Source organism: Pseudomonas graminis, assembly GCF_013201545.1.
Taxonomy (GTDB): domain Bacteria; phylum Pseudomonadota; class Gammaproteobacteria; order Pseudomonadales; family Pseudomonadaceae; genus Aquipseudomonas.
The window spans coordinates 227,510-457,441 of sequence record NZ_CP053746.1 but is presented as its reverse complement, the minus strand read 5'-3'; the positions used below and the strand labels follow the sequence as shown (position 1 = coordinate 457,441).

The window sequence follows — 229,932 nt, the reverse complement described above, 5'->3', positions numbered from 1 at the left end:
GACAAACCGGCCGGTGCGCTGGTGGCTCAAGTCCTTGAAGACGGGCCGGCCGCCAAAGGTGGTCTGCAGGTAGGCGACGTGATCCTGAGCGCCAACGGCACGCCGATCGTCATGTCCGCAGACTTGCCGCACCTGATCGGCAACCTGAAGGACGGCAGCAAGGCCGAACTCGAAGTGATTCGCGACGGCAAGCGTCAGAAACTCACTGTGACCGTGGGCGCGTTGCCTGCCGAAGGCGAAGAAATGGGCGCAGCCGACACCGGTGTCGAGCGCAGCAGCAACCGTCTGGGCGTTTCGGTGGTTGATCTGACCGCTGAGCAGATGAAATCGCTGGACCTCAAGGGCGGCGTCGTCATCAAGGAAGTTCAGGATGGTCCTGCTTCGCTCATCGGGTTGCAGGCGGGTGATGTCATCACTCACCTGAATAACCAGGCGATCACTTCGTCCAAGCAGTTCACAGAAGTGGCCAAGGGCCTGCCGAAGAATCGCTCAGTTTCCATGCGCGTTCTGCGTCAGGGCCGCGCGACATTCATCACGTTCAAGCTGGCGGAATAACCCTTCAGGCGCAGCGAGAAGGAGCGGTCAGACCGCTCCTTTTTTTGTGCCCTCTCGAGGCATGGCGCGCAGGCTCTGCGCGTGAACGTGACGCCTGATCGTTCCTTCAGGTACAATTCCCGGCTATTTTTGGCGGGCAGTCTGCCTGCGACCTTTTTCGAGTGTTGATCCGTGAGTGATTTGAGTCATATCCGCAATTTCTCCATCATCGCCCACATTGACCATGGCAAGTCGACGCTGGCCGACCGTTTCATCCAGATGTGCGGCGGCCTGACCGAGCGCGAGATGGAAGCTCAGGTCCTCGATTCCATGGACCTGGAGCGTGAGCGCGGGATTACGATCAAAGCCCACAGCGTCACGCTTTATTACAAGGCGAAGGACGGGATCACCTACCAGCTCAACTTCATTGATACCCCGGGGCACGTTGACTTCACCTACGAAGTCAGCCGCTCGCTGGCGGCATGTGAGGGCGCGTTACTGGTGGTCGATGCCGGTCAGGGCGTAGAAGCCCAATCCGTCGCCAACTGCTACACGGCTATCGAACAGGGCCTGGAAGTCATGCCGGTCCTGAACAAGATCGACCTGCCCCAGGCCGATCCGGATCGCGTCAAGGAAGAAATCGAAAAAATCATCGGCATCGATGCCACTGATGCCGTGGTCTGCAGCGCCAAGACCGGCCTGGGCGTTGACGAGGTGCTCGAGCGTCTGGTCCATACCATTCCCGCGCCGACCGGCAACATCGAAGACCCGCTGCAGGCGCTGATCATCGATTCGTGGTTCGACAACTACCTGGGCGTTGTGTCCTTGGTGCGTGTGCGTCACGGCCGGGTCAAGAAAGGCGACAAGATTCTGGTGAAGTCGACCGGCAAGATGCACCTGGTCGACAGCGTGGGCGTGTTCAACCCCAAGCACAGCGCCACCGCTGATCTGAAAGCCGGCGAAGTGGGCTTCATCATCGCAGGCATCAAGGACATTCACGGCGCGCCAGTGGGCGACACCCTGACCCTGAGCACCACGCCAGACGTTCCGGTGCTGCCCGGCTTCAAGCGTATTCAGCCGCAGGTCTACGCGGGTCTGTTCCCGGTCAGCTCCGATGACTTCGAAGATTTCCGCGATGCGCTGCAGAAGCTGACGCTGAATGACTCTTCCCTGCAATATCTGCCGGAAAGCTCCGACGCGCTGGGCTTCGGTTTCCGCTGCGGCTTCCTCGGCATGCTGCACATGGAGATCATCCAGGAGCGCCTTGAGCGCGAGTACGACCTGGACCTGATCACCACCGCGCCGACGGTAATCTTCGAGCTGCTGCTGAAGACCGGTGAAACCATTTACGTCGACAACCCGTCGAAATTGCCAGACCTGTCCACGATCGAGGACATGCGTGAGCCGATCGTGCGGGCGAACATTCTTGTGCCTCAAGAGCACCTGGGCAACGTCATTACGCTGTGTATCGAGAAACGTGGCATTCAGCACGACATGCTGTTCCTCGGTACGCAGGTGCAAGTGACCTACGATTTGCCGATGAACGAAGTGGTCCTGGATTTCTTCGACCGACTGAAGTCGACCAGCCGTGGTTACGCGTCGCTGGACTACCATTTCGATCGTTATCAGTCGGCCAACCTGGTTCGTCTGGACGTGATGATCAACGGTGAAAAGGTCGACGCTCTGGCGCTGATCGTGCATCGTGACAATGCCGCCTACAAAGGCCGCGCGTTGACTGAAAAGATGAAAGAACTGATTCCTCGTCAGATGTTCGACGTGGCAATCCAGGCAGCCATTGGCGGCCAGATTATCGCGCGTACAACCGTCAAGGCGCTCAGAAAGAACGTACTGGCCAAATGTTATGGCGGCGACGTCAGCCGTAAGCGCAAGCTGCTCGAGAAGCAGAAGGCCGGTAAGAAACGCATGAAGCAGGTTGGCAACGTGGAAATTCCACAGGAAGCCTTCCTTGCAGTGCTCAGGTTGGAATAGTCAGGCCCTATGTCACTCAATTTCCCGCTGTTGCTGGTCGTCGCCGTGTTTGTCTGCGGTTTGCTGGCCCTGTTCGATCTGATCATATTGGCGCCGCGTCGCCGCAACGCGATAGCGAACTATCAAGGCAGCGTGAGCCAGCCTGATGTCGCGGTCGTGGACCGGTTGAACAAGGAGCCGTTCCTCGTCGAATACGGCAAGTCGTTCTTTCCGGTGTTGTTCATCGTTCTGGTGCTTCGCTCGTTTCTGGTTGAGCCGTTCCAGATCCCGTCGGGCTCGATGAAGCCAACGCTGGACGTGGGCGATTTCATCCTGGTGAACAAGTTCTCATACGGCATCCGCTTGCCGGTGATCGACCTCAAGGTCATCCCGGTCGGCGATCCGCAGCGTGGCGACGTGATGGTGTTCCGCTACCCGAGCGACCCCACGGTCAACTACATCAAGCGCGTCGTCGGCCTGCCAGGGGATGTGATTCGCTACACCAACGACAAGCAGTTGTTCATCAACGGGCAGCTGGTGGCCAAGCAGCTGATCGGTTCTGAGCCGGGCACGCTGGGCAGCGCAGAGCTTTACAACGAGAAGCTGGGCGAGGTGGAACACCAGATCCGTCAGGAAATGAGCCGCTACCGCGCGCCGCCTGATCACGAGTGGACCGTGCCTGCCGCGCACTACTTCATGATGGGCGACAACCGCGACAACTCGAACGACAGCCGTTACTGGGATGACCCCAATATTCCCAAGGACGAGCTGGGCATGGTCCCCGACAAGAACATCGTCGGCAAGGCCTTTGCGGTCTGGATGAGCTGGCCTGAACCCAAGCTCAGCCACTTTCCGAACTTCTCGCGAGTGGGTCTGATCAAGTAATCGATGCGGCGCTGCCACTGGCAGCGCCGTATGTCATTCAGGGCCATGTTGCGTGGCTGATCTCGCAGGTGACAGGGAAGGGCTACTCTTGAAAGCAACCATGACGTCTGCCGGTCCGCAAAAGGGCCTGTCGTTCATCGGCTGGCTGGTGCTGCTGGCGATTCTGGCCTTTGTCGGAAGCACCGCCGCCAAGATCGTGCCGCATTACATGGACTACCTGTCGATGAAGAAAATCATCGAAACTGCCGGCACCGATCGCACGGCAGACATCACCAACGCCGGTGACCTTTACGCCTACGTGGCCAAAGGCATGCAGGTCAATAACATTCGGGATTTGGATTTGAACAAGGCGTTAACTGTGACGACGGAGAACAACAGGTTCCTCGCCCATTTGAACTACGAAAAACGTGAGCCACTGATCCAGAACCTCGATCTGGTGGTCAAGTTCGACCACGAATTCAGCGTGGGTAAACCGTGAGCGTTTCATTGAGTCGCCTGGAGCGTCAGCTCGGCTATACCTTCAAGGATCAGGAACTGATGATCCTGGCCCTGACCCACCGCAGCTTTGCCGGACGCAACAACGAACGTCTGGAATTCCTCGGTGATGCCATTCTCAACTTCGTCGCCGGCGAAGCGCTTTTCGAGCGTTTCCCCCAGGCACGGGAAGGTCAGTTGTCCCGCCTGCGCGCTCGCTTGGTAAAAGGCGAGACCCTCGCGCTGCTGGCCCGTGGTTTCGACCTGGGTGAGTACCTGCGCCTGGGCTCGGGTGAGCTGAAGAGCGGCGGCTTTCGACGTGAGTCGATTCTGGCCGACGCGCTGGAAGCCCTGATCGGCGCGATCTACCTCGACGCCGGCATGGACATGGCAAGGGATCGCGTGCTCGCCTGGCTGGCCAGCGAGTTCGACACCCTGACGCTGGTCGACACCAACAAAGACCCGAAAACACGGCTGCAGGAATTCCTTCAGTCACGCGCCTGTGATCTGCCCCGCTATGAAGTGGTGGATATCCAGGGCGAGCCGCATTGCCGAATCTTCTTCGTCGAATGCGAGATCTCTTTATTGAATGAAAAAAGCCGGGGACAAGGCGTTAGCCGTCGCATTGCCGAACAGGTAGCAGCGGCCGCAGCCCTTATCGCCCTGGGTGTGGAGAATGGCAATGACTGATTCACCTGCAACACGCTGTGGCTATGTCGCCATCGTTGGCCGGCCAAACGTGGGCAAGTCGACGCTGCTGAACCACATCCTCGGCCAGAAACTGGCGATCACGTCGCGCAAGCCGCAGACGACCCGTCACAACATGCTCGGCATCAAGACTGAAGGCGCCGTGCAGGCGGTCTACGTCGATACACCCGGCATGCACAAAAACAGCGACAAAGCGCTTAACCGCTACATGAACAAAACCGCCTCGGCAGCGTTGAAAGACGTCGACGTGGTGATCTTTGTGGTCGATCGCACCAAGTGGACCGAAGAAGACCAGATGGTCCTCGAGCGCGTCCAGTACGTGACCGGCCCGTTGATCGTGGCGCTGAACAAGACTGACCGCATCGAAGACAAGGGCGCGCTGATGCCGCATTTGTCCTGGCTGCAGGAGCAACTGCCGAATGCCCAGATCATCCCGATCTCGGCGCAGCAGGGGCATAACCTGGAAGCGCTGGAGAAAGTCATCGCCGATCAGCTGCCGGAGAATGAGCACTTCTTCCCGGAAGATCAGATCACCGACCGCAGCAGCCGTTTCCTTGCGGCAGAGCTGGTCCGAGAGAAGATCATGCGTCAGCTCGGTGCCGAGCTGCCTTATCAGATCACCGTCGAGATCGAGCAATTCAAGCAGCAGGGCAAAACGCTGCATATCCACGCGCTGATTCTGGTCGAGCGGGACGGGCAGAAGAAAATCATCATTGGCGACAAGGGCGAGCGGATCAAGCGCATCGGCTCGGATGCGCGCCGCGACATGGAAGTGCTGTTCGATTCCAAAGTCATGCTCAATCTGTGGGTCAAGGTCAAAGGCGGCTGGTCCGATGACGAGCGTGCGTTGCGTTCGCTGGGTTACGGCGACTTGTAACACGGCGGCACCGCTGGTCCGTGGAAACTGCCCTGTCGGCAGATCCATGCTGCACATGCAATCCTGTGGGAGTGAGCTTGCTCACGAAGACGGCATTTCAGTCGCTGAAGATTTAGCGCATGAACCTGTGTCTTCGCGAGCGAGCTCGCTCCCACAGTCGTTTCAGATGGCCCGTTCTGCCGTGTTCTTTCATCGAGATAGCCATGTCACAGCCCCCTCCCGTCGGTCAGCTCGCCTATGTGTTGCACAGCCGTGCGTACCGCGAAAACAGCGCACTGGTCGATTTCATCACCCCGCAGGGTCGCTTGCGTGCAGTGTTGCGCAGCGCTCGGGGGAAGGCGGGGACGATGGCGCGGCCATTCGTGCCGCTGGAAGTCGAGTTTCGCGGGCGGGGCGAGTTGAAGAACGTAGGACGAATGGAAGGCTCCGGCGTCGCTACATGGCTGGAAGGCGAGGCGCTGTTCAGCGGTCTGTACCTCAATGAGTTGCTGATTCGTCTGCTACCCGCCGAAGATCCGCACCCGAGCGTGTTCGAACATTACGCCGCGACGCTCGTGGCTTTGGCCGAAGGGCGCGCGCTGGAACCGTTGCTCCGTTCGTTCGAGTGGCGGCTGCTGGACGATCTCGGTTATGGCTTCGCGCTGGATGCGGATGTGAACGGCGAGCCACTGGCGAGCGATGGCATGTACCGGCTTCAGGTGGATGCAGGCCTTGAGCGGGTTTACCTGTTTCAGCCGGGATTGTTTCAAGGCGCTGAATTGCAGGCGATGTCCGAGGCGGACTGGAGTTCGCCAGGCGCGTTGTCGGCGGCCAAGCGTCTGATGCGCCAGGCCCTGGCCGTGCATCTGGGCGGGCGGCCGCTGGTCAGCCGTGAATTGTTTCGCAAACTCTAGCGTCCTGCCGCGCAAACCTAGAAAATCCTTCCTCGCGTGCGCAATCAGCCGCCACTGGCTGGCACCGCCACAGTAATCAGGAGAACCCCGTGACCCACAGCACTCGCATTCTGCTCGGCGTGAACATCGACCACGTTGCTACCCTGCGCCAGGCCCGGGGCACGCGCTATCCCGATCCGGTCAAGGCCGCCCTGGATGCTGAAGAAGCAGGCGCCGACGGCATCACCGTGCATTTGCGTGAGGACCGTCGACACATTCAGGAGCGCGATGTGTTGCTGCTGAAAGACGTGCTGCAAACACGCATGAATTTCGAGATGGGCGTTACCGAAGCGATGATGGCGTTCGCCGAGCGCATTCGGCCCGCGCACATCTGCTTGGTGCCGGAGACACGGCAGGAACTGACCACCGAGGGCGGGCTGGACGTCGCCGGTCAGGAAGCGCGCATCAAGGCGGCGGTTGAGCGGTTGTCGGCCATTGGCAGCGAAGTCTCGTTGTTCATCGACGCCGATGAGCGCCAGATCGCAGCATCGGCCCGGGTTGGCGCGCCGGCCATCGAACTGCACACCGGCCGTTACGCCGATGCCGAAACCCCGGCGGCCGTCGCCGAAGAACTCAAGCGCATTGCCGATGGCGTTGCGTTTGGTTTGGCCCAGGGCCTGATCGTCAATGCCGGCCATGGTTTGCACTATCACAACGTTGAAGCCGTCGCGGCGATCAAGGGCATTAACGAGCTGAACATCGGCCACGCGCTGGTGGCCCATGCGCTGTTTGTCGGCTTCAAGTCGGCAGTGGCGGAGATGAAGGCGTTGATTCTGGCGGCGGCGGATTCTGCTCATGGCAGGTGATCTGAGGGAGTGACCTCGAGCGCCTTCGCGAGCAAGCTCGCTCCCACAAGTACACTATTCGCTTAACTTTCGAGGGGCGCGCCGTTACGGCTTGCGCCCCACGATCACCGCACGCCGCGGCGCCGGCAGGCCTTCCACGGTTTTGCTGTGATCCGCCGGATCGAGGAAGTCCCTCAGCGACTGAAACCGCATCCACTCAGTACCGCGTTGTTCTTCCACCGTGGTGGTGCTGACGTCAACGCAGCGCACATCCACAAAACCCGCGCGGCGCAGCCACAGTTCCAGTGCGGGTACTGATGGCAGGAACCACACGTTGCGCATCTGCGAGTAGCGGTCCTCCGGCACCAGCACTTGGTTCGCGTCGCCTTCCACCACCATGGTTTCCAGCACCAGCTCGCCGCCTTTGACCAGGCAATCCTTCAGCGCCAGAAGGTGATCGATGGGCGACTTGCGGTGATAGAGCACGCCCATGGAAAACACCGTGTCGAAACCTTCCAGCCGTGCGGGCAGATCTTCCAGGGTGAACGGCAGATGCCACGCCGGCAGGTCCGGCAGGTAACGCTGCATGGCCTGGAACTGGCAAAAGAACAGCCAGTTGGGGTCGACACCAATGACGCTGTCGGCGCCGGCGCCCAGCATGCGCCACTGGTAATAACCATTGCCGCAGCCCACATCCAGAACGCGCTTGCCTTTCAGATCAAGGTGCGGCGACACCCGCGACCATTTCCAGTCCGAGCGCCATTCGGTGTCGACGTGCACGCCAAACACATCGAAAGGGCCTTTGCGCCACGGTGACAGACCCATCAGCGCGGCGCGGGTCTGCTCGCGGGTGGCGTCATCGCAATCGGCGCCGAGGATGAAATCATCCTTGAGCTCGATGCGGCTTGGCTTAAGGTTTGGCAAGGCATTCAGCGCGCCTTGCCAGCGTTCCAGGTCGCCATGACCCTTTTCCATCTTCGCGTCGAGTTGCGCCTGCAGGCCTTGGGCCCAGGCATACAGTGGCGTGCCCGCAAGACGGCGGACCAGGGGAGCGAGATCAATCATGGCAGGGCAATCAACGAGGCGAAATTAAGGCACTGGAACCAGGGCACGACTTTGCTGAAACCGGCGGCAACCAACCGTTCGCGGTGTTGCTCAAGGCTGTCGGGTTTCATCACGTTTTCGATCGCGCTGCGTTTCTGCGCGATCTCCAGCTCGCTGTAACCGTTGGCGCGCTTGAAGGCGACGTGCAGATCGGTGAGCAGCGCCTGTTCTTCGGTGTCATCGAAGCGCAGCTTCTCCGACAGGATCAGCGCACCGCCGGGCAGCAACGACTGGCGAATGCGAGTCAACAGGGCGAGGCGTTGGTCGGGGGCGATGAATTGCAGGGTGAAGTTCAGCGCGACCACAGAGGCAGGCTGAAACTCGAGATTCAAGATATCCCCGTCGATGACTTCCACCGGCAGTAACTCCTGGTACATCGAGTCCTGGGCGTTGAGGTACTCCCGGCAGCGATCGACCATGGCCGATGAGTTGTCGATGGCGATTACCCGGCAATCCTCGGTCCGCACATGCCGGCGCAACGCCTGAGTGACGGCGCCCAGTGAACTGCCCAGGTCATAGAGCACGCTTTGGGGCTGGGCGAACTGCGCCGCGAGCACGCCGAGGTTTTCGACGATGGTCGGGTAGCCCGGCACCGAGCGCTTGATCATGTCCGGGAACACCCGCACCACGTCTTCGTTGAAGGCGAAGTCGGGCACCTGGGGCAGCGGCTGGGCGAATAGGCGGTCGGGTTCTGGGCTCACGGCGATTCCGGGGGACAAGGCGAAAAGTGCGGCATTTTAGCCAATTCCGTCCCTCGGCTGGAACCTCATCTCATCGCTGGTGAGCTGACGTCTGCGTCGTTGGTAAAAAAGCCGCGCCGGTTGCCCGTGCGCGGCTTGGACGCGAGCCGTGAAATCAGTACTTCCAGCTCACCGACGCGGTGAAGTTGCGTGGATCGCCGAAGTTGCTCTGGTTGTAGCGCAGGCTCTGTTGGTACTTCTCGTTGGTGAGGTTGTTGAGGTTGAGCTGGGTGCTCCAGTGCTGATCGATGTCGTAGCGGGTCATCAGGCCGATGAGCGCGTAGGCGTCCTGGCGGGCGGCCGGCGAGTCGTCGTTCTGGGTTTTGCTCTGCCAGCTCAGGCTGCCGCCGACCTTGACCTTCGGCGCCATCGGCAACTGGTAGGTCATCGACGACGTCAGCGCGTGGCGGGGGATGAACTTGCGCGCACGGCTGTCGTTGTCGTCCGTGATGTAAACGTAAGTGTACCCGCCGTTGACTTGCAGGCCTGGCGCCACTTCGCCCGACGCCTCCAGCTCCACGCCGCTGCTGTCGTAGGACATCGCCTCGTACACGTAGCCGCCCAGGCTGGCGTCATAGGTCGAACTGCCCGGCACGTTGTCTTGCTTGGCATGGAACACCGCTGCGCTGACGTTGAGCTTCTTGTCCATCAACTGGGCCTTGATGCCTGCCTCGTAGCTTTTGCCTTCAAGCGGATCAAGCACCCGGCCTTGGCTGTCGAGGTAATACTGCGGATTGAAGACTTCGGTGTAACTGGCGTACAGCGCGTATTCGGGGGTCAGGTCGTAGACGATACCGGCATACGGCGTGACTTTGCCGTGAATGCGCACCTCCCGCGCGGCGCCGTAGTTGTCGCCATTGCTGTCCGCGCTGAGCATGCGGGCGCCGGTGATCACATGCAGATCGTCGGTCAGGCTGAAGCGCGCGCCGGCGTAAACGCTTTTCTGGCGATCGGTGTAGTTCGACGTCGCAGCGGGTAATGCGGCAGCGTAAGTCGGACGCGGCAGGTAGCCATGCAGCGCATCTTCAAGGGTCACAGGCGAGTAGTTGAGAGCGTCGCCGTACTGGGAGGATTCGCGATTGCGCTGGCGTGCAGCGTTCGCCCCCAGCGTGAGTTGATGTTCGCGACCGCCCAACGTGAACGGCCCGCTCAGCGAGTAATCACCACTGAGTTCGAGGTTCTTGTCTTTGTACTTGGAGCCCAGCCCGGTGTAACCGGTGGGTGAGGTGCTGTCGCCGTACATGTAGAACATCTCGGTATCTTCGCGGTGCTCGGCGCCGGCGACGGTCAGCTTCGACTTCCACTCGTTCGCGAAGGTGTGCTCCCACTCGGCAAAGGCACGTTGCGTGTGAACGTCCCAATGCACCCACGGCTGGGAAATATTGGAATGGATGCTGCTGTAATGAATGGCGTTGCCATTGCCGTCGACCAGCGGCAGTGCGCCCCAGCTTGAGCCATTGGCGTTGGTTTTCTGGTCCTCGTAACCAAGGGTCAGCGTGTCGCTGTCGCTCAGGTCGAATGCCAGCAGACCGCTGAAGATGTTCTTCTCGCGGGCGTAACGATCAAGGTATGAGTTGCCGTTTTCGTTGGCGTAGATGACGCGCCCCCGGACGTTGCCCGAGTCGGTCAGGGGGCCGGAGACGTCGATGTCCACCCGGCGTGTGTCCCAGGAACCGGCGGTCACGTCGATCTTTGCCTGGGGATCGTAGGTCGGGCGTTTGCGGATGAAGTTGACCGTGGCCGAGGGGTTGCCGGCCCCGGACATCAAGCCGTTGGCGCCGTGTACGATATCGACCTGCTCGTAGGGTGCCAGGTCGATGTCGCCCACCAGCAAACCATTGGTCATCGGCATGGCCGTGCCGTCGTACTGGAAGTTGTTGATGTCGAAACCGCGCGCGGTGAAGTAGGTGCGGTCTGTTTCGACTTTCTGCACGTTGACGCCGGGGGTGCTGGTCAACACATCGCGGATGCTGTTGAGCTTGAAGTCATCCATTTGCTCGCGCTTGATGTTGGTCACGCCCTGGGGCGTTTCCTGGTTGGTCAGGTCCAGCCGAGTGGTGGTGCTGCTGGGTTTGCCTTGGTAGCCCTGCGGGTTGCCTGTGTCGCCATAAGTGACGGTTGACGTCACGTCGGTAGCGGGCAGGCTGAGCGCTGTCTCTTCCGCATTCGCTGTGTTGAGCACGCTCAGGGCAATTAACGAAAGGGCCTTTGGGCAAAAGGGGATCGAGTGACGCATGGCGGGCAACGCTCCGGCGAATGTTACAAATGGTGATGGTTCTCAATTATCAGGAAGTTACAATTGAGAATCAATGTCACTTATTCCTTGAGCTGGTGCTGGCTGTAACGCTGGCCATGATCGGGTGCCTTCACCCCGCAGCATTAAAGCTTTCACCCCGGCAGTCGAAACACCTTAATTCGCAACCCATTTCATTACTGGCACAGGGAACCGTGGCATGCATGCGTTCAAGGCGTTGTACGAGTCCGTCGAGAGGCAGTTTTTCAATTCTTTGACCAAGAAGTTGTCGAGCCTGTTTCTGATGGTGGTGGTGAGCGCCGTGGTGTACTGGGTGGCCGTGAGCATCCGCGCCGACGTGCTGTTGCAGTTGCGCAGCGCACAGTTGCCGGCGGGGACGCTAAGCATGATCGAGGGCAAGCTCGATGTGCTGAGCAACGCCATTCTCGGCAGCACGCTGTTCACCCTCTGTCTGGTCAGCTTCATGGTCTGGTATTTCCGGCACCTGATCGTTCGGCCGGTCACCCAGATGACCCAGGCGCTGGAAGGCATTGCCAATGGCGAGGGCGACCTGTCCAAAGACTTGCCGCTGTTGACCCACGATGAAATCCGCGTGCTGGCAAGCACCTGCAACCGGTTTCTTGCCAAGCAGCGGGAGATCATCAGCAGCGTTCAGGCGTTGACCGTGAACATTGCCGTGGAGTCTGCGCGGTCGTTGAAAAACATCAGCGACTCCAGCGACAGCGCGACCCATCAGGCACGCTTCGCCAAGGAAGTCATGGAGCAGAGCAACGACGCAGTGGGGCGGATTGCCGAGGTGTCCCGGCAGACCCAGGGCATTTCCGGGACCACCGCGCAAAACCTCAGCATGGCCCGCGACTCTTACACCGAACTGCTGGAAGTGACCGGCAACATCAGTGAGATTTCCAGCAGCCTTAATGAGTTCGGCACGCTGGTTTCGGCGCTGAACCAGCGTTCGTCGAGCATCAAATCCATCGTCGGATTGATTCAACAGATCTCTTCCCAGACCAACCTTTTGGCGCTCAACGCGGCGATCGAAGCGGCGCGTGCAGGGGAGAGCGGGCGTGGTTTCGCGGTGGTTGCCGATGAAGTCCGGACCCTGGCCCAGAACGTCAGCCGCGCCACTGAGGACATTTCCCAGAACATCGACGCCATGTTGCTGGAAGTCAGTTCGACCCACGAGCAAACCACGCAGATCAGCCACAGCGCCCGGGAGACCCAGAAAGTGGTCGAGCGTGCGTCAGGGCATTTCGAAAGCATGATTGGCGACTTCGAATCCACCCACACGAAGCTTGAGGACATCGCCTCGCACATCCAGCAGTTTGCCGACAGCAACACCGGCATCAACGACCGCGTGACGCAGATTCATGCGGACAGCCAGTCGATTGACCAGCGCATGCAGCATTCCGCAACCGCCACCCGCGATCTGTCGGGCGTGGCGGAAAAGGTCCAGGCGCTGCTGGGACGGTTTGTCCTCGGGCACGGCGCGCTGGACGCTGGCATTACCCGCGCCAGTCACTGCCGCGACCGGCTCCAGGTGCGTCTGGCCGCGCTGCAACGTGAGGGCGTCAACCTGTTCGATCAGAACTACAAACTGATTCCCGGTACCGACCCCAAGCAATACACGACCAGCTACACCGAACGCTTCGCGCAGATCTGTCAGGAAGAGTGCGACGCGCTCACTAAAGGCACGAGGGGCGGAAAGGTCACCTTCATCGTCGACAGCAAGGGTTACTGCCCGGTGAATAACAGCTGGGTGTCGAAAAAACCGACGGGCGACCGTGCTATTGACCTGCCGGTGTGCCGGAACAAGCGCATGTTCGCCGACCCCATCGGCCTGCGCGCAGCCGCTAACCAACAGCGCTTCCTGCTGCAAACCTACCTGCGCGACACCGGTGAGATCATGACCGAGATCGACGTGCCGTTCTTCTTCGAAGGCCGTCATTGGGGCAACTTGCGCATGGGCTTCGATGCTGCGCAGTTACTGGCCGAATGACAGAGGCTCACGCCAGTGCTCAGCGACTGAATAGCCCTTCGCCGGCACGGACGTTCCTGCGGGGGCGGCCGTGTCGTCAGCAGGCGATCAGTTCACCGTAATGACGCAATCGAAAGTGCGTTCCGGCGCCACTTCCGGCGCCCAGGGCTGCTGGTAGACCATCATGAGGTGACCCGAGCCCGGATTGGCCGCTCGGTAGCGCCAGACCGACTGGCCGCCTTCACCCACCAGCCCTACATCTTTAGAGGCATTGAACACCTCAGGCCCGAGGCTGCCCAGGATGGACGGCGCAGGGTTTTGCATCAGCCAGCGGTACCCGGTCGTGGGATTGCTGGGCAGCATCAGCATGAGGGTCTGGCCGGTTTTGAGGATGAGGGGGCAGTCTTGCTGATCGTCCAGAGAGACAATCTGTTTCGGCGCTTGGGCGCAAGCGGCAAGCAAGCTGAAGCTGAGCGGGACGAGCAGGCGGGCAGGGGTCATGAAGGCTCCGGTCGTAGGCAACGTTTGCGCAGGATAACCGAAGACGGATGTGTTGAAACCTTGCCGCTCCGTCTACGCCGCGAGACCCGGGATCAGCCTGCATCACGCCGCGACGGGTCGCTGCCGGGTCAACGGGTATCGTTCAGAGAACGAATTGCGAGATGTACCTGGAAATTTCGACGATGGAGGTCTTCCCGGTGAATTCGAACTTCACCTTGCCCAGAGCGGAGAAGTAAATTTCGAGTTCGGAATCGAGGTCGAAGGTCCCGGAGGTTTCCACCGAGTAGGCCACGATGTTTTTATACGGCAATGAAGTGAAGTCCTTCTTGCTGCCGGTAATGCCTTGCACGTTGACGGAGATAATCCGCTTGGTCGTGAAGACAACACCGTCGCGCATCGACTTGTAGGCATCGATGACGGTTTCATCATCAAGCAGCAGCGCAGCCACACGCTCAGCGTATTCGTTGTTCTGCTTGAGTTTGAAAAAACCCTTGTTGTTGAAGTCGAGCATGTTGCATTCCTTGTCTGTGATGCCCACTTCCACAGGTCACGAACTGCCCCGGTGGAAGTGATGCTGGTCCCGTCTTAAAACAATATCTTCGCCACATCCGCAAAACGTTTGGCGAAGTGCGCGGTGATGCCTTCTTTCAGGTAATCCGGCAGTTCTTCGAAGTTGCCGCGGTTGGCCTCCGGCAGGATCAGCTCGTAAATCTTCTGCCGACGCGCCGCAATCACTTTCTCCCGCACGCCGCCGATGGGCAGTACATGCCCGGTCAGGGTCAGTTCACCGGTCATCGCCACGCCTTTTTTCGGCGCCTGGTTACGCGCCAGGGACAGCAGCGCGCTGGCCATCGTCACACCGGCACTTGGCCCGTCTTTCGGCGTCGCACCTTCAGGCACGTGAAGGTGAACGAAGGCTTCGTCGAAGAAGCTTTTATCGCCGCCAAACTTCGCCAGATTAGAGCTGACGTAGCTGTAGGCGATTTCGGCGGATTCCTTCATCACGTCGCCTAACTGGCCGGTGAGCTTGAAGCCGCGGTTGAGCGTATGAATGCGCGTCGCTTCGATGGGCAGCGTCGCGCCACCCATGCTGGTCCAGGCCAGACCGGTGATTACGCCGGTGCCCGACAGCACTTGTTCGTTGCGGAAGACCGCCATGCCCAGCGAGGCCTCCAGCTCTTTAGGGCCGATCTTGACCCCGGTGTCCGGGTTGTCCAGCAGCTTGACGACGGCCTTGCGCACCAGTTTGCCTAGCTGTTTTTCCAGCTGCCGCACACCGGCTTCTCGCGCATACCCTTCAATGACCGCGCGCAATGCACTGTCGCTGATCATCAGGCTGTTTTTTGAGACGCCGGCCTTGGCCAGTTGCTTGGGCCACAGATGGCGCTTGGCGATGGCGAGCTTTTCTTCAGTGATGTAGCCGGACAGGCGAATCACTTCCATCCGGTCCAGCAACGGGCCAGGGATCGAGTCCAGGGTGTTCGCGGTGCAAATGAACAGCACCTTCGAGAGATCAAGCCGCAGGTCCAGATAGTGGTCGAGGAATTCGACGTTCTGTTCCGGGTCCAGGGTTTCAAGCAGCGCCGAGGCCGGGTCGCCCTGGAAGCTCTGGCCCATCTTGTCGATCTCGTCGAGCATGATGACCGGGTTCATCACTTCCACGTCTTTCAGCGCCTGCACCAGCTTGCCCGGTTGGGCGCCGATGTAAGTGCGACGGTGACCCTTGATTTCGGCCTCGTCGCGCATGCCGCCGACGCTGAAACGGTAGAACGGACGGCCCAGGGATTCTGCGATCGATTTGCCGACACTGGTTTTACCCACCCCCGGCGGGCCGACCAGCAGCACGATGGAGCCGGAGATTTCGCCTTTGTAGGCGCCGACGGCGAGGAATTCGAGGATGCGGCTCTTGATATCGTCGAGGCCGGCGTGGTGCTGATCCAGCACTTTGCGCGCGTGTTTCAGGTCGAGCTTGTCGTCACCACACACGCCCCACGGCACTGAGCTAGCCCAGTCCAGATAGTTGCGAGTGACGGCGTATTCCGGCGAACCGGTTTCAAGCACCGACAGCTTGTTGATCTCTTCGTCGATGCGCTTGCGCGCCTGCGCCGGAAGGGTTTTTCCCACCAGACGCTCTTCGAACTGTTCGATGTCAGCGCTGCGATCATCCTTGGTCAACCCCAATTCCTGCTGGATGACCTTCAGCTGTTCCTTGAGGAAGAACTCACGCTGATGTTCGCCGATCTTGCGGTTCACTTCCGCGGAGATTTCTTTCTGCAGGCGCGCGACTTCCACTTCCTTGCGCAGCATCGGCAGGACTTTTTCCATGCGCTTGAGCACGGGCACGCAATCGAGCACCTGCTGCAGCTCGACGCCAGTGGCGGAGGTCAGGGCGGCGGCGAAGTCGGTCAGCGGCGAAGGGTCGTTGGGGCTGAAGCGATTGAGGTAGTTCTTCAACTCTTCGCTGTACAGCGGGTTGAGGGGCAGCAGCTCCTTGATCGCATTGATCAGCGCCATGCCGTAGGCCTTGACCTCGTCGGTCGGCTCGTTGGGCTGGTGCGGGTATTCGACCTCCACCAGAAACGGCGGACGATGGTGCTTGAGCCAGGTCTTGATGCGCACACGGCTCAGGCCCTGGGCGACGAACTGCAGCTTGCCGTTTTCACGGCTGGCGTGGTGCACCTTGACCAGCGTGCCGTACTCCGGCAACGCCTTGGTGTCGAAATGACGCGGGTCGTCGGGCGGGGTGTCCATGAAAAACAGCGCCAGCGAGTGGTGATCAGACTTGCTGACCAGCTCCAGCGTTTCGGCCCAGGGCTCTTCATTGACGATGACCGGCAGCACTTGCGCGGGGAAGAACGGACGGTTGTGGATCGGGATGATGTACACCTGATCCGGCAGATTCTGGCTGGGCAGGGCGAGGCTCTTTCCGTCAGAACCGAGGATTTCGTGCTCGTGGTCGTCGTCGGGGTGCGGCTGGTTGGCGTCGGATTGCTGGTCGCTCATGGGGCACCTGCATAAATGGAGATGAGCCTTAGATGGGGCGGATGGCCTCAGGTTTCAATAGCGCCGGTCGATAGCAATGACTAAGCAGGCCGATTTAAAAGCATATGTGGCGTTGCGCCAGGCCGTGGCCTCCAATAGGTGATGGCCATGTGCTTTGCCGGAAGTCCGTCTGATATCGCCGACCTCCGATCCGTGGGCTACGCTGGAAATCATCGCCAAGTAGGCTCTCTTTGCGGGCCTCGCTGTCTGGAACATCTGTCATGCGCCGTGTTTTTATTTCGTTGTTGCTGGTTGTAACCGCTCTGTATGGCAACTTCGCCCATGCGGCCAGCCTGTCCGCCGAATTCGTTGATGCCCAGGGCAAGCCGCTTCCCGACGCGGTGCTCACCCTGCGCGGTGCTACTGCGCCGCCTGGGGGGTCGCTGAAAGCCGACATGGACCAGCGCGATGTGCAATTTGCCCCCCATGTGCTGGCGGTGCGCACCGGTACCCAAATCAGTTTTCCCAACAGCGATCAGATCCGCCATCAGGTGTATTCGTTCTCGACGCCCAAGCGTTTCGAACTGCGGTTGTATGGCGGCACACCGTCGGCCCCCGTGCTGTTCGACAAGCCGGGCGTGGTGGTGCTCGGCTGCAACGTGCACGACAACATGCTCGGTTACGTGTACGTCAGCGACGATGGCTGGTTCGGCGTGAGCAACGACAAGGGCACGCTGACCCTGGATCAAGTGCCCGCCGGTCACTACACCGTCACCCTCTGGCACCCGCAGGCCCCCGACATGCTGCCGGTGTCCGGCGGCGAGATCGACATTCCGGCCGGTGGCCTCAAACAGCGGTTCAGCATCGCCGTACAGCCCAATGCCGAGAACACCCCCGCCGCGCCGCCCTCCAGTGCGTTCGGCGACGCCTTCCATAAAGCGGCCCACGAATGAAGGTGCGCATCAGCTTTCAGGCGCGGATTGCCGGCGTGTTGATCATGCTGCTGCTGATCGTGGTCTTCGCCGTGTTTATTGCGGTGAAAGCCGCCACCCAGGACGCTGTGCGCAACCAGGCCCAGGCGCAGCTCGAAGTCGGCACCCGGGTGTTTGAAGGCTTGCTGGAAATGCGCGGCAAGCGGCTGCGGGACGCCGTGCAGTTGTTGTCCACAGACTTCGGTTTCCGTGACGCTGTGGCATCCGCGGACTCGGCAACCATTCGTTCGGTGCTGCTCAACCACGGCGCCCGAATCAACGCCAGTGACATGTTCCTGCTGGGCATGGACGGCACGGTGATGGCCAGCACCGTCGCGCAGATTCCAGAAGGTTCGCCGTTCCCCTACATCCAGGCGTTGCGTGACCTCAAGGGCAAGAATCAATCGATGCTGATCGTGCCGTTGCAGGGGCAGCCGCACTTGCTAGTCGACAGCACCGTGCTCGCACCGCTGCCGATTGCCCGCGTGGTGATGGGTTTCAGCATGGACGGTGATCTGGCGCAGGAACTGCGCTCGTTGAGCGGTTTGCAGGTGTCGTTTCTGTCGATCGTGCAAAACCAGCCGGGCCAGATGATCAGTACCCAGCCGGACACGCTGTTCGACAGTCTGCGCAGCGTGATGATGAATCCGCCCAGCGACGAGATGCAGATGACCGAGCATCAGAGCCAGAGTTTTTTGAGCAAAACCCTGCGGCTGGGGAGCATCAGCAGCGGCGACGGCGAGGTCGTGGCCCTGCTGCAAAGCCCGCTGGATCAGGCCATGCAGGCTTTCGCGCCGCTGGACAAGACGCTGTTCTGGATCACCGTCGTCGCCCTGGCCGGTTCGCTGGTCGGCGCGTTGTTGTTGGCGCGCAGCCTGTCGCGACCGGTGAGTGCCCTGGCCCAGGCGGCGCGGCGTATCGGCGAGGGTGATTACGCCACGCCGGTGGTGCTGGATCGCAGGGACGAACTGGGGCTGCTCGCCAGCGCCATCAATTCGATGCAGAGCGGGATCGCCGAGCGTGAGCTGCAACTGGCGCACAACGCCCTGCATGATCCGCTCACCGGTCTGCCCAATCGCGCGTTGGTCATGGAGCGCCTGGGCAGTGCGGTCGTTGCTCAGCGGCCAGTGGCCCTGCTTTATCTGGGCATCGATAACTTCCGAGCGATCGGCGCCAACGTCGGGCTCGAAGGCATTGAGCAACTGCTGCGAATCATCAGCGCGCAGCTTCAATTGCCGCTGCGTCCCGGCGATACGGTGGCGCGGCTCTCCGATAACGAATTTCTGTTGCTGGTGCAAAACGCTGAAACCGACAGCGCCGTCGCGGTGGCTGACCGGCTGCAGGGTTTGCTGATCAAGCCGCAGCGCATCGGCGAGCAGGACATCGCGATGGATGCCTGCATCGGCATCGCGGCCTACCCGGCCAACGGCGATTCGGCAACCGAGCTGCTCAGACGTGCGTCCATCGCCCGGCAGGATGCGGCGCAGTTGCCGGGACGTCTGCAGGTCTATGTGGACGGTCGGGATGTGGCTCACTTGCGCCAGATCAGCCTGATCCGCGACCTGCGTCTGGCGGCGCGCAACGGCGAACTGTCACTGCATTACCAGCCCAAACTGGACATTCGCAACGGCCGGGTCACCCAGGCTGAAGCTTTGCTGCGCTGGCAGCACCCGCAATTCGGCTCGGTATCGCCGGCTGAGTTCATCGTGCTCGCAGAACGCACCGGCAGCATTCAGATTCTCACCAACTGGGTGATCGAAGAGGCGCTGCGCCAATTGGCCGAATGGGCCCAGCGCGGTCTGATTCTGCAGGTCTCGGTGAACATCTCGGCGGACGACCTGTTGGATGGCAATCTGGCTGACCGCGTTTCTGCGCTGCTCAAGCTGTACCGCGTGCCGGCCGAACAGCTGATTTTCGAGATCACCGAAAGTGCGATCATGCGCGAGCCCGAGCAATCGCTGAAAGTGCTCAATCGCCTGCGCGAATTCGGCATCAGCCTGTCGGTGGATGATTTCGGCACCGGTTATTCCTCGCTGGCGCACCTTAAGCGGCTGCCGGTGCAGGAATTGAAGATCGATCAGTCCTTCGTGCGCGATCTGGATGAAACCAGTGAAGACGCCGTGATCGTGCGCTCGACCATCGAGATGAGCCACAACCTCGGTCTGAAGGTGGTCGCCGAGGGCGTCGAATACGACCATAGCCTGCGCTTGCTGGAGCGCTGGCACTGCGACACCGCCCAGGGCTACCTGATCAGCCGGCCGCTGAGTGCGAGTGCATTCGAAGCCTGGATCGCGCAGTCCCAGCTCCCCCCACGCATGACGGTGCATTGATGGAACAACGATCTATGGCACGAAGCCTTTCGACGTATTTGAACCCCGTGGTACTGGCAAGCGTGGTTGGAGCCTGCGCGACGTGGGTGGCGCCAGCGGCTGAAGCCGAACAGGGGCGACTGATTGCCACGGGTGGCGCCAGCAGCATCGAAGGCGGCGCAGGCGGCGGGATCATTCCCTGGGCCATGCTGGCCGGGTATGACGAGCAGGGCGAGTGGGGCGGCAACGCGTTCGCGACCCACGTCGACTTGCCGGACTACACCCTGGATGTGGTTGGCGCTGCGGCTTCCTATGGTAATCGCGTCGAGATTTCCTACGCCCACCAGCGCTTCGATCTGGGCTCACTGGTCAGCAAGCTCAATCTTCCGGAAGACAACCTCACCCAAGACATTTTTGGCGTGAAGGTCCGCCTGTTCGGTGACCTGATTTACGATCAGTTGCCGCAGGTGTCGGCAGGTCTGGAATACAAACACCAGAACGATTTCCTCATCCCCAGCCTGGTGGGCGCCAAGCGGGATTCGGATGTCGAGGGCTATGTCACGGCGAGCCGTTTATTTATGGGCGCGGCCTTTGGCTACAACGTGGTGGTCAACGCGGGCCTGCGTTACAGCCGCGCCAATGAAACCGGATTGATGGGCTTCGGCGGCGACCGACGGGATACCCGCAGCGTGCTGAAAGAGGGCGGTGCAGCCATCTTGTTCAACCCGCACTGGGCGGTGGGCATGGACTACCGCGAGAAGCCCGATAACCTCTCATTCGCCGGAGAAAGCGACTGGGCGGATTTCTTCGTCGGCTGGTTCCCCAACAAGCATGTTTCCGTGGTGATGGCCTACGCCCGGCTCGGTGAAATCGCCACGCTGGACAACCAGAACGGCACCTACCTTTCCGTGCAGGGGAGTTTCTGATGGGGCGGTCGTTGTGGCTGATCGTCGGGCTCAGTCTGTCGCTGCTGGTGGGTTGCGCCCAACAGCCCGCCAGGGACGACAGCCTTTATCAGGACCTGGGCCAGCGCGCCGGGATCCAGAAAATCGTCGAAGGCATGCTGCTGCACATCGCGAAGGATGACCGCATCTATAAATACTTCGCCAAGGTCGACATCGTCCGGGTGCGCGACAAACTGGTGGAGAAGTTTTGCGTCGAGGCCGGCGGGCCCTGCACGTATACCGGTGACACCCTGGCCGAAGCGCATAAGGGCATGAACCTCAGCCGCAGCGATTTCAATGCGCTGGTCGAGAACCTCATCGATGCGATGAACGAGCAGCACATTCCGGTCACGACGCAGAATCGCTTCATTGCCCGGCTGGCGCCCCAGCGTGGTGAGGTGATCGAGAGGTAGAGATTCGTGCCTCGCCAGTCCCCTTCACGCTAAACCACTTTTCAATGCGCAGAAAAAAAGGCGGTCACCTTTCGGGACCGCCTTTTCTGTTACTGCACGACACTAATCAGTGAAGCGGATCAGTCCGGCAGTTTGTAGGCGATCACGTAATCGCCCTGCTTGGTGCCCAGCGAACCATGACCGCCTGCAACGACCAGCACGTATTGCTTGCCGTCCTTGCCGGTGTAGGTCATCGGCGTGGTCTGGGCGCCTGCTGGCAGACGGCCTTCCCACAGCTGCTTGCCGTTACGAACGTCGTAGGCGCGCAGGTATTGGTCGAGCGTTGCGCTGAGGAACGACACACCGCTGGCGGTGATGAACGTGCCGCCCAGGCTTGGAACGCCCATGGTCAGCGGGATTGGAACCGGCGAGCTGTCACGCACGGTGCCGTTTTTGTGCTTCCAGATGGTCTGGTGGTTGGTCAGATCGACCGCCGCCACGTAACCCCATGCTGGCGCCTGGCAGGGCAGACCCATTGGCGACAGCAGTGCTTCGAGGATCACGCCGTAAGGTGCGCCCTTGTTTGGCTGCACGCCTTCGGTTTCGCTCTTGCGACCCGGGCCGCCTGCGACTTCAGCCGCCGGCACCAGTTTGGAACGGAACGCCATGTAGCTCGGGTTCACGAAAGCAATCTGACGCACTGGATCGACCGAAATGCCGCCCCAGTCGAACACGCCGAAGTTGCCTGGGTACACCAGCGAACCTTGCAGCGACGGCGGGGTGAACGGGCCTTCATAACGCAGGGATTTGAAGTCGATGCGGCAGAGCATCTGATCAAACGGCGTCACGCCCCACATGTCGCGCTCTTTCAGCGGCGGCGGCATGAAGTTCAGGTCGGACTTCGGCTGGGTAGGCGACGTGTGATCACCGGCGACCGCGCCCTGAGGTACAGGGATTTCGTTGATCGGCACGATGGGCTGACCGTTGCTGCGGTCCAGCACGTAGATGCTGCCCTGCTTGGTCGAAGCCAGAACAGCAGGCTTCACGCCGTCAGCGGTTTTCATGTCCATCAGCGTTGGCTGACCGCCGACGTCCATGTCCCACAGGTCATGGTGAGTGAACTGGAAATGCCATTTCACGTGACCGGTGGCGATGTCCAGCGCGACCAGGCCGGCGCTGAATTTCTCCGAGGCTTCGGTGCGGTTGCCGCCCCACTGGTCAGGCATCTGGTTGCCCATTGGCAGGTAAAGCATGCCCAGCTTTTCGTCGACGCTGAACATCGACCACATGTTGGGTGAGTTGCGGGTGTAGGTCTTGCCCTCGGCGATCGGCGTGGTGTCGTCCGGATTGCCGCTGTCCCAGTTCCAGACCAGACGGCCTGTGTGCACGTCGAACGCACGGATCACGCCCGACGGTTCGTCGGTGGAAACGTTGTCGGTGACGTGGCCGCCAATGACCACGAGGTCTTTGGTCACGGCCGGTGGCGACGTCGAGTAGTAGCCGCCCGGTGCGTATGTGCCGATGTTGGCGCTCAGGTCGATGGAGCCGTTGGTGCCGAAGTCTTCACACATTTTGCCGGTGTCAGCGTTCAGTGCGATCAGACGCGTGTCGGCGGTCGGCAGGAAGATGCGACGCGGGCAGCTATTGGCGGCAGTGGCAGTGGCAGCGGCCGGAGCGGCCGGGCTTTGCGCAGGCGCCGCAGCATCGGTCGGAGCAGTGGCAGCGTAGGCGGCGTCATCGTGATACGACACGCCACGGCAGGTCATGTGCGCCCAACCCTTGAAGTTGGCTGCTTTGCCGCTGCTGATCTTCGGATCGAAGCGCCAGATTTCCTTGCCGGTGTCCGGGTCCAGTGCAATGACCTGGCTATGCGGCGTGCAGACGTAGAGCATGCCGTTGACTTTCAGAGGGGTGTTTTCGGCCGTGGTTTCACCCGGATCGTTCGGACCCGGAATGTCGCCCGTGCGATAGGTCCACGCTGGCACCAGCTTGCTGACGTTGTCCGGGGTGATCTGCGACAGCGGCGAATAGCGATCGCCGAAAGCGGTACGACCGTAGGACTGCCAGTCGCCATCCGGCATGGCCGGCGCAGCACTGGTGGTACCGGCGGTTTCGCGGTCCAGCTCGCCTTTGATTTCGCCCGGGTGGGTGAACTGGCTGGCCAGCGCGGCGATGCCCGCCACAATCACGGCGGCGCCCAGTGCGCGAGTACCGGCATCGCCGACCTGGCCACGAAGGACCGGACGACGGAACCATGGCAGCAGCATCACGATGCCCAGGGCAAACCAGAGTGCCAGACGCGGCACCAGTTGCCACCAATCCAGGCCCACCTCCCACAGCGCCCACACGGTACTGGCGAACAACACCAGTGCGTACAGGCCGAATGCCGCGCTGCGACCCATCATCAGCAGGACGCCGGTGATGGCGAAGCCGATACCGGCCAGCAGGTAGTAAAGCGACCCGCCCAGCGTCAGCAGTTTGATGCCGCCGACCAGCAAGGCCAGACCCATTATCAGAATCACTAGCCCGAGCAAGCTCGGAAGCAGGCGACCCTTACCAAAAGCACCCTCAGTGCTCATAAGTGTTGTACTCCGTAACGATGTGGTGGTTAACGCGTGTTGGCGTGCAGGCGCGGCGGCTAAGCCATGCCTTCAATGCCGATGCCTGGAGGCAGACGGGCGAGCGGAGCTGATCAGAACGAGGACTGGATTTTCAGCCCCGCGACCAGCGCGTCGTCGACCTGATTCACGCCGCCCGGATGACGGATGAATTGCAGGTTCGGGCGCACGGTCAGCCAGTTGGCGACGTGCACGCCGTAGTAGATTTCGGCGTTGTATTCGGTGTCCTGCACGGGGATAAAAGCCGGGTCGTTGTAGTCGGAGACGCCTTGGGCCTGATTGCGCAGGTGGGTGTTCTTGCGGTACGCCGGGTTGACGTGGATGCGGCTGATGCCGACGCCGATGTCATCCTCAGGACGCGCGTCGAACGGGCCTTTGTACGTCGCGCCGAGGGCAACGAAGTTGTCGATCATGTTGGTTTTCTTGTCGTGCAGCGTGCCGTTGGCGAACAGGCTCAGGCCGCGGCTGTTGTCGCTGGCATCACTCGTGACTTGCTGGCGCAGGGTCAGCCACATGCCGTGTTTGCTGGACGACGAGGCGTAGTCATCGCCGCTCTGTGCGGCGTATCGACCGTTGCTGTCTTTGTAGACGTCGTTGCTGTCGGCGGTGCTGTAGTAGTAACCGGCGCGGTATTCGCCCGGCAGGCCGTTGACCTTCGGCGACCAGACCACCTCGACCGGCAATACCGCGCCCTTGGTGCCGCTGCCGCTGAGTTTGAAAGCGTTGTCGTTTTCCAGGTTCGACGGGTTCTGCTCGAACGCACCGACCTGCACGAACAGTTCGGGGTTCAGCTGGTATTTGACGCGCATCGCCCACTGGCTGATCGGCCAGTTGTACCAGATGCCGCCGCCCCAGTTGCCGACCTGCGAACCGCACAGCGCCAGGTTCTGGAAGTCGCACGGGAAGGTGTTGAAATCTTCGCCTTCGTTGAACCGGCCCACTTTTACGCTGAGCGTCTGGTCGAGAAATTTCTGCTGGTACCAGAGGTCGGTCAGGCGCGTGACGCTGCCCCGGCCCCAGACTTCCTGAGACGAAGAAATGGTGCCGGTGCGCGGGTCGCCCACGCGGTCGTTGCTGATGTTGTCGCCGTTACGGTTGGTGAGGGTCAGCTGAAATTCAGCGTTGTGCCAGCCGAGGATCTTCTGCAGGTCCATGTGTGCGCCGAGGGCGAACTGGTCGCTGTAGCGGGTGGCCTTGTCATGGTTGTAGCCGCCGTGCAGGTTGGAGCCCACTTCGACGACTGAGTCGAGCTTGAAGTCGTAGCCTTGCTCGGAAAGCTCGCTGCGCTTGCCGCCCCAGTCACCCAGCATCCACGGCGACGTGCTGTCGAACGCCGGCGCGGCGTGGGCGCAGGTCGCGAACCCCAGCGCCGCCAGGCTTAGCGTGCCGGCATGACGAAGGGCTCGGGACGATTTGCAGGTCGGGGTGCAGATCGGGCGTTTCAGATGGCTGGGCATAAGGCGTAAGGTCTTTTTGAGTTATTCGAGAGCAAAAGGCGATGCCGCTCGCAACGCTTTGGAGGCGCATTGCAAGGTCTTAACAAAGGACGAATTAACCGTTTCAGCGTTTAGGGCGGCGATGATAGGACGCTAACGATTTTTTAAAAAGTCGAAATTGCGACATGGATCGTTGCGATCGGCGTAACAGTGGCGGGGAGTCAGGGTAGCGCTGTCCATTGTCTGGCCCGGGTGTCTGCTTTGTAAGATAGCAGGTTGAGGTCCCGCCGACCCTTACAGAGGGAGCGGGGATGGGGGTTTAGAAGGGGTCTCCAGATTGTAGGATTCTGCGGCGTGGCGGCTGGGGCGACCCAGATGTAGGACTGGCTTTAGCCGGGAAGAGGCCGGTTCGAACACCGTAGATGTATGGCGTGGCGGATGACGCTTTCCCGGCTGAAGCCGGTCCTACCCAGTGAGGGGCCCGTTGGGGCCGCTCAAGTGGCGGCGTCACCCTTCAGGTGTCCGCTCTAGAATGTCGTCCGGAGCCCGACTTCCACACTTCGGCCTTCAGCCGGGGCGATGTCGCGCAGAATGGAGCTGGCGTAGCGCACGGTCTGATTGGTGAGGTTCTCGCCGCTGACGAACGCCAGCCACTGACTGCCACCCACCTTGAAGGTGTAGCCGGCACTGGCCCCCAGCGTCGTGTACCCGTCGGTGCCGGTTTCGTTATCCGGCACGCGCCGTTGCGAAGCAGCGTGTTCGAGGTCGATCCTCGCTTGCCACTTGTCCAGTTCCCACAACAATCCGCTGTTGAGCCGCAAAGGGGCGATGCGCGGCAGGGCTTCTCCGGTATCCAGGTTCTTGGCACGGGTGTAATCGCCGGACAGCTCCAGAGCGAAATTGCCATACCGGGTTTCGGCGAGCTTCCAGTGATCCTTGGCCTCGAAACCGGCAAACCGAGCGCGCACGCCTGAGTAGGTGTATTCGGGGATGCCGTCGGGGTCTTCAGCGCCTTCATCGTTCAAGGTACGGCCGCTGCCCAGCAGTCCGATGTAGTTGGAGAAGTGGCTGTAAAAGACGCCGACACTTCCTTTATGGGTACCGTTGTCAAAGCGCAGCGCCAGATCGCTGGAAACGGCTTTCTCTTTGGACAGGTCGGCATCCCCGACTTCGTACGTGCCGGTGGCGACGTGAGCGCCATTGGCATAGAGCTCATAGAACGTCGGCGCCCGCTCGGTGTAGCCAAGGGTCGCCGCCAGCGACCAGATCGGCGTCAGCGTGTAAACGGCACCGGACGAAACGCTCCCTGCAGTAAAGCTGCTTGAGCTGTTGGCGTTGGCGAATCGCTCGTTGCCCCCTCCGTCCGGGTCCACGGTGGTGTGTTCAATGCGGCCACCCAGGCTGAGCTTCAGGCGATCAGTGGCCTGCAGCTCTTCCAGAATGAACAAGGCACCGGCGTCAGTATCGGTCTGCGGGACGAAGGCCTCTTCGCCAAGGGCTGAAAACTCGCTGCGCGTCACTTGGGCGCCGACGATGCCTTCAACCGGGCCGATGGGCTGATGCCGGGCCTCGACGCGGGCTTCATAGCCCTTGTTCTTGAACGTGGTGCCGACTTCGCCGTCTTCGATCTCCATGTGCTTGTAATCGGTATAACCGGCGTCGAGTTTTACCGAGCTGAACGGGCCGGAGAGATTGCGGATCTCGGAGGCAAATGCGTAGTGGTCCTGCTTCATGCGGATGCGCACGCCTTGCTCGGCAGGCGACCCGTAATTGGCGTCGTAATTGCTGTAGGAAAGCCCGGCGTAACCGTCGTCCCAAGTGTAGGAGCCTCCGACCGCGCCTCCGTCCTGTCTCCCATCGCTGTTGCCGAGGCGGTGTTTTTTGTCGCCGTCTTGCGGATCCCGCGCGCGTTCATCGGCGGTGCGGGCATACCCCGGGATCTTCAGGTCGTTGAATTCCCGGGCGTTGGCGTCCAGGTGCAACGCAAAAGTGCCATTGCCCGCTTCCAGCTTGCCCGCGCTGCTGCGGGTTGTGTCGGCACCGCCATAACGCAACTCCCCCGCGCCCTGAATGCCCTCGATGGCTTCGGTGGGGATGCGGTTGTCGAACGTGTTGACCACGCCGCCGATGGCGCTTCCCCCGTAAAGCAGTGCCGCAGGGCCGCGCACGATTTCAATGCGGTCGACATTGACCGGATCCAGCGGCACCGCGTGATCGTAGGACAACGAGGAGGCGTCCAGCGCGCCGACGCCGTTTCGCAGAAGCCGGATGCGATCGCCGTCCAGCCCCCGGATGATCGGCCTGCTCGCGCCCGGTCCAAAATAGGAGGATGAGACGCCGGGCTGTTTGTTCAACGTCTCGCCCAGGCTGCCTTTCTGTTGCAGGGTCAGCGCATCGCCGGTCAGTACAGTGCTTGGCGAGGCAAGTTGATCGCTGCCCAGCGGGTTGGCGGTGATGATTTGCGGCCCCACCTCGATGGCGTACGCAGGTGAGGTGATCAGCAATGCGGCAGCAAGCGGCGTCAGGCGCCACGGACGGATTTGTGAGGGACGGGACATGCGACGTTTCCTTGGACAACGATTCAAAATGTGCGATTTGTAAGTGTTATAACATAACGATAAAAAAGCAATCATTTTGAAATCGGTCGCCCTCGTCGGCTGCTTGCAGTCTTCACACTGACTACGGCGTCCGTTAAGGTGCGCAGCTCGCGAAACCTCTTGTCCAACCAGCCCGCCCCCTCAGCGTCCATAGGCCCGCCATGACCACACCCAACAACAACCCGCTGCACGGCGTGACGCTGGAGCAGATCCTCATCGCGCTGGTCGAGCATTACGAGTGGTCGGGCCTGGCCGAACGGATCGACATTCGCTGCTTCAAGAGCGATCCGAGCATTAAGTCCAGCCTGACGTTTTTGCGCAAGACGCCCTGGGCGCGGGAGAAGGTCGAAGGGTTGTACATCAAGCTGGCGCGCACCAAGCGGCCCTGACTTGACCTGAATCGCCGATTGCCGAGGACTGATCCGAATGCCCAGCCCCACGTTGCAGCTGTCTCCAGGCGGGCGCCGCTTTGTCATCACGGCCGCCATGCTCGGCTGGTTCGGGCTTGCGGTGCAGCTGTACCTGATTCTCTGGAGTCGATGGATCGACCACGCCAGTCTTCTCGGCGGGCTCGTGCGGTTTTGCAGCTTCTTCACCGTAGTGACCAACACGCTGGTGGCAGTGGCACTCAGCTGTGCGGTCATCGACCGGCATTCAGCGGGGGCTCGGTTTTTCCGCTCCCCCGTGGTCTGCGCGGGGATCACCACCAGCATTGTTCTGGTGAGCCTCGCCTACAACCTGCTGCTGCGGCATCTGTGGACACCCGAAGGCTGGCAGTGGATCGCCGATGAATTGCTGCACGACATCATGCCGTTGCTGTTTCTCGCCTACTGGTTGTTCTTTGTCCCCAAAGGCCTGTTGAAACCCCGGCATGTGCTGATGTGGATGCTGTATCCCGTCGTGTACTTCGGCTATTTGCTGGTGCGCGGAAATGCCTTCGGCGACTACCTCTATCCATTTCTCGATATCGGCACGCTGGGCGTGGTCAGGGCGCTGACCAATGCGTTAGGCGTGCTCGCGGGTTTTGTGGGAATAGGGTGGATCGTTTTCGCAATAGACAAGGCGTTGGGCCGCAAAGAGCACTACTAGACCTCAACAGGACTGGCGTGCCTCCTGTTGGAGATAATCCGACGCACTCCGTGTGGGAGTGAGCTTGCTCACGAAGACGGCATATCAAACGCTAAAGATCGAGCGGACGTTCCGGCCTCTTCGCGTGCAGGCGCGCGCCAGGTTAATCCGTACACCTCATTCCTCGTCCGAACCCTCCGCACGCCAGTAGCCCGCAGCTTTTACCGCCGCTTCTTCCAGCTTGAAGTCATCCAGCAGCACGCGCCGCACCTTGCGTGACAGGGACGATTCGGTCCCTACCCAGGCATACAGACTGCCTGGGGGCAGGGTCAATTGGCGCGTTACATCAAGCAGATCCTGCTCGCCACGCACCACCCAGATGACCTCGATCTGCGCCTCGCTGGTCAGCGCCTGGCGCTCCGCTGCGTCATCGATTTCGACCACCACCAGCGCACGCCGACCGACTGGCAGCGCTTCCAGCCGGCGACCGATGGCGGGGAGGGCGGTCTCGTCGCCGATCAGCAGGTAGCTGTCGAACATGTCCGGCACGATCATCGAACCCCGAGGCCCGGCGATATTCAGCGTTTGTCCGACCTCAGCCTGGGCCGCCCAGGTCGCCGCTGGACCGTCGCCATGCAGCACGAAGTCAATGTCCAGCTCGCCGGTCTGCGGGTCGTAGCGCCGCGGGGTGTAATCGCGCATCGCCGGACGCGGGCCTTCAGCGTTTTGCAACGGCGCCTCTCTGTCCAGCGCCGCCTGCTCTTCGGGCGTGGTGGCGAACAACAGTTTGACGTGGTCGTCCGTGCCCAGACTGATGAACCCTGCCAGCTCCGGCCCGTGCAGGGTGATGCGGCGCATGCGCGGGGTGATGTCGGTCACCCTCAACACTGCCAGCTTGCGACGTTTGATCTCGTGGCTGACGCGGTGAATCCCCTGTGGTGCATTCATTCCGATTTCTCCGAAGCAGTTTGTTGGCCGTCGACGATGGCTTTCGCGGTGTCGTTCAGCAGGTCGCGAACCCGCAGGATTTCCTCAGGGTTCCAGCGGCCGTGGTGCATCTGCAAGGCATGACGCAGGTTGTGCACGGCCTCGTGAATTTCCGGCGGACGATCGTGGCCGCGCAGCGAGCGCTTGCTGACGTCAATACGCATTTTTACACCATCCAGCGCGACGGCCTGTTCAGTCAGGAACTGCTGACCGGCGTCGGTGATGCGGTAGCGTTTCTTGCCACCATCGGCATCGCCCTCAATCAACTCGCTTTCTTCCAGAAAGGTCAGTGTCGGATAGATCACGCCAGGGCTCGGGCTGTAGGCGCCGTCGAACAGCGCTTCGATCTGGCGAATCAAGTCATACCCGTGGCATGGCTGATCGGCGATCAGCGCCAGCAGCAGCAGCTTCAGGTCGCCCGGGGCAAATACTCGCGGCCCGCGGCCGCCGCGTTCACGGCCGGTACGTTTCTCGAAACCATCGCGGCCGTCACCGTGCTCGCCGAAGTGAGGGCGGTGATGGTGGGGGTGATCGTGTGAGTGGTCTTTCATTTTTTTCATCTCTTGGTACAAGTTAGATATACCTTAAGATATATCTTATTGTTTCCACAAGACGCGTTAAGACGAACGGTTGTTGTCCGGTTTCTGGGTGATGGACGCGATGACTTCAATGAAAACCGGCTACAGACGCGTTGCCACCTGCGTCGGGACGGGCGCCTTGCATTGTGTGAAAGTGCCCGGTTCCAGGTAGGGATTAAGAATCGGCGCCATGCCTTTGAGCACTTGCACCGGAAGGGCGGAGGTGAATTTGAAGCTCTCGGCAGCGCGTCCCGGGACGTACGCCGTCAGGGTGCCGTAATGGTTGTCGCCGATGAAAAACACGAAGGTCGCGGTGCGGTTTATCGCCTTGGACGCCAGGATTCGCCCGCCTGCGCCGACGCTTTCGATGCGGTTGTCGCCCGTACCGGTCTTACCGCCCATGGCCAGCCCGCTGCCATCTTGAGTTTTGAAGCTACCGGACACGCGCCGCGCCGTGCCGGCGTCCACTACCTGGGAAAGCGCCTCGCGCATGGCCGCAGCGACTTCTGATGGCAGCACCCGTTTTCCCAGCTCGGGGTTGTTCACCAGTTGGGTTTCGTAAGGGGTGTGCGCCGCGAAATGCAGGCTGTCTATGCGCAACACCGGCAGGCGAATGCCATCGTTTTGAATGATGCCGATGAGTTCGGCGAGCGCGGCGGGTCGGTCACCGGAACTGCCAATCGCAGTCGCCAGCGACGGCACCAGATGATCGAACGGATACCCCAGCCGTTGCCAGCGCTGATGGATGTCGAGAAACGCTTCGATCTCCAGCATCGTGCGAATGCGGCTGTCGCGAGCACTCTTGTGCCGGCTCTTGAACAGCCAGCTGTAGACTTCCTGCCGCTCGAAACGGCTGGCCGCGACGGCATCCTTGAACTTGGCGTCCGGGTTCTGCAGCAGATACCCCACCAGCCACAGATCCAGCGGGTGAACGCGGGCAACGTAGCCCTGATCCGGCAGATCGAACTTGCCGGGGCCGTAGGCGAAATAAAGCTCATCCAGGCGCTTTTCGGTCAGCGCCGTTTTGCTTTTTTCCCCGGCCATGTGCGCCCTGACGAATGCATTGAAAGCGCTTTGCGTGGCATCCGGCAGCAGGTAGCGGTGCACGGCGGCAAGTCGGCTCGCCGCGGGATGCACCCCATCGAGAAAGGTGTCGAGCCGGTCCTGGGTGGATTTGTTTTTGTAACGCTTCCAGAAGCGCAACAGGAATGACTTGCCCTCGCGGTCAGCGAACTCGGCCAGGTATTCCTGACGCCTCGGGTCGCTGTCGTCCTTGAGCAACACCGCGCTGTTGTTGGGCCCCTGATAAGTGGTGTAGCGCACCAGATCGCGCATCAGGCGAATGAACGGCAGGTTGATCGACTCCCGCAGAGCCTCGCGAAGGGTCGGATTTCGGGCGTTATCCTCCCGGCGAAAATTATTGAAATGATGCAAGCCACCGCCGGTGAAAAAACTTTCGCCGGGGCTGGCCGAATACTGACGATCGAGCGCGGCAGCGAGCATCTTCGAGAGGTCACGATCGGTGTTCTGAATCAGGTAATCCACGGCCCAGCGGCTGAGACGGTCTGACTCTTCAACGGGGGCTTTCTTCAAGGCGCCAGTGGGCTGTTCGGCGTACTTGTCGTGCAGCTCTGCAATGATCTGCAAGTAGGTCGTCAGCACGCGCATTTTCGCCGTCGAGCCCAGCTCCAGCTTGCTGCCCTCGTTGATATCGAACGGCTGATCCGTGCTGTCGGTCTGCACACGCACTCGCGAGCCATCAGGGTCGCGCTCGAACAGGGTGAAGCTGTAACGCACCGCCTGGGTGCTCGCCGGAGTGAGCAGGTGCTCGCCGATCAAGCCCATCTGACCGGCAAATTCGGGTTTGGCGAGGTCCCGCAGGTACTGACCGACGCTGACCTGCAGGTCGTTCTGCAGCGTGCTGGTGGCCGACAGATCCAGACGATCGAGGTCGTACAGCGAACGATTGAGCATATTCGACAGCCGCGTGCGGGCGACGGTGATGCCTTTGTTGCTCTCAATCGGCTGCACCGTCGGCTGCTGCACCCAGTCTCGATACGTCACGCTGGCCGCCAGTGCGGCGTCGGCCAGCGGTTGATCGATGACGTTGTTCTGTGCGAGCACGCGCAGATGGCTGTCAGTCAACTCCGCGAGTTCCTTGCGCCCCTTCGCCAGGAAGTGTGAGGGCCTGCGCTGAGCAATCACCAACGACAGGACTTCACGCAACGCCAATCCCTGCGCCGCGAGGGTTTTTTCGTCCTGCGCCTTTGCGATCAGAAGCTGATTGGTCCGGTCGAAGTCCGCGCCGTACCAGACCCGCAAACCTTCGGCCATGCCATGGACTTCGCCATGACCGGGGACCGCTGACAGCGGCACGCTGTTGAGGTAATCCCGCACCACCCGCTGCCGCGCCTCGAGGGTCTGCTGACCCGGCTGATAGGCGCGAACGCTGGCGGACACCATCTGACGAATCTTCTCGCTGCCCGACAGCGTCAGGCCGTCCGGCGAGTGCCGGTACTTCTCCAATTGAGTCGCCAGTGTGCTGCCACCGGCCGACTGCCCCGGCAGCCCCACCATTTTTGCAACCTGGGAAAGCGCTGCCTTGAAGAACCTTGGCCAATCCACCGCCGGATTGGCCAGTGGGCGCTGATTATCCAGCAGGTCGCGGTTCTCGATGAACAGCAGGCTGTTGACCAGCACGGGCGGGATGGCGGCGAAGGTCGGGTACAGCTGCTGCGGGTAGGTGTATTGATAGAGAGGCTCGGCGCGACAGTCAGAAATGGTCAGGCCGGATTGAATCTTCTCCTGATACGGCACGAAGAAACCACGCTTGGCGTAGGACATTAGATCGGGAGCGAAACGCGCCTGTGCGCTGATCAGGTAGTCACGCTTGAGCAGGCGCGGCAGGAATTCGTCGAGGGCGGAATAGCCCAGGCGTTTGTCAAAAGGCCCGTCACCAGGGTACACAATGGCGTCACTGGGGCCGGCCTCGACGGTGTAGCTCAGGCCTTGGGCCAGTTGGCTGAATTCCTGGGCCTGCAAACGCGAGCTGCGCACTTCGGTCGAGACCACAAATCCCAGAATCACCGCTGCGACCAGCACCGCCGCCAGCAAAAAACGCCACACGTAACGTCGTGGGCGAGCATGGCCTGGCACTGATCCGTTCCCCTGACTGTCAGCCTTGACCGCAGCCTTCTTCGTATCGGAATGCCAAAAAGCGCCCATATCGTAAGCCCGGTCCAGCCTGCACATCGCACTTGATACAAGCGTAGACGCTGGTGGGCGCGAGTGAAGAGTTTGTGACCGGCTCTCGGTCGGCTTCTTTCGGGAAGCACATACGTGAATACCTTCAGGTTATACCGAACCGTCTTGGTTATGGACACAGGGCTATACCCAAGGAATCTTGAAAGGAAGATTCACCGACTCTGTCGGGGCGCCGCTGAAACGGGCTGTAGGGCGCTTTGTGCTCAGTCTTAAGGAATCCCGCATTCGGCCGGTCGTAGAGGAGGTGATCAGTGACGAGCACGGTGTCGTCACCAAAGTTGTCAACTTCGAGCGCTGTGCCGGAGGCCACGAGGCCAGGGATTACGTAAGCTACAATCACGGTACTAACACGTGGAGAAGTTATTACTATGTGGGAGGCTATGTATTTTCCAACTTTTTACTGGGTGCTAAGGGAGAGGTAGAGGCCAATAAAGATCTTAGGCTATTCGGCCATATCTGCAATCAACGGCTAATTAAGAGCGTTCCTGGGCCCGCCTAAATGAATAAGCTTGGCTGGTCATTCTCCAGCCAAGCTTATCGCTGCTTCAGATACGCACTGAGATATACGGTGTTCGTTTTTCCGCCCTCTCAGAGATTTGGTTTTTCCACGTTTGCTCCATGTCGTCGCTCTCGAGGATTTTTCCGTAGTCAACGATCCGGGCGATATCAGCCGCCTCAAGCTTGTAGCGGGCATTGAAGCCGGTTTTGTCATATTTGGCCAACGCTGACATTGCGCTGGAATGGTCGACCAAATGACCCTTTATGCCTCGGTGCTCTAGCTGCTCTGTCAGCCAGATCCGCTCCTCTGCGGAGAGGCTTTCCTGAGGGTCGAGTATCCGGACATTCCCACTGCTATCAACGCCAACGCTGAAGTTTTTGGAAGCCAGTTCAGGTCGCAGGTTATAGACCTCGTTTTTGAATGAGGTATACGCCAGGTTTGCCAGTTCAAGCGATATGGCCGCATCAACCCTTTTCAAGGATAGATAGTCGGCCATGCTTGTTATGTTCTTCATATTCGGCTCGGCAAGCCACGGTTGTTCATCTTCCACTGCAACTGAGTCTTGAGACACGTCTTGGCTGCCGGGGGATTCGTCGCCATGCTTTAGCTGTACTGAGATCCTCGCTGGCGCTAAAGCCGCGTGCTGCATCAGATTATGTAGTTCCATTTTTGCCTCCGCTGATTTATCCACTCCTTCGCGTAACGGCAATTCGCGAAAAAGCTTTGCCTGATAAACCAGTAGGAAACTTCCGAAGACCGGCTCAAGTGAGACCTTGTTCTCAAACCTTCACCACCCGCGTCGCCTTCGGACTGCCCAATCGCTTGTTCAACTCCAGCCAGTTCGACAACAGCAGCATCAACCCCAGGCCTAGCAGCGCGGTGATCACGCGCATTTGCCAGGCATCGTCCGCCAGCGCGTTCGCCATATCGGCGAGCGGGGCGAGGAGGACGCCCAGGCAGAAGATCTCTAGCGAGTATCGACCCATCCGGCAGGTCTGCTGGACAGGCCAGTTGTCGAGCCAGGTTACCGACGTCGGCAGTACCTTTGCGACGACATATACCAGCGCAAGGAAATGCAACAGGCGCACCGGCGACAGATCGGTCTTGCTGATCGGATAGATCAGTTGAGTCAACGCTGAAGGCAGAAGCGCGTCATGCACGTCGGGAAATTTCCACAGCGCGGTGATGACGCCGGCCGTCAGCAGATACGCCGCCGCTATGAGAAACATCGTCTGCTGCCAAAGCGGGCGAATAGGGTTCTTTGCGATCGGCGCACGTTGGGTATGCAAGGCGAAAGCCCCGCCAAGCACGAAGATCAACTGCCAGGCGACCGGATTGAAATACCAGTAACCGCCACCTTCGTAGGCGCGCAGGTTCCAGCCGAGCAGCGGCACCATCATGTACAGCGCAATCGACAGGCCGATCGCCAGCGCCGCGTTGCGCAGCATGATTGGCAGAATGATCGGAAGAGCACCCATCAGCAGGATGTACAGCGGCAGTGGGTCGGTGAGGTTGGGCTTGAACCTCAGCAACAATTCATCGGCCAGCGCCTGCTGCGGGTTGCCGACGAAATACTCCAGCCCCATCTCCCGCACCATGTCGCGGGTTTCGACGTGGTTGTTGGCGACGAAAACGATGCCCATCAGCAGCGTCAGCAAAAAGATGTGCGCGACGTACAACACCCATGTGCGCCGCAGGATACGCAGGCACGCCACGACATAACCGTCACGCTGCGCCACACGGCCGTAAGCGAGGACTGCGGCATAGCCTGCGAGAAACACGAACACCTCGGCGGCGTCGCTGAAACCAAAATTGCGCAGCGTCAGTTGCGCGAACGGGTTGGCGGGCACGTGATCCCAAAAAATGAAAATCAGCGCCAGACCCCGAAAGAAGTCGATGCGATGGTCGCGTCCGTTCGTCATGACGGTGGGCCTTGCAAAGGTGTTTATAGAAGAGGGGCCAGTGGGGCCGTGGTTCCTTGCCGTCAGCAGGGTCTGATCGGCGGCGCGCAGGGTGGCGGGTTTGCGGGGTAAAAGCAAAGGGTGGATGTTGCAGAATGTCTCGCTACAGTTCTTCTGAAAGCCCAGACAAATCATTCATCGCTTTTCGGCTGGCGTCGTCGCGTTTGCTTTTCAACGCCATCAGGTCAGAAAACAACACCCTGCGGTGGCGACCCGTTTTGAAGTGAGGAAGAGCGCCTTGTTCAAGCAACTTGACTAGCTGCGGTCTGGACAAATTTAGCAGATCAACGGCTTCCTGGGGCGTCAGTCCGGCATGGCCCGGGACAACCTTGACGGAGTTGCCCAAGGCCAGTTCGCCGAGAATATCAACCGGCAGTAGAAGTGCGCTGGTGGGCAGGTCGACGGTGTGTGCCTCATTCTCGGCGTCGTAGATTTCGATTCGCTGAGTGTCGGTCCGGGTTGTGAGCTAGCCACTCGTTCGCGTACCGCAGATTACAGAGCTTCCGGCATCAGCATCGGCTTGCGGTCCAGTGTCTCGCTGATCATTCGATAGATGTCTTCCTTGCCGTCGTCATTGCAGCAACGGATCTCGTGAAGCACTTCGCGCTCTTTGGGGGACAGCCCGATGTAGTTCCACTCGCACGCCTGGCGCATGAACACGTCGTGGTCGTTGACGGGCATGACGTCGTCAGCGGCTTCATGAAAAGCCTCCACGATCGTTTCGATCAGGCTGACGAGCTCCTTGGATTCAGGCTTGCCGTCGGTCGCCTGGACCAGACGCTGCAGATGATTCAACGCGCTGCGGGCGTCGATCAGCTTCATGTGTGCGGGGACGCTCATTTCGTAACGATCGATCAAGTGCATGGCACTACCTCCTGGTGTTGTTGTTCATTCCGTTCCCGTTGAGGACCGGGCTGGGTCGTCAGGGCGCGAACGTTAGCGGCAGGGGAGGCGTCGGAAAAGGCGAAAGTTGTAACCGTTACAAAATGGGTTCCGGTTGAACTATGTCGAATTGATACTGTATAACGTATTACATGATTGCTTACATTCTGGAGAAAGACGATGAAAGCCGACATCCATCCCGACTACCGTCAGGTCCTGTTCCACGACACCGCTGCCGATGTGTTTTTCCTGATCGGCTCCACGGTTGATACCGACCGTACGCACACTCACACCGATGGCAACTCCTACCCTTACGTTGCCCTCGACGTGTCCAGCGCGTCGCATCCCATGTACACCGGTCAACAGCGCAAAACCACCACCGAAGGCCGTATCGCCGGCTTTAACAAGCGTTTCGCCACCTTTGGCTCCGGCGCCAAGAAGGAAGAATGACAGCAGCACCTCCCGCGCTCCGGGCATCGCCAGTCGAGCACCCGGGCGCGGGATTTTTTTTGCCCGTTTTTCCTGCATTCGGTCCCGCCCCCCACCTTGGCACTGGACTATCGGGCGAAATTGCTTTTAGCTCTGCGACCTGAAATTCAGGAGCATCCCCCTTTGAAAAAGTCAGTCGCCATCGTTTTCGGTGGGCAATCCTCCGAGCATGAAGTGTCGTTGCAATCGGCGCGCAACGTGATCAACGCGATTGATCGCAACAACTTCTCCATCACCCTGATCGGTGTCGACAAGCAGGGCCACTGGCTGCGCTTCGACGAGCAGGATTATCTGCAGAATCCCACCGATCCGGCGCACATCAAACTCAGTGAATCCGGCCGCCTGCTTTCGCTGATGCCGGGCGCCAGCGGGCCGCAGTTCGTAGAAGTGCAGACCGGCGCAGAGCTGCCGCGCATCGATGTGGTGTTCCCGCTGATACACGGCAGTTTCGGGGAGGACGGCTGCCTGCAAGGCATGTTACGTTTGCTGGACATTCCGTTCGTGGGCCCGGATGTGCTGAGCTCTGCGGCGTGCATGGACAAGGACGTGACCAAACGGCTGCTGCGCGATGCGGGTATTTCGGTCGCGCCCTTCGTGGTCCTTCAACGTGGCGAGACGGTGGATTTTGTCAGCGTCTCTGCGCAGCTGGGCCTGCCGCTTTTCGTCAAGCCGGCGTGCCAGGGATCGTCGGTCGGCGTGAGCAAAGTCACTGACGAAGCCGGTTACGCCGCTGCGCTGAAAATGGCCTTCGACTACGACAACAAGGTGCTGATCGAGCAGGGCATCGTCGGTCGTGAAGTGGAATGCGCCGTGCTGGGCAACCACGAACCGAAGGTCAGCGTGTGCGGTGAGGTCGTCGCCAATGACGATTTTTACGCCTACGACACCAAGTACCTGAACGACGGTCAGGCCCGCATCGCCATCCCTGCCCAAATGTCCGAGGATATGAGCGAGGCCGTGCGTGAAGTGGCGCTGCAGGCCTATCGCGTGCTGGGCTGCGCCGGTCTGGCGCGGGTGGATTTCTTCGTCACCGAGGCGCGGGAAATCATCATCAACGAGGTCAACACGCTCCCCGGTTTCACCTCCATCAGCATGTACCCCAAACTTTGGCAGGCCACCGGCTTGAGCTACGCCGAGCTGATAGACCGGTTGATCACACTGGCGCTGGAACGCGCTGAAGAAACCCGCGCGCTGAAGACCGAGGTGGTGCTGTGACGGTGAAAACGCTGCGCATCGCTGCCGCTCTCCTTACTCGCGCTGATGGCAAGACACTGCTGGTGCGCAAACGCGGGACCGAAGCGTTCATGCAGCCCGGCGGCAAGATCGACGCCGGTGAGTCGGCGCTCGATGCGCTGGCCCGTGAGCTGAACGAGGAACTGGGTCTGGTCATCGTGCCTGACCACGCGCGATTTCTGGGTGAGTTTTCAGCGGTGGCGGCGAACGAGCCGGGCTTCGAAGTGAACTGCCAGCTGTATGGCGTTCAGGTTGAAGACCCGGTCAATCCGGCGGCCGAGATCGAAGAGGCCATCTGGGTCGACGGCGGGAACATTGACCAGTTGCACTTGGCGCCGCTGACTCGGGATTCGATACTGCCGCTGTACCGACGCCTGCAAGACGCCTGATTTGCGGGGCTGCATTGCATGGGGTAAGCAGCGTGACGCGTTAACGCACCGCACTCACCCCGTCCAGTGTCGAAAACGACGTGTCCTTCGCCGTCAGCAAGAAGTCTCGCATGTAGGGCGCGTCCAGCATGTCTGCACGAATGGCCGCGTACAGCGTGGCGAACAATCCTTTTTCTCCCAGCCGCTTGCCCTTCACGTACCCGCGTGAGCTGTATTCATGCAGCGCCCAGTGCGGCATCCCACATACCCCGCGGCCGCTGGCCACCAGTTGCATCATCATCACCGTCAGCTCGGACGTGCGCACCTGCGCCGGTTCGATGTCGGCCGGCTCGAGAAAACGCGTGAAAATGTCCAGCCGGTCGCGCTCGACGGGGTAGGTGATCAGCGTTTCATTGATCAGGTCTTCCGGCACCACATAAGGCCTGGCCGCCAGCGGGTGCTGATTGGCGACCGCGAGCATGGCCTCGTAGGTGAACAGCGGCACATAGGTAATGCCTGCCAGCTCCAGAGGGTCGGAGGTCACCACCAGATCCAGATCACCGCGGGCCAGGGCGGGCAGGGGGGCGAAAGCGAAGCCCGACGCCAGATCCAGTTCCACCTCCGGCCACGCATCGCGGAACTGATCGATCGTCGGCATCAGCCACTGAAAGCAACTGTGGCATTCGATCGCCATGTGCAGGCGTCCGGCGACTCCGCCGGCGAGCCTGGAGATATCCCGCTCGGCGTGACGCAGTTGCGGCAGCACCGAGTCGGCCAGTTGCAACAGGCGCAAGCCCGCGCTGGTGAACCTCACCGGTTTGGTCTTGCGCACGAACAGCGGCATGCCCATGCGTTCTTCCAGTTCCTTGAACTGGTGGGACAGCGCCGACTGCGTCAGGTGCAGGCGGTCGGCCGCGTCGACGAGGCTGTCTGCTTCGCGTAATGCGTGCAGGGTTTTCAGGTGACGAATTTCCAGCACCGACGGCGCTCCATGAGTAAATTTTGTGATCAACACGAATTTAATGAGTTTGTCTCATGTAAGGAGAAGTGTCGACAATGGCGCCATCTTTTGAAGGAAGCAGTCAGCATGGGCCAGGTCAACAACACTCACTTTCCTCACATCGGCGTGGCCAAGGGCTTCAAGCAGATCCTCGAAACCCTGGGTGATGGCGTTGAGGTGGACGCAGTGCCAACGTTCACCCAGGACCAACGCTTTAACCTGAATTGGGCGCCGCTGTTCGATGAGGTCGATGAAGCCCGCGCGCAGGGCCAAACGATCCGGCCGGAAATCATCGGGCCATTGACCTACCTCTGGCTGGGGCAGGCGGAGGGCGAAGGCTTCGACAAGCTCGACCTGCTTGATCGTCTGCTGCCGGTGTACGGCGAGATCCTGGGTCGGCTGGCGGGCAAGGGCGTCGAGTGGCTGCAGATCGACGAGCCAATTCTGACCCTCGATTTGCCGCAGGACTGGAAGAACGCCTTCGAGCGCGCTTACCACGCCCTGCAATATTCGCCGCTCAAGAAGCTGCTCGCGGTTTCTTGCGGCGGTCTCGGGCTGGGCAGCAACCTTGGCCTTGCGGTGTGTTTGCCTGTGCAAGGCCTGCATGTCGATGTGCTGAGTGCCCCGGAGCAGATGCCTCTGGTGCTGGACCGCCTGCCGATCTACAAGGTGCTGTCACTGGGCGTGGCAGGGGAACTGGGCGCATCCGGCGTGAACGCTGAGGCCGCGCTTGAGCTAGTGAAGGAAGCGCAATTGCGCTTCGCCGACAACCTCTGGGTCTCAGATTCGATCAGCTCGCAGGCAACAGCGGCCGCGTGAATTCAGGTCGAGATGACCGTTTTGCTACCGCTCAGCCCTCTTCATCAAACTGTCACGCAACTGTGGCAGCGCGCTTGAGAAAACTTCATCAGACTCGCGGCCTACTGGGGTTCTGTGTGTCGGTGTTTTTCCATGCGGGTTTTACTTTTTCTGGCTGCGCTCTTGTGCAGCCTGCCGTCTTTTGCGGCCTCTCGATGCGATGTTGATGTTCCCACGCAAGTGGCCGAGCTCGATGACGTGCACTTGGCGTATCAGAGCATCGGTCGTGATTCCGATCCGGCGCTGTTGCTGGTCATGGGCCTCGGTGGACAACTGATCCACTGGCCGGATGAAGTGGTCGTGGCCCTGTGTCAGCAGGGCTTTCGCGTCATTCGCTACGACAACCGGGACGTCGGATTGTCGACCTGGGTCCAGGCGCCGCCGAGCCCCAACCTCACCTATGAAGTGCTGCGCTACAAAATCGGCCTGCCGGTGTCGGCACCGTACTCGCTCACCGACATGGCTCAGGATGCGCTGGGCCTGATGGACGCGCTGCACGTTCAGCAGTTTCACGTGCTGGGTGCGAGCATGGGCGGCATGATCGCGCAGCATCTGGCGGACATGGCGCCCAGGCGCGTGGAGAGTCTGACGCTGATCATGACCAGCTCCGGCGCGCCCGGCCTGCCGATGCCCAGCCCGGCGTTGTTGCAACTGCTGGCCCGTCGCGGCGCGCCGGACCGGCAGACTGCCCTTGAGCAACAGGCCGATCTGCTGGCGGCGCTGGGCAGCCCTGAGGTCAAGGATGATCGACAGATGCTGCTGCATCAGGCGGCGGTTTCCTACGACCGGGCGTTCAATCCTGAAGGCGTGAAACGGCAGATTCTGGCGATCCTCGCCGAACCCAGCCGAGTCGAGCTGTTGAACCGCCTGCGGGTGCCGACGCTGGTCGTGCACGGCACTGCCGATCCGCTGCTGCCGGTAATGCACGGGATTCATGTGGCGGCACACATTCAGGGCAGCCAACTGAAGCTCATTCCCGGCCTGGCCCACCGTTTTCAGGAAGCCTTCAAAGCCCCTTTGCTGGCGGCCGTGTTGCCCTATTTGCGCGAGCATCGTGAAGACGCTTCCCACGTCGCGCAGCTCTGATGCAGCGCCTTGCTTGACCTGCCTGTTGAGGACGGTCGCGCCGGTGTAGGGTTTGAGCGCCAGCGTGATCGGCGTATCGTGGCGCTTTCCCTCCCTTGCACGAGGCTGCCATGAGCACTCCGCTGAAAATCGACTTCATCTCCGACGTGTCCTGCCCCTGGTGCATCGTCGGCCTGCGCGCGCTGGACCAGGCGCTTGAGCACCTGGGCGATGAAGTCCAGGCCGACATCCACTTCCAACCCTTCGAACTCAACCCGCAGATGCCGCCGGAAGGCCAGGATATATTCGAGCACATCGCCGAAAAGTACGGCTCCACGCGGGAACAATTCCAGGCCAACGCCGAGAACATCCGTGAGCGCGGCGCTGAGCTCGGGTTCGTTTTCAAGCAGGGCGAGCGACGCATCTTCAACACCTTCGACGCCCATCGACTGCTGCACTGGGCCGAGCTGGAAGGCAAGCAACATGCGCTGAAAGAAGCGCTGTTCACTGCGTATTTCAGCCAGCACGCCAACGTATCCAGCCATCAAGTGCTGGCAGATGTTGCGCAAAAAGTCGGGCTGGACCGGGTGCGCGCCGAGGCCTTGCTGGCCAGCGACCAGTACGCCAGCGAAGTTCGCGAACTGGAACAATTGTGGGTGTCGCGGGGCGTGAGTTCGGTGCCGACAATCGTTTTTAACGACCAGTATGCCGTGTCCGGTGGGCAACCGGTTGACGTGTTCGTCAGCGCCATTCGTCAGATCGTGGGCGAAGAATCGAGCGTGGTTGACCCTGTCAGCTGAGACCTGTCATCAACCCTGAAGCGCATCGCGAAGGCGGTTATCCGGGGTGTCTGGACCCCGGATGACGGTCAACGGCGGTGCGCTATCTACTGTCATGTGTTGTTACGCATCGCCCGTTGCATTCCAAAAAACACTTGCTCCTCCCAGCCACTTTCGGATATCAATTTGTACATGATTAGACAGGTTCGATTCGACAAGAAAAAACGTGTAGTGGATGAGCTGGCCCGACGCATCGAAAGCGGCCAGATGGGCTCGGGCGAATTGTTGCCCGGCGAGAATCTGCTTGCCCAGGAATTCAACGTTAGCCGAGGCACGCTGCGCGAAGCGCTGTCCGAACTCAAGCGACGCAACTACATCGCCACGCAAACCGGCGTCGGCTCGATCGTGACCTACGACGGCATCTCGCTGGATCAGCGTGCCGGGTGGGCCCAGGCCCTGGCCGACACCGGCGCCAGGGTCAGCACCGAGATTCTGCGTCTGGTGGCGGTGCAGCGGCCTGACCTGGCGGGCCGGTTTGGTACCGCCGAGTTCATCGCACTGGACCGCCGTCGAACGGCAGGCGATGGCAGCGTCGTGTCACTGGAGCGCGTGCTGATCCCGGCCTGCGACGGCCTGGAAAATCTGCCCCGCGACGGGCTGATCGAAGATTCGCTGACAGTCACGCTGGCCGCCCACGGCTATGTCGGGGATCGCGGCGATCAATGGATCGGTGCCGAGCCCCTGAGCAACGACGACGCGGCGCTGATGTTGCGCCAGCCGGGCTCGGTGTTCCTCAAGGCGACGCGCACCACGTTTGATCGCCGCGAACGTTTCATGGAGCACGTGGAAAGTCTTCTGGACCCCGTGCATTTTCGTCTGCATCTGGCTTTTGGATCGTCCACATGACCGCACTGATCGACACTCGCGACCGAGGCTTGGGCGCTTTCTACGGGCTGGCGCTGGGCGATGCCTTGGGCATGCCGACGCAATCCCTGAGTCGCGAACAGATCAGGCAGCGATTCGACCGCATCACCACCTTGCAAGCGGCCGGTGCTGATCAGCCCATTGCGCCGAACATGCCTGCCGGCTCTATCACTGATGATACCGAACAGGCGGTGCTGGTCGCGGAATTGCTGGTCGCCGGTAGTGGGCGCATCGAGCCTTCGGACCTGGCGCAACACTTGATTGACTGGGAAGCGGTGATGCAGGCCAAGGGTTCCCAAGACCTGTTGGGCCCTTCGACCAAGCGCGCCATCGAGATGATTCTGGCCGGGCACAGTCCTGAAGAAGCCGGGCGTTTCGGCACCACCAACGGCGCCGCAATGCGCATTACGCCGGTGGGCATTGCCTTCGACGTACGCGAAGAAGCGCGCTTCGTCGAAGCGGTGAAACAGGCCTGCCAGGTCACCCACAACACCAACCTCGGCATCTCCAGCGCAGCGGCGGTGGCGGCGGTTGTCTCGGCGGGCATCAGCGGCGCCAGTCTCGGCGAGGCTCTCGACGTCGGCGCGCATATTGCCCAGGAGGCCGAGCGTTACGGCTACTGGATCGCCGGCGGCCGCATCGCCGCCCGAATCCGATGGGCCAAACAGCTGTGCGCCGAATGCAGCAATGAACAACTTCCCGATTTGATTTATGACGTGATCGGCACGTCCGTCGCCTCCCAGGAATCGGTGGTCGCCGCGTTCGCCCTCGCCCATCAAGTGGCTCGCGGGCAGATGTTGGCATTCGACGCACTGTGCATGGCCGCCAGTCTGGGCGGTGACACCGACACCATCGCCGCCATTCTCGGGGCGATGCTCGGCGCCTGCGAAGGCATGGGCGCCTGGCCTGCACCGCTGATCAAACAGATCCAGACCGTCAACGCGCTCGACCTTCATCCCGTGGTCGAGCAGTTGCTGTCCCTGCGCGGGGTCTGACCCGGCCGACGCAGCCCGATCAAAGAACAAGACCTACCTCCCGGCTCCATTGGCCGCGAGTCGGGGCTTTTGCAGCCTGCAAAAGCCTACGCTGACACGGATGTCGTTTGCTTTGCGCACTGCCCACAACCAGAACAAATGGCACAGGAGCATCCACATGACGTCATCCAACGCCGCTCAAGGCGCAGGTCAGCTTGAAACACGCGGCATCGAGCCGGTTCCGGAAAACGAATGCAACGGTCACCCGTTGCAGCTTTTCTGGGTGTGGTTCGCGGCCAACATCAGCATCCTCGGTCTGCCGCTGGGGGCGACGCTCGTGTCCTTCCGCGGGCTGTCGATCGGGCAGGCGATCATCGTCGCAATCCTCGGCGCGGCCGGTTCGTTTGCGGTGGTCGGGGTCATTTCCATTGCCGGCCGACGGGGCAGGGCGCCGAGTCTTACGCTTTCCCGGGCGATTTTCGGAGTGCGCGGGAATATTGGTCCGACTATCGTCTCGCTAATGTCGCGTCTGGGCTGGGAAACCGTGAACACCACGACCGCCGCTTTCGTACTGCTGTCGCTGTGTTCGATCCTTTTCGCCACGCCCGTGGAAGCCAAGAGTGCGCCGGGCCTGACCCTGGTATTCATCGCCATTTTCGTGCTGATGACACTGACCGTTTCCGGCCTCGGCCACGCCACCTTGCTGGTCATCCAGAAATGGGCGACGTACGTCTTCGGCGCGTTGAACGTCATCGTCGGCGGTTTCCTGATCGCGCACATCGACTGGGCTGCAGTGTTCAATGCCACGCCTGCACCGGTGAGCGCGATGGTCATCGGCATCGGCACCATGGCGGCCGGCACGGGTATCGGCTGGGCCAACGCGGGCGCCGACATGTCGCGTTACCAGCATCGCAGCGTCAAGGCCACGCGGCTGGTGGCGTCGGCCGCTTTCGGCGCGGGCATCCCGCTGGTGTTGCTGATCACCTTGGGCGGCCTGCTGTCGGTGGGCAATGACCACCTGGCGTCGGCCACCGATCCGATCATCGCGATCCGCGAGCTGCTGCCGACCTGGATGGCGGTGCCGTACCTGATCACGGCGTTCGGCGGGCTACTGCTCTCCAATAATCTGTCGGTGTACTCGGCGGGCCTGACCACGCTGACCCTGGGCCTGCGGATCAAGCGCGTGCACGCAGTGATTGTCGACATCGTGGCGATCTTCGCCGGTTCGATTTACTTCATGCTGATCGCCGACAGTTTTTACGGCCCGTTCATCACGTTCATTTCCATGCTCGCCGTGCCGATCACTGCGTGGGTGGGGATCTTCATCGTCGACCTGATGCATCGCCACTACTACTCACCGGCTGATTTGATGGACGTCTCGCCGCGCAGCGCCTATTGGTATCGCGGCGGCATCGAGTGGCGTGCGCTGGGTGCATGGGCCCTGGCCATCGTACTCGGTTACAGTTTCACCACCGTCGCAACCACCCCGGAGAATGTGCTGTTCAAGGGCTTGCTGTCCGACTCGTGGTTCGGCCATAACGGCTTGGGCTGGATCGTCACGTTCGTGGTGGCGGGCGGTCTGTATGCGTTGCTGGGCGGTGCCCGTGACCGTCGCGTTATTGCCGAAGAGGTTGTTCATGCCCGCTAGATTGCTCTACACCGGCCAAGTCGTAGTCGATCTGGTCATGGCGCTGGACGCCTTGCCCCGTTCCGGCGGCGATGTGCTCGCCCGTTCGGCGGCTTTCGAAACTGGCGGGGGGTTCAACGTGATGGCCGCCGCGCGCCGCAACGGTCTGCCAACGGTGTATCTCGGTCGCCACGGCGCGGGGCGTTTCGGCGATCTGGCGCGGCAGGCCATGGCGACAGAGGGCATCGACATCGCGACTGCGGCTTCGACGGGCCAGGACACCGGCCTGTCGGTGGCGCTCATAGAGCCCTCAGCCGAGCGCTCGTTCATTTCCTACGTCGGTGCCGAGGGCGGTTTGTCGGCTGACGATCTGGGTAGCGTCAATGTGCAGCCTGAGGATTACGTGTTCGTCAGCGGCTACAGCATGCTGCACGAAGGCAAGGTGTCGACGCTGCTGGACTGGCTCGCGCAGTTGCCGGCAGGGGCGGGCGTGGTGTTTGATCCGGGGCCGCTGATCGACTCACCGGAGGCGTCCGACATGCAGGCGGTGTTGCCATTGATCACGCTGTGGACGAGCAATGCGGAAGAGGCGCTGCGCTTCACCGGGTGCGAGGCGATCGATGGGGCCCTTGAGAGGCTGGCGCACTGGCTGCGCGACGACGCGTTATTGGTGGTGCGTGATGGACCGAACGGCTGCTGGATTCGTCAGGGTCACGAGACCCGACACGTGCGCGGCTTCCCGGTCAGGGCCATCGACACCAACGGCGCCGGCGATGCCCATGCAGGCGTGTTGCTGGCCGGGCTGGCGTCAGGGTTGTCAGCTGCTCAAGCGGCATTGCGCGCCAATGCGGCCGCAGCCATCGCCGTTACCCGCTGGGGCCCGGCAACTGCGCCGACGGCGGCAGAGGTGGATGCATTGGTTGCCGGTGTCTGATTCTAAGCTTTCCTGTCGTCCAGACACCGCGTTATCGCGTTGCCAGCACCGATCATGTGGGAGTGACCGGGGTGGCGCTCCACCTTGCTCACGAAGGCGGTATTTCAGCCGCTGAAGATTCAGAGGATGTACGCGGATCCTGTGGGAGTGAGCTTGCTCACGAAGAGGCCATTACAACCGCTGCATATGGGGTGGATGTACCGGCCCCTTCGCGAGCAAGCTCGCTCCCACGGTTCGTGCATCTGCAGGAAGATCGGAATTGTCGGCACGTTAGATGACAGCAGTTGGGGGTGAGCCCACGCAGTCACCCCAACCCGTATTTCTTCACCTTGTCGAACAACGTGGTCTTGGCCATGCCCAATTCCTGGCTGGCCTGACTCAGATTGCCGCCGCTGCGCTGCAACGCCTCGCCCAGCAGGTTCTTCTCGAACGCCTCCACGGCTTCGGCGAAATCCAGGCGCTGAGTGGCGACTTCCGCACCGGCCGTTTTGAACGCCGGGAGGCCTAACGCATAACGCTCGGCGACATTGCGCAGCTCGCGCACATTGCCCGGCCAGTCGTGGGCCAGCAACGCCGAGCGCGTCTGCGCATCCAGCTGTGGCGCTTCACGGTCAAAGCGCAGCGACGACTGCTGCAGAAAATGTTCGAACAACTGCAGGATGTCTTCGCGGCGCTCTCGCAAGGGCGGCAGTTCGAGGGTCACCACGTTGAGCCGGTAATACAGGTCGCTGCGAAACTGGCCCGCTTTACTCAGCGCATTGAGCTCCGACTTGGTCGCCGCGATCACCCGGCAGTCCACCGCCACACTCTGGTTTGAACCCAGTCGCTCCAGCGTGCGCTCCTGCAATACCCGCAGCAGTTTGATCTGCAGGTTGATCGGCATGCTTTCCACTTCGTCGAGAAACAGCGTGCCTTCATGCGCGTGTTCGATCTTGCCAATGCGACGTTTGCCGGCGCCGGTGAAGGCGTTGGCCTCGTGGCCGAAGATTTCGCTCTCGAACAGGCTTTCCGGCAGGCCGCCGCAGTTCAGTGCGACGAACTGATGGTCGTGGCGGCGGCTGAAGTCATGCAGGCAGCGGGCGACGAGTTCCTTGCCGGTGCCGGTTTCACCTTCGATCAACACGTTGGCCGAGGTGTCCGCGACGTTGGCGATCAGTGCTCGCAGGGTTTGCATCGCTTGGGAGCGACCAATGATTTTGCCCTCGAGGGAGTCGCGCTCGGCCAGTTGCCGACGCAGCGACCAGACTTCCCTGGCCAGCCCACGTTGCTCCAGCGCGCGGCGCGCAACCTCGACCAGACGCTCGGGAGAGAAGGGTTTTTCCATGAAATCGTAGGCGCCATCGCGCATCGCGCCGACCGCCATCGACACGTCGCCGTGACCGGTGATCAGCACCACGGGCAGGGTTCGATCGCGTTCTTTCAGGCGCTTGAGCAGCTCAAGCCCATCCATGCCCGGCAGGCGAATGTCACTGATGACGATGCCGGCGAAGTTTTCACTGACCAACCCCAGCGCTTCTTCCGCACTGCCCACACCCTGGCTGTGTATGTCTTCCAGCGCCAACGCCTGTTGGCAGCCGAGCAGAACATGCGGGTCGTCTTCGACGATGAGTACCGTCAGATCAGTGTTCATGGTCTATTCCAGTGCGTGCCCGCGAAGCGGTGTGTCAGGTTTTTGAACAGGGTCACTGCCCCGGTGCTTTCGCGAGCAAGCTCGCTCCCATAGAGACGGGTAACGGGTCGATCTTTCATACACCCGCTGCCCCGCGATCAACCAGAGGCAAGACCAGCACGAACATCGTGCCCCCCTCGGCCGGGTCCTCGGCATTGAGCGTGCCGCCTGCCGCCGCGGCGAGGCTGGCGGACAGCGTCAGGCCCAACCCCAGTCCCTGTTCGCCGGGCTTGGTGGTAAAGAAGGGCTCGAATAAATGCTTGCGCGCTTCGGCGTCGATGCCGTGGCCGTTGTCCCGCACGCGCAACCGATAGCGGCCCTCGAACACGTCGCCTTCCAGCCACAGGATCGGCAGCGGCTGCGCCTGCATGGCGTCCAGCGCGTTGCCGATAAGGTTGACCAGAATCTGCTCAAGCCGGGTCTGGTCAATCGCCAGTTCGACATCGTCGATCTGCTGGTGCAGCTCCAGTGACGCATTGTCCAGGCGCGCCGCGAGCAATTGAAGCGAAGCGTCGACCGCTTTACTCAGCGACGCTTGGCCCTTGTCTTCCCCACGTCGGGCGAAGGCGCGCAGGCTGGCGGTGATGCGGCCCATGCGATCCACCAGATCATTGATGGTGCGCAGGTTCGCACTCGCCGTGTCCAGCGCACCCCGTTCGAGAAACCGAACGGTGTTGCCCGACAAGGTGCGCAGCGCAGCCAGTGGCTGGTTCAGCTCGTGGGCGATGCTCGTGGACATCTGGCCGATGGCGGCGAGCTTGCCGGCCTGGATCAGTTCATCCTGCGCCTGGCGGAGGGTTTCTTCGGCCTGGCGGCGTTCGCGAATCTGCCCCTTCAGGCGTTCGTTGCTGGCGCGCAGGTCGGCGGTGCGGTCGGTGATGCGCCGTTCCAGTTCGTTGTTCGCCTGCTCCAGCGCTTCACGGGCGGCGAGGCGGGTGGAAATCACCTTGCGCCGCTCGTTCCAGGCAATCAGCAGAAACGCCACCAGCGCGCAGGCGACGGCGACGAGCATTCCTTGATTGGCGGCTTCCCGGCGAAGGTCTTCCAGCGGCGTCAGCAGGGTCAGGTGCCACGGCGTGTCAGCCAGTTCGCGGGTCTGCGCCAGATAACTCACCACCGTGTGCTCATGGTCGACGCTGGTGTTGGCGGGAAAGGTCAGCTTCTCGACCCCATCGGCGATCGATTCACGTTCCAGCGGCACCAACTCGTTGAGCGGCCACCAGTAATATTGCAGGCTGCGCGCCAGCCGCTCTTTGATCTCGGCGGTCAGCGGGCGGACTGATTTCAGCCGTCGCGCCGGGTCGCTGGAAAGGATAATGATGCCGTTCTCGTCGCTGACAAACGCCTCAAGGCGCGCGCGCTGCCAGCGTTCTTCCAGTGCTTCCAGGCGGACCTTGATCACCGCGACGCCGATGATCTTGCCTTTCTCTTCCAGCCCGTGGGCCAGGTAGTAACCCGGTTCGCCGGTGGTGCTGCCGATGCCGTAAAAACGCCCCGGCAGACCGCGAATCGCGTCCTGATAATAAGCTCGGAAGGACAGGTCTTCACCGAGGTAACTGTCGGCGTCGCGCCAGTTGCTAGTCGCCAGCACCCGGCCGGTGGTGTCCAGCACATAGATGGCCCGACTGCGGCTGCGCCGGTTCAGGCCCTCGAGGTAATCGTTGACCTTGGAACGCAACTCCGCAGACGGGTTGTTGAGCAGGTCGGAAACATTGGATTCCAGCTCCAGCACGCTGGGCAGGTAGTTGTATTTGTTGATCTCGCTCTCGACGGTGCGCGCGTGAAGCTCCAGCTGACGCTGACCGTTCTCACCCAGCGCCTTGATGGCGTTTTTCTCGCTGTACAAATAGGTGACGTAACCCAGCGCAATCATCAGCAGGATGATCAGCGGCGGCACGAACAGATGGCGAATCAGTCGGGGTTTCACGGCGAGTGATGGCGGCGCGGCGCGGTAGAGAGGGGGGTCGCATTTCATCACAGTCGTCCTGGACCGGCCAGCCGCCCGTTGCATCATGGATGAACGAACGGCGGTGGTTTTTTGCGCCCTCGAAGGGCTAATGCTTTTAGTGCTGCAGGATTTTGTTGAGGAATTGCTGAGCCCGCTCGGAACGCGCGTTGACGTCGCCGAAGAACTCTTCCTTCTCGCAGTCTTCGACGATCTGGCCCTTGTCCATGAAGATCACCCGATCCGCCACTTTGCGGGCGAAGCCCATTTCGTGAGTCACGCACATCATTGTCATGCCTTCGTGTGCCAGCTGCACCATCACGTCCAGCACTTCGTTGACCATTTCCGGGTCGAGCGCGGAGGTTGGTTCGTCGAACAGCATCACCACTGGGTCCATCGCCAGCGCGCGGGCAATCGCCACACGCTGTTGCTGGCCGCCTGACAGTTGCCCCGGGTGCTTGTGGGCATGGGCCGACAAGCCGACACGTTCGAGCAGTTGCAGGCCTTTTTTCGTGGCCTCTTCCTTGCTGCGGCCCAGCACCTTGATCTGCGCGATGGTCAGGTTTTCGGTGATGGTCAGGTGCGGAAACAGTTCGAAATGCTGGAACACCATGCCGACGCGCGAGCGCAATTTCGGCAGATTGGTCTTCGGGTCAGCGATCGAGGTGCCATCGACCACGATGTCGCCTTTCTGAAACGGCTCCAGCGCGTTGACGCACTTGATCAGCGTGGACTTGCCCGAGCCCGACGGGCCGCAGACCACAATCACTTCACCTTTTTTGACCTCAGTGCTGCAATCGGTCAGCACCTGGAAGTCCCCATACCACTTGTTGATATTTTTGATGGAAATCATACGGCTAACCTTTTTTGCATGAACTTGACCAGGCGCGACGCGGCGAAGCTGATCGTGAAGTACACCAGACCGGCGACAATCAGGAACTCGTTGGAGCGCCCGATGATGTCGCCGCTGGAGCGTGCCGAGTTGAGGAAGTCGACCAGACCGACTGTGTAGACCAGCGAGGTGTCCTGAAACAGGATGATGCTCTGCTGCAACAGCAGCGGGGTCATCTTGCGGAACGCCTGGGGCAGGATGATCAGGCGCATCATCTGGCCGTAGGTCATGCCCAATGCCTGAGCGGCGCCCATCTGGCCACGGGAAATCGACTGAACGCCGGCCCGCACGATTTCACAGAAGTAGGCCGCCTCGAACATCATGAAGGCCACGACGCAGGAGGTGAACGCGCCGATCGGCGTGTCTTCGCCGGTGATCCAGCGCAGCACGAACGGCACCGCCAGGTAGAACCAGGTGATGACCAGCAGCAGCGGAATCGAACGGAAATAGTTGACGTAGGCGCCGGCAACACGTGACGCCAGCTTGTTCGACGACAACCGCATCAGCGCCAGAATCGTGCCGATGATGATGCCGCCCACGATGCCCATGGCCATCAACTGCAAGGTCATGAGCATGCCGTTCCACATGCCCGGAATCGCAGGAATCACTCCAGAGAAGTCCATTATTTACCTCCCACGGAGATCAGGCCCGGCACCGCGACTTTCTTCTCGACCAGACGCATGAGCAGCATCAGGCTCATGTTCAGCGTGAAGTAGATCAGCGTCGCCAGGGTGAAGGCTTCGAACAGGTTCGCGGAAAACTCGGCGGTCTGTTTGGTCTGCGCGAGCAATTCCATCAGGCCGATCAGCGACGCCACGGACGAGTTCTTGAACACGTTGAGGAATTCGGAGGTAAGCGGCGGAATGATGATTCGGTACGCCTGGGGCAGCAGCACGTTCCAGTAGATTTGCGGCAGCTTGAAACCCATGGCACGGGCGGCGGATTCCTGCCCCACCGGCAACGCCTGAATACCGGTGCGCACCTGTTCGCAGACACGTGCGGCGGTGAACAGCCCCAGGCACACGACAACACTCAGGAACGCCGAGGTGGTCGGATTGAGGTCTTGCTTGTACCACTCCTGCAGATTCTCAGGCAGCAGATCCGGCACCAGGAAGTACCAGATGAACAGCTGCACCAGCAGTGGCACGTTACGGAAAATTTCCACGTAAATCGCGGCGATGGAAGAAACGATGCGGTTTGGCACCGTACGCATCACCCCGAGCACCGAGCCCAGGAGTAACGCAATGATCCAGGCAGCAACGGCAATGGCGATGGTCCAGCCCAGCCCGGTGATGTACCAGTCCAGATAGGTCTCGCTGCCGACGCCCGTGGACTTGAAGAACACGCCCCAGTCCCAGTTGTAATTCATCAGGGTCTCCCCCTTATCGATCGTTATGCACGCACACGCCAGGTAGCGGCTTCCGAAGACGCAGTGCGTCTTCGGAAGTCAGGCTTTTCACGTTGTCAGAATGGCGGAGCGAAGGACTCAGGCCTTCTTGTCCGGGGCCGGCTTGTCGTTCGGGTTGGCGATCAGCGCCTTGAGCTGTTCGCTCATCGGGAACATCAGGTTCAGGCCTTTTGGCGGAATCGGCTGGGTGAACCACTTGTCGTAGATCTTGTTGATCTCGCCCGATTTGTAGGTTGCAACGATGGCGTCATCAACGGCTTTCTTGAACGCAGCATCATCCTTGCGAACCATGCAGCCGTAGATTTCGTAGGACTGAGGCGTTCCGGTAACTTCCCAATCGGTCGGCTTCTTGGCCTTGGCCATTTCGCCCGCGAGCAGGGCGTCGTCCATCATGAAGGCGACGGCGCGGCCCGATTCCAGCATCTGGAACGACTCGCCGTGGTCCTTGGCCGAAATCACGTTCATGCCCATCTGCTTGTCGGCGTTCATGGACTTGAGGATGCGCTCGGACGTGGTGCCGGCAGTGGTCACGACGTTCTTGCCTTTGAGATTATCGAAGTCTTTGTAGTCGGAGTCTTTCTTGCTCAGCAGACGGGTGCCGATTTCGAAAATCCCGACGGAGAAGTCGACTTGCTGGGCGCGCTCGGCGTTGTTGGTGGTCGAACCGCATTCAACGTCGACGGTGCCGTTCTGCACCAGCGGGATACGGGTCTGGGAGGTGACCAGGTTGTACTTGACCTTCAGGTCAGGCATGTCCAGGTCTTTTTTGATTGCTTCAACGATCTTCAGCTGGATGTCAGCGGAATAGCCCACTGGCACGCCGGAAGCGTCAGCGATGTAGGAGAAAGGAATGGATGAGTCGCGGTGACCGAGGGTAATGGTGCCGGACTCTTTGATTTTCTTCAGAGTGCCCGTCAGTTCGGCGGCGAAAACAGGGGTGGTGATCAAAGCGGCAGCAATGGCTGCGCCCAGGATATGGGGAACGATGCGCATCTGGTTTTCCTCGACATTGTTTTTTTTATTGGACCGGTGTTGGACGGCCCTATCGTTTCAGAGCGCTTCAACGGCGGCCCAGTCAGGCGACACGCTACATCGAAGCAATCGTGCAAGAGTGTAGAGCATGAGTCATGCCAGAGATGTGACCGAAGCTAAGCGTATGGATTTGTTGATTATTTTCGGCGGGGGATGAGCGTGAAGGGGGGCGGGCTGTCCGGGATTCCGAACTGAACGGGGGAGGGTGTTCGGGAATCCGAATGGTATCGCAGGGGTTTCAGAGTGGGTAACCAATGGTTTTGCGGTGTGACTTCGGACGCTTTCCCGGCTGAAGCCGGTCCTACAAAATCGCGTCATTTCAGTAGGACCGGCTTTAGCCGGGAATTGGGGCTGGCAATTTATGCGTGGATCTTTGGTGCGGGCACTGCCCATTCAAGCCGCTCAAGAGAACCGTTACGGCCCGCCACTTTATCCAGGTACGCCTGGACCTTCTGGTGCTCTTCGTCAGTGGTGAACAAGCCAAGCTTGGTCCGGCGCCACAGAATGTCTTCCGCCTTGGTCGCCCATTCCTCGCTGCAGAGGTAGTCCACTTCGCGGCTGTACAGGCCGCCGCCCAAGTGTTCGCCCATTTCGCTGAGACTTTGAACGCCCTCGACGATGCGCCAGCTGCGTGAGCCATAAGTAATCGACCAGCGCTTGGCGATATCCGCTGGCAGCCAGCTGCAACGCTGCTCCAGTTGCGCCGCCAGCAACGCTGGCGTGGTCATGCTTTCACCGCCCGGCAGGCTGGCTTTTGCGGTCCAGCTTGGCTTCATCTGCGGGAAGAACGGCGCCAGTTGCTGCATCGCCGATTCCGCCAGTTTGCGGTAGGTGGTCAGCTTGCCGCCGAACACCGAAAGGATCGGCGCCTCCTGGGCGCTCCCCGACAGCGACAAGGTGTAGTCACGGGTGATCGCCGACGGGTTATCCGACTCGTCATTGCACAGCGGACGCACGCCTGACCACGTGCTCAGAATGTCGGCACGGCTGAGTTGCTTCTTGAAGTGATCGTTAACGATCTTCAGCAGATAATCGGTCTCACCTTCGGTGATCGCCACTTTCCCCGGATCGCCGGCGTATTCGCGGTCGGTCGTACCGATGATGGTGAAGCGTTCGAGGTACGGAATGGCGAACACGATGCGCTGGTCTTCGTTCTGCAGAATGAACGCATTTTCGCCTTCGTACAGTTTCGGCACGATCAAGTGACTGCCCTGAATCAGGCGAATGCCGTACTGCGATTCGAGCTTCAAATCTTCACGAATGAACTTGGCGACCCATGGACCAGCGGCGTTGACCAGCGCCTTGGCGCGGATGGAAAACAGGCTGCCGTCCGCACGCTCCATGTCCATGTGCCACACGCCGCCGCTGCGACGGGCGCCCAGGCAGCGGGTCTGCGTATGAATGTGCGCGCCTTTTTCACGGGCGGCCATGGCGTTGAGCACCACCAGACGAGCATCGTCGACCCAGCAATCGGAGTATTCAAAGCCCTTGGTGATCGAGCTGTTCAGCGGGCTGTTGGCGCCGAAGCGAATGGTCTTCGACGCTGCCAGCTTCTCGCGTTTACCAAGGTGGTCATACAAGAACAGCCCGGCGCGGATCATCCACGCAGGGCGCAGGTGCGGGCGGTGAGGCAGCACGAAACGCATCGGCTTGACGATGTGCGGCGCTTTTTCCAGTAGCACCTCACGTTCGGCCAGCGCTTCGCGAACCAGACGGAATTCATAGTGTTCCAGGTAACGCAGGCCACCGTGGATCAGCTTGCTGCTGGCCGATGAGGTGTGGCTGGCGAGGTCGTCCTTCTCGCAGAGAAAGACCGAAAGGCCCCGGCCCGACGCGTCTGCCGCAATGCCGACACCATTAATGCCACCGCCGATCACGGCAACGTCGTAGACCTCGGAAAGGGGTGGGGTCGGCAAAGTGGACTGGGCCATCGGGGCCTCCTGAGTGTTCGATCGCGTTCGAATTCTGCGCCTCAGGGCGGGCGAATTCGAACATTTATGTTCATTTCCGAAAATAGTAGCGCAATAACGCAAACGCAGCCACTCAGTATTCATTGAAAATACTGATGGGAGAGATGAGAAAGGAACAAAAGCGAACATCCGGGTGAGGCGAGCGCGGTCACTGCGCTCGTTCATGGATCGAGGGTTAAACGACTTCCAGCCGAATCTTGTTCTGCGTCAGCAGTTGCGCCAGTGCAGGCACGGGCGTCTGGTCCGTCACCAGGCAGTCGATCAGCGTGATCGGCCCCAGTCGAACCATCGCGTTGCGGCCGAATTTGCTGGAGTCAGCAGCCAGAATCACCTGACGCGCGTTGGCGATGATCGCCTGAGAAACGCGCACTTCCTGATAATCGAAATCCAGCAGACTGCCGTCCTCATCGATTCCGCTGATGCCCACAAGGGCGAAATCGACCTTGAACTGCGTGATGAAATCCACGCTTGCCTGACCGACGACGCCGCCATCCCGGCGCACATTGCCGCCCGCCAGGAGCACTTCGAAATCATCCTTGCCGCTGAGAATCGACGCCACGTGAAGATTGTTGGTGATGATCTTCAGGTGATTGTGATTAAGCAACGCGCGGGCGATGGATTCGGTGGTGGTGCCGATGTTGATGAACAGCGACGCATGGTCCGGGATCTGCGCGGCAATGGCCTCGGCGATGCGCTGCTTCTCATCGCGCATCTGATCGGCACGCATGGCGTAGGCCGTGTTTTCGATGCTGGAATCGTAGGCCGCGCCGCCGTGGTAACGACGCAGGAGGTTCATTTCCGCCAACTGATTGATGTCGCGGCGAATGGTTTGCGGGGTCACGACGAACAGCTGCGCCATTTCCTCGATGCTGACGTAGCCGCGCTCACGGACCAGCTCGAGGATCTGCTGTTGACGGGGTGGCAGATTCATTTTTTATCCTTCGGGCACGGGCGCCCATGATGCCGCAGGCAGCCATTACCTGTCAGCCGGAAAAAAAGCCTCTGCCGCTCCATTCAGGATCGCGCTTATTCGACCTCTTCGTGGGGTTCCCAATCGCGGGTACGGTCCACCGCCTTGCGCCAGCCGGCGTAGAGTTTTTCCTTCTCGGCGTCATCGCATTGTGGCTCGAACTTGCGCTCGATGACGGCCTTGCCTCTCAGCTCGTCCAGTCCGCTCCAGAACCCGATCGCCAGGCCAGCCAGATACGCTGCGCCCAATGCGGTAGTTTCGCGCATCTTCGGACGCTCCACCGGCGTGCCGAGAATGTCGGCCTGGAATTGCATGAGGAAGTTGTTCGCCACTGCGCCGCCGTCAACGCGCAGGGCCTTGAGCGGCTCGCCGGCATCCTGTTGCATGGCGTCGAGCACGTCACGGGTCTGGTAGGCGATGGACTCCAGTGCGGCGCGAATGATGTGGTCGACCTTCACGCCACGGGTCAGGCCGAACAAGGCGCCCCGTGCGTACGGGTCCCAGTAGGGCGCGCCCAGACCGGTGAACGCAGGCACCAGGTAGACGCCATTGCTGTTCTTCACTTTGGTGGCGAAGTATTCGGTGTCCATGGAATCGTTGACGATTTTTAGCTCGTCGCGCAGCCACTGCACGGTGGAGCCGCCATTGAACACCGCGCCCTCCAGCGCGTACGCCACTTCACCGCGCGGACCGCAGCCTATGGTGGTGAGCATGCCGTGGCTGGATTTCACGGCTTTTTTGCCCGTATTCATCAGCAGGAAGCAGCCGGTGCCATAGGTGTTCTTCGCCTGACCCGGTTCGACGCACATCTGGCCGAACAGCGCCGATTGCTGATCACCGGCGATCCCGGCGATGGGAATGCCGCTTTTGCTGTGGCCATAGACTTCGGATGACGACTTGACCTCCGGCAACATCTCCCGGGGCACGTCGAGCACGTCGAGCATGCGCTGATCCCACTCCAGGGTATGGATGTTGAACATCATCGTGCGCGAGGCGTTGGTGTAGTCGGTAACGTGGACCTTGCCGCCGGTAAATTTCCAGATCAGCCAGCTATCGACGGTGCCGAACAGCAACTCGCCACGACGGGCGCGCTCGCGGCTCCCCTCAACGTGGTCAAGAATCCACTTCAGTTTGCTGCCGGAAAAGTACGGGTCGATGACCAGACCAGTGGTGTCCCGGATGTAGTCTTCCAGACCGTCACGCTTGAGTTGCTGGCAGATCTCGGTGCTGCGACGGCATTGCCAGACCACGGCGTTGTAGATCGGCCGGCCGGTGTCCTTTTCCCACACGACCGTGGTTTCGCGCTGATTGGTGATACCGATCGCGGCGATCTGATTGTGGTGCAGGTTGGCCTGGGCCAGAACTTTGGTCATGCACGCGGTCTGGGTCGCGAAAATCTCCATCGGATCGTGCTCGACCCAACCAGGCTGGGGGTAATGCTGAACGAACTCGCTCTGGGCGCTGCTCACCACGTTGGCGTCACGGTCAAAAATGATGGCGCGAGAACTGGTGGTGCCTTGATCCAGAGCGATGATGTAATTCTTGTTTTCGTTGTCGGTCATGGTGAATGCCTGATAGTAAAACGAGTGTCCGGAAACTGCCGTCCGTATGGATGCCTGCGCAAACTGCCTTTGCGCACTGAATACCGGGATGGCACCAAGGAAGCAAGCTGGATATTCGTATTCGAAAAAATATAGACGTAAACGAACCTTGTCAAAGGTCGAAAGCGAACGTTATCGATGAATGTTCCGAGCCGCCGATATTAGTGGATAAGTCGTGCGCAAACGCAGGCATTTCGATAACCAATGGCCTAAAGTATCGGCAGCAAACAAGAAAGTGTCTGGCTGTCTGGAGTGCTGCATGACCCCTGCATTGGATTTACTGAAAAAGGTTCGCGCCGAACATCGCGTCCACAGTTACGAGCACGACCCCAAAGCCGCTTCCTATGGCCTGGAAGCGGCAGAAAAGCTCGATCTGGCCCCCGCTCAGGTGTTCAAGACGCTGCTGGCCAGCACCGAAAAAGGCGAGTTGCTGGTGGCCGTAGTTCCCGTCGTGGGCTCGCTGGATTTAAAAGCCCTGGCCCACGCCGCAGGCGCCAAGAAGGCTGAAATGGCTGACCCGACGGCTGCCCAACGGGCCACCGGCTACCTACTGGGCGGAATCAGCCCGCTGGGGCAGAAGAAAAGGCTGCGCACTTTCATCGATGAGTCCGCTCAGCCCTTCGCGACGATTTTTGTCAGTGCAGGTCGGCGCGGGCTGGAAGTCGAACTGCCCGCCGATGTCCTTGCGCAACACACCAGTGCGACCTTTGCCCGGATAGGCCGGGAATGATTCGTAGGGCTTGTCAGAAATGCCTGACCCTTTCATGCGGTGAAACTGACCGCAGACCCGCTGCGCCCGAATCGGGTTGCCGCGCCTATTCACTCGGGGATGCCTTCCATGCAGCTTGAATTCCATCAGGTCGACGCCTTCACCGACCGCGCCTTCGCAGGCAACCCGGCGATGGTCTACCGCCTCGACGCCTGGCTTTCCGATCAACTGATGCAGCAAATTGCTGCAGAGCACAATTTGTCGGAGACCGCGTTTCTGGTCCGTGAACCCCCGGGCTGGCATATCCGCTGGTTTACCCCGACCCATGAAGTACCGCTGTGCGGGCACGCGACCCTGGCCAGCGCGTTTGTGCTGTTCGAGAAGTACGCCGAAAAGGCCGAAGTCATCCACTTCACTGGCAAATCCGGGCCGTTGAGTGTGAGCCGTGAAAACAGCCGGCTGGTCCTGGACTTCCCCTCGATGCCGCCCGCCGAGCAAGGCGTGACGGTGGAAATCGAGCGTGCCCTCGGCCTGGAAGTGGTCGACGTGCTGAGCGCTGCGGAATTGCTCGTGGTGCTGGAGTCCGAGCAGGCTGTTCGCGATTGCAAGCCCGATTTCGCCGCCATCGCGCGTTTGCCGTGGCCTGGTGTGATCGTGACCGCCAAAGGCGACGGCGAACGCTACGATTTTGTCTCGCGCTATTTTGCGCCGGGCATCGGCATCAATGAAGACCCGGTTACGGGCTCTACGCACTGCAGCCTGATTCCCTACTGGTCGGCCCGTCTCAACAAATTCAGCCTGACGGGTTATCAGGCGTCGGCGCGGGGAGGGGAGCTGTTCTGCCGGCTGGAAGGTGAACGCGTGAAGATCGGCGGGCACGCGACGCTGGTGGCCAGCGGCGCGTTGATACTGAGCTAGTGGATATTCGCCCGAAAGCACCTGACCGGGAATGACAGGCCGTCAGACCGCCACGTCCCGATGCACGGGAACGCTCCGATGCACCGGAACGCTGCCCGAGGTCGGAAACAGCACCAGATGCTCGGCCGAGACTTCGAAGCCGACCTGATCCCCGGCGCGCAGATCCACGTGGCTGGGGAACAACGCTTCCAGCTGTGTGCCGGTCGACAACTGCAGGCGATACAGGGTGGCCGCGCCCTGAAACGTCAGGCTCGCAACGCGGGCCTTGATCGGGCTGTCGGGCGCATAAATGATGTCATCAGGGCGCAGCAGCACCTCCATCGGCGTCCCCTTCGCGCCGGGGTAGGCTCGATTGCCCCGCAGAACCCCCAACTCGGTCTGCACCGATTCGGCATCGATCAGTTGCCCGCGAATGAAATACCCCTGACCGACGAAACTGGCGACATACGGCGTCGCCGGCTCGTGATAGAGGTTGTAGGGCGTGTCCCACTGCTCCAGCCGACCGTCCTTGAACACGCCGACGTGATCGCTTACGGCAAAGGCTTCTTCCTGGTCGTGGGTGACCAGAATCGCGCTGGTGCCACGGGCTTTGAGGATGTCGCGCACTTCGTGGCTCAGGCGCCGGCGCAGCTCACCATCCAGATTTGAGAACGGTTCATCGAGCAGCAACAACTGCGGCTCGGGGGCGAGCGCACGGGCCAGCGCCACACGTTGCTGCTGTCCACCGGAAAGCTCATGGGGATGCCGGGTGCCCAGCGCGCCGAGATTGACCAGCTCCAGCATCTCCTGAACCACCTGCTTCTGGCGCGGATGATTGCGGATGCCGAAGGCAATGTTGTCGGCGACCGTGAGGTGCGGGAACAGAGCGTAGTCCTGAAAGACCATGCCGATCCGGCGCTTCTCTGGGGCCAGGGTAAACCCGGCCCGTGAAATGACTTCGCCTGCCAGCGTGATCTCGCCCTCGTGCACCGGCTCGAAACCGGCGATGGCGCGCAGGGTAGTGGTTTTGCCGCAGCCGGACGAACCCAGCAGGCAACCGATATCGCCTGCATTCAGGTGCAAATTGAGCTTTTGCACCACCCGTTGGTCCTGATAACCACAGGCCAGGTTATGCAGGGTCAGCAGCAGGGGCTGACTCATGGGGTGGTCAAGGCCGGGGCGACGAGGAATTCGAGCAGGGCTTTCTGCGCATGCAGCCGGTTCTCCGCCTGATCCCACGCCACCGAACGCGGGTCATCCAGCAAGTCTTCGCTGATTTCTTCGCCACGGTGCGCCGGCAGACAGTGCATGAAAATCATGTCGTCAGCGGCGCGGTCGAGCATCGCGCGAGTGACCTGGAACGGCTTGAACAGGGCCAGACGCCTGGCGGCTTCTTCTTCCTGGCCCATGGACGTCCACACATCGGTGGAGACCAGATGCGCACCTTTTACCGCTTCTTGGGGATCACGGGTCAGGGTCACGCGATCACCCGCCAGGGCCAGGTAATGCGCACTGGGTTCGTAGCCTTCCGGGCAGGCGACCCGCAAATTAAAGTCGAACTGAATGGCTGCTTCTATATAGCTGTTGCACATGTTGTTGCCATCGCCGATCCATGCAACGGTCTTGCCCTGAATGGAGCCGCGGTGCTCAAGGAACGTCTGCATGTCGGCCAGCAGTTGGCAGGGATGAAGGTCATCGGAGAGGCCGTTGATCACCGGTACGCGGGAATGGGCGGCGAACTCGGTGAGGTTGCTGTGGGCGAACGTACGAATCATCACGGCGTCGACCATCCGCGACATGACCCGCGCGCCATCGGCAATCGGCTCGCCACGGCCCAGCTGGGTGTCCCGGGGGGAGAGAAAGATGGCCTGGCCGCCGAGCTGGATCATCCCGGCTTCGAACGAAACACGTGTCCGTGTCGAGGATTTCTCGAAGATCATCGCCAGGATGCGGCCCTTCAATGGCTCGAAGAGCACGCCTCGATTTCGCAGATCTTTCAGCTCAATGCCGCGACGAATCACCCCGACCAGCTCAGCGGGGGTGTAGTCCATCATCGAGAGAAAGTGCCTTGCGCTCATCATTAACTACCTTGTCTGCAACAGACCGCAGATCCTCTAAGCCGGGTTTTTCTGAAAAACGGGCGAGACCTGCGGCGAAAGCCGCACGGGGCGACGATAGGGAAGGCGCGAGGGTATAAGAAAATGTCGCCTGATGCCAAGGCCCGCAGTGACGGAAAATCCTCGTCGGACGTTCGGTAGCCTGAAAGCGGCGCTCGCAGGACGCTTTTCATGTAACGAAGTGCTACAGTCATGTTTCTGCGCAGGCCATTCGCCATCGCATTAGTCCCGATGAGGCTGGCCGCTTGTGACGCCTTTTGGCGTCCCCGCAACTGCTGTCTGATCTGTAATAGTCGCAAACCACTGTGCAGCCTTATGCGACATGCTTCACGCCGCGGAAACCCGGACGTTTCTAAAACCATCGGCGTGGGTTATAAAGGCCGCTTATGTCCTCCAGAAGAGGTGGGGAATGGATTCAAAAGAGCAACAACTGACGGAACTGCTCGGGCTGACCGCTCGAACCCTTACGCACCTCACGGCGTCCATGACGTCGATGTCGTTCGAGCTGATGCGCAGCGAAGACGAGGTCACGCGCTCTGCGGGACGCCGGATGATCGATCGTATGGCAACCATCAGCGCCGGACTCGACGAACACTGGCGGCTGATCGGCGAACTCACCGGCATTCAGGTGTCTCAAGAGCAGATCGAAACGGTTCATGAAGTGCAGATGCAGCGCAAGGTCGTCACGCCCATCGGTGGCTCTGCTTCCTGAGCAGCTTTCCTTCTATCAGGTGAGCTATCGGCTCGCCTGATGCCGCCCGATTCACGGCACTGACATTTCTGGCGCATCACCCACCCAAGTCCCATAGTTTTGTACCCGCGATCAGGTTGATCGCTCTATAAAAACTTGAGGCTGGCGATGACCAAGACTCTCCACCACCGTGCCTGTCACCTGTGCGAGGCGATTTGCGGCCTCACCCTCGAAACCACCCTGCAGGACGATGCCACCCTCCTGATCACCTCGATCAAAGGCGATGCGCAGGACACGTTCAGTCGCGGGCATATCTGTCCCAAAGCCGTCGCGCTGCAGGATATCCAGAACGACCCGGATCGCCTTCGCCAGCCCATGCAGCGCATTGGCAACGACTGGCAGCCGATCGAGTGGCAGGATGCGTTTGACCTGGTCGCAGAGCGCCTGGCCGATATCCAGGCGCGTCACGGGCAGAACGCGGTGGCGGTGTATCAAGGCAATCCCAGCGTGCATAACTATGGGCTGATGACCCACAGCAATTATTTTCTCGGGCTGCTGAAAACCCGTAACCGCTATTCCGCAACGTCCGTGGACCAACTGCCGCACCACCTGACGAGTCATTTGATGTACGGCCACGGCCTGCTGCTGCCCATCGCCGACATTGACTACACCGATTTCATGCTCATCCTCGGCGGCAATCCACTGGCGTCCAACGGCAGCATCATGACCGTGCCGGATGTCGAGAAGCGTCTGAAAGCGATTCAGGCCCGCGGCGGTAAAGTCGTCGTGGTCGATCCGCGCCGCAGCGAGACCGCCGCCATTGCCGATCAGCACCTGTTCATCCGTCCCGGGGGCGATGCGGCGTTGCTGTTCGGCTTGCTGCACACCCTGTTTGCCGAAGGCCTGACCCGCGAAAGCCATCTTGCCGTTGATGGCCTGGCGGACGTTCGCGCGGCAGTCAGCCAGATGAACGCTGACGCCATGAGTCCTCGATGCGGGGTGCCTGCCGAGCAAATCAGGCAGCTCGCGCGGGACTTTGCCGCTGCCAAAAGCGGCGTGTGTTACGGGCGTATGGGTATTTCCACCCAGGCATTCGGGACGCTATGCCACTGGCTGGTGCAACTGATCAATCTGGTCACCGGCAACCTCGACCGTGCAGGCGGTGCGCTGTGCACCGAACCCGCGCTGGACTTGGTGGCGTCGACCTCCGGCGGCAGCTTCAATCGCTGGCAGAGCCGCGTCTCGCAACTGCCGGAGTACGGCGGCGAGCTGCCGGTTTCTGCACTGGCCGAAGAAATGCTGACCCCGGGGGAGGGGCAGATCAAGGCGCTGATTACGGTCGCGGGCAACCCGGTACTGTCGACGCCTAACGGGCGTCAGCTCGACACTGCGCTTGAGGGGCTGGAATTCATGGTCAGCGTCGACTTGTACATCAACGAGACCACGCGGCACGCGGATCTCATCCTGCCGTCGACGTCCGCGCTGGAAAACGACCACTACGACACTACGTTCAATATGTTCGCCGTGCGCAACGTCACCCGTTTCAACCGCGCGATCCTCGCCAAGCCCGAGGGCGCGCTGCACGACTGGGAAATCTTTGTCGGCCTCGCCCAGGCGTTTGCGCTGAAAACCGGCCGCGACCTCAAACCGACGATGCCGCCGGCGCAGATGGTGGATCGCGGTTTGCGCGCCGGGTTGTACGGTGATGCGTCCCCGCTGAAGCTGTCGCTGGAGACGCTGGCCCAGTATCCCCATGGTCTGGACCTCGGGCCGCTCAAGCCCAACCTCGCGGCGCGCCTCAAGACTGCGAACCAGCGAGTGCAGGCCGCGCCGCCAGTTATTCTGGCGGACTTGGCCCGTTTTGCCGCGCAGCCCGAGGCTCAGGCCGATGGCCTCATGCTCATCGGCAGGCGTCATGTGCGCAGCAATAATTCATGGATGCACAACTTCCATCGCCTGGTGAAGGGCAAGCCGCGCCATCAGTTGTTGATGCACCCCGACGACTTGCTCAGCCGAGGGTTGATGGACGGTCAGCGGGTCAGGGTCAGCTCGCGGGTCGGCGTAATCGAGGTCGAAGTCATGGGCAGCGCCGACATGATGCGCGGGGTCGTCAGCCTGCCCCATGGCTGGGGCCACGGTCGTCCGGGCGTGAAAATGGAGATCGCGACGGCCCAGCCAGGTGAGAGCGCGAACGACCTGACTGACGAGCGGGCGCTGGACGGGATTTCCGGGAACGCCGTGCTGAACGGGGTGCCGGTTACGGTTGCGGGGGCATAACGGTCATTGGGGCGTTCAAGGCCAAGACCGAGCGTTATGCTCGGGAATCGTTTAGAATGCGCCACCGTGTCGACACATACAGTCGTAAAGTTTAGCCGAGGTGCTCCATGGATATTATCGAAACGATTAAAGACCAGATTGCCAACAACACCGTTCTGCTTTACATGAAAGGCGCTCCGAACGCCCCGCAGTGCGGCTTCTCGGCCAAGGCTTCTCAGGCACTGATGGCGTGTGGCGAAAAGTTCGCGTACGTCGATATCCTGCAGAACCCGGAAATCCGCGCCAACCTGCCGAAGTACGCCAACTGGCCGACTTTCCCGCAGCTGTGGGTCGGTGGTGAGCTGGTCGGCGGTAGCGACATCATCACTGAAATGCAGGCTGACGGTTCCCTGCAGGAACTGGTAAAAGCCGCTGTTGCGAAAAACGCCACTGCCTGATTTTCGGCAGTCGTAAGAAAGCCCCGCTCTCTGCCGAGACGCGGGGCTTTTTGTTGGGCGGTGTTAGGAGCTGGAATTAGCCCTCTTCGCCCATCTGCGATTGCAGGTAGTTCTCGATGCCGACCTTGTCGATCAGGCCCAGCTGGGTTTCCAGCCAGTCGATGTGCTCTTCTTCCGATTCCAGAATGTCTTCCAGCATCTCGCGGCTGCCGAAGTCACCCACGGTTTCGCAGTGCGCGATCGCGGCTTTAAGGTCGGCGTGGCCCTTGCGCTCGATGCGCAGGTCACACTCGAGCATTTCCTTGGTGTGTTCGCCGATCAGGATCTTGCCCAGGTCCTGGAGGTTCGGGAGGCCTTCCAGAAACAGGATGCGCTTGATCAGTTTGTCAGCGTGTTTCATCTCGTCGATGGATTCGTGGTACTCGTGTTTGCCCAACTTGTTCAGGCCCCAGTCCTCATACATGCGCGCATGCAGGAAGTATTGATTGATCGCGACCAGCTCGTTACCGAGGATCTTGTTGAGATGCTGGATGACTGTGATGTCGCCTTTCATGATCGGGTCCTGTCGAAGGTATAGGTAATACAGGCGGCAAGTCTGAGCCCCCTCTATGACTCTGTCAAACCTAAGTTATTGAATAATAAGTGAAAATAAATAGGAATAAGAATGTTTGTGTTCCGCATCTTGTTGCTAAGCGATTGAATTAAAGGCATAAAAAAACCGGACACTGTCCGGTTTTGTTTGAAAGCGGTTATTCAGGCAGCTGAAAATTCTGCGGGATAGGCGAGGGCGGCATGGCTGGTTTGCAGCTCGGTGAGGGTTTCACGCACCACTTCCTTCGCCAGGCAGGCACATTTCCCACACTTGCTGGCGACACCCAGGGTCTCGCGGACGTCACGATAGCTGCAGCATCCTTCCATGATTGCTTCACGGATTTGTCCGTCGGTAACACCTTGGCAGAGGCAGACATACATATAAGAAACCGTCGCTGAGTGATTGGCTCAATGCGAGGGATACTAATGTTAATGAGAATGCTTGTCAAAACTACTCAGGCTTTCCGTACGTCACCTCCGATGAGTGGTCGGATGCGCTCATAGGGCTGATCGCTTGTGGGGGGTGTGTGTATATCCATTATCGGCGGTGTTGCTGATTATGGTTCCGCCCTTACGGCGGGTCACTTTTTCCAACAGCCCGGATTGCCGGCCCAGAAAAAAGTAACCAAAAAGGCCGTGCTCCTGGTTGGGCCCTTCCTTCGTCAGGGTTCCTTCACTCCGGTTTCGCTCCGTGGGCCCGCCGCCATCCGCCATCCATGGCGGGGGGCGGCTCTCGCGGCATCCATGCCGCTCGGCCCACTGCGCGAAACCTGCGTTCAGCCTGCACCCAAGTCGCGTTTGGCGGTGACGGAGCCTTTTGCGTAAGAAGATCAAAAGCGGATCAAGAGCAGATCAAGAGCAGATCAAGAGCTTCCCGGCTGAAGCCGATCCCACGGGGTGTGCGCGACGTGCTTTTTAGTGGGACCGGCTTTAGCCGGGAAGGGGCCAGTCGGGACGCTGAACGTCGTTTGATCGTTCCCGCGCTCTGCGTGGGCATGCATCCTGTGACGCTCCGCGTCACCTGTAGCCGGTCCCGCTGAATGCACGCGCTGCTTTTAGTGGGACCGGCTTCAGCCGGGAAGGGGCCAGTCCGGGCACTGACGGAGTTTGAGCCGATCACTGCCTCTCGATTTCCACCCCATAAAAAAACCGGCCACTTGGGCCGGTTCATTCATTGCGCAGCGACATCGACTCAGTCGTTGAAGTCGTGCCAGCCGCCCATTTCTTTCCAGCGGTTGACGATGCCGCAGAACAGCTCGGCGGTTTTCTCGGTGTCGTAACGGGCCGAATGGGCCTCGCGACCGTCGAAATCAATGTCCGCCGACTGGCAGGCTTTGGCCAAAACAGTCTGACCGTACGCCAAGCCCGCCAGCGTCGCGGTGTCGAAGCTGGAGAACGGGTGAAACGGGTTACGTTTCATGTCCAGTCGCGCAACCGCTGCGTTGAGAAAGCCGAGGTCGAAGCTGGCATTGTGACCGACCAGAATGGCGCGCTTGCAGCCGTTGGCCTTCAGTGCCTTGCGGATGCCGCGGAAGATGTCCGTCAGCGCCGTTTCTTCACTCACGGCCATGCGCAGCGGGTGGTCCAGTTTGATGCCGGTGAACTCCAGCGCCGCCGCTTCGACATTGGCGCCTTCGAAGGGCTCAACACGGAAGAAATACGTGTGGTCCGGAAAGACAAAGCCTTTCTCGTCCATGCCAATTGTCGTCGCTGCGATTTCCAGCAACGCATCGGTGGCGCAGTTGAATCCGCCTGTTTCTACGTCAACGACCACAGGCAGGTAACCGCGAAAACGGGCAGCCATCGGGTGCCGGGACCCTGTACCGCCACCGGAGCCTTCTTGCTCGTCTTCATAATGTTCTTCACTCACGCGTGTTGCTCCAGCAGACGCCAGCGCAGTTTTTCACCGGCGCGCAGCGGGATGACAGAAAGCTCGCCAAACGGCAGGCTGGCGGGGGCCGTCCACTCGTCACGAACCAGGGTAATAGTGTCGGTGTTGGTCGGCAGGCCATAGAACGCCGGGCCGTGCAGACTGGCGAAACCTTCCAGCTTGTCCAGCGCATTGAGTGATTCGAATGCCTCGGCGTAAAGCTCGATGGCGGCAAACGCGGTATAGCAGCCGGCGCAACCGCACGCCGCTTCTTTCGCGTGCTGCGCATGGGGCGCGGAGTCCGTGCCGAGGAAGAACTTGCTGTTGCCGCTGGTGGCGGCATCCAGCAGGGCGACCTGGTGGGTATTGCGCTTGAGAATCGGCAGGCAATAGAAGTGAGGGCGAATGCCGCCCACCAGCATATGGTTGCGGTTGTACAGCAAATGGTGGGCAGTGATGGTTGCGCCCACATTGGCCGACGCTTCATTGACGAACTGCACGGCATCCGCGGTAGTGATGTGTTCGAACACCACTTTCAGCGTCGGAAAACGCTCGACGACACGACGCATGTGCTCGTCGATAAAAATCTTTTCGCGGTCGAATACGTCGATGTCGCCGCGGGTCACTTCGCCGTGGATGAGCAGCGGCAGGCCTACCTCGGCCATCGCCTCGAGCACCGGGAATATCTTGTCGACGCTGGTCACGCCCGAATCGGAATTAGTAGTGGCGCCTGCCGGGTACAACTTGGCGGCGTAGACGAAACCACTGGCCTTCGCGGCGCGAATTTCTTCGGGCTGCGTCAGGTCGGTGAGGTAGAGCACCATCAGCGGCTCGAAACGGCTGCCTTGCGGGCGCGCGGCGAGGATGCGCTGACGATAGGCGTCTGCTTGCTCTGCATTGCGTACCGGCGGCACGAGGTTCGGCATGATGATCGCGCGGCCAAAAGTGCGCGCTACGTCGGCGACGGTGTGGGGCAAAACAGCGCCATCTCGAAGATGGATGTGCCAGTCGTCGGGGCGCAGGAGGGTCAGGCGTTCGGACATTGGGGATTCCAGGCGGGTCAAACTCGCTGGGAATGCTACCGGAAAAGACTCCTCCAGGCACTCGCTATCAAGTTTTGCGGGAAGTTACCGATAGCCACGTGTAAGTCATAAATCTTGTTACACGTGAATTTAGTGGAGCCTCCCGTGCGCCAGCGATATCTAGCCCTGCTCAGCGCGTTTGCCAGCCTGCCGGCCATGGCGCTCACTTTCCAGACGCGTCTGGAAAATATTGAGTGGAAGGTGGAAGGCGATCAGTTCGAATGCAGACTGACTCAACCTATCGCCGATTTCGGTGCGGGCGAGTTCGTGCGGCGTGCGGGCGAACAGCCGACGTTTCGCTTGAAAGCAAATGGCTACAGTCTGGCATCCGGGTCGGCCATGTTGATTGCCGCCGCGGCGCCATGGCAGCCGGGGCGCAGCGATCTCAATCTTGGCGCGGTAAAAGTCAGCGGCGGCGAGATTCCTTTCAATACCAATCAGGCCCAGGCCACGCGGTTGATCGCGGGCCTGATGGAAGGGCGCAGTCCGGTGATTCGTCACTCACTGCGCGATGGCGGCGGCGCCATGGAAGTCCGTCTGCTGCCGGTCAAATTCAGCAAGGCCTACGACGATTTTCAAGTATGTACAGCGAAGCTGTTGCCGATGAATTTCGAACAGGTGCGGCAATCCGAGATCGGCTTCCCCGGCGGCGGCATCGAGTTGGATGCGTCCGCCAAGCGTAAGCTGGACACCGTGCTGGCTTATATGAAGGCCGATCCGACGGTCAATCACGTCGAACTGGACGGTCACTCCGATAACAGCGGCAACCGGTTGACCAACCGTGATCTGTCGCGGCGCCGTGCGCTGTCGGTCATGGACTACCTTAAAGCCCAGGGCATCCCGGAAGAACAGATCACCCTGCGCTTCCACGGCGAGCAGTACCCGCTGGCGCCTAACACCAACAACGCCAATCGCGCGCGCAACCGCCGAGTGAACATCCACCTGGAGCGTGTGGCGCAGCAGACTCCAGCCGTGCCGCCGGCTGCTGCACCTGCTCCGATACCAGTCCCAGTCCCAGTCCCAGTCCCAGTCCCAGTGCCTGCGCCTGCCGCAACGCCAACTCCAGGCGCTGCACCCGTTACAGCGGCAAGTACGGCCCCCGCCAAGGCCTCTTGACCAAGGGCGGCGAAGTCGTCTGACTGACATAATCTGTCGCTTTGCCGTCAGAAGCTGTCGCGACACTGTAAATTCCCGCGCGTGATCGGTAAACTCGTCGGTTTTCCGTACAACGCGTTGGAGTGATGGCATGGCGGACGTAAACAAGGTAGTTCTCGCGTATTCCGGTGGCCTGGATACTTCGGTAATCCTCAAGTGGCTGCAAGATACGTACAACTGCGAGGTGGTGACCTTCACCGCTGACCTGGGTCAGGGCGAAGAAGTCGAGCCAGCACGCGCCAAGGCGCAAGCCATGGGCGTCAAGGAAATCTACATCGACGACCTGCGCGAAGAATTCGTGCGTGATTTCGTGTTCCCGATGTTCCGCGCCAACACCGTCTACGAAGGCGAGTACCTGCTGGGTACTTCCATCGCGCGTCCCCTGATCGCCAAACGCCTCATCGAAATCGCTAACGAAACTGGCGCTGACGCCATTTCCCACGGCGCCACCGGCAAAGGCAACGACCAGGTTCGCTTCGAGCTGGGTGCTTATGCGCTCAAGCCTGGTGTGAAAGTCATTGCGCCATGGCGTGAGTGGGACCTGCTGTCCCGCGAGAAGCTGATGGACTACGCCGAGAAGCACGCCATCCCGATCGAGCGTCACGGCAAGAAAAAATCCCCGTACTCCATGGACGCCAACCTGCTGCACATCTCTTATGAGGGTGGCGTGCTGGAGGACACCTGGACCGAGCACGAAGAAGACATGTGGCGGTGGACAGTTTCACCGGAAAACGCGCCGGACAAGCCGCAGTATCTGGAACTGACCTACCGCAACGGCGACATCGTGGCGCTGGACGGCGTTGAGATGACCCCAGCCACCGTCCTCGCCACCTTAAACCGCATTGGCGGCGAGCACGGCATCGGTCGTCTGGATATCGTCGAGAATCGCTACGTCGGCATGAAGTCCCGCGGCTGCTACGAGACCCCGGGCGGCACTATCATGCTGCGTGGTCACCGTGCGATCGAATCGATCACCCTGGACCGTGAAGTCGCTCACCTGAAAGACGAGCTGATGCCCAAGTACGCCAGCCTGATCTACACCGGTTACTGGTGGAGCCCTGAGCGTCTGATGCTGCAGCAAATGATCGATGCGTCGCAGGCCCACGTGAATGGCGTCGTGCGCTTGAAGCTTTATAAGGGCAATGTAATCGTGACCGGTCGCAAGTCCGACGAGTCGCTGTTCGATGCCAATATCGCGACGTTCGAAGAAGACGGCGGCGCGTACAACCAGGCAGACGCTGCTGGCTTCATCAAGCTCAACGCGCTGCGCATGCGTATTGCGGCGAACAAGGGCCGCAAGTTGTTCTGATCGCTGTCGTGACTGGAGTGCAGCCCTTGTTTCGGGGCTGCACTCATTAAGCGTCCACCCGTGTGCTGTTGGTGGTTCACCTGCAAACCTTCCTGATCCCACTTCGGCCGATTATTTGCCGGGCTTACGGACGGTGAAATACGCGCTCTCGCTTTCTATTATTCCTGAGTCATGTTGGTAAATCGGTCTCGTCGTCGATGATTTTCTCAGCCATTTCCCCCTGGGAAGTTGTTCGAAACTCAAAACGGTAGGCTTTGCCGATGTCCCAGATATCGCGTATCCCGACGCCCAATAGTTGAGCGATTTCCGGAACGGTATAGCCCAAAGCCGAGTAATGCATGGCATGTCCGGCAGTAGCATCGTTTATCGTGGCGGGCTCTCTTTGCCGAGACGTACGTGACCGGCGAACAGGTTGGCAATAGCGGATCTTCAGGCCGTTCTCGCTCGCCAGGCGCTTGATGTCCTTCTGGTTCATGCGCAGCGAGTATTGCAACGCGGCAACCCCGGCTCCCTTGGCCACAAGCCCTTTGAGCAGATCGACCTTTGTGCACATTTCAGCCTCCGGGTCGGCCTCCCGGGTTTGTCTGGATGCCTCGCTCTCCCGTGACTCACCTTCTGCGATGACGTTGATCACGCCGCCCTGGGAAACGTACCGCTCAACCGCCTCCGCCAGTTTGATAGGGTCACTGCTTGCGCCAATGGAGTATTTTATTTTCTTGGTCATGGTAGGTTCCTTTGAACATATCAACTAAACAGCTTTACTGCCGGGACGTTCATGCTTAACAGCGTTTAAATACTGAATGGCTTATTCATGCCGATGAGTGGCCTGCGCCCGCTCTGCTGCCTAATGAAGCATCAGTCTTTATATGCGCAATAATTTTATATCGTGATAAACGCCACTAATTAACGGCGGGTAGAACCATTCGCTCATCAAAAAGTAACGACTGGTAATAGATTTGGCAAGTAAAAATCTTAAAAATCTCTGGTTTGCTTTTTAAGCGCTTAACGCAATTTTCTCGGCGGTAATAATAATCCGTTAGTTATGTAGTATTTTTCTGGAATGACTTGAGGGCGCTGGAAGTTGTGGGCTGAATAGTATTACGTGAGAGGCGGGGCAGCCCCCCTTGTTCCAAAGGCGTGGTGTAATGCAATCGCTGTTTGTTGGGTGGTACTGAACCGGCGGCGGTTAAGTGGCGTAGCTTTTTTCCATTCCTGATCCCGTGAGCACGGAGTGAAGGGTTGAAAGTTAATCCTGGTTGTTCGGAAATTTCTGAAAGCGCCGTAGGTCCTTTCGAGCTTTGATATGTAATCAAACTCGTCAAGCGCCCGTCTGTCATTTAACCAAGTGTGTGCGTTCGCCCAGGCTAATCATGGCCTGCAATATTTTATGATTTTTGTTTGCTGGCAGCCCGGACAGATGGGCATATGCTGAGGCCATAACGCTCAAGGTGAAGAGTTGTAAACCATGGGCCCCAGGCAAAATGTTAAAGAGGAACCTGTTATCGCAAGCGTCACGGTAAGCCATGGGTTTGCGCCTGTTCAAACCGGGCGGCGGTGCCAGCAGGTCGTCGATCGACCTTAGGACAACTCGAAGCATCAACCGCCATTTATATAGCCATAAATGCTCAGCGAACTCAGGTTTCAAAATTATCACTTGCGGTCTGGGACATTATGCGGTCACGTACCGAGACTGTATTGACCGTCGTTAAAAATAGTGCGGATAGGGCAGGTTTTGTAGGATTTTTCTGTTGGTTGAGTGAGAAAGGTCTTTGCCTGCTGATCTGCAGGGAGGAGCGCCATGCAAAGCACTAAACGACTAAGCTATTGTGCGGGCTCTGAAAATTCGAACAGCGAAGAATGGACTGCTCATGAATAAAGTGTTGATCGTGGATGATCACCCTGTCATTAGGCTCGCCGTGCGCATGTTGATGGAACGCCATGGCTACGAAGTCATTGCCGAGACGGACAACGGCGTGGATGCGTTACAACTGGCGCGGGAGCACCTGCCGGACATTGTCATTCTGGACATCGGTATCCCCAAGCTCGACGGTCTGGAGGTCATCGCCCGATTGTCGGCCATGACGCTGGCCTTCAAAGTGCTGATCCTGACCTCTCAAGCGCCAGGGCATTTTTCAATGCGCTGCATGCAGGCAGGTGCGGCGGGGTATGTCTGCAAGCAGCAGGATCTGACCGAATTGCTCAGCGCCATCAAGGCCGTGTTGTCCGGTTACAGTTACTTCCCCAACCAGGCACTGCATACGGTGCGCTCCAGTCTCGGCAATGCCAGCGAGGCGGAGATGGTGGATCGTTTGTCGGGAAGGGAAATGATGGTGTTGCAGCAGTTGGCCCGTGGCAAGACCAACAAGGAGATTGCCGACGGCATGTTTCTAAGCAACAAGACCGTCAGCACCTACAAGACGCGTCTGTTGCTCAAGCTCAATGCGCATTCGCTGGTGGACCTCATCGAGCTCGCGCAACGTAACGGGCTGGTTTGATGGCCGTGGAACCTCGTCGGATGAAGGTGCGTCATCAGCTTGGATTTTATTTGCCCAGCCTCTCTGCAGGAGAGGCCTTCAGGCAAGCGTGGCGAGAAACAGTCAGAAATCGAAATCGTAGTCTGCAAGCTGCCTCTGCAACCGACGCTCTTCCAGCAGGTTATCGATGGTGCGGCGCTTGCTAAGATTGGTCTTGGCGGTCTCTACCGGTACGGCTGGGACTTCCTCCGGCTCTTCGATCACGAAGTCGTCGTCGACTTCGATGGTGTCTTTTTCATCGCTCATGATGCAGCCTCAGGCGTGAACAGTCGTTGGCGCCTCTTATAGCGACAAACCTCGCTTGGGTAAAAAAGATTTTTTTAATCGATCAAAGCCCGGAGACGCTATCGTTCAATCGTCAGAGGGCTTGGCCTTGTACTCGCAAAGGTCCTCGATTCTGCAACTGCCACACCTGGGCTTGCGTGCAACGCACACATAACGGCCGTGAAGGATCAGCCAGTGGTGCGCATCCATGAGGTAATCCCTGGGCACGAATTTCATCAGCTTGGTTTCAACTTCCACTACATTCTTCCCAGGCGCAATGCCGGTGCGGTTGCTGACCCGGAAGATATGCGTGTCGACCGCCATTGCCAACTGGCGAAACGCTGTGTTCAGGACGACGTTGGCGGTCTTGCGGCCTACGCCGGGCAGTGCTTCAAGGGCCTCTCGGTTTTGCGGCACTTCCCCTCCGTGCCGTTCAATCAGCAGACGGCACGTTTCGATCACGTTTCGCGCCTTGCTGTTGTAAAGGCCAATGGTCCTGATATACGCAGACAAACCCTCGACACCCAACGCGTAAATCGCCTGAGGCGTATTGGCGACCGGGTAGAGACGCGCCGTAGCCTTGTTGACGCTGACGTCGGTGGCTTGCGCCGAGAGAATCACGGCGATCAGGAGCTCGAATGGCGTGGTGTAGGCCAGTTCCGTTTTTGGATCGGGATTGTCTTCGTGCAGGCGACGAAAGATCTCAAGGCGTTTGACGGCGTTCATGGGGTAGGCGTTTCCTGAGAAGACGGTGCCGAGAGCGCCAGTTCCTGCAACTGAGCGAGCGCGTGCTCTGCCTCGTCGAGGCCGCGCTGCAACTGCACGAGTTGTGCGGCTTGTTCGGCAATCGGCGGGTGGCCAAAGGCTTTCAGCGACTTCAGCAATTGGGCTCTGCTCATCGCGACTTGGGCGCGGGCCCGTTTCAACGCTGCGTCACCGCCGTTGGAAGGGCTGGAACGAAGCCGCGCCAGTGCGGCCTGCGCCGGGTCTGGCTGGACAACAGTGGGGGTGGCAGATCGCAACTGGCGAGCTTGGCGCTCGACCTGGCGTCGCTGTTCATCGCGCTGCAGGCGAGCCGAGCGCGCGTCAAAGCGTTGCCGTGCCCGAGCGCGTTTGACGGCTCTGACTAGTTGTTGCGCCTCATGCATCGCGCAATCACCAATAAACGGCACCGAGGTCGTCGGCAGCGGCAGCATGTCGATGCAGTCGACCGGACAGGGCGCAACGCACAGGTCGCATCCGGTGCATTCCTCAATGATGACGGTGTGCATCAGTTTGGCAGCGCCGACGATCGCGTTCACTGGACAGGCCTGGATGCATTTGGTGCAACCGATACACTCGGCCTCTCGAATAAACGCAACCTGCGCCGGCGCGCTGCCTCTGTCGATGTCAAGTTGCAGGACCGGCACGTTCAGCAGTCGAGCCAGTGCCGCGATGGTCTCGTCGCCACCGGGTGGACACTTATTGATGGCTTCGCCGCTCGCAATGCCTTCGGCGTAGGGCTGGCAGCCTGGATGGCCGCACTTTCCGCATTGGGTTTGCGGCAGCAGGGCGTCGATGCGCTGAATCAGGCTCATGCTTGGACCAGATCGACGACCCGGGCGGGCCGTCGATAACGTGCAGAATGTGACGGTTGGGGTCGGGTTACTTGATGCGCTGACCGGGGATGGCGCCGCTGTCAGGGCTCAGCAGGTAAATCTCTTCACCGCCAGGACCTGCGGCCATCACCATGCCTTCGGAAATACCAAAACGCATTTTGCGCGGCTTCAGGTTGGCGATCATCATGGTCAATCGACCCTCCAGCTCCGCCGGATTCGGGTAGGCGCTCTTGATGCCGGAGAAGACGTTGCGCTTCTCGTCGCCGATGTCCAGCGTCAGGCGTAGCAGCTTGTCGGCGCCTTCAACGTGCTCGGCTTTCTCGATCAGCGCGACCCGCAGGTCAATCGCCGCGAAGGCGTCGAAGTCGATCTCAGGGGAGAGCGGGTCTTTCGTCAGCTCACCATTGCCCTGCGGCGCCGCGCCTGTGTCGGTGGCGCTGGCGGCGAGGTCTTCTTTCGAGGCGTCGGTCATGGCTTCCACTTTAACGGGGTCGATGCGGGTCATCAGCGGCTGGAACGGGTTGAGCTGATGATTGCTCAACAGCGTCTGGTGATCATTCCAGGTCAATGGCGGGACGTTGAGGAACTGCTCGGCGTCTGCGGCCAGGTTCGGCAGCACAGGCTTGAGAAAGATCACCAACTGGCGGAACAGATTGATGCCCAGGGCGCAGATCGCCTGAACCTCGTCTTGTTTACCTTCCTGCTTGGCCAAAGACCAGGGCGCCTTGTCGGCGATCCACGCATTGGCGCGGTCCGCCAGCGCCATGATTTCGCGCATCGCACGGGCAAAGTCACGTGCCTCGTAGGCATCGGCAATGCTTGGCGCTGCGGCATGAAAAGCGTCGGTCAACTCGGGCTCGGCATTGCCGGCCACCAGCAAACCTGCGTTGCCTTTCTGAATGAACCCCGCGCAACGGCTGGCGATGTTTACCACCTTGCCGATCAGGTCAGAGTTAACCTTCTGCACAAAGTCTTCAAGGTTCAGGTCGAGATCGTCGACGCCACGGCCCAGTTTGGCCGCGTAGTAGTAACGCAGGTATTCCGGCGACAGGTGCTCAAGGTACGTGCGTGCCTTGATGAAGGTGCCGCGGGATTTCGACATCTTCTGGCCGTTGACGGTCAGGTAGCCGTGCACGTTGATGCCTGTAGGCTTGCGGAATCCCGAACCTTCGAGCATTGCCGGCCAGAACAGCGCATGGAAGTTGACGATGTCTTTGCCGATGAAGTGGTAAAGCTCGGTGGTCGAGTCCTTGCGCCAGAACGCATCGAAGTCCAGTTCCGGACGGCGCGCACAGAGGTTCTTGAAGCTCGCCATGTAGCCGATGGGAGCATCCAGCCACACGTAGAAATATTTGCCCGGCTCGTCGGGGATTTCGAAGCCAAAATACGGCGCATCGCGGGAGATGTCCCACTGCTGCAGGCCGGAATCGAGCCATTCGGCGATTTTGTTCGCCACGGCGTCCTGCAGCGTGCCGCTTCGCGTCCAGCTTTTGAGCATGGCGTCGAACGCGGGCAGGTCGAAGAAGAAATGCTTGGAGTCCCGAAGCACCGGGGTTGCACCGGAAATCGCGGACTTGGGATCTTTCAGATCAGTCGGGGCGTAGGTCGCGCCGCATTTTTCGCAGTTGTCGCCGTACTGATCCTCGGTGCCGCATTTCGGGCAGGTGCCTTTGATGAAGCGGTCGGCCAGGAACATCTTCTTTTCCGGGTCGAAATATTGCGTCACGGAGCGCGTGGCGATATGGCCGGCGTCGCGAAGGCGTTTGTAGATCTCGCTCGACAGCTCGCGATTTTCTTCGGCATGGGTCGAGTGGAAATTGTCGAAATCCACCAGGAAGTCAGCGAAGTCAGCACTGTGCTCGGCCTGCACGTTGGCGATCAACTGCTCGGGCGTGATGCCTTCTTTCTCGGCGCGCAGCATGATGGCCGAGCCATGGGCGTCATCCGCGCACACGTAAATGCACTGATTGCCGCGGTGCTTTTGAAAGCGCACCCACATGTCGGTCTGGATGTACTCGAGCATGTGGCCAAGGTGAATGGAACCATTGGCATAGGGCAGGGCGCTGGTGACGAGAATCTTGCGTGGCTCGGACATTGGGCTCGGCTACTTGAAGTGAAACGGAGGTCGGCCACTATAAAGGCCTGAGCGTTTTTTTTCATCCCGCGCTGCATGTCGGAATCTGCCGATGTGCTTGAAAGGAAACGTCGTTGCGTTCTTTATCGGGCATACAAGGTAGGATGGCCGCCTGTTTTAGTCAGTCTTTATAGGGAGTCACCCATGAGCGCTGTCAATCGCGCAACGGTGGAAGCCGTCCTTCGCCAGTACACCGATCCTTACATGAATCAGGACCCGGTCAGCGCCGGGTGTGTCCGCGCCATCGAGATCGACGGCGACCGCGTGAGTGTCCACCTGGAACTGGGCTACGCGGCCGCGCTGTTCAAGAACGGCTGGGCGCAGATGCTGCAGATGGCGATTGAAGGATTGGATGGCGTCGCATCGGCCAGCGTCCAGATCACGTCCGTGATTCACTCTCACAAAGCCCTCGGCCAGATCCCCGGCCTGGCCAACGTGAAGAACATCGTTGCCGTTGCGTCGGGCAAGGGTGGCGTCGGTAAATCCACGACGGCGGCGAACCTGGCGTTGGCGCTTTCCCGAGAAGGCGCGCGGGTGGGCATTCTTGATGCCGATATCTACGGCCCGAGCCAGGGCGTCATGTTCGGCATCGCCGAAGGCACCCGCCCGAAGATCAAGGACCAGAAGTGGTTCGTGCCGATCGAGGCCCATGGCATCGAAGTGATGTCCATGGCTTTTCTGACCGACGACAACACACCGATGGTCTGGAGAGGGCCTATGGTGTCGGGTGCGCTGCTGCAACTGGTGACCCAGACCGCCTGGAATGATCTGGATTATCTGGTCATCGATATGCCGCCCGGCACCGGCGATATCCAGCTGACCCTCGCGCAGAAGGTCCCGGTTGCAGGCGCAGTCATTGTCACGACCCCGCAGGACCTCGCGTTGCTGGACGCGAAGAAAGGCGTGGAGATGTTCCGCAAGGTCAACATCCCGGTGCTGGGCGTCGTTGAGAACATGGCCGTGCACATCTGCTCGAACTGCGGGCACGCCGAGCATCTGTTTGGCGAAGGTGGAGGGGAGAGGTTGGCCACGCAGTACGGCGTTGAGCTCTTGGCCTCGCTGCCGTTGTCCATGCTGATTCGCGAGCAGGCCGATGGCGGCAAGCCCACGGCGATTGCCGAGCCGGAGAGTCAGATTGCAATGGTGTATCAAGAATTGGCGCGTCATGTCGGCGCAAGAATCGTGCTGCAGGAAGCCGCGACTGCAGAGATGCCGAACATCTCCGTGAGCGACGATTGATGCGCTAAGGCAGAAGCCTGAAGACGCGATGTGCCGGATGCTCGGCATGTCGCGATGATGAGATTTAAGGTAGAGGGAGCCGGTGGGATGAGCGGAAATGCTTATTTGACAGGCATAAAAAAACCCCGCTTTTAAGGGCGGGGTCTTTTAAGCGAATCAGGACAAGTTAGATAACTTGAACTTCTTCAGCTTGCATGCCTTTCTGACCGCGGGTAGCGATGAAAGAGACCTGTTGGCCTTCTTTCAGGCTTTTGAAGCCGTCAGATTGGATAGCTTTGAAGTGAACGAACAGGTCGTCACCGGATTGTGGAGTGATGAAGCCGAAGCCTTTTTCATCGTTGAACCACTTAACGGTACCAGTTTGGCGATTAGACATGGTGTATCTCCTTGGACAAAGTTAACTGCGACTCAGGAAGTGCCCTGGCCGAGACTGAGTGCAAAGAGCAGGAAAAATTCTTGGAGATGGTTGGATCGAAATTCAACATCGTGTAGATATTCTCAGTGACACAAGCAACACAGTGGAGCCACCTTACCCCTTTTTCTCGGATGTGCAAAGGGGCTGCTTACGATTTTTTCTTGAGGTGGCTCAACGCCTTTAATGCGCCGGGTGCGCAATCTTTGAACCCGGGGCGTTCGACCGGTAAGATGCCGGACATCTTTTTTACCTCGCTATTCAGGACACCGCCATGAGCATCAAATCGGACAAGTGGATTCGCCGCATGGCGCAGGAACACGGCATGATCGAGCCGTTCGTGGAGCGTCAGGTGCGCGGCGAAGGCGCTGATCGAGTGATCTCTTTCGGCGTTTCCAGCTATGGCTACGACGTGCGTTGCGCGGACGAATTCAAGGTCTTCACCAACATCAATTCGGCCACTGTGGACCCGAAAAACTTCGATGAAAAAAGTTTTGTCGACGTTAAAAGCGATGTCTGCATCATCCCGCCGAACTCGTTTGCACTGGCGCGCACCGTCGAATATTTCCGCATCCCGCGCAACGTGCTGACCATCTGTCTGGGCAAGAGCACCTACGCCCGCTGCGGCATCATCGTCAACGTGACGCCGCTTGAACCTGAATGGGAAGGCCACGTGACGCTGGAATTCTCCAACACCACCACTTTGCCGGCGAAAATCTACGCCAACGAAGGCGTCGCACAGATGCTGTTTCTGGAATCCGACGAAGAGTGCGAAGTGTCCTACAAGGACCGTGGTGGCAAGTATCAAGGCCAACGCGGCGTGACGCTGCCCCGTACGTAATCACGCCATTTGTCAGCCACTCACTGAATTTGTCTCGAAATCCGCACTCTACTGACTGAACTGTTTCCATCCGCACCATGCGGATGGGGCCAACGCTCAGGAGTGCCCTATGAAGAGACACATCAACACCAGCAGCAATCAAACTGACCCGAGTCCCAATCAGGTTGGGTTGCTGGCTTGGTCGCTGTTAGCGCATCCACATCTTGATAACATGGTCGCCGGGGGCATTCCCGGGCAGCCAGACCCAGACAGTCCAAACGAATACCCTCAACCTGACGAAGGTGGCGTGCCGACAATCCCGGACGAGCCGCCACCCGCGCCGGTTGCCTGATTCATGTCCCGTCGGTGCCTGGCATCGGCGGGAGCACCTCCCTCGCCATTCATAGCGCCTCCCACACCGCTCCATCTCCCACCACATAGATCTTGCTGTTTTCAGCCCGATCTATATTCATCCCTCCCGTAAACGCGCCGAACGCTGGCAGCAGGCTTATCCGTGGCAGCACGTAGAAGCACGGCAGCCGTAATCGCTGACGTCCTCGTCCGTATAGTCGATAAGCCGGATGCACATGCCCCGCCAGAACGTGAAAGTCCGGGTGGGGATCAGGTTCGTGCTGCAGCGCATACGGCCCCAGAAACATCGGCTCCTCGACGACGTCCATGCGCAACGCCGGTGGCGGGTCCCCTGCACGCTTGTCATGGTTCCCCCGAATCAGGGTGATTGCCAGATCGTGGTGTTTATCGCGCCATGCCTGAATGGCCGCCAGCGTGCCAGCCGCATGGGATTCCGGAGCATGAAGAAAATCCCCCAGAAAGATCAACCGATCGCAGTCGTAGCTCGCCAGCAGTGCATCCAGGCGCTGAAGGTTATCGTCGGTGGTGCCATGGGGCACTGGCTGGCCCAGTCGTCGGTAGGCAGCGGCCTTGCCGAAGTGGGCGTCGGCGATCAATAGCGCGCGCTCCGCCGGGTAATAAATGGCTTTGTCCGCCAGTAACCACAACTCCGCACCTGCCAGCTGAATCGAAAGATACGGCCTCACGTCATGACCTCAGGTCCGGCGGCTTTTTCCAGATCGCTGACCATGCGTGCGATGCGGTCGGAGAGTTTTTCGGTGCTGAGGCTTTCGCGCATGCGTTCGACCAGCAGCGGGAAGGCCATCGGGGTGGGGCGTTTGATCACGTGCAAATCCAGGGTCCGGTTGTTGATGCGGCGGAGGGTCTGTTCGAGCCGGGCCACATCGAGTTCTTGCCGCAGCACTTCTTCCTGCGCCTGGGTCAGCAACAGGTTGCCTGCGTCGTACTGTTTGAACACTTCGAAAAACAAGCCGCTGGAGGCCTGCAACTGTCGGTTACTTTTGGGGGCGCCGGGGTAGCCTGAGAATACCAGCCCAGCGATGCGGGCAATTTCACGAAAACGGCGCAGTGCCAGTTCGCCGGCGTTCAGGCTGGCAATGATATCGGCCAGCAGCGCTTCTTCGGAAAACAGCTGAGTCGTCAGGCGCTCATTCCAGTCGATCGGGGTGGCGCTGAGCAGCTCGAAGCCGTAGTCGTTCACGGCGATCGAGAAGGTCAGCGGCATGTCACGGCTCAGCCGCCACGCCAGCAGGCTTGCCAACCCCAGGTGCACATGCCGCCCGGCGAAGGGGTAGAGAAACAAATGCCAGCCTTCCCGGGATTTAAGGACTTCCGCCAGCAGCGTGTCCTTGCGCGGCAACGCTGACCATTGCCGTTGCACTTCCAGCAGCGGGCTGACGATGTGCATCTCGGGGCTGCTGAAATCACCTCGCGCTGCCGCATCGAATTTCTCGACAACGGCGTCGGCCAGTTCGTTCGAGAGCGGCATCCGTCCGCCATTCCAACGTGGGACGGCGGCTTTTTTGCCTGTAGCCTTTTTCACGTACGCGGTCATGTTCTCCACGCGCACCAGTTCCAGCAGACGGCCGCTGAACAGAAAGCCGTCTCCCGGTTTCAGTCGGGCGATAAAACCTTCTTCGACGCTGCCGAGGGATCCGCCTCCGCCGCCCTTGCTCCAATATTTCACGTTAATGCTGGCGTCGCTGACGATGGTGCCCACGCTCATGCGGTGGCGGCGGGCGAGGCGTGCATCAGGGACGCGCCAGATCCCGTCTTCGTCCGGCTCGACGCGACGATAATCCGGGTATGCGGTCAGCGACAGGCCGCCATAGCGCACGAACGCCAGCGCCCATTCCCACTCTTCGTCGGTCAGATCGCGATAGGCCCATGCGGTGCGAACTTCGGCCAATAACGCGTCGGGGGTGAAGCCGCCACCTAGCGCCATGCTCACCAGATGTTGTACGAGGACATCCAGCGGCTTGTGGGGTGATTCCCGGGGTTCGATCAGACGCGCGTTGACGGCGTCGCGGGCCGCGGCAGCCTCGACCAGTTCCAGGCTGTGGGTCGGCACCAGCGTGACCCGAGACGGCCGACCTGGCGCGTGACCCGAACGCCCCGCACGCTGCGTCAACCGCGCGACGCCCTTGGCCGAGCCGATCTGCAACACACGCTCAACCGGCAGAAAATCCACGCCCAAGTCTAGGCTGGAGGTGCAGACCACGGCTTTCAGGTGGCCTTCTTTCAGCGCGCGTTCAACCCAGTCGCGGACCTCTCGGGACAGCGAGCCGTGATGCAGCGCGATCAGCCCGGCCCAGTCCGGACGGGCTTCCAGCAATGCCTGATACCAGACTTCTGACTGCGCGCGGGTATTGGTGAACAGCAGGCAACTGGAACTGCTGTCCACTTCGGCCAGCACTTGAGGCAGCATGCGCAAACCCATGTGCCCGGCCCAGGGGAAGCGCTCGATGGACGGCGGCAGCAGCGTGTCGACGATCAATTCCTTGACCACTTTGCCGTGAACGGTGGTGCCGTGATCGCCCACCAGCACCTGTTGCGCGTGCGCCTGGTTGCCGAGTGTCGCGGAAAGTCCCCAGATAACCAACTCCGGATTCCATTGGCGCAGCCTGGCCAGCGCCAGTTGCAATTGAATCCCGCGCTTGTTGCCGATCAACTCGTGCCATTCGTCGACGACCACCATCTTTAGGGTCGACATCGTCGCCTGGGCGTCGGCGCGGGTCAGCAGCAGCGTCAGGCTTTCCGGTGTGGTGATCAGCGCGGAGGGCAGGCGGCGGCCCTGTTTGGCGCGTTCGCCGCTGCTGGTGTCACCCGTGCGAAGGCCGACGCTCCACGGAATCTGCAAATCCTGCAGCGGGCCTTCCAGCGCCCGGGCGGTGTCCGCGGCGAGGGCACGCATGGGGGTAATCCACAGCACGCTGAGGGGCGCGGCGACGGGTTTGCGCTTGCGCGGCTTCAGCTCGGTCGATTGGGGTGCAGGCCGGGCGAACTGGTTGAGGGCGGCAAACCACACCGAGTACGTCTTGCCCGCGCCGGTGCTGGCGTGCAGGAGGCCCGACTCGCCGCGAGCAATGGCGGCCCAGACTTCTTTCTGGAAGGGAAAGGGTTTCCAGCCACGCTCGGCGAACCAGCGCTTGGCGAAATTGACAGCTTTTGGCATGCGCAGGCTCTGGGAGGGGTTAAGTCAGAGACCGCCGGGAGGGTGGAATAGTTTGATGGAATATCCGTTTGGATCGATTGTTGTCGGGCAGAGATGTACCGGCTGTATCGGGCATTGTGGGAGCGAGCTTGCTCGCGAATTCGGCGGGTCAGCAACAGGTAGGCTGACTGACAGAATGCCTTCGCGAGCAAGCTCGCTCCCACGGGTTATGCATGCGCGCCTTACAACGGTGAGGCGTCAGGCCCGCAATTACTTCAAATTCCCACTCAGAAACTGCTGCAAGCGCTCGCTCTTCGGGCTCCCAAGCACGTCGTCAGGGTGGCCCATTTCTTCGATCTGGCCCTGGTGCAGAAACACCACCTGATTCGCCACCTTGCGGGCGAAGCCCATTTCGTGGGTCACCAGAATCATGGTCCGGCCTTCTTCAGCCAGGCCCTGAATCACCTTCAAGACTTCGCCGACCAGCTCGGGGTCGAGCGCCGAGGTGGGCTCATCGAACAACATGATTTCCGGTTCCATCGCCAGCGCGCGGGCGATGGCCACACGTTGTTGCTGGCCGCCGGACAGGAATGCCGGGTATTGATCGGCGACGCGTGCGGGCAGACCGACCTTGTCCAGGTACTTGTGCGCGCGGGCCTCGGCTTCGGCCTTCGACACGCCCAGCACCCGGCGCGGGGCCATGGTGATGTTTTCCAGCACCGTCATGTGGCTCCACAGGTTGAAATGCTGGAACACCATCGCCAGCCGCGTGCGAATCCGCTGCAGCTCGGCCGGGTCGGCAACGCGCATACCGCCGGTGTCGCTGACCATGCGCACAGGCTGGCCGTCCAGGCTCATGGCGCCGTCATTGGGTTGCTCGAGAAAATTGATGCAGCGCAAGAACGTGCTCTTGCCCGAGCCGCTGGCGCCGATCAGGCAAATCACGTCGCCGACGCTGGCCTTGAGCGACACCCCTTTGAGCACCTCGTGGTCGCCGTAGCTTTTATGCAGGCCATCGATGGTCAGTTTGTACATGACGGGCAGTCCTCAAGGAGAAAGTAAGTAGCCGCTGCGGTAGGCTTCGGTGCCGGCGACATGGGCGATCACCATGCCGGCGGTCGCCATGCGTCGCAATGAGCGGGCGTACATAAGGCCCGCGTTGGCTGTGTGGATGGGGGTCACTGTGTCGCTGATCGGGTCGATGACCTCAGCGATCAACTGCCCCGCCTCGACGTATTCGCCGGGCAGTGTGCAGAACACCAGCAGACCGCCGACCGGCGTAGCGACAGGTTCGACGCCCGCCAGCGGGGTCGCCGGGTAAATCAGTTCAGGAGGCACAACCGGCTCGCCGACAATGGCGCCGCGGTGCATCAGGTAGCTGATGATTGCCTGACAATCGCGGCTGGCCAGGGCGTGATTGACGTCCCCCTGACCGCGCAACTCCAGGGTCACGGAGAAACTGCCCATCGGAATCGGGAAGCGTTTGGCAAAACGCTGCTGCAGTTGCCACCAGACCAGCGTGAAGCATTCGTCGAACGACTGCCCGCCGGAATCGGTTGCCAGCAGGCTCGCCTGTGCGCCGAGGTAACGCGACAGCGGCTCGACCTGGGGCCAGGCCTCAGGCGTGGTGTACAGGTGCTCGACGGATTCGAAATCACAATGCAGGTCCAGCACCACGTCGGCGTCACAGGCCAGCCGTTGCAACGTCAGGCGCTGGGACTCCAGCTGGGTGCTGCCGACGCAGTTATGCAGTGCGGCCAGCAAGGTTTTGCGAATCAGCGTGACGTTGTCTTCGGGGTTATCGGTCAGTAGCGCTTCGACTTCATCACCCACCTGCTGACCGAGGTCGACGAAGCGGCGGTTGAAGTTCTGCCCGCTCTCTAGCTCGTAGCGGCCCAGCGGCATGTCCATCAGAACCTGCTCCAGACCGACGGGGTTGGCCACGGGAACGACCACGACTTCGCCGAGCAGCTGACCGGCGTTTTCGAGTTCGGCCAGCCGTTGCTTCAAATACCAGGACACCAGCATGCCCGGCAGCTCGTCGGCGTGCAGGGACGACTGGATGTAAACCTTGCAGGCGCCGTTTTCCGGGCCGTAGTGAAAGCTGTGGATCTGCCGCGCGGTGCCGGGCACCGGGGCCAGCAGATCATGGGTCTGGTGTCGCATGCAGGGTTCCTAGTGAGTCGGGCCGAGGAAGGCCAGCCAGCGGCGTTCCGCCAGTCGGAACAGGCCCACCAGAATGAACGTGACCGTGAGATAGATCAGCGCCGCGATGCCGAACGACTGGAAGGTCAGGAAGGTGGCCGAGTTGGCGTCGCGCGCGACCTTGAGGACGTCCGGCACAGTGGCGGTGAAGGCCACGGTGGTCGAGTGCAGCATCAGGATCACTTCGTTGCTGTAATAAGGCAGCGAACGGCGCAGCGCCGACGGCATGATCACGTAGGCGTACAAGCGCCAGCCGGTCAGGCCGTAAGCCTTGGCCGCCTCGACTTCACCGTGGTTCATGCTGCGAATGGCACCAGCGAAGATTTCGGTGGTGTAGGCGCAGGTGTTCAGCGCGAAGGCGAGGATGGTGCAGTTCATGGCGTCGCGGAAGAACGCGCCCAGCATCGGCTGCTCCCGTACGGCGGCGATGCTGTAGATCCCGGTGTAGCAAATCAGCAACTGGATATACAGCGGCGTTCCGCGGAACAGGTAGGTGTAGAACTGCACCGGCCAGCGCACCAGCGGATTGCGCGACACGCGGGCGATGGACAGCGGAATCGACACGATAAAACCGATGGCGATGGAGGCACTGAGCAGCCACATCGTCATGGCCAGGCCGGTGATGTTCTGGCCGTCCGTATAAAGGAAGGCGCGCCAGTATTCCTGCAGCAACTCGATCATCGTTGAGCCTCCCGGCTGCCAGCGGCATAGCGCCGTTCGGCCCAGCGCAGGGCGAAGTTGGACACGCTGGTGATGACCAGATAGATCAGTGCCGCGAGTACCAGGAAGTAAAACAGCTGATACGTGCTTTTACCCGCGTCCTGCGCGGCCTTGACCAGATCGGCCAGACCGATGATCGACACCAGCGCAGTGGCCTTGAGCACCACTTGCCAGTTGTTGCCGATGCCGGGCAGGGCGAAGCGCATCATCTGCGGAAACACCACCATGCGAAACCGTTGCGAACGGCTGAGCCCGTAGGCCGTGGCGGCTTCGACCTGACCGCGCGGTACGGCAAGGATCGCGCCGCGGAAGGTCTCGGTGAAATACGCGCCATAGATGAAGCCCAACGTAATGACGCCGGCAGAGAAAGGGTCGATCTCGATGTAATCCCATTCCATCGCTTCGGTAAGCGTGGTCAGCCAGGTTTGCAGGCTGTAGAAAATCAACAGCATCAGCACCAAGTCCGGTATACCCCGGATCAGCGTGGTGTAGATCTGGGCCGGAACGCGCAGCACGGCGGCTTTTGACAGTTTGGCACTGGCGCCCAGCAGGCCGAGCACAATGGCCAGCAGCAGCGACATTACCGATAATTTGACGGTCATCCAGGTGCCTTGCAGCAACAGCGGGCCGAAGCCTTTCAGGCTGAATGCTGACAGTCCCAGGTTTTGCAGGAGAGTTTCGAACATGTGCAACCTATACAGTCAATAAAAACGCCCGTTAACTTCAGCAGCGGATTCTGGCTGAAATCAACGGGCGTCTGTTTGCTTATTTACCGCTGTACAGATTCAGATCGCCGAAGTGCTTCTTCTGGATCTCGGCGTACTTGCCGTCATCGTGCAACGCTTTGATACCTTTGTCCAAAAGCGCTTTCAGGTCCTTGTTACCTTTCGAGATGCCGACGGCCGTTTTGGCTGGCAGCAGGGGATCGTCGATTGGCTTGCTGACTTCGTAGTCAGCGCCTTGTGGCGACTTCAGGAAGCCCAGCTCGGCTTGCAGCATGTCTTGAACCGAGGCGTCCAGACGACCCGAAACGAGGTCGGCATACACCTGATCCTGGTTGGCATAGGCCTGGGTTTTCACGCCCGCCTTGTCCAGAACGGCCTTGGCGTAGGCTTCCTGGATGGTGCCCTGCTCGTAACCCACGGTTTTGCCTTTGAGCGACGCAGTGTCAGCGGTCAGGCCGGAACTTTTTTTGTAGACCAGCGAGGTAGGGCCGGAGAACAGTTCGCTGGAGAAGTCGATGACTTTCTCGCGGGCCGGGGTCACTGTCATGGAGGAGATCACGCCGTCGAACTTGTTGGCTTTCAGGCCCGGAATCATGCCGTCGAAATCGCTTTCGACCCACTTGCACTTGACCTTCAGTTCTGCACAGATCGCGTTGCCCAGATCGATATCGAAGCCCACCAGGCTGCCATCGGCGGCTTTGGATTCGAATGGCGCGTAGGAAGGATCGACGCCGAAACGCAGCTCCTTGTATTCCTTGGCCATTGCGTTACCGGCGGCCAGACAGATGGCGAGTGCGGAAAGGGTCAGCCATGCTTTTTTCATCGTTCAGTCCTTAAAACCAAATTGAGCGTTGGGAACACGCGAAGGCTTGCTACCGGCAAAAGCCAGACCGCAAATAGACAGCAATTTCCGAACCAAACAAACGAACGCGCGTTTTAAATGTACGGAGTTGTCGCAATGATGACTTAGAGCCATCTTTTGTCTTTTTTTGAGGCCCCGCAGGCACCGGCAGAGTAGCCGCATCCCGTTGAGAGTGGGCGAAAAAGTTGCAGCCTCAAAGGTCTGCAGCGGTGCTTTTTACAGCGGAGGGGAGATTCGAAACGCCTTGTGGGGCGTGCCGTTGAAAGACTGGGGCTTGTAGTGCGCCCCATTTCAGCGCATTCGACACGGGCGCGAGCTGGCCTCGCGCACCGCGACGGTGCTCAGGCCAGCAGGTCCTGAAGCGTCGCCAGGCTGTCGGCTTCGGCAACGGGTTTGTCGAGGCGCCATCGCAGCATCCTCGGGAACCTGACGGCGATGCCGCTCTTGTGCCGTTTTGATAGCGCAATGCCCTCGAAGCCCAACTCGAATACCAGGGTCGGGGTAACACTTCGGACCGGGCCGAACTTGTCGACGGTGGTCTTGCGGATGATCGCATCGACTTTGCGCATCTCTTCGTCGGTCAGGCCTGAATACGCTTTGGCGAAGGGCACCAATGTCCGTTCGCTGGATTCCGGCGGGCCGTCCCAGACCGCGAACGTGTAGTCGCTATACAGACTGGCGCGGCGGCCGTGACCGCGCTGGGCGTAGATCAACACCGCATCGACGCTGAACGGGTCCATTTTCCACTTCCACCATACGCCCATGTCCTTGGTGCGCCCGACGCCGTACAGCGAATCCCGCGCCTTGAGCATCATGCCTTCCACGCCAAGACTGCGGGAGGCCTCGCGCTGCCGGCCGAGGTCGAGCCAGTCGGTGCCGGTCAGGACGGGAGACGGCATCAGCACCGGGCTCTGGGCGTTGGCGATGACCGTTTCCAGCTGCGTGCGCCGCTCATGTTGCGGGCGGCTGCGCCAATCGTGGCCTTCCCATTCCAGCAGGTCGTAAGCCAGCACGACGACCGGCACGTCTTCCAGAATCTTCTTGCCGAGGGTTTTGCGGCCGATCCGCTGTTGCAGCAGAGCGAAGGGCTGCACCGACGGCGTCGCTTCGCCGGGCGTGCCTGGGGCAGGGGTGTCGAGGGCGAATTCGCCTTCCTCGGCATTCTCCGCAGCCGGGGCTTTCCAGACCACGATCTCGCCGTCGATCACCGTGCCGTCGGGCAGGCATTGGGTCAGGCTGTGCAGTTCGGGGAAGCGATCCGTGACCAGTTCTTCGCCCCGCGACCAGATCCACAGGCGACCTTCGCGCTTGACCACCTGGGCGCGGATGCCGTCCCACTTCCATTCCACCTGCCAGTTTTCGGCGGCGCCCAGCAGGTTCTCGAACTGATCGACGGGTTGCTGCAGCGCGTGGGCAAGGAAGAAGGGGTAAGGCTGGCCGCCGCGTTGCGCGTGTTCGTCGGCCGATTCTTCGGCGATGAGTTTTAGATAGCCCTCGGCGCTGGGGCGATGGGAAAGATCGGTGTAGCCGACGAGCCGCTGGGCCACGCGCTTGCTGTCGATATCGGCCAGCGCGGCGAGGGCCCGCGTCACCAGCAGCTTCGAGACACCGACCCGGAAACTGCCGGTGATCAGCTTCAGACAGACCATCAGGCTTTGCGGGTCCAGCTGTGACCAGAACGTTGGCAGGCGCTCGAGTAATTCTTCCGGAGGCAGACCACGCAGGGGCAGCAGATGATTTTCCATCCAGCTGGCCAGGCCTTCTTCGGAGCTGTGCTCGGCTTTGGGGAGCAGCAGCGACAGGGTTTCTGCCAAATCGCCGACCGCCTGGTAACTCTCCTCGAACAACCATTCCGGCAAGCCGGACAGCAGTAATGCCTGCTCACGCAACATCCGCGTCGGCACCAGTTGCCGTGGGCGTCCGCCGGCCAGGAAGTACACCGCCCACGCGGCGTCTTCAGGTGCCGCGGTGCTGAAATAGACTTGCATGGCCGCCAGCTTGGCATTGCTGGAGGTGGTGGCGTCGAGGTCGGAATACAGCTCGGCGAAGGCCTTCATGGGGAGGCCTCCCCTGTCGATGCGGATTCGGATGCTGGCTCGGTCTTGGCCGCTGCGTCGTCTTCTTCATCGCCGTATTCAGTGCTGAAACCCTGGGCGTCGAGGCCGAGTTCCCGCAGATAGCGCACCAGCACCGCTACCGAGCCGTGGGTGACCATGACCCGCTCGGCGCCAGTGTTTTCGATGGCCCATAGCAAGCCGGGCCAGTCGGCATGGTCCGAGAGGGCGAAGCCGCGGTCGACGCCGCGCCGACGTCGGGTGCCGCGCAGCATCATCCAGCCGCTGGCGAAGGCGTCGCTGAATTCGCCGAATCGGCGCATCCAGGTGCTGCCGCCGGCGGACGGCGGTGCGACGATCAGGGCGCTGCGCAAGGCGGGATCGGTTTTTTTGAAGTCACCGGCGTAGTGGGTTTCCGGGATGCGCACGCCGGCTTCGCGGTAGACGCGGTTCAGCGGTTCGACGGCGCCATGGACGAGGATCGGGCCGATGCTGGGGTCGATGCCGTGGAGGATGCGTTGGGCTTTGCCGAATGAGTAGGCGAAGAGGACGCTGGCTTTGCCGGCGGCGGCGTTGGCGCGCCACCATTCGTTGATGCCGGCGAAGATTTCCGATTGGGGCTGCCAGCGGTAGATCGGCAGGCCGAAGGTGGATTCGGTAATGAAGGTGTGGCAGCGCACGGGTTCGAAGGGTTCGCAGGTGCCGTCGGGTTCGACTTTGTAGTCGCCTGAGGCAACCCAGATTTCGCCCTGGTATTCGAGGCGGACCTGGGCGGAGCCGAGGACATGGCCGGCCGGGTGAAAGCTGAGTTTGACGCCGTGGTGGGTGATGCTTTCGCCGTAGGCGAGGGTCTGGAGGTTGATGTCCTGGCCCAGTCGGGAGCGCAGTATGCCTTCGCCGGGCGCGGCGGCGAGGTAGTGTTCATTGCCGGTGCGGGCGTGGTCGCCGTGGGCGTGGGTGATGACGGAGCGTTCGACCGGGCGCCACGGATCGATGTAGAAATCACCGGGCGGGCAGTAGAGGCCTTCGGGGCGGGCAATGACGAGATCCATGGTTTGACCGGGTTTGGGGACTTGTCAGGTAGAGCGGTGGCGGGGCGCAGAAGTTCGGGGTTTTGAAGCAAGATCAAGATCGAGATCGAGATCGAGATCAAGAGCGTCGGCCTAACGGCTCGACTGTTTCGCCTTCGGCGAGTTACTTGGAAAAGCACCCCAAGTAACCAAGGGTGCTTGCTCTCGGTTGGGCCCGACTTCGTCGGGTTCCTTCACTCCGGTCTTGCTCCGTGGGCTCGCGCCGAACGGACATCCATGTCCTGACGGCGCTCTCGCCGCATCCCTGCGGCTCGGCCCACTGCGCAAGACCTGCGTTCAGCCTGCACCAAAGTCGCGATTGGTGTCGTCTGGGCTATTTGTGTTTGGAGATCAAAAGCAGATCAAAAGCGGATCAAAAGCTTCCCGGCTGAAGCCGGTCCCACTGACGGTACGCGGTGTGCTTTTTAGTGGGACCGGCTCTAGCCGGGAAGGGGCCGGTATGGGCACCATCAATCTGGATGCACGCGTTGCTGTTAGTGGGACCGGCTTTAGCCGGGAAGGGGCCAGTTCAGGCGCCACTTCCTCCAAAGGCTTGATCGTTCCCACGCTCTGCGTGGGAATGCATCCCGAGACGCTCCGCGTCATCCCGGATCGCTCGACCATTTACTTTCCGGGCGTCAGCGTCAGGCGCTGTTTGCCGTAGGCTTTTTCGAAGTTTTCCGGTTGCATTGGCACGGACATGTAGAGGCCTTTCATCCAGGGTTCGATGCCGTTGGCGTTGTACGGGCTGGCCGGGTTGCCGGATTGGCCGGCGGCGTTTTGCGCCATCATCGGTTCCTGCTGGGCGAAGTCGACGATGATGCGCATGGCCGGGACGACGGCGGCGTTGAAGTCCTGACCCCAGTGGAAGCCCGAGGCGTTGAGCGTGGTGTGGTCGCCGCCGGTGGCGATCGGGCCTTTGGTCACGCTTGCTTTGCTGCCGCCCAGCGCGGCGCTGAGTTGGGCGCTTTGGGCGGTCCAGGTGGTCTGGTGCAACTTGCCCCATTGCCAGGCCTTGTGATCGGCGCCCAACTGGCTTTCGCCGACGGTGATTGCCGCGGCCAGGCTGCGGGCGAGGATGGCGGGTTTGTCTTCTTTCTGGGGCGTTTTCACGTCGTCCCAATACGGACTGTCTTCGCGGCCCAGCAGGTGATCGGCCTGGGGCGAGTAGGACAGGTCCGCGCTTTGCACCAGCGCTTTCCAGGCAGGGCTGGTTTCAGGGCCGAGTTCGTCGAGGAAAGTCTGGCGGGCGCTTTCTTGCAGGAAGAGTTCATAGATGGCCGCATCTGCCGAACCTGGCGACAGCCTGCCGTCGAACGCCATCAGGCGGCTCAACGCCTCACGGGCTTTGTCGCGGTCTGGCGCGGGCAAGGCGTCGATGGCCTGTTTCAAAGGCGCTGACATGCCGGGCGCGGAGAACATTTTCTTCAGTTTGGCGGCGAAGGTCGTGGTCTGGTCGTATTGCATGGCGACGGTGCTGCGGGTGTCCTGCTTGCCGGCATTGGCCAGTTCGGCGATGCGTTCGGCGCGCTCCGGGTAGTCCCAGGAGTTGGACAGCTGCATGCCATAGCCTTTCGGCACGGTGCGCTGGTTGGCAGTGGCAATCCAGCCTTGTTGCGAATCCTGATCGTACGGGTGCAGCATCGCGTCGGCGTAGCCGTCCCAATCAAAGCGAGCATCCCAGCCCGGCGAAGGAATCAGGCCGAGCCCGTCACGGCGGTTCGGGTATTTTCCGGTCACTTGCCAACCGGTGTTCGAGGCATCGGCAAACACCATGTTCAGGGTGATGGCGCGGATTTCCCGGGTGGTGTCGAAAGCGCGCTGCACAGTCGGCGCGCGGGTCAGGTCAAAGAGGGCGTCGAGGGTTTTGTCATCCTTGGCGTCCGGCGTCTGCAGGGCGATGCCCAGGCCGCTGGCGAGTTGCGCAGAGCCAGCGTTGAGCAGTGGGCCGTGACGTGTTTCGTACGCGGGCTCGCGCACCGGGCTCTGGCCTTTGACGAAGTAGGTTTCCTCATGGGCGCCTGCCGCGACCCATTTTCCATCGGCCATCACCATCAGGCGATTGTTTTCGCGCTTGAGCTTCTCCAGAAACAGGTCCTGGTTGTCGCCCATTGCCGGGCCCATGCCCCAGGCCAGTTTGCCGTTGAAACCGGACAGCACCAGTGGAAGGCCCGCAACGGTCGCGCCTGCGGCCTGGTATTTCGGCGAGCGGATCTGCACGAAATTCCACATCGACGGCAGGGTCGGCGCCAACTGGCTGTCAGTGGCCAGCAGGCTCTTGCCGGCGCGGGCGCGCTGAGGAGAGATCACCCAGTTGTTTGACGCCGAAACGCCCAGCAGGTTGAGGTCGGAAAGCTGCAGCGCTGCTTTGTCCAGATCGCTCAGGCCCGACAGCTGGCTGCCCAGGCTCAGGCCTTTGAGCTTGTCGGCTTCAGCAAAGGGCAATGCTTCGTCGGGATAGGTCGGCAGCAGCCAGGCCAGCTTGTCTGCCCCGACTTTCTGCGCCAGCACCAGCGAGGAAATTTCCTCCTGCAGGTTCACCGACAGGCTGAAGTTGAGCAGGCTGAAGATCAGCGCCGAGTCTTCCGGCTTCCAGTATTCAGGCTTGTAACCTGAGTCGGCGAGGTCAGCCGGCAGTTTGTCGCGGTAGCGGAAGAGGTAGGCGTTGACGCCGCGCGCGTACACCTCGAAGAAGCGCTTCAGGCGCGGCGACGAGGCGGCATACAACTGGCCGGCGGTCTGTTTGAGGTTGGCGGCGCGCATCATGCGGTCGAGATCAAGGGCGCCCGGCCCGGCGATTTCCGACAGCCGGCCCTGGGCCAGCAAGCGCATTTGCATCATTTGAGTGATGCGGTCTGTCGCGTGAACGTACCCGAGGGTGAACAGTGCGTCATGGAATGTGCTGCTTTCAATCAGCGGCATGCCCAGATTGTTGCGGCGAATCGAGACGTTCTGCGCCAGCCCCTTAATGGCAAACACCCCGCTGGCAGGCGGCAGGCTGTCGCGGTCTTCACCGCCCAGCTGGCAACCGGCCAGGCTCAACAGTCCAATCATGGCAGCGGCCGCGCTCATGCGCGTTTTCAACGTCGAAAGGGCTGGCGAGGCCATGATGTAGCTCCTGCGGGGGTGGGCGTAGAAAAGGCGCTACGTTAGAGAGCAGGCGGGCGTCACGCAAGCAGGGGGAGGGAGTTTATTTTCGGGTTTCAGAGGGGATATCAGCGCGTCCCCCTGAACCCTGTCGACCCTGGGATTACGGCTTCGGCGGATTGATCTTGTCGGCCAGCGCATAGGCGCGCTTCACCGCGTCGCGATTGGCGACCGTCTCGAACCAACGCTTCAGGTGCGGGAAGTCATCCAGGTTCTGCTCCTGGAACGTGTGCGGCACGATCCACGGGTAGATCGCCATGTCTGCGATGCCGTAGTCCTCGCCCGCAACAAAGCTGCGATCGGCCAGACGCTCGTTCAGCACGCCGTACAGGCGCGCAGTCTCGTCAACGTATCGCTTGATCGCGTAGGGAATCTTCTCTTTGGCGAACCGGTTGAAGTGGTGATTCTGACCGGCCATCGGGCCCAGGCCGCCCATTTGCCAGAACAGCCATTGCAGGGTTTCCTGGCGGCCGCGCAGGTCCTTCGCAATGAACTGACCGGTCTTCTCGGCCAGGTACAGCAGGATAGCGCCGGACTCGAACAGGTTCAGCGGTTCGCCGCCGTCAGCAGGTTCGTGGTCGACGATGGCCGGAATCTTGTTGTTGGGGGAAATCTTCAGAAAATCGGCTTCGAACTGTTCGTTCGCCCCGATGTTGACCGGGAAAATCTTGTACGGCAGGCCCGCTTCTTCGAGGAAAATCGAGACTTTGTGGCCGTTGGGGGTGGTCCAGTAGTGCAGATCGATCATTGCGCGCTCCAGGTGAAGTCATCACGACTGCCATTAAGGCTGCACCTGTTTTACGCCTTCAAACGTCCATCGCACAAATGAAAACGGCCTGAAGATTCAGGCCGTAGAAAGGGCAGGGTGCGTTACGCGCCGTGGCACTTCTTGAATTTTTTCTCGCTGCCGCAAGGGCAAGGATCGTTGCGGCCGACGTCCTTGAGCGTGTTGCGTACCGGCTCCTGAGGCGCGTGGCCGCAATGCGGGCCGTGCACATGACCGTGGTCATGATGGTGATCGTGATGGTCGTGATCGTGGTCACAGTCGGGACCGTGCACGTGGGCTTGCTGGTTCATGGGGTTACTCCGGAATCAAATCGCCGGGGATTATGTCGCCATTGCGCCCGATGCGCACGCTGTGTCCGAATAAAAATCCAGTCTTGAGCTTGCCTTCCAAACGGTAATGCACCGGCTGATTGGCTTTGCCGAGCACCTTGGAGATGTCCTTGAGGTGTTCCCACAGATTGGTACGGATCGGCACGGAAAAGTTTTTGTGACTGTTGGCTTTGACGATGAACCAGTCGCTGTAGACGCCTTCGCTGAGCAGCATGTCGTTGAGCAGGATCTTGTAGCGCAGGCCGCGGACCAACAGGCTGGAGTCGTTGGGGTTGTCGACCCTGAAGCGCAGCTTGAAGTCCTGACGCAGCAACTTGGCCTTGACCACCTCGACCTTCAGCAGCTTGACGTCGGGGTCTTCGAAGCCGCCGGTTATCCAGGTCGAGCAGCCTGACAGCGCAAGCAGCGCGAAGAGGCCGGCGATTCTGAGGACGTGTGCTGCAAACATCATGGGTCGCTCCCTTAAGTCCGGCCTGCTAGGCCCGGTCTGACCGCCACTGCACGTGACTCGCCGTTCTCCACAGCCTGCGCCATACTCGCGCCATGTGTCGAAGGAGTATTGACCATGAAGCTCTACGAAATCGTATTTTCCGGCCAATTGGTCCCCGGCGCGCAGCCGGATCTGGTCAAGGCCAACATGGTAAAGCTGTTTCAGGCGGACGCCCAACGCATCGCGTTGCTGTTCTCCGGCCGTCGGCTGGTCCTGAAAAACAACCTCGATGAGGCGGCGGCGGAAAAGTACCGCTCGACCCTTGAACGCGCCGGGGCCATGGCCCAGGTCGCGCCTATGGCGCCAGTCGTTCAGGCTCCGGTCGTGGCGGCCCCGGGCCTGGTTGAGGTGGAAGAGGTCGAGCTGGCGCCGCCCCCGGACGAGCCGAGCTGGACGCGCAAGCCATCAAACCTGACCGCGCCGCGCAACGACGCCACGCCGACGCGCAAAGCCAGCGTCAAACCGCGGGACGTTTATATGGCGGCGTTTGTGGATGTGGAGGCACCTGACTACACGCTCTCGGAGCCGGGCCAGGACGTGCAGGATCCGAAAATGCCGGCGCGTGCGCCGCAGCTCGACCTGTCTGGGTTGAGTCTGGCACCGGCGGGCGCTGATCTGGGTCCGGACAAGCCGGTTGAGCATGCGCTGGTGCCGGACGTTTCCCACATCAGACTGGCCTGAGGACTGCCTGTCTCTGGGTGGTTGCTCGCGTTGCCGCTGTGTAGGTCAGCTTAGATAAGCCGAACAGCACTTCTTGAATTTCTGTTGGCTGCCGCAGGGGCAGGCATCATTACGACCGGCTTTGAGCGACACCGTCGGGTCGATGAAATACCAGCGTCCCTCATGCTGCACGAACGCCGAGCGCTCGCGATGACAATGCTCGCCGTCGGCATCGTGCCAGCGGGCGCTAAAGGTGACGAACGCGTGCTCTGGCTGGCCGCCGATCAACTCGGCGCCTTCCACTTCCAGGCCCAGCCAGGTGCTCTGGGCGCTCCACTGGCTGATGGCATCTCGGTTCAGCCCGGGCTGCTGCGCCGGCATTGTGGTGTCCAGCAGATAGCCCACCAATCCCAGCACATAAGCGCTGTAGCGCGAACGCATCAGCGCTTCGGCGCAAGGGGCAGGCTGACCGGCGTGATAGCGGCCGCAGCAACCGTCGAGAAGATTGCCGCTGCCGCAGGGGCATATTGCGCTGCTCATGATGCGTCTCTCACCACCAGTACTTGCCGTGATTCTCCGGATTGGCCCAGAACTTCGCGTTCAGCCAGTCCGGCACCTGTTTGTATTCCCGCAGATCGTAGGTGAACAGCGTGAGCACTTGCTCATCCCGGGAAAACCGTTCACTGGCCTGGAGTGCCAGCGAGTAGAAATCAGTGGATTGCCAGCCGCAGGCATCAAGGTCGGCCAGCACGGCGATCCGGCTGGCATTGAGATTGCGGATCCCGCCCAACAGCTCCAGCCCCGCGCGCTTGGGCATGTGCTCCAGACAGTCCACCACCAGCGCCAGATCAAAACGCTGCCCGGCCAGATCGGCGGGCAAAAGGCCCGGTGCCGCCTGGGCCAGCTCGGTTTGCGGATGCGCTTCGCGAAAAGCCTGCAACGCCGGAAATTCCTCGGCGCCCACCAGCAGCAAACGCTTAGGCGCATAGAGGTCGAGCAGGGCGGCGAGGGCCTGTTGCGGCGTGCGGCTGGAGAAGCGATCAGTCATTGGAGTTCCTCGGTCAGGCGGGCAAGGGTAGCGCGCTGAACTTCGATGGCCTAGTGCTTGAACTTTTTCATTTCGCGATATGACAAAGCGTACGGAGTGAAGGCAAAAGGCTATTCCCCAAAGAAGAGTCCGAATTGTGCGGTGAAATCCCGTAAACCCCTGAAATCGGGGTGGCGAACGGCCCCACACGCGTCTTTACTGCATTTCAGTCGGTTTTAGCCGATACCAAAGGAGAAGAACTGTATGAGCATGATTCGGACAGCGTTACCTCTGATTTTGGTTACCAGTGTATTGACGGGCTGTGCGGGCTTGCAAAAGACCGACTGGCCTCTGTGTGCGGCCGGTGGCGCACTGAGCGGCGCAGCGATCGGCGCCTTCCAGTCTGCCTCGGTGGCGGCAGGCTTCGGTGCTGCGGTAGGCGTCATGGCTGGCGCGTATTGCTGGGTCCATGGGGATGGCGATGATGACGGCGACGGCGTCCTCAACAGCAAGGACAAATGCCCGAACACGCCGAAAGGCACCTCGGTCGATGCCACCGGTTGCCCGATCGTGACACCTGCGCCTGAGCCAGTTGCTGCTCCGGTGGTGCTGCCCAAAGAAGAAATCATCACCATTCGTGACGTGCACTTCGAGTTCAACAAAGCCACGCTGACACCGGGTGACAAACAGCAGCTGGACATGGTTGCGACCAAACTCAAAACCGAAGCCCCGAACGTGCAACTCCACGTCAGCGGCCACACCGACAGCGTAGGCAGCGATGCGTACAACCAGAAACTGTCGCAAAAACGCGCGCAATCGGTGACCGACTACCTCGTCAGCGCCGGCATCCCGCGTGCCTCGTTCGTGTCCGTTGAAGGTGATGGCGAAGCGCGCCCTGTGGCCGACAACAAAACCGCCGACGGCCGAGCGCTGAACCGCCGCGTCGAGATCAAAATCAACCGTTGAGACAAGGTTGAAGCCACAAAGGAAGCCCCGGCCTGGAAGCCGGGGTTTTTTTATTCTGGTATTTGGTTCCATGTTCAAAAAAAATTGTCTAGACCGGCCCCTTCCCGGCTAAAGCCGGTCCCACTAAAAGCGCGCGTGGATTCAGTGGGACCGGCTTTAGCCGGGAAGCCGTTGCCGTTGCCGTTGCCGTTGCCGTTGCTTTTGATCTTCGTGCGCAAAAGGTTCAAACACCGCAGAACGCGACTTGGGTGCAGGCTGAACGCAGGTCTCGCGCAGTGGGCCGAGCCGCATGGATGCGGCGAGAGCGCCGTCAGGACATGGATGTCCGTTCGGCGCGGGCCCACGGAGCGAGACCGGAGTGAAGGTATCCCGACGAAGGAGGAACCCAACCGGGAGCAAAGCGTTTTTGGTTACTTTTGGGGCGCTTTTGCCAAAAGTGACCCGCCGTAAGGGCGGAACCATAACTCCGGCAAACACCAATAACGGATATTCACCCAATCCCAGCGCAACCTCATCAAACCAGCCAGCTTTTGAAGCCTGCCTCTGGCATAGTCCCCCGCCTCACCGTACTGTGCGCAAACCGTTTTCACCGCACAAAACCAAAAACAGCAGAGGCACCACATGAGTGTGATTTGGGGAACAGGGAAAGTACTGACAACAGCATTCTGGCTACTGATAATCACCAGCCTGACCATCACCATGCCAAACCCCTTCGACCTGTTGTTCAAACTGGCAGGCGGCCTCTTGCTGCTCGTCCACCTCATCGAACTGATCGGCTACAACGCCAGCCTGCGCGGCCGCCCCCATCCCATGCGCGATCGTCTCCAGATTTTGCTCTTCGGCCTCTTTCACCTGAACACATTCAAACGCCCACTGGCGGAGGTACACCATGCGTAACGCGATGCTGATGACGGCAGGCCTGCTGTCCGCCCTGACCAGCCCCTGGATCATGGCCCAGACCATTTCCGTCGAAACCCACTCGCTCATGCGCCTGCCGTCCAAAACCAGCGTATTGCAACTGGACCGACTCGAAGTGGCCGACTACGGCACCCTGCTGATCCCGGCCGGGCTCACCGAAGTCAAAGTCGGTCAACTCGTCATGGGCCACGAATCACGCATCGCCATCGTCCCGAGCGCCGAACCGTTCAGCCTGCAAGTCAAACAGGCCGACCTCGGCGGCGGCGCCGAAATCACCGCGAGGGGCGCCCCGGGCACCTTCGAAAAAGCGCCAACTCCAGGCCGCAACCTCAACGTGAGGATTGAACAACTCAACGCTGACCAACTCTTCGTCGACGCCCGTGGCGGCGCGGGCTCACCCGGGTACGTCGGCCTCGACGGCGGCAACGGCATCGATCCGGGCTGCACCTGGGGTTCCGCCAGTCGCGGGATCGACGGCGACAATGGCGGCAACGGCCGTGACGGCGCGCCGGGTGCGCTCGTTCGTCTTGAGCTGCCAGCGACTTTCGGCAATGAACGCATCAAGGTGAACGTTCAGGGCGGCGCCGGTGGGGTTGGCGGCGACGGTGGTCGCGGCGGCAAAGGCGGCGCGTCCAAAGGCTGCGTGGTCTATCGCGCGGACGGCGCCAGGTCCGGCAAGAACGGTGACAAAGGGCAGTCCGGTGCAGCAGGGCCAACGGGCGCTATCGTGGTTCGCAACTTATAAGCCCGACAACCCACAGGGGTTATTTACCGTCCAGACGGCTCTCTTGCGTGGAGCCGACACGGTTGATGTGGGAGTGAGTTTGCTCACGAAGACGGCCTCTTAACCGCCGGATATCCAGCGGGTGGACCGCCTTTTCGCGAGCAGCGCTTGCCCACCTCTAAAACATGGGCCTGATGGCAGCGATTGCCACAACGGCCACCCCAACCATCAGATTGATCCCCACCAGACGCCGCATTCCACCCAGCGCCGCAGCGCCCTCAGCCCATTGCTCGGCAAGCACAGCCTTGCGCAATTGCGGCAGGTTCAACGTCGAAACCCGCAGAAACAACGCCACCATCACCACATACAGCCCCATCATTACTTGCACATAACGGGGCGCAGTCTGGAAACCGCTGAAGTTGATATTGATCATGCCAATGCCAGTCACCGGCAGCATGATCACCGCGCACCAGACCCAGACGAAGAAACGCGGCAGCACCTGCAGCCACAGCTTCAACCGGGCCGGGCCCTCAAGGGCGGCGATGACCGCCGGTCGAAGAATCATCCAGGCGAAAAACATACCTCCTACCCACACAATCGCTGCCAGCACATGCAAGGCGTAGACAAAGGCTACAGGTGACATCGAGAACTCCGATCTGCGCAGAAAGAATTAGCGCGGTATGATAGCCGCCCGCTGCGACTACTGAAGATATATCCAGCGGTTTTCGTTTTCATTCAGCACCCGTGACGCCGAGCCAACGACCCAGCCCATGATCAGCACCGAACTCAAATCCCAGATTCAGGGCGCCTACTCGCGTTTCCTCGAAGCCAAGAGCCTCAAGCCTCGTTACGGCCAGCGCCTGATGATCGCTGAAGTGGCGAAGGTGCTGGGCGACGTCGATACCGACGAAGAAGGCCGCCGTTCGGGTGATCCCGCTGTGGTGGCGGTCGAGGCGGGGACGGGCACCGGCAAAACCGTCGCCTACGCCATCGCAGCCATTCCGACCGCCAAGGCCGCCGGCAAGCGCCTGGTCATCGCGACAGCGACCGTCGCTCTGCAGGAGCAGATCGTCTACAAAGACCTGCCCGACCTGATGCGCAACAGCGGCTTGAATTTCACGTTCGCGCTGGCCAAGGGCCGCGGCCGCTACATGTGCCTGTCCAAACTCGACATGCTGCTGCAGGAAGGCGACGCCCAGAGCGCGACCGCGCAGCTGTTCGAAGAAGAAGGCTTCAAGATCGAAGTGGATGAGGCCAGCCAGAAGCTTTTTACCACCATGATCGAAAAGCTTGCCGGTAACAAATGGGACGGCGACCGCGACAGCTGGCCCCAGGAGCTGGCCGATCAGGACTGGGCGCGCCTGACCACCGATCACAGCCAGTGCACCAACCGCCATTGCCCGAACTTTCAGCAGTGTGCCTTCTACAAGGCCCGCGAGGGCATGGGCAAAGTCGACGTCATCGTCACCAACCACGACATGGTCCTCGCTGATCTGGCGCTGGGCGGCGGTGCGGTCCTGCCCGATCCCCGCGACACCCTGTACGTGTTCGACGAAGGCCACCACCTGCCAGACAAGGCGATCGGCCACTTCGCCCATTTCAGTCGCCTGCGCTCCACTGCCGACTGGCTGGAGCAAACCGCCAAGAACCTCACCAAATTGCTCGCCCAGCACCCGCTGCCGGGCGATCTGGGCAAGTTGATCGAGCAGGTGCCCGAGCTGGCACGGGAGATCAAAACCCAGCAGCAATTCATGTTCACGGCGTGCGAGCAGCTTGCCGATTTCAAGCAAGGCGAAGACATGGAAGGCCGCGAGCGTCCGCGCCATCGCTTCGTCGGCGGTGTGGTCCCCGAACACATGCGCGAGATGGGCATTGAGCTGAAAAAAGGCTTCGCCCGGCTCGACGATCTGTTCACGCGCCTGACCGAGCTGCTTAAAGAAGGCATGGATGGCGAGGTCAACATCGGCATCGCCAGCCATCAGGCGGAAGAGTGGTATCCGTTGTTCGGCAGCTTGCTGGCCCGCGCCCACGGTAACTGGGAATTGTGGACCGCTTTCACCGCAGAAGATCCGGAAAACAGCCCGCCCATGGCGCGCTGGTTGACCCTGGCCGACAGCGGCTCGCTGTTCGACATCGAGGTCAACGCCAGCCCGATCCTCGCCGCCGAAATGCTACGCCGCAACCTGTGGAACGTCGCTTACGGCGCGCTGGTGACCTCGGCTACGTTGACCGCGCTGGGCAAATTCGACCGCTTCCGCATGCGCGCCGGGCTGCCGAAAGATGCTGTTACCGCCGTGGTGCCGAGTCCGTTTCACCATGCTGACGCGGGCGTGTTGCGCGTGCCGGACCTCAAAGCCGACCCTCGCAACGCGGCCGAACACACGGCCGCCATCATCCGTGAACTCCCAAATCTGGTCGAAGGCTCCAAAGGCACGCTGGTGCTGTTCTCGTCCCGCAAACAGATGCAGGAAGTGTTCGACGGGCTGGAACGTGACTGGCGCAAGCGGGTGTTCATCCAGGGCAACCTGTCGAAACAGGAAACCCTCAACAAGCACAAGGCGCGGGTCGACGGTGGCGATGAAAGCGTTCTGTTCGGGCTGGCCAGCTTCGCTGAAGGGGTCGATCTTCCGGGTGCGTATTGCGAGCACGTTGTCATCGCCAAGATTCCTTTCGCCGTGCCGGATGATCCGGTCGAAGCCGCACTGGCCGAATGGATCGAAGCGCGAGGCGGTAATCCGTTCATGGAAATCGCCGTTCCCGACGCCTCGTTGCGCCTGATCCAGGCCTGCGGTCGTCTGCTGCGCACCGAGCAGGACCGCGGCATCATCACGCTGTTGGATCGCCGGGTCGTGACCCAGCGCTATGGCAAAGCCATCCTCAACGCACTGCCGCCATTCCGGCGCGAAATTTCCTGAATCCGTGTTGCAAATGAAACACGGTTGACCGGGTCTTAACACTCGGTCCGCCCGGATGCGCGCAACCTCGTCGTGCTCCGGGCCTCAGATGATCAAGGAGCTTCAGATCACATGATTCGCCGTTCACTGTCCGCCCTCCTTGCCACGCTGTGCGCCGGTATGGCCCACGCCGCGCCTGATGTGCAGCAAACGCTGTTCAATTTCGTCCGGCCCGCCGACGTGGTGAAGGTCACGACCCAGGATGCCGGTTTTCCCCAGTCCAACGCCGAACAGACTGCCGAAGGCGAAGTGCTGCGCAGGGTGGTGTTCAATCCGGTCGCCAAGCCCAGCCTGCAGTTGACCCCGCAGACCGGCGTCTGGGACTGGAGCCACGACAGCGCCATGACCTTGCGCCTGCAAAGCGCGATGGATTGGGCGTTGACGGTGTACGTGCAGATCGAAAGTCGCGACGGCAAAATCCTCACCAGCCGCATCGACCTGCCGGCCGGACCGGCACAAACCCTGGTGCTGCCGCTCAAGGCCAGCTCGCCACTGAGCCAGGGCATGCGCGCCGGCCCACCCATGCCGTGGATGTACGAAGGGCAGCGCGTGTTGCTGGCGAACACCGAGGGTGAGCTGAACAGCGCCGAGGTTTCATCGGTCACCGTGTCGATGTCTCAACCCAATGTGGCGCAGTCCGTCCTGATCGAGAAGTTCGGCGTGCAAGAGGGCGACGCGCTGCAAACCGCGGCCTTCAGCAACCTGGTCGACGGCTACGGTCAGTTCACCCGGGGCAAGTGGCCGGAGAAGGTCACCAGCGACGATCAGCTCAAAGCGCTGGCCGCCAAGGAGCAGCAACAGTTGCAAACCTGGCTGAAAGACCGTCCGGCCCACGACAAATACGGCGGCTTGCTGAGCGGCCCGTCATTCGAAGCGAAGGGCTTTTTCCGCACCGAAAAGCGCGATGATCGCTGGTACTTGGTGACGCCGGAAGGCCACCCTTTTTACTCGCTGGGGGTAAACGCCGTCTCCGCGGACGACAGCCAGACCTACGTCGAAGGCCGCGAAGCCATGTTCACCGGCCTCCCTGGCAGCGACGATCCGCTCGCCGCGTTCTATGGCAAGGGCGACGACAACCGCGAGACGGGCGCCAACCGCAACCGGCAGTTCGATCAGGGCCGCTGGTTCGATTTCTATGGGGCCAACCTGCAGCGCACGTACGGTGTGCCGAAGTGCGTGGAAGTCTCAAAGCCTGCCGATCCGGCCGACGACGAAGACGCGGGCACAGCCGCGAACGCCTCCACTGCCGACAGCGCTGCCGCGCAGACTGCACCAGCGCCTCAGCCCGAAAAAACCGCCACGCCTGCGCCTGCCGTTGAATGCAAACCGGTGATCGTGGACAGCAAACGCTGGGTCGACCACACCCTGCAACGCTTGCAGGCCTGGGGTTTCAACACCGTGGGCAACTGGAGCGAGCCCGCGCTGCAAAACCTCGAAAGCAGCAAGAAGGAACGCGTGCCCTACACACTGCCGCTGTCCATTGTTGGCGACTACGTGAGCATCAGCACCGGCCTGGACTGGTGGGGCGGCATGCCGGACCCATTCGATCCGCGCTTCGCCATGGCCACCGAGCGGGCCGTCGCCATCGCTGCGCGCGATCATCGCGATGACCCGTATCTGATCGGCTACTTCGCCGATAACGAACTGGCCTGGGCTGCGCCGGGCAATGATCCCAAGGACCGCTACGCATTGGCCTACGGCACCCTGAAGTTGACCACCGATGTGCCGGCCAAGCGCGCGTTCCTCAAGCAGTTGCGCGACAAGTACCGCAATGAAGAAGGGCTGTCCAAAGCGTGGGGCATCAATCTATCGGCCTGGGAGTTGATGGAGGACCCGGGCTTCGAGCCGCCGCTGCCGAGCGCAGAGCACCCGGAGATCGAAAACGACTTCCGGTATTTCCAGCGTGTGTTCGCCGAGACCTATTTCAAGACCATTTCCGACGCGCTCAAGTGGCATGCGCCGAACCATCTGCTGCTCGGTGGCCGCTTTGGCGTCACCAGCCCCGAAGCGGTTGAAGCCTGCGCCAAGTTCTGCGACGTGCTGAGCTTCAACTCTTACACCCTCAAACCCCAGGACGGCGTGGACTTCGCGAAACTGCGCGTGCTCGACAAGCCTGTGATGGTCACCGAGTTTCATTTCGGCTCCCGCGATCGCGGGCCGTTCTGGGGCGGAGTGCTCGAAGTGCCGCGGGAGGAAGATCGTGGGCCGGCTTACGCCAATTTCCTGAAAAGCGCGCTGGCCGAGCCCTCCATCGTCGGCGTGCACTGGTTCCAGTACCTGGATCAGCCTGTCACGGGCCGCTTGCTCGACGGCGAAAACGGCCATCTCGGGCTGGTGGGCATCACCGACGTACCGTACCAGGGCTTCGTTGAGGCAGTGCGCAAGGCCAATGGACAGGTCGTGGATGTGATCGCCAAGCGCCCTTAACCGGGCGGTTCCCAAAGCGATCATTCGCTGGAACAATGTTCGCCATTTTTGCAGCCCGACCGGAGAGCCAGACCGTGCAGATTCAAGGCCATTTCGAGCTTCAGTTTGAGGCCGTACGCGAGGCGTTCGCCGCGCTGTTCGACGATCCGCAGGAGCGTGGCGCAGCGCTGTGCGTGCAGGTTGGCGGCGAGACGGTGCTGGATCTGTGGGCGGGCACGGCAGACAAGGATGGCAGCGAAGTCTGGCACAGCGACACCATTGCCAATCTCTTCTCCTGCACCAAGACTTTTACGGCGGTCACGGCCTTGCAGTTGGTGGGCGAGGGCAAGCTGAATCTGGATGAGCCTGTCGCCCGTCTCTGGCCTGAGTTTGCGGCCAACGGCAAACAGTCCGTCACGCTGCGCCAGTTGCTGTGTCATCAGGCCGGGCTCCCGGCGATCCGTGAAATATTGCCGGCCGAAGCGCTTTACGACTGGCAGACCATGACAAGTGTGTTGGCTGCCGAGGAGCCCTGGTGGACGCCGGGGCAGGGCCACGGCTATGCCGCCATCACCTACGGCTGGCTGGTGGGCGAGATGATTCGGCGTGCCGACGGGCGTGGCCCGGGCGAATCCATTGCGGCGCGTATTTCACGGCCATTGGGCCTGGATTTCCATGTCGGTCTCGCTGATGAAGAGTTTCACCGCGTCGCCCACATCGCCAGAGGCAAGGGCAATACCGGCGACGAGTCCGCACAGCGGCTGCTGCAGACCACGATGCGCGAACCCGCTTCCATGACCGCCAGGGCGTTCACCAACCCGCCGTCGATCATGACCAGCACCAACAAGCCGGAATGGCGGCGCATGCAGCAACCTGCCGCCAATGGCCATGGCAACGCACGCAGTCTGGCCGGTTTCTACAGCGGCTTGCTGGATGGCAGCCTGCTGGACGGCGACTTGCTCAACGAGCTCACCCGCGAGCACAGCATCGGCCAGGACAAGACGCTGCTCACCCAGACGCGCTTCGGTCTGGGCTGCATGCTCGATCAACCCGCGGTGCCTAACGCAACATTTGGCCTGGGTGCCAAGTCGTTCGGCCATCCTGGCGCAGGCGGCTCGGTAGGTTTCGCCGATCCCGAGCGCGATGTCGCGTTCGGTTTCGTAACGAATACCCTCGGTCCTTACGTGCTGATGGACCCGCGCGCTCAGCGTCTCGTGCGCGAGCTTGGTGAGTGTTTGCAATAAGTATCACCGTTAAGTGCTTGTTCTACCGACTGTCAGTTAAAGATCGATAACGGAACCGTAGGGCGGTTTCTTTTTCCAAATCGGTCTTTATGCGTGTTATATGAGCGCTGCTTCGTTCATTTTCTGATCAATTATTCATGTGGGTCACCCATGTCAGCTAACAAAAGCCTCGCATTCGCCATCTGCCTCGCCGTCACCGGCTGTGCGCAAACCCCTCAGGACCCATCGGCCAGCAATGACCACTGGTGGTCGTTCGGCTCAGGCAAAGGCGCCGATGCCGCTCCGGCAACCCCGGCGCCAGGCCCGGCGGCCGCGCAAGTGGCAAAAGCCCAGGCCGAGACCGGCACGCGCTGGTACTGGCCGTTTGGTTCTGACCACGGCGAGACCGAGAAGAAACCGGAAGTTGCCGCCACTCAACCGGCTGCGGCCCCGGCCGTTGCTCAGGCCGGCGACGCCAACAAATGGTGGTGGCCGTTCGGTGCGACCGAAGCCAAAAAAGACGCAGCGCCAGCTGTTCCCAAAGTCGACCCTAAAGTGACCCAAGCCTGGCTGGATCTGAATGAGCCGAAAGTCCGCGAAGCGATCAAGGACAGCCAGTTCCAGCTTGAGCGCCGTGACGACATCCTCGTGGTGACCGCGCCGGTCGACAGTACTTTCAATCCGAAACGTCCTGAAATGCTCCTGCCGACCAACCTCGGCCCGATCAGCCGCATGGCCAAGATTGTTGAAGTCGATCCGCGCGCCGCTGTTCTGGTGTTGGGTCACGGTGATGTCGCCGGCGACGCCGATCTCAAGATCAGCCAGCAGCGCGCACAATCGGTCGCGGCGATTTTTCGCCTCAGCGGCCTGCAGCGTAACCGCCTGAGCCTGCGTGGCATGGGCGCCGACATGCCCCGTGCAGCCAGCGACAGTGCGCCAGGTCGCGCATTGAACCGCCGCGTGGAAATCATCCTCACCCCGCAAGACACCATGGTTGCCCAGATGGCCAAGTACAACTTGCCGCCGGCGCCAACCTTGCTGGCCGTGCAAACTGCCAACGCGCCGGCTCCGGCACCGGTTGCCGCACCGACCAAGGCGGCTGCGCCTGTCAAATCGGCCGCACCGGTCAAGAAGGCCGCTGCGACCAAGGCTTCAGCCGCCAAAGCGCCTGCGGCCAAAAAAGCGCCGGTGAAGAAAGCTGCGCCGGCGAAAGCCAAGGCAGCGCCTGCGAAAGCAGCCGCTAAAAAACCTGCCCCGGATGCTCAGGCCAGCAACTGAGGTTAAGATCGGGAATCTGTTCACGAATCTCGATTAAGGAAGGCAGTGATGAGCCAGCGTCTGGCCGATATGCGTCGTAACTATGCCCGCGAAGGGTTGACCGAAGCCCAGGCTCCGGAAGAGCCCTTCGCACTGTTTCATCACTGGTTCAACGAAGCGGTCCAGACCGAGCAAGCGCCGGTGGAGGCCAATGCCATGACGCTGGCGACTGTCGATGCCGACGGCCGCCCGCATTGCCGGGTCCTGCTGCTCAAAGGCCTGGACGCCCAGGGTTTCACGTTCTTTTCGAACTACGAAAGCGCCAAAGGCCAGCAGTTGAACGCACGTCCTTTTGCCGCCATGACGTTCTTCTGGCCCACGCTGGAACGTCAGGTGCGCATCGAGGGCCGCGTGGCCAAAGTCAGCCACGAAGAGTCCGACGCCTATTTCCAGGTACGCCCCCTCGGCAGCCGCCTGGGTGCCTGGGCTTCTCCGCAAAGTAGGGTGATCGCCGACCGTGAAGAACTCGAAGGTTTGCTCAAAGCCACCGAGGCGCGTTTCATGGACACCCAGCCTGACTGTCCCGATCACTGGGGCGGTTATCGTCTGGTACCGGATCGCATCGAATTCTGGCAGGGACGTCCAAGCCGTCTGCACGACCGCCTGAACTATCGACTGGTTGAAAGTGAATGGCAGCGGGAGCGCCTGGCCCCCTGATTGCTGGCGTTTCGGACTGGCTGATTGTCGCCCTCGGGTCTCTGTCACACTTTTCTTTGAATCAATCCCCGGCGCCGTCGTCCACTGATGTAGACGTCGGCGGGTTGCTGTATCACGCCTGAATAAACGTAAATTATCGGTACAGGACCGTGACATCGATTGGCGTCGCAGAGTCTAATGGCTACCTGTTCCTCTGGAGATACTGTTATGCGTAAGTCTGTTCTGTTGGTTGCTTCGTTCACCGCCATGGCGCTGACGCTGGGCGGCTGTACTTCAAGCCTCACCGGCGACTCGTACTCGCGCGACGAAGCTCGTCAGGTGCAGACCGTACGCCTGGGTACCATCGAATCGCTGCGTCCGGTGAAGATTGAAGGCACCAAAACCCCGATCGGCGCTGGCGCCGGTGCCATTGTTGGCGGCGTGGGTGGCAGCGCCATCGGTGGCGGCCGCGGCAGCATCGTGACGGCCGTGATCGGTGCGGTCGCCGGTGGTCTGTTGGGTTCGGCAGCGGAAGGCGGCCTGACCCGTGCTCAAGGCGTCGAGATCACCGTGCGTGAAGACGACGGCACCATGCGTGCCTATGTTCAGGAAGTTCAGGAAAACGAGATCTTCCGTGTGGGTGAGCGTGTCCGCATCATGACCGTCAACGGTACCAGCCGCGTCAGCCACTAAACCGCGCTGGATGGCCTGAAGCTTGGTGTAAAAGCCCGCTTGCGAAAACGCCCCGATCATTCGGGGCGTTTTGCATTTCAGCACGCTGTCTCAGCTACAGGTTTTGCGCTGTAGCGGCTTATTCAGTAATGCCCAGGATATTGCGGGCCAGCGCTTCAGCGATGCGAATCCCGTCGACGCCGGCCGACAGGATGCCGCCCGCATAGCCCGCGCCTTCGCCCGCCGGGAACAGGCCTTTGACGTTGAGGCTCTGCAGGTCTTCGCCACGGGTGATGCGCAGGGGCGAGGAGGTGCGGGTCTCGATGCCGGTGAGGATCGCATCGTGCTGCGAAAAGCCCCTGATCTGCTTCTCGAACGCGGGCAGCGCCTCACGAATGGCTTCGATGGCGAAGGCGGGCAATGCGTCGGCGAGGTCGGTCAGCTTGACGCCCGGCTTGTAGGACGGTTCCACTGTGCCCAACGCCGTCGACGCTTTGCCCGCGATGAAATCACCCACCAGTTGCGCCGGGGCTTCGTAGGTTTCGCCGCCCATGAGGTAGGCGTGGGACTCCAGACGCTCCTGCAGTTCGATGCCGGCCAGCGGGCTGCCCGGATAATCCTGCTCGGGCGTGATGCCTACGACGATGCCAGAGTTGGCGTTGCGCTCGTTGCGCGAGTACTGGCTCATGCCGTTGGTGACCACGCGGTTGGGCTCGGAAGTCGCCGCCACCACCGTGCCACCGGGGCACATGCAGAAGCTGTACACCGACCGGCCGTTCTTGGCGTGGTGCACCAGTTTGTAATCGGCAGCGCCAAGCTTCGGGTGACCGGCGTATTTACCCAGTCGGGCGCGGTCGATCAAGCCTTGTGGGTGCTCGATGCGGAAGCCGACCGAAAACGGCTTGGCCTCCATGAACACGCCGCGGCCGTGGAGCATGCGGAAGGTGTCGCGGGCGCTGTGGCCCAGCGCCAGAATCACGTGCCGAGAGTCGATGCGCTCGCCGCTGTCGAGCAGGACGCCCTGCATCTGGCCGTCTTCGATCAGCACATCGGTGACGCGTTGCTGGAAACGTACTTCGCCGCCCAGCGCTTCGATCTGATGACGCATGTTTTCAACGACGCCCGTCAGGCGGAAGGTGCCAATGTGCGGCTTGCTGACGTAGAGAATCTCTTCAGGCGCGCCGGCTTTGACGAACTCGTGCAAGACCTTGCGACCGATGAATTTCGGGTCTTTGATCTGGCTGTAAAGCTTGCCGTCGGAAAACGTCCCCGCGCCGCCCTCGCCGAACTGCACGTTGGATTCAGGGTTGAGCACGTTCTTGCGCCACAGGCCCCAGGTGTCCTTGGTGCGCTGACGGACTTCGGTGCCGCGCTCGAGGATGATCGGTTTGAAGCCCATTTGCGCCAGCAACAGGCCGGCAAAGATCCCGCAGGGGCCAAAGCCGACCACTAGCGGACGCTGGCTCAGATCGGCAGGGGCGTGGCCAACCACTTTGTAACTGATGTCTGGCGCCGGGCCGATGTGTTTGTCGTGACTCAGGCGCTGGAGCAGGGCGGCTTCGTCCCGCACCTGGAAATCGATGGTGTAAATGAACTGCAGCTCGGTGGATTTCTTGCGCGCATCGTAGCTGCGCTTGAACAGGGTGAAATCCAGAAGCTCGTCGCTGCCGATGGCCAGGCGTTGCAGAAGTGCAGGGCGCAGTTCGTCGTCCGCGTGGTCCAGCGGCAGTTTGAATTCGGTGATTCGTAACATTTAAAGATCCGGTTTCGGGCCGCAGGATCGGCCCGGCAGCACTACAAGAGCGCGCGATTATAAGCCACATTGGGCAGGGAGCGGTGGCCCGAGCGACGACATCCGCCGCGCAGCCGCCGTTTAGCTTTGCACCGAGTCAGTTGGGAAACTTGATCCCAAGGCTGATGGGGAACAGGCGGGAGCGAGGTTGCTCGCGGAAGCGTCTTGTCAGCCAGCGCTGTGAGCGCCTGACCTACTGCATTCGCGAGCAAGCTCACTCCCACAAGTGTTGCGCCTGTTCAGGTTCAGCGTAAGGCTATCAATCGTTACGCATCGCCCCAAAGTACGCGCAGCCGCGCTGAACCTGGCCGTTGACTCGCAACTCGGCGGTCAGGTGCTGCACCGAGCCGTTCGACGGGTCCACACAGCGCAGCGGCGCCACGTAGAGCTCGACGTGTTGATTGTTGGCGTCGGTGATCAGATTGAAGCGGCCCTCGGGCATCTGCTCCTCCATGTACGGCACGGCGAACGGCTCTTTGCCTTCGCGCTCCAGCACCAGACCCTTGCCGCTGGCGTTGAGGTTCCATTTCGGACCGTTGCCGCTGGCATGAATCGTCAGGCGCTTGAAGTTGGGGTCCTCGCAGGCGCCGCTCGGGCGCTCCACGCGGTAAAGCTGATAGATGTCGGCCTGGCCGTCACTGCCCTGGGCCTTGCTCGCGACGAAGTTGCCACGTACATCGGCGAACGCCTTGCCGTTCTTGTCCACCACCGAGGCGGCTTCCTGCAAGACACCGGTGTTGCCCTTGTCAGTTACTGCATAGCGGCGCTGTTCGTTGCACGGGGCAAAGAACAGTTTGCCGCCGTCACCGCTGAGGGTGCCCTGCATGCGGATCATGCCGGCCGTCGACACCTTGCTGTCATTGGACGACATGGGCACCAACTGGCAGCCGGCGAACAGAGGCAACAGGGCGAACATCAGGGCAGAGCGAGCAGCGGACATGGGGCGGTCTCCAGACAAGTGCCGCCACGTTACTCAGCCTGCTCGCGCATCACAAGGGGCGATTAACCAACCTGATAGGTCTGTCCGGTTTGTAGCCCTTCGACACTTTTTGCGTACGCCAATGCGACATCCGCCGCGGGAACCGGCTTGAAGCCGCGGAAGTACGGCGCGTAGCTGCCCATGGCTTCCACCAGCACTGTGGGGCTGACCGAATTGACCCGCATGCCGCGCGGCATCTCGATGGAGGCGGCGCGCACGAAGGCGTCGATGGCGCCGTTGACCAGGCTGGCAGACGCCCCGGTGCGAATCGGATCGACGCTGGTAATGCCGGTGGTGAAGGTGAAGGACGCGCCGTTGTTGGCGAATTCCCGGCCGATCAGCAACAGATTGACCTGTCCCATCAGCTTGTCGCGCAGGCCTAGGGCGAAGGAGTCGGCGGTCATCTCGCCCAGCGGCGCGAAGGTGACATTGCCGGCCGCGCAAATCAATGCGTCGAAAGGGCCTGTCCGTTCGAATAGTTTGCGGATCGAGTCGCTGTCACTAATATCGACGTGCTCGTCTGCGCCGGTTCTACCGATGCGAACGATCTCGTGGCGTGGCGCCAACTCTTTCTCGATCGCCGAGCCGATGGTGCCGCTGGCGCCAATCAATAGAATTTTCATGATGCGGTTTCCCCCTGGTATGGATCAGGCGCTCAGTGTGAGTCGCCTTTTCCCACCGAAACAGGGGCTAAACGGCAATCCCGGTTTGTCAGAAAGGAAACAATCATGAGCGAAATGGACGACCTGGCCGCGTTCGCGATGCTGGTGGAGGCCAATAGCTTCACCCTGGCCGCGCAATGGCTGGACACCAGTACCAGCCAACTGTCCAAGCGCATCAGCAAACTGGAAAAAAACTTCGGCGTGACGCTGCTCCATCGCACCACCCGCAGCCTGACGCTTACCTCGGCAGGCGCCATTCTGCTGCCGGAGGCCCGCGCGCTGCTGGCCCAACGCGACCGCGTTCGCGACGCCATGGCCTACCTGAGCGAAAGCCTGATCGGCACCGTGCGCCTGACCGTGCCGGTGTCATTGGGCGAAACTTTCTTCGAAGGCCTGCTCACCGAATTCGCCCAGACCTACCCCGACGTGCAGGTCGAGCTAGACCTCAACAACCACTTCCGCGACATGCGCCGAGACGGCTTCGACCTGGGCATACGCTCCAGCGTGGGCATCGACGAGCGCCTGGTGGCCAAGCCGTTGCTGTCGTTACAGGAACTGACCTGCGCCAGCCCGGCCTACCTCGCCAAACACGGTACCCCACACACGCCGGAAGAACTGCGGGTTCATCGATGCCTGCTCAACAGCCACCACACCGGCCGCGAATCCTGGGCTTACCACCAGAAACACGAACTGACCCGCGTCAACGTCCGCGGCACCTTCGCCAGCAACCACTACGGCCTCCTGAAAAAAGCCGCACTGGTCGGCGCCGGCATCGCCCGCCTGCCGTCGTATATGGTTCATGAAGAACTGAAAGACAGGCGACTGCACTGGTTGCTGCGTGATTACCAGACGCCTGTTTCATCGCTGTACCTGGTCCACCCCTTCGAAGGACGACTGCCGAGGCGGGTTCAAGTCATGGCGGATTATTTGGGCGAATGGTTCGAGCGCAGCACCGCGGCGCTTGAAAAGCTCTGAGAGCGCAGGGGATTGGTTTTGTTGCTGGGGCTGAGACGAGCTGACGCAGAGCGTCAGGGGATGCATTCCCACGCGGAGCGAGGGAACGATCATCAACAGGTCGAACGGGGGCGATCAGGCAGGTTTAACATTCAAAATTGGTGGCGCAGCCACTGGCCTCTTCCCGGCTAAAGCCGGTCCCACTAAAAAGCAACGCGTGCAGTCATTGGGAACGACGGCGACCCTTGTAGGACCGGCTTTAGCCGGGAAGCTTTTGATCTTGATCTTCGGACGCGATTGACCAGACACCACAAAATGCGACTTTGGTGCAGGCTGAACGCAGGTCTCGTGGAGTGGGCCGAGCCGCGGGGATGCGGCGAGAGCGCCGTCAGGACATGGATGTCCGTTCGGCGCGGGCCCACGGAGCGAGACCGGAGTGAAGGAACCCGACGAAGTCGGGCCCAACCAGGAGCAGGCACCCTTGGTTACTTGGGGTGCTTTTCCAAGTAACTCGCCGAAGGCGAAACGTCTGCCCTCAGGCAGACGCTCTTGATCTTCAGGCTTTCCAAAGACAACCCGCCGAAGGCGAGCAGCTATCCGCCGAGATAAGCATCCCGCACTTTCGGATCAACCAACAACTCCGCCCCCGACCCCTGCATCACCACCCGGCCATTCTCCAGAACATACGCACGATCAGCGATCTTCAACGCCTGATTCGCATTCTGCTCCACCAGAAACACCGTCACCCCATCCCGCCGCAACTGCTCAACGATCTCGAAAATCTGCTGAATAATAATCGGCGCCAGACCCAGCGAAGGCTCATCCAGCAACAACAGCTTCGGCTTGCTCATCAAGGCACGCCCGATCGCCAGCATCTGCTGCTCGCCGCCAGACATCGTCCCGCCACGCTGATTGAAACGCTCCTTCAGACGCGGGAACAACTCAAGCACCTTATCCATCTGCACCTGATAATCGGCCTTGTCCGTAAAGAACCCGCCCATCGACAGATTCTCCTCCACCGTCAGACGCGCGAACACACGACGGCCCTCCGGCACCACCGCAATACTCTTGCGCATGATCACCGACGACTCCAGACCGACCAGCTCTTCACCCATATAACGGATGCTGCCACTGTGCGCCCGCGGCGAACCGCACAGCGTCATCAACAGCGTCGACTTGCCCGCGCCATTGGCGCCGATCAGCGTGACGATCTCACCCTGCTGCACATCGATGCTGACACCGTGCAATGCCTGGATCTTGCCGTAGAACGTGGAAACGTTATCGAACTGCAGCATTTACGCTTCCCCCAGATAGGCTTTGATGACTTCAGGATTGTCACGGATCTGCTCGGGCGTGCCATCGGCCAGCGGTGTGCCCTGATTGATCACCACAATATGGTCGGAAATGCTCATGACCAGCTTCATGTCGTGCTCGATCAGCAACACCGTCGCGTTGTGCTCGTTGCGCAACACGCCGATCAACGCTTTCAAGTCTTCGGTTTCCTTCGGGTTCAGACCGGCCGCCGGCTCGTCGAGCATCAGAATGCGCGGGCGCGTCATCATGCAGCGGGCGATTTCCAGACGGCGTTGCTGACCGTAGGCCAGCGTGCCGGCAGGACGGTTGGCGAATTCCTTCAGGTCAACCGCTTCCAGCCAGTGCTCGGCATATTCCATCGCCTCACGCTCGCTCTTGCGGTACGCCGGGGTCTTGAACAGGCCGGACAGGAAATTGGTGTTGAGGTGGCGATGCTGGGCCACCAGCAGGTTCTCCACCGCCGTCATTTCCTTGAACAGGCGCACGTTCTGGAACGTACGCACCACGCCTTTTCGGGCGATTTCATGGCCGGCCAGGCCCTGAATCGGCTCGCCGTCCAGCAGAATGGCGCCGGAGGTGGGCTTGTAGAAGCCCGTCAGGCAGTTGAACACGGTGGTCTTGCCGGCACCGTTCGGGCCGATCATCGACACGACCTGTTTCTCGTTGACGGTCAGACCGACGCCGTTGACGGCCAGCAGACCGCCAAAGCGCATGCACAAGCCGGACGCTTGCAGAAGTGGACGGCTCATCAGCGCTCCCCCTTGAGTTTCATGACGGGACGCTGCATCGGCAGGAAGCCCTGCGGACGCCAGATCATCATCAGCACCATCAAGGCGCCGAAGCCGAGCATCCGGTATTCGCTGAATTCGCGAAGCAGTTCAGGCAACAGAATCATCACGACGGCGGCGAGGATCACGCCCAGTTGCGAGCCCATCCCGCCCAGAACCACGATGGCGAGGATGATCGCCGACTCCAGGAAGGTGAACGACTCCGGCGTGATCAAACCCTGACGCGCGGCGAAGAAACTGCCGGCAAAACCAGCGAACGCAGCACCGAGGGTGAAGGCCGACAGCTTGATGATGGTCGGATTCAGACCCAGCGCGCGGCAGGCGATTTCGTCTTCACGCAGAGCTTCCCAGGCTCGGCCGATGGGCATGCGCAGCAACCGGTTGATCACGAACAGCGCCAACAGCGCCAGCAGCAGGGCGATCAGGTAGAGAAAGATCACCTTATTGATGGAGTTGTAGGGCAGGCCGAAGTATTCGTGGAACGTCTGCATGCCTTCGGCAGCCTTGCGCTCGAAGGTCAGGCCGAACAGCGTTGGTTTTTCGATATTGCTGATACCGTTCGGGCCGCCGGTGATGTCGGTCAGGTTACGCAGGAACAGGCGAATGATTTCACCAAAACCCAGCGTCACGATGGCCAGATAGTCACCACGCAGCCGCAGGACCGGGAAGCCGAGCAGGAAGCCGAACGTCGCCGACGCCAGCCCCGCCAGCGGCAGGCAGATCCAGAAACCGAAGCCGAAGTAGTGCTGCAGCAGGGCGTAGGTGTACGCGCCCACGGCGTAAAAGCCGACGTAGCCGAGGTCAAGCAGGCCCGCCAGACCGACGACGATGTTCAAGCCCAGGCCGAGCATCACGTAGATCAGGATCAGGGTCGCGATGTCCACTGCGCCGCGCGAACCGAAGAACGGCCACACCAGCGCAGCGATCACCAGCGCGCCCAGGAACCAGCGTTGGGTCGACGGCAGGGTTAGAAAGTTGCTGGTCTTGTCGGACATCAGCTGTTTCTGCGGGCGCGAACGCCACATGGCGCTGATCTGTTCGTTGAACAGCACCCGCAGGAACATCAGAAACGCCGCGGCGAAAATCACCAGCACGGTGGTGGTGCTGGCGCCGACCACCGCGAGATTGATCCCGACGATGTCCAATTTGAGCCCGAGGATCGGGTAAGCGACGGCCAGCACCAGCACTGCGCTGAAGAGGGCCGATTTGAGATTCCTGGTCATACTTTTTCAACCTCCGGACGGCCTAGCAGGCCGGTTGGCCGGAACAACAACACCAATACGAGAAGACCGAACGCCACCACATCCTTGTACTGGTCGCCAAAGATGTCGGCGCCGAAGGCTTCGGCGATGCCCAGCACCAGACCGCCGAGCATCGCGCCCGGGATACTGCCGATACCGCCCAGTACCGCAGCGGTGAAGGCTTTGATGCCGACGAGGAAACCCGCGTTCGGGTTGATCACGCCGTACTGCATGCTCAGCAGGACCGCAGCGACGGCCGCCAGGGCAGCGCCGATGACAAAGGTCAGGGCAATGATGTTGTTGGTGTTGATCCCCAGCAGGTTGGCCATCTTGATGTCTTCGGCGCAGGCACGGCAGGCGCGACCCAGGCGAGAGCGGGAGATGAACCAGGTGAGGCCAAGCATGGCCACCAGCGTGACGATGAAGATGAGGATCTGCATGTAGGAGATCACCACTTCATGGGTGCTGCCGGGGCCGAACACGAAGTTGCCGGGAATCAGGTTGGGGATCGATTTGTCTTTTGAGTCTTGCGACAACAACACGGTGTTCTGCAGGAAAATCGACATGCCGATGGCGGAAATCAGAGGGATCAAACGGTTGCTGCCGCGCAACGGGCGATAGGCAACTCGCTCGATGGCGTAACCGTAGGCGCTGGTCACCACAATACTGGCGACGAAGGCTGCGGTAATCAGCAGGGGCAGGCTGTCCAGGCCAAGCATGGTCAGACCGGCCAGAGCGATAAACGCCACATACGACCCGATCATGTACACCTCGCCATGGGCGAAGTTGATCATGCCGATGATGCCGTAAACCATGGTGTAGCCGATGGCAATCAAGGCGTAAGTGCTGCCAATGGTCATCCCATTAACCAGCTGTTGAAGAAAGTGATAGAGATCTATCGGCATTGCTGAGTGCTCCTAAAAACCTGCCTGGTGTTTCACTGGTGAAGTTTTTTCCCGCTCGCGCGTCGTGATCTACGTCCGCGTCCGGCACGAGCCCAGTGGGTCACTGGTGCGGTTTCAAGATGTTCAGGGATCGGAATTCTTGTGAAATTCGCTGCCCAGCTAAAACAAAGCCCACTGCGGTTGCAGTGGGCTTCGGGTAAGCATGAAGGCTGCGTTATTTCACAGGGGCTTCAGTCTTGGTGCCATCTTTGTGCCAGGTGTAAACGACGAATTTGAAGTCTTTCAAGTCACCCTTGGCGTCGAACGACAGATCACCGGTAGGGGTTTTGAAGGTACCGGCGTGAATGGCTGCAGCCACTTTGGCGGTGTCTTCTGACTTGGCGGTCTTGATCGCGTCGGCGATCACTTCCACAGCGGCATAGGCCGGGAACACGAACGGACCGCTTGGGTCTTCTTTCTTCGCCTTGAACGCGGCAACCAGTTCATTGTTGGCCGGGTCCTGATCGAAGGATTTCGGCAGGGTGACCAGCAGACCTTCGGACGCATCCTGAGCGATCTGCGAGATGGACGCGTTGCCCACGCCTTCCGGACCCATGAAGCCGGCTTTCAGGCCTTTTTCCTGTGCCTGACGCAGGATCAGACCCAGCTCAGGGTGGTAGCCGCCGTAGTAGACGAAGTCGACGTTGGCTTGCTTCATCTTGGCGATCAGCGAGGAGAAGTCCTTGTCGCCGGCATTGATGCCTTCGAACAGGGCGACTTTCACGCCGTCTTTTTCCAGGGTCTGCTTGACGGCGGTGGCGATGCCTTCACCGTATTGCTGTTTGTCGTGGATGACCGCAACGATCTTCGGCTTTACCTGTTTGGCGATGTAATCGCCAGCGGCCGGGCCCTGGGCGCTGTCCAGGCCGATGGTGCGGAAGATCATTTTGTAACCGCGGGCGGTGATTTCCGGGCTGGTGGCCGCCGGGGTCACCATGATGATGCCTTCGTCTTCGTAGATATCAGAAGCAGGCTGAGTGGAGCTGGAGCAGAGGTGACCAACCACGAACTTGACGCCGTCGTTAACCACTTTGTTGGCGATGGCGACCGCTTGTTTCGGGTCACAGGCATCATCGTAATCAACCGCTTCAAGCTTCTTGCCGTCAACGCCGCCTTTGGCGTTGATCTGGTCGATGGCCATCTTGGCGCCACTGAACTGCATGTCGCCGTACTGGGCCACTGCACCGGTTTTAGGGCCGGCGATGCCGATCTTGATGGTGTCAGCTGCGAACGAGTGACTGGCAACCCCCGCCAGAACCAGTGCGGCAAACAGCTTGGAAATCTGATTAATACCCTTAGTCATGATGCTCCACTCTTGCGTTGTCGTTTTTATAATCCTGACGGCCAAAGCTGCAGGACCGGATTGAATCTCCAGGCCGCACCCCAGCAACTGTACCGGAACAGTTTAGAGCGCCGGTCGAGCGCTTGAATAGCTGGCTGCGGGGGCCAAAACCTGTGGATGTCGCTTAATCGACAGAAAGATACACAATCAGGCGGCTGGTTTCGTCTTGTCGGACGAGCAACCGGTCGGCTAGCGCGAACTTCCCTGCAATCAATCACTTGAATCCGGGTTTGTCGGTATGAAAGGCGGCGCTATCATTGCGCCGATTTCCAATACGGTGAAAACCCATGACGCAAGAACCTAGCACCCTCTATGCCAAGCTGCTTGGCGAAACCGCTTCGATTACCTGGAAAGAATTGCAACCATTCTTTGCGAAGGGTGCCCTGTTGTGGGTCGAGCCGACGCTGGATTTGATCGCCGTGGCAGAGGCATTTGCCGAGAACCGCGAGGCGCAGGTAGCGGCGTGGCTCAAGAGTGGGGACGTCGGCAAGGTCTCTGAATCAAAGGCTCTGGATCTTTTCGAGCGTGATCCGCCGCTGTGGGCCGTCGTCGTCGCACCCTGGGTGTTGATCCATGAAAGGGCGTGATGCTGACAGCTGCTCAAAAATGGTGCGCCAAGTGATGGCAAAGTGGGTAGGGCGGTAACTATCAGTGTGTTGCCGGTAGCGGAATATCTCACCGACCGCACGCTTCGCGTGAGGGTCACGGCGGGGATCACTGCGGGACTGAGGCATGCCTTACATGGGCCGGTATCAGCGGGGCGAATGTTCACAGACAGAGTGCCATGGGGTGACTAGATTTCAGGCAAACCGGAGCGTCAGCCGGGACAGCCTCCTATAACAAGAAGAGATCGCCCCATGGATCAATCGACTCAGGCAAGGAACGCTTGGCGCGTTCTGTTTCTGCTGTTTCTGGCCAACCTGTTCAATTTCTTCGACCGCACGATCCCCGCGATCATCATTGAGCCCATCCGGAAAGAATGGTCGCTGAGCGATTTTCAGCTCGGCATCATCGGCACCGCCTTCACGCTGGTGTACGCCGTGGCCGGTCTGCCGTTGGGGCGCATGGCCGACAATGGCTCGCGGCGCAAGTTGATGGGCTGGGGTCTGGCGGTGTGGAGCGGTCTGACGGCGGTGAACGGTCTGGTCGGCAACTTCTGGGCGTTTCTGTTAGTGCGCATGGGCGTGGGCATTGGTGAGGCCACCTATGCGCCTGCGGCCAACTCGTTGATCGGTGACCTGTTCCCGGCCCACCGCCGCGCCCGGGCTATGGGCATCTTTATGCTGGGCTTGCCCCTGGGGCTGCTGCTGGCGTTCTTCACCATCGGCGCAATGGTCCAGGCCTTCGGCAGTTGGCGGGCGCCGTTCTTCATCGCTGCGGTGCCGGGGCTGGTGCTGGCGGTGTTCATGTTCTTCATCCGCGAGCCAGCCCGGGGCGCCGCTGAAAGCGTGGCCATTTCCCAGGAGAAAATCGACCGACCCATCCGCCGAGTGCTGTCGATTCCTACGTTTCGCTGGCTGGTGCTCGCCGGTCTTGCGTTCAACTTCGCGACCTACGCCTGCAACTCGTTCATGGTGCCGATGCTCCAGCGCTACTTTTTGCTGCCTTTGCAGGACGCCGCGATGGCGACCGGCATGATCGTCGGCGTGACCGGGCTCGTTGGCCTGACGGTCGGCGGCTGGGTGGCGGACAAGCTGCATCAACGCTGGAGCAACGGCCGTCTGATGTTTGCCGCCGTGAGCATGGTGGTCGCGACGCTGTGTACCGGTTATGCGCTGCACGCCGGGCGCATCGAAATCGGCGTGTTCGTGGGTGTATTCAGCCTGGGCTGGCTGTTTTCCTACAACTTCTACACCTGCGTTTACACCGCCATTCAGGACGTGGTGCAGCCCCGGCTGCGCGCCACGGCCATGGCGTTGTTTTTTGCCGGTCTATATCTGCTGGGCGGCGGCCTGGGGCCAGTGGTGGTGGGACTGCTGTCCGACCATTTCGCTCACTCGGCCATGTACGCCGCGCAGGTTGAACAGATGACCGAACCGTTCAAGGCGGTGGGGCTGCACGATGCGATGTACCTGATACCGGTGGCGCTGTTTTTCGCACTGGTGTTTCTGGTGAAGGCGTCGACGTGTTTCAGCGCCGATGCGCAGCGGATGCGCGAGGGGATGGTGGCGGATGAGCCGGTGGGGCAGGGGGCGAAGCCGTCCGTGGCGTGACCGAAAAGGGGACAGATTTATTTACGGTGAAACGCTGTAAATAAGATCAGTCCCCTTTTACGGCCAGTCTCGTTGGTTTAGCCGGCGACAAGCACCCGAATGGCTTCCAGGCGCAGCGCGGCTTTTTCCAGCATGGCCAGGCCTTGCTCACGTTGTTCGCGCAACGCCGCCAGTTCGCCGTCGCGCACGGTCGGGTTGACCGCTTGCAACGCGGTCAAACGCGCCAGCTCTTCTTCGGTGTCTGCCGCGAGACGTCGCTGGGCTTCCGCCACACGTTCAGCGTGCTTCGGCGCGATCTTGCTTTCGGCGGCGTTGATCTGCGGGTTGAGCACGTCGCGCTGGGCCTGAATGAACTTGTTGGCGCTGGCCCGGGGCACGCTCTCCAGCTGATCGTTCAGGGTGGTGAAGGACACGCGGCCCGACAGGTCGTTGCCGTTGCCGTCCAGCAGGCAACGAAGCGCGGCCGGCGGCAGGTAGCGGCCCAGTTGCAGCGAGCGCGGCGCGACTACTTCGCTGACGTAGAGCAATTCCAGCAACACGGTGCCGGGCTTCAGCGCCTTGTTTTTGATCAGCGCCACGGCGGTGTTGCCCATCGAGCCGGACAGCACCAGATCCATGCCGCCCTGCACCATCGGGTGTTCCCAGGTAATGAACTGCATGTCCTCGCGGGCCAGCGCCTGATTACGGTCGTAGGTGATGGTCACGCCTTCGTCGTCGCCCAGCGGAAAGCTGGCGTCGAGCATCTTCTCGCTCGGCCGCAGGATCAGCGCGTTCTCCGAGTGATCCTCGCTGTCGATACCGAACGCGTCGAACAGGGTTTCCATGTAGATCGGCAGGGTGAACTGATCGTCCTGCTCAAGGATGGCTTCCACCAGCGCCTCGCCTTCGCCCGCGCCGCCGGAATTCAGCTCCAGCAGACGGTCGCGGCCGGTGTGCAGTTCACTCTCCAGACGCTCGCGCTCAGTGCGGGCCTCGGTCACCAGGGCCTGCCAGTCATCCTCGTCACCGCCATCCAGCTGCGGCAACAGGCGCGGACCGAACGTATGTTGCAGCGCGTTGCCGGTCGGGCAGGTGTTGAGGAATGCGTTGAGCGCTTCGTGATACCACTGGAACAGCCGCTCTTGCGGGCTGGTTTCCAGATACGGCACGTGCAGCTCGATGATGTGCTTCTGGCCGATCCGGTCCAGACGGCCAATACGCTGCTCCAGCAGGTCCGGGTGCGCAGGCAGGTCGAACAGCACCAGATGATGGGAGAACTGGAAGTTGCGGCCTTCACTGCCGATTTCCGAGCAGATCAGTACCTGGGCGCCGAACTCTTCGTCGGCGAAGTAGGCTGCCGCGCGGTCGCGCTCAAGGATGTTCATGCCTTCGTGGAAGACTGTCGCCGGGATGCCTGAACGCACGCGCAGGGCGTCTTCCAGGTCCATCGCGGTTTCGGCGTGGGCGCAGATGACCAGCACCTTCACGCGCTTGAGCATTTTCAGGGTGTCGATCAGCCAGTCAACGCGCGGATCGAAGCGCCACCAGCGTTCTTCCTCAGTGCTCTCGCCGTTGGCCTGGAAGCTGACTTCCGGGTACAGGTCGGCGTGTTCGCCAATCGGCAGCTCCAGGTATTCGGCCGGGCAGGGCAGGGGATAAGGGTGCAGTTTGCGCTCCGGGAACCCTTGCACGGCGGCGCGGGTGTTGCGGAACAGCACGCGGCCGGTGCCGTGACGGTCAAGCAGTTCGCGGATCAGGCGGGCACTGGCTTCGGCGTCGCCGGCGGCCACAGCGGTCAGCAGCGCCTCGGCTTCGGCGCCGAGGAAACCACGGATGGTCCCGTTGGCCTTGGGCGACAGCGTGCCTTTGTCCAGGAGTTCCTGAACGGCCTCGGCCACCGGGCGATAGTTTTCGCTCTCGGCGCGGAAGGCGTGCAGGTCGTGAAAACGGTTCGGGTCCAGCAGGCGCAGACGGGCGAAGTGGCTGTCCTGGCCGAGCTGCTCGGGCGTTGCGGTCAGCAGCAGCACGCCGGGAATGACTTCGGCCAGTTGCTCGACCAGCGAGTATTCGCGGCTGGCCTTTTCTTCGTGCCAGACCAGGTGGTGGGCCTCGTCGACCACCAGCAGGTCCCAGCCCGCCGCGAATAGTGCGTCCTGGGCCTTCTCGTCTTCGACCAGCCATTCCAGCGACACCAGCGCCAGTTGCGTGTCTTCGAACGGGTTGCTGGCATCGCTCTCGATGAAGCGTTCGGCGTCGAACAGCGCGACCTGCAGGTTGAAGCGGCGGCGCATTTCCACCAGCCACTGGTGCTGCAGGTTTTCCGGCACCAGGATCAGCACGCGGTTGGCGCGACCCGACAGCAGCTGGCGGTGGATGACCAGACCGGCTTCGATGGTTTTACCCAGCCCCACTTCGTCCGCCAGCAATACGCGCGGCGCGATACGGTCAGCGACTTCGCGAGCGATGTGCAACTGGTGCGCGATCGGTTGCGCGCGCACACCGCCCAGGCCCCACAGCGAGGATTGCAGCTGGCGGCTGGTGTGTTCGAGGGTGTGATAACGCAGGGAGAACCACGGCAGGGGATCGATCTGCCCGGCAAACAGGCGGTCGGTGGCCAGGCGGAACTGAATGAAGTTCGACAGCTGGGTTTCCGGCAGCGTCACCGGCTGGTTCTGCGCGTTGAGGCCGTGGTAAACCAGCAGGCCGTCGACGTCGTCGACTTCGCGGACGGTCATCTTCCAGTTTTCGAAGTGGGTGATGGTGTCACCCGGCGAGAAGCGCACGCGCGTCAGCGGCGCATTGCGCAAAGCATACTGGCGCGTGTCGCCAGTGGCCGGATAGAGCACGGTCAGCAAGCGGCCGTCCTGAGCCAGAACGGTGCCCAAACCCAGCTCGGCTTCGCTGTCGCTAATCCAGCGTTGCCCCGGTTGATACTGCTGCGCCATGCTGCCTGACTCCCGCCTTGAAAAAGCCGACTATGTTAACGGAACAAGGCGCCCAGGCCAAAGCCACATTGTAAAAACGCCCGGATAGAGTGGGTGGCGCGCCTGAGGCGGGCACTTGCTGCGAAAAACATAGTCGAAACTCGCGCTTGAATCGGCTCAAGTCGACGAACCGTCAGCCGACAGCTTGATAACAGGAGACCATTACCATGCTGCCACCGCTGATCCCACTGAGCGCGGCCCCCGTGACTTCGCAGCTGGACCCGGTCAAACCCACCCCGGACATCCCGCCGGTAACGCCGATTCAAAAAAGTTCGAGCGAAACCAACATCGACATGGGCGAACGTGACCGCGAGCAGGCCGAATTGCTGTTGCGCAAAGAGCAACGTCGCCACCAACGCCGCCGCAGTGACCGGCGCGTGGCTGACCGCCATCCCGATCTCGAAGAAGGCCCGGCCATCCCCGGGGATTTCCTCAATGCCGACGACACCGTGCCGGTGGTGCCGATCATCGACGACGAGCCGCGCCAGGGTTTATGGGTCGACCTGAAAGTCTGAGGCGCTGGTCAGCGCCGCTCCGATTGCGCATTATTGGCGGCAACGGGCATTCACGAGCGATACGCCATGAGCGATGACGAAAAACTGGTAGACCTGAGCGCCGAACGTGCCAAGCGTGTTCACGACCTCAATGACAAACGGCTGAACGAAGTGCGAAGCGCGTTCGAGCAGGCCATGCCGCTGGGCAAGGGCAAGAAGAAAGCCAAGAGCAAACCGAAAAAACGTTGACCCCGCCTTTCGTTCATCCCCGTCTGCCGGCTGCTTATTCACGCCGGCATTGACCTGAGTCAATCCCTCCCGCCACCCCACTGATTACTCTGCGCCCATCAAAGGCTTAGGCAGAAGGCACGCGCATGTTTCTCGACCACGCAGTGATAGCCGGCGTCATGACGGTGGGGCTGATGATGGTGATTTATTCAAGTGTCGGACTGGTCATCTGGAAAGACTCACCCCGGCGCGGCAGACGCTGAGTTTTCTATAAAAGAGCACGCAAGGCATTTTGGGCAACTTCGGTTGCCCATTTTTTTTGCGTGCTGTTTGCTCATTTGCGGCGGGGTCATCTTTGGTGAGAGTCGACTCAACCCACGGTAATGGGCGGCAGCTCGGCCAGGCTCACGGTCTGCAGTTTGCGTGGCGCAAGGATTTCGGCCTCGCCGTCCACCACCAGTTCATCGTTCTGATTGAAGACGCGAGTGGCGATGCGTACGCGGAACTTCGGCAGTTTCTCGAGGATTTCCAGGCGCACGGTCAAGGTGTCGCCGATCTTCACCGGCTTCTGAAAGGTCATCTGCTGGCCCAGGTAAATCGTGCCCGGGCCAGGCAGTTCGCAAGCCACCGCCGCGCTGATCAAAGCGCCGCTGAACATGCCGTGGGCGATGCGATCCTTGAACATGCTCTTGGCCGCGAACTCGGCGTCCAGGTGCACCGGGTTGCGGTCGCCTGACATCTCGGCGAACAGCTGGATGTGACGCTCTTCGACGGTTTTGCTGTAGCTGGCGGTCTGGCCGAGTTCAAGGGCTTCGTACGGCGTGTTGGTGACTTGGGTCATGGGGTGTCCTGTGACAGTTAGGAAAGGTGAACCACTGACGTCATTCGCTGCGGCGCGGCCTGGGCTGCTTCAGCGCCTGTTCCATCCAGGCGAGCAGATCCCGGGTGACCTCTTCACGGTTGGTCTCGATGAGGATCTCGTGACGCGCCTGCGGATAGACCTTCAGCGTAACAAACGGGTGGTCGGTGCCGCTCAGAGCGTCGGCCAGATGCGTGAGACGCTTGCCATCGCTCACCGGATCACATTCGCCACCGATAATCAGGATCGGCAGTCCGGGATCGATCTGCGCCAGGTTCGAACGCTTGCTGATCTGTTGCAGGCCGCCGAGCAGGTCCATCCACAACTGATTGGTGCAACGAAAGCCGCACAGCGGGTCGTTGCTGTAGGCGTCGACCTCGGCCGGGTCACGGTTGAGCCAGTCGTAGCAGGTGCGGGCAGGTTTGAAGCGTTTGTTGAACGCGCCGAACGACAGGTGCTCGATCAACGCGCTGCGCCCTGTTGGCCCTTGCCGCCAGCGTTCAATGCGGGCGACCAGCGCCGCCGAGCGATAAAAGGTGACGGGATGGTAGTTCGAGCCGCTGAGGATCGCACCCTGCAAACTGGCGCTGTGGTGCAGCAAATACCCCTGGGCGATATAACTGCCCATGCTGTGACCCAGCAGGAACACCGGCACCCCCGGATGACGCACTGCAATCGACGCTTTGAGCGTAGCCAGGTCGCCGACCACTTTGTTCCAGCCGTCCTGATCGGCGTAATGACCCAGGGTGCCATAGGAAGCGGAATGGCCGTGGCCACGTTGATCGGCGGCATACAGAGCGAAGCCGGCCGGTGTCAGCGCCTTGCCCAGTCTGTCATAGCGCCCGCCGTGCTCAGCCATGCCGTGGGACAGCAGGATCACCGCCCGGGCATTGCCCATCGGCCTCCAGGCATGCACATAGAGGCGACTGTGATCTTGAGCGTCCAGCCAAAAAGCTTCGTGTTCCATCGCGGTTCCCTGGCCCCTGTAAAAAGTTGTCTCAAAAAACGCAGTGGCGAGCGCTTCGCTTGAGTGTATAGCGGTAGCCGGATGGCAGGCTGGTTACCGGCAAGATTCACACCGGTGATGACGTGCCGACGACTATTTGCCTTCTATGCCATAGCTGCTAACGTCCGGCAAACGCCCGTTTAAATTCCACGGGGCCAGCACACTCAGGTAAGAGGATAAAAACAACATGCAACCTGACTTCTGGAACGACAAGCGCCCCGCTGGCGTTCTTTCTGAGGTGGACCTTCAGGCGTACACATCGGTGGTCGAGGTCTTTGAGCGCAGTTGCCGCCAATACGCCGACCGGCCGGCTTACAGCAACATGGGCGTCACCCTGAGCTACGCAGAGCTTGACCGCCATTCAGCAGCGTTCGCCGGTTACCTGCAACAGCAGACCGACCTCAACCCCGGCGACCGCATCGCCGTGCAGATGCCCAACCTGATCCAGTACCCGATCGCCGTGTTCGGTGCCATGCGCGCCGGCCTCATCGTCGTCAACACCAACCCGCTGTACACCGCCCGGGAAATGCGCCATCAGTTCAAGGATTCCGGCGCGCGCGCACTGGTCTACCTCAACGTCTTCGGCAAGAACGTGCAGGAAGTGCTGCCGGACACCGACATTGAATACCTCATCGAAGTGAAGATGGGCGACATGCAGTCGGCGGCCAAGGGCTGGCTGATCAACACAGCGGTGGAAAAGCTCAAGAAGCTGGTGCCCGCGTACCACTTGCCCCAGGCGATTGCGTTCAAACGTGTGCTCAAGCTCGGCAAGGGTGATCGTTTGCAACCCGTGCCGCTGGCCCTGGATGATGTCGCCGTCCTGCAATACACCGGTGGCACCACCGGTTCGCCGAAAGGCGCGATGCTGACCCACGGCAATCTGGTCGCCAACATGCAGCAGGTCTATGCCTGCATGCTGCAGCACGGGCCGGACGGGCAGCCGATCTTCAAGCAGGGCAGCGAGATCATGGTGGCGCCGCTGCCGCTTTATCACATCTATGCGTTCACCTGTAATTGCATGTGCATGATGGTCAGCGGCAATCACAACCTGCTGATCACCAACCCGCGAGACATCGGCGGCTTCATCAAGGAACTGAAGAAGTGGAAGTTCTCGGCGATGCTCGGCCTCAACACGCTGTTCGTGGCCCTCATGGATCATCCCGAATTCAAGCACCTGGATTTCTCCACCCTGCGTCTGACCAACTCCGGCGGCACCGCGCTGGTAAAAGCCACGGCCGAACGCTGGCTGGAGCTGACCGGCTGCCCGATCGTCGAAGGCTATGGCCTGACCGAAACCTCTCCCGTCGCCACCGCCAACCCCTATGGCAATCAGTCCAGGCTGGGCACGGTGGGCATGCCGGTGCCGGGCACCACGGCGAAGGTCATCAGCGACGACGGGGCTGAACTGCCCGTGGGTGAGCGCGGCGAGCTGTGCCTCAAGGGGCCGCAGATCATGCTCGGTTACTGGAACAAGCCAGAGGCCACCGCCGAAGTGCTGGACAGCGAAGGCTGGCTGAAAACCGGCGACGTTGCGGTGATCGACCCGGACGGGTTCATCCGCATTGTCGATCGCAAAAAGGACCTGATCATCGTCTCGGGCTTCAATGTCTACCCGAACGAGATCGAGGACGTGGTTTCACGGCATCCGAAAGTGGCGAACTGTGCGGTGATCGGCGTTCCCGACGACCGTTCGGGCGAAGCTGTGAAGCTGTTCGTGGTGCCAAGGGATGCAACGCTGACCAGCGAGGAGTTGAAGGCATACTGCAAGGAGAACTTCACCGGCTACAAGATTCCCAAGCTGATTGTGCTGCGTGAATCCTTGCCGATGACGCCGGTAGGAAAAATCCTGCGGCGGGAGCTGCGGGATATCGCCTGATCCTGCGGCGATTGCTCATCAGCTTCCAACCCCGGAAAAACGGCGTGTCGATCACGCCGTTTTTTTTGCCTGGTAACTTGCTGCTGGATTAAATCGGAACGCGTAAATAAACATCGACGTAAGGCATTTCCGACATTTAGGTTCATTGCTCTAAACGTGACCGTGGCCTATTCAAGAGTCATCGATGTGACTGGAGAGCCCGCTTTTGGCTCTAGGCGGCCTTTGGCAAAGCTGATACGCTCGCCCCGCTTTTTGTGCCATCGGCCAACAAAAAGCAGTGACTACACAATTCCAAACACAAGAAATCATCGCACCAAGCGGTGTGTAGAAACGCTGTCGCTGAGGAGTCGGCTTTTATGCTCGAAAACTTCTGGAAGGATAAGTATCCGACAGGTATCGCCGCCGATATCGATCCGGATCAGTATCCGAACGTACAGGCCGTATTGAAACAGTCCTGCGAGCGTTTCGCCAACAAACCTGCGTTCAGCAACCTGGGCAAGACCCTCACCTACGGCGAAATGTACGCGCTGTCCGGTGCATTCGCTGCGTATCTGCAACAGCACACCGACCTGCAACCCGGCGACCGCATCGCCGTGCAGCTGCCCAACGTGCTGCAGTACCCGGTCGCGGTGTTCGGCGCCATTCGTGCCGGGCTCATCGTGGTCAACACCAACCCGCTGTACACCGCGCGGGAGATGGAACACCAATTCAACGACTCCGGCGCCAAGGCGCTGGTCTGCCTGGCGAACATGGCGCACCTGGCCGAAAAGGTCGTGCCCAAGACCGGCGTCAAGCACATCATCGTCACCGAAGTCGCCGACCTGCTGCCGCCGCTCAAGCGCCTGCTGGTCAACAGCGTCATCAAGTACGTGAAGAAGATGGTCCCGCCGTTTCACCTGCCCAAGGCGGTGAAATTCAACGACGTGCTGGCCAAGGGTCGCGGTCAGCGGGTGCAGGATGTTTCGCCGAACGGCGACGATGTCGCGGTGCTGCAATACACCGGTGGCACCACGGGCGTGGCCAAAGGGGCGATGCTCACCCACCGCAACCTGATCGCCAACATGCTGCAGTGTCGGGCGCTGATGGCGGCCAACCTCAATGAAGGCACCGAGGTGCTGATCACGCCGTTGCCGCTGTATCACATCTATGCGTTCACCTTTCACTGCATGGCGATGATGCTGAGTGGCAACCACAACGTGCTGATCAGCAACCCGCGTGATCTGTCGGCGATGGTGAAAGAGCTGTCGAAGTGGAGGTTTTCCGGTTTTGTCGGGCTCAACACGCTGTTCGTCGCGCTGTGCAATAACGCCGACTTCCGCCACCTGGATTTCTCTTCACTGAAGCTCACCCTGTCAGGCGGCATGGCCCTGCAAACCGCTGCCGCCGAGCGCTGGAAAGAAGTGACCGGCTGCTCGATCTGCGAGGGTTACGGCATGACCGAGACCAGCCCGGTGGCGTCGGTGAACCCGTTCCAGAAGATCCAGATGGGCACCATCGGCATTCCCGTGCCCTCGACGCTGTGCAAGACCATCAATGACGCTGGCGAAGAGCTGCCGTTGGGCGAAGTGGGCGAGCTGTGCATCAAGGGCCCGCAGGTGATGAAGGGCTACTGGCAAAACCAGGCCGCCACCGACGACATGCTGGATGCCGACGGTTGGTTGAAGACCGGCGACATCGCGATCATCCAGCCGGATGGCTACATGCGCATTGTTGATCGCAAGAAAGACATGATTCTGGTCTCCGGCTTCAACGTGTACCCGAACGAACTGGAAGACGTGCTGGCAACCTTGCCGGGCGTGCTGCAGTGCGCGGCCATCGGCATCCCGGACGAGAAATCCGGCGAGGCGATCAAACTGTTCGTGGTGTGCAAACCGGGTACGACCCTGAGCAAGGATCAGGTCATGGAGCACATGCGCGCCAACGTCACCGCTTACAAAGTGCCGCGCAGCGTGGAATTCCGCGACGCGCTGCCGACCACCAACGTCGGCAAGATCCTGCGCCGCGAACTGCGCGACGAAGAACTGAAAAGACTGGCACTGAAAAAGCCCGCCTAAGTCAGCCCTGACAACCACAGACCCCGCCAGCGTGCGGGGTTTGTTGTTCGAGGCTTACACGCGATTGATGCCATGCTCAAATCCGTAGGAGCCGGCTTGCTGGCGAACCCATCGGCTCAGTCACATCTTTGTTTCTCACGCTCCGCGTTCGCCAGCAAGCCGGCTCCTACAGGGTTGCGGTGCCGTTCAGTGAATGAATCCACGCCCACAAACAGCTTTGAGCCGCAGACCTGCCTCCGCCCCACCAAATCTGCGACAATCCGCGCCCTGCATTCAGATAGAAAGATTCCGCGCCCTGATGACCGACGATTCGACCTCCATCGACCAACTCTTCAAAAATCTCGACCACGCGATGATCAGCGATCGTCATCGCTTGCGCCGGCAATTGCATGAGCTGCGCAAGAAACCGGACGAGACGAAGCTGGCGCAGTGGGTCGAGCGCGTGCAGGCATCGTGTGCCCGTGTAGTCAGTCGCGCGCAAAGCGTACCCGCCATGCGCTACGACGAAAACCTGCCGATCGCCGCCAAGCGTGACGAGATCAAGAAAGCGATTCTTGAACATCAGGTCTTGATCATCGCCGGCGAAACCGGCTCGGGCAAAACCACGCAGCTGCCAAAAATCTGTCTGGAAATCGGTCGCGGTCAGCACGGCCTGATCGGCCACACCCAGCCGCGTCGAATCGCAGCACGCAGCGTCGGCAGCCGGGTCGCCGAGGAAATCGGCACGCCGCTGGGCGGGCTGGTGGGTTATCAGGTGCGCTTCGAAGATCAGAGCGACGAAAACACCCTGATCAAGCTGATGACCGACGGCATCCTGCTCGCCGAAACCCAGCACGACCGCTTTCTTGAGCGCTACGACACGATCATCGTCGACGAAGCCCACGAACGCAGCCTGAACATCGACTTCCTGCTCGGTTACCTGAAAACCCTGCTGCCCCGTCGCCCGGATCTGAAAGTCATCATCACCTCGGCGACTATCGACCTTGAGCGCTTCTCCGAGCATTTCGACAAAGCGCCGGTCATCGAAGTCTCGGGCCGGACTTTCCCGGTGGAGACCTGGTACCGGCCGATGACTGCGCAGCAGGACGAAGAGGGCAACAGCGTCGAGGAAGACCTGACGGTCGATCAGGCGATTCTTGCCGCGCTGGACGAACTGGCGGCCTTCGAACGCAGCGAGCGCAAGTCCCCCGGGGATGTGCTGGTGTTTCTGCCCGGCGAGCGGGAAATCCGTGACGCCGCTGAAATGCTGCGCAAGGCGCAACTCAAACACACCGAAATCCTGCCGCTGTACGCGCGTTTGTCGCCGGCCGAACAGCAACGAATCTTCCAGTCCCACCCGGGCCGTCGCGTGGTGCTGGCGACCAACGTCGCGGAGACCTCGCTGACCGTGCCGGGCATCCGCTACGTCATCGACACCGGCACCGCGCGCATCAGCCGCTACAGCTACCGCGCCAAAGTGCAGCGCCTGCCCATCGAAGCGATCTCCCAGGCCAGCGCCAACCAGCGCAAGGGCCGTTGCGGCCGAGTCGAGCCGGGCCTGTGCGTGCGCCTGTACAGCGAAGAGGATTTTCTCTCGCGGCCTGAATTCACTGATCCGGAAATTCTGCGCACCAACCTCGCGGCGGTCATCCTGCAGATGCTCCACCTGCGACTGGGCCAGATCACCGATTTCCCGTTCATCGAGCCGCCGGACGGCAAGGCAATCAGCGACGGTTTCAACCTGTTGCAAGAGCTGTCGGCGGTTGACCGCGAGAACAATCTGACACCGATGGGCCGGCAACTGGCGCGCCTGCCGGTGGACCCGCGCATGGGCCGTATGTTGCTGGAAGCGGCGAAGCAAGGCAGCTTGCAGGAAGTGTTGATTGTCGCCAGCGCCATGTCGATTCAGGACCCGCGCGAGCGGCCGCCGGAGCGACAGCAGGCCGCCGACCAAGCCCACGCGCAGTGGAAAGATCAGGACTCCGACTTCGCCGGTCTGGTCAATTTGTGGCGTGGTTTCGAAGAACAGCGCCAGGCCCTAACCGCCAGTCCGCTGCGCAACTGGTGCCGGCGCAACTTCCTCAATTACCTGCGCCTGCGAGAATGGCGTGACTCCCATCGCCAATTGAGTTTGATCTGTCGCGACCTTCAACTGACGGTCAACAAAGAGCCGGCCGATTTTCCGAAATTCCACAAGGCAGTGCTCTCGGGCCTGCTCAGCCAGATCGGTCAGAAGACCGAAGACGGCGATTACATGGGCGCCCGTCAGCGGCGGTTCTGGGTGCATCCGTCATCGGGGCTGGGCCGCAAGCGCCCGCAATGGATCATGGCTGCCGAGCTGGTGGAAACCACCAAGCTGTATGCGCGCATGGTGGCGAAGATCGAGCCTGACTGGATCGAACCCCTCGCCGGGCACCTGATCAAGAAAAACCACTTCGAACCCCATTGGGAAAAGAAGCGCGGCCAGGTCGTCGCCTTCGAGCAGATCACGCTGTTCGGCCTCATCGTCGTGGGGCGTCGGCCGGTGCATTTCGGGCCGATCGACCCGGTGGTGTCCCGCGAGTTCTTCATTCGCGAAGGGCTGGTGCGCGGTGAGATCCAGTCCCGGGCCAAATGCCTCGCCGCCAACACCAAGCTGCTGGAACAGCTCGACGAACTGGAGGCCAAGGCGCGGCGCCGCGACATCCTGGCTGATGAAGAAACCCTGTATCGCTATTACGACGAACGCTTGCCGGCGGATATTCACCAGACCGCGACGTTCGACGCCTGGTACCGGATGGAGAGCCAGAAGAACCCGCAGCTGTTGATCATGCGCGAGGGAGATGTGCTCGCCCGCGAAGCCAGCGAGGTCACGGCCAATCAGTACCCGGACACTTTGCGTCTGGGCGAACTGACCCTGTCGCTGACCTATCACTTCGAGCCCAACCATCCGCGTGACGGCGTGACCCTGCGGGTGCCGGCGCCGCTGTTGCTGTCGTTGCCGGCCGAGCGCCTGGAATGGCTGGTGCCCGGGCTGCTGGAGACCAAGTGCGTGGCGCTGGTGCGCAATCTGCCCAAGGCGCTGCGCAAGAATTTCGTGCCGGTGCCGGACTTCGTCAAAGCCGCGTTGCAGCGCATGGTCTTCGCCGAAGGCTCGCTGCCCCAGGCACTGGGCCGCGAGTTGTTGCGCATGACCGGCGTGCGGGTGACTGACGAAGCCTGGGCCGAGGCGGCGCAGCAGGTAGAAAGCCACCTGAAAATGAACCTTGAAGTGGTCGATGCCAACGGCAAGTTCCTCGGTGAAGGCCGTGAGCTGGATGAGCTGACCGCCCGTTTCGCCGAGGCCGGACAAGCCGCGTTGGCAGTGCCGCAATCGGCCAAGGGGCAGCAGCCGGTTGAGGCCAAGGGCTTCGCAAAGGTGGCCGAGAAGACTCAACAAAAGATCGCCGGGTTGTCGATGACGGTGTACCCGGCGCTGGTGGAAGAGGGCGGTGCGGTCAAGGAAGGGCGTTTCTCGACCCAGGCCGAGGCTGAATACCAGCACCGTCGAGCCCTGCAACGGCTGTTGTTGCAGCAACTGGCCGAGCCGACCAAGTTCCTGCGCAGCAAGCTGCCGGGCCAAACCGAACTGGCTTTGCTGTATCGCGATCTGGGTCGGGTCGATGGGCTGATCGAAGACATTCTGCTGGCGAGCCTCGACAGCTGCATTCTTGAGGGCGAAGCGACCTTGCCGCGAGACGGTGCCGGCCTGTTGTCCCTGGCCGAGCGCAAGCGTGGCGGTCTGACCGAACATGCCGAGCGGCTGGCGAAGCTGACGCTGGAAATCCTCAAGCTCTGGCACGGCCTGCAAAAGCGCTTCAAGGGCAAGATCGATCTGGCCCAGGCCGTGGCGCTGAACGACATCAAGGGCCAGCTAAGCAAGCTGGTTTATCCCGGTTTCGTCCGTGAGACGCCGGCGGTGTGGCTCAAGGAACTGCCGCGTTACCTCAAGGCCATCGAAATGCGCCTCGAGAAACTCGGTAGCCAGGCGCAGAAGGACCGGGTCTGGAGCATCGAACTGGGCAATCTCTGGGCGCAGTACCAGACCCGCGCCGACAAACATGCCCAGGAAGGCAAGCGCGACCCGGAGCTGGTGGTGTATCGCTGGTGGCTGGAGGAATACCGCGTGTCGCTGTTTGCCCAGCAGTTGGGGACCAAAGTGCCGATCTCGGACAAGCGGCTGAACAAGCAATGGAGCCAGGTCGAGGGGTGATCCCCTCGGCCCGCAGTCCCGATTACATTACCCGATAGCGCGAAATGGCGGCCGTTATGGCAAACTTCGCGGCTAAACTTCATAGCGTCATAAACATACGTCGTCCGCCAAGCGGGTTGCTGCCTCGTTGCATTGGGACTTTCGTCCCAGAACCACCGACGCCCTGCTTGTGCTGGCTGTTCAACTGCTGCCGTCAATGAGCTGCTTTTATCTCGAGAGGAACGACCGTGTACGAAGTCGTGATCAGTGGCACCGGGCTTTTCACCCCCGCCAACAGTATTTCCAACGATGAGCTGGTGCAGTCTTTCAATAGCTACGTTGCCCAGTTCAACGCCGAAAATGCCGCCGCGATCGACGCGGGCGAGATTCAGGCACTGACGGAATCCAACGCGGCGTTCATCGAGAAAGCCAGCGGCATCAAAAGCCGTTACGTGATGGACAAGGACGGCATTCTCGACCCCCAGCGCATGAAGCCTCGCCTGCCCGAGCGTTCGAATGACGAATGGTCGATTCTCTGCGAGATGGGCGTTGCCGCGGCCAAACAGGCCCTCCAGCGTGCCGGCAAGACCGCGGCCGACATCGACGGCGTGATCGTCGCCTGCTCAAACCTGCAACGTGCTTACCCGGCGATCTCCATCGAAATCCAGGCGGCGCTGGGCGTTCAGGGCTTCGGCTTTGACATGAACGTGGCGTGCTCATCGGCCACGTTCGGCATTCAGACGGCGTGCAACAGCGTCAAGCTGGGCCAGGCCCGCGCGCTGTTGGTCATCAGCCCTGAAATCTGCACCGCTCACCTCAATTTCCGCGACCGTGACAGCCACTTCATCTTCGGCGATGCGGCCACGGCGGTGGTGGTTGAGCGTGCTGATCTGGCAACCTCGCCGCACCAGTTCGACATCGTCGGCACCAAGCTGCTGACGACGTTCTCCAATAACATCCGCAACAACTTCGGTTTCCTCAACCGCGCGGCGGAAGAGGGCGAAGGCAAGGCGGACAAGCTGTTCGTTCAGGAAGGCCGTAAGGTGTTCCGCGACGTTTGCCCGATGGTCGCCGAGCTGGTGGCTGCACACCTGGACGAGAACCAGTTGAACGTCGGCGACGTGCAACGCTTCTGGCTGCATCAGGCCAACCTGAGCATGAACCACCTGATCGTGAAGAAACTGCTGGGCCGCGACGCCACCGTCGAAGAAGCCCCGGTGATCCTCGACCGTTACGCCAACACCAGCTCTGCTGGCTCGGTGATCGCCTTTCACGAGCACCAGGACGACTTGCCAAGCGGCGCGCTGGGCGTACTCAGCTCGTTCGGCGCGGGTTATTCGATTGGTAGCGTGATTCTGCGCAAGAAGTGATCTAACAGCCTGCCGGTAAACCGTGGGAGCGAGCTTGCTCGCGAAGATGGCATTTCAACCGCTGAAGATGTAGCGGATGTTCTTGTCTCTTCGTGAGCAAGCTCACTCCCACAGTAGTCTTCAGCGTTTGGCAAATTTGCGACGTCAAACAAAAAAAGCCCGGCGCTGCTCTGTCGGAACGGATGATGGGGATCCGACAGGGCAACGGCGGGCTTGAGGTCCAGCGACTTCAAACGGCAGCAGCACGCCGCATGAAGCTTTCAACTTGTAACTTGCAGCTCATGGCTGCCCTTCTTAAAACTTCGCCAGCACGTCCAGTTGCAGGGTATTCGCATCCTGATCACGCGGCAGCGCAGAGGTCGCGAAGTCCGCTTTGGTCAGGAAATACGTTGCACCGACGGCGAAGTTCTTGTCGATGTCGTAGGAAATGGCCAGCTTGTGACCGCGCGAACCGGTGGTGCCGTTGGCGAAGTCGGAGTCAGTGAAGGCACCCACCACAGCGTTACGCTGTGTATCGCGGTAGTTGTAGTCCAGACCGAAACCGAACACCTTGGTTTTCACACCGGCCAGCCAGGCGGTGTCTTCGTCGCTGTTGGTCGCGCTGTTGACCACGTACTGACCGTACAGGCCAACCGGCACGACAAAGCCGGTCAGGTCCAGTTGACCGAAGCCTTCATACAGACGGAAGTCAGTGGTGTTGTTGCCGTTGATGCTCAAGCCACAGAACGTCGTGCTGGTGCTGGCAGCAGCCGGATTACAGTCATTGGAGTTTTCGTAGTTGTAGACCGAACCGCCGACCGTCATCTTCACGTTGTCGGTGATCGCGACACGTGTGCCCAATTGGGCAGCGTTCAGGCGCAGGTCGTTCTTGAACTGCGTACCTTCGCCGCTGATGTTGTCCTTGAGGGTGTAGGTACCGGCGCTGCCGAACAGCTCGAACGCTTTGTTGATCGGCAGGCTGTAAGTCGCGGCCAGACCTTCAGGGTTGATGTCGTTGTCCCAGATCACGTCGCCTTCGCTGACCCATGGCTGAGCCATTTTGCCGCCGATGACGTGCAGGTTCTTGATATTGGTCGGGTGGTAATCGATGAAGCCCTGATCCAGCCACAGGTCTTTCTTGGTGAAGTAGTCGTTCTGATCAACGTTCGTCGAGTTAGCCTTGTTGTCGCCACCGGTGGCGATGCGGATACCGGTGCTGACCTGCGGGTTGATCTCGCTGTAGGCACCGAGGCGCACACGGATACGCTGACGGTTTTTGTCCTGGCTGTTGTTCTGGTCGTCGATCTTGACCGTCTCTTGCCGAACGCGAACGTCGCCCTTGAATTGTGTCTTCGCCGCCCATGCCACTTTCTGCTCGAAGGCAGACAGTTCGGAGGACTTGGCAGCGGTGGCGGCGGCGATCTGGTCGGACGTCGCTTTCTGGGCCTGTTGCTGAGCCAGTTGGTCTTTGGTCAGCTCGGTTTGCAGCTCGGCGTACTGGGCAGGTGAAATCGAGCCGTTGGCCTTGAGCATGTCGAGCAGTTTCGCGTCGACTGCGGCGCTGGCCGGAACGCTCATGGCCAGCAGCACACCACCACACAGGGCTGCCGCAGTTTTCGTGGAAGCAAGACGCATATCAATCTCCGTAATCGAGAAGGGATGACCGAATCATCCAGGGATCAACCGACCAAAGGCGGGCGGGCAAAAATCGGAAGTCTTAGAACCTCTGGCTCTAAAAACAGGCGCCAGTATTGCCAGCGTTTATGACGAAACAGTGGCGAAGTGATGTCATGTCGATGACATGTGAAAATTTTGTCGAAGCCGCGGGCTAGAGCGGCGGATCGCGTAAATTCACGTGCAGGCCGTGTTAATAAGTGATACTGCGCAAACGTTAGCGACCACCGGACTGGACCAGGAGTGGCGAGATGTCGTTACACCGTTTGGATAAACTGTCGGACCTGGCGCCTGAGCAGTGGGACGCCCTGATACCGGGCGATTCACCCTTTCTGCGCCATGCGTTTCTCAGCTCGCTGGAAGACAGCGGCAGCCTCGGACCAGGTTCCGGCTGGCGCGCCGAGCACTTGCTGCATTACGAGGGCGAGCAGCTGATCGCTGCGCTGCCGGCGTACCGCAAGTGGCACTCTTACGGCGAATACGTCTTCGATCACGCCTGGGCGGACGCCTGTCGTCGCGCCGGACTGGCCTATTACCCCAAGCTGCTGGTGGCGGTGCCGTTCAGCCCGGTAAGCGGGCCTCGGCTGCTGGCGAAGACACCCGACGATGGCCGCGAACTGCTCGCCTGCCTGCCGGGCTACGCCCAGGGCGAGGAGCTGTCCAGCGTTCACGTCAACTTCACCGATCCGGTGGCCGACGCCTTGCTCGCCGAACAACCCGGATGGCTGCAGCGCATTGGCTGCCAGTACCACTGGCAGAATCGCGGCTATCGGGATTTCCAGGACTTTCTCGATGCCTTGAGCTCACGCAAGCGCAAGCAGATGCGCAAGGAGCGTGAGCAAGTGGCGGGGCAGGGCTTTGATTTCGACTGGCTCGAAGGGCACGAGCTGAGCGAGGCGCATTGGGATTTTGTCTACGCCTGTTATTCCAATACCTACGAAGTGCGTGGGCAAACGCCGTACCTCACGCGGGAATTCTTCAGCCTTGTGGCGGAGCGCATGCCCGACGCGATTCGCGTGGTGCTGGCACGGCAGGGTTCGCGGCCGGTGGCGATGGCGTTCAGCCTGATTGGCGGGGACAGTTTTTACGGACGCTACTGGGGCTGTCTGGCCGAGTTCGATCGGCTGCACTTCGAGACCTGTTTCTATCAGGGCATGGAGTACGCGATCGCCCACGGCTTCAAGCGCTTCGACGCGGGCGCCCAAGGGGAGCACAAGTTGATCCGCGGCTTCGAGCCGGTGATCACCCACTCGTGGCATTACCTGGCGCATCCGGGGTTGAGAGAGGCGGTGGCGGATTTCCTGACTCAGGAACGGGCGGGGATTCTGGCGTATGCCGACGAGGCGCGCGGGGCGTTGCCGTATCGGCAGGTGTAGCTCGATCTGTTTGGGTCCGATCAAGCGTGAACAGCTTTGTCGGCTTCGGCCTGACAACGCTGTCTCGTGGCAAGCTCAACCCTTGTGGGAGTGAGCTTGCTCACCAAGGCGGCATCGGAACCTCCCGGGACATCCGCCGCTGGCCTATTTCTTGAAGGGTCAATCCACCCCGACAAACCCGCCCGTCTGATGCGCCCACAGCCGTGCATACAAACCTTTGTGGGCCAATAGCTCGCCATGGCTTCCGCTTTCAGCGATCACGCCGTTTTCCAGCACGATCAGGCGGTCCATCCGCGCGATGGTCGACAACCGGTGAGCAATAGCGATCACCGTCTTGCCCTGCATCAGCGTTTCCAGACTCTCCTGAATTGCCGCTTCCACTTCCGAATCCAGCGCGGACGTCGCTTCGTCCATGATCAGGATCGGCGCGTCCTTGAGCAGCACGCGGGTGATGGCGATGCGCTGACGCTGACCACCAGACAGCTTGACGCCGCGCTCGCCCACATGGGCATCCAGCCCGGTGCGGCCTTCAGAGTCCGTGAGCAGCGGGATGAACTCGTCGGCGCGGGCCTTGCGCATGGCTTCCCACAGTTCGGCGTCCGTCGCATCCGGTTTGCCGTACAGCAAGTTATCCCGGATGGAGCGGTGCAGCAGCGACGTGTCCTGGGTGATCATGCCGATGTGCGAACGCAGGCTTTCCTGAGCGACGTGGGAAATGTCCTGATCGTCGATCAGGATGCGGCCGCCTTGTACGTCGTACAAACGCAGCAGCAAATTCACCAACGTCGATTTGCCTGCGCCCGAAGGCCCGATCAACCCAATTTTCTCGCCCGGCTTGATGTCCAGGTTCAGGCCGTGGATCACGCCTTTGCCCTTGCCGTACTGGAAGTTGAGGTTCTCAAATTTCACTTCACCACGGCTGACGGCCAGCTTCGGTGCAGCGTCCCGGTCGGTGATGCCTACCGGTTGCGCGATGCTCTGCAGACCGTCCTGGACCATGCCGATGTTTTCGAAGATGCCGTTGACCACCCACATGATCCAGCCGGACATGTTGACGATCCGAATCGCCAGACCGGTCGCCAGCGCAATCGCACCCACGGAAATCATCGACTGGGTCCACAGCCACAACGCCAGGCCCGTGGTCGTGACGATCAGAATGCCGTTGAGCGTGGTGATCACGGAATCCATTTCGGTGATCACGCGACCGGCGAGCTGGGTCTTCTCGGTTTGTTCGCTGATGGCCTCCCGGGCGTACTGCTGCTCCGAATTGGTGTGGGCAAACAGCTTGAGCGTGGCGATGTTGGTGTAGCCATCGACGATGCGGCCCATCAGTTTGGAACGCGCATCGGAAGAGATAACGGAACGCTCTTTCACCCGTGGCACGAAGTATCGGAGGGCAAGGATGAACGCGATGATCCAGCTCAGCAGCGGAATCATCAGGCGCCAGTCGGCCTCGGCGAACAGCACCAGCGCGCTGATCGAATAGATCAGCACGTGCCACAACGCGTCCACCGACTGCACCGCCGAGTCGCGCAGCGCGTTGCCGGTCTGGACGATGCGCTGGGCGATGCGACCGGCGAAGTCGTTCTGGAAGAAATTCAGGCTCTGCTTGAGCACGTAACTGTGGTTCTGCCAGTTGATCATGCTGGTCATGCCGGGGCTGATGGTCTGGTGCACCAGCAAGTCGTGCAGCGCAACGAAGATCGGCCGCAGCACCAGCGCGACAATGACCATCCACGTCAGCTCGAACGCATGTTCCTGGAAGAAATTCGGGTTGGGCGTGCCCTGGGCCAGGTCGATGATGCGACTCAGGTAGCTGAACAGCGAGACTTCGATCAGCGCGCCGATCAGTCCGACCACCAGCAGCGCAGCAAAGCTGGGCCACACCTGACGCAGGTAATACAGGTAGAACGATGTAACGGTGTTGGGCGGGGCGGCGGAAGGGGCTTCGCGGAAAATATCGATCAGCTGTTCAAAACGGCGATAGAGCATTGGCAATGACGCCCACGCTTGAGCGGGCTCTCCTTTCAATGGGGTGATAGGCAGCGGCTTGAGAGCAGCTCAATAGCAGTCTTCGGTTCAGACCACAGCAAAACGCGATTGCTCACGCTGATTCAACGGGCCTTGCCCCTAAAATGCAAAAGCCGGGCAGGCGCCCGGCTTTTACCCTTGCGACAGGCTTAGTTCACGCGCTTGGCCGTCTTGATGTAGATCGGGTCCACCGGCACGTTCTGCATGCCGCCTTTGTTGCCGGTCTGCACGTTGACGATCTGGTCAACGACGTCCATGCCTTTCACGACCTTGCCGAACACCGCATAACCGTAGTCGCGGGCGCCGTGGTCGAGCATTGCGTTGTCAACGACGTTGATGAAGAACTGGCTGGTGGCCGAGTTCACGTCCGAGGTCCGTGCCATCGCGACAGTGCCGCGCACGTTGTGCAGGCCGTTATCGGCTTCGTTCTTGATCGGGTCGTTGGTGGATTTCTGTTGCATCTGCGCCGTAAAGCCGCCGCCCTGCACCATGAAGCCCGGGATCACCCGGTGGAAGATGGTGTTGTTGTAGAAGCTGCTGTCGACGTACTTGAGGAAGTTCTGAGTGCTGAGGGGCGCCTTGTCCTGGTTCAGCTCGATTTCCACATCGCCGAAGCTGGTGGTCAGCACAACGTGAGGCGCCGGAGCGGCCATCAAATTACCGGCGAACAACACGGCAGCGGCGGAGAGGGCGATTTTCTTCAGCATGGGCAGAGTCCTGAAATTGATGTCGACTGCGAAAAAACAGGACGTAAGGGAAGCACGTTTGCGGGGATTTGGACAGTAGGGGCATGCCCCGCCCTGTTTTAGTGGGACCGCACGCATCGTTCTCGTAGGACCGGCTTCAGCCGGGAAGAGGCCAGTATGATCATCCTCAAATTAGCGGTATGACGCCCGACGCTTTCCCGGCTAAACCCAGTCCCACTGATAGCACGCTTTGTTCACAGCATCTGCTGCGGCGCCGGGAAGGGCGCATCCAGCGGCGCGGTGTCGAAACTCTGAATCAGCTCAATCAGAATCTGCGTCGCAGGCCCGAGCGGTTTGTCCTTACTCGAATAGAGATAGAACGTCGGATGCCGACTGCCGCCTTTATCAAGAGGCAGGATCTTCAGCACGCCCTCCTGAATCTCCCGCTCGATGATGTGGCGCGGCAGCCAGGCAAACCCCAACCCGCTGCTGACAAACGCAGCTGCTGTCGCAAGGCTGCCAACCGTCCAGCGCTGTTCGGCACCGAGCCAGCCGACATCGCGCGGTTGATTGCGACCGGAGTCACGAATCACCACCTGTAACTGGCTTTCCAGGTCCTGGAAATTCAACTCACGCTGTAGTTGATGCAAGGTATGGCCAGGGTGGGCCACGGCGACGAACTCGACCTTGCTCATCTCATTACCCAGATACCCCGGAATGCTGAAGCCGCTGATGGCGAGATCGGCTACGCCTTCCAGCAACACTTCCTCCACGCCCGACAGCACTTCCTCACGCAGCCGCACCCGACATCCGCGGCTCTGCGGCATGAAGGCGGTCAGCGCCCGCACCAGTCGCGCGTTCGGGTAAGCGGCATCGACCACCAGCCGCACCTCGGCTTCCCAACCCTGTTCCATGTGATGGGCCAGGTCTTCCAGCTGGCTGGCGTTCTTCACCAGTTGCCGCGAACGTCGCAACAAGACCTCGCCGGCCTCGGTCAGCACGGCCTTGCGGCCATCGATGCGCAACAGCGGAACGCCGAGCTGGTCCTGCATCCTGGCGACGGTGTAGCTGACAGACGACTGCGAGCGGTGCAGCGCTTCGGCAGCCTGAGCAAAGCCGCCATGGTCGACAACGGCTTGCAGCGTGCGCCATTGATCAAGGGTCACGCGGGGCGCTTTCATCTCTCGCTCCTGTTGTCCTAAGCTGGCGGTCCCTGAATGGAGACTGCCCCATGAAAAGAATCTGTTGTGTGCTGCTGGCGATGCTGCCGCTGAGCGCGTTTGCCTACCCGATCGACGTCGAGAAAGACATCAAGGGCGTGCAGGTGGACTACAACAGTCATGACGTCGCCTACGACATCGGCAACATCACCCTGAACAACTTTGGCGACGTTCCCGCCAAGTGCAGCGTGGTCTTTCGCAACGGGCCGGAGGCCCCACGCACGCGCCGGGTTCAGGTCGCGCCGAAAAGCAGCACCGAAGTCACCGCGAAATTCACCCGCGACATCGTCAAGCTGCGCATCTCCCTGAGCTGCGAGCCTCTGTAACCGGCGCATCAGCGTCGACGGAGCGTACTTCGGCTTCGTCGATAAAACAAATTCTTAGATGGGTTCCCGGCGATTGGCAGCTTCTTTGATCGAGACAGCTGCCGCTGGCAGGCCAGGGAAATGAACGTTTTCTCGCGGGAGCGACCTCCCATACATCGCTTAATCGCCCGTTAATCCCGTCACCTGATGATGCTTGCGTTCATCGACACTCCATTGGCACTCGTTCGCTCCTGAGTGCATTGCCCGATCGACCTGCAGGACTGCGCCGGGTCGATCGGGTTTTTTCTTTCCGGGGCCGGGATCGCTGCCAACGGTGGCCCGGCTGACCTGTTCAATAGACACGCCACGGCCAACCGGCTAAGGTCGCCGCCTTCAAAAAAAGGGGCGACCATGGGCTATCTACTTTTCGTGACGCTGATCCAGGCGTTTTCCTTCAGCCTGATCGGCGTTTATCTGGCCGGGCACGTCGACAGCTACTTTGCCGTGCTGCTTCGCGTGGTGCTGGCCGGCCTGGTCTTTATTCCACTGACGCGCTGGCGTCGGGTCGAGCCGTCATTCATGCGCGGCATGCTGTTGATCGGCGCGCTTCAGTTCGGCGTCACCTACGTCTGCCTGTACCTGAGCTTCCGCGTGTTGACGGTCCCCGAGGTGCTGCTGTTTACCATCCTCACGCCGCTCCACGTCACGCTGATCGAGGACGCTCTCAATCGACGCTTCAATCCGTGGGGCCTGCTGGCGGCGTTGGTCGCGGTGCTCGGCGCGGTGATCATCCGTTACGACCGGGTCGATCCGAACTTCCTCGGCGGCTTCCTGTTGCTGCAACTGGCCAACTTCACCTACGCAGCGGGGCAGGTGCTCTACAAACACCTGGTGGCCCGTCACCCCAGCGATCTGCCGCACTACCGCCGCTTTGGGTATTTCTACCTCGGCGCCCTGGCTGTGGCCTTGCCGGCGTTTCTACTGTTTGGCAACCCGCAACATTTGCCGGATGCCCCACAACAGTGGGTGGTGTTGCTGTTCCTCGGCCTGTGTTCCACCGCGCTCGGCATGTACTGGTGGAACAAAGGCGCTTGCCTGGTCAACGGCGCCACACTGGCGGTGATGAATAACCTGCACGTGCCGGTGGGACTGCTGATCAATCTGTTGATCTGGGGACAGAACGAGGACCTGGGCAAGCTGTTTTTGGGCGGGCTGGTGATTGTTTCGTCGGTGTGGATCAGTCGCCGCGGTATTGCTCAACGCCGGGCTGTTCTCTGAAACAGCCGGGTTAGACGCCCGCGTTAACGACATCAGCGAGAGTGATGTTAGATATCTGCATGCTTGGTTTTTCATGTTGGGATCAACCGAATAGATTGGCCCCAACGAAACGACTTAACCAACTTGCCAGCAACTACGCGGAGATCTACATCATGAAAAAGTCCATCGCCTTCGGTTTCGCCTTGTCCATCCTGGCCGCCGGTTCTGCATTCGCCAGCCCTGAGCACATTAACCAACGTGCCATCGTCGACGCTTCCAGCGCTACCGTTCTGGACAGCAAAGTCGCCAGCAAAGAGGCGGTCAAGCCTTTCGCTACTCAGACTTCCGGTACCGTGACCGTTGCTGAAAACCGCAAAGAGTTCGGTTCCAGCTACCAGCGTGATCGTTAATTCTTTGGGTGTTTGAATACCCGAAACATAAAAGCCCGGCAGACGTCGGGCTTTTTGTGGGTCCAGTTAAACGTCCGACAAACCACTTGGCCTCAGCCTTATTGCGCTGTTACTGCGAATGATCTTCCGACGGCTGATCTTCCTGTTGTTTTTGAGCAGTCGACAAGCCTGCCAAGCCCATCCGTAAATCCGCCCCGCTCGGCTGCTGATAAACCCCCAGCCCGAACTCCGGCAGCACGGCCAGCAGATAATCAAAGATATCCCCCTGAATTCGCTCGTAGTCACCCCAACTGGTGGTGCGGGTAAAACAGTAGATTTCCAGCGGAACGCCCTGGGCGGTGGTTTCCATCTGGCGGACCATGCAGGTCATGTCCGGGTGAATATCGACGTGGCTTTTCAGGTACGCCAGCGCGTAGGCGCGGAACGTGCCGATGTTGGTGATGCGACGGCGATTGGCCGACATTTCGGCGACGTTGCCCTGTGCCTCGTTCCACGCCCTGAGCTCGGCTTTTTTGCGGCCCATGTAGTCGGTCAGCAGGCGAACCTGGGTCAGCTTCTGTTCTTCTTCATCGGAGACGAAGCGCACGCCGCTGGCGTCGATGAACAGGCTGCGCTTGATCCTGCGCCCGCCGGATTGCTGCATCCCGCGCCAGTTTTTGAACGACTCGGACATCAACCGCCAGGTCGGGATCGACACGATGGTCTTGTCGAAATTCTGCACCTTCACGGTGTGCAGGGTGATGTCCACCACGTCGCCGTCGGCGCCGACTTGTGGCATTTCGATCCAGTCGCCCACGCGCAGCATGTCGTTGCTGGTGAGCTGCACGCTGGCGACGAAGGACAGCAGGGTGTCTTTGTAGACCAGCAGAATCACCGCCGACATCGCGCCGAGCCCGGACAGCAGCAATAACGGTGATCGATCGATCAATGTGGCAACGATGATAATCCCGGCAAAGACGTACAGGATCATTTTCGTCAGTTGCACATAGCCCTTGATCGAGCGGGTGCGGGCGTGTTCGGTGCGCGCATAAATGTCCAGCAGCGCGTTGAGCAGCGCGCCGACGGTAAGCATGAGGAAAAGGATGGTGAACGCCAGCGCGATATTGCCGAGCACGTGATTGGCGGGAGTGCTGAGGTTCGGGACCAGATTCAGCCCGAATTGAATGACCACCGAGGGCGTGACCTGGGCCAGTCGGTGAAAGACTTTGTTGTGCAGAAAATCGTTGAGCCAGAACAGCGAAGGCTGGCGGCTCAGGGCTTTCATGGCGTAGAGGATCATCCATCGCGCCAGGCGCCCGAGCGCGAAGGCAGCGACGAGCAGTAACAGCAATCCGGTGATCGTGCGCAGCATTGGCTGGTTTTCCAGCAGCGTCCAGATTTCCTGGGCGCGTAGCCAAAGCGAATGGGTGTCCATGGGCGCTGGATCTCCTGATCAGAAAAGGGGGGCGCGATTAGAGCATTGATAGGGAAGCGAGGGCAGGGTAGGCCAAATCCGGTAACAAAATAGGCCCTTTGAGCTAAAGAGACTCGGCGAATCAGGCGTAAACCGGTACCCTATGCGACTGTTTTTTTGTATTACGCCGAGGTAACACCCGTGTTCTCCCAATTCGCCCTGCACGAACGCCTGCTAAAAGCCGTGGCCGAACTCAATTTCGTCGAGCCTACGCCTGTGCAAACAGCGGCCATTCCGCTGGCGCTGGAAGGACACGATCTCCGGGTGACGGCGCAGACCGGCAGCGGCAAGACTGCCGCGTTCGTATTACCGATGCTCAATCGCCTGATGGGCCCGGCCAAGGTTCGCGTCGACATCCGCGCCGTGATCCTGCTGCCGACCCGCGAGCTGGCCCAGCAGACGCTCAAGGAAGTGGAGCGTTTCTCCCAGTTCACGTTCATCAAGGCCGGCCTGATCACCGGCGGCGAAGACTTCAAGGTCCAGGCCGCGATGCTGCGCAAGGTCCCGGACATCCTGATCGGTACGCCGGGCCGCCTGCTGGAGCAACTCAACGCCGGCAACCTCGACCTCAAGCAGGTTGAATTGCTGGTCCTCGACGAAGCCGACCGCATGCTCGACATGGGCTTTGCCGAAGACGTCGAGCGTCTGGCCGGCGAATGCGCCAATCGTCAGCAGACCATGCTGTTCTCGGCCACCACCGGTGGCTCGGGCCTGCGCGAAATGATCGGCAAAGTCCTGAAAGACCCGCAGCACCTGCAGGTCAACAGTGTCAGCGAACTGGCTCCGGGCACCCGTCAGCAGATCATCACTGCCGACCACAACGTGCACAAAGAGCAGGTCCTCAACTGGCTGCTGGCCAACGAGACCTACCAGAAAGCCATCATTTTCACCAACACGCGCGCCATGGCCGACCGCATTTATGGCCGCCTCGTGGCGCTCGAGTACAAGGCGTTTGTGCTGCACGGCGATAAAGACCAGAAGGATCGCAAGCTGGCGATCGATCGTCTGAAGCAGGGCGGCGTGAAGATTCTGGTGGCGACCGATGTCGCGGCCCGTGGTCTGGACGTCGACGGCCTGGACATGGTCATCAACTTCGACATGCCGCGCACCGGTGACGACTACGTTCACCGCATTGGCCGCACCGGCCGTGCGGGTGGCGAAGGTCTGGCGATCTCGCTGATCACCCACGGTGACTGGAACCTGATGTCCAGCATCGAGCGCTACCTGAAGCAGAAGTTCGAGCGCCGCACGATCAAGGAAGTCAAAGGCACCTACACCGGACCGAAGAAGGTCAAGGCGTCGGGTAAGGCGGTCGGCGTGAAGAAGAAAAAAACCGATGGCAAAGGTGACAAGAAGGGCGACAAAAAGAAAGCCGTCACTAAGGGCCCGACCAAACGCAAATCGGTAAATCGTCCGGGGGCCGAGTCTTTAGTCAGCCAGGACGGGATGGCGCCGCTGAAAAAGCGCGTCACGCGTCCGCCCGTCGCTGAATAATCCGCTTTTTGCCTCCCGGCCAGCCCGCTGAACGGCTGGCCCTCCGCTGGGTCACAACCACTGAGCATCAAGCCCGATGACCGGACGTCACGGGTATTGTCCTGTTGGCCCACTGGAGGTTGAAACATGTCTAAACGATACGACTGGGACCTGATCGAGCGTCTGCTGCACCACGTACAAAACAGCGTCGCGATCGAGGATGCGTCAGAAACCCATGCCGCAGAGTTGAGAGCGCTGTTGCTCGAACGCGGGTTCATTGCCGCCCACACCAGCGGTGCAGGTGGGAGTGGCGAAGGCGCTACCCTCACCGCAAACGGCGCGAGCCTGCTGGCGATGATCGACAGCAGCATTCCGGGCAATGACCATCCGCGTCAGGTGCTGGATGAGCAGGCCGATGCGCTGGATCCGGCCACTTTTGACGAAGTGGCCTCCAAGGCGCAAATCGCCTGATCCCGAAAGCGTCCTGATCAGGACGCTTTTTTCATGCTCTTGTAGCAACTCAAATCCGTAAAGTCCTTGCGCACGTCGGTGATCTTCGCCAGCAACTTCTGCCGTTGATCCGCCGTACTCTGCGCCATCAGGTCTGCGATCAGGGAAATCGCTGCCTGCTCGGTATGGTCGTAGGTCGCGCGGTATTCAGGTGTCCAGAAGGTCTGACGATCCTGCAACAGACTGGCAATTTTCTGATCAAAATCCCCGGCCTTGCGCTGTTTCACCGCCGCCAGCAAGAGCGACTGCCAGTGCGCGCGGTTGTCGATCCATAACCGATTCTGCTCCCCCAGCGACGTCGACCACTGCATCACTCGCGCCTGCTGCGCGGCATTCAGCTTGCCCATCCACGGCGTCAGACGTTTCTCCATGCGTTGGGCGCGTTCACTGATCTGCTTGTCCAGCGGCTGGTCGACGTATTCATCCTCATGCTTGCGCAGGTCCTTTGCGAATGCGGCTTGCATCTCGCCCACTTGCTGATCGTCCAGCTGACGCAGCAGCTCGACCGCCGACGGCGTGATTTCTTTGGAGAGGGTGGCGATGGCTTGCCGCGCTTCGGCGGTGCGTGCCTTGAGCTGCTCTTGATTGACCTGATTGTTTTCGACCATCCCTTGCAGACGGTCAAGCCAGTCGAGGTAACCGGGAATCTGAGTGGTGCAGTGCCAGCTCAAGTGCTCCTTCAAGCGCTCATCGAGCCAGTCTTTCTGCGACGCGTTCATGTCCAGGTAGTCGTTGAGCGACCAGGGAATGATGAAGTCCAAATGCCGATACGTCAGACCGATCTGACTGCACCCCGCCAGCAGCGTCAGGCTCAGCCATAACGAAATAAAGGTCTTCAACACAATGCCCATGACAGCTCCTTGGCGGTTCGTCTCCCCGTTATAGAGCAAGTCAGGTCATGGCGGTTCAACCCATCAGAAAAACGAGCGCACAACCTTGAGCGTGACGGTGCTTTCGCACTGCGTGTTGTGCCCGCTGTAAGCGCTGCAATCGGCGCCGGTCAGGCTCGAACCGCTGTACATCAGGTTCATGTCCATGCCCAGCACGGGGCGCGACACGTTGAAGGACCAGTCGCTGTAGGCATTGACCACGCCGCCGCCGTCGATGATCGAGGGCGAGTCAAGCTGGTGATTGCCGTACTGCATGCGCAGGTCCAGGCCCAGCGGAATCATGCTGCCCAGGTCGAGGAACAGGGTGCTGTCCTGGCGGCCGGCGTCAGTGCTGAAGGCGGTGCCGATGCGGCTGTCGAAAATGCGGAAGCCGGCGTAAAGCTCATGACTGTCGAGCTGAGCGGTGTTTGGGTAGCTGTAGCGAATGACACCCAGTTCATAGCCGAGGGTTTTGTCGAAGGGCTTCTTGAACCCCATGTAGGAATCGACTTCCAGCGAAGTATCGGGCGCCAGCCCGGTGCTGGGGGACCATTGCCCGAAGTAGAAGCCGCTGTCGTGAGTCAGGTCGAGTCCGCCATGGAATTTCGAATCGGCACCGCTCGGCGTCACCAGGCCTTGGGCCATGGTGCGGCTGGGCGTGGTGCCGAGCTTCAGGCTGAAGTCGCCCAGCTCCCGCTCGATGACTTGAGCGCTGGCGGCGTGATGCATGAGAGCGGCGCAGGCAAACACAGCACCGGTCCAACGGTTGAAACAGCGAGCATAAGGCATGCTTCACTCCTTTCAGGTTTCAGAGGAGTGGGTCGAAGGTATCTATGCTGGCGGCGAATGGCCCGACAAGAACCGCGATCTAGAGCGTCGCAAGGATACCGCCGATTGGCGATATCTCGCGACCATTGGTCGATTCGATGCAGATGGGCTGAATGTAGCGGTCAGTTAACGGGGGAAATCAGCTGATTGACGACGATCAACGCTTGGGGGAAAGAGGGGTAGCCGCTGGTGGCGACATCGAGCTTTTCGTACCGGGCACGGCAGGCGCGGGCCTTTTCCTGATCTTCCTTTCCCGCCCGTTGTGCCTGTAAGGCGATGGCCAGCGGATAGTTGCGATCGGCCGAGTCATCAAGCTTGGCATCAACCTGTTTCGGGCTGGCGTTCTGACGCAAGAGCAGTATCGCCTGGTAAAACTCCGCTTCGCCGGACGTGTCCTCGCGCGCTGCCCGCTCAAGCAGCGCGCTGGCAAGCTCGTCGTTTTCGGCGCGGCGCTCGTTGATCAGCAGCTTGGCCTGGAGCATGTCGTTCTGATACAGCAGATAGTCGGCGCGGCATGGGCTGCCTGCCACGGAGGTGTCGCAACCGTGGGTCGCACAGCCGGTCAGCCCGAGGCTAAGCAGGGCGCCGATGATCATCCGTTTCTTCATAGCGGTTTCCGCAGAGACGTCAGCAGATCAGGGTATCGTCCGTTCTTTCCCATGACCCATGCATAAGAGCATCAATGAGCGGTCATGTGACGAGAGTAAAGCAGAGCTTTGTACAGCGAGGGAGCGATAGACCTGGCGCTTTGTGATCAAAGCGCCTGGATGTCGACCGCGGAGGCGGTAGAAAATTTACTTTTTGCCGAGGGAGATCTGTTTGGATGGGCCGAAGGTCTGGCCGCTGACACCTTTGGCGATCTGCTGGATCTCGCCACCGGATTTCAGGAAAGCTGCAATTTGTGCGTTGATCGAATCGCTGGTCTCAACGGCAGGAGCTGGCTTGGCTTTCGAGTTGGATGCTTTTACACGCATGGCTGCAATTGACCTATATAAATTTAATACGGCCGGCCATCCTATCGGAATTGGCCGGAAATTGCTTGGGTATTATCGGACGAGGGGAGGGCTGCGAATCGCGAGGAGCAGCGGAAACATTTCCCGAGATGAGCCGCTAAATGACTGTTTTAATTGCGATGTTCAACACGGCTATCTCTTAAATCGAGCCAGCGTTCAAGGCGGCAACGACGCTCAGCGACCTGACGAATGGCTTGAGTCCGGCATCCTCCGCGCGGTGTCGTTCACCAACCCGTTGATTTTCAAGGTCGCGAGCTGACGTCAGCGGCCAACCCGGAATGCCCGTCCGAATTCGGGTAGAATGCCGCCCACGTAACGAGGGTATCTGCACATGGCTTTAGTCGGGCGCTACAACAGTTTGCAAGTGGTGAAACACACCAACTTCGGTTTATATCTGGACGGGGCACAAGACGGCGAAATTTTGCTGCCCAATCGATATATTCCCAAAGATATTCCCAGCGAAGATGAAGACTGGCTCAACGTCTTTATTTATCTGGACAGCGATGACAAGTTAATCGCCACCACCGAGAAGCCCAAGGTTCAGGTGGGTGAATTTGCCAGTCTCAAAGTGGTTGAAGTCAACAGCATTGGCATCTTTCTGGATTGGGGCCTGCCCAAGGACTTGCTGCTGCCGTATTCGGAAGAAAAGCAGCCGCTGAAAGCCGGTGACTACTGCGTGGTGCATGTCTACCTCGACAAGCACACCCGCCGCATCACCGCGACCACGCGTCTGGATCGCTACCTGGACAAGGCGCCGGTCAACTATTCAGTCGGGCAGGAAGTGGACTTGCTGGTGGCGGAAGAAACCGCGATGGGTTTCAAGGCGATCATCAACAACAAGCACTGGGGCCTGATTCACAAGAATGAGGTGTTCAAGTTCCTGCGTTCGGGCAAACAGGAAAAAGGCTTCATCAAGGAAGTGCGCAGCGACGGCAATATCAGCCTGAGCCTGCAGCCGGTGGGTGAACAGCTTGCCAGCAGCCTCAACGCGCAAATCCTTGGCAAGTTGCGTGACAACAACGGCGTACTGCCTGTCAGTGACAAGAGCGATCCACAGGTCATCAGCAACCTGTTTGGCGTCAGCAAAGGCAACTTCAAGAAAGCGATCGGCGCACTGTACAAACAGGGCCAGATCGTCATTCACGCCGACCGTATCGAACTGGTCTGAGGTGATACTCGGCTGCAGCGCGGGATAATCTGCGCTGCGGCCTTCTGATTAGTCTTGCCAGATCACTTCTGTACGAAACTGGCGAAGCTCAGATTCGCGCCGTTCGGGCGCATGTCCTTCAAGTACGAATCCTTGTCCGCCGAAAGCTCCAGGCTCACGGTGGACTTGCGCTTGCCTTCATTGCGAACCACCACTGCGTCTTTCTGATCGCGCAGGAACTTGGTGGTCACCTTCAGGTGAATCAACTCATCGGTGCTGGGCGTGTGCAGAAGCAAATGCAGCCACTCGTACTGACCCACCGCCAGACGGCTCATGGGCAAATCAAACCACCAGATATTGCGCTTGGGGTCGAGCACGGCGAAGTGCGTGTTGTTGGTGCCGAGCACGGCGCCGCCGAGCTGTTCATTACGGCGCGCAATGGCCTGCTGCTTATCGAGTTTCATAACATTCCTGGATCACGGTCTCGTCAACCTGGCCCGACGCCCTGAGCGCCGCCGGTTCGGTCGCGCATTCTCCGGGGTTCTCGGGGAAACATAAAGGCAAAATTCGCGAGCTCCAACAGGGACGCTGAGCGTCCTGGGATGCATTACCACGCAGAGCGTGGGAACGATCAAAATGTCAGCGCCTCGACTGTCCTCTTCCCGGCTGAAGCCGGTCCCACTAAAACCCCACCGAGTGCCTGTAGGACCGGCTTCAGCCGGGAAGCTCTTGACCTGCTTAACGCACTCTCGCGAAATAATTGAACCTCTGAATCGCCGCTCCGGTCAGTTTTAGTGTCGAGTTAATGACATCCTATTTCCACCCTGGAGTGAACCCTATGAGCAGCACCGGCGATAAAGTCAAAGGCATGGCCAACGAAGCAGTAGGTAACGTTAAGCAGGGCGTCGGCAAAGTTACCGACAACGACAAACTGCGCGCCGAAGGCAAAGCGCAAGAAGTCAAAGGCGAAGCCCAGCAAACCGTTGGCGACGCGAAAGACGCTGTGAAAAAAGGCGTCGACAAGGTCTGAATCCCTTGCGCCCGGAGCCCGCATGCTCCCGGCGACCAGATTCGCAACACCGTAACGGCCATCCTCTGATGGCCGTTATCATTTGCGTCGCCGACCGCCTGAAACACATCAAATGTAGCCAATACCCCGGGCGCCCTGTAAAAAGCCTGCCCGTTCGGGCAACTGACGGAATTTCAACGCAATTGCCCGCTCGTATGCATACCGCTTGTAGAAACGCCTGAATCAATAACCGTGCTTCGGCTACATCTGTGTCGCGAAGGAGACGCCATGATATTCCCGGACTTGCGCCAGCTCAGCATCAAGACAGTGTTGGTCAGAACGGTCAAAGAGTTTCTCGATGACGAGATGTCGACCTATGCCTCGGCACTGGCCTACCAGATGCTGTTCTCGCTGTTCCCGTTCCTGCTGTTCCTTATTGCCCTGATCGGCTTCCTGCATTTGCCGGACTTTTTCAGCTGGCTGCGACTGCAGTCCGAGCTGGTGCTGCCGCCCCAGGCCCTCGACCAGGTGAATCCGGTCATTGACCAGTTGCAACAGTCCAAGGGCGGCCTGCTGTCGATCGGTATCGTCATCGCGCTGTGGACCGCTTCGGCCGGCGTGCGGCTGATGATGAGCGCCATGAATGCCGCGTATGACGTGGTCGAAGCGCGCCCGGCCTGGAAGCGCATCCCCCTGTCGGTGTTCTACACCATCGGCATCGCCGGGATGTTGCTCACGGTTGCCGCGCTGATGGTCACCGGCCCGCAGGTCATGAACTGGCTCGCCGCGCAGATTGGCATGGAAGACTTCATCGTCACACTGTGGACGATCCTGCGCTGGCCGCTGATCATCCTGCTGCTGATGGTGGCGGTGGCGATCATGTATTACGTCATGCCCGACGTTAAGCAGAGCTTCCGCTTCATTACCCCAGGCTCAGTGCTTGCGGTTGTGGTGTGGATCGTCGCTTCGCTGGGCTTTGCCTATTACGTGAAGACCTTCGCTGACTACAACGCGATGTACGGCAGCATCGGCGCGATCATCGTGCTGCTGCTGTATTTCTACATCTCCGCAGCAGTGCTGTTGCTGGGCGCTGAGATGAACGCTGTCATCGAGCACATGTCAGCCGAAGGCAAAGAGAAAGGCGAGAAGGAAGAGGGCGAGCGCGATGGCATGGTCGATATAGAGAAGGTGCACATCAAGCAGCACGTCTCGGGTCTTGGCCGCGATCACAGCCATGACCACGACTACACCCCAACGCCGCCGGTGCTGAAAACCGACAAATTCTGAGAACGCTCAAGGCACACGGCGCCTGCTTTTGGCGCCGTTGCCCGTTGCAGAGGGCCCGCAATGATTCGCGAAATTCTGAAAATGGGTGACGAGCGCTTGCTGCGCATTGCGCCACCTGTTCCGGAGTCGATGTTCGGCTCCCGTGAGCTGAAGACGCTCATCGAAGACATGTTCGAAACCATGGAAAGCGTCGGCGGTGTCGGCCTGGCCGCGCCGCAGATCGGCATTGACCTGCAACTGGTGATCTTCGGTTTCGAGAGCAGCGACCGTTATCCGGATGCAGAGGCCGTCCCCCAGACCATCCTGCTTAATCCGCTGATCACGCCGCTGGAGCAAACCCTGGAAGAGGGCTGGGAAGGCTGTCTGTCCGTCCCGGGCCTGCGTGGTGTGGTGGACCGCTACGAGCACATTCGCTACGAGGGTTTTGACCCGGACGGCAAGCTTATCCAAAGGGAAGCCCGCGGGTTTCATGCGCGGGTGGTTCAGCATGAGTGCGATCACCTGATCGGCCGCCTGTACCCGTCACGCATTACCGATTTCAGCCGCTTCGGCTTTATCGAAGTGCTGTTCCCGGGAATGGACCCGAACGCGGACGAATAACGGCTTCGGAATTCAACGAAATCTGGGGCAGCTGATTACCTGTGTGGGAGTGAGCTTGCTCACGAAAGGCCGGTACATCCGCCCGATATCCACCGGTTTGAACCTCCTGTTCGCGAGCAAGCTCGCTCCCACAGGTTATGCACCGGCCGGGAGGGCTGGTCTATTCCTTTCGCTTTGGTGTCAACGCCACGATGACATCGAAAGATCCAGCGTCGGCCAGCTCATTATTTCTCTGGCTTGATAAACCGCAGGGTCATGCGGTCGGATTCGCCGATCGCCAGATACTTCGCCTTGTCCTGTTCACCCTTGACCAACGCCGGCGGCAGTGTCCAGACCCCGTCAGGATAGTCTTTGGTGTCCTTGGGGTTGGCATTGATTTCGCTCTCGGCCGCCAGCTTGAAACCGGCCTTCTGCGCCAGTTTCACCACATAGTCCGTCGGCAGATAGCCGTTCTTTTCGTTGTCCTTGGCGGTGGTGCCGGGTTTGGCCCGGTGGTCGACCACGCCGAGCGTCCCGCCCGGTTTCAATACCTCATAAAACGCCTTGAACGTCGCCGCTTCGTTGCCGGCATCGACCCAATTGTGCACGTTGCGGAAGGTCAGCACGGTGTCGGCCGAGCCTGGCTTGCCGAAGACCGGCGCCTCGGGCGCATAGGCCACGACCTCGACCTTGCCGTAATGCGCAGGGTCGGCGGCGTATTTCTGCTTCAGGCTGTCGGCGGATTTTTTCGCGTAATCGCTGGCGGCGGGGTCGACGATGGCAGCAACGTAATGCCCCTTGTCTTTGAGCAGCGGCGCCAACAGTTCGCTGTACCAGCCATTGCCCGGCGTGATTTCGATGACCGTCTGATCAGGGCGCAAGCCGAAGAATTTCAGCGTCTGCTCGGGGTGCCGGTATTGATCGCGTGCGGCATTTTGCGGGACTCGCCAGTCGCCGCTGAGGACGCTCGCGAACTGCGCGTGAGTAACTGTGGATTCAGGCGCAGCACTCGCCGCCGCCAAGCCTGTCGCCGAAAGTGCCGCGAGAGAGAGAACCATAAGCGCCGGTTTCATGTGCATCCTGCTCAACCAAGAAATGATCGGCGAGGCTAGCACGCAAGGCCGGGCCTGCGATGGCACGTTTGGTTTGGTTTACCGCAGGAAAAGTTCTAAGCCTGTCAGCCGGTCAATCAGCGCTGCGCACAAGCGAGATCAACGGCTTGGTCTGTCGATAACGCGCCAGCCGTGGGGCCAGTTCCTGCGGCAAATCCTCAACCTCAACGAAGCCGATCCGCTGATAAAACCCGCTCAACTCTGGCTCACAGAACAACCAGACGCTCCCTTCAACCGATATCAACGCTGCCGCGATCAACCCTGCTGCGACACCGCGCCCGCGCTCGGCCGGCGCAACGAACAGCCCGGTCAACCAGTGCCCACCCGAAACCGGCGTCAGGCACAAGGCGCCAACAATGTCTGGCTGGCGCGCCACCCATATCTGCGCCTCGCCTCTGGCACGCATGGGCGAGCGATGGGCGCGGTAAAACTTCTCCAGCAAAGGACGCTGCAGGTCGGGGAGGCGCAAGAACTGAATGTCGGGCATGTGCGCTGGGCGTCGAATCAAGGTCGGCTACGGCGCATCGTTCTACCCTCATAACCAATCGATCTACAAGTTTTTCCTGCGTCGTTGCACAACCGGTTATCAGCCCGAATGCAGGAACCGGCAATGCCCAACTACCTGGACGACGCGCAGCGCGAAGAGATCAAGCGTCTGCGTGCAAGCTTTACGGGCCGTACGGAATGGCCGACCTGGTTGCTGCTGATCGGTGTGTTCACAGGCTGGCCGACGTTGCTGGCTGCCAGTCCGCACTTGGGCGTGTGGCCGACGACGCTGCTGATGGTCCCGCTGCTGGTGCTGTGGATGTCGGTGCAACATGAGGTGCTGCACGGCCACCCGACCCGTTCGTTGCGCCTGAACAAGCTGCTCGGTTACGCGCCCTTTGCGGTGTGGTACCCGTACACCCTGTATCGCGACACCCATATGCAGCACCACTGCGATGAAGACCTGACCGTTCCCGGTCGCGATCCGGAAAGCCGCTACTTGAGCCAGCTGGACTGGAAGCAGACCGGTACGCTTATGCGTGTGTTGCGATGGCTCGACAAGACGCCGCCGGGGCGTCTGGTGTTTGGTGTGCCATTGGCGCTGAGCAGTCTGATCAATGGCGAAACCCGGCGATTGCTGCGTGGCGAGCGTCAGGCCTGGGCGATGTGGTCGACCCATGGTGGAGTGCTGGTGCTGATGTTTTTATTCATCGAGCATTACAGCGCGATCTCGGCCGTGCATTACGTGATCTTCTGCAGCGTACCGGCGCTGGCGGTGTCGATGGTTCGCTCTTATTACGAGCACCGCCCCGGCGAGCATTCCCAGGAGCGCACGGTGATCAACGAAGCTTCCTGGCCATGGGCCTGGCTGTTCCTGAACCTGAACCTGCACCTCGTGCACCACGACTTGCCCGGCTTGTCGTGGTATCACATGCCGGTCGTGTATCGGGCGCGGCGCGAGCAGTGGCTGACACGCAGCGGCGGATTTCTGGTCGCCGGTTACGCGGAACTCTTTCGTCGCCACAGCTTCAATCCTATCGACAGCCCGCAACATCCCCATGTTTGAAACCCCAGGTCTGATGAGGAACAGCGAACATGCCCCAAGGCTTCGCCGAACTGTTGATGTACGTTGCGCCGCCGCGCGTTCAGCAGGCGCAAGAGCAGTGGCTGAAACGAACAGTGGAAATCCTTGGCGTGGAGCGTCTTGATGCGCAGGCTCTGGACCTGAAAGCGCTGTGGCTCTCGCCGCACTTGCTGCTGACGCAAACCTGTGGCTACCCGCTGATGACGGAATTACAGGGCAAGGTGCAGGTGGTCGGGCGGCCTGTTTATCAGTTGCCCCACAGCGCCGATGGCAACCATTGCAGCCTGATGGTCGCCCGTGAGCACGATTCGCGTCAGGAGCTCGTCGAGTTCAGAGGCAGTCATGGCCTGCTGAATTCGCGGGATTCCAATTCCGGCATGAACCTGTTCCGCCACGCCCTGGCGCCGCTTCAACAGAATGGGGTGTTTTTTGCCGATGTCACGCTGACCGGTGGTCATCGCAACAGTCTCGCCGCGATCAAGGCGGGGGATGGTGATCTGGCCGCCATCGACAGCGTGACCTTCGACTATCTGGCCCGCGACGGCAGCGAGGAAGTCGCCGGTTTGAAGGTGATTGCTCGTACGGCGGAGGGGCCGTGCCTGCCCTACATCACGCGGCTCGGCGCTGATGCCGATGCCATCCGCGCGGCGATGAATCAGGCGCTGATCGAACTCCCCGATGTCGCCCACGTGTTGGCGGTCAGCAAGGTGTTGCCCGCTAGCGTCGAGGATTACCAGGTGCTGCTCGATTACCAGCAGCAGGCAATAGCGCGCGGGCTCGCTTCGCTTTAGTTATTCCCTGATCGTCTATAAGAATCACTTTTAAATATTTTTACTGCATAACCGCGCTTGCTAGCATGGCCTCTCGGAAAGTCCCGATGATAAAAATTTCAGGGCAGGGGATGTCTTATGGCTGGCGCCGACGTTGTGCATCGCCAATACCTCAGCGAACTGTTTGTGCAGCACCACGCGTGGCTATGTCTGCGCTTGCGTCGGATGCTGGACTCCGAGCAGAGCGCCGAAGACGTCGCCTCCGAAACCTTTCTGCAATTGCTGGCCTCGCCCAACGTTGTGCCAATTCGCGACCCGCGCGCGCTGCTGACCACCATCGCCCAGCGGCTGGTGTATGAGCGCTGGCGGCGGCGTGATCAGGAGCGCGACTATCTGGAAAGCCTGGCCCAAGAGGCAGAGACCCCATTCGCGTCGGCGGAAAGCCACGCCGCCACGCTGCAAATCCTTGACCGCCTGGATCGACGCCTTGACCGCCTGCCTGCAAAGATCAAATCAACCTTTGTGCTCTCGCGCCGCGGCGGGCTGACCTATCCTGAAATTGCCGCGCAGCTGGGCATTTCCCGGCGTTCGGTGAGCGACTACATGGATCAGGCTGAAACCTGTTGCCGCCGCGCTTGTCTGGAATAAAGCGTGTGCTGTGCCCGGCCAACTGTGCCAAACCGATTGAGCTTCTCCCATCCCCGAGCGACGAGAGACATCCATGACACCAATCAAAAAACTGCTGGGCGGCTCGCTGCTGGCACTGGCTGCCCTGACGGGCTCGGCGTACGGCGCAGAAAAGACCGCGCCGATTCATTTCGGTGACATCACGTGGGAGAGCGGCAGCCTGATCACCGAAATCCTGCGCACCATCGTGGAAAAAGGCTACGGCTATCCCACCGACACACTGCCCGGCAGCACGGTGAGTCTGGAAGCGGCGCTGGCGAAGAACGACATTCAGGTGATCGGCGAAGAGTGGGCCGGTCGCAGCCCGGCGTGGGTCAAGGCCGAGGCCGAGGGCAAGGTCCACGGCCTGGGCAACATCGTCAAAGGCGCGACAGAAGGCTGGTGGGTGCCGGAGTTCGTGATCAAGGGCGACCCGGAGCGCGGCATCAAACCGCTGGCGCCGGACCTGAAATCGGTATCCGACCTGCCCAAATACAAAGACGTGTTCAAGGACCCGGAATCCCCGGAAAAGGGCCGCTTCCTCAACAGCCCGACCGGCTGGACGTCGGAGATCGTCAACACCCAGAAGCTCAAGGCCTACAAGCTCAACGACAGCTACGTGAACTTCCGTACCGGTTCCGGCGCGGCCCTGGATGCTGAAGTCGCATCGTCCATCCGTCGCGGCAAGCCGGTGTTGTTCTACTACTGGTCGCCGACGCCGCTGCTGGGTCGCTTCAAGCTGATCAAGCTGGAAGAGCCGCCATTCAACGAAGCCGCGTGGAAAACCCTATCCGACGCCAGCAACCCCAACCCGATCGGCTCCAGCTCCCTCGCTGCCCACTTGGCCATCGGCGTGTCGGAACCGTTCCGTCAGCAGTACCCGGATCTGGTGAGCTTTTTCGAGAAGGTGGACCTGCCCATCGACCAGTTGAACAAAACGTTGGGCGAGATGAGCGAGAAGCGCCAGGAACCGAGTGTCGTCGCGAAAAGCTTCCTGAAGGATCACCCGGAGGTCTGGACCGCCTGGGTGCCGGCCGAGGTTGCCAGCAAGGTGAAGGCGGGCCTGTAAGCGCTTTCTCTTCAAACCGTGGGGCAAGCGGACTGCCGCTTGTCCCACAGGCAACCCTTTCCTGTAGGAGTGAGCTTGCTCGCGAAGAGGACGGAACATTCGCTGAATCTCCACGGGCTCTACTGACGTCTTCGCGAGCAAGCTCACTCCTACAGTGATCGCGTGTACATTCCCCCCCACGCAACCATTACCGCGACCGACAACCCTGACTGGCGACGATGCTCGCCGTGCGCCAAGCTCATGGCGTGTAACGATCCTCTCGCGAGCCCGCGATCATGAACCCTCTATTCATTCCCCTTCACACCGAACGCCTGATCCTTCGCGAGCTCACCCCTGACGACACTCCGGCGCTGGCGCAAATTCTGGGCGATGCGGAAGTGATGCGCCATTCGGTGGCGGGGGTGTTATCGGAAAAGGCGACGGGCGAGTTCATTGACTGGTGCCGGATTTCCTACCGTGAACGCGGCTTTGGTCCCTGGGCGGTGGTGGAGAAATCCACCTCAACCCTGGCTGGCTTCTGCGGTCTCAATGCCGAGCGTGTGGATGAGAAGGACGAGGTCGAGATTGGTTACCGGCTCGCGACCGGGTTCTGGGGGAAAGGCCTGGGCACCGAAGCAGCCCGCAGCGCGATGTCTTACGGCTTTGAACAGCTGGGCTTGTCATCGCTGATCGCCATTGTCCAGCCGACTAATCTCGCGTCGGTCAATGTGATCAAAAAACTCGGTTTCGGCGGGTTCGTCCACAGCCAGTATCACCGACAGAGCGTGAGGATTTACCGCATGACCGCGCAGCAATGGGCGCTGCGTGGTTCAGCGGAATGGGCTTGAGATCTTCCCGGCTAAAGCCGGTCCCACAAGGTACGCGATCCCAGTGGGACCGGCTTTTTCAAGGCCCCGTAGGACCGGCTTTAGCCGGGAAGAGGCCAGCGCAGGCACGCTTGATTTTGTGGCGTGACATCCGACGCATTCCCGGCTAAAGCCAGTCCTACAAGTTTCCCTGCGCAGCCGGGATGGATATGTCGCCCCTCAACTGTTAGCGTCCAACAGACAATCAAAGCGTTGATCACCGATAAAGTCGCCGGGAGAGGACATGGGATATTGCAGATCGACAGCGTTGACGATGATAAAGGCGTCACTCGGGCTGACGCTCCTAGGCGTTATGGCCTTGCAGAACGTGACACTGGCCGGCGACACGGCACCCGCACCCGCGCCCGCACCCCTTGCCGGGGATTCCGCGCTGACCTTCGTACAGGACCGGCATCTGGGCGAGAGTCTGGGCTGGCTGGGGTACCAGGTCGCGTCCCACACGGTGACCTTCGCCACGATCGTCGAGACCGTCGGCCGCACCAAGGCCCAGGAAATCGTGCAGGACGAACTGCAAAGCCTGCAGCCGCAGTATCAGCAGGAATGGGACCGCAACCTTGCGGCCGCCTACGCCGCATCCTTCAGCCCCGAAGAGCTCAAGGCGCTGGACGCTGCGGACCCGGCGCCGGACGTCGCCAACACATTCCGCAACAAGCAGCGCGACGTTGGCGCAGACATGAAGGACCGCTCCAGCGAGCTGCTCAAGGTTTACGTGTCCACCGCGCTGGACAACGCGCTGAAAAAAGCCAAGCCTTGAGGGCAGGTTTTATCTGAAGCGTTTTTTGATCATCCCCCGTCACGAAGGAAAGGAGAGACCATGGACCCGTTCATGCAAGCGGCCATTGATGAGGCGCAGAAGGGCCTGGACGAAGGCGGTATTCCGATCGGCTCGGTCATCGTCCACGACGGCAAGATCATCGGCCGTGGCCACAATCGTCGCGTCCAGGAAGGCAGCGCCATCAAACACGGCGAAATGGACGCTTTCGAAAACGCCGGCCGCCAGCCCGCCCGCGTTTACCGCGAAGCCACGCTCTACACGACCCTGTCGCCCTGCGCGATGTGCAGCGGCGCGATTCTGTTGTACGGCATCCGCAAAATCATCGTCGGCGAACATGAGACGTTTATGGGGGAGGAAGAATTGCTCAAGTCCCGTGGCGTGGAGGTGGATGTGCTGCACGACGAGACCTGCGTCGGACTGATGAAGCAGTTCATTGCTGATAAACCTGAGCTGTGGAATGAGGACATCGGCGAGTAGTCAGCGTCAGGCCTGATTTGGATCAGGCGACAAACACCATCCATGTGGGAGTGACCGGGGTGGCCCTCACCTTGCTCTCAAAGATAGGCCGGGTCATCTGGCCAGATCACTGCAAGTAAGCCTTCGCGAGCAAGCTCGCTCCCACAAGACTGTGGCTGACATGAGATCTCGACCCGTGCAGAAAACTTGTGGGAGTGAGCTTGCTCACGAATGCGGTGGGTCAGGCGAGAAGGGGTAGCCCAGGCAGACCGCTTTCGTGAGGAAGGTGGGATGCCACCGCGGTCACTCCCATGGTTTGTGCGTAGGCAGATCCATCGAATGCCTCTGGGCCCCGCCCGTGCTTCACACCACCAACGTCAACCACGCCGACACCAGCAACAGCACCGCCATCACCTGATTAAAGCGCTTCATACTATGCGCCGAGCGGCAGAATTTCGCGGCGCTGACGCCCAGGTAGGCCCAGGCGCTCATGCACGGGATCGACACCAGGAAGAACGCCAGCGACAGCCACATCACCCGCAGCATGCGATCGGCGTCGGTGCCCGCAAAGACGCTGACCACGGCCAGCGCCATCATCCAGGTTTTCGGATTGACCAGTTGCAGGCTCGCCGCGCCCCACAAGCCCAGAGTCGGACCGCTGCGGGTTTGCGTCGTGTCGACTGCTTCGGCGGGCGCGTTGAAGATCTGCCACGCCAGCCAGGTCAACCAGCCGATTCCGATCCATGACATCACCGTTTGCACCTGCCGATGCCGCGCCAGCACGTCGCCTAGCCCGGTGCCGACCATCAGCACCAGCAACGCCGCGCCGGCGCACGCACCCAGCACAATCGGCAGCGTGCGCAACAGGCCGTAGCGCGAGCTGTTGGTCAGTACGAGGATGTTCGTCGGCCCGGGCGTGATGGAAGCGACGAAGGCGAACAGCAGAAAGGGCAGGAGGGTTTGCATGGGATAGCTCGGCGGTCATTGATCGTGGGGCAATGATCGGCGCGCAGTCGGCAGTCAGTCTGGAACGTTTGAGCAGCGTCGGCGGTAGTCTGCGGGGGTCATGCGATAGGCGCGCTGGAACCAGCGGCCCAGATGGCTTTGGTCGGCAAAACCCAAGGCCGCCGCGACGCTGACAGGTGCCTCGCCCCGCGCCAGCAGATGTCGTGCGCGGGTCAGGCGCAACTGGATCAGGTAGGCATGGGGCGCCATGCCGAACGCAGCCTTGAACGCGCGGCTCAGGCGGAAACGGTCCACGCCGGTCACATGGGCCAGATCATCCAGACCGATGTCCTGATGCAAGTGGCTGTGCAGATAATCACGCGCTCGCTGGGCCACCAGTGGCAGGCGCGGATCGGGCGTGATCAGGGTGCGCCAGCGCAGGTGGCTGGTCAGGTTGGCGAGCAGGTGATCCAGCGCGGTCTGGCGGACGATGCGCAGTTCATCGTGGTGCATCGCTTCGAAGGCGTTGGCGGTGGCGATGGCCAGGCGCGGGTCTTCCGCCAGCGTCGCGGCGAAGCTCAGTTGGGCGTTGTCCGGCGCTTCTTCAAACTGCGCGCGCAATTCCCGGTCCAGCCAGCGCGGATCCAGGTACAACGTGCGGTAGGTGAAGCCGCCCGCTTCCGGAGCCGTGCCGTCGTGGATGTCGCCCGGTTCGAGCAGAAACACTTTGCCCGGCGTGCTGTTGTGCTGCTGTCGACGGCAATTGAATTGCTGCAGACCCTGTTCGGTGATGCCCACCAGATAACTGTCGTGCCAGTGCGGGTCGTAGGCATGGCCCTCGAAATGCGCGCGCACGGTCTCGATGCCGGACGTGGCGTCCTGCTTGAGCTCGATCCAGTTACGGTCGGACATTGCGGGGCCTCGGGAGGGGTGGCTGGTTAGGTCATTCAATCATTCTTGGACACGTTACCGCGCCGCTTACGGCAGGTCTGGAAGAATTGTGCAGCGGGCGACGAAGTGTCGGCGCGCGTGAAGGTCCGGCGGGTCGCCGACTACTCTTGTTACAAAGCGAAAGGTCCTACACGTTGCTCATCCACCGTGACAGCGCGAACCTACGCGCTCGAGCGCCATCAAAGACCGGAATCGTTACCCATCCCACAGAAGGTAAATGATGAACCCTTTTCCGCGACGCCTCGCCGTCGTCTTGCTCGGCGGGCTGTTATTCGCTGGCCTGGCGCAGGCCGATGAGCACACCGCGCACTCGCCGCTTCTGCTGGCGGCCGCCGGTTACCCGAGCCGCTCGATCAATGTTCCCGACAACGGCGCCGTCCGCCGTGCCAACCCCAACAGCCGTCAGGGCACCGAATCCATCGCACCACGTGTCGGTGGGCCTAATATAGGGCCCACTCAAACCCGTCCGCCCACCCTTGAAAACGGTGGCATCGGCAACGGTTATCCGACCCGGCAACAACCTGCTCGACCTTCCAGCGATACCGAACGCCGCAGCAACTGAAACCACTGCCAGCCTCTCTTCCATTTCAGAAGGAATTGCCTATGTTGCGCGCCACCCCTTTTCATAAGCTCGCCCTCCGCAAAACCCTGCTAGCGACCCTCTGTGCCTCCGCGTTATTGGGCGTCTCCGTGCAGGCCACTGCCGCGACCTACCAGAGCGAGAACGGCACGCTGACCGTCGATGAGGTCGTCGGCGGTTTGCAGCATCCGTGGGCGGTTGCGTTTCTGCCGAACGCCCAGGGCATGCTGGTCACCGAGCGCACGGGCAACCTGCGTCGGGTGACGCCTGACGGCAAGTTGTCGGCACCGATCTCCGGCGTGCCGAAGGTCTGGGTGCAAGGGCAGGGCGGTTTGCTGGACGTCGAGTTGTCGCCGGATTTCGCCAAGGACCGCATGGTCTACCTGACCTACTCCGAGGCCGCAAGCGATGGTAAAACCGGCGGCACGGCGGCGGGGCGCGCAAGGCTCTCGGAGGACATGACTAAGCTTGAAGGCTTCACCCGCATCTTCCAACAGCAGCCGAAACTGTCGGTGGGCAACCATTTCGGCTCGCGCATCGTCTTTGATCGCGACGGTTACATGTTCATCGCACTGGGCGAAAACAACGACCGGGCCACAGCTCAGGACCTCGACAAACTGCAAGGCAAGGTCGTGCGCCTGTACCCCGACGGCACCGTGCCCAAGGACAACCCCTTTGTCGGCCAGAAGAACGTGCGGCCGGAAATCTGGAGCTACGGTCATCGCAATCAACAGGGCGCCGCGCTCAACCCCTGGACCGGCACGCTGTGGACCAACGAGCACGGCCCGCGTGGCGGCGACGAAATCAACATCATCGAACGCGCCGCCAATTACGGCTGGCCGATCTCGACCTTCGGCATCGACTACAGCGGCGAGCCGATCTCCGAGTCCAAGGGCAAGATCGTCGAGGGCGTGAAAAACCCCTTCCATGTGTGGGAGAAGTCCCCAGGCATCAGCGGCATGGCGTTCTACGACTCAAGCACATTCAAAGCGTGGGACCATAACGTCTTCATCGGTGCGCTGGCGTCCGATGATCTGATCCGTCTGGAGCTCAAGGACGACAAGGTGGTCCACGAAGAGCGTTTGCTCGGTGAGCTCAAGTCCCGCATCCGCGACGTGCGCCAGGGGCCGGATGGGTACGTGTATGTCCTGACGGATGAGGACAACGGGAAATTGTTGAAGGTGGGTCTGAAGGTGGAGCAGTAGGCCTGCCCTGAAGTTGCTGCCTAAAACGATGACTAACGTTATCGAGTAGCACCGGCTTTAGCCGGGAAGGGGCCGGTACATCCGACGCGTTTGTGTTGTCAGTGTCGCAGTCTTCCCGGCTGAAGCCGGTCCTACGAAAGCCGTCCGTATGCCGAATTCCAAATCATCCCGGTTGTAAAAACGCCGCGCAGAACGTAAAAGAGGCGCCGCCGAACTGGCTTGCGTTTCTCCCTGCCCGACTGTCCATCACCAGGAACTCACCCGCCGATGATCACCTCGTCCCGTCCCGCTGCCGGTTTCACCCGTCGGCTGTTGCCGCTGAGTATCGCTTTCGCTTCGCCGTGGCTGGCGGCTCAGGAAGCCGAGCCGGTGACGCTGGATGCGCTGCGGGTGACGGGGGAGCAGGAGTCGATCTATCAGGCGAGTGGCGCGTCGGTTGGCGGGTTCAGCGAAGCGCCGCTGCGCGATACGCCGGCGTCGATATCGGTGTTCACCGCCGAGCGGCTGAAGGACCAGCAGGCCAAGCTGCTCAGCGACGTCCTGCGCAACGACGCGTCGGTGGGCGACAGCTATGCGCCGGTGGGCTATTACGAGAATTTCGTCGTGCGCGGTTTCTCGCTCAACGCGGCCAACAGCTACCGCATCAATGGGCGCAGCATCACCGGCGAGCAGAACGTGGCGCTGGAAAACAAGGATCAGGTCGAGTTGCTCAAGGGGCTGTCGGGCCTGCAGAGCGGCGTGTCGGAGCCTGCGGGCGTGGTCAATTACAAGACCAAGCGCCCGGAAGACGTGCGCTCGGTGACCGTCTCGACCAACGAGCACGGCGAGCGCTACATCGCCACGGACGTCGGCGGCTGGTTCGGCAGCGAAAAGCAATTCGGCCTGCGCGCCAACGTTGCCCACGAGGACATCCGCTCTTACGTCGAGCACGCCAATGGCCAGCGGGATTTCGCCTCGCTGGCGTTCGACTGGAACATCAACGACCAATCCACCCTGCAGCTCGACGTCGAATACCAGACCAAGGAACAGCGCTCGGTGCCGGGCTATCAGCTGCTGGGCGGCGCCGAGCTGCCCCATGACGCTTCACCGCGCAAACTGCTGGGCTATCAAAGCGGCTCGAACCCGGTGGGCATCGACTCGCTGAACATGACCGGGCGCTACGAATACCGCCTCAGCGACGACTGGAAAGCCAGCCTCAGCGCGTCACGCAGCCGCGTGGTCATCGACGATTACAGCGCTTTCGCCTACGGCTGCTACTACCAGAGCGACTGTCCTGCCGAGCCGCTGACAGGGCATTTCACGCCAAGCGGCGGTTACGACATCTACGACTTCCGCAGCCCGGACGACACGCGACGCAACGATGAAGTCGAAGCGTCAATGACCGGCCTGTTCGACACCGGCTGGCTCAAGCATGAGCTGACCTTCGGCAGCAGCGCGTTCCGTCGCACGGTCGACACTCGGCCGTATTTCAGCGAATACGTCGGCTCCGGCAATATCAACGAGACGCCGGACAGCTTCGCGCCGTCGGACCTGTCCGTGGGCCACACCGAACGGCGCCTGGACAGCCGCCAGTACGGGCTTTTCGCCACCGACCGCATCAGCTTCAACGAACACTGGCAGACAGTGATCGGCGGGCGTGAAGTGAAGCTCGATGAAAAGGCCTACAACGAGGACGGCAGCGACAACCGGCACACCGAGCGCTGGATCTTCCTGCCCCAGGCCGCGCTGATCTACAAACCCATCGACAACGTTTCGCTGTACACCAGTTACAGCAAAGGGTTGTCCCTGGGCGGCACGGCGTCGGTGTTCGACAGCAATGTCGGGGAAATCCTCGCGCCGACGATCTCTCGTCAATTGGAAGCCGGGATCAAATACGACTGGCGCCGCATGAGCTTCACCGCAGCGGTGTTTCAAACCCGCCAGGCCTATCAGTATTCGAAACCTCAGGACGACGGCAGCCTGACCTTCGTCCAGCAAGGCCAGCAGAAAAACACCGGCGTCGAGCTGAGCGCCAACGGCTACGTGACCTCGCAGTTGCAGATGTCGGCCAGCGTCGCGGCCATTCGCGCACGGGTGGAAGACAGCGGCACCGCGGCGTATGAGGATCATCAGGCGATCAACGTGCCCAAATTCCGCGGCAGCCTCTCAGCCGATTACGCACTGCCGGTTCAAGGGCTGGCGCTGTTGGGCGGCGTGCAATACAGCGCCAGCAAATACGCCAACCGCGAAGGCTCGGTGAAAGTCGACGACTACGCGGTGTTCAACGCAGGCAGCCGCTACAGCACAAAGATCGAGGGCTACGACACGGTCTTGCGCCTGACCGTCGACAACCTCTTCGACAAGCGCTACTGGCGCGACGCGGGCGAATACCTGGGGGACGATTACCTGTTCCTCGGCGCACCGCGTACGGCGCGGGTTTCGGCGACGGTGAATTTTTAAATCAGCCGCTGAAACGCGTCAGCCGTCAGCGATCCGCCCGCAAGCCTTCAGCTTTGTTATCCTGCGCGCCTTTGTCGCACCCGAGTGCGTTTCAACCTGTGATTTGGGGTCTTTCATGACAGCCATTCTTCGACCACGCCCACAACCCATCAGCCGGGGAGACTACAAAACCCTTGGCCTGGCGGCACTGGGCGGGGCGCTGGAAATCTACGATTTCATTATTTTCGTGTTTTTCGCCCTGACGCTCAGTCAGCTGTTCTTCCCGCCGGAAATGCCCGAGTGGCTGCGCCTGCTGCAAAGCTTCGGCATCTTCGTCACCGGCTACCTGGCGCGCCCGCTGGGCGGCATTCTGATGGCGCACTTCGCCGACAAACTGGGGCGCAAGCGCGTGTTCAGCCTCAGCATCCTGATGATGGCGTTGCCCTGTCTGCTGATCGGCGTGATGCCGACCTATGCCGACATCGGCTACTGGGCACCGCTGGCTCTGCTGGCGCTGCGCATCCTTCAGGGGGCGGCCGTCGGCGGCGAAGTGCCGAGCGCCTGGGTGTTCGTCGCCGAGCACGCGCCGAAAGGCCATCGCGGTTATGCGCTGGGTGTTCTGCAGGCCGGACTGACCTTCGGTTACCTGATCGGTGCGCTGACCGCGACCTGGCTGGCGAAAGTGTTCAGCCACGCGGAAATCCTCGATTACGCCTGGCGCATCCCGTTTCTGATGGGCGGCGTGTTCGGCGTTATCGGCGTGTGGCTGCGACGCTGGCTGAGCGAAACGCCGGTGTTCATGGCGATGCATGCCCAACGCGAGGGCATGACTGAACTGCCGCTGCGCGCTGTCCTACGCCAGCACCGGCAATCTCTGCTGCCGGCGGCGTTGCTGACCTGCGTGCTGACGTCCGCTGTCGTGACGCTGGTGGTCATCACGCCTACGGTGATGCAGCAGCGCTTCGGCATGAGTCCCAGCGACACGTTCGCCCTGAGCAGCGTCGGCATCGTTTTCTTGAACATCGGCTGCGTGTTGGCCGGCATGTTGGTCGATCGCATTGGCGCCTGGCGTGGCGTAGTGCTTTACAGCCTGTTGCTGCCCGTCGGCGTCGGCGTGCTTTACGCCAGTCTGGTCAGTCACTGGTTGCCGTTGAGCATCGCTTACGCGTTGGCCGGCCTGGCCTGTGGCATTGTCGGCGTCGTGCCTTCGGTGATGGTCGGACTGTTCCCGGCGAACATTCGCGTCTCCGGCATCTCGCTCACCTACAACATCAGCTACGCATTGTGGGCAAGCACCACGCCGCTGGCGCTGATCGCCTTGATGCCCTGGAGCCCGTGGGTGTGCGTCGGTTATTGCGTGATCATGGGCACGGTCGGTCTGGTGACGGCCATGTTCTTTGGCCTGCGCAAGGGCATGCAGGTCGATGATCCGCGGGTAGCGCGAGCTGGAAATTGAGAGGGCAGGGGCGTCGCAATGGCGCCCGTGTCGAGTCAGTGGTGCGGATTTCAAATCCGTGCCATTCCAAACGAGATTGATCCCCTGATTTGTAACAGATGATTGTAATTATCATTTGCAGCGTTTATTGTCCCTGTCTATACAACTGACCCGCTTTTATATATCCACACGGCCTTTACTGGGGTCGTGTTCGAATAGTTTGTCTGCGTGATTGAGTAGGGATGCTTCGCGAATATCTGTAGGAAAGTTTACTTGTTATTGTTCGGTTATTAACCGGGCTTGACTGTGTAAATCATTAAAGCGTTAAAAACCTGAATATCAATAAAAACAATGTCACAGCCCAGGCAGATGTCATGCTGGGGTCGGCAAGTCGCAGAGACGGTTGAGGGCGAATGTTGGAAGAAGAACGCAAGCGTAAGCGATTAAATAAAGCCACTCCCCGAGAGCAGGAAGTCCTGCTTCTCTTGCTGGAGGGGCATACCAACAAAGACATCGCGCAACGGCTGGGGATCAGTGATTACACGGCCCGCGACCACGTTTCGGCATTGCTGCGAAAGAACGAGGTGAAGAATCGCGCACAGCTCATTGCGCTGCACATCACGGCGCCGAGAAAGAAAAAACTGGCCACACCCCTACATCTGACGGATTGTTCCGTTGACCGGTAAGTGCATAATTAACCCAATTTGATAGTCCACACTTATAACCCGTCGTCATCGAGATTTGCTGCGGTGGCGTGTGTTTCGTAATGCGCGATTTTTTGAATAATGACTTCGCTGTCAGTGCTTTGATTTCTTCAATAAAAGTGCTCGTCAAGGCGCACCCACAATAATGATCAATAATAAGGATGGAATCGATGACCATTCAAGTCGCAACGTCTGAGCCTTTGAAACAACAGCACATCGAGGCACACCACATTTCGGACGTCTCCACTGCGTTTCAGCAATTGGTCGATGAGCAAAGCCAACTGTCCCGAGACCAGTTGAGCGAGCTGCACAAGCAATGGCTCGGGCCACACGGCATCTTTGCCACCTTCAGTGCAGAGGTCGAGCGACTGGGACGTCAGGCCCCTGCGCTGGATGACCTCTGCAGCCTTGGCAACGCGGAGCGTATGAACGAGGCCGAACGGGCGGTGGCCTTCGCGCTGGCGCAGAGCAATCGCCGGCGCGCGGCCAACAACCCGTTCGGCTCGCGCTCGCGTCAGGACCTGTGCTGCGTGGTGTTTAACGAGACCGGTGCATACACCCTGGCTGAGCGTTACGCCGCGTATGAAGCCATGCGCCAGAGCGACTCGGATTTCTTCATCAAACTGATCGCCACCACTCGCGGCGTCACCGAGCGGCGGGTTGTCTTTCGCGGGTTGCTCGAGCACTACGACCGGCTGCTGCCAATCGAAAAAAGCATCTACCCCGAGGCCTACCGCGACGTGCAGCAAACGCATCTGGATCGGGAAGAAGGGCTGTATGGGCCGCTGATATTGGGCGACAGCCTTGCTGCAATATTTGAAACAGTCACGCCTAAAGAGCTGCTCAATCAAATTCATAATTCGGCAGAAATGCTTCCGTAACTTTCGGGCACTTCGTCTCGGATTAACGCAAAACGATAATAAGGATATTTGGTATGGATGTACGGTATTTATCGCTGGTATTTATGTTTGCCTCAATGTCGGCAACGGCAGGGGAGTATTCGGTCACAATGGTGGATACGCCGAATCGAATCACGGTGCCGGGTGGTACGGGACTTTCTGTTTATTCAATTGGCAGTCGTGAAACGCGCAGGCAGCAGTCCGGTAAAGTTGTATCCATTGAATGGAGTACGACAAGCTATCCTCAAAGCGTCGGGGAAGAAGTAGAGTTGTGTTTTCGGGTGTATAGAGGTGATACCCGTTGTGTTCCTATTGAGCCTGGTACGACAGGCATAAATCATGAGTTTAAAGGCGAAAGCTTTTTTCCTGGCGCGGGGTTGAATATCCGTCACACAACAAAAGCTGGAGGAGTAAGAAATAGTCGGCCATCTGGCCAGGACAAGGTCACATTTAACGTAATTGAGTAAGACTCATGCCGTCCTCGCTTAGGCGAGGGCGGACTTCAGTGGAGTATTTGTGATGAGTATTTCAATTCCAGAAAAGATCAATGTTCAGTCCGCTTCCTCGTTGGCTATCACTCAACCCGAAATCAAGGAGGCTTTGAGCGCTTCACCCCAAGGCGCGCAGCAAATACCCGAGTCACCTGTCACTATCAGCGGAAAAGGGCTGATGATGTCACGGCTTTTTAATGGCCATACTTTTGAGCCAGCCACCGTGAAATACGATCCCGCCATGACGGCCTTGTTTCCCACGCTTTTTTTATTGCCTGAAGACCGGAATCTACTGACGGCAGTCTATGAGTTCGCGAGCGAAGAAGAGGCCGACCTTGGCTATGTGGACGATCTGGCTTGGTCCATTGCTCATTACCGGCGAACGGACAATGGACGCGAAATCATCCCGCAGCGGCCTCTTAACCGGTTTGATACGGAAGGCCACGAAGTGTCTTACTCGTTCAATGAGGAAAGTGCCAACACTGCCCATCGCATATTGAAGGGAAGTGCTTTCAGCACGACAGCCATTGATCGCGGCTTTCTGCGTTTTGCATTGGACGTCGATTACAGCCCGTTTAGCAGCCTGAATTTTCATTTCCTCGAGCAGATCGTCAACAAATTTTCTGAAAATGGAAACGTGGTTGCTGACTTTGGCCGGCAATTCCACCATTTTTCATTTGATCAAAAAAACTGGATCCGGAACATTTCTGAGGAGGTATACGATCTCTCTGGCAGCGTGCCGTTCTTGAAGGGTACGAAGCCTGATGTCAGTGATGCGCCCGCAGCGGATAAGGCATGTGCTGACACTGATTCGCATACCCAGCCTGAACGCTCCATTCGCGAGATCATCGCTGCCTATCTGAAGGAAACGGCTGTCCCTACGCTGTTCGAAACGTTGAGGCGCATGAAGCGCTGAATTCACCCCAGCGCCGCGCCCTCGTGCGCACACACCTTGGTGGACGGCCGCGCCGGCGTGACCTGATTGCGCCCGGCGCTTTTTGCGTCGTACAGCGCCATGTCCGCTTCGTGCAGCCACTGGGCGGCGTCGGTCTGGTGCGCGCCGTGCGCCGCAACGCCGATGCTCAGGCTCAGTTTCAGATCGGGAAGGGCCGAGTGGGCGTGGTCGTGGACCGTGCGGCGCAGGCGTTCGAGTATCTCGGTGGCCTGGGCCAGAGTGGTGTCGGGCAAGATGACGCAGAATTCGTCGCCGCCGTAACGGCCGGCCAGATCGGTCTGCCGCAGGCTGGCACACAGCGTGTTGCTGAGTTGCTTGAGGACGTTGTCGCCGGTGATGTGGCCGTAGGTGTCGTTGATGGTTTTGAAGTGGTCGATGTCGATCAACGCCACGCTGTATTGGCGGTTGAGGGTCTGGCACTTATCGAATTCGAGCGCCAGTCGATCCTTCCACGCGCCGTGGTTCATCAGGCCTGTGAGGCTGTCGGTGGTGCTGAGTTTTTCCAGCGCTTTCTTGCTTTTGGACAGCTGCACGGCGACGCGATAACAGACCAGCCCAATCGCCATCGGGTAGATCACCAGCATGGGCAGGCAGGCGAAGAGCTGCAGCTGAGTGACATGGGGGAACAACGCCGGCAAGAAGAGGGTGTACGCCGCCAGCGCGCCCGCGATCTGCGCCAGCGATCCCAACACAAACAGACGCAAGCCACCGGCTGCGATGTTGTTCATCGCCATCATCGACAGCACCGTCACGGTGGGCAGCGGACTGATTCCCATCGCTCCCGCCCAGAAGCCACCGCCCAGCGAGTCGTAAATCAGGTTGCGGCGCTCGGCGGCATAGGGCTGAGGGGAACGCCTGGCGAGGAGGAAAGCCATGTGCGGCCAGCCGTAACCGTGGGCGATCATGGCGATCCATACCCAGGTTGGCGGATGGGAAGGGTACAGCGCCGCCGCCACCGCGAAGAAGCCAATGCCCAGACCGATGCTGCGCGGCAGGTACATGCGTCTGGCGAAGGAAAGACCTTTTTGGACCGAAGTGTTCATAGCGCTTCACCGGGTTATAACGCAGCATCCCGACTGATACATCGGTCACGACCAACGACGCCGAGTGTCGCTCGCCAATGGGATGCTGGGAAGAGCCCTTTGCCACTATTGAGTAAATAATTCACGCCGGCTGTCGCCACAGGGTGCGGTGATGCATGTGTCGTCTGGCTCAGCGTTGGGTGTCGTCTGTCATGGCGTGTTTTCCGGCCATCTGTATATAGACCGTTCTACAAAGGTTGGCTGAAATAGGGCAGCAATTCGGCGCGGTCCGGATGTGCATTCCGTGACGCCGGCAGGAGCCTACGATGCCCGAACTCTCAAACCTCATCGCTTTTTCCCTCATCGCCCTCGGTATGGTGCTGACGCCAGGGCCGAACATGATTTACGTCATTTCGCGATCCATCTCACAAGGACGCAGGGCGGGTCTGATCTCCCTCGGCGGCGTGGCAGCCGGTTTCATCTTTTATATGCTCTGCGCGGCGTTCGGCATCACCGGTTTGGTGATGGCGGTTCCCTATGCCTACGACACGCTGCGCATGGCCGGTGCCGCGTACCTGCTGTACTTGGCCTGGCAGGCCGTAAGGCCGGGCGGTCGCTCACCGTTTCAGGTAAAGGATTTGCCGCACGACAGCAACCGGCAGCTGTTCCTCATGGGCCTGATGACCAACCTGTTCAATCCCAAAGTCGCGGTGCTTTACCTGTCGCTGTTGCCGCAATTCATCACCATTGGCAACGGCACCAGCGTGCTCAGCCAGTCATTGGTTTTGGGCAGCGCGCAGATAGTGGTCAGCCTGAGCGTGAACGCAATGGTCGCCATGGCGGCGGGTTCCATTGCGATGTTTCTGACGCAGAAGCCGGGGTGGGCGGCAGTGCACCGCTGGTTGATGGGCACGGTGTTGTTCGGGTTTGCGGTGCGGATGGCAGCGGAGGGCAGGCGGTGAGAGTGGAGGCTTTCGAGGCATGACCGCCATTAATCAGCCTTGGCGATAGGCTGAGGGCGCGTCTTATCAGATCGATTGTGTACAACGAATCTGGACGCTTGATCACTGCTGCTTTTAAGGCTTCAATTGCTGCCTTTAAAGCAGCATTTCGGTGGCTATCATGACTCTTGGTGAGTTTCTGTTCTCTGACTATCGCCGCAAGGTGTTGGCTTTGCTGCTGTTACACCCCGAACGTCAGTACCATCAACGCGAGATTGCGCGGCTGACAGGGACAATCTCGGGAACGCTGAGTCGCGAGTTGAGCAAGATGGTGGAAGCGGGATTGCTGCTCAAGTCGCCCGTAGGTAACCAAATGCAGTACCAGGCAAATCAGGATTGCGTGGTTTTTCCTGAGCTGGTCGGAATCCTGCGCAAGACCGATGGTTTAGTCACGCCCATCGCTGATGCCCTGGCCCCCTTATCCGACCGAATCAAAACGGCTTTCGTCTTTGGCTCTACCGCTGCGGGCAAGGCAACATCCGCCAGCGACATCGACCTTCTGGTGATCGGGACGGTGAATTTCGGTGAGCTCATCACCCACCTTTATCCGCTACAGGAAGTCTTGGGCAGAGAAATCAATCCCAAGCAGTATCCGGAGCAAGAGTGGTTCCAATTGTTAGCACAGCGGGGCGGCTTCGTGCGTGACCTGATGACCAAGCCTAAGCTGTTCGTCATCGGTTCGGAACGTGATCTGAGCCCTCACAAGGAGTGACCTATGACGCTGGAAAACCTGCTGGGCAGAGCGTTGGAAAGTATCCCTAAAGATCCGGCGAATGTTGAGCGACTGATGGCGGCGGCGAGGAGAAGTCTGGAAGACGCGAAGCTGTCAGGGATGAGCAGCGAAGGGCGTTTTGACATGGCGTACAAATCCATCATGCAAGGCGCCAACGCAGCACTTCAAGCAAATGGATTCCGTACCCTGACTAGCAAGCCAGGTCACCACCAGACCATGATTCAAACGCTACCTCTCTCCATCGGCTTCGAGCCAAAGCGAATGATCATCCTCGATGGCCTCCGCAAGCAGCGCAACCTGAGCGACTACTCGGGTGATCCGGTCAGCGAGGCTATGGCCGAGGAAGCCGTAGCCTAAGCTAGTGCGTTTTTGTCGGATGTAGACGCTTGGCTACAAGCTCAAAGTTAACGCCGATCCCCTCGCTGCTTTTTCGGCTGCAACCGCTGCCGAAAAAGCAGCAACCCTCACTTCCCGCCGGTCACACCCTTCACCACCTCCGCGTGGGCCTTGGCGTCTTTCGCCAGGGAGATGACGTTCACCATCGCGGTTCGTTTGCCGTAGGCCGCTGTAATCGTCGTGCTCAACACCCGGCCGCCGTCTACGCTGCCTGAGATGTCCAGCTGACGCATGCCGAGGCCTTTTCGTACGATCTTCTTCTCACCCAGCTTCTTGAAGTCCTTGTAGCTGGACTGCTGCTGTTGCAGCGTGTCGGCGATGATGCCGTCGAGGGTTGGCTTGTCATTGGCGCCGACCTTCTGGTCATTGGGCAGCGGCGTTTCGGTGATGATCACCACGCGCTTGGCCGGCTTGTTCATGTACAGCGAGCCGGTGACGCCTGCAGCTCTGGCCTTGGCGTCGATCTCTTCCATGGGGCCTTTGACGTAGTCCTTCGGCAGGGTGAAGGCAAATTTGCCGCCGAGCATCGCGACTTTTTGCCCGGAAGGTTTCGGCGCAGGTTGGGCTTTGGTCGCGGCCTGCGCGCCGACCATGCCCAGGCATGAAGCCAACGCGGTGCAGACCAGCAGGGTTCTTAAACTGAACAAGCGCATTCCGACCACTCCTGGGGATGATTCCTACATAGGTCCGGCATTTTGCCTGAGGGTGATGGCAGGTTGATAGTCGTGAGGGTGAGGGTGTCAGCGGCAATCGTTAATGCCGGTCCGATGGGGCGAACGGGTATCTACGTAGGACTGGCTTCAGCCGGGAAGAGGCCGGTATGTACAACACACGATTTGCAGCGTGACGACTGACGCCTTCCCGGCTAAAGCCGGTCCCACAAGGTATGCGGCATGAGCCAATTCCTTGGGTGTACGCGGTGTTTAGTGGGACCGGCTTCAGCCGGGAAGAGGCCGGTATGTACAACACAAGATGTGCAGCGTGACGCCTGACGCCTTCCCGGCTAAAGCCGGTCCCACAGGGTGTGCGACATAAGCCAATTCCCGGGGTGTATGCGTTATTTAGTGGGACCGGCTTCAGCCGGGAAGAGGCCGGTATGTACAACACACGATTTGCAGCGAGACACCCGACGCCTTCCCGGCTAAAGCCGGTCCCACAGGGTGTGCGCCATGAGCCAATTCCTTGGGTGTACGCGGTGTTTAGTGGGACCGGCTTCAGCCGGGAAGAGGCCAGTTCAAGCACCGCAGATTTCCATTCGTGCATTGGCTTTCCAGGCCAAAGGTGTACATTGAATTCAAAATACAATAAGCACAGGAGACAGACATGACCCATGCCGCTGATCGCACCTTGCAAGTCCCTTTCGCCGGTCCCACGTTGTTGGGCACCCCACTTCTCAACAAAGGCACCGCGTTCAGCCTCGACGAGCGTGAAGCCCTGGCCCTGCAGGGACTGCTGCCCGAACGCGTCGAGACCATCGAACAACAGGCGAGCCGCGCCTATCACCAGTACCAGGCCTGCGCGACCGATCTGGACAAACACATCCTCCTGCGCTCGATCCAGGATTCCAACGAAACACTCTTCTACCGCGTCGTCGACGACCACCTCGACGAGATGCTGCCGATCATCTACACCCCCACCGTCGGCAAGGTCTGCCAGGAATTTTCCCGCATCTACCGCAGTCATCGCGGCCTGTTCATCAGCATCGCCGACAAAGACCGCATCGACGAAATCCTCAACAACGTCACCAAAGACAACGTCAAAGTCATCGTCGTCAGTGATTGCGAGCGCATTCTCGGCCTGGGTGATCAGGGCGTCGGCGGCATGGGCATTCCCATCGGCAAGTTGTCGCTGTACACCGCATGCGGTGGCATCAGCCCAGCCTACACGCTGCCGGTGGTGCTCGACGTCGGGACCAACAACCCGGCACTGCTGGCGGACCCGCTGTATTTCGGCCGTAGCCAGGAGCGTGTGCGCGGCGCCGAATACGATGGGTTCGTGCAGGCATTCGTCGAGGGCGTCCAGCGCCGCTGGCCGGAAGCCATTCTGCAGTTCGAAGACTTCGCACTGACCAATGCCATGCCGTTGCTGGCGCGCTTTCGCGATCAGCTCTGCTGCTTCAACGATGACATCCAAGGCACTGCCGCTGTCACCGTCGGCACCTTGCTGGCCGCCTGCAAGATGAAGGGCCAGCGCTTGTCCGATCAGACCGTCGCGTTCGTAGGCGCCGGGTCAGCGGGTTGTGGGATCGCCGAGCAGATCATCGCTGCCATGCAGCTTGAAGGCTTGTCTGAAGACCAGGCGCGCAGCCAGGTGTATCTGCTCAACAGCAAAGGGCTGCTGACCGACCGCCAGCCGGGCCTCTACGATTTCCAACAGCGCCTCGCCCATTCCAGCGACTCACTCAACGGCTGGGATTTCAGCGCCCACTGGCCCTCCCTGCTGGAGGTGGTCAGCAACGCCAAACCTACGGTGCTGATTGGCGTGTCAGGGAAGGCCGGACTGTTCACCCAGCAGATCGTCGAGACGATGCACAGCCACTGTCCGCAGCCGATCATCATGCCGCTGTCCAACCCGACCTCGCAGATCGAAGCGCACCCCAAGGACATTCTGCAATGGACCGACGGGCAGGCGCTGGTGGCGACGGGCAGTCCGTTTCTACCCATTGAGGTGCTGGGCAAAACCTTTCCCATCGCGCAGTGCAATAACTCCTACATCTTCCCCGGCATTGGCCTCGGCGCTATCGCCAGTAAAGCCACCCGCGTCACCGATGGCATGCTGATGGCGTCGGCCCAGGCACTGGCTGAATGCGCAGCGGCAGGACAGATGCTGCCGCCGTTACGGGATGTTCAGTCGGTCAGCAAGCGCATCGCGTTCGCCGTCGGCATGGCGGCCCAGCGCGACAGTGTGGCGCCACCGCAATCGGAAGATGAATTGACAGCGGCCATCGAGAAGGACTTCTGGCAGCCGGTTTACCGGTCGTATGTTCGCCGCCCTGACTAAAAGCTGCACAGCGAAAAGAACCCGCCAGCTCGGCGGGTTTTTTATGGCAGCGAGGTAAAGCGTCAGGCCAGTGTCAATGAAACCGGCGGCAACCCGTCGATCTGTCCCAGCACCTCAGCCATGCCCTGGGCGAAGTGCATGCCAGTGTAAGAGCCCGTGGTGATCACGAAGTCCTCGGGCAACGGCAGACCGTTGAGGGTGTGATGGTTGACCAGCCACGGCAGCAATCGTCGCGGATCGCCTGCGGGATTGGCGGCTTTGGAAGGCACAATGCTCTCGCCATTCACCGTGAAGGTCAGCGTCGGCTCAACGAAGGGAAAGGACACATCGTAAGGTACGAAATCACCCACCACCAAGGCGCCGTGGTTAAGCAGATCAGCCAATTGCGTCAGCGGCTCGATCTTCGGCCACGCCGCAAACCGGCTGGACACCACCTCGATGGAGGCCGCCATTTCGCCGATGCCGGCCATGACCTCGTCGTCGCTGTACGCCTCATCCTGCGGGCTGAAGGTGCGGTTGAAACGGAAGGCGATTTCCAGTTCCAGACCCACCGGCGGATAGACGCTGCGGTCCAGTGTGCCGGTCGATGGAAACAGGCAATCGCGGGGCAGGGGAGAGCCTTGAATAGGCCCGTCCGCAGACTTCGAACCGATCTTCCAGCCGCCCGCTTCAACGCCACGCAAGCGCAGAATTTTCTGTTGCGTGAGGTAGGCCGCGTCGCGGTCAGGCGGGTTCAGCTCGAAATTCAGCTCGCCCAACAGGTCATGTTTGTTCTGGGCATCGACGATCAGCTGTGCCAGGCGCGTAGGTTGGGTGTCAGTGTCCAAAAAGGGTTCTCCATTCAGGTTGCTCGCGTGAGAACGCCGCCCAAAGGCGGCTTCCGTTGTCGCTTTACTTACTGATCACCGGCGCGGGTTCCACATTCGGGGCCAGCGGCGCAGCAGGTGTGCCGTACTCAAACTTGTTCTGCGGCTTCATGCGGAACGACAGCACGACGCCAATCGCCAGCAGAATAATGCTGACCAGAAACGGCAGCTGCCAGTTGCCAAACTTGTCGATCAACAGACCGGCGGCCACCGGGCTGACGATGGCGGCCATGGCCGATCCGGTGTTCATCATGCCGCTCGCGGTGCCGCAATGGTCCGGCGCGATGTCCATCGGAATCGCCCACATCGGGCCGATGGTCATCTCGGAGAAGAAAAACCCGATCGCCAGGCAGGCCAGGGAAATGTGCATGTCTTTGGTGAACATCAGCGGCACCAGCGACAGCAACGTCAGGCCCAGGCACACGGCAACCATCAGGCTGCGCGCCTTATTCAGATCCTTGGTGCGCGCATAAATACGGTCGCTGACGATACCGCCCAAGGTGTCGCCGACCACGCCACCGAAGAAAACGGTGGAAGCGAAAATCGCCGTGCCCTTCAAGTCCAGGCCCATGTTCATGAAGTACATCGGCACCCAGCTGAGCAGCAGCCACAGCGTCCAGCCGTAGCAGAAGTAAACGATCGTGACCGGGGCCATGCGCTTGAACAGGCGACCCCACGGCAGCACGACGCTTGACTTCACTTTCGGCGGCGGCAGGGTGTCCAGTTCCTGTTTCGAGATGCGCGGGTGGTCTTTCGGGTGCTCGGTGAACACCACCATCCACAGGATGACCCAGACGAAGCTGGTGGCCGCGCAGACATAAAACGATTCGCGCCAGCCGTAGGTGGCCATCACCGCGATCATCGCCGCTGGCGCCAATGCGTTGCCGAGGCGAGCGAAGGCGTGGGTGATGCCTTGGGCGAAGCCGCGTTTTTCCTTGGGAATCCAACGGGACATGGCGGCGGTTGCTGCCGGGAAGGTCGCGCCCTCGCCGAGGCCAAGGAGGATCCGCGCGACGATCAGCGAAACGAAGCCGCCGGCCAGCCCGGTCAGCACCGTGGCACTCGCCCAGATCAGCCCGCACACCACCAGCGTTCGCTTGGCACCGAATCGGTCGCTGACCCAGCCGCCGATGATTTGAAAGATCAGATAGGGATACGCGAAGGCCGAGAAGACGATGCCGATCTCGGTCTTGGTCAGATTGAATTCTTTACCGAAACCGACCGCGGCGGTGCTGACATTGACGCGGTCCAGGTACGTAATGAAATACATGGCGCACAGCATGAACAGCACCACCGTGGTGGGGCGCAGACGTAAAAACTTCATGTGCTATCTCCAGTTTCTTATTGTGTTCGCTGACAACGCGATGATTCGGGATAGTGAGATGTGTCAAAAACGCTGCGGGCGTGCCGCAGCGGGGTGTGGCATTAGTCGCGTCGCAGCGGTACCGATTGCCCTCCCAGGTAATCCATGGCGGCCAGCACGCCGCTGGACTGAAGTTTCACGCCGGCCATCTGCAGGCCCATTTCGCAGCCGGTGAGGGTGGCCATCAGCATCAGGTCGTTGCAGTCGCCCAAGTGGCCGATGCGGAACATGCGGCCTTTCATCTTGCCCAGGCCGGTGCCCAGGGACATGTCGAAGCGCTCGTAGATGGTCTTGCGCACTTGGTCGGCGTCGATGCCTTCAGGCGTCATCACGCCGGTGAGCACGGGGCTGTAAACGCTCGGGTCGGCGCACTGAATGTCCAGGCCCCAGGCGGTCACGGCGGTGCGGCACGCCTTCGCCAGACGGTTGTGACGGATGAACACGTTGTCCAGCCCTTCGCCGAGGATCATGTCCAGCGCTTCGGACAAGCCGTACAGCAAGTTGGTGTTCGGCGTGTAGGGCCAGTAACCGGTCTTGTTCATCTCGATGATCTCGTCCCACGCCCAGAAACTGCGGGGCAAACCGGCGCTTTTGCTGGCTTCGATGGCTTTCGGCGACAGGGCGTTGAAGCTGATGCCAGGCGGCAACATGAGGCCCTTCTGCGAGCCGGAAACGGTCACGTCCACGCCCCATTCGTCATGACGATAATCAGCAGAGGCCAGGCCGGAGATGGTGTCGACCAGCAGCAGGGCAGGGTGGCCCGCCGCATCAATGGCTTTGCGCACGGACGCGATGTCCGAGGTGACGCCGGTGCTGGTCTCGTTGTGCACGACGCAGACGGCTTTGATGCGATGCCCGCCGTCAGCGCGCAGGTGGTCTTCGATCATTTGCGCATCGACGCCACCGCGCCAGCCTTCAATGCCGGGACGACCGATGAACTGCGGCTTGAGGCCCAGACTCAGCGCCATCTTCTGCCACAGCGTCGCGAAATGGCCGGTCTCGAACATCAACACTTCGTCGCCCGAACTCAGGGTGTTGCACAGCGCTGCTTCCCAGGCACCGGTGCCGGACGCTGGATAAATCACCACCGGATGCACGGTCTTGAAGATCTGCTTGATGCCTTCCAGCACCTTGAGCCCCAGCTCGCCGAACTCCGGGCCGCGGTGGTCAATAGTGGGGTAACTCATCGCGCGAAGGATGCGATCCGGAACCGGACTAGGCCCCGGAATCTGAAGGAAGTGGCGACCGGCAGGGTGGAAATCGAGCTTCAGCATCGGTGACTCCTGGTTTTTTATAGTTTTGTATTTTGAATTCAAAATTAACCTAGCACAGGGTGATGCTGTGTCAAACGGCCTAATTACGCTAATCTCCCCAGCGAACTGGAGCATTTTCGAATAAGGACTCGGCGCTAGAGCGGGTCCAGGAAGGATTTTTGAATGCAAAATACTGAAGAAATGAGCGGACAGCCCGACGCCCGGCTAATGCCCAAAGTCGAACGCCAGCGCCTGCATGACATCGTCATCGATCACTTGCGCGGCTTTATCACCGAGGGCGTGCTCGCCCCGGGCACCAAGCTCAACGAACGCGAGCTGTGCGAAACCCTCGGCATCTCCCGCACGCCATTGCGCGAAGCGTTAAAGGTGCTGGCCGTAGAAGGGCTGATCGAAATCAACCCGAACCGTGGCGCCAGCGTCGCCCGCATGTCGGAGCTGGAGATTCGCGAAACCTTCGAACTGATGAGCGGCATCGAAGCCTTCGCCGGGGAGCTGGCCTGCGAGCGCATCACCGCCCAGGAAATCGAAGACATCAAAGCACTGCACTACGCCATGGTGGTCAGCAAAAACCAGAACGACCTGCCGGGTTACTACCAGCGCAACCGCGCCATCCACGACCTGATCAACCTGGCCGCGCGCAACTCGGCGCTGCGTCAGGTCTACCTGTCGCTGAACCGGCGCATCCACGCATTACGCTTTCTCTCCAATCATCAGGCCCCAAAATGGGACCGCGCGCTGCACGACCACGAAGAAATGATCGAGGCCCTGCAAGCCCGGGACGGCAAGCGCCTGAGCAGCATCCTGCGCCACCACCTACTGGAAAAACGCGATGCGCTGATGCTGCTGGTCAGGGATGAATCCGAGCACCCGGATTCCATTCGCCGTTGACTGATTGTTGATTAGCCATTAAGGGAGCTGCCGACCATGCCCCGTGATCTCGATGCCTTGCTCGCCGCCTGTGCCGACCGATTGCCGCAACTGGAAACCCAGCGCCTCATGCTTTATGCCGGCGCCAACCTCCCCAGCGCCCGCGCCATCGCCGCGTACAACCCCGCGCTCAGCGCCTACCCGGCCATGGGCCCGACCGGTCACAAAGAACAGCCGGACACCGAACTGGTCAGCGAGCTTGAAACCTTCGCCAGCCAGGCGGCCATGTCCCTGTTCGGCGCGGCATGGGCGGAAGTCCGATTGGCCAGCTGCACCCTGGCCAACCTGGCCATCTTCCACGCCTACTGCCGACGGGGTGACAAGGTGCTGGCGCCTGCCGCCGAGCACGGTGGGCACCTGAGCCAACGCCGAGGGGGGACCCCTGAATTAGCGGGTCTGGTGGTTGAAGACCTGCCGTTCGACCGCCGCAACTGCCAGCTCGACGCAGCGCGTGCGGCCGAGATGATCACCCGAACCCGCCCCAGGCTCGTCGTGCTCGGCCGCAGCGTCATGATCAAGGCCGACGACATCGCCCCGGTGGTCAGCGCAGCCCGTGCGGTCGGCGCCAAAACCCTGTTCGACGCCTCCCACGTGCTGGGCCTGATCGCCGGCGCCACGTACCCCAACCTCTTTGACGCCGGCGTCGACCTCATCAGCAGCTCCACCTACAAAACCCTGCCCGGCCGCCCCCAAGGACTGGTGCTCGGCCGTAACCCGGACGACGCGATGGCCCTGCGCAACCTGCTCGACACCCGGATGCTTGCCAACTACGACGCCGGCCGGCTGCCCTCTCTGGCGGTCACCCTCACCGAAGCCCAGACCGGTGGCCGCGAATATGCCGCCCGCATTGTCAGCAACAGCGCGGCGCTGCATCGCGCGCTGGTCGATGCCGGGTTGCCTGTTATAGGGGCGAATGACGGCGAAGTGCACACCCATCAACTCTTGCTGCCGCTGTCACTGGATGCTGATCCACGCACCGTGATGCTCGCGCTGCAGGCGCAGGGGGTTCTCATCGGGACGTGTGTTGATCCTTCCCGCGCAGGGCATCAGGCGTTGCGGCTAGGGACGCAGTTCATCACTCGCCGAGGGATGGAAGCGCGGGACATGACAGAGGTAGCGCGTCTGCTGGGCGATGTTTTGCGTGTTGGCGCTTGCGGTCGGCTGCGCGCTAGCCCGGTCGCAGATACGGCGCAAATGGCAGGGCGCATTCAGCAAATGCTGAGCAAAAAAAAGCCGCTGGGGAGCGGCTGAAGTTTGGAGCTTGGAGGCACCACGTCGGGAGCAACGACGCAGCGAAACGACAGAAACAAAATGCTAAAAGCTGGTCAGGCGTTTGACGTTCTCCGGCTTGGGTGTGGATTTCCATCGTTCCTGCGCTGGGCGGGTTCGATGGGGTGAAGCCACTTTAGGAACGATGGACGGCGGGGGCAAATGAAACCCGGGTAACTATTTGTTAGCGAAAATGTTATGTGCGGGGGAGGGGGGGGCGGGAACTTTTATGCGCTCTGAAGTCATTCTGTCCGCTTGTGTTTGATTTCGGCCGGCTTCGCACTTGCCGTTCAGCGAAGCAGAGGCGCTCCGTTCATTAGCTGTGTAGCCAGACACTCATTAACTCGGCCGGTTGTGTCTACGGTAGTTGATGGAGCGTGAGTCATACCTGCAGCGGATAGGGGGCTGGCTCTGGAGGCTCAATACGAATGAGTAATAGCCAGCTCTCTCACTAAGTCTAGAGTGGCCGACTTGTATGGAAAAAAACGCTTGATTAGCATGAGCTAATCACAAGTATCGATCATATTGATGTGCTAAGATTTTCTTATCACAGTTAACAGCTTGGAGCGTTAAGTAAACTAATGTCTTTAACATTTTTTATGAATGGGTTTTAAACGTTGCCAGCTGAACTGGTAGGCACGGATAGCGAGGCGCACGGTTGTCACACAACCAGCAAAGCTTTTCTTTAGTTCTGGATTGGTAGTTTAGATGCACACAAAGTATCTTATATAAAACAACGGTGTTGCCGCCTGGCCTAGAAGTGGTTATCATGCAAAACGCGATGCGATAAGGTGTGGCTCATGAAAGTAAGCGCTGGAATATATTTAGATTGGTCGGAAATTGACCTCGCTCCGCTTGAAGCTGGTGTTTATGCATGGTATTCACAACTCATAATTTCCAAGGCTGACATTATAGATGTCGTCCGGAAAATTAACCAGGCTAAGGCTGTTAGCGATCAAAGTGCAAGGGAAGAAGTTTGTCTTGCGCTGGATAGATTTATATTTAATCCATACCGTGAAACTTCGTATCGTGTGATGTTGCGCGGTCAACTCAAGCCTAAGTATAGTGGTGAGATCCTGCACGAGCCGTCAAAGTCTGATTCGTTGATTAACAAGCTTGTTGAGACGCCCGAGCGTTTTGAGGTTATATGTAATGTGTTGAAAGGAGCAGCTCCGGCATTCACAGCCCCACTTTACATAGGAATGGCTAAGAATCTGAGGCGCAGGTTGCGTCAACACAAAGCGAAGATCATCGAACTGCGTAATAACTTGTCAACGGTTAGCTCTGATGATGAAATCGAGGCAGGCTTTGCGAAGCAGGTTGTAGCTCGTAACTTTGACCCTACTAATCTATTTGTTCATGTTTCTCCGGTTCAGGTGGAGTCTGATGAACACAACGATATTGAAAATATTCTTAACCGCATAAACTACCCTATATTTGGAAGGAACTAAAATGGCTTTATTGACCGAGGATAAAAGCGCGCTAGATGTGCACCTAAAAGGGACTATCGGTACATTTAGGGTAAGTGCGGAAGACGGCTCTAGCGCTGGAGTCGAGGTTAGGTACCTGCTGACGCACGTTACTCTATCTGAGCGGCAGGGGCAGGCGCAGTTGTTAGATATGTTGGCACCTGTTAGGGAGGTGTTTGATCTTGCGCAGCTTGGTTTCGATGAGATCATGCAACGAGATATCGACGACGCTCGGGTCTCGCTAGAGTTGATTCCGTACCTGTTGGATAACTCCACTGCAGGCCTTATCAAGCTCTTCCCCCCGATAGTTGCGGTTGCTCTGCCTCTACAGAACAACAGTCGTGTCCCCTCAGAGATGTATAAAACCGTATTCAGGGAAAGTGAGGCATCCAAGGAGCACCCGGGTCATAACGAAGAAAAAATTACGGCGGGCATGCAGGGTGAGGAGCAGTTTCGTTTTACTCAGTTTTCCAAGAGTGGATCGGTAATGTCTTCTGATGGTGCAGAATTAAGTTTGTCCCGTGATAATTGCGCGCTGGCAATCGTCGATGGCCAGCATCGTGCGATGGCGTTGCTAGCGCTTTATCGAAACTTGAAAAGTGGCTGGACAGACGCGCGGAGAAGTCCCTATGAGGACTATTATAAAGTTTGGCCTGAAAAAGAGATACGTAGCTATGATCTCAGTGAGCTCCAACTACCAGTTCTGATATGCACGTTTCCACAACTAGATGGCACTCAGAAGCAAGATATAGATGTGGTCCGAGCGGCCCGTAGAGTTTTTCTAACGCTCAATAAAACTGCTAAAAGAGTTTCAGATTCTAGAAACAAGTTACTAAACGATCAGGATATAGTGGCGGAGTGTCTGAGAGAGACTTTGTCTTTCGTAAAGGGGTTAGGAACTAAAGATGATACTGCCTTGCGGATATGGAATATTGAGCTCGACCAAGAAGGTGACAGAGTAAAAATTGGTAGCGATGTTGCATTCAGCGGTGTAAGTCATCTATACCATGCGATCGAACATATTTTGATGTTTGACCCGGTACGTGGAATCGAATCCAGAGGTAAAACTGGCGCGCCGAGGAAAAAATTAGATGAAGCGTATAATCGATTGGATCTTAAAGATGAACTTACGTCCGATCAGCGTGATGCGAATTCTCGGTTTAATTATTCTGATGAGATAGCCCAGGTATTCAGACAGAGATGGACCAACAATTACGTGCCAACTATCAATAAACTCTTGGGAAAAATCTGGCCATTTGAAGCGTTTTCTACGGCTACAATTTGGTTACATGAGCAATTAGTAGATCGGCGTGATACAGCTCTAGAGAAGATGCTTTTTGATGGTCAGGCCACATCTAGGACCTTTGATGATTTTAGTGAGGGGCTTAAGCGTCGCGTTGTTGATGCTGAGCCAGGTTGGACGAGTCCGGGGATCAAAGCCACGCTCAAGCGGGTTGAGGGCACGATCAATGGGCGAAGTGAGATGGTGCAATCGATGAAAGAGCAGCGGGCAGCGCTGTTCTTAAGTCATCTCAGCGGGCCAGCAAAAAAGCAAGTAATTAGTGATGATCTGGTCGCAAGGCCATTGAAAGATTCTATCGACAGGCTATTTGACAACGTCTTCTCAACAATTGCATTTCAAACTGCAGTGATCTGTACATTTGTGGAGGCGGTCCACGCTATTTCAGCCCCAATGAGTAGCTCAGCAAATGAGTTGTTAGACGAATATGTGTCTGCGTTGAATGGTCTTTTTTCTCCCAGGAACATCAGAGATTTGGAATGCCTCATTCAATCATTTGAAGGGTTTTTGGATTTAAGTGGCGGAGTAAGTGTGGTTCCGGGAGGAGCCACTTTTAGGCAGGTCGTACTCTCAGGTGAACTTCAACCTTCTGAGTGGCCAAAATTCCGATATCTGATACTAGAGTTGTGGACTTCGGAGAACACTGCTATCCAAGATTTCGTACAGCAGGATCGGCAAAAATCGCGCGAGCAAGTTGTTGCAAGCTTGTACCAACGCCGGTTACGCTTGCATTGCGAAGAGCACACGGTGCTTGAGACCAGCTTGTCTGAAGAAGTTAAATCAGAGATTCGCGAAAGGTCCATTACATTGTTTGAAGATTTTCTGAAAAGTATTCACAAGAAAACAATCAAGCTAGATCGAAGTACTTTCGGTACAGCTAAGGCTGTCTCGTCAAATTATCCGAACTCCTCGGACGAAAATTACGCGCTTGATTTGTGATATTTTGAAGGGCGCCGGTGATTCATCGGCGCCTCTCCATCTGGGCACCTACTATTTATGGCATATTAGGCAGGCGCCACCACCCTCGTCTTCCTGATATAAGTCATCGATGTCGACTGGGGATTCAATCTGATCACGTAGTGGATTTGGCCTGCGCCTTTCTAGCGCACGTCGTTTACGGACTTCAAAATCATTTTTTATTTGCTCGACTCTTTCTGGTCGCTCCAGATCATCTAGGGATTCTCCTTGACTCCATTTGAACGGCGATCCATGTTCAGCCGCATCTTTTTCATAGGACTTGGCCTCAATAAACTTTTCGGGGTGATTTTCTTTTAATCTGACCCATTCTATTTTTTGCTGAAAAAAACAAAAAGTACACCCACTGCGTGAACGCCAGTCGTAGTACTTCGGTAAACCAAGTCCGGACGCATCTAATATGTCCAGGACACCCGGCTTATCTATCCCATCTTCTCGAAATGGAAGCTTTACGATTAAGTTGTCCTGTCGTGCAATCATACCGTCCCGATGATCTTCATCCGCACGGATAGCGACATAACTGTAAACTCTGTCCCCATTACTCAGCCATGGAGTTATCCATTTCTTGAATGGCTCAAGCTTTAACTTTCGAGTACACCATCTGGTATTTGGTGAAGGCAGGAAATTATTGTACTGCCTCAACCAAAAATCAAAATCTCTATTGGGGTTCAGGCGCTCAATCGGCTTACCCAAGAACCCCTCAAGGCGACCTAAAAATTCGTAAACTTCAGGTAGTTCTTTTCCGGTGTCGGTGAAAAAGTATTTAATATCAAGTTCCGGATAATGCAAGCTCATGTAAACAGCTAAAGCCGCGCTGTCCTTGCCGCCTGACAATCCGAGTACGTGATGTTCAATCATGTGGGGTTCGCCCTTGATCATTGATTAGGAAGGCGCCAACTTCAGCCAAAGCCGCAAGAAACAAATCGCGATCCTCAAGCTTTCCGACTGACAATAACCTGTTTTTGATTTCGTCCACTTTAGGTCCGTCTTTTTCGGCGATATCAATAGTGCTACTGGCATCAACGCTTTGACGACCGCCAAACACGATCCCCATTACACGACGAGTCGAAGGCCTGCCGTGCAACGGCGCCATAGCCTCTTTCGTGCGAAATTCTATCGCCCATGATCCAATCTGGGATATCGCAGCATCAATATCTCGATCCACCCATTGCTCGGGAGGTTTACTCGTCGCGAGACTTATAACTTTCTCGATAGACGGACGAGTGCCGTCGTAAACTTCTATTCGCGTTGCAAACGCTTCTAGCAAAAAGTTACCAGCAATTCCCTTTACGTTTTTTGCTCGCATATTAAGATATATAAGGTCTTTATCTTGTTGTCCAAGAGTAGATAGCACTGCTTTATCAATTTTTGCCAGCATTTTGGGATAAGCATTTTCTAGTTCGGCTAGAACTGTCGTAAGCTTTTCAGTGAGCTCTTCTGGAGTCTCAGCCTCAAGCATGGTTGGAAGATCACTGAACAACACCTTGTGCGGGTCGTTTGCTTTTAATAAAACTGCTCTAATATCTTGAGCTAACTGAGATACTAAATGGGTTTTTTTAGTCCAGGCTGGTAGTTTATAAACTGTGCCAACCAGCGATCGAGCAGCATCTAAAGGCTCTGCATGCTGCGCGCCATCTACACGAGTGATCGGTACGATGTTGGCGATAGCATCTACTAGCCGTTGTTTGTCTTTTGACGCTGAAATATACCTAAATATTATCTTGCTCGGCGATAGTAGCCATTCATCAATTGACGCATCAGAGATTTCAGGAGTGAAAGTTCCGTCTATATACATTGCCAAGGAAGTTCTATTGGCGAGGAAAAATGCTAATGCGAATACTGGCATGAGCCCCGCACGTAGCCCGTATGGTGGTTTCGACCAAGACTCATACATATAGGACAATGTTATTTCTACTGTCCCTTGCAATAGCATTTTTTCAGTGTCCCACCAAAGGGGTAACAACGATGTCCCTTGCTTGGAGTTCGTGGGCGACACAAAATTCCAGCCATGTTGTACCAAGCCATGGAGTCCTAGGTTTTGCAAAACCGAATAATAAAGTCCTGCATCAGCGGGATGTCCGGTGTATCCAAGATTTTCTTCAGAAAAGTGTGTAACCATTCGGTACATCAGGTCTTTTCGAGCTTTGTTCGAGTTGCTTGACAAAGATTCCCTATTGATGAGCTCATTCAATACGGTAGGCGATTTATAGTAAATTTCTTCTGCAATGACAGATGCGAGAGAGGAAATTGATTGGGAACCAGTTGATGTCTGCTCTTGCCCTTTATAGTGCCAGCTGGTAAGCATGAACGCATTAGTGAGCTCATCCTCCAGCTCTGACTTTATAAAAGAAATTCTTCCCGTGACTTCACGCTTTGCCACAGAGTCGCCCTCTAGTTCGGAGCGAGTGCGGATGACTCTGTCAGAGGCTGCGAGTTCAAGACTGAGCTCTGCTATCCTTTCCGCGTTGTCAGGACATCCCATTATCACAGGCAGATTAATGAATTTCTTATTCAACAATCGGATATATTTTTTTACTTCTTTCACAGTTTGCCCAAACTCTGGCAGACATAGCAAGAAAGTCCCCGCACTACCTCTCTCTAGCGAAAAGTGGTTTAGTAGGCTTTCTACGTCCGTAATCTGGACAAGCTTTTTTGAGAACCATCTCATAGTTCCAGATGTTTGGTATAGTCGCTTAGCAAGTATCGGATGCAAGATACTTAAGTTTGATATTTGCGATACTGAATATTTTCCAATTTCATATCTGGCCTGATTAATAGCCGCGTCAATGTCAAAGTCGCTGCCAGCATATATTCCAAAAGCGCCAATATGCTTTCTTTCAACGATTATCTTTAGATTGATTAAACGGTCAATGGACGTGCGGAGGTCGACCTCGGCAATATCAGGAAGAGAACTCAGCAGAACCTGGTATTCAGCAGCCAATCCGGATCCACTTCGAAACATTTCTATCAAAGCAACGACTTTTGCAAGTCTGACATCCGTTTTCGTGCCTTTAGATTCAGCGCGGTCGACAGCGTCGCACGCTACGGCCCACCGATGACTATCTGGTGACGCCATTATGGACTGCTCTAAGTTTGTTCTGAGATAGTCCCAATAATCTGAAGGATCGTAAAAAACTCCGCTTGTATACGGCGTGCTTTCGAGGAAGTCAACGAAGCCCATTGGCTCTCTCGAGGCCAAGAATCCAAAAGTGCTCCGTTCATTTTGACCGAACCGTCTCCGGGAGATTGGACCTAGCAGAGATGCTGTAATTGGATGTAGCGGCCAACATCTGGCAAGCGCTTGGGTAAGCCCTTTTGGAGTATTCGGACGTCTCGCCGAAATTGAGTTATGCACAACGGTGCAAAATTTCTCGTCCTGGGCAGCTGACAATCCCTGGGTAAGTTCGATCGCATTCCCTACAAGTTCAATTATCTCATCCGTGGCAGACACCAGTGGGATATCGATGAATCTACCCTGTATCTTCGCCCACTCGTCACGGGTTTCTCGACCGAGTCGCGTGGCATAAGCCTCGAACGCCTGGTGCAAGATACCAACGATCACTAGCTTGCCATTGCATCGGCTCGCCGCCTCAGCTAGCTCTTGGTAAAAATAGATATCACCATCGTGTAGCGCAGCAGCTTCTAAAAACTTGCCCAGTTCATCAATTACTATCAGCACCCCTTGATCATGGCTGTTCGCGAGATCAACTAGGTCGTCAATCACGCTACTTGTTTTTTTCCTTTTTATAGGTGCGTGGGTTTTTTGTAGAGCTTTAAAAAGCTCGGATTCAATACCACTACGCTTCCCAACAACTGGTAGGATTAGCCACCCATCTCCCTTGGTCTCAAAAGCTTTCGCCAGATATCCATGCTCTGAAACTCTGAGGATTTTCTCAGCAAACTGCCGGTGTTCTTTGTTGCTACCAAGCAGCGAGCATAGCAGCAAGGCCAACGATGACTTCCCACCACCGTAAGGCCCAGTCCAAGTGAAAGCTCGTTGGCGTGTCTCGACTAATTGTCGAGCCATATTCTCCAACACCGCTCTTGACGTTCCTTGGCAAATATACCCCGAAAGCGCGTCGTCTCTGCCCAGGTCCGCATCAAGTCTAACCGATCGTAAAAATTGGCGAGAAATCTTTACTACATCAGAGAGCTTAATTTGACCGCCATTTTTTTGAGTTTCAAAGTTTGACATATGCGACCCGTAAGAAACTTTCTTTCGCTTTTTCGATATCTTCGTTTGTATTAAGCTTCACAGCTACCTGCTTAATCCCGGCCTGTTCGGTCCATAACAGCTGACCTTGGGTGAGTTCTTCCAAGGCCATTAATCGTTCTGCAACAGACTGTTCGTCCAGTTTAAAAACCCGACCGGGGGAATGGTAATCATGCGCTATCTTGTCAAACGCCATTACTGAGCTTGAGTGGTTAAGCTCTGACCAATAATCAAGCATTGCATATGCAAATATGCCATCTGGTAGAGTTCTCTTATTGCCACGGCGAAACTCGAAGCTGTCTTTATTGTTTTGCGTAACTAGGCCAAGTTCCCCTAGTAGAGATTCGCTCAGCTCTTCCGGAGACTCTCCTCCAAGTTTTGGGACATAGCTTCGTATACAACACTCAACATCACGCTTAAGCGTGGCAACTGAAATCCTCAAATTGTGCTCGCTGATTAGTCCGACTAATGCTTCTACTATGCTTTCCCGCTTAAAGGTTTGTTGGGTAATGTGGTTAAACACGTAGAACCAAGTGGTGGTTTTTTGCGGTGTACTCGATAAAATCCAATGCATCAGCCAAACGGTTGCAGGGCTTTCACAAAATGGGTCAAGACCAATATCAGGATCAAACAAAAGATCTGCCAATTTGGATGGAATGTAACCCCCATCCTTTTCTTCAATAATCTTACATGCCGATGCCCAAAACCTTATCGAAGTGACCATGTTTTTACCCACGCCAAAACGTGCGATAGACTGGTCTTCAGAAAAAATAGATTTCGGCGCGACGAGCCCGAGATTACGGTAGTAAGAAACGGCATCATATGCCTTGCGTAGCCAGAGCTGTCGCAGGGGGAAGGTTTCATGGCCCGAGAACTGAGGGCGCTGATCAGGGCGTAGAGTAATCATATCTAGTCGTTCGGATCGCGGACTGGAGGGTTCCGCCAGTCTAACGTATCTGTTTCTGCACTGTATAAATAAACACTCCAGCGCATCCTATCTGTGATTTGATATTTCTATCAGGATTCCTGTATCAATAAAAAAGGACCACGAAAGTGGTCCCGGCACTTAGTCCTTGATATGCGTCAATCCCAGCTCAAAGCCCCACCCGTCTGATACTCAATAACCCGCGTCTCAAAGAAGTTCTTCTCTTTCTTCAAGTCCATGATCTCGCTCATCCATGGGAACGGGTTGGTGGTCCCTGGATACTCTTCTTTCAACCCAATCTGGCTCAAACGACGGTTCGCGATGAATTTGAGATAGTCCTCCATCATCGCTGCGTTCATGCCCAGTACGCCGCGAGGCATGGTGTCGCGGGCGTATTCGATTTCCAGTTGGGTCCCTTGCAGGATCATCTGGGTTGCTTCTTCCTTCATTTCGGCGTCCCACAGGTGTGGGTTTTCGATTTTGATCTGGTTGATCACGTCGATGCCGAAGTTCAGGTGCATGGACTCGTCACGCAGGATGTACTGGAACTGTTCTGCGACGCCGGTCATTTTGTTGCGGCGACCCATGGAGAGGATCTGGGTGAAGCCGCAGTAGAAAAAGATGCCTTCCAGGACGCAGTAGTAGGCGATCAGGTTGCGCAGCAGTTCTTTGTCGGTTTCGACGGTGCCGGTTTCGAACTTCGGATCGGAGATCGAGCGGGTGTATTTAAGGCCCCAGGCTGCCTTTTTGGCGACCGACGGGATCTCGTGGTACATGTTGAAGATCTCGCCTTCGTCCATGCCCAGCGATTCGATGCAGTACTGGTAGGCGTGGGTGTGGATCGCTTCCTCGAAGGCCTGGCGCAGGATGTACTGGCGGCATTCAGGGTTGGTGATGAGGCGATACACGGCTAGCACGAGGTTGTTGGCAACCAGGGAGTCGGCGGTGGAGAAGAAGCCCAGGTTGCGCAGGACGATGCGGCGCTCGTCGTCGGTCAGGCCTTCCGGGTCTTTCCAGAGGGCGATGTCCGTGGTCATGTTGACCTCTTGCGGCATCCAGTGGTTGGCGCAGCCGTCGAGGTATTTCTGCCAGGCCCAGTCGTACTTGAAAGGCACGAGCTGGTTGAGGTCGGCGCGGCAGTTGATCATGCGTTTTTCATCGACCGCGACACGGGCGGCGGAGCCTTCGAGTTCGGCAAGACCTTCAGCGACGTCCAGTTTGTCCAGCGCGGCTTTGGCACGGGCGATGGCATCGGAGTCGTTTGCGCTGACGGCGCGGGCTTCAAGCGCAGCAGCACCACCGGCGCTGTCGAGTTTGTCCATCGCGGCTTCGGAAGCGTGGCCGGCGTTGGCGCCTTTGGCGGGTTCAGCGGCGTCTTCTTTGTCGAATTCGTCCCAGCTCAGCATGGTGAGGAGGCTCCTGCTAGAGGACCGGTTTTACGCGGCCTGTGGATTTCAAAGTAAGCGTTGCCAGCGTTGCTGATAGCGGGGCTGGCAACGGGAATAGGTTGGGTGGTTCTCGGTGGTGCTTACTGTGATTGATCGACGAAGGCGCTAAACGTTGGTTTAGATCGATCAACGAACATGCTGCGAGGGTTGCCTGCGTTGCACCTGCGAAACAAGTCAGCAGAGGCTGATTTCAGAGGGACGGTTTTGCGAGTGCAAGCGGTCATTTTGAGTACCCTGGATGAGCGCGGGATTATACAGATTTTGCCCGGCGCAGGTTCGTCCGTGACGGAATTTGAGGGCCGATTTGCCGTCATTTTCCTTTGCGTCAATTCCCGATTCGTGCGTTGGGGAAAACGGCCACTGAATCAGGTCGGATCACGTATCTAGTGTGTCTTTGTGTTGCGAGACACATCATATAGTGCGTCAGAACGCTCGGCAATCGGTTGACAGGCGTCAATGTGTCGCTACGAATGCGGCGACAGAAGCGGCTTTTTTGCTTTCAGACGGTCATCGTTGCGGATTCAAAGGGCCGCAGCTTCAGCCGCCATAGCATCGGCATTGAACGGCCTGCAATGTGGATGCAAAAATTGGGACCTAATCGCGACGAATGGCGTTCCGCACGTGCTCGTCCACGCGAATCGAGCTTCTTTGCAATCAATTGCAATCAACCCCAATCGCCCCCCCAACACACCGCTCAAACACCCGCACCATCCCCTCATAATCACACCCCACCGCATCCACATTCGCCCGTAACCATTCCTCCGCCTCCACCGGCCACCAGCTGATCTCAAATCCCGCATTCACAATGATGTGCTCGAACAGAATCCGCTGCGCCCGCCCATTCCCCTCTCGAAACGGATGAACCACGTTCAAATCCCCAAACAGCTCGGCACTCGCCGCAATCAAGGCTCCACGATCCAGCTCCTGAAACCAGTTCGCGTCGGCCAACACCTTGAACAGCTTGTTGGCCTCGGGCTCGATGCGGTGGGTCACGCAGAAGTGGGTCTGGTCTTTGGAGATGTCGACGGTGCGCAGTTCGCCCGCCCAGTCATAGAGATCGGCGAACAGCTGGCGATGGATGGCTTGCAGGTAGCGCAGGTCGTAAGGAGGAGGGGAGAAGTCGATGGCTTCGGCGGCGACTTCGGACAGGTCGCGCTCGGCTTGCGCCAGGGTTTCTGCGTCGGTGAGGTCGAGGCGGTTGCGCAGCACGGTGCTGCCGGGCGGACAGTAAGGGTCCTGTCCGACGCCGTATTTGTCGACCATCAGGCCTGTTTTTTGCGGTAGCTGGTGAGCAGCTCTTCCCGGGAGGGCAGGCGGCGTTCGGAGTCGGCGGGCGAGCTCTCGAAACCTTCCAGACGCAGGCTGGCGGCGTAGTTGGAGCGGCGCGTTTTGGCGCAGTAGGCTTTTTTGGACTCTAGCGAGGCAGCTGGCATGGGGCGTTCTCCTGGCTGGGCAAGAGGTGAGTGTAGCGGAAATGGGAGAGGGGGAGCGAGGGCCGGGAGCGTTTGGGCTCCCGGGTCGCGGTGTTGCTTGAACCGCTTCGCGAGCAAGCTCACTCCTACAATTGAGCGAGCTGTTCGCGGGCAAGCGCGCCTACAGAGAGGCGCGCATACCGGCGGGTTTTACTGGCAGGCTTCGCAGTCCGGCTCGTCAATCGCGCAGGCTTTTGGCACTGGCGCTGGACCGGCCGGTGCCGCTTCGGCTGGGCGCGGGGCGGTGATCGCCGAGTCGTCCGGGCCGTGGCCACCGCTGGAAACGGCGTTCAGCTTGCCGGTGTTGATGGTCGACTTCTCGGTGCTGGTCGCGGCCAGGGCACGGAGGTAGTAAGTGGTTTTCAAACCACGGTACCAGGCCATGCGGTAGGTCACGTCCAGCTTCTTGCCCGAGGCGCCGGCGATGTACAGGTTCAGCGACTGGGCTTGGTCGATCCACTTCTGACGACGGCTGGCCGCGTCAACGATCCACTTGGTGTCCACTTCGAACGCGGTCGCGTAGAGGTCTTTCAACTCCTGCGGGATGCGCTCGATCTGCTGCACCGAACCGTCGTAGTACTTCAGGTCGTTGATCATGACCGAGTCCCACAGGTCGCGGGCTTTCAGGTCGCGAACCAGGTACGGGTTGATCACGGTGAATTCGCCCGAGAGGTTCGATTTCACGTACAGGTTCTGGTAAGTCGGTTCGATCGACTGCGACACGCCGGTGATGTTGGCGATGGTCGCGGTCGGTGCGATGGCCATGATGTTCGAGTTACGAATGCCTTTCTGAACGCGAGCACGCACAGGCGCCCAGTCCAGGCTTTCTTCCAGGTCGACGTCGATGTACTTCTGGCCACGCTGCTCGATCAGGATCTGTTGCGAATCCAGCGGCAGGATGCCTTTGGACCACAGCGAACCCTGGAACGTCTCGTAGGCACCGCGCTCGTCCGCCAGATCGCAGGACGCCTGGATCGCGTAGTAGCTGACGGCTTCCATCGAGCGGTCGGCAAATTCCACGGCCGCATCGGAACCGTAAGGAATGTGCTGCAGGTACAGCGCGTCCTGGAAGCCCATGATGCCCAGACCGACCGGACGGTGACGGAAGTTGGAGTTCTTCGCTTGCGGCACCGAGTAGTAGTTGATGTCGATTACGTTATCGAGCATGCGCACGGCAACGTCGATGGTGCGCTTGAGCTTGTCGGTGTCCAGCTTGCCGTCGACGATGTGGTTCGGCAGGTTGATCGAGCCCAGGTTGCAGACCGCGATCTCGTCCTTGTTGGTGTTCAGGGTGATCTCGGTGCACAGGTTTGAGCTGTGAACCACGCCGACGTGCTGCTGTGGGCTGCGCAGGTTGCACGGGTCCTTGAACGTCAGCCATGGGTGGCCGGTTTCGAACAGCATGGACAGCATTTTGCGCCACAGGTCTTTGGCCTGAATGGTCTTGAACAGCTTGACCTTGCCCGGGTACTCGGTCAGCGCTTCATAGTACTCGTAGCGCTCTTCGAAGGCTTTACCGGTGAGGTCGTGCAGATCAGGGACTTCGGACGGCGAGAACAGGGTCCATTTGCCGTCGTCGAAGACACGCTTCATGAACAGGTCAGGGATCCAGTTGGCGGTGTTCATGTCGTGGGTACGACGACGATCATCACCGGTGTTCTTGCGCAGCTCAATGAACTCTTCGATGTCCATGTGCCAGGTTTCCAGGTACGCACAGACAGCGCCTTTGCGCTTGCCGCCCTGGTTCACTGCTACGGCGGTGTCGTTCACGACTTTCAGGAACGGCACGACGCCCTGGGATTTGCCGTTGGTGCCCTTGATGTAAGAGCCCAGCGCGCGAACCGGGGTCCAGTCGTTGCCCAGACCGCCAGCGAATTTGGACAGCATGGCGTTGTCGTGGATGGCGTGGTAAATGCCCGACAGGTCATCCGGAACGGTGGTCAGGTAGCAGCTCGACAGCTGTGGACGCAGGGTGCCGGCGTTGAACAGTGTCGGGGTCGAGGCCATGTAGTCGAAGGACGACAACAGGTTGTAGAACTCGATGGCGCGGTCTTCGCGGGCTTTCTCTTCGATCGCCAGGCCCATGGCCACACGCATGAAGAAGATCTGCGGCAGTTCGAAACGGATGCCGTCTTTATGTATGAAATAACGGTCGTACAGGGTCTGCAGGCCCAGGTAGGTGAACTGCTGATCGCGCTCGTGGTTGATCGCCTTACCCAGTTTTTCCAGGTCGAATTCGGCCAGCACAGGGTTCAGCAGTTCGAACTGGATGCCTTTCTCGACGTAAGCCGGCAGCGCCTTGGCGTACAGGTCGACCATTTCGTGGTGGGTGGCGCTTTCGGCGACACCGAGGAAACCCAGGCCTTCGGCACGCAGGGTGTCCATCAGCAGGCGGGCGGTGACGAACGAGTAGTTCGGCTCACGCTCGACCAGGGTACGCGCGGTCATGACCAGTGCGGTGTTGACGTCGGTCAGCGCAACGCCGTCGTACAGGTTCTTCAGGGTTTCGCTCTGGATCAGGTCGGCATCGACTTCGGCCAGGCCTTCACACGCTTCAGTGACGATGGTGTTCAGGCGGCCCATGTCCAGCGGCGCGAGGCTGCCGTCTTTGGCGGTGATGCGAATCGACGGGTGCGCTTGCACCGGGGTTTCGCCAGCGGTGCGACCGGCACGCTCCTTGGAGCGCTCGTTGCGGTAGATCACGTAGTCGCGGGCAACTTTCTGCTCGCCGGCGCGCATCAGCGCCAGTTCGACCTGATCCTGGATTTCTTCGATGTGGATGGTGCCGCCCGACGGCATGCGGCGCTTGAAGGTCGCGGAGACCTGTTCGGTCAGGCGCGCAACGGTGTCGTGGATACGCGACGAAGCGGCAGCGGTGCCGCCTTCAACTGCGAGAAAGGCCTTGGTGATGGCGACGGTGATCTTGTCATCGGTGTACGCAACGACAGTGCCGTTACGCTTGATCACACGCAGCTGACCCGGCGCGGTGGCGGACAGGTCCTGCTGGGTCGCACCTGTCTGCGGCGCGGTGGCCTGCGGATTCTCGCGAGTTGTGTCGGTTTGCATGGGTGTCTCCACGTTCTCTAAGTTTGTTTGGGCGCCAAGTGCACGCCCACCGTTTCGTCTTGCGGCAGTGAACTGACAAACGTCAGGCCATGACTTCAGGACGAATGGGAAGGCGGATTTACCCTCCCTGGCGTTGAAGTCGAAAAGGGTGCCGGACTTAAGTCCGTCACCCCAAAAACTGTTGCAGAATGCGCATGTGATGTTGCAACTCGTGTACCGCTGCGCGCAGATCCCAAGGCTGGGTGGTCTGCCATTCGCGCTGGCGGGGTAGAGCGGTAGATTCGGGGGTTATTCAGCCCTTCGTACACAGGTAACGCGCGAGAAAAAAACCTTGAAATCGCGCCCTGACTTGTGTTTGAGATTTGGGCGAAAACCCCACATGTAGGGTCTCCGCCGTCGAAGGGCTACAAGATATGCGTTTCGGACACTTACTGCAACGCATGACCTGTGGATAAAGCTGTGTGTAATTTGTGTGTGAAACAGGGAAATCCCGTGTAGGCCGCATGGCGTCTGGGATGAGCGCTTTGTCGGCGGCCAAAATCATTTTTTCGGGAATTTTGCGGGCGTGAAGGCCATCGCAAAAGCCCGTTGGGCAAGCACTTTTAATAAGAAAAAACAAGGAGCCTCACCGTGCAGCCACAACCCTGGCAGGTGCTGATCGTCGAGGATGACCAGCGGCTGGCCGAACTCACCCGCGACTACCTCGAAAACAACGGCCTGCGCGTGAGCCTGGAAGGGGACGGCGCGCGGGCGGCCCGGCGCATCATCGACGAGCAGCCGGATCTGGTGATCCTCGACCTCATGCTCCCCGGCGAAGACGGCCTGAGCATCTGTCGCAAGGTGCGCAGCCACTATGACGGCCCGATCCTGATGCTCACCGCGCGCACCGATGACAGCGACCAGATTCAGGGCCTGGACATGGGCGCCGACGATTACGTCGGCAAACCGGTGCATCCCCGGGTGCTGCTCGCGCGCATCCATGCGTTGTTAAGGCGCAGCGAAACCGTCGAGAGCCCCGCCCAGCAACAGCACCGTCTGGAATTCGGCGCGCTGGTGGTGGACAACACCTTGCGTGAAGCCTGGCTCAACGACCAGAGCGTTGAGCTGACCAGCGCCGAATTCGACCTGTTATGGCTGTTGGTCGCCAACGCCGGGCGCATTCTCTCTCGCGAAGAAATCTTTACGGCCCTGCGCGGCGTCGGCTATGACGGCCAGGACCGCTCCATCGACGTGCGCATTTCGAAAATCCGCCCGCGCATCGGTGACGACCCCGACCACCCGCGCCTGATCAAGACCGTGCGCAACAAGGGTTACCTGTTCGTGCCCCACGCCGCCACGCAACTGCCCTCCCTCAAGCGCGGCGGCTGACCGATGCATTCCATCTTCCTGCGTATTTATGGCGGCATGCTCGGCGTTCTGGTGCTGGTGGCGTTGCTGGGCGTGCTGACCCTGCATCTGGTCAACGCCGTGCGCGCCGATCAGTACCGCGAACAACTGGCCCACGGCACCTTCACCCTGATGGCCGACAATCTGCGGGGCATGAATGACATTGAACGCACCCGCGCCCTCGCCGTGTGGGAACGCTTGCTGGGCATTCCACTGACGCTGGAAACCGCCGAGCACGCGCATCTGGATGGCAGCGCCCGCAGCCGGTTGAGTCGCGGGCAGGTGGTGGTCGAACAGACCGGCCCCCATGCCGCGCGTGTGTTTCGGGAGGTCGAGCCGGCGCTGTCGGGCAATCCGTCCAGCGGCTTGCTGCTGACCGGCGAGGTGCGGCAGATCAGCGAGCAGCTGGCCCGCGCGACGATCTTTCTGTTGCTCGACGAGCTGGTGCGTCTGCCGGTCGATGAGCAGCCGGCGCGGCTGGAAGCCTTGCACCAGAGCAAGGGGTTCGGCTTCGACATGCAGCTGATCCGGCTGGAAAAGCTGGATGTCGATGACGACCAGCGTCGGCGCATCGACGAGGGCGACACGGTGATGGCGCTGGGCAAGGGCGGCGATTCGATCCGCGTGCTGTCCGGCGTCGGTGAAACCCCGTGGGTACTGGAGATCGGTCCACTGTTCCAGATGAATCCCTATCCGCCGGAGCTGCTGATCCTCATCACCTTTCTCGGTCTGTGCCTGATCGGCCTTGTCGTTTACCTGCTGGTGCGTCGGCTTGAGCACCGGTTGCGCGGCCTGGAAGCGGCGGCCACGCAGATTGCCCAGGGCAGCCTGGAAACCCGAGTGCCCGCAGCCGGCGCGGACTCGGTCGGGCGGCTGGCGTCGGCGTTCAACGGCATGGCCGAGCACCTGCAGCGCTCGCTGATGATCCAGCGCGAATTGGTCCGCGCGGTGTCCCACGAGCTGCGCACGCCGGTGGCGCGGTTGCGTTTCGGGCTGGAGATGATCAACGACGCCACGACCCCGGAAGCGCGGCATAAATACATGGTCGGCATGGACAGCGATATCCAGGACCTCGACAAGCTGGTCGACGAGATGCTCACCTACGCGCGCCTGGAGCAGGGCGCGCCGACCCTGAATTTCCAGCGCATCGACCTCGACGCCCTGATCGATCAGGTGATTGCCGAACTGGCGCCGCTGCGGCCGCACATCAGCGTCAGGCGCGGCGACTGCGTTGATGCGCTGCATCGTATTGGGTCCGACGAGACGCATTGGGTTGAGGCCGAACCGCGTTACTTGCACCGCGCGCTGCAGAATCTGGTGAGCAACGCCATGCGCCACGCCGAGTCGGAGGTGCGCATTGGTTATCAGATGAGTGAGGCGCGCTGTCGCATCGACATCGAGGATGACGGCCCCGGTGTACCGGAAAGTGCCTGGGAACGGATCTTCACGCCGTTCATGCGCCTGGACGACAGCCGCACCCGGGCGTCGGGCGGCCACGGGCTGGGGTTGTCGATTGTGCGCCGCATCATCCACTGGCATGGCGGGCGTGCGCTGATCGGGCGCAGCCAAACCCTGGGCGGTGCGTGTTTCAGCCTGGCCTGGCCGCGTCAGCAGGGGGACGCTTGATGTTCGACGATGCGCTGGCCGGGTTTGCTCGCACGATGGTGGTCGATGAAATGCGGCCTGTGTCGACGTTGACCGAGCTGTTGCGGGATGAGGGTCTGGATCGCCTGCTGCTGAAGGTGTATGGGCCGAAACTGGTGAAGGACCAGTTGCCGGTGCTGGTGTCGCAGTGGATGAAGTACTACGCCATGCAGCTGATTCCGCCGGTGGTGGTGGCGAGTCTGGCCCATGGCGCGGGGTGGCCGCTAGGGCTGGACCGCCTGAGTTTCGCCCTGCACGAACGGGGCTATCTGGATGGGGTGCGGTTTCACGGGGACGTTATGGAGGTGTCGGTTTCGGAAAATCCGTTCGAGCGGTTTGCGCCGCTGCTGGAGAATCTGCAGCAGGTGATTGAACGCTTGAGTGCCTACGGTGATGTGCCGGCGGCCGTGCTGTGGGGCAACGCCGGGGATTATCTGGAGACCTGCTCGCGGCAGCTGTCTGCGGGGAGCGACGTTTCCGTTGTTGCGGGGTATGGGCTGTTGCGTGAAAGGCTCAGGCCGGATGGGCGACGCAATCCGCTGTTCAATGCGGTCACTTATATAGAAGAGCAGGACGGGCAATCCATTCGGCGGCGACGCACCTGTTGTCTAAGTTATCGGGTGGAGTGGGTGGGGCGGTGTGAGCATTGCCCGCTGGGTATGGCGGCCAGAAAATCAGTGGATCAACGGGCGCCTTCGTGAGCAAGCTCACTCCCACAATGTACTCCGCCGCACAGGAGGTTGAAGTCAGCCCCGAATTGCCACCAGACTCAACAGTTGCCCATCCTGCACGCTGAACTGCGCGTCCAGCTCCTTGCCGTTGTGCCATTCCGCCGACAGATCGATTTTCAGCCGCAGCCGCGCGTTGCCGTCGTCTGACCATTCCAGCAACTCGGCGTCTTCGAAATAGAAGCGCTTGAGCACGATGGGGTAGAGCGCCTTGAACAGGCTTTCTTTCAGGGAAAAGGTCAGGGTGACGAGTGTGGCCGCTTGATGTTCGGGCCCGGCGTTCAGTCGCTGCATTTCCGCCGGAGTCAGAATCTCACCGGCCAGGCGCACGGCGCGCTCGTTGCTCATCAACTGTTCGACGTCCAGGCCCAGCCCGCGCCAGTCCGCTTTGCGCGCAACGATCGCGGCGGCCCAGCCGGTGCTGTGGGTGATCGAACCGGTGACGTCTTCCGGCCAGACCGGCGCGCGGTCCTCGCCGATCAGCGGGACATGGGAGCGGCCGTCCAACTGTCGCATCGCCTCACGGGCGCACAAGCGACCGGCAAGAAACTCCGTCTGCCGCTTGGCCACCGAGCGCTGAATGGAGGCGGGCGGCTCGATGAGGCAGCGCTGGAAATCGCCGTCGATGAGCTTTTGCGGATCGAACCGACTGCTCACCAACACCACATCCGCCAGCCCATGGGGCAGGGGCCAGTGAGCGGTGAGGGCGGGGCAACAGTCGGGAAGTGTCGAGGGTCGAGTCATGCCCGGCATTCTGCCGGAACCGCGGCGTCGTGCGCAAAACCGGTTTGCCGTGAATTCCCAATCCAAAGTCATGCACAAAACCTGTAGGAGCCGGCTTGCTGGCGAATGCGGTGGGTCAGTACATGTTCAGGAGGGGTTCAGCGCTGGCTGGGTATGCTCCAAACCGTACCCAACAAGGCGCCTGGCGCCGGAGGACCTGCTCATGCTGACGTTCAACAAGCTCTTTCTGGCGCTGGCGTTTCTCGGCAGCAGCGCGGCGGCGCAAGCGGCTGATGGCAACGCGGACGTGTCCCGCACCGATTTCGGCAAGAACACCGAACGCGCCGACCGCCTCAACGGCCCGCGCCGCAGTCTCACCACCAGCAGCCAGGTTGGCAACTGGAGCCAGACGTTGAGCCAGCAGCCTGCTGCTGATCCCTACGCAGTCGGCTACGGAAATCTCACCGCCCGTGTCAACGGGATGAGCGTGCAAACGGGGAATCTTGCGGCGTCTTACAAGGTGCAGATGCCTTCGCCGGGCACGACTAGACTGTTCGACACCCGCTTACCGGTCCGTACCGTGCAGCAACCGCCCTCGCTGAGCTTGAGCGAGAGTCAGCACACCTATTTACCCGTCCACTACGTTTTATAAGCCGCCAGCCTGTTTTTCGCGGTGTCTGAATTGCACAATCGCTGCCGGGCTCGTCACACTGCACGCGCTCGGCAGCGCCTCGTTGAGACTCTTGAAACGAGAGGTATGCCTTTGCCTGGGAGAGCGTCATGAAATTGCTGGTTGTCGAAGATGAAGCCCTGCTGCGTCACCACCTACAGACCCGTCTGACCGAAAGCGGTCACGTCGTCGAAGCGGTGGGCAACGCCGAGGAAGCGCTGTATCAGGCGGGCCAGTTCAACCACGATCTGGCGGTCATCGACCTGGGCCTGCCGGGTGTGGGCGGTCTCGACCTGATCCGTCAGCTGCGCGTGCAGAACAAGGCGTTCCCGATCCTCATCCTGACCGCGCGCGGTAATTGGCAGGACAAAGTCGAAGGCCTGGCCGCCGGCGCCGACGACTACGTGGTCAAGCCGTTCCAGTTCGAAGAACTCGAAGCGCGCCTCAACGCCTTGCTGCGACGCTCCAGTGGTTTCACCCACTCGACCATCGTCGCCGGCCCGCTGAGCCTCGATCTCAACCGCAAGCAGGCGTCCCTGGACGAACAGCCCCTGGCGCTGACCGCCTACGAATACCGGATTCTCGAATACCTCATGCGCCACCACCAGCAAGTGGTCCCCAAAGAGCGCCTGATGGAGCAGCTCTACCCCGATGACGACGAGCGCGATCCGAATGTGATCGAAGTGCTGGTCGGTCGGCTGCGGCGCAAGCTCGAAGCGCCCGCCGGGTTCAAGCCGATCGACACCGTGCGCGGCCTGGGCTACCTGTTCACCGAGCGCTGTACATGATTCGTTCGCTGCGCCTGCGTCTGATGCTGGGCGCCGCGACCCTGGCCGTCATCTTCATGCTGCTGATGCTGCCGGCGCTGCAAAGCGCCTTCAGCCTGGCGCTGGAAAGCTCCATCGAAAAACGCCTGGCGTCGGACGTCACCACACTGATCTCTGCCGCCCGTGTCGAAGACGACCACCTGCTGATGCCGTCGTTATTGCCCGGCGAACAATTCGCCCTGCCCGACAGCCGCTTGCTCGGCTACATCTATAACCGCGCCGGCAAACTGGTGTGGCGCTCCCGGGCCACCGAAGACGAAGCCATCGACTACCAGCCCCGCTACGACGGCCGCGGCAACGAATTCGCGAAGATCCGCCAACCCAACGGCGACGAGTTCTTCGTCTACGACGTCGAAATCAAACTGCTCGGCGGGCGCAATGCCGCCTTCAGCATCGTCGCGCTGCAACCGGTGCGCGAATACCAGGAAACCATCTCCGGCCTGCGCCAGAAACTCTACCTGGGCTTCGGCGGCGCGCTGCTGGTTTTGTTGATTCTGCTGTGGGGCGGGCTGACCTGGGGCCTGCGGGCGCTGCGGGGCATGAGTCAGGAGCTGGATCAGGTCGAGGCCGGCTCGCGGGAAAGCCTCAGCGAAGAACACCCCAGCGAACTGCTGCGCCTGACCGACTCGCTCAACCGCCTGCTGAGCAGCGAACGCGAACAGCGCATTCGTTACCGCGACTCCCTCGACGATCTCGCCCACAGCCTGAAAACCCCGCTGGCCGTGTTGCAGGGCGTCAGCGAGCAAATCGCCAAACGACCGGAAGACCTGGAGCAGGCGCGGATTCTGCAATCGCAGATCGAGCGCATGAGCCAGCAGATCAGTTATCAACTGCAGCGCGCCAGCCTGCGTAAAAGCGGGCTGGTGCGTTATCACGTGGCCTTGAAACCTGTGGTGCAGAGCCTGTGCAACACGCTGGAAAAGGTCTACCGCGACAAGCGCGTCAACGTCGTGCTCGACCTGCCAGACAATTGCCAGGTCCAAATGGAAGAGGGCGCCTTGCTGGAAATGCTCGGCAACCTGCTGGAAAACGCCTACCGCCTGTGCCTCGGCGAGGTACGCGTGAGCTGGCGGTCATCGATGATGGGCGACGAGTTGTGCATCGAAGACGACGGCCCGGGTGTTCCGGAAAGCCAGCGCGCACGGATTCTCGAACGCGGCGAGCGACTGGACACGCAGAACCCGGGGCAGGGCATCGGTCTGGCGGTGGTCAAGGACATCATCGAAAGCTACGGCGCGCAGCTGACCCTGGGTGACTCGGAACTGGGCGGCGCGGCGTTCCGCATTCGGTTCGCGATCTAAGCGCACTCACGACACGCCAATCGAGGCGGATACCCGCCAGTGTGGCGGATGATTTGCCGCCAAACGGCGGAAAACCGCCACCACCTTCACCCCAACGTGTCTCCTGTTAACCAGATGGTTCACGTAATTCGGGCCTCTCACCTCATTTAACGATACTGGCACGGTGCTTGCGATGCACTGGGCAGAGGTCTGCCGCGCGCAGCTCGACAAAAACAAATCCCTCCGAGCAGGAGGGTTCGCACTTTAGGCGTCTCTGCAACCGGAATGCTGCAGACCGATGCTCTTGAGGAAACTGCAATGACGACTCGTCAGCCCATCTATAAATCCCTGTACGCCCAGGTGATCGTCGCGATCATCGTCGGTATCGCCCTCGGCCACTGGTATCCCGAAACTGCCGTAACCCTCAAACCGCTGGGTGACGGGTTCATCAAACTGATCAAAATGGTCATTGCGCCGATCATCTTCTGCACCGTCGTCAGCGGCATCGCTGGCATGCAGAGCATGAAATCCGTGGGCAAGACCGGCGGCTACGCGCTGCTCTACTTCGAAATCGTTTCGACCATCTCGCTGATCATCGGCCTGATCGTGGTCAACGTCGTCCAGCCGGGCGCTGGCATGAACATCGACGTGTCCACCCTTGACGCCTCCAAAGTCGCGGCCTACGTGACCGCCGGTAAAGACCAGAGCATCGTCGGCTTCATCCTCAACGTTATCCCGAACACCATCGTCGGCGCGTTCGCCAACGGCGACATTCTGCAAGTGCTGATGTTCTCGGTGATCTTCGGTTTCGCCCTGCATCGCCTGGGCGCCTACGGCAAGCCGATCCTGGATTTCATTGATCGCTTCGCCCACGTCATGTTCAACATCATCAACATGATCATGAAGCTCGCCCCGATCGGCGCGCTGGGTGCCATGGCGTTCACCATCGGTGCTTACGGCGTGAGCTCGCTGGTGCAATTGGGTCAGCTGATGCTGTGCTTCTACATCACCTGCCTGCTGTTCGTGCTGCTGGTGCTGGGCTCCATCGCCAAAGCCCACGGCTTCAGCATCCTCAAGCTGATCAAGTACATCCGCGAAGAGCTGCTGATCGTGCTGGGTACGTCGTCGTCCGAGTCGGCGCTGCCACGCATGCTGATCAAGATGGAGCGTCTGGGCGCGAAGAAATCCGTCGTAGGCCTCGTCATTCCGACCGGTTACTCGTTCAACCTCGACGGTACCTCGATCTACCTGACCATGGCTGCGGTGTTTATCGCTCAGGCCACCAACACCCACATGGACATTACCCATCAGGTCACCCTGTTGCTGGTGCTGCTGCTGTCGTCCAAAGGTGCGGCAGGCGTGACTGGCTCGGGCTTCATCGTGCTGGCCGCGACACTGTCGGCCGTAGGCCATCTGCCGGTGGCCGGTCTGGCGCTGATCCTGGGTATCGACCGCTTCATGTCCGAAGCCCGCGCCTTGACCAACCTCTGCGGTAACGCCGTGGCAACCCTGGTTGTCGCCAAGTGGGTCGGCGAGCTGGACGTTCCGCAAATGCAAGCCGAGCTGGCTTCCGGCGGTCGTGCCATCGACAACACCGCGCCGACTGACGACTTGGGTGTGACCGAAACGGCGCCAACCCCTGTTGTACGTTCGTAACATGCGTTAGCGGCAAAGGTTGTTCAGAAAGCCTGTCTTCGGACAGGCTTTTTTATGAGTTTTTTTGGCGCTGGCTGCTGGCTGCTGGCTACTCGGCAGGCGCGAAACCTGTGGGAGTCAGCTTGCTGACGAATGCGGTGGGTCAGACACAGGGGGGCCGACTGACCCAATGCCTTCGCGAGCAAGCTCGCTCCTACAATGGATCTGCATTGGCCGGTATTTTAGCGTCATGCACAAAACCTGCGGGAGTCAGCTTGCTGACGAATGCGGTGGGTTAGAACAGGGGGGCCGACTGACCCAATGCCTTCGCGAGCAAGCTCGCTCCCACAATGGACCTGCATTGGCCGGTATTTCAGCGTCAGGCGCGAAACCTGTGGGAGTCAGCTTGCTGACGAATGCGGTGGGTCAGACAAAGGCGGGCCGGCTGACCCAATGCCTTCGCGAGCAAGCTCGCTCCCACACTGGGTCTGCGGCAATCACTCCACTCGCGTCTCGCCGCTGAACACCAGAATCTCCCGGCAGCGCTTGCACAGATAGCGCCGGCCTTTGCGCACCAGCTTGTGTCGCTGGGCGGTGAAGGGGAAATCGCTCTCCGGGCACGGGCAGCGGTAGATGTAGCGGGTCACGCTGCGGCGCTGGATTTCGTAGGTGTGGCAGCGGTTGGGTGGCAGCTCGTAGACGCCGCGCATGATCAATTGCCATTCCTCGCCGTGGGGCTGAATGGTGTCGCCGAACAATTGATGAGCGACCAGGTGCGCCACCTCGTGGGGGACGGTCTGGCGCAGGAAGTCTTCGCTGTTTTCAAGGTACAGCTGCGGATTGAAGCGCAGCAGGTTCTCGTGCAGATGCGCCACCCCAGCCTTCTGGCCGCGCAACTTGACGCTCACGACCGGACGTTTGAAAGGGCGCTTGAAGAAATCTTCGGCTTGCTGGTAGCAGGATTCGACGCGCGTGTTGAGTGGTTCGAGCATGCTTCATCGGTCTCCAGAGGAGGCGAGTATGCCGCAAGCTTCTGTACCGCCAAAACCCGAAGCGCCGAATGGTCACCCGGTATTAACTGGTAAATTCCGGACCGATCCCGACGCCCCACAGCACCACGGTAAACGCCATGATCGCCACCAACACCACCAGCCCGACCGCCAGCACCGAGCTTGAGAACATAAAGCCGTCGTCCGGGTGTACGCCCATGAACACCGGCAAGCCGACGTACAGCAGGTACACCGTGTAGCAAACCGCCGCCAGCCCGACCATCATCCCCAGCCACATATGCGGGTACAGCGCCGCCAGCCCGCCGAGGAACAGCGGCGTCGCCGTGTAGGTCGCGAAGGCCACGCAGCGCCCAAGGCTGGGCGTGGCGTTATAGGTGCGCGCAATCCAGTGGATGAACCCGCCCATGACGCCGACCCCGCCGAGCATGGCGAGGTAGGACATCAACGCCATCCACACCGCGCTGTCGCTGGTCAGCATGACCGGCGCGCGCTCGCCGATCTGCCAGCCCACCTGCGTCGTGCCGATGTACGCCGACACTGCCGGAATCGCCGCCAGGATCAGCGTGTGGGTGAGGTACAGGTGGCCGATGCTTTCTTCATCCTCACTGCGTATTTGTTGCCATTCCTGATCGGGGTGGGTGAACAGCCCCAAGACGTGATGGATCATGTCCGTTACTCCCGTGAAGTGTGCCGCCGCCTCCAACGAAGCGCCTGACTGCTGATGCTGTCAGGACAAGGTCACAATCGATCAAGGGAAATGGCTGCGACCTCTCAGGTCAGTATAGAAAGCTGAGCACCCGAAAACCGTATGCGTTAGAGCGATTGAGGTGTTCAAGGGTCTTGTTAATAGCGATTGGCGATCGATGGCTATCCATAATGGGGGATGGCATTCACCCGCGACAGGCATTACTCCGGTCGGTCTTTTTGCGTAAAATGCCGACCCTTTCCCCACGTCTCTTCCCACCACAGCGAGCGGATACCAGCGCCATGGGCACCCTTTCAGTCAATCAGAACAAACTGCAGAAGCGTCTGCGTCGACTCGCGGGCGAAGCAGTGGCCGACTACAACATGATTGAAGAGGGCGACAAGGTGATGGTCTGTCTGTCCGGCGGCAAGGACAGTTACACCCTGCTGGATGTGCTGCTGCATTTGCAGAAAGTCGCGCCGATCAGATTCGACATCGTTGCGGTGAACATGGACCAGAAGCAGCCGGGCTTTCCCGAGCATGTGCTGCCGGCGTACCTGGAGCAACTGGGCGTCGAGTACCACATCGTCGAGAAGGACACCTACTCGGTGGTCAAAGAACTGGTGCCCGAAGGCCGGACCACCTGCTCGCTGTGTTCGCGCCTGCGTCGCGGCACGCTGTACACGTTTGCAGATGAAATCGGCGCGACCAAGATGGCCCTCGGTCACCACCGAGACGATATCGTCGAGACGTTTTTCCTGAACATGTTCTTCCAGGGCAGCATCAAGGCCATGCCGCCCAAGCTGCGCGCCGATGATGGCCGCAACGTGGTGATCCGACCGCTGGCGTACTGCGCCGAGAAGGACATTCAAGCGTATTCGGACATCAAGCAGTTCCCGATCATCCCGTGCAACCTGTGCGGTTCCCAGGAAAACCTGCAGCGTCAGGTGGTCAAGGAAATGCTTCAGGAATGGGACCGCAAAACCCCGGGCCGCTCCGACATGATTTTCCGCAGCCTGCAGAACGTCCATCCGTCGCAACTGGCGGACCGCAACCTGTTCGATTTCACCAACCTGCGCATCGACGAAACCGCCGCCTCGCGGTTTGTGAATGTGGTGAATGTGTAACGCCGACATCCTGGTTCCCGGCTAAAGCCGGTCCTACAATGGTCGCGAGTCCCGTCAGTAGGACCGGCTTCAGCCGGGAAGAGGCCGGTTCGAGCGCCATAGATCTGCGATCCAAACACACGGATCGGTTCACCCCAAAACCAAGGGCATCACAGCCCCACATCCGGCAGCACCGGCTTGTTCGCCAACGCCGTCTTCATCAACTTCTCCACATATTCCCGATCACTGTCCGGCAGCGCCAGACGCGGTGGGCGGGTGAGGGCGCTGCCGCGTTCCATGATGGCTTCGCACAGCTTGATGCACTGCACCAGGTCCGGACGCGCGTCCAGGTGCAGCAGCGGCATGAACCACTCATACAACGCCATCGCCTCGGCAAACCGCCCGGCCTTGGCCAGACGGAACAAGGTTTCGCCCTCTTTGGGAAAGGCGTTGGACATCCCCGAGACCCAGCCCACCGCGCCCACCGCAACGCTCTCCACCAACACATCATCCAGCCCGGCGAACAGCACAAAGCGGTCACCGACTTCGTTGCGCACGTCGATGAAGCGGTTGGTGTTGCCCGACGAATCTTTGAAACACACGATGGTGTCGCAGTCCGCCAGCGAGATGAGGATGTCTGGTGTGACGTCGTTCTTGTAGATCGGCGGGTTGTTGTAAACCATCATCGGCAGGTCGGTGGCGGCGGCCACGGTGCGAAAGTGCGTGGCGGTTTCGAAGGGCTTGGCCGAGTACACCAGCGCCGGCATCAGCATGATCCCGTCGGCACCGGCTTTCTGCACTTCTTTGGCGACCACGCTGGCATTGGCGCTGGTGAACTCGGCGATGCCGGAAATCACCGGAACGCGGCCGGCCGAGGCGTCTTTGGCGGTTTCCACCAGGCTGATCTTTTCAGCGACGCTCAACGAGGTGTTTTCCCCGACGGTGCCGCAGATCACCAGCCCGGACACGCCATCGCGGACTAGGTTGGAAATGACCTTGTGGGTCGCCTCCAGATTGAGGGAGAAATCGTCGTTGAATTGCGTGGTAACGGCAGGGAAGACCCCGCTCCAGGATACGGACTGGCTCATGATTGACTCCTGATTGAGTAAAGGTATTTCGTATACGTTTTAGTTTGGGCGAATCACGCCCAACGATTGCTGCGTTTAACCGTCATTTCAGGCTGCCCCCGATCCCTTGTAGGAGTGAGCTTGCTCGCGATGCGGTGTGTCTGCGACAGATGCGGTGACTGACACGACGCATCGCGAGCAAGCTCACTCCTACAGGGTTTTGCATTCATTCAGAAAAATCGGTTTCGCATTTATTGAAAGCAGCCGCAGCATTTACAGCTTCAACCCCACCGGCCAGGTGTCACTCAACTTGTACCCCTCCGGCCACGGGTCGCTCGGGTCGAGCATGTGCTGGTGCGTTCCGGTGATCCACGCCCGCCCGGACAGGCTTGGGATGATCGCCTTGCGCCCGGCCACTTCGGTCTCGCGCTGGATCTTGCAGTGAAACTCCGAACCGATAATTGAACGCCCGATAAACCGGTCGCCCACCTTCAGCTGGCCCTTCGCGTGCAACACCGCCAGCCGCGCGGAACAGCCGGTGCCACAGGGCGAGCGGTCGATCTTGCCCGGGCGAATCACCACCGCGTTCGCCGCATGGGCCACGCCGCCGTCAACACTCACCGGCGCTGCGATCTGGCAAAACGAGATGTGATTCCAGTCCTTGTTCAACGGATGGCTGAACCCCAGTTGCTCGTTGGCGGCCTTGGTGATTTTCAGGCCGGTTTCCACCAGGTCTTTCGCCTCATCGGCAGTCAATGCAAAGCCCAGCTTCACCGAATCGACGATGGCAAAACTGTCGCCGCCATAGGCCGTGTCGACCTGAATCGAACCCAGCCCCGGCACCTCGATCCACACGTCCAGTTGATCGGCGAAAGACGGGTGGTTGTGCACCTCGACGCTCGTCACCTTGCCATCGCGGCACTGGGCAATCGCCTCGATCAAGCCGCCCGGCGCTTCCAGAATCAGCCGGGTTTCCGGCTCGGTCATCGGCAGAATCCCGCTGTCCAGCAGCACCGTCGCCACGCACAGAGAATTGGAGCCGGACATCGGCGGCACGTCGGCGGGTTCCATGATGATCCAGCCCATCTGCGCCTTCAGGTGCTTGGGCGGTACCAGCAGATTGACGTGACGGAACACCCCGCCGCGCGGTTCGTTGAGCATGAAATTGCGCAGCACGTTGTCCTGCTCGATCCAGCGCGACTGCTCCCAGATCGTGTCCCCGGGCGGCGGCGCAACCCCGCCGACAATCACATCGCCCACCTCACCCTCGGCGTGACAACTGACCACATGAATCACTTTCGATGAGCGCATGACCTAAGGCCCTCCTGAAATGGCTCTAGTTGATTGATCGCAAAAAATCCGCCGTCTCCGGCCGTTGCGGGTTGCCGATCACCTGATCCGGCGTGCCGATCTCATGCACCAGCCCGTTGCGGAAAAACGCCACGCGGTCGGACACATCCCGAGCGAAGCGGATTTCGTGGGTCACCAGAATCATCGTCATGCCGTCCTCGGCCAGCATGCGCATGGTGTCCAGCACCTCGCCCACCAGCTGCGGATCGAGGGCCGACGTGGCCTCGTCAAACAGCATGTAATCCGGCGACATTGCCAGCGCCCGGGCAATCGCCATGCGCTGTTGCTGACCGCCCGACAATTTGCCGGGAAACACCTTGAGCTTGTCGCCCAGGCCCACATGGGTCAGTTGCTTGACCGCCAGCGCCTCGGCTTCGGCCTTGCTTTTGCCCAGCACGGTGCGCGGGGCGAGCATGACGTTTTCCAGCACCGTCAGATGGGGAAAGGCGTTCCACTGTTGAAAGACGATGCCGATCTTCTGCCGCAGCTTGTTGATGTCCGTGCCCCTGGCATGAACCTCGGTGCCGTCGACGCGAATGCTGCCGCTCTTGATCGATTCCAGGCCGTTGATGCACATCAGCAGCGTCGACTTGCCCGAGCCCGAACCGCCGATGATCGACACCACTTCGCCCTTGTTCACCTGCAGGCTCACGCCCTTGATGACTTCAAGCTCGCCGAAGGATTTGTGCACGTTGTCGATCTCAATCATTTTCCTGCCACCTCGTTTCCAGCCGGGCGCCTAACCGGGCGACCACCAGACTCATGACGTAATAAATCAGGCCGGCGATGCACAGCACCAACAGCGGCTCCTGAATGCGCGTGACGATGGTTTGCGAGGCGCGCAGCAGTTCGACGATGCCGATCCACATCACCAGCGCGGTGTCTTTCATCACCCCGAGCAGCAGGTTGATCCAGCCGGGAAATGCCACGCGGGTGGCCATCGGCATGACGATCTGGCGCAGGTCCTGCCAGTACGTCAGGCCCAGGGAACGGCTGGCGCGGCGCAGGCTGAGCGGAACCGACAGCACGCCGCTGCGCACGATCTCCGTGCAGTACGCGGTCACGTACAACCCCAACACCACACAGGCGACGGCGAAGGCGCTCCAGTTGAGGCCGACGATGCTTTTCAGCGCATTGAACAGCACGAACTGAATCAGCAACGGCACGCTGCGAAACACGTCCAGCAGCCAGGCCAGCGGAATCGTGCTGCGCGGCAGGAGGGCGCGGGCCATGCCGCAGACCACCCCGGCCAGCGTGCCGATGAACATCGACACCACCGTCAGCAAAATCGTGACCCAGGCGCCTTGAAGCATGAATTGCAGGTCGTTCCAGGTGAACGTGCTCTCGAACATGCCCATCTCCTCAGTACCGGAACAGCCGCCAGGACAGCAGCCGCGCAACGGCCACGATCAGCTTGGCGATCAGGTAATAGAGCACCGCCGCAATGGCGAAGAATTCGAAGGTGCGGAAGGTCTTGACGTTGTAATCCTGGGTCACGCCGGTGAGGTCATTGTTGAGGCCGACGATCACGCCCATCGAGGTCATCAGCACGGCCCAGACCATCTGGTTGGTCAGCGGATAGAAAACGATGCGCAGCAACTGCGGAATGACGATCAGTCGATAGGCCTGGGGCGCGCTCATGCCCAGCGACCGGGCAGCGCGCAACTGGGTATCAGGCACGGCCTTCAGACCACCGCGAAAGTTCTCCGCCAGATAGCCCGCGTTGTTGATGGTGATGCCGGCGAGTAACGCGGCCCACGAGCTGATGTGCAGGCCGAACGAGCCCAGGCCGAAATACAGGATGTACACCTGAAACAGCGACGGCGTGTTGCGCGCGATGGAAATCCAGGTCGCGGCGAAACCCCGGAACAGGCGGTTCTTGCCTTGGCGCATGAACACCAGAAACAGCGCGATGGTGACGCCGAGGATCATCGACAGCGCGGCGGTTTCGAAGGTGACCCACGCGCCGTTGAGCATGTCGGGCAGGGCTTTGAACGCTGCGCGCCAGTGGAAGTTGTAATCAAACATTTGCGCTGACCTCCGCCTGGTGCGCCGCCATCAACCAGGCCGGCAGGCGCCCGCTGGCAACGCCGGTGATGGCGCTGTCGACGCACTCGGCCAGGCTGGCGAAGTGCACGCGACGCCCCACCAGGCCGGGGGCGTAGTGCGCGTATTTGCCGGAGTTGGTCATCAGGTTGCGCGCGGTCGGCGGAATGACGGGCTCGCCGAGCATGCACCAGCAGGTGTCAGTGACGAACTGAACGCCGAAGTTTTCGAGCGTTTGCACATAGCCGGCCTGTTGCGCGCGCTCCAGGGTGGCGCGGCCGCAGGTAATCACGATCGCCACGTTTTCGTGTTTGCGCTGGCTGCTACACAGGTGCGCCAGCGTCGCGCATTCGCTTAGGGAAAAATGCGGATTGCCCAAGGTCACGGCGTCCACTGCTGGCGTCTGCGCGCTGTTCAGTTCGCGCCAGCTGTGCAGCAAGTCCGCGGGGCTGACGCTCAGGGTTTTGTCCGGCGCGTGCCCGCCCAGCGCCAGCTCGGCGGTGGTGGCTTCGGGGGTTACGCCGGTGATATGAAACATCGGCGCAGCAGAGGTGGTGGCGAATGCCGCGCCAAATGCCTTGAGGTCATCCAGCGTCGGCGCCTTGGTTTCCAGCCCGCAGATCACCGGGATCGAGGCGCCGCAGAGCAACCCGACGTGATAACCGAAGAGCGGGTAGAAACTGTCGTCGACGCCGTCCAGTGCAGGGACATCGATGCGCAGAGTCGCCAGCCGTTGCTGGGTCAGGTGGCAGCCGATCTTCGGTGCGCGGCCGGTAAGGGCGATGCAGATGTCGAGGTAATCGGGGTATTTCAGGGTGCGCGCGCCAATCACGCTGTTGGCGTACACCACGGCGTTGGATTCGGCCCAGACGATCTGCTCCCCCAGCTCCGGTGCACTGTCCAGCAGGTACGGCGCGCAGGTAAAACTCACCCGCGCGCCCATCTCCAGATACGCATCGCCCAGCTGACTGGCCGGCTCGCCGAGGGCCGGATCAACGCCCAGTTCGCGCCAGCGTCGCTTGTCCACGGAGATGGAATTGAGGGTGGTCGGCACACGGACCCTGGCGCCCCAGGCCACCAGCTGCCGGGCGAACCGCAGGCTGGCCGGCCCGGTGTAGATGCAGCCGTCGATGTGCGCCTGGGTGATGTCCAGCAGTTCGGTCGCGCCTTGCAGCTCGGCCATGCGCAGGATGATGCCCATCGCCACTTGCGCGGCTTTGCCGTAAGCGCCGTCGAGAAAGCCCTGGTCGGTTTCGGTGAGTGAAATCTGGCTGAGCGGGCGATGACTCGTCTGGTTCGTTTGATCGCGAAGAAGTGGAGGCGGAGGGCTGGAAAAGCCGCTCACGCGGTCATCCTCGACCCGCACGAAAGCGGTGTTCCGCAGCGCCGCAAAACCCGCTTCTCCGAGGCTGATCACCGGAATCGAATGGCCGAACATTTGCTCGGCGATCAGCACGCCGAGGGTGAGGATGTCTTCGACGCGTTCGAAGACCAGTGCGGCCGGTGCGTGGCCGTTGAGGATCAGTTCCAGCAACACGCTGCTGCCGGTGCACGAGCCGCGCCCGCTGGGAATGGCCAGCACCCGGCCGCTGATGAACTGGCCGCTGAGGGGGTGATGACGGTCGATGACTTCACCGGTAAACGGTTCGACCCCGCCCCAGAAACTCAGGCCCACGTCGGCATACAGCAATTCGCCCTGGGCGCTGCCGGTGACGAGACAGCGCCCGTTCAACGAGACTTCAGACATCGTGGGCTCCTGAATGAATGACCCGTTTCTGAGGATGACGCCGATGATCGTTCCCACGCTCCGCGTGGTAATGCCGCTTGCGACGCTCTGCGTTGTGCGTTTTGACGCGGAGCGTCAGGGGCTGCATTCCCACGCAGAGCGTGGGAACGATCAGCGTCAGGGGCTGCATTCCCACGCAGAGCGTGGGAACGATCAGGCGATCACTTGCGTGCGCCAACTCAGTAATAGACGCCCGGCACGGTCAGATCCACCGGCTTGCCGCCCACCCACTTTTCATACAGCTCGGCATAGCGTCCCGAGCGCACTTGCTGGTTCACAAACAGGTTCAGGTAATGAATCAGCCCGTACTCGTTACGCTTGGCTGCAAGGGAAACATAGTCGATGGTGTAGGGCGCGTTACCGGCAATCTTCAGGCCTTTGTACTTGCCGGACTTGATCGAGGCAGCCGCGACGGTGTTGGTCACCACCGACGCTTTGATGTGGCCCTGGGCGACGGCGAGGATGGTGTCGTTCTGGGTCTGGTACGCGCGGAAACTGCCGCTGCCCCATTTCTTCTGATCCTTCTCCAGCGCGATGGCTTCGAACGTGCCGCTGGTGTTGCCGACATCCTTGCCCTTGAGGTCGTCGTAGCTGTTGATGCCAGCGTCGTCGCGGGTCAGCACCACCATCTGGAAGGCGAAATAGGGGATGGTCATGCCCACGGTTTTCGCCCGCTCCAGGGTGTCCGAGGTCGACGCCACGATCACGTCGGCGCGCCCTGAAACCAACGCAGGAATGCGGTCCGGAAACGGCGTTTCCACCACCTCGGCAGTCACGCCCAGCACCTTCGCCAGGTCGTTGCAGTAATCGACGTCAAATCCGACCGGGTTGTTCTTGTCGTCACGGGACCCCATCGGCGGGAAGTCCAGGGTCACGGCGCATCGCAGTTTGCCGGAGTCGATGATGTCATCGAGCTTGTCGGCCAGCGCGGTGTTGATAAAAGAAGAGCTCATGACGGCGAGGAGGGCGACGGCGACAGCTTGGTTTTTCATAGAAGCCTCGGTGCGTGCAAAGGGAGAAACGGTCGGATAAGTAATTTCGTATACGATATTTCATATGCACGCAGCGTGCCTGTTTCGCCAGCATGCCGTGCAGGGCTCTGGATCAGCGGGCCGGGGTTTGGATAGGTGTTCCAGGAGCGCGGTGCGGTGTTACATAAAGGAGCAGGAATGAGCAGCGTGCTTCATTGATGCACGTTGGTGTACCGCGGCGTGAATGCATCCTCCCCGATGACTCGCCCCGGTAGGAGTGAGCTTGCTCGCGAAGACTGCACGTCAGACGCTAAAGATGTTGTGTCCGTACCGGCCGCTTCGCGAGCAAGCTCACTCCTACAGGGGAGCAACCAATTCAGATGCGCTTTCGCGAACCCCGATACTCACTCGGCGACGCCCCGGTCAGTGCCTTGAACTGGCGGCTGAACGCGCTGTGATCGGTGTACCCGCAGCGCAAGGCGATCTCGGTGATCGACAGGTCTTCCTGCAACAACCGCGACGCCTCACCCAGCCGCGCCTTGTGAATCATCTGTCGGGGCGTCAGCTGGAAGATGCGTTTGCAGTGCCGCTCCAGCTGGGCGATGGACAGCCCGGCAATGGCCGTCAGTTGCTCAAGGGTGATGGGCCGCGCGAAGTGTTCGCGGATGTAAGCGTCGACCTCGACCAGCTTCTGATACGCCGGATGGGTCGTCTGCAGGATTTGCAGATCCCGGGAAATACCCGCCAGCCCGATGATTGCGCCGTGCCGGTCGCGCAGTGCGATCTTGTGGGTCAGGCACCAGATCGGCTGATTGCCGTAATACAGGTGCAGCTCCAGCTGATCGCTGAGTTGCCTGCCATCGGCCAGGACACGGCGGTCCTGGGCGGTGTACAACGGCCCGAAGCGGGCGGGGAACACTTCCTCGGCGGTCAGCCCGACGATCTGGCTTTTCTCTTTGAAACCGCAGCGCTGTACCAGCGTCTGGTTGACCAGCGCATAGCGGGCCTGGGCGTCTTTGACGAAGAACACCACCCCGGGAAGGGTATCGAACAGCGGCGCGACCAACGCCAGGCTGGCAAGCAGTTGGTCGAGGTTGTGCAAGGGCGCGGTGGGGATGAGGTCGATCATGTTCACGGGCGGGAGGGCCGGGCAGAAGATGGATCGATGATGCGGGATGTTGGATGCGGCGGCTAGTCGGCGGGGCGGCTGGAGTCGCCGTATCAATATGAGCTGGCCTAATGACCCCGGACACCTCAATGGGGGAAACTGTACCCATTGAGGAACGATCATGACCAAGAAATACAGAAAATTCGATGCAGCCTTCAAGCTTGATGTCTGCAAGCTCATCGTCGATCAGGGCCAGAGCGTGAACTCGGTCTGTCTTGACATGAATCTGAGTGATACGGCAGTGCGTCGTTGGGTTGAGCAATACAAGGCCGAGCTGTTGGGCGGGCCGGGTATTGGTAATCCATTGACCAGTGAGCAGCAGCGAATTCGTCAGTTGGAGCAGCAGATTCGGCAGCTAAAAATGGACAACGACATCCTAAAAAAAGCCACGGCCTTCTTTGCCCGCGAATTGAAGTGATCCATCAACTGGTTCACCAATTACATCGCAAGGCCTACCCGGTGGCTCATATCTGCCGGGTTTTGCGGATCAGTCGTTCCGGGTTCTATGAAGCTCGCCAACGTTGCCAGAAACCCAAGCCCATCTGCAATGCAGCGGCCATGGTCAAGGCGACATTCGAGTCCAAAGAACACTGCTACGGTAGCCGCCGCGTGCTGGGCGCGCTGCGTGATGAAGGTGTTTCCATCGGTCGTTTCAAGGTTCGTCGCCTCATGAAACAGCAGGGTCTGCGCCCGATCTGGAAGCGCAAGTTTATCCACACAACCGACAGTAACCACAACTTGCCGGTTGCTGAAAACCTGCTTAATCGCCAGTTCAACCCCAAGGCAATCAATCAGTCATGGGTCGCAGACATCACCTATATACGCACACGAAGCGGTTGGGTCTATCTGGCTGCGGTTATGGACCTGTTTTCACGCAAAATCGTCGGCTGGGCCATGGCACCCCATATGCGCGCCGAACTGGTGACCAGCGCGATGCAACTGGCCATTGCTCAAAGGCAGCCTGAACCGGGCCTGATTGCCCACTCGGACAGAGGCAGCCAGTACGCGGGAGCTGCTTATCAATCGCTGCTGACTCGCAACGGGATGCGTTGCAGCATGAGCCGAAAAGGTAATTGCTGGGACAATGCAGTGATGGAGCGCTTCTTCCTGAACCTAAAGATGGAGCGCACCTGGAGAAAGGATTACGCCAACCACGGCGAAGCAATAAAGGACATCACTGATTACATCGTGCGGTTCTATAACGAGGGGCGATTGCACTCGACGTTGGGCAACATGACGCCCAATCAGTACGAGCGGCAAGCGGTCTGACAATCACCGATTGAGGTGTCCGGAAAAAGTTGACCACTTCAATAAATCAGTCCTCTTGGAACAGCGCTCTGAGTGCCGATATCCTTGCAGACGAAGAAACTGTGGGAGCGAGCTTGCTCGCGAAGGGGGCGAGACATCCGCTGGATATTCCGCGTTCGGAACACCGTCTTTGTGAGCAAGGTGGAGCGCCACCCCGTTCACTCACGCAATTTAATAAATCAGGCGCTTTAAACAGGGGCACCCTCGTCCAGACACGCCAGCGTCGAAATCCGCGCCGGGCTGAAGGGCGGGCGTAACAACGGGGGTTCCCAGCCGAACAACGTCTGCGCCGCCGTTGCACAGATGCGCCCCTGACACGCGCCCATTCCACAGCGGGTGGCGAGTTTGGCGCCGGTCCAACTGCCATGATTCGCCAGGTCCGCGTAACGCACGTCCTCACAGCGGCAGACTATCGTTTCCGGCATCGCCAGATGTTTCAGCGCCGGATTCAGGCGGAACGCCGTGTTCAACCGATCCGCAAAACCCTGCCAGCGCTGCCGCTCAGCCCACAAGCCTCGGGCCTTGTCCCGTTCACCCACCGCCACCAGCCCGGCAATACGCCCTTCGACCAATGCCAGTTCGCTGCCGCCGAAACCGGTGCATTCCCCTGCTGCGAAGTGATCAGCCAGACTGCTCGCCTGCCAGTCGTCGACCACAATGGCCTGATCCCGCACGGTGCAGCCCAGTGCCTGGGCGATCTCGGTATTGGGCACCAGACTGAAACCGCAGGTTAGACGCTCGCAGGCCAGCTCTTCAACGGTGTCGCCCACCTGAACGCGAACGCCTTCCAGACGATCCGTGCCCAGCGCCGCCAGCACATGGGCCGAGGTTCGATAGGCGGCACTGGCCAGCGTGATCGCCTGAATCGCCTTGTTCGGCCAGCGCCACAGCCCCGCGGCAAATCCGGCGACGGCGCTCAAGGGCGCCTGCTCGGCGATTCGCACGACCTCGGCGCCGTGCTTCTGCGCGGTCGCCGACGACGCCAGCAACAGCGGGCCGGTTCCGGCGATGACGATGCGCTCGTCTGTCACCTGCAAGCCGCCTTTTATCAGCGCCTGCAAACCGCCGGCGCCAGTGACCCCCGGCAGCGTCCAGCCGGGGAAGGGCAGCAGCCGCTCCCGCGCACCGGTGCACAGAATCAGTGTGTCGTAACTCAATACCCAGCCGCGCTCGGCGTCTTCCAGCAGCAAGCGTTTCGGCCCCGCCAGCGTGACCACTTTGCAGCCGCTGTGCAGGCGAACGTTGTTCATGCCCTGCAATTGCCCGCGCATATCCCGAGCCTGTTTCGGCACCTGAGCATGTGGGCCGTCGCGCCAGATCTGCCCGCCCGGCAGCGGGTTGTCGTCGAGCAGGGCGATGCTCAGCCCGCGAGGCGCCGCCGCCAGAGCCGCCGCCATGCCCGCCGGACCTGCGCCGATGATCAGCAGATCGACATGCTCGGTCGTTGTCGCGGTCACGGTTACGGTCATGGCTGAGTCTCGACGCGCATGCCGTCGCGGCAGATCGTCTGGCAGGCCAGTCGGCGCAGGCCGTCGATGCTCACCCGGCATTCCTGGCAAATCCCCATGCCACACAAGGGCGCGCGGCGCTGGCCGCTGACCGATGTGCGGCTGCAGCGATCGCCGCTCGACATCAGCGCGGCGGCCACCGTGGTGCCTTGGGCGAAGCGAAAGGGCTGACCATCGATGCTCAACTCAGGCATGGGCGCGGGCTCCGATAAAGCGTTGCGGCAGATAGGGTTCCAGGTCGAGGGGCGGCCGAGTGCGCAGCATTTGCGCGGCCAGCAAGCGGGCGGTGCCGGTTGCGGTGGTGACGCCGAGGCCTTCGTGCCCGACCGCCAGCCACAGCCCGGGTTGATGCGGGTGCTCGCCGATCAGCGGCTGACCGTCGGGGCTGGCGGAGCGAAAGCCGGTCCAGCTGCGAAGGCCGTTCATCTCGCCCAGACTTGGGAGGAAATCCAGCGCCCGGCGCAGCATCCGCCCGAGCATGGCCGCGTCCACCTCAGGGTCGTGGTTGTCGAACTGCCGCGATGAGCCGATGAACAATTGGCCGGTCGGGCGCTGCTGCACATTGAACGCCACCGAGGGGCCGTTGCCCTTGTGGGCGCTGGTGACGTAGCCCAGCTCGACCAGCGTGTGGGTGATCTGCGCGGGGTAGCGGTCGGTGATCAGCAGATGGCCTTTCTTCGCTTGCAAGGGCAGGTCAGGGCACAGCTCGCGGGCGTAGATGCCGCTGGCCAGCACGACGGCCGGGGCTTGCAGCCATTCACCACTCGCCAGCCGAACACGGTTGCCGTGGACTTCCACGACTTCTGCCTGACACTGAACCACCCGTGAAGACTGGCGCTGCAATAGCCAGCGCGCGGCATTGGGCGCGTACAGAATGCCGTCGCCACTAACTTTCAATGCGCCGAGCAGGCCGTCTCGCAAAGACGGTTCCGCCCTTGCCAGCTCGGCACCGGACAGCAACTCGCAGGCCAGACCGTATTCGCTCAGCGCCGCATGCTTGCGCTCGGCTTCTTCCATTTCTTCTTCATTGCAGGCCAGCCACAGGGTGCCGTTGGTGCGCATCGCGCAGTCGTCCGGCATCTGCGAAGCCAGCTCGCGCCACGCCCTGACCGAATACTCCCCCAGCGCCAACTCGGCCGCGGTGTGGTCCAGTACCACCAGATGGCCCATGCCCGCAGCCGTCGCGGCGGGGCGCTGACAATCCAGCACCAGCACGTGCAAGCCCTGAGACGCCAGCTCGTCCGCACACGCCGCGCCGATGATGCCGCCGCCGATAGCGATCACATCAGCGACATGGCCTTGTAGCGTGGACGCGTTGGTCACGAGCGAATGCCCCAGGCGAGCGGGTCTTCGTCGTCCAGCAACAAGGTTGCTTCGGCGCTGATGTAGGCGCGGCCACGAATGGTCGGCACGATACGATCCCCCGCCTGCCGCTCGCCGTGCTCCCAGACGAAACTGCCTTCGAATTGGCTGCCGATCACGCTGGCCTGCTGCCACAGCGTACCGGGCTGAAGTTTGCCGTCTGCTGCCAGGCACGCCAGTTTGGCGCTGGTGCCGGTGCCGCAGGGCGAGCGGTCGTAGGCTTTGCCGGGGCAGAGCACGAAGTTGCGGCTGTCGGCGTGGTCGTCGTCGGCGAACAGCTCGATGTGGTCGATGACGCCGCCGTCTTCGCCGCGAATGCCCTGGCTTTCCAGGGCCTGACGGACCTTCCAGGTGTAGTCGGTGAGGGCGTCGAGGTTATCGGCGGCGACGCTCAGGCCGTGGTCGGCGATCAGGAAAAACCAGTTGCCGCCCCAGGCGATGTCGCCGGTCACGCTGCCGAGTTCAGGCACCTCGACGACGAAGTTCTTGCGATAGCGGTAGGAAGGGACGTTGTCGACGCTGACGGAGCGGTCTTCGTGCAGCGTGGCCTGAACCGTGCCGACCGGGGTTTCGATGCGATGCACGCCGGGGCCGATCTTGCCCAGATGCGCCAGTGAGACCACCAGCCCAATGGTGCCGTGGCCGCACATGCCCAGGTACCCGCTGTTGTTGAAGAAGATCACCCCGGCGCACGCCTCCGGATCGACCGGCTCGCACAACAGCGCGCCGACCAGCACATCGCTGCCGCGAGGTTCGAGCACGGTGGCGGCACGCCAGTCATCAAATTGTTCAGCCAGAAGCCGACGCCGCTCAGCCATGCTGCCCCGCCCGAGATCGGGAAACCCGCCGAGCACCAGCCGCGTCGGCTCACCGCCGGTATGAGAATCGAGGATCTGGATGCGTTTCATGTATTCCCCTCAAGCGGTTATTAATGGCCACCACGACCCCAGCGGGACCGGCGCGTGCACCCGGTGGAGCTGGCTACGACGATCTCTAGTGGGACCGGCTTCAGCCGGGAAGGCGTCGGTCGTCGCACCCGAGATTTATGGTGTTCACACTGACCTCTTCCCGGCTAAAGCCGGTCCCACTAAAGCATTGCGTACACCCGACGTAACTGGCTATCACGATCCTGTGGGACCGGCTTCAGCCGGGAAGGCCTCGGTCGTCACGCCGCAAGTTTTGTGGTGATTACACTGACCTCTTCCCGGCTAAAGCCGGTCCTACAGATCGCGGCGCGGAGCAACTTCACTATTGAGGCAAGAGTGCCGGGAACGACGGCCAAGGTCTTGACCGATTTCGCTCTTCCCAATGACGAAATCGGCACAGCGACCTTCACTTAGATTTCGCTGAGCACGGCGTGGGGCAGGTGGGCGTAGAGGGTTCGGCAGACGCCGATGATGTGGTGTTCGATCAGTTCGGCGGCTTTGTCCACGTCACGATCGGCACAGGCTTTGAGGATCTCGCGGTGTTCCAGGTCGGCGCGCTCTTTGCCTTCGTCGAAACTCATCTGCACCCGCAGGTAGCGTTCGACCTTGTCGTGGATCGAGCGAATCATGTTCAGCAAAAACGGCCGCTGCGCCGCTTCATACAAACAGGTGTGAAACGCCCAGTTCAGCTCGGCCCAGCGCCCGATGTCGTCGTCGTGCATGAACTCGTCACAGATAGCCCGGGCCCGATCCAGCTGTGCAGCGGTCATACGCGGCACGGCGAGACGGATGGCCTGCACTTCCAGCAGCACCCGCACTTCAAAAATCTGCGCCAGCTCCGGCTCGGAAATCCGCGTGACCACGGCGCCCTTGTTGCGCTGGAACTGCACCAGCCCTTCGGCTTCCAGACGCTTGAGCGCTTCGCGCACGGGGATCTTGCTGACGTTGAACACGCGGGCGATGTCGTCCTGACGAATCGGCTCGTCCTCGGCGAACTGGCCGGAGATGATCGACTCGCGCAGGTACTTGGAAATCACCTCGGACGCGGAGGGCGCGACACCGAGGTTGGGGGCGTCAGGAAGAAGGAAAGGCACGCGGATGACTCAGCATTGGGGGACGGCGAATATTGTATACGACGTCCGATTTGTTACGCGCTGTGTCTTTTCACTCCACCGGCAAAACGATCAATGGTTGGCGGTGTACGACAGCATCATCGACAGCTGACACATCGGCCGTCCGCTCTCGGCATGCCATTGGTTGAACGCCGCCTGGACCGCTGCCTGATCGCGCTGGCTGCTGGGCACGCGGTCGACAATCTTCTGGGCGTTGAGCGCAGCGACCACGTCATGGCTGGGGATGAAGGTGTCCTTGCCGACCATGCGCAAAAAGCGCGGCGATGACAGCCCGCCCATTTGATTGCCGTGCTTAAACAGATAACGCCACAGCCCGACGATGTCGGTCACCGGCCATTCAGCAATGAAATTGCCGAAGCTGCCGTGTTCGTGGGCGATGTCGAGGATCAACTGGGCGTTGCGCGGCACGCTTTTGAGCTTGCCCAGGTGGCGGATGATCCGCGCGTCCTGCATCAGGCGTTCAAGGTGATCGCCGCCCATCAGCGTGACCTTTTCCGGATCGAAGCCGAAGAAGGCCTGCTCGAAGGCCGGCCATTTGGCGTCCACCAGGCTGTGCTTGAGGCCGGCACGAAACACCCGCAGCGCCATGGTCGACAGGTAACGGTCGTCGCTGAGGGCTTTCAGTTTTTTCGGCGTGGCGGGAGTGGGCAGATGCGCCTCGAGGGCGGCGACGGAACCAAAGCGGTTGAGGCAGTATTCATGGAGCCATTTGTAGTCTTGCATGCCCTCTCCAAAACAAAATTCATGTGCGCGATCGCTGGTTTAGCGCATTCCGAGTTCAGACCCGGAGCCCCGGCAGGGGGCTCTGTGTTTGACCCGGTTTGAGCGAGGGGTTCCAGCAATCGCGCGCGAGCAACGCCTTGGGCTATTAGCCCTTGGCCGGGTCGAGCAACAGCGCGGTTTTCGCCAGCCGCTGACCCAGCGAACGGCACAGGGTGGTTTCGTGCTCATCCAGCGCGCGCTTGCCATCGGCACCCGCGTGATGACTGGCGCCATAAGGCGTGCCGCCGCCCCGAGTTTCGATCAACGCCGCTTCGCTGTAGGGCAGGCCGCTGATCAGCATGCCGTGGTGCAACAACGGCAACAGCATCGACAGCAACGTGGTTTCCTGACCGCCGTGCAGGCTGGCGGTAGAGGTGAACACGCTGGCCGGTTTGCCTACCAGTGCGCCGGTCAGCCACAGATTGCTGGTCCCGTCGAGAAAGTACTTCAGCGGCGCGGCCATGTTGCCGAAGCGGGTCGGGCTGCCCAAGGCCAGGCCCGCACAGTTTTTCAGGTCATCCAGAGTGGCGTACAAGGCGCCGGCGTCCGGAATGCTCGGCGCCACGGCTTCGCAATCGGTAGACACCGCTGGCACTGTGCGCAGGCGCGCTTCCATGCCGGTCATCTCCACACCACGGGCGATCTGCCGCGCCATCTCTGCAGTCGCGCCGTTACGGCTGTAAAACAGAACCAGAATGTAGGGCGCGCTCATGGCAGGATCTCCAGAATGTTTTCCGGCGGACGGCCAATCACGGCCTTGTCGCCAACGACGAGGATAGGGCGTTCGATCAACTTCGGATGCGCAGCCATCGCGGTGATCAGCTGCTCGTCGCTGAGGCTGGTGTCAGCCAGGTTCAGGGTTTTGTATTCGTCCTCACCTTTGCGCAGCAGACCGCGAGCACCGATGCCGAGCTTGCCCAGCAGGTCGCGCAGTTGTGCGGCGTCGGGCGGGGTCTCCAGGTAATGAATGATGGTCGGCGTCAGGCCGCGGGCTTCAAGCAATTCCAGCGTGCCACGGGATTTGGTGCAACGCGGGTTGTGATAAAGCGTGAGATCGGTCATTTGCGGGTCGCATCTTGCCTTTGGTGGCGGCTATTCTACCTGCGTCACGGTAACGACCGGTAACACGCGGCGAGCGATGCACAATCGCGTAGCGTGCATCTGGAAAAAAGAGCACCTAGAAGGAAACAGCATCATGGCAAGGCGATTGGCAGCGGCGGCAGCACTGATTGGAAGTCTGTTGCTCAGCGGGTGCGGCGTAGACCTCGGCACCGACCAGAATGGCGAGAAAGTGGCCAGCAGCCGCGTCGACAAGCACTGGCTGGTGGTCAATTACTGGGCCGAATGGTGCGGCCCGTGCCGGACGGAAATCCC

Annotated in this window: 207 protein-coding genes and 2 pseudogenes (2 of these 209 only partly in view); 99 read left to right on the top strand and 110 right to left on the bottom strand. The window is 60.1% G+C overall.

Annotated elements, in window-relative coordinates:
* The 8 genes from FX982_RS02125 to pdxJ all read left to right on the top strand — a co-directional run.
* A protein-coding gene (locus tag FX982_RS02125) for a DegQ family serine endoprotease (RefSeq protein ID WP_438826295.1) crosses the window boundary here: on the top strand, positions 1-555 show its end. 882 nt of this gene lie to the left of the window's left edge; only the last 555 of its 1,437 coding nucleotides appear in the window; its start codon lies off the left edge, out of view; it ends in the stop codon at positions 553-555.
* A gap of 171 nt (positions 556-726) precedes the next feature.
* On the top strand, positions 727-2,523 hold the full coding sequence (gene lepA, locus FX982_RS02120; RefSeq protein ID WP_122536059.1) for a translation elongation factor 4: 1,797 nt from the start codon (positions 727-729) through the stop codon (positions 2,521-2,523).
* A 9-nt stretch (positions 2,524-2,532) separates the two neighbouring features.
* Positions 2,533-3,387, top strand: coding sequence for a signal peptidase I (gene lepB / locus FX982_RS02115; RefSeq protein ID WP_122536060.1), 855 nt, complete (start codon positions 2,533-2,535; stop codon positions 3,385-3,387).
* 100 nt (positions 3,388-3,487) lie between these two features.
* Complete coding sequence (locus tag FX982_RS02110) at positions 3,488-3,865, top strand: DUF4845 domain-containing protein (RefSeq protein WP_122536061.1); 378 nt, start codon at positions 3,488-3,490, stop codon at positions 3,863-3,865.
* Positions 3,862-4,551, top strand: coding sequence for a ribonuclease III (rnc, locus tag FX982_RS02105; protein WP_122536062.1), 690 nt, complete (start codon positions 3,862-3,864; stop codon positions 4,549-4,551). The genes FX982_RS02110 and rnc overlap by 4 nt, the downstream gene beginning before the upstream one ends.
* Entirely contained in the window at positions 4,544-5,446 is a 903-nt protein-coding gene (gene era / locus FX982_RS02100; protein ID WP_172609468.1) for a GTPase Era, read from the top strand. Before rnc ends, era begins: the two co-directional genes overlap by 8 nt.
* A gap of 203 nt (positions 5,447-5,649) precedes the next feature.
* Positions 5,650-6,339, top strand: a complete 690-nt coding sequence (gene recO, locus FX982_RS02095) for a DNA repair protein RecO (protein ID WP_122622377.1) — start codon at positions 5,650-5,652, stop codon at positions 6,337-6,339.
* A gap of 89 nt (positions 6,340-6,428) precedes the next feature.
* Entirely contained in the window at positions 6,429-7,184 is a 756-nt protein-coding gene (pdxJ, locus tag FX982_RS02090) for a pyridoxine 5'-phosphate synthase (protein WP_172609467.1), read from the top strand.
* A gap of 84 nt (positions 7,185-7,268) precedes the next feature.
* Here pdxJ and cmoB read toward each other — a convergent pair whose 3' ends face one another.
* The 3 genes from cmoB to FX982_RS02075 all read right to left on the bottom strand — a co-directional run bounded on the left by cmoB (position 7,269) and on the right by FX982_RS02075 (position 11,243).
* Positions 7,269-8,228, bottom strand: coding sequence for a tRNA 5-methoxyuridine(34)/uridine 5-oxyacetic acid(34) synthase CmoB (gene cmoB / locus FX982_RS02085; protein ID WP_172609466.1), 960 nt, complete (start codon positions 8,226-8,228; stop codon positions 7,269-7,271).
* On the bottom strand, positions 8,225-8,968 hold the full coding sequence (gene cmoA / locus FX982_RS02080; RefSeq protein ID WP_172609465.1) for a carboxy-S-adenosyl-L-methionine synthase CmoA: 744 nt from the start codon (positions 8,966-8,968) through the stop codon (positions 8,225-8,227). Before cmoA ends, cmoB begins: the two co-directional genes overlap by 4 nt.
* Before the next feature lie 154 nt (positions 8,969-9,122).
* Complete coding sequence (locus tag FX982_RS02075; protein WP_172609464.1) at positions 9,123-11,243, bottom strand: TonB-dependent siderophore receptor; 2,121 nt, start codon at positions 11,241-11,243, stop codon at positions 9,123-9,125.
* Positions 11,244-11,460: 217 nt separating this feature from the next.
* Between FX982_RS02075 and FX982_RS02070 the strand changes: the two genes are divergently transcribed.
* Complete coding sequence (locus tag FX982_RS02070) at positions 11,461-13,257, top strand: methyl-accepting chemotaxis protein (RefSeq protein ID WP_172609463.1); 1,797 nt, start codon at positions 11,461-11,463, stop codon at positions 13,255-13,257.
* Between the two features lie 87 nt (positions 13,258-13,344).
* Here the strand turns inward: FX982_RS02070 and FX982_RS02065 are convergent, their stop codons facing one another.
* The 3 genes from FX982_RS02065 to lon all read right to left on the bottom strand — a co-directional run bounded on the left by FX982_RS02065 (position 13,345) and on the right by lon (position 16,740).
* Positions 13,345-13,737, bottom strand: coding sequence for a protease inhibitor I42 family protein (locus FX982_RS02065; protein WP_172609462.1), 393 nt, complete (start codon positions 13,735-13,737; stop codon positions 13,345-13,347).
* 142 nt (positions 13,738-13,879) lie between these two features.
* Positions 13,880-14,248 (bottom strand): PH domain-containing protein, encoded by a 369-nt coding sequence (locus FX982_RS02060; RefSeq protein ID WP_122536070.1) that lies wholly within the window; start codon positions 14,246-14,248, stop codon positions 13,880-13,882.
* Between the two features lie 74 nt (positions 14,249-14,322).
* A complete protein-coding gene (gene lon, locus FX982_RS02055; protein ID WP_172609461.1) occupies positions 14,323-16,740 on the bottom strand; it encodes an endopeptidase La in 2,418 nt (805 codons plus the stop codon).
* 260 nt (positions 16,741-17,000) lie between these two features.
* Here lon and FX982_RS02050 point away from each other — a divergent pair, with 260 nt between their 5' ends.
* Genes FX982_RS02050 through FX982_RS02035 form a run of 4 tightly spaced genes read left to right on the top strand, consistent with a single transcriptional unit; the run spans position 17,001 to position 21,356 of the window.
* Positions 17,001-17,672, top strand: a complete 672-nt coding sequence (locus FX982_RS02050; RefSeq protein WP_172609460.1) for a methylamine utilization protein — start codon at positions 17,001-17,003, stop codon at positions 17,670-17,672.
* Complete coding sequence (locus FX982_RS02045) at positions 17,669-20,020, top strand: bifunctional diguanylate cyclase/phosphodiesterase (RefSeq protein ID WP_172609459.1); 2,352 nt, start codon at positions 17,669-17,671, stop codon at positions 20,018-20,020. The genes FX982_RS02050 and FX982_RS02045 overlap by 4 nt, the downstream gene beginning before the upstream one ends.
* A gap of 14 nt (positions 20,021-20,034) precedes the next feature.
* The gene (locus FX982_RS02040; protein ID WP_172609458.1) at positions 20,035-20,925 is read left to right on the top strand and encodes a DUF3034 family protein; all 891 of its coding nucleotides are present in this window, start codon (positions 20,035-20,037) and stop codon (positions 20,923-20,925) included.
* Entirely contained in the window at positions 20,925-21,356 is a 432-nt protein-coding gene (locus FX982_RS02035) for a group I truncated hemoglobin (RefSeq protein ID WP_172609457.1), read from the top strand. The genes FX982_RS02040 and FX982_RS02035 overlap by 1 nt, the downstream gene beginning before the upstream one ends.
* 119 nt (positions 21,357-21,475) lie before the next feature.
* Here the strand turns inward: FX982_RS02035 and FX982_RS02030 are convergent, their stop codons facing one another.
* The 3 genes from FX982_RS02030 to FX982_RS02020 form a co-directional block, all read right to left on the bottom strand.
* Positions 21,476-23,914, bottom strand: a complete 2,439-nt coding sequence (locus tag FX982_RS02030) for a glucose/quinate/shikimate family membrane-bound PQQ-dependent dehydrogenase (protein WP_172609456.1) — start codon at positions 23,912-23,914, stop codon at positions 21,476-21,478.
* Between the two features lie 113 nt (positions 23,915-24,027).
* Complete coding sequence (locus tag FX982_RS02025) at positions 24,028-25,410, bottom strand: carbohydrate porin (protein WP_172609455.1); 1,383 nt, start codon at positions 25,408-25,410, stop codon at positions 24,028-24,030.
* 506 nt (positions 25,411-25,916) lie between these two features.
* The gene (locus FX982_RS02020; protein ID WP_172609454.1) at positions 25,917-27,947 is read right to left on the bottom strand and encodes a TonB-dependent receptor; all 2,031 of its coding nucleotides are present in this window, start codon (positions 27,945-27,947) and stop codon (positions 25,917-25,919) included.
* Positions 27,948-28,147: 200 nt separating this feature from the next.
* Here FX982_RS02020 and FX982_RS02015 point away from each other — a divergent pair, with 200 nt between their 5' ends.
* Positions 28,148-28,375 carry a VF530 family DNA-binding protein gene (locus FX982_RS02015; protein WP_074888901.1) on the top strand — a complete coding sequence of 76 codons (228 nt, stop codon included), beginning with the start codon at positions 28,148-28,150 and terminating at the stop codon, positions 28,373-28,375.
* Between the two features lie 37 nt (positions 28,376-28,412).
* Positions 28,413-29,075: a Pr6Pr family membrane protein gene (locus tag FX982_RS02010; RefSeq protein WP_172609453.1), complete on the top strand. Its 663-nt coding sequence runs from the start codon at positions 28,413-28,415 to the stop codon at positions 29,073-29,075.
* A 156-nt stretch (positions 29,076-29,231) separates the two neighbouring features.
* Here the strand turns inward: FX982_RS02010 and FX982_RS02005 are convergent, their stop codons facing one another.
* The 7 genes and pseudogenes from FX982_RS02005 to FX982_RS01975 all read right to left on the bottom strand — a co-directional run bounded on the left by FX982_RS02005 (position 29,232) and on the right by FX982_RS01975 (position 37,207).
* Complete coding sequence (locus tag FX982_RS02005) at positions 29,232-30,002, bottom strand: siderophore-interacting protein (RefSeq protein ID WP_172609452.1); 771 nt, start codon at positions 30,000-30,002, stop codon at positions 29,232-29,234.
* Entirely contained in the window at positions 29,999-30,592 is a 594-nt protein-coding gene (locus tag FX982_RS02000; RefSeq protein WP_172609451.1) for a PadR family transcriptional regulator, read from the bottom strand. Before FX982_RS02000 ends, FX982_RS02005 begins: the two co-directional genes overlap by 4 nt.
* 129 nt (positions 30,593-30,721) lie before the next feature.
* Entirely contained in the window at positions 30,722-33,844 is a 3,123-nt protein-coding gene (locus FX982_RS01995; RefSeq protein ID WP_172609450.1) for a transglycosylase domain-containing protein, read from the bottom strand.
* 584 nt (positions 33,845-34,428) lie between these two features.
* A complete protein-coding gene (locus FX982_RS01990; RefSeq protein ID WP_172609449.1) occupies positions 34,429-35,049 on the bottom strand; it encodes a hypothetical protein in 621 nt (206 codons plus the stop codon).
* A gap of 112 nt (positions 35,050-35,161) precedes the next feature.
* Positions 35,162-36,304: an OpgC domain-containing protein gene (locus tag FX982_RS01985; RefSeq protein ID WP_172609448.1), complete on the bottom strand. Its 1,143-nt coding sequence runs from the start codon at positions 36,302-36,304 to the stop codon at positions 35,162-35,164.
* Positions 36,305-36,446: 142 nt separating this feature from the next.
* Positions 36,447-36,809 (bottom strand): annotated as a pseudogene (locus FX982_RS01980) (helix-turn-helix domain-containing protein); the annotation flags it as partial.
* Between the two features lie 26 nt (positions 36,810-36,835).
* Positions 36,836-37,207 (bottom strand): hypothetical protein, encoded by a 372-nt coding sequence (locus FX982_RS01975; protein ID WP_172609447.1) that lies wholly within the window; start codon positions 37,205-37,207, stop codon positions 36,836-36,838.
* A 198-nt stretch (positions 37,208-37,405) separates the two neighbouring features.
* Here FX982_RS01975 and FX982_RS01970 point away from each other — a divergent pair, with 198 nt between their 5' ends.
* The 3 genes from FX982_RS01970 (at position 37,406) to FX982_RS01960 (ending at position 39,336) form a co-directional block, all read left to right on the top strand.
* Entirely contained in the window at positions 37,406-37,675 is a 270-nt protein-coding gene (locus FX982_RS01970) for a type B 50S ribosomal protein L31 (RefSeq protein WP_122536087.1), read from the top strand.
* A gap of 162 nt (positions 37,676-37,837) precedes the next feature.
* On the top strand, positions 37,838-38,929 hold the full coding sequence (gene ddlA / locus FX982_RS01965; RefSeq protein WP_172609446.1) for a D-alanine--D-alanine ligase: 1,092 nt from the start codon (positions 37,838-37,840) through the stop codon (positions 38,927-38,929).
* Positions 38,930-38,931: 2 nt separating this feature from the next.
* The gene (locus tag FX982_RS01960) at positions 38,932-39,336 is read left to right on the top strand and encodes an NUDIX hydrolase (RefSeq protein WP_172612955.1); all 405 of its coding nucleotides are present in this window, start codon (positions 38,932-38,934) and stop codon (positions 39,334-39,336) included.
* Positions 39,337-39,376: 40 nt separating this feature from the next.
* Here the strand turns inward: FX982_RS01960 and metR are convergent, their stop codons facing one another.
* The gene (gene metR, locus FX982_RS01955) at positions 39,377-40,294 is read right to left on the bottom strand and encodes a transcriptional regulator MetR (RefSeq protein WP_065992512.1); all 918 of its coding nucleotides are present in this window, start codon (positions 40,292-40,294) and stop codon (positions 39,377-39,379) included.
* A 207-nt stretch (positions 40,295-40,501) separates the two neighbouring features.
* Here metR and FX982_RS01950 point away from each other — a divergent pair.
* The 7 genes and pseudogenes from FX982_RS01950 to FX982_RS01920 form a co-directional block, all read left to right on the top strand.
* A pseudogene (locus tag FX982_RS01950) lies at positions 40,502-41,110 on the top strand (5-methyltetrahydropteroyltriglutamate--homocysteine S-methyltransferase); the annotation flags it as partial.
* A 156-nt stretch (positions 41,111-41,266) separates the two neighbouring features.
* Positions 41,267-42,259: an alpha/beta fold hydrolase gene (locus FX982_RS01945; RefSeq protein ID WP_172609444.1), complete on the top strand. Its 993-nt coding sequence runs from the start codon at positions 41,267-41,269 to the stop codon at positions 42,257-42,259.
* 110 nt (positions 42,260-42,369) lie between these two features.
* Positions 42,370-43,038 (top strand): DsbA family oxidoreductase, encoded by a 669-nt coding sequence (locus FX982_RS01940; RefSeq protein ID WP_172609443.1) that lies wholly within the window; start codon positions 42,370-42,372, stop codon positions 43,036-43,038.
* Positions 43,039-43,209: 171 nt separating this feature from the next.
* Positions 43,210-43,923, top strand: a complete 714-nt coding sequence (locus FX982_RS01935; protein WP_163023094.1) for a GntR family transcriptional regulator — start codon at positions 43,210-43,212, stop codon at positions 43,921-43,923.
* Entirely contained in the window at positions 43,920-44,936 is a 1,017-nt protein-coding gene (locus FX982_RS01930) for an ADP-ribosylglycohydrolase family protein (protein WP_172609442.1), read from the top strand. The genes FX982_RS01935 and FX982_RS01930 overlap by 4 nt, the downstream gene beginning before the upstream one ends.
* A gap of 157 nt (positions 44,937-45,093) precedes the next feature.
* Positions 45,094-46,563 carry a purine-cytosine permease family protein gene (locus FX982_RS01925; protein ID WP_172609441.1) on the top strand — a complete coding sequence of 490 codons (1,470 nt, stop codon included), beginning with the start codon at positions 45,094-45,096 and terminating at the stop codon, positions 46,561-46,563.
* Complete coding sequence (locus tag FX982_RS01920) at positions 46,553-47,476, top strand: PfkB family carbohydrate kinase (protein WP_172609440.1); 924 nt, start codon at positions 46,553-46,555, stop codon at positions 47,474-47,476. Before FX982_RS01925 ends, FX982_RS01920 begins: the two co-directional genes overlap by 11 nt.
* Before the next feature lie 304 nt (positions 47,477-47,780).
* Here the strand turns inward: FX982_RS01920 and FX982_RS01915 are convergent, their stop codons facing one another.
* The 9 genes from FX982_RS01915 to glpK form a co-directional block, all read right to left on the bottom strand.
* Complete coding sequence (locus FX982_RS01915) at positions 47,781-49,058, bottom strand: sigma-54-dependent transcriptional regulator (protein WP_254074904.1); 1,278 nt, start codon at positions 49,056-49,058, stop codon at positions 47,781-47,783.
* A 163-nt stretch (positions 49,059-49,221) separates the two neighbouring features.
* Positions 49,222-51,120, bottom strand: a complete 1,899-nt coding sequence (locus tag FX982_RS01910; protein WP_172609438.1) for a sensor histidine kinase — start codon at positions 51,118-51,120, stop codon at positions 49,222-49,224.
* A gap of 88 nt (positions 51,121-51,208) precedes the next feature.
* Positions 51,209-51,943 (bottom strand): amino acid ABC transporter ATP-binding protein, encoded by a 735-nt coding sequence (locus FX982_RS01905; RefSeq protein WP_037012313.1) that lies wholly within the window; start codon positions 51,941-51,943, stop codon positions 51,209-51,211.
* The gene (locus tag FX982_RS01900) at positions 51,940-52,608 is read right to left on the bottom strand and encodes an amino acid ABC transporter permease (protein ID WP_172612954.1); all 669 of its coding nucleotides are present in this window, start codon (positions 52,606-52,608) and stop codon (positions 51,940-51,942) included. Before FX982_RS01900 ends, FX982_RS01905 begins: the two co-directional genes overlap by 4 nt.
* Positions 52,605-53,351: an amino acid ABC transporter permease gene (locus FX982_RS01895; RefSeq protein WP_065992535.1), complete on the bottom strand. Its 747-nt coding sequence runs from the start codon at positions 53,349-53,351 to the stop codon at positions 52,605-52,607. Before FX982_RS01895 ends, FX982_RS01900 begins: the two co-directional genes overlap by 4 nt.
* Positions 53,352-53,468: 117 nt before the next feature.
* On the bottom strand, positions 53,469-54,383 hold the full coding sequence (locus FX982_RS01890; RefSeq protein ID WP_172609437.1) for a glutamate/aspartate ABC transporter substrate-binding protein: 915 nt from the start codon (positions 54,381-54,383) through the stop codon (positions 53,469-53,471).
* Between the two features lie 398 nt (positions 54,384-54,781).
* Positions 54,782-56,353 carry a glycerol-3-phosphate dehydrogenase gene (glpD, locus tag FX982_RS01885; RefSeq protein ID WP_172609436.1) on the bottom strand — a complete coding sequence of 524 codons (1,572 nt, stop codon included), beginning with the start codon at positions 56,351-56,353 and terminating at the stop codon, positions 54,782-54,784.
* Positions 56,354-56,567: 214 nt separating this feature from the next.
* Positions 56,568-57,323, bottom strand: a complete 756-nt coding sequence (locus FX982_RS01880) for a DeoR/GlpR family transcriptional regulator (RefSeq protein ID WP_074888955.1) — start codon at positions 57,321-57,323, stop codon at positions 56,568-56,570.
* A gap of 95 nt (positions 57,324-57,418) precedes the next feature.
* Entirely contained in the window at positions 57,419-58,924 is a 1,506-nt protein-coding gene (glpK, locus tag FX982_RS01875) for a glycerol kinase GlpK (RefSeq protein ID WP_122536100.1), read from the bottom strand.
* A gap of 298 nt (positions 58,925-59,222) precedes the next feature.
* Here glpK and ybaK point away from each other — a divergent pair, with 298 nt between their 5' ends.
* Positions 59,223-59,693 (top strand): Cys-tRNA(Pro) deacylase, encoded by a 471-nt coding sequence (gene ybaK / locus FX982_RS01870; protein WP_172609435.1) that lies wholly within the window; start codon positions 59,223-59,225, stop codon positions 59,691-59,693.
* A 108-nt stretch (positions 59,694-59,801) separates the two neighbouring features.
* Positions 59,802-60,590, top strand: a complete 789-nt coding sequence (locus FX982_RS01865; RefSeq protein ID WP_172609434.1) for a PhzF family phenazine biosynthesis protein — start codon at positions 59,802-59,804, stop codon at positions 60,588-60,590.
* 42 nt (positions 60,591-60,632) lie between these two features.
* Here FX982_RS01865 and FX982_RS01860 read toward each other — a convergent pair whose 3' ends face one another.
* Both FX982_RS01860 and argF read right to left on the bottom strand, forming a co-directional pair.
* Positions 60,633-61,730 carry an ABC transporter ATP-binding protein gene (locus FX982_RS01860; RefSeq protein ID WP_172609433.1) on the bottom strand — a complete coding sequence of 366 codons (1,098 nt, stop codon included), beginning with the start codon at positions 61,728-61,730 and terminating at the stop codon, positions 60,633-60,635.
* Complete coding sequence (argF, locus tag FX982_RS01855; protein ID WP_172609432.1) at positions 61,727-62,647, bottom strand: ornithine carbamoyltransferase; 921 nt, start codon at positions 62,645-62,647, stop codon at positions 61,727-61,729. Before argF ends, FX982_RS01860 begins: the two co-directional genes overlap by 4 nt.
* A 448-nt stretch (positions 62,648-63,095) precedes the next feature.
* On the opposite strand from argF, the gene FX982_RS01850 reads away from it, so the two are divergent.
* The 3 genes from FX982_RS01850 to grxD all read left to right on the top strand — a co-directional run bounded on the left by FX982_RS01850 (position 63,096) and on the right by grxD (position 66,091).
* Complete coding sequence (locus FX982_RS01850) at positions 63,096-63,398, top strand: hypothetical protein (protein ID WP_065992547.1); 303 nt, start codon at positions 63,096-63,098, stop codon at positions 63,396-63,398.
* Between the two features lie 147 nt (positions 63,399-63,545).
* Positions 63,546-65,654: a molybdopterin oxidoreductase family protein gene (locus FX982_RS01845; RefSeq protein WP_172609431.1), complete on the top strand. Its 2,109-nt coding sequence runs from the start codon at positions 63,546-63,548 to the stop codon at positions 65,652-65,654.
* Between the two features lie 107 nt (positions 65,655-65,761).
* Complete coding sequence (grxD, locus tag FX982_RS01840) at positions 65,762-66,091, top strand: Grx4 family monothiol glutaredoxin (protein WP_122536106.1); 330 nt, start codon at positions 65,762-65,764, stop codon at positions 66,089-66,091.
* Positions 66,092-66,167: 76 nt separating this feature from the next.
* Here the strand turns inward: grxD and bfr are convergent, their stop codons facing one another.
* The 4 genes from bfr to pyrC form a co-directional block, all read right to left on the bottom strand.
* The gene (gene bfr / locus FX982_RS01835; RefSeq protein WP_037012292.1) at positions 66,168-66,644 is read right to left on the bottom strand and encodes a bacterioferritin; all 477 of its coding nucleotides are present in this window, start codon (positions 66,642-66,644) and stop codon (positions 66,168-66,170) included.
* Positions 66,645-66,844: 200 nt separating this feature from the next.
* The gene (locus FX982_RS01830) at positions 66,845-67,063 is read right to left on the bottom strand and encodes a bacterioferritin-associated ferredoxin (RefSeq protein WP_065992556.1); all 219 of its coding nucleotides are present in this window, start codon (positions 67,061-67,063) and stop codon (positions 66,845-66,847) included.
* Positions 67,064-67,874: 811 nt separating this feature from the next.
* On the bottom strand, positions 67,875-68,552 hold the full coding sequence (gene rnt, locus FX982_RS01825) for a ribonuclease T (RefSeq protein WP_122536107.1): 678 nt from the start codon (positions 68,550-68,552) through the stop codon (positions 67,875-67,877).
* Positions 68,549-69,595 carry a dihydroorotase gene (pyrC, locus tag FX982_RS01820; protein ID WP_172609430.1) on the bottom strand — a complete coding sequence of 349 codons (1,047 nt, stop codon included), beginning with the start codon at positions 69,593-69,595 and terminating at the stop codon, positions 68,549-68,551. Before pyrC ends, rnt begins: the two co-directional genes overlap by 4 nt.
* Positions 69,596-69,739: 144 nt before the next feature.
* Here pyrC and FX982_RS01815 point away from each other — a divergent pair, with 144 nt between their 5' ends.
* Both FX982_RS01815 and FX982_RS01810 read left to right on the top strand, forming a co-directional pair.
* A complete protein-coding gene (locus FX982_RS01815; protein ID WP_172609429.1) occupies positions 69,740-70,750 on the top strand; it encodes a flagellar protein MotY in 1,011 nt (336 codons plus the stop codon).
* Between the two features lie 130 nt (positions 70,751-70,880).
* Positions 70,881-72,098, top strand: coding sequence for an argininosuccinate synthase (locus FX982_RS01810; protein WP_065992560.1), 1,218 nt, complete (start codon positions 70,881-70,883; stop codon positions 72,096-72,098).
* 169 nt (positions 72,099-72,267) lie between these two features.
* On the opposite strand, the gene FX982_RS01805 is transcribed toward FX982_RS01810, so the two are convergent.
* A complete protein-coding gene (locus FX982_RS01805) occupies positions 72,268-72,822 on the bottom strand; it encodes a hypothetical protein (RefSeq protein WP_254074868.1) in 555 nt (184 codons plus the stop codon).
* A gap of 1,144 nt (positions 72,823-73,966) precedes the next feature.
* On the opposite strand from FX982_RS01805, the gene FX982_RS01800 reads away from it, so the two are divergent.
* Positions 73,967-74,593: a response regulator transcription factor gene (locus FX982_RS01800; protein WP_037012286.1), complete on the top strand. Its 627-nt coding sequence runs from the start codon at positions 73,967-73,969 to the stop codon at positions 74,591-74,593.
* Between the two features lie 102 nt (positions 74,594-74,695).
* On the opposite strand, the gene FX982_RS01795 is transcribed toward FX982_RS01800, so the two are convergent.
* The 4 genes from FX982_RS01795 to metG form a co-directional block, all read right to left on the bottom strand.
* The gene (locus FX982_RS01795; protein WP_172609428.1) at positions 74,696-74,878 is read right to left on the bottom strand and encodes a PA3496 family putative envelope integrity protein; all 183 of its coding nucleotides are present in this window, start codon (positions 74,876-74,878) and stop codon (positions 74,696-74,698) included.
* A 105-nt stretch (positions 74,879-74,983) separates the two neighbouring features.
* A complete protein-coding gene (nth, locus tag FX982_RS01790) occupies positions 74,984-75,622 on the bottom strand; it encodes an endonuclease III (RefSeq protein ID WP_172609427.1) in 639 nt (212 codons plus the stop codon).
* Positions 75,619-76,473: an electron transport complex subunit RsxB gene (gene rsxB, locus FX982_RS01785; protein ID WP_172609426.1), complete on the bottom strand. Its 855-nt coding sequence runs from the start codon at positions 76,471-76,473 to the stop codon at positions 75,619-75,621. The genes nth and rsxB overlap by 4 nt, the downstream gene beginning before the upstream one ends.
* Before the next feature lie 67 nt (positions 76,474-76,540).
* Complete coding sequence (metG, locus tag FX982_RS01780) at positions 76,541-78,589, bottom strand: methionine--tRNA ligase (RefSeq protein ID WP_172609425.1); 2,049 nt, start codon at positions 78,587-78,589, stop codon at positions 76,541-76,543.
* Between the two features lie 183 nt (positions 78,590-78,772).
* Between metG and apbC the strand changes: the two genes are divergently transcribed.
* Positions 78,773-79,867: an iron-sulfur cluster carrier protein ApbC gene (gene apbC / locus FX982_RS01775; RefSeq protein WP_172609424.1), complete on the top strand. Its 1,095-nt coding sequence runs from the start codon at positions 78,773-78,775 to the stop codon at positions 79,865-79,867.
* 166 nt (positions 79,868-80,033) lie between these two features.
* Here apbC and FX982_RS01770 read toward each other — a convergent pair whose 3' ends face one another.
* Positions 80,034-80,243 (bottom strand): cold-shock protein, encoded by a 210-nt coding sequence (locus FX982_RS01770; protein WP_002554837.1) that lies wholly within the window; start codon positions 80,241-80,243, stop codon positions 80,034-80,036.
* A 310-nt stretch (positions 80,244-80,553) separates the two neighbouring features.
* Between FX982_RS01770 and dcd the strand changes: the two genes are divergently transcribed.
* Together dcd and FX982_RS01760 are read left to right on the top strand one after the other, a co-directional pair.
* Entirely contained in the window at positions 80,554-81,120 is a 567-nt protein-coding gene (dcd, locus tag FX982_RS01765; RefSeq protein WP_074889011.1) for a dCTP deaminase, read from the top strand.
* 109 nt (positions 81,121-81,229) lie between these two features.
* A complete protein-coding gene (locus FX982_RS01760; protein WP_122536116.1) occupies positions 81,230-81,451 on the top strand; it encodes a hypothetical protein in 222 nt (73 codons plus the stop codon).
* A 49-nt stretch (positions 81,452-81,500) separates the two neighbouring features.
* Here FX982_RS01760 and pdeM read toward each other — a convergent pair whose 3' ends face one another.
* The 13 genes from pdeM to FX982_RS01695 all read right to left on the bottom strand — a co-directional run bounded on the left by pdeM (position 81,501) and on the right by FX982_RS01695 (position 96,975).
* Positions 81,501-82,157 (bottom strand): ligase-associated DNA damage response endonuclease PdeM, encoded by a 657-nt coding sequence (gene pdeM / locus FX982_RS01755; RefSeq protein ID WP_172609423.1) that lies wholly within the window; start codon positions 82,155-82,157, stop codon positions 81,501-81,503.
* Positions 82,154-84,646 (bottom strand): ligase-associated DNA damage response DEXH box helicase, encoded by a 2,493-nt coding sequence (locus FX982_RS01750; RefSeq protein WP_172609422.1) that lies wholly within the window; start codon positions 84,644-84,646, stop codon positions 82,154-82,156. The genes pdeM and FX982_RS01750 overlap by 4 nt, the downstream gene beginning before the upstream one ends.
* 249 nt (positions 84,647-84,895) lie before the next feature.
* Positions 84,896-85,660 (bottom strand): ABC transporter ATP-binding protein, encoded by a 765-nt coding sequence (locus FX982_RS01745; RefSeq protein WP_172609421.1) that lies wholly within the window; start codon positions 85,658-85,660, stop codon positions 84,896-84,898.
* A gap of 12 nt (positions 85,661-85,672) precedes the next feature.
* Positions 85,673-86,791: a succinylglutamate desuccinylase/aspartoacylase family protein gene (locus FX982_RS01740; RefSeq protein ID WP_172609420.1), complete on the bottom strand. Its 1,119-nt coding sequence runs from the start codon at positions 86,789-86,791 to the stop codon at positions 85,673-85,675.
* A 9-nt stretch (positions 86,792-86,800) separates the two neighbouring features.
* On the bottom strand, positions 86,801-87,511 hold the full coding sequence (locus FX982_RS01735; protein ID WP_172609419.1) for an ABC transporter permease: 711 nt from the start codon (positions 87,509-87,511) through the stop codon (positions 86,801-86,803).
* The gene (locus tag FX982_RS01730; RefSeq protein ID WP_172609418.1) at positions 87,508-88,236 is read right to left on the bottom strand and encodes an ABC transporter permease; all 729 of its coding nucleotides are present in this window, start codon (positions 88,234-88,236) and stop codon (positions 87,508-87,510) included. Before FX982_RS01730 ends, FX982_RS01735 begins: the two co-directional genes overlap by 4 nt.
* A 79-nt stretch (positions 88,237-88,315) precedes the next feature.
* Complete coding sequence (locus tag FX982_RS01725) at positions 88,316-89,098, bottom strand: transporter substrate-binding domain-containing protein (RefSeq protein ID WP_172609417.1); 783 nt, start codon at positions 89,096-89,098, stop codon at positions 88,316-88,318.
* Between the two features lie 380 nt (positions 89,099-89,478).
* Entirely contained in the window at positions 89,479-91,194 is a 1,716-nt protein-coding gene (locus FX982_RS01720) for an ATP-dependent DNA ligase (protein WP_172609416.1), read from the bottom strand.
* A complete protein-coding gene (locus tag FX982_RS01715) occupies positions 91,191-92,243 on the bottom strand; it encodes a ligase-associated DNA damage response exonuclease (protein ID WP_172609415.1) in 1,053 nt (350 codons plus the stop codon). The genes FX982_RS01720 and FX982_RS01715 overlap by 4 nt, the downstream gene beginning before the upstream one ends.
* Before the next feature lie 642 nt (positions 92,244-92,885).
* Complete coding sequence (locus FX982_RS01710; RefSeq protein WP_172609414.1) at positions 92,886-95,369, bottom strand: penicillin acylase family protein; 2,484 nt, start codon at positions 95,367-95,369, stop codon at positions 92,886-92,888.
* 142 nt (positions 95,370-95,511) lie between these two features.
* On the bottom strand, positions 95,512-96,156 hold the full coding sequence (locus tag FX982_RS01705; RefSeq protein WP_122536126.1) for a glutathione binding-like protein: 645 nt from the start codon (positions 96,154-96,156) through the stop codon (positions 95,512-95,514).
* Positions 96,157-96,278: 122 nt separating this feature from the next.
* The gene (locus FX982_RS01700; protein ID WP_065992586.1) at positions 96,279-96,485 is read right to left on the bottom strand and encodes an SEC-C metal-binding domain-containing protein; all 207 of its coding nucleotides are present in this window, start codon (positions 96,483-96,485) and stop codon (positions 96,279-96,281) included.
* Between the two features lie 4 nt (positions 96,486-96,489).
* The gene (locus FX982_RS01695) at positions 96,490-96,975 is read right to left on the bottom strand and encodes an LEA type 2 family protein (protein WP_065992587.1); all 486 of its coding nucleotides are present in this window, start codon (positions 96,973-96,975) and stop codon (positions 96,490-96,492) included.
* A 114-nt stretch (positions 96,976-97,089) separates the two neighbouring features.
* On the opposite strand from FX982_RS01695, the gene FX982_RS01690 reads away from it, so the two are divergent.
* Positions 97,090-97,695: a hypothetical protein gene (locus FX982_RS01690; protein WP_172609413.1), complete on the top strand. Its 606-nt coding sequence runs from the start codon at positions 97,090-97,092 to the stop codon at positions 97,693-97,695.
* 45 nt (positions 97,696-97,740) lie between these two features.
* Here FX982_RS01690 and FX982_RS01685 read toward each other — a convergent pair whose 3' ends face one another.
* Both FX982_RS01685 and FX982_RS01680 read right to left on the bottom strand, forming a co-directional pair.
* A complete protein-coding gene (locus tag FX982_RS01685; protein WP_172609412.1) occupies positions 97,741-98,214 on the bottom strand; it encodes a YchJ family protein in 474 nt (157 codons plus the stop codon).
* 10 nt (positions 98,215-98,224) lie between these two features.
* Complete coding sequence (locus FX982_RS01680) at positions 98,225-98,722, bottom strand: DUF6231 family protein (protein WP_172609411.1); 498 nt, start codon at positions 98,720-98,722, stop codon at positions 98,225-98,227.
* A 243-nt stretch (positions 98,723-98,965) separates the two neighbouring features.
* On the opposite strand from FX982_RS01680, the gene FX982_RS01675 reads away from it, so the two are divergent.
* From FX982_RS01675 to FX982_RS01665, 3 genes are all read left to right on the top strand, one after another.
* On the top strand, positions 98,966-99,667 hold the full coding sequence (locus FX982_RS01675) for an OmpA family protein (protein ID WP_172609410.1): 702 nt from the start codon (positions 98,966-98,968) through the stop codon (positions 99,665-99,667).
* Between the two features lie 621 nt (positions 99,668-100,288).
* Positions 100,289-100,564, top strand: coding sequence for a DUF1145 domain-containing protein (locus tag FX982_RS01670; protein WP_172609409.1), 276 nt, complete (start codon positions 100,289-100,291; stop codon positions 100,562-100,564).
* Positions 100,557-101,330: a collagen-like protein gene (locus FX982_RS01665; protein ID WP_172609408.1), complete on the top strand. Its 774-nt coding sequence runs from the start codon at positions 100,557-100,559 to the stop codon at positions 101,328-101,330. Before FX982_RS01670 ends, FX982_RS01665 begins: the two co-directional genes overlap by 8 nt.
* A 157-nt stretch (positions 101,331-101,487) precedes the next feature.
* Here the strand turns inward: FX982_RS01665 and FX982_RS01660 are convergent, their stop codons facing one another.
* Entirely contained in the window at positions 101,488-101,952 is a 465-nt protein-coding gene (locus FX982_RS01660) for a CopD family protein (protein WP_172609407.1), read from the bottom strand.
* Between the two features lie 127 nt (positions 101,953-102,079).
* On the opposite strand from FX982_RS01660, the gene dinG reads away from it, so the two are divergent.
* The 6 genes from dinG (at position 102,080) to FX982_RS01630 (ending at position 110,538) form a co-directional block, all read left to right on the top strand.
* Entirely contained in the window at positions 102,080-104,224 is a 2,145-nt protein-coding gene (gene dinG / locus FX982_RS01655; RefSeq protein WP_065992603.1) for an ATP-dependent DNA helicase DinG, read from the top strand.
* A gap of 111 nt (positions 104,225-104,335) precedes the next feature.
* The gene (locus FX982_RS01650) at positions 104,336-106,690 is read left to right on the top strand and encodes a beta-galactosidase (RefSeq protein ID WP_172609406.1); all 2,355 of its coding nucleotides are present in this window, start codon (positions 104,336-104,338) and stop codon (positions 106,688-106,690) included.
* 74 nt (positions 106,691-106,764) lie between these two features.
* Entirely contained in the window at positions 106,765-107,913 is a 1,149-nt protein-coding gene (locus FX982_RS01645) for a serine hydrolase domain-containing protein (protein ID WP_172609405.1), read from the top strand.
* Between the two features lie 150 nt (positions 107,914-108,063).
* Positions 108,064-109,170 carry an OmpA family protein gene (locus tag FX982_RS01640; RefSeq protein WP_172609404.1) on the top strand — a complete coding sequence of 369 codons (1,107 nt, stop codon included), beginning with the start codon at positions 108,064-108,066 and terminating at the stop codon, positions 109,168-109,170.
* A 48-nt stretch (positions 109,171-109,218) separates the two neighbouring features.
* Positions 109,219-109,866 (top strand): pyridoxamine 5'-phosphate oxidase, encoded by a 648-nt coding sequence (pdxH, locus tag FX982_RS01635; RefSeq protein ID WP_172609403.1) that lies wholly within the window; start codon positions 109,219-109,221, stop codon positions 109,864-109,866.
* Positions 109,867-110,073: 207 nt separating this feature from the next.
* Positions 110,074-110,538: a glycine zipper 2TM domain-containing protein gene (locus FX982_RS01630; protein ID WP_037012225.1), complete on the top strand. Its 465-nt coding sequence runs from the start codon at positions 110,074-110,076 to the stop codon at positions 110,536-110,538.
* A 118-nt stretch (positions 110,539-110,656) separates the two neighbouring features.
* Here FX982_RS01630 and FX982_RS01625 read toward each other — a convergent pair whose 3' ends face one another.
* The 3 genes from FX982_RS01625 to FX982_RS01615 all read right to left on the bottom strand — a co-directional run bounded on the left by FX982_RS01625 (position 110,657) and on the right by FX982_RS01615 (position 113,911).
* Positions 110,657-112,270 (bottom strand): NAD(P)/FAD-dependent oxidoreductase, encoded by a 1,614-nt coding sequence (locus FX982_RS01625; RefSeq protein ID WP_172609402.1) that lies wholly within the window; start codon positions 112,268-112,270, stop codon positions 110,657-110,659.
* Between the two features lie 298 nt (positions 112,271-112,568).
* Complete coding sequence (locus FX982_RS01620) at positions 112,569-113,249, bottom strand: hypothetical protein (RefSeq protein WP_172609401.1); 681 nt, start codon at positions 113,247-113,249, stop codon at positions 112,569-112,571.
* 62 nt (positions 113,250-113,311) lie between these two features.
* Entirely contained in the window at positions 113,312-113,911 is a 600-nt protein-coding gene (locus tag FX982_RS01615; protein ID WP_172609400.1) for a short chain dehydrogenase, read from the bottom strand.
* Between the two features lie 105 nt (positions 113,912-114,016).
* Between FX982_RS01615 and FX982_RS01610 the strand changes: the two genes are divergently transcribed.
* Positions 114,017-114,925, top strand: a complete 909-nt coding sequence (locus FX982_RS01610) for a LysR family transcriptional regulator (protein WP_172609399.1) — start codon at positions 114,017-114,019, stop codon at positions 114,923-114,925.
* A 572-nt stretch (positions 114,926-115,497) separates the two neighbouring features.
* Here the strand turns inward: FX982_RS01610 and FX982_RS01605 are convergent.
* From FX982_RS01605 to FX982_RS01585, 5 genes are all read right to left on the bottom strand, one after another.
* On the bottom strand, positions 115,498-116,199 hold the full coding sequence (locus tag FX982_RS01605) for an ABC transporter ATP-binding protein (RefSeq protein WP_065992624.1): 702 nt from the start codon (positions 116,197-116,199) through the stop codon (positions 115,498-115,500).
* The gene (gene livG, locus FX982_RS01600; protein WP_172609398.1) at positions 116,200-116,967 is read right to left on the bottom strand and encodes a high-affinity branched-chain amino acid ABC transporter ATP-binding protein LivG; all 768 of its coding nucleotides are present in this window, start codon (positions 116,965-116,967) and stop codon (positions 116,200-116,202) included.
* The gene (locus FX982_RS01595) at positions 116,967-118,229 is read right to left on the bottom strand and encodes a high-affinity branched-chain amino acid ABC transporter permease LivM (protein ID WP_172609397.1); all 1,263 of its coding nucleotides are present in this window, start codon (positions 118,227-118,229) and stop codon (positions 116,967-116,969) included. Before FX982_RS01595 ends, livG begins: the two co-directional genes overlap by 1 nt.
* Complete coding sequence (gene livH, locus FX982_RS01590; protein ID WP_172609396.1) at positions 118,226-119,152, bottom strand: high-affinity branched-chain amino acid ABC transporter permease LivH; 927 nt, start codon at positions 119,150-119,152, stop codon at positions 118,226-118,228. The genes FX982_RS01595 and livH overlap by 4 nt, the downstream gene beginning before the upstream one ends.
* A 214-nt stretch (positions 119,153-119,366) precedes the next feature.
* Positions 119,367-120,494, bottom strand: a complete 1,128-nt coding sequence (locus tag FX982_RS01585; protein ID WP_172609395.1) for a branched-chain amino acid ABC transporter substrate-binding protein — start codon at positions 120,492-120,494, stop codon at positions 119,367-119,369.
* Between the two features lie 326 nt (positions 120,495-120,820).
* Between FX982_RS01585 and FX982_RS01580 the strand changes: the two genes are divergently transcribed.
* The gene (locus FX982_RS01580; protein WP_122622308.1) at positions 120,821-121,120 is read left to right on the top strand and encodes a DUF2288 domain-containing protein; all 300 of its coding nucleotides are present in this window, start codon (positions 120,821-120,823) and stop codon (positions 121,118-121,120) included.
* Between the two features lie 270 nt (positions 121,121-121,390).
* Positions 121,391-122,746 (top strand): spinster family MFS transporter, encoded by a 1,356-nt coding sequence (locus tag FX982_RS01575; protein ID WP_172609394.1) that lies wholly within the window; start codon positions 121,391-121,393, stop codon positions 122,744-122,746.
* Positions 122,747-122,823: 77 nt separating this feature from the next.
* Here FX982_RS01575 and rapA read toward each other — a convergent pair whose 3' ends face one another.
* The gene (gene rapA, locus FX982_RS01570; protein ID WP_172609393.1) at positions 122,824-125,670 is read right to left on the bottom strand and encodes an RNA polymerase-associated protein RapA; all 2,847 of its coding nucleotides are present in this window, start codon (positions 125,668-125,670) and stop codon (positions 122,824-122,826) included.
* A gap of 206 nt (positions 125,671-125,876) precedes the next feature.
* Here rapA and FX982_RS01565 point away from each other — a divergent pair, with 206 nt between their 5' ends.
* From FX982_RS01565 to ccoM, 3 genes are all read left to right on the top strand, one after another.
* Positions 125,877-126,224 (top strand): aspartate-semialdehyde dehydrogenase, encoded by a 348-nt coding sequence (locus tag FX982_RS01565; RefSeq protein ID WP_172609392.1) that lies wholly within the window; start codon positions 125,877-125,879, stop codon positions 126,222-126,224.
* A gap of 66 nt (positions 126,225-126,290) precedes the next feature.
* Positions 126,291-126,452 carry a hypothetical protein gene (locus tag FX982_RS01560; RefSeq protein WP_166650630.1) on the top strand — a complete coding sequence of 54 codons (162 nt, stop codon included), beginning with the start codon at positions 126,291-126,293 and terminating at the stop codon, positions 126,450-126,452.
* Between the two features lie 125 nt (positions 126,453-126,577).
* Positions 126,578-126,694, top strand: a complete 117-nt coding sequence (ccoM, locus tag FX982_RS24630; RefSeq protein WP_301952916.1) for a cytochrome c oxidase subunit CcoM — start codon at positions 126,578-126,580, stop codon at positions 126,692-126,694.
* Positions 126,695-126,801: 107 nt separating this feature from the next.
* Here ccoM and FX982_RS01555 read toward each other — a convergent pair whose 3' ends face one another.
* Together FX982_RS01555 and FX982_RS01550 are read right to left on the bottom strand one after the other, a co-directional pair.
* On the bottom strand, positions 126,802-127,272 hold the full coding sequence (locus FX982_RS01555; RefSeq protein ID WP_172609391.1) for a MaoC family dehydratase: 471 nt from the start codon (positions 127,270-127,272) through the stop codon (positions 126,802-126,804).
* Between the two features lie 40 nt (positions 127,273-127,312).
* Positions 127,313-128,257 carry an alpha/beta hydrolase gene (locus FX982_RS01550; protein ID WP_172609390.1) on the bottom strand — a complete coding sequence of 315 codons (945 nt, stop codon included), beginning with the start codon at positions 128,255-128,257 and terminating at the stop codon, positions 127,313-127,315.
* Positions 128,258-128,483: 226 nt separating this feature from the next.
* On the opposite strand from FX982_RS01550, the gene fadD2 reads away from it, so the two are divergent.
* The 4 genes from fadD2 to FX982_RS01530 all read left to right on the top strand — a co-directional run bounded on the left by fadD2 (position 128,484) and on the right by FX982_RS01530 (position 137,785).
* Positions 128,484-130,172: a long-chain-fatty-acid--CoA ligase FadD2 gene (gene fadD2, locus FX982_RS01545; protein ID WP_172609389.1), complete on the top strand. Its 1,689-nt coding sequence runs from the start codon at positions 128,484-128,486 to the stop codon at positions 130,170-130,172.
* Positions 130,173-130,528: 356 nt separating this feature from the next.
* Positions 130,529-132,226, top strand: coding sequence for a long-chain-fatty-acid--CoA ligase FadD1 (fadD1, locus tag FX982_RS01540; protein ID WP_172609388.1), 1,698 nt, complete (start codon positions 130,529-130,531; stop codon positions 132,224-132,226).
* Positions 132,227-132,524: 298 nt separating this feature from the next.
* Positions 132,525-136,436, top strand: a complete 3,912-nt coding sequence (hrpA, locus tag FX982_RS01535; RefSeq protein WP_172609387.1) for an ATP-dependent RNA helicase HrpA — start codon at positions 132,525-132,527, stop codon at positions 136,434-136,436.
* A gap of 227 nt (positions 136,437-136,663) precedes the next feature.
* Positions 136,664-137,785, top strand: a complete 1,122-nt coding sequence (locus FX982_RS01530) for a beta-ketoacyl-ACP synthase III (RefSeq protein WP_172609386.1) — start codon at positions 136,664-136,666, stop codon at positions 137,783-137,785.
* 294 nt (positions 137,786-138,079) lie between these two features.
* On the opposite strand, the gene FX982_RS01525 is transcribed toward FX982_RS01530, so the two are convergent.
* Positions 138,080-139,399 (bottom strand): putative porin, encoded by a 1,320-nt coding sequence (locus FX982_RS01525; RefSeq protein ID WP_172609385.1) that lies wholly within the window; start codon positions 139,397-139,399, stop codon positions 138,080-138,082.
* A 290-nt stretch (positions 139,400-139,689) separates the two neighbouring features.
* Between FX982_RS01525 and FX982_RS01520 the strand changes: the two genes are divergently transcribed.
* Complete coding sequence (locus FX982_RS01520) at positions 139,690-140,814, top strand: GNAT family N-acetyltransferase (RefSeq protein WP_172609384.1); 1,125 nt, start codon at positions 139,690-139,692, stop codon at positions 140,812-140,814.
* Positions 140,815-140,973: 159 nt separating this feature from the next.
* Here the strand turns inward: FX982_RS01520 and FX982_RS01515 are convergent, their stop codons facing one another.
* From FX982_RS01515 to FX982_RS01505, 3 genes are all read right to left on the bottom strand, one after another.
* Positions 140,974-142,806 (bottom strand): ABC transporter ATP-binding protein, encoded by a 1,833-nt coding sequence (locus tag FX982_RS01515; protein WP_172609383.1) that lies wholly within the window; start codon positions 142,804-142,806, stop codon positions 140,974-140,976.
* A 188-nt stretch (positions 142,807-142,994) separates the two neighbouring features.
* Positions 142,995-143,552 (bottom strand): peptidylprolyl isomerase, encoded by a 558-nt coding sequence (locus FX982_RS01510; protein ID WP_172609382.1) that lies wholly within the window; start codon positions 143,550-143,552, stop codon positions 142,995-142,997.
* A gap of 233 nt (positions 143,553-143,785) precedes the next feature.
* Positions 143,786-144,712, bottom strand: a complete 927-nt coding sequence (locus FX982_RS01505) for a LysR family transcriptional regulator (RefSeq protein WP_172609381.1) — start codon at positions 144,710-144,712, stop codon at positions 143,786-143,788.
* Positions 144,713-144,762: 50 nt separating this feature from the next.
* Between FX982_RS01505 and FX982_RS01500 the strand changes: the two genes are divergently transcribed.
* From FX982_RS01500 to FX982_RS01490, 3 genes are all read left to right on the top strand, one after another.
* On the top strand, positions 144,763-145,077 hold the full coding sequence (locus FX982_RS01500) for a 3-phosphoglycerate kinase (RefSeq protein WP_065992674.1): 315 nt from the start codon (positions 144,763-144,765) through the stop codon (positions 145,075-145,077).
* Between the two features lie 390 nt (positions 145,078-145,467).
* Positions 145,468-146,334 carry a carboxylate/amino acid/amine transporter gene (locus FX982_RS01495; protein ID WP_122536625.1) on the top strand — a complete coding sequence of 289 codons (867 nt, stop codon included), beginning with the start codon at positions 145,468-145,470 and terminating at the stop codon, positions 146,332-146,334.
* 152 nt (positions 146,335-146,486) lie between these two features.
* Positions 146,487-146,723 carry a hypothetical protein gene (locus FX982_RS01490; protein ID WP_172609380.1) on the top strand — a complete coding sequence of 79 codons (237 nt, stop codon included), beginning with the start codon at positions 146,487-146,489 and terminating at the stop codon, positions 146,721-146,723.
* 109 nt (positions 146,724-146,832) lie between these two features.
* Here the strand turns inward: FX982_RS01490 and FX982_RS01485 are convergent, their stop codons facing one another.
* The gene (locus FX982_RS01485; protein ID WP_172609379.1) at positions 146,833-148,137 is read right to left on the bottom strand and encodes a mechanosensitive ion channel family protein; all 1,305 of its coding nucleotides are present in this window, start codon (positions 148,135-148,137) and stop codon (positions 146,833-146,835) included.
* A gap of 180 nt (positions 148,138-148,317) precedes the next feature.
* On the opposite strand from FX982_RS01485, the gene FX982_RS01480 reads away from it, so the two are divergent.
* Both FX982_RS01480 and FX982_RS01475 read left to right on the top strand, forming a co-directional pair.
* Positions 148,318-149,670: a DEAD/DEAH box helicase gene (locus FX982_RS01480; protein WP_172609378.1), complete on the top strand. Its 1,353-nt coding sequence runs from the start codon at positions 148,318-148,320 to the stop codon at positions 149,668-149,670.
* Between the two features lie 126 nt (positions 149,671-149,796).
* Entirely contained in the window at positions 149,797-150,120 is a 324-nt protein-coding gene (locus FX982_RS01475; protein ID WP_172609377.1) for a hypothetical protein, read from the top strand.
* A 17-nt stretch (positions 150,121-150,137) separates the two neighbouring features.
* On the opposite strand, the gene FX982_RS01470 is transcribed toward FX982_RS01475, so the two are convergent.
* The 4 genes from FX982_RS01470 to FX982_RS01455 form a co-directional block, all read right to left on the bottom strand.
* A complete protein-coding gene (locus tag FX982_RS01470; protein ID WP_172609376.1) occupies positions 150,138-151,010 on the bottom strand; it encodes a DUF6279 family lipoprotein in 873 nt (290 codons plus the stop codon).
* Positions 151,011-151,073: 63 nt separating this feature from the next.
* Positions 151,074-151,817 carry a TorF family putative porin gene (locus FX982_RS01465; protein ID WP_122536616.1) on the bottom strand — a complete coding sequence of 248 codons (744 nt, stop codon included), beginning with the start codon at positions 151,815-151,817 and terminating at the stop codon, positions 151,074-151,076.
* Positions 151,818-151,978: 161 nt separating this feature from the next.
* The gene (locus tag FX982_RS01460) at positions 151,979-152,464 is read right to left on the bottom strand and encodes a hypothetical protein (RefSeq protein ID WP_172609375.1); all 486 of its coding nucleotides are present in this window, start codon (positions 152,462-152,464) and stop codon (positions 151,979-151,981) included.
* Positions 152,465-152,650: 186 nt separating this feature from the next.
* Positions 152,651-152,830: a hypothetical protein gene (locus tag FX982_RS01455; RefSeq protein ID WP_037012170.1), complete on the bottom strand. Its 180-nt coding sequence runs from the start codon at positions 152,828-152,830 to the stop codon at positions 152,651-152,653.
* Positions 152,831-153,200: 370 nt separating this feature from the next.
* Between FX982_RS01455 and FX982_RS01450 the strand changes: the two genes are divergently transcribed.
* Positions 153,201-154,037 carry a CvfB family protein gene (locus tag FX982_RS01450; RefSeq protein WP_172609374.1) on the top strand — a complete coding sequence of 279 codons (837 nt, stop codon included), beginning with the start codon at positions 153,201-153,203 and terminating at the stop codon, positions 154,035-154,037.
* 62 nt (positions 154,038-154,099) lie between these two features.
* On the opposite strand, the gene FX982_RS01445 is transcribed toward FX982_RS01450, so the two are convergent.
* The gene (locus FX982_RS01445) at positions 154,100-154,480 is read right to left on the bottom strand and encodes a hypothetical protein (RefSeq protein ID WP_065992698.1); all 381 of its coding nucleotides are present in this window, start codon (positions 154,478-154,480) and stop codon (positions 154,100-154,102) included.
* 374 nt (positions 154,481-154,854) lie between these two features.
* On the opposite strand from FX982_RS01445, the gene FX982_RS01440 reads away from it, so the two are divergent.
* The 3 genes from FX982_RS01440 to def all read left to right on the top strand — a co-directional run bounded on the left by FX982_RS01440 (position 154,855) and on the right by def (position 156,912).
* Positions 154,855-155,046 carry a CsbD family protein gene (locus FX982_RS01440; RefSeq protein WP_172609373.1) on the top strand — a complete coding sequence of 64 codons (192 nt, stop codon included), beginning with the start codon at positions 154,855-154,857 and terminating at the stop codon, positions 155,044-155,046.
* Between the two features lie 267 nt (positions 155,047-155,313).
* The gene (locus FX982_RS01435) at positions 155,314-156,312 is read left to right on the top strand and encodes a YihY/virulence factor BrkB family protein (RefSeq protein WP_172609372.1); all 999 of its coding nucleotides are present in this window, start codon (positions 155,314-155,316) and stop codon (positions 156,310-156,312) included.
* 60 nt (positions 156,313-156,372) lie between these two features.
* Entirely contained in the window at positions 156,373-156,912 is a 540-nt protein-coding gene (gene def / locus FX982_RS01430; RefSeq protein WP_065992704.1) for a peptide deformylase, read from the top strand.
* 224 nt (positions 156,913-157,136) lie between these two features.
* Here the strand turns inward: def and FX982_RS01425 are convergent, their stop codons facing one another.
* Positions 157,137-157,964 carry a class I SAM-dependent methyltransferase gene (locus FX982_RS01425; protein WP_172609371.1) on the bottom strand — a complete coding sequence of 276 codons (828 nt, stop codon included), beginning with the start codon at positions 157,962-157,964 and terminating at the stop codon, positions 157,137-157,139.
* A gap of 112 nt (positions 157,965-158,076) precedes the next feature.
* Positions 158,077-158,490 (bottom strand): GNAT family N-acetyltransferase, encoded by a 414-nt coding sequence (locus FX982_RS01420; protein WP_172609370.1) that lies wholly within the window; start codon positions 158,488-158,490, stop codon positions 158,077-158,079.
* A gap of 123 nt (positions 158,491-158,613) precedes the next feature.
* Between FX982_RS01420 and FX982_RS01415 the strand changes: the two genes are divergently transcribed.
* The 7 genes from FX982_RS01415 to FX982_RS01385 all read left to right on the top strand — a co-directional run bounded on the left by FX982_RS01415 (position 158,614) and on the right by FX982_RS01385 (position 164,196).
* The gene (locus FX982_RS01415) at positions 158,614-159,555 is read left to right on the top strand and encodes a fatty acid desaturase (RefSeq protein WP_172609369.1); all 942 of its coding nucleotides are present in this window, start codon (positions 158,614-158,616) and stop codon (positions 159,553-159,555) included.
* Positions 159,556-159,584: 29 nt separating this feature from the next.
* The gene (locus tag FX982_RS01410) at positions 159,585-160,364 is read left to right on the top strand and encodes a phosphate/phosphite/phosphonate ABC transporter substrate-binding protein (RefSeq protein WP_172609368.1); all 780 of its coding nucleotides are present in this window, start codon (positions 159,585-159,587) and stop codon (positions 160,362-160,364) included.
* 117 nt (positions 160,365-160,481) lie between these two features.
* A complete protein-coding gene (locus tag FX982_RS01405) occupies positions 160,482-160,991 on the top strand; it encodes a sigma-70 family RNA polymerase sigma factor (RefSeq protein WP_172609367.1) in 510 nt (169 codons plus the stop codon).
* A gap of 73 nt (positions 160,992-161,064) precedes the next feature.
* On the top strand, positions 161,065-162,078 hold the full coding sequence (locus tag FX982_RS01400; protein WP_172609366.1) for an ABC transporter substrate-binding protein: 1,014 nt from the start codon (positions 161,065-161,067) through the stop codon (positions 162,076-162,078).
* Positions 162,079-162,353: 275 nt separating this feature from the next.
* Positions 162,354-162,905: a GNAT family N-acetyltransferase gene (locus tag FX982_RS01395; protein WP_172609365.1), complete on the top strand. Its 552-nt coding sequence runs from the start codon at positions 162,354-162,356 to the stop codon at positions 162,903-162,905.
* A gap of 346 nt (positions 162,906-163,251) precedes the next feature.
* Positions 163,252-163,698 carry a hypothetical protein gene (locus FX982_RS01390; RefSeq protein ID WP_254074903.1) on the top strand — a complete coding sequence of 149 codons (447 nt, stop codon included), beginning with the start codon at positions 163,252-163,254 and terminating at the stop codon, positions 163,696-163,698.
* 60 nt (positions 163,699-163,758) lie between these two features.
* Positions 163,759-164,196, top strand: coding sequence for a nucleoside deaminase (locus FX982_RS01385; protein WP_172609363.1), 438 nt, complete (start codon positions 163,759-163,761; stop codon positions 164,194-164,196).
* 342 nt (positions 164,197-164,538) lie between these two features.
* Here the strand turns inward: FX982_RS01385 and FX982_RS01380 are convergent, their stop codons facing one another.
* Together FX982_RS01380 and FX982_RS01375 are read right to left on the bottom strand one after the other, a co-directional pair.
* The gene (locus tag FX982_RS01380; RefSeq protein ID WP_172609362.1) at positions 164,539-165,141 is read right to left on the bottom strand and encodes a LysE family translocator; all 603 of its coding nucleotides are present in this window, start codon (positions 165,139-165,141) and stop codon (positions 164,539-164,541) included.
* A gap of 54 nt (positions 165,142-165,195) precedes the next feature.
* Positions 165,196-166,032 carry an AraC family transcriptional regulator gene (locus FX982_RS01375; protein ID WP_172609361.1) on the bottom strand — a complete coding sequence of 279 codons (837 nt, stop codon included), beginning with the start codon at positions 166,030-166,032 and terminating at the stop codon, positions 165,196-165,198.
* Positions 166,033-166,291: 259 nt separating this feature from the next.
* Between FX982_RS01375 and FX982_RS01370 the strand changes: the two genes are divergently transcribed.
* The 8 genes from FX982_RS01370 to FX982_RS01335 all read left to right on the top strand — a co-directional run bounded on the left by FX982_RS01370 (position 166,292) and on the right by FX982_RS01335 (position 174,719).
* Entirely contained in the window at positions 166,292-166,633 is a 342-nt protein-coding gene (locus FX982_RS01370) for a hypothetical protein (RefSeq protein WP_172612953.1), read from the top strand.
* 41 nt (positions 166,634-166,674) lie between these two features.
* Positions 166,675-167,856 carry a PQQ-dependent sugar dehydrogenase gene (locus FX982_RS01365; protein ID WP_172609360.1) on the top strand — a complete coding sequence of 394 codons (1,182 nt, stop codon included), beginning with the start codon at positions 166,675-166,677 and terminating at the stop codon, positions 167,854-167,856.
* Between the two features lie 267 nt (positions 167,857-168,123).
* On the top strand, positions 168,124-170,295 hold the full coding sequence (locus tag FX982_RS01360) for a TonB-dependent siderophore receptor (RefSeq protein ID WP_172609359.1): 2,172 nt from the start codon (positions 168,124-168,126) through the stop codon (positions 170,293-170,295).
* A gap of 115 nt (positions 170,296-170,410) precedes the next feature.
* Entirely contained in the window at positions 170,411-171,730 is a 1,320-nt protein-coding gene (locus FX982_RS01355; protein ID WP_172609358.1) for an MFS transporter, read from the top strand.
* Between the two features lie 392 nt (positions 171,731-172,122).
* Positions 172,123-172,395, top strand: a complete 273-nt coding sequence (locus FX982_RS01350; protein ID WP_172609357.1) for a LuxR C-terminal-related transcriptional regulator — start codon at positions 172,123-172,125, stop codon at positions 172,393-172,395.
* 188 nt (positions 172,396-172,583) lie between these two features.
* Positions 172,584-173,294, top strand: a complete 711-nt coding sequence (locus tag FX982_RS01345; protein ID WP_172609356.1) for a hypothetical protein — start codon at positions 172,584-172,586, stop codon at positions 173,292-173,294.
* A gap of 53 nt (positions 173,295-173,347) precedes the next feature.
* Positions 173,348-173,779, top strand: coding sequence for a hypothetical protein (locus FX982_RS01340; RefSeq protein ID WP_172609355.1), 432 nt, complete (start codon positions 173,348-173,350; stop codon positions 173,777-173,779).
* 52 nt (positions 173,780-173,831) lie between these two features.
* Positions 173,832-174,719 carry a hypothetical protein gene (locus FX982_RS01335; protein ID WP_172609354.1) on the top strand — a complete coding sequence of 296 codons (888 nt, stop codon included), beginning with the start codon at positions 173,832-173,834 and terminating at the stop codon, positions 174,717-174,719.
* A 2-nt stretch (positions 174,720-174,721) separates the two neighbouring features.
* Here FX982_RS01335 and FX982_RS01330 read toward each other — a convergent pair whose 3' ends face one another.
* Positions 174,722-175,801: a diguanylate cyclase gene (locus FX982_RS01330; RefSeq protein ID WP_172609353.1), complete on the bottom strand. Its 1,080-nt coding sequence runs from the start codon at positions 175,799-175,801 to the stop codon at positions 174,722-174,724.
* Between the two features lie 305 nt (positions 175,802-176,106).
* On the opposite strand from FX982_RS01330, the gene FX982_RS01325 reads away from it, so the two are divergent.
* The 3 genes from FX982_RS01325 (at position 176,107) to FX982_RS01315 (ending at position 177,871) form a co-directional block, all read left to right on the top strand.
* Positions 176,107-176,742: a LysE family translocator gene (locus tag FX982_RS01325; RefSeq protein WP_172609352.1), complete on the top strand. Its 636-nt coding sequence runs from the start codon at positions 176,107-176,109 to the stop codon at positions 176,740-176,742.
* Positions 176,743-176,902: 160 nt separating this feature from the next.
* The gene (locus FX982_RS01320; protein WP_172609351.1) at positions 176,903-177,493 is read left to right on the top strand and encodes a nucleotidyltransferase domain-containing protein; all 591 of its coding nucleotides are present in this window, start codon (positions 176,903-176,905) and stop codon (positions 177,491-177,493) included.
* 3 nt (positions 177,494-177,496) lie between these two features.
* Positions 177,497-177,871 carry a DNA-binding protein gene (locus tag FX982_RS01315; RefSeq protein WP_172609350.1) on the top strand — a complete coding sequence of 125 codons (375 nt, stop codon included), beginning with the start codon at positions 177,497-177,499 and terminating at the stop codon, positions 177,869-177,871.
* A gap of 107 nt (positions 177,872-177,978) precedes the next feature.
* Here FX982_RS01315 and FX982_RS01310 read toward each other — a convergent pair whose 3' ends face one another.
* Entirely contained in the window at positions 177,979-178,563 is a 585-nt protein-coding gene (locus tag FX982_RS01310) for a polyribonucleotide nucleotidyltransferase (protein WP_172609349.1), read from the bottom strand.
* Positions 178,564-179,233: 670 nt separating this feature from the next.
* On the opposite strand from FX982_RS01310, the gene FX982_RS01305 reads away from it, so the two are divergent.
* Positions 179,234-180,910 carry an NAD-dependent malic enzyme gene (locus FX982_RS01305; protein ID WP_172609348.1) on the top strand — a complete coding sequence of 559 codons (1,677 nt, stop codon included), beginning with the start codon at positions 179,234-179,236 and terminating at the stop codon, positions 180,908-180,910.
* Positions 180,911-180,972: 62 nt separating this feature from the next.
* On the opposite strand, the gene FX982_RS01300 is transcribed toward FX982_RS01305, so the two are convergent.
* From FX982_RS01300 to FX982_RS01290, 3 genes are all read right to left on the bottom strand, one after another.
* Entirely contained in the window at positions 180,973-181,737 is a 765-nt protein-coding gene (locus FX982_RS01300) for a 2-keto-4-pentenoate hydratase (protein ID WP_172609347.1), read from the bottom strand.
* A gap of 64 nt (positions 181,738-181,801) precedes the next feature.
* Complete coding sequence (locus tag FX982_RS01295; protein WP_172609346.1) at positions 181,802-183,100, bottom strand: MFS transporter; 1,299 nt, start codon at positions 183,098-183,100, stop codon at positions 181,802-181,804.
* Between the two features lie 101 nt (positions 183,101-183,201).
* Complete coding sequence (locus FX982_RS01290; RefSeq protein WP_172609345.1) at positions 183,202-184,413, bottom strand: pyridoxal-phosphate-dependent aminotransferase family protein; 1,212 nt, start codon at positions 184,411-184,413, stop codon at positions 183,202-183,204.
* A gap of 162 nt (positions 184,414-184,575) precedes the next feature.
* Between FX982_RS01290 and FX982_RS01285 the strand changes: the two genes are divergently transcribed.
* The 4 genes from FX982_RS01285 (at position 184,576) to FX982_RS01270 (ending at position 190,317) form a co-directional block, all read left to right on the top strand.
* The gene (locus tag FX982_RS01285) at positions 184,576-185,301 is read left to right on the top strand and encodes a GntR family transcriptional regulator (protein WP_172609344.1); all 726 of its coding nucleotides are present in this window, start codon (positions 184,576-184,578) and stop codon (positions 185,299-185,301) included.
* A gap of 36 nt (positions 185,302-185,337) precedes the next feature.
* Positions 185,338-186,591, top strand: coding sequence for a glycine hydroxymethyltransferase (locus FX982_RS01280; protein ID WP_172609343.1), 1,254 nt, complete (start codon positions 185,338-185,340; stop codon positions 186,589-186,591).
* 818 nt (positions 186,592-187,409) lie between these two features.
* The gene (locus FX982_RS01275; RefSeq protein ID WP_172609342.1) at positions 187,410-188,060 is read left to right on the top strand and encodes a GIY-YIG nuclease family protein; all 651 of its coding nucleotides are present in this window, start codon (positions 187,410-187,412) and stop codon (positions 188,058-188,060) included.
* Between the two features lies 1 nt (position 188,061).
* Positions 188,062-190,317 (top strand): DNA sulfur modification protein DndB, encoded by a 2,256-nt coding sequence (locus FX982_RS01270; RefSeq protein WP_172609341.1) that lies wholly within the window; start codon positions 188,062-188,064, stop codon positions 190,315-190,317.
* A 51-nt stretch (positions 190,318-190,368) separates the two neighbouring features.
* Here the strand turns inward: FX982_RS01270 and FX982_RS01265 are convergent, their stop codons facing one another.
* The 7 genes from FX982_RS01265 to FX982_RS01235 all read right to left on the bottom strand — a co-directional run bounded on the left by FX982_RS01265 (position 190,369) and on the right by FX982_RS01235 (position 201,477).
* Entirely contained in the window at positions 190,369-191,211 is an 843-nt protein-coding gene (locus tag FX982_RS01265; protein ID WP_172609340.1) for a phosphoadenosine phosphosulfate reductase family protein, read from the bottom strand.
* Positions 191,204-194,548 carry an ATP-binding protein gene (locus FX982_RS01260; protein WP_172609339.1) on the bottom strand — a complete coding sequence of 1,115 codons (3,345 nt, stop codon included), beginning with the start codon at positions 194,546-194,548 and terminating at the stop codon, positions 191,204-191,206. The genes FX982_RS01265 and FX982_RS01260 overlap by 8 nt, the downstream gene beginning before the upstream one ends.
* The gene (locus FX982_RS01255) at positions 194,535-195,473 is read right to left on the bottom strand and encodes a DUF4007 family protein (RefSeq protein WP_172609338.1); all 939 of its coding nucleotides are present in this window, start codon (positions 195,471-195,473) and stop codon (positions 194,535-194,537) included. The genes FX982_RS01260 and FX982_RS01255 overlap by 14 nt, the downstream gene beginning before the upstream one ends.
* A gap of 176 nt (positions 195,474-195,649) precedes the next feature.
* Positions 195,650-196,897, bottom strand: a complete 1,248-nt coding sequence (locus FX982_RS01250) for a ribonucleotide-diphosphate reductase subunit beta (protein WP_037012114.1) — start codon at positions 196,895-196,897, stop codon at positions 195,650-195,652.
* A 696-nt stretch (positions 196,898-197,593) separates the two neighbouring features.
* Entirely contained in the window at positions 197,594-198,202 is a 609-nt protein-coding gene (locus FX982_RS01245) for a putative adenosine monophosphate-protein transferase Fic (protein ID WP_172609337.1), read from the bottom strand.
* Positions 198,202-198,372, bottom strand: coding sequence for a YhfG family protein (locus FX982_RS01240; protein ID WP_139214569.1), 171 nt, complete (start codon positions 198,370-198,372; stop codon positions 198,202-198,204). The genes FX982_RS01245 and FX982_RS01240 overlap by 1 nt, the downstream gene beginning before the upstream one ends.
* Positions 198,373-198,561: 189 nt before the next feature.
* Positions 198,562-201,477 (bottom strand): ribonucleoside-diphosphate reductase subunit alpha, encoded by a 2,916-nt coding sequence (locus FX982_RS01235; RefSeq protein ID WP_172609336.1) that lies wholly within the window; start codon positions 201,475-201,477, stop codon positions 198,562-198,564.
* A 630-nt stretch (positions 201,478-202,107) separates the two neighbouring features.
* On the opposite strand from FX982_RS01235, the gene FX982_RS01230 reads away from it, so the two are divergent.
* From FX982_RS01230 to fhuF, 3 genes are read left to right on the top strand one after another with little or no spacing between them, the layout of a single operon-like run.
* The gene (locus tag FX982_RS01230; RefSeq protein WP_172609335.1) at positions 202,108-202,845 is read left to right on the top strand and encodes a response regulator; all 738 of its coding nucleotides are present in this window, start codon (positions 202,108-202,110) and stop codon (positions 202,843-202,845) included.
* Positions 202,846-202,848: 3 nt separating this feature from the next.
* Positions 202,849-204,489, top strand: coding sequence for an ATP-binding protein (locus FX982_RS01225; RefSeq protein WP_172609334.1), 1,641 nt, complete (start codon positions 202,849-202,851; stop codon positions 204,487-204,489).
* Positions 204,447-205,208: a siderophore-iron reductase FhuF gene (gene fhuF / locus FX982_RS01220; protein ID WP_172609333.1), complete on the top strand. Its 762-nt coding sequence runs from the start codon at positions 204,447-204,449 to the stop codon at positions 205,206-205,208. The genes FX982_RS01225 and fhuF overlap by 43 nt, the downstream gene beginning before the upstream one ends.
* 45 nt (positions 205,209-205,253) lie before the next feature.
* Here fhuF and FX982_RS01215 read toward each other — a convergent pair whose 3' ends face one another.
* Entirely contained in the window at positions 205,254-205,979 is a 726-nt protein-coding gene (locus FX982_RS01215) for a 4'-phosphopantetheinyl transferase family protein (RefSeq protein WP_216843206.1), read from the bottom strand.
* Positions 205,980-206,181: 202 nt separating this feature from the next.
* On the opposite strand from FX982_RS01215, the gene FX982_RS01210 reads away from it, so the two are divergent.
* The 4 genes from FX982_RS01210 (at position 206,182) to FX982_RS01195 (ending at position 210,391) form a co-directional block, all read left to right on the top strand.
* Complete coding sequence (locus FX982_RS01210; protein ID WP_172609332.1) at positions 206,182-206,610, top strand: hypothetical protein; 429 nt, start codon at positions 206,182-206,184, stop codon at positions 206,608-206,610.
* 128 nt (positions 206,611-206,738) lie between these two features.
* A complete protein-coding gene (locus tag FX982_RS01205) occupies positions 206,739-207,416 on the top strand; it encodes a response regulator transcription factor (RefSeq protein WP_122535748.1) in 678 nt (225 codons plus the stop codon).
* On the top strand, positions 207,413-208,756 hold the full coding sequence (locus FX982_RS01200) for an ATP-binding protein (protein ID WP_172609331.1): 1,344 nt from the start codon (positions 207,413-207,415) through the stop codon (positions 208,754-208,756). Before FX982_RS01205 ends, FX982_RS01200 begins: the two co-directional genes overlap by 4 nt.
* Before the next feature lie 297 nt (positions 208,757-209,053).
* The gene (locus FX982_RS01195) at positions 209,054-210,391 is read left to right on the top strand and encodes a dicarboxylate/amino acid:cation symporter (RefSeq protein WP_172609330.1); all 1,338 of its coding nucleotides are present in this window, start codon (positions 209,054-209,056) and stop codon (positions 210,389-210,391) included.
* Between the two features lie 476 nt (positions 210,392-210,867).
* Here FX982_RS01195 and FX982_RS01190 read toward each other — a convergent pair whose 3' ends face one another.
* Entirely contained in the window at positions 210,868-211,362 is a 495-nt protein-coding gene (locus FX982_RS01190; protein WP_122535745.1) for a SprT family zinc-dependent metalloprotease, read from the bottom strand.
* A gap of 82 nt (positions 211,363-211,444) precedes the next feature.
* The gene (locus FX982_RS01185) at positions 211,445-212,047 is read right to left on the bottom strand and encodes a Yip1 family protein (RefSeq protein ID WP_172609329.1); all 603 of its coding nucleotides are present in this window, start codon (positions 212,045-212,047) and stop codon (positions 211,445-211,447) included.
* Positions 212,048-212,367: 320 nt separating this feature from the next.
* Here FX982_RS01185 and ttcA point away from each other — a divergent pair, with 320 nt between their 5' ends.
* Positions 212,368-213,192: a tRNA 2-thiocytidine(32) synthetase TtcA gene (gene ttcA / locus FX982_RS01180; RefSeq protein ID WP_172609328.1), complete on the top strand. Its 825-nt coding sequence runs from the start codon at positions 212,368-212,370 to the stop codon at positions 213,190-213,192.
* A 149-nt stretch (positions 213,193-213,341) separates the two neighbouring features.
* Here the strand turns inward: ttcA and FX982_RS01175 are convergent, their stop codons facing one another.
* The 8 genes from FX982_RS01175 to FX982_RS01140 form a co-directional block, all read right to left on the bottom strand.
* On the bottom strand, positions 213,342-214,259 hold the full coding sequence (locus tag FX982_RS01175) for a dihydrodipicolinate synthase family protein (RefSeq protein WP_172609327.1): 918 nt from the start codon (positions 214,257-214,259) through the stop codon (positions 213,342-213,344).
* Between the two features lie 252 nt (positions 214,260-214,511).
* A complete protein-coding gene (locus FX982_RS01170) occupies positions 214,512-215,549 on the bottom strand; it encodes a trans-3-hydroxy-L-proline dehydratase (protein WP_172609326.1) in 1,038 nt (345 codons plus the stop codon).
* Between the two features lie 25 nt (positions 215,550-215,574).
* Positions 215,575-216,297, bottom strand: coding sequence for an amino acid ABC transporter ATP-binding protein (locus FX982_RS01165; RefSeq protein ID WP_065992809.1), 723 nt, complete (start codon positions 216,295-216,297; stop codon positions 215,575-215,577).
* Entirely contained in the window at positions 216,290-216,940 is a 651-nt protein-coding gene (locus tag FX982_RS01160) for an amino acid ABC transporter permease (RefSeq protein WP_122535740.1), read from the bottom strand. The genes FX982_RS01165 and FX982_RS01160 overlap by 8 nt, the downstream gene beginning before the upstream one ends.
* Positions 216,941-216,950: 10 nt before the next feature.
* The gene (locus FX982_RS01155) at positions 216,951-217,616 is read right to left on the bottom strand and encodes an amino acid ABC transporter permease (RefSeq protein ID WP_065992814.1); all 666 of its coding nucleotides are present in this window, start codon (positions 217,614-217,616) and stop codon (positions 216,951-216,953) included.
* Positions 217,609-219,381, bottom strand: coding sequence for a cis-3-hydroxy-L-proline dehydratase (lhpI, locus tag FX982_RS01150; RefSeq protein ID WP_172609325.1), 1,773 nt, complete (start codon positions 219,379-219,381; stop codon positions 217,609-217,611). The genes FX982_RS01155 and lhpI overlap by 8 nt, the downstream gene beginning before the upstream one ends.
* Positions 219,382-219,599: 218 nt before the next feature.
* Positions 219,600-220,412, bottom strand: a complete 813-nt coding sequence (locus FX982_RS01145; RefSeq protein ID WP_172609324.1) for an ABC transporter substrate-binding protein — start codon at positions 220,410-220,412, stop codon at positions 219,600-219,602.
* Positions 220,413-220,767: 355 nt separating this feature from the next.
* Positions 220,768-221,520, bottom strand: coding sequence for an AraC family transcriptional regulator (locus tag FX982_RS01140; protein WP_172609323.1), 753 nt, complete (start codon positions 221,518-221,520; stop codon positions 220,768-220,770).
* Positions 221,521-221,680: 160 nt separating this feature from the next.
* Here FX982_RS01140 and FX982_RS01135 point away from each other — a divergent pair.
* Positions 221,681-222,828, top strand: a protein-coding gene (locus FX982_RS01135) for an IS3 family transposase (RefSeq protein WP_172609322.1) whose coding sequence is annotated in 2 segments (ribosomal slippage) — positions 221,681-221,936 and positions 221,936-222,828 — 1,149 coding nt in all. Because the reading frame shifts where the segments join, the coding sequence is not laid out codon by codon here.
* A 227-nt stretch (positions 222,829-223,055) separates the two neighbouring features.
* Here the strand turns inward: FX982_RS01135 and FX982_RS01130 are convergent.
* The 8 genes from FX982_RS01130 to arsC all read right to left on the bottom strand — a co-directional run bounded on the left by FX982_RS01130 (position 223,056) and on the right by arsC (position 229,620).
* Positions 223,056-224,336 (bottom strand): NAD(P)/FAD-dependent oxidoreductase, encoded by a 1,281-nt coding sequence (locus FX982_RS01130; RefSeq protein ID WP_172609321.1) that lies wholly within the window; start codon positions 224,334-224,336, stop codon positions 223,056-223,058.
* Positions 224,333-224,569: a (2Fe-2S)-binding protein gene (locus tag FX982_RS01125; RefSeq protein WP_065992824.1), complete on the bottom strand. Its 237-nt coding sequence runs from the start codon at positions 224,567-224,569 to the stop codon at positions 224,333-224,335. The genes FX982_RS01130 and FX982_RS01125 overlap by 4 nt, the downstream gene beginning before the upstream one ends.
* Positions 224,562-225,698 (bottom strand): NAD(P)/FAD-dependent oxidoreductase, encoded by a 1,137-nt coding sequence (locus FX982_RS01120; protein WP_172609320.1) that lies wholly within the window; start codon positions 225,696-225,698, stop codon positions 224,562-224,564. The genes FX982_RS01125 and FX982_RS01120 overlap by 8 nt, the downstream gene beginning before the upstream one ends.
* On the bottom strand, positions 225,695-226,645 hold the full coding sequence (locus FX982_RS01115; RefSeq protein WP_172609319.1) for a 4-hydroxyproline epimerase: 951 nt from the start codon (positions 226,643-226,645) through the stop codon (positions 225,695-225,697). The genes FX982_RS01120 and FX982_RS01115 overlap by 4 nt, the downstream gene beginning before the upstream one ends.
* Before the next feature lie 428 nt (positions 226,646-227,073).
* Positions 227,074-227,757, bottom strand: coding sequence for a GntR family transcriptional regulator (locus FX982_RS01110; RefSeq protein WP_172609318.1), 684 nt, complete (start codon positions 227,755-227,757; stop codon positions 227,074-227,076).
* Between the two features lie 90 nt (positions 227,758-227,847).
* Positions 227,848-228,519: a DNA-3-methyladenine glycosylase I gene (locus tag FX982_RS01105; RefSeq protein WP_108120502.1), complete on the bottom strand. Its 672-nt coding sequence runs from the start codon at positions 228,517-228,519 to the stop codon at positions 227,848-227,850.
* Positions 228,520-228,664: 145 nt separating this feature from the next.
* The gene (wrbA, locus tag FX982_RS01100; RefSeq protein WP_122535730.1) at positions 228,665-229,270 is read right to left on the bottom strand and encodes an NAD(P)H:quinone oxidoreductase; all 606 of its coding nucleotides are present in this window, start codon (positions 229,268-229,270) and stop codon (positions 228,665-228,667) included.
* Positions 229,267-229,620 (bottom strand): arsenate reductase (glutaredoxin), encoded by a 354-nt coding sequence (gene arsC / locus FX982_RS01095; RefSeq protein WP_172609317.1) that lies wholly within the window; start codon positions 229,618-229,620, stop codon positions 229,267-229,269. Before arsC ends, wrbA begins: the two co-directional genes overlap by 4 nt.
* A 133-nt stretch (positions 229,621-229,753) precedes the next feature.
* On the opposite strand from arsC, the gene FX982_RS01090 reads away from it, so the two are divergent.
* A protein-coding gene (locus tag FX982_RS01090) for a TlpA family protein disulfide reductase (protein WP_108120499.1) crosses the window boundary here: on the top strand, positions 229,754-229,932 show its beginning. 289 nt of this gene lie beyond the right edge of the window; 179 of the gene's 468 nt are visible here — the first part of the coding sequence; the start codon lies at positions 229,754-229,756; its stop codon lies beyond the right edge, outside the window.

Excerpts from the sequence above, each read along its gene's own strand:
- FX982_RS01325 (WP_172609352.1), top strand. The coding sequence starts at position 176,107 with ATGCCCGAACTCTCAAACCTCATCGCTTTTTCCCTCATCGCCCTCGGT.
- FX982_RS02110 (WP_122536061.1), top strand. The coding sequence starts at position 3,488 with ATGACGTCTGCCGGTCCGCAAAAGGGCCTGTCGTTCATCGGCTGGCTG.
- wrbA (WP_122535730.1), bottom strand. The coding sequence starts at position 229,270 with ATGAGCGCGCCCTACATTCTGGTTCTGTTTTACAGCCGTAACGGCGCG.
- dcd (WP_074889011.1), top strand. The coding sequence starts at position 80,554 with ATGAGCATCAAATCGGACAAGTGGATTCGCCGCATGGCGCAGGAACAC.
- FX982_RS01700 (WP_065992586.1), bottom strand. The coding sequence starts at position 96,485 with ATGAACCAGCAAGCCCACGTGCACGGTCCCGACTGTGACCACGATCAC.
- FX982_RS01945 (WP_172609444.1), top strand. The coding sequence starts at position 41,267 with ATGCGGGTTTTACTTTTTCTGGCTGCGCTCTTGTGCAGCCTGCCGTCT.
- FX982_RS01495 (WP_122536625.1), top strand. The coding sequence starts at position 145,468 with ATGGGCTATCTACTTTTCGTGACGCTGATCCAGGCGTTTTCCTTCAGC.
- FX982_RS01195 (WP_172609330.1), top strand. The coding sequence starts at position 209,054 with ATGACGACTCGTCAGCCCATCTATAAATCCCTGTACGCCCAGGTGATC.
- FX982_RS01850 (WP_065992547.1), top strand. The coding sequence starts at position 63,096 with ATGGATTCAAAAGAGCAACAACTGACGGAACTGCTCGGGCTGACCGCT.
- FX982_RS01215 (WP_216843206.1), bottom strand. The coding sequence starts at position 205,979 with ATGACTCGACCCTCGACACTTCCCGACTGTTGCCCCGCCCTCACCGCT.
- FX982_RS01425 (WP_172609371.1), bottom strand. The coding sequence starts at position 157,964 with ATGAAACCGGCGCTTATGGTTCTCTCTCTCGCGGCACTTTCGGCGACA.
- FX982_RS01510 (WP_172609382.1), bottom strand. The coding sequence starts at position 143,552 with ATGCTGAAGAAAATCGCCCTCTCCGCCGCTGCCGTGTTGTTCGCCGGT.
- FX982_RS01685 (WP_172609412.1), bottom strand. The coding sequence starts at position 98,214 with ATGAGCAGCGCAATATGCCCCTGCGGCAGCGGCAATCTTCTCGACGGT.
- FX982_RS01170 (WP_172609326.1), bottom strand. The coding sequence starts at position 215,549 with ATGCGCTCATCGAAAGTGATTCATGTGGTCAGTTGTCACGCCGAGGGT.
- FX982_RS01225 (WP_172609334.1), top strand. The coding sequence starts at position 202,849 with ATGCATTCCATCTTCCTGCGTATTTATGGCGGCATGCTCGGCGTTCTG.
- FX982_RS01665 (WP_172609408.1), top strand. The coding sequence starts at position 100,557 with ATGCGTAACGCGATGCTGATGACGGCAGGCCTGCTGTCCGCCCTGACC.
- FX982_RS01155 (WP_065992814.1), bottom strand. The coding sequence starts at position 217,616 with ATGTTTGATTACAACTTCCACTGGCGCGCAGCGTTCAAAGCCCTGCCC.
- FX982_RS01625 (WP_172609402.1), bottom strand. The coding sequence starts at position 112,270 with ATGTTACGAATCACCGAATTCAAACTGCCGCTGGACCACGCGGACGAC.
- FX982_RS01265 (WP_172609340.1), bottom strand. The coding sequence starts at position 191,211 with ATGATTGAACATCACGTACTCGGATTGTCAGGCGGCAAGGACAGCGCG.
- FX982_RS01105 (WP_108120502.1), bottom strand. The coding sequence starts at position 228,519 with ATGCAAGACTACAAATGGCTCCATGAATACTGCCTCAACCGCTTTGGT.
- glpD (WP_172609436.1), bottom strand. The coding sequence starts at position 56,353 with ATGGCCCAGTCCACTTTGCCGACCCCACCCCTTTCCGAGGTCTACGAC.
- FX982_RS01475 (WP_172609377.1), top strand. The coding sequence starts at position 149,797 with ATGTCTAAACGATACGACTGGGACCTGATCGAGCGTCTGCTGCACCAC.
- def (WP_065992704.1), top strand. The coding sequence starts at position 156,373 with ATGATTCGCGAAATTCTGAAAATGGGTGACGAGCGCTTGCTGCGCATT.
- FX982_RS01470 (WP_172609376.1), bottom strand. The coding sequence starts at position 151,010 with ATGGGCATTGTGTTGAAGACCTTTATTTCGTTATGGCTGAGCCTGACG.
- FX982_RS02030 (WP_172609456.1), bottom strand. The coding sequence starts at position 23,914 with ATGAGCACTGAGGGTGCTTTTGGTAAGGGTCGCCTGCTTCCGAGCTTG.
- FX982_RS01355 (WP_172609358.1), top strand. The coding sequence starts at position 170,411 with ATGACAGCCATTCTTCGACCACGCCCACAACCCATCAGCCGGGGAGAC.
- FX982_RS01290 (WP_172609345.1), bottom strand. The coding sequence starts at position 184,413 with ATGCTGAAGCTCGATTTCCACCCTGCCGGTCGCCACTTCCTTCAGATT.
- FX982_RS01795 (WP_172609428.1), bottom strand. The coding sequence starts at position 74,878 with ATGAGCGATGAAAAAGACACCATCGAAGTCGACGACGACTTCGTGATC.
- FX982_RS01245 (WP_172609337.1), bottom strand. The coding sequence starts at position 198,202 with ATGGTCGACAAATACGGCGTCGGACAGGACCCTTACTGTCCGCCCGGC.
- FX982_RS01405 (WP_172609367.1), top strand. The coding sequence starts at position 160,482 with ATGGCTGGCGCCGACGTTGTGCATCGCCAATACCTCAGCGAACTGTTT.
- FX982_RS02070 (WP_172609463.1), top strand. The coding sequence starts at position 11,461 with ATGCATGCGTTCAAGGCGTTGTACGAGTCCGTCGAGAGGCAGTTTTTC.
- cmoB (WP_172609466.1), bottom strand. The coding sequence starts at position 8,228 with ATGATTGATCTCGCTCCCCTGGTCCGCCGTCTTGCGGGCACGCCACTG.
- FX982_RS02060 (WP_122536070.1), bottom strand. The coding sequence starts at position 14,248 with ATGCTCGACTTCAACAACAAGGGTTTTTTCAAACTCAAGCAGAACAAC.
- lon (WP_172609461.1), bottom strand. The coding sequence starts at position 16,740 with ATGAGCGACCAGCAATCCGACGCCAACCAGCCGCACCCCGACGACGAC.
- FX982_RS01525 (WP_172609385.1), bottom strand. The coding sequence starts at position 139,399 with ATGCGTCTTGCTTCCACGAAAACTGCGGCAGCCCTGTGTGGTGGTGTG.
- FX982_RS02035 (WP_172609457.1), top strand. The coding sequence starts at position 20,925 with ATGGGGCGGTCGTTGTGGCTGATCGTCGGGCTCAGTCTGTCGCTGCTG.
- rapA (WP_172609393.1), bottom strand. The coding sequence starts at position 125,670 with ATGGCGCAGCAGTATCAACCGGGGCAACGCTGGATTAGCGACAGCGAA.
- pyrC (WP_172609430.1), bottom strand. The coding sequence starts at position 69,595 with ATGTCCGAACGCCTGACCCTCCTGCGCCCCGACGACTGGCACATCCAT.
- FX982_RS01560 (WP_166650630.1), top strand. The coding sequence starts at position 126,291 with ATGAGCGATGACGAAAAACTGGTAGACCTGAGCGCCGAACGTGCCAAG.
- FX982_RS01385 (WP_172609363.1), top strand. The coding sequence starts at position 163,759 with ATGGACCCGTTCATGCAAGCGGCCATTGATGAGGCGCAGAAGGGCCTG.
- livG (WP_172609398.1), bottom strand. The coding sequence starts at position 116,967 with ATGAGCCGTCCACTTCTGCAAGCGTCCGGCTTGTGCATGCGCTTTGGC.
- FX982_RS01345 (WP_172609356.1), top strand. The coding sequence starts at position 172,584 with ATGACCATTCAAGTCGCAACGTCTGAGCCTTTGAAACAACAGCACATC.
- FX982_RS01490 (WP_172609380.1), top strand. The coding sequence starts at position 146,487 with ATGAAAAAGTCCATCGCCTTCGGTTTCGCCTTGTCCATCCTGGCCGCC.
- FX982_RS01250 (WP_037012114.1), bottom strand. The coding sequence starts at position 196,897 with ATGCTGAGCTGGGACGAATTCGACAAAGAAGACGCCGCTGAACCCGCC.
- FX982_RS01695 (WP_065992587.1), bottom strand. The coding sequence starts at position 96,975 with ATGATGTTTGCAGCACACGTCCTCAGAATCGCCGGCCTCTTCGCGCTG.
- FX982_RS01575 (WP_172609394.1), top strand. The coding sequence starts at position 121,391 with ATGGATCAATCGACTCAGGCAAGGAACGCTTGGCGCGTTCTGTTTCTG.
- FX982_RS02075 (WP_172609464.1), bottom strand. The coding sequence starts at position 11,243 with ATGCGTCACTCGATCCCCTTTTGCCCAAAGGCCCTTTCGTTAATTGCC.
- FX982_RS01925 (WP_172609441.1), top strand. The coding sequence starts at position 45,094 with ATGACGTCATCCAACGCCGCTCAAGGCGCAGGTCAGCTTGAAACACGC.
- FX982_RS01260 (WP_172609339.1), bottom strand. The coding sequence starts at position 194,548 with ATGTCAAACTTTGAAACTCAAAAAAATGGCGGTCAAATTAAGCTCTCT.
- FX982_RS01675 (WP_172609410.1), top strand. The coding sequence starts at position 98,966 with ATGAGCATGATTCGGACAGCGTTACCTCTGATTTTGGTTACCAGTGTA.
- apbC (WP_172609424.1), top strand. The coding sequence starts at position 78,773 with ATGAGCGCTGTCAATCGCGCAACGGTGGAAGCCGTCCTTCGCCAGTAC.
- FX982_RS01750 (WP_172609422.1), bottom strand. The coding sequence starts at position 84,646 with ATGCCAAAAGCTGTCAATTTCGCCAAGCGCTGGTTCGCCGAGCGTGGC.
- FX982_RS01620 (WP_172609401.1), bottom strand. The coding sequence starts at position 113,249 with ATGTCCGCTGCTCGCTCTGCCCTGATGTTCGCCCTGTTGCCTCTGTTC.
- FX982_RS01145 (WP_172609324.1), bottom strand. The coding sequence starts at position 220,412 with ATGAAAAACCAAGCTGTCGCCGTCGCCCTCCTCGCCGTCATGAGCTCT.
- arsC (WP_172609317.1), bottom strand. The coding sequence starts at position 229,620 with ATGACCGATCTCACGCTTTATCACAACCCGCGTTGCACCAAATCCCGT.
- FX982_RS01585 (WP_172609395.1), bottom strand. The coding sequence starts at position 120,494 with ATGACTAAGGGTATTAATCAGATTTCCAAGCTGTTTGCCGCACTGGTT.
- FX982_RS01910 (WP_172609438.1), bottom strand. The coding sequence starts at position 51,120 with ATGAAATGCGACCCCCCTCTCTACCGCGCCGCGCCGCCATCACTCGCC.
- FX982_RS01505 (WP_172609381.1), bottom strand. The coding sequence starts at position 144,712 with ATGAAAGCGCCCCGCGTGACCCTTGATCAATGGCGCACGCTGCAAGCC.
- FX982_RS01690 (WP_172609413.1), top strand. The coding sequence starts at position 97,090 with ATGAAGCTCTACGAAATCGTATTTTCCGGCCAATTGGTCCCCGGCGCG.
- FX982_RS01680 (WP_172609411.1), bottom strand. The coding sequence starts at position 98,722 with ATGACTGATCGCTTCTCCAGCCGCACGCCGCAACAGGCCCTCGCCGCC.
- FX982_RS01920 (WP_172609440.1), top strand. The coding sequence starts at position 46,553 with ATGCCCGCTAGATTGCTCTACACCGGCCAAGTCGTAGTCGATCTGGTC.
- FX982_RS01485 (WP_172609379.1), bottom strand. The coding sequence starts at position 148,137 with ATGGACACCCATTCGCTTTGGCTACGCGCCCAGGAAATCTGGACGCTG.
- FX982_RS01810 (WP_065992560.1), top strand. The coding sequence starts at position 70,881 with ATGGCGGACGTAAACAAGGTAGTTCTCGCGTATTCCGGTGGCCTGGAT.
- dinG (WP_065992603.1), top strand. The coding sequence starts at position 102,080 with ATGATCAGCACCGAACTCAAATCCCAGATTCAGGGCGCCTACTCGCGT.
- FX982_RS01565 (WP_172609392.1), top strand. The coding sequence starts at position 125,877 with ATGCTGCCACCGCTGATCCCACTGAGCGCGGCCCCCGTGACTTCGCAG.
- FX982_RS01240 (WP_139214569.1), bottom strand. The coding sequence starts at position 198,372 with ATGCCAGCTGCCTCGCTAGAGTCCAAAAAAGCCTACTGCGCCAAAACG.
- FX982_RS01305 (WP_172609348.1), top strand. The coding sequence starts at position 179,234 with ATGACCCATGCCGCTGATCGCACCTTGCAAGTCCCTTTCGCCGGTCCC.
- FX982_RS01740 (WP_172609420.1), bottom strand. The coding sequence starts at position 86,791 with ATGCGACACCAGACCCATGATCTGCTGGCCCCGGTGCCCGGCACCGCG.
- FX982_RS01715 (WP_172609415.1), bottom strand. The coding sequence starts at position 92,243 with ATGGATCTCGTCATTGCCCGCCCCGAAGGCCTCTACTGCCCGCCCGGT.
- FX982_RS01800 (WP_037012286.1), top strand. The coding sequence starts at position 73,967 with ATGAATAAAGTGTTGATCGTGGATGATCACCCTGTCATTAGGCTCGCC.
- FX982_RS01610 (WP_172609399.1), top strand. The coding sequence starts at position 114,017 with ATGAGCGAAATGGACGACCTGGCCGCGTTCGCGATGCTGGTGGAGGCC.
- FX982_RS01190 (WP_122535745.1), bottom strand. The coding sequence starts at position 211,362 with ATGCTCGAACCACTCAACACGCGCGTCGAATCCTGCTACCAGCAAGCC.
- FX982_RS01410 (WP_172609368.1), top strand. The coding sequence starts at position 159,585 with ATGCCCCAAGGCTTCGCCGAACTGTTGATGTACGTTGCGCCGCCGCGC.
- FX982_RS01200 (WP_172609331.1), top strand. The coding sequence starts at position 207,413 with ATGATTCGTTCGCTGCGCCTGCGTCTGATGCTGGGCGCCGCGACCCTG.
- FX982_RS01115 (WP_172609319.1), bottom strand. The coding sequence starts at position 226,645 with ATGAAACGCATCCAGATCCTCGATTCTCATACCGGCGGTGAGCCGACG.
- FX982_RS01705 (WP_122536126.1), bottom strand. The coding sequence starts at position 96,156 with ATGATCGATCTGCACTACTGGACCACCCCCAACGGCCACAAAGTCTCG.
- FX982_RS01895 (WP_065992535.1), bottom strand. The coding sequence starts at position 53,351 with ATGAATTACAACTGGGACTGGGGCGTGTTCTTCAAGTCCACGGGCGTC.
- hrpA (WP_172609387.1), top strand. The coding sequence starts at position 132,525 with ATGACCGACGATTCGACCTCCATCGACCAACTCTTCAAAAATCTCGAC.
- FX982_RS01935 (WP_163023094.1), top strand. The coding sequence starts at position 43,210 with ATGATTAGACAGGTTCGATTCGACAAGAAAAAACGTGTAGTGGATGAG.
- FX982_RS01415 (WP_172609369.1), top strand. The coding sequence starts at position 158,614 with ATGCCCAACTACCTGGACGACGCGCAGCGCGAAGAGATCAAGCGTCTG.
- FX982_RS01995 (WP_172609450.1), bottom strand. The coding sequence starts at position 33,844 with ATGGGCGCTTTTTGGCATTCCGATACGAAGAAGGCTGCGGTCAAGGCT.
- FX982_RS01985 (WP_172609448.1), bottom strand. The coding sequence starts at position 36,304 with ATGACGAACGGACGCGACCATCGCATCGACTTCTTTCGGGGTCTGGCG.
- FX982_RS02010 (WP_172609453.1), top strand. The coding sequence starts at position 28,413 with ATGCCCAGCCCCACGTTGCAGCTGTCTCCAGGCGGGCGCCGCTTTGTC.
- FX982_RS01185 (WP_172609329.1), bottom strand. The coding sequence starts at position 212,047 with ATGATCCATCACGTCTTGGGGCTGTTCACCCACCCCGATCAGGAATGG.
- FX982_RS01450 (WP_172609374.1), top strand. The coding sequence starts at position 153,201 with ATGGCTTTAGTCGGGCGCTACAACAGTTTGCAAGTGGTGAAACACACC.
- FX982_RS01660 (WP_172609407.1), bottom strand. The coding sequence starts at position 101,952 with ATGTCACCTGTAGCCTTTGTCTACGCCTTGCATGTGCTGGCAGCGATT.
- FX982_RS02050 (WP_172609460.1), top strand. The coding sequence starts at position 17,001 with ATGCGCCGTGTTTTTATTTCGTTGTTGCTGGTTGTAACCGCTCTGTAT.
- FX982_RS01350 (WP_172609357.1), top strand. The coding sequence starts at position 172,123 with ATGTTGGAAGAAGAACGCAAGCGTAAGCGATTAAATAAAGCCACTCCC.
- FX982_RS01500 (WP_065992674.1), top strand. The coding sequence starts at position 144,763 with ATGAAAAGAATCTGTTGTGTGCTGCTGGCGATGCTGCCGCTGAGCGCG.
- FX982_RS01160 (WP_122535740.1), bottom strand. The coding sequence starts at position 216,940 with ATGTTCGAGAGCACGTTCACCTGGAACGACCTGCAATTCATGCTTCAA.
- FX982_RS01830 (WP_065992556.1), bottom strand. The coding sequence starts at position 67,063 with ATGTATGTCTGCCTCTGCCAAGGTGTTACCGACGGACAAATCCGTGAA.
- FX982_RS01630 (WP_037012225.1), top strand. The coding sequence starts at position 110,074 with ATGCGTAAGTCTGTTCTGTTGGTTGCTTCGTTCACCGCCATGGCGCTG.
- metG (WP_172609425.1), bottom strand. The coding sequence starts at position 78,589 with ATGTCCGAGCCACGCAAGATTCTCGTCACCAGCGCCCTGCCCTATGCC.
- FX982_RS01460 (WP_172609375.1), bottom strand. The coding sequence starts at position 152,464 with ATGAAGAAACGGATGATCATCGGCGCCCTGCTTAGCCTCGGGCTGACC.
- FX982_RS01805 (WP_254074868.1), bottom strand. The coding sequence starts at position 72,822 with ATGACCAAGAAAATAAAATACTCCATTGGCGCAAGCAGTGACCCTATC.
- FX982_RS02015 (WP_074888901.1), top strand. The coding sequence starts at position 28,148 with ATGACCACACCCAACAACAACCCGCTGCACGGCGTGACGCTGGAGCAG.
- FX982_RS01235 (WP_172609336.1), bottom strand. The coding sequence starts at position 201,477 with ATGCAAACCGACACAACTCGCGAGAATCCGCAGGCCACCGCGCCGCAG.
- FX982_RS01280 (WP_172609343.1), top strand. The coding sequence starts at position 185,338 with ATGCCCCGTGATCTCGATGCCTTGCTCGCCGCCTGTGCCGACCGATTG.
- FX982_RS01455 (WP_037012170.1), bottom strand. The coding sequence starts at position 152,830 with ATGCGTGTAAAAGCATCCAACTCGAAAGCCAAGCCAGCTCCTGCCGTT.
- FX982_RS01735 (WP_172609419.1), bottom strand. The coding sequence starts at position 87,511 with ATGATCGAGTTGCTGCAGGAATACTGGCGCGCCTTCCTTTATACGGAC.
- FX982_RS02000 (WP_172609451.1), bottom strand. The coding sequence starts at position 30,592 with ATGAAAGACCACTCACACGATCACCCCCACCATCACCGCCCTCACTTC.
- FX982_RS01400 (WP_172609366.1), top strand. The coding sequence starts at position 161,065 with ATGACACCAATCAAAAAACTGCTGGGCGGCTCGCTGCTGGCACTGGCT.
- FX982_RS01270 (WP_172609341.1), top strand. The coding sequence starts at position 188,062 with ATGGCTTTATTGACCGAGGATAAAAGCGCGCTAGATGTGCACCTAAAA.
- FX982_RS01720 (WP_172609416.1), bottom strand. The coding sequence starts at position 91,194 with ATGAAGGCCTTCGCCGAGCTGTATTCCGACCTCGACGCCACCACCTCC.
- FX982_RS01975 (WP_172609447.1), bottom strand. The coding sequence starts at position 37,207 with ATGCACTTGATCGATCGTTACGAAATGAGCGTCCCCGCACACATGAAG.
- FX982_RS01340 (WP_172609355.1), top strand. The coding sequence starts at position 173,348 with ATGGATGTACGGTATTTATCGCTGGTATTTATGTTTGCCTCAATGTCG.
- FX982_RS01990 (WP_172609449.1), bottom strand. The coding sequence starts at position 35,049 with ATGGAACTACATAATCTGATGCAGCACGCGGCTTTAGCGCCAGCGAGG.
- ybaK (WP_172609435.1), top strand. The coding sequence starts at position 59,223 with ATGACCCCTGCATTGGATTTACTGAAAAAGGTTCGCGCCGAACATCGC.
- ccoM (WP_301952916.1), top strand. The coding sequence starts at position 126,578 with ATGTTTCTCGACCACGCAGTGATAGCCGGCGTCATGACGGTGGGGCTG.
- FX982_RS01970 (WP_122536087.1), top strand. The coding sequence starts at position 37,406 with ATGAAAGCCGACATCCATCCCGACTACCGTCAGGTCCTGTTCCACGAC.
- FX982_RS01435 (WP_172609372.1), top strand. The coding sequence starts at position 155,314 with ATGATATTCCCGGACTTGCGCCAGCTCAGCATCAAGACAGTGTTGGTC.
- FX982_RS01210 (WP_172609332.1), top strand. The coding sequence starts at position 206,182 with ATGCTGACGTTCAACAAGCTCTTTCTGGCGCTGGCGTTTCTCGGCAGC.
- lhpI (WP_172609325.1), bottom strand. The coding sequence starts at position 219,381 with ATGTCTGAAGTCTCGTTGAACGGGCGCTGTCTCGTCACCGGCAGCGCC.
- FX982_RS01930 (WP_172609442.1), top strand. The coding sequence starts at position 43,920 with ATGACCGCACTGATCGACACTCGCGACCGAGGCTTGGGCGCTTTCTAC.
- fadD1 (WP_172609388.1), top strand. The coding sequence starts at position 130,529 with ATGCTCGAAAACTTCTGGAAGGATAAGTATCCGACAGGTATCGCCGCC.
- FX982_RS01420 (WP_172609370.1), bottom strand. The coding sequence starts at position 158,490 with ATGCCCGACATTCAGTTCTTGCGCCTCCCCGACCTGCAGCGTCCTTTG.
- FX982_RS01520 (WP_172609384.1), top strand. The coding sequence starts at position 139,690 with ATGTCGTTACACCGTTTGGATAAACTGTCGGACCTGGCGCCTGAGCAG.
- era (WP_172609468.1), top strand. The coding sequence starts at position 4,544 with ATGACTGATTCACCTGCAACACGCTGTGGCTATGTCGCCATCGTTGGC.
- FX982_RS01860 (WP_172609433.1), bottom strand. The coding sequence starts at position 61,730 with ATGAGTCAGCCCCTGCTGCTGACCCTGCATAACCTGGCCTGTGGTTAT.
- FX982_RS01445 (WP_065992698.1), bottom strand. The coding sequence starts at position 154,480 with ATGAAACTCGATAAGCAGCAGGCCATTGCGCGCCGTAATGAACAGCTC.
- FX982_RS01580 (WP_122622308.1), top strand. The coding sequence starts at position 120,821 with ATGACGCAAGAACCTAGCACCCTCTATGCCAAGCTGCTTGGCGAAACC.
- FX982_RS01905 (WP_037012313.1), bottom strand. The coding sequence starts at position 51,943 with ATGATTTCCATCAAAAATATCAACAAGTGGTATGGGGACTTCCAGGTG.
- FX982_RS01595 (WP_172609397.1), bottom strand. The coding sequence starts at position 118,229 with ATGACCAGGAATCTCAAATCGGCCCTCTTCAGCGCAGTGCTGGTGCTG.
- FX982_RS01770 (WP_002554837.1), bottom strand. The coding sequence starts at position 80,243 with ATGTCTAATCGCCAAACTGGTACCGTTAAGTGGTTCAACGATGAAAAA.
- FX982_RS02005 (WP_172609452.1), bottom strand. The coding sequence starts at position 30,002 with ATGAATGCACCACAGGGGATTCACCGCGTCAGCCACGAGATCAAACGT.
- FX982_RS01670 (WP_172609409.1), top strand. The coding sequence starts at position 100,289 with ATGAGTGTGATTTGGGGAACAGGGAAAGTACTGACAACAGCATTCTGG.
- FX982_RS01745 (WP_172609421.1), bottom strand. The coding sequence starts at position 85,660 with ATGTACAAACTGACCATCGATGGCCTGCATAAAAGCTACGGCGACCAC.
- FX982_RS01555 (WP_172609391.1), bottom strand. The coding sequence starts at position 127,272 with ATGACCCAAGTCACCAACACGCCGTACGAAGCCCTTGAACTCGGCCAG.
- FX982_RS01330 (WP_172609353.1), bottom strand. The coding sequence starts at position 175,801 with ATGAACACTTCGGTCCAAAAAGGTCTTTCCTTCGCCAGACGCATGTAC.
- FX982_RS01940 (WP_172609443.1), top strand. The coding sequence starts at position 42,370 with ATGAGCACTCCGCTGAAAATCGACTTCATCTCCGACGTGTCCTGCCCC.
- recO (WP_122622377.1), top strand. The coding sequence starts at position 5,650 with ATGTCACAGCCCCCTCCCGTCGGTCAGCTCGCCTATGTGTTGCACAGC.
- rsxB (WP_172609426.1), bottom strand. The coding sequence starts at position 76,473 with ATGAGCCTGATTCAGCGCATCGACGCCCTGCTGCCGCAAACCCAATGC.
- FX982_RS01315 (WP_172609350.1), top strand. The coding sequence starts at position 177,497 with ATGACGCTGGAAAACCTGCTGGGCAGAGCGTTGGAAAGTATCCCTAAA.
- livH (WP_172609396.1), bottom strand. The coding sequence starts at position 119,152 with ATGCCGATAGATCTCTATCACTTTCTTCAACAGCTGGTTAATGGGATG.
- FX982_RS01380 (WP_172609362.1), bottom strand. The coding sequence starts at position 165,141 with ATGCAAACCCTCCTGCCCTTTCTGCTGTTCGCCTTCGTCGCTTCCATC.
- FX982_RS01395 (WP_172609365.1), top strand. The coding sequence starts at position 162,354 with ATGAACCCTCTATTCATTCCCCTTCACACCGAACGCCTGATCCTTCGC.
- FX982_RS01275 (WP_172609342.1), top strand. The coding sequence starts at position 187,410 with ATGAAAGTAAGCGCTGGAATATATTTAGATTGGTCGGAAATTGACCTC.
- fadD2 (WP_172609389.1), top strand. The coding sequence starts at position 128,484 with ATGCAACCTGACTTCTGGAACGACAAGCGCCCCGCTGGCGTTCTTTCT.
- FX982_RS01515 (WP_172609383.1), bottom strand. The coding sequence starts at position 142,806 with ATGCTCTATCGCCGTTTTGAACAGCTGATCGATATTTTCCGCGAAGCC.
- FX982_RS01295 (WP_172609346.1), bottom strand. The coding sequence starts at position 183,100 with ATGAAGTTTTTACGTCTGCGCCCCACCACGGTGGTGCTGTTCATGCTG.
- FX982_RS01375 (WP_172609361.1), bottom strand. The coding sequence starts at position 166,032 with ATGTCCGACCGTAACTGGATCGAGCTCAAGCAGGACGCCACGTCCGGC.
- FX982_RS01730 (WP_172609418.1), bottom strand. The coding sequence starts at position 88,236 with ATGTTCGAAACTCTCCTGCAAAACCTGGGACTGTCAGCATTCAGCCTG.
- FX982_RS01370 (WP_172612953.1), top strand. The coding sequence starts at position 166,292 with ATGAACCCTTTTCCGCGACGCCTCGCCGTCGTCTTGCTCGGCGGGCTG.
- FX982_RS01640 (WP_172609404.1), top strand. The coding sequence starts at position 108,064 with ATGTCAGCTAACAAAAGCCTCGCATTCGCCATCTGCCTCGCCGTCACC.
- FX982_RS01175 (WP_172609327.1), bottom strand. The coding sequence starts at position 214,259 with ATGAGCCAGTCCGTATCCTGGAGCGGGGTCTTCCCTGCCGTTACCACG.
- FX982_RS02040 (WP_172609458.1), top strand. The coding sequence starts at position 20,035 with ATGGCACGAAGCCTTTCGACGTATTTGAACCCCGTGGTACTGGCAAGC.
- FX982_RS01320 (WP_172609351.1), top strand. The coding sequence starts at position 176,903 with ATGACTCTTGGTGAGTTTCTGTTCTCTGACTATCGCCGCAAGGTGTTG.
- FX982_RS01845 (WP_172609431.1), top strand. The coding sequence starts at position 63,546 with ATGACCAAGACTCTCCACCACCGTGCCTGTCACCTGTGCGAGGCGATT.
- FX982_RS01130 (WP_172609321.1), bottom strand. The coding sequence starts at position 224,336 with ATGACCGTAACCGTGACCGCGACAACGACCGAGCATGTCGATCTGCTG.
- FX982_RS01285 (WP_172609344.1), top strand. The coding sequence starts at position 184,576 with ATGCAAAATACTGAAGAAATGAGCGGACAGCCCGACGCCCGGCTAATG.
- lepB (WP_122536060.1), top strand. The coding sequence starts at position 2,533 with ATGTCACTCAATTTCCCGCTGTTGCTGGTCGTCGCCGTGTTTGTCTGC.
- pdxH (WP_172609403.1), top strand. The coding sequence starts at position 109,219 with ATGAGCCAGCGTCTGGCCGATATGCGTCGTAACTATGCCCGCGAAGGG.
- FX982_RS02025 (WP_172609455.1), bottom strand. The coding sequence starts at position 25,410 with ATGCCCAGCCATCTGAAACGCCCGATCTGCACCCCGACCTGCAAATCG.
- FX982_RS01310 (WP_172609349.1), bottom strand. The coding sequence starts at position 178,563 with ATGCGCTTGTTCAGTTTAAGAACCCTGCTGGTCTGCACCGCGTTGGCT.
- argF (WP_172609432.1), bottom strand. The coding sequence starts at position 62,647 with ATGAGCGCAAGGCACTTTCTCTCGATGATGGACTACACCCCCGCTGAG.
- FX982_RS01865 (WP_172609434.1), top strand. The coding sequence starts at position 59,802 with ATGCAGCTTGAATTCCATCAGGTCGACGCCTTCACCGACCGCGCCTTC.
- FX982_RS01205 (WP_122535748.1), top strand. The coding sequence starts at position 206,739 with ATGAAATTGCTGGTTGTCGAAGATGAAGCCCTGCTGCGTCACCACCTA.
- nth (WP_172609427.1), bottom strand. The coding sequence starts at position 75,622 with ATGAACGCCGTCAAACGCCTTGAGATCTTTCGTCGCCTGCACGAAGAC.
- FX982_RS01465 (WP_122536616.1), bottom strand. The coding sequence starts at position 151,817 with ATGCCTTATGCTCGCTGTTTCAACCGTTGGACCGGTGCTGTGTTTGCC.
- bfr (WP_037012292.1), bottom strand. The coding sequence starts at position 66,644 with ATGAAAGGCGACATCACAGTCATCCAGCATCTCAACAAGATCCTCGGT.
- grxD (WP_122536106.1), top strand. The coding sequence starts at position 65,762 with ATGGATATTATCGAAACGATTAAAGACCAGATTGCCAACAACACCGTT.
- FX982_RS01710 (WP_172609414.1), bottom strand. The coding sequence starts at position 95,369 with ATGGCCTCGCCAGCCCTTTCGACGTTGAAAACGCGCATGAGCGCGGCC.
- ttcA (WP_172609328.1), top strand. The coding sequence starts at position 212,368 with ATGGGCACCCTTTCAGTCAATCAGAACAAACTGCAGAAGCGTCTGCGT.
- FX982_RS01725 (WP_172609417.1), bottom strand. The coding sequence starts at position 89,098 with ATGAAAAAAGCATGGCTGACCCTTTCCGCACTCGCCATCTGTCTGGCC.
- FX982_RS02020 (WP_172609454.1), bottom strand. The coding sequence starts at position 27,947 with ATGTCCCGTCCCTCACAAATCCGTCCGTGGCGCCTGACGCCGCTTGCT.
- FX982_RS01650 (WP_172609406.1), top strand. The coding sequence starts at position 104,336 with ATGATTCGCCGTTCACTGTCCGCCCTCCTTGCCACGCTGTGCGCCGGT.
- FX982_RS01255 (WP_172609338.1), bottom strand. The coding sequence starts at position 195,473 with ATGATTACTCTACGCCCTGATCAGCGCCCTCAGTTCTCGGGCCATGAA.
- FX982_RS01605 (WP_065992624.1), bottom strand. The coding sequence starts at position 116,199 with ATGCTGCAGTTCGATAACGTTTCCACGTTCTACGGCAAGATCCAGGCA.
- FX982_RS01760 (WP_122536116.1), top strand. The coding sequence starts at position 81,230 with ATGAAGAGACACATCAACACCAGCAGCAATCAAACTGACCCGAGTCCC.
- FX982_RS01880 (WP_074888955.1), bottom strand. The coding sequence starts at position 57,323 with ATGAATCTGCCACCCCGTCAACAGCAGATCCTCGAGCTGGTCCGTGAG.
- FX982_RS01615 (WP_172609400.1), bottom strand. The coding sequence starts at position 113,911 with ATGAAAATTCTATTGATTGGCGCCAGCGGCACCATCGGCTCGGCGATC.
- FX982_RS01440 (WP_172609373.1), top strand. The coding sequence starts at position 154,855 with ATGAGCAGCACCGGCGATAAAGTCAAAGGCATGGCCAACGAAGCAGTA.
- FX982_RS01125 (WP_065992824.1), bottom strand. The coding sequence starts at position 224,569 with ATGCCTGAGTTGAGCATCGATGGTCAGCCCTTTCGCTTCGCCCAAGGC.
- FX982_RS01335 (WP_172609354.1), top strand. The coding sequence starts at position 173,832 with ATGAGTATTTCAATTCCAGAAAAGATCAATGTTCAGTCCGCTTCCTCG.
- FX982_RS02065 (WP_172609462.1), bottom strand. The coding sequence starts at position 13,737 with ATGACCCCTGCCCGCCTGCTCGTCCCGCTCAGCTTCAGCTTGCTTGCC.
- FX982_RS02045 (WP_172609459.1), top strand. The coding sequence starts at position 17,669 with ATGAAGGTGCGCATCAGCTTTCAGGCGCGGATTGCCGGCGTGTTGATC.
- FX982_RS01890 (WP_172609437.1), bottom strand. The coding sequence starts at position 54,383 with ATGCGCATCGTTCCCCATATCCTGGGCGCAGCCATTGCTGCCGCTTTG.
- FX982_RS01360 (WP_172609359.1), top strand. The coding sequence starts at position 168,124 with ATGATCACCTCGTCCCGTCCCGCTGCCGGTTTCACCCGTCGGCTGTTG.
- FX982_RS01550 (WP_172609390.1), bottom strand. The coding sequence starts at position 128,257 with ATGGAACACGAAGCTTTTTGGCTGGACGCTCAAGATCACAGTCGCCTC.
- FX982_RS01165 (WP_065992809.1), bottom strand. The coding sequence starts at position 216,297 with ATGATTGAGATCGACAACGTGCACAAATCCTTCGGCGAGCTTGAAGTC.
- FX982_RS01140 (WP_172609323.1), bottom strand. The coding sequence starts at position 221,520 with ATGATCGACCTCATCCCCACCGCGCCCTTGCACAACCTCGACCAACTG.
- glpK (WP_122536100.1), bottom strand. The coding sequence starts at position 58,924 with ATGACCGACAACGAAAACAAGAATTACATCATCGCTCTGGATCAAGGC.
- FX982_RS01365 (WP_172609360.1), top strand. The coding sequence starts at position 166,675 with ATGTTGCGCGCCACCCCTTTTCATAAGCTCGCCCTCCGCAAAACCCTG.